This is a genomic window from Wigglesworthia glossinidia endosymbiont of Glossina morsitans morsitans (Yale colony), assembly GCF_000247565.1.
Lineage (GTDB): Bacteria > Pseudomonadota > Gammaproteobacteria > Enterobacterales > Enterobacteriaceae > Wigglesworthia > Wigglesworthia glossinidia_B.
The window spans coordinates 57672-288357 of record NC_016893.1 but is presented as its reverse complement, the minus strand read 5'-3'; the positions used below and the strand labels follow the sequence as shown (position 1 = coordinate 288357).

216 protein-coding genes, 12 tRNA genes, 3 rRNA genes, 2 other RNA genes and 4 pseudogenes (2 of these 237 only partly in view) are annotated in these 230686 nt (G+C 25.4%); 134 read left to right on the top strand and 103 right to left on the bottom strand.

What is annotated here, in order from left to right:
• The 3 genes and pseudogenes from tsaD to WIGMOR_RS03530 form a co-directional block, all read left to right on the top strand.
• Positions 1 to 919 carry the 3' portion of a tRNA (adenosine(37)-N6)-threonylcarbamoyltransferase complex transferase subunit TsaD gene (gene tsaD, locus WIGMOR_RS01435; protein ID WP_014354064.1) on the top strand. Its footprint begins 92 nt before the window's first position, so only the last 919 of its 1011 coding nucleotides appear in the window; its start codon lies off the left edge, out of view; it ends in the stop codon at positions 917 to 919.
• 23 nt (positions 920 to 942) lie between these two features.
• Entirely contained in the window at positions 943 to 1305 is a 363-nt protein-coding gene (gene folB / locus WIGMOR_RS01430) for a dihydroneopterin aldolase (protein WP_014354063.1), read from the top strand.
• Positions 1306 to 1334: 29 nt separating this feature from the next.
• A pseudogene (locus tag WIGMOR_RS03530) lies at positions 1335 to 2137 on the top strand (undecaprenyl-diphosphate phosphatase).
• A 4-nt stretch (positions 2138 to 2141) separates the two neighbouring features.
• Here WIGMOR_RS03530 and WIGMOR_RS01420 read toward each other — a convergent pair.
• The 4 genes from WIGMOR_RS01420 to rplU form a co-directional block, all read right to left on the bottom strand.
• Positions 2142 to 3320: an FAD-dependent monooxygenase gene (locus WIGMOR_RS01420; protein WP_014354062.1), complete on the bottom strand. Its 1179-nt coding sequence runs from the start codon at positions 3318 to 3320 to the stop codon at positions 2142 to 2144.
• A 64-nt stretch (positions 3321 to 3384) separates the two neighbouring features.
• Positions 3385 to 4401 carry an Obg family GTPase CgtA gene (gene cgtA / locus WIGMOR_RS01415; protein ID WP_014354061.1) on the bottom strand — a complete coding sequence of 339 codons (1017 nt, stop codon included), beginning with the start codon at positions 4399 to 4401 and terminating at the stop codon, positions 3385 to 3387.
• A gap of 100 nt (positions 4402 to 4501) precedes the next feature.
• Positions 4502 to 4759 (bottom strand): 50S ribosomal protein L27, encoded by a 258-nt coding sequence (gene rpmA, locus WIGMOR_RS01410; protein WP_014354060.1) that lies wholly within the window; start codon positions 4757 to 4759, stop codon positions 4502 to 4504.
• Between the two features lie 11 nt (positions 4760 to 4770).
• The gene (gene rplU, locus WIGMOR_RS01405) at positions 4771 to 5082 is read right to left on the bottom strand and encodes a 50S ribosomal protein L21 (RefSeq protein WP_014354059.1); all 312 of its coding nucleotides are present in this window, start codon (positions 5080 to 5082) and stop codon (positions 4771 to 4773) included.
• A 145-nt stretch (positions 5083 to 5227) separates the two neighbouring features.
• On the opposite strand from rplU, the gene WIGMOR_RS01400 reads away from it, so the two are divergent.
• The 3 genes from WIGMOR_RS01400 (at position 5228) to ppa (ending at position 8322) form a co-directional block, all read left to right on the top strand.
• Complete coding sequence (locus tag WIGMOR_RS01400) at positions 5228 to 6211, top strand: polyprenyl synthetase family protein (RefSeq protein WP_014354058.1); 984 nt, start codon at positions 5228 to 5230, stop codon at positions 6209 to 6211.
• A gap of 483 nt (positions 6212 to 6694) precedes the next feature.
• Positions 6695 to 7702 carry a class 1 fructose-bisphosphatase gene (gene fbp / locus WIGMOR_RS01395; RefSeq protein WP_014354057.1) on the top strand — a complete coding sequence of 336 codons (1008 nt, stop codon included), beginning with the start codon at positions 6695 to 6697 and terminating at the stop codon, positions 7700 to 7702.
• Positions 7703 to 7782: 80 nt separating this feature from the next.
• Entirely contained in the window at positions 7783 to 8322 is a 540-nt protein-coding gene (ppa, locus tag WIGMOR_RS01390) for an inorganic diphosphatase (protein ID WP_014354056.1), read from the top strand.
• A gap of 57 nt (positions 8323 to 8379) precedes the next feature.
• On the opposite strand, the gene WIGMOR_RS01385 is transcribed toward ppa, so the two are convergent.
• The 6 genes from WIGMOR_RS01385 to serC form a co-directional block, all read right to left on the bottom strand.
• The gene (locus tag WIGMOR_RS01385) at positions 8380 to 11613 is read right to left on the bottom strand and encodes a translocation/assembly module TamB domain-containing protein (protein WP_014354055.1); all 3234 of its coding nucleotides are present in this window, start codon (positions 11611 to 11613) and stop codon (positions 8380 to 8382) included.
• Between the two features lie 5 nt (positions 11614 to 11618).
• Positions 11619 to 13355 (bottom strand): autotransporter assembly complex protein TamA, encoded by a 1737-nt coding sequence (locus WIGMOR_RS01380; RefSeq protein WP_014354054.1) that lies wholly within the window; start codon positions 13353 to 13355, stop codon positions 11619 to 11621.
• A 129-nt stretch (positions 13356 to 13484) separates the two neighbouring features.
• Positions 13485 to 15158: a 30S ribosomal protein S1 gene (rpsA, locus tag WIGMOR_RS01375; RefSeq protein WP_014354053.1), complete on the bottom strand. Its 1674-nt coding sequence runs from the start codon at positions 15156 to 15158 to the stop codon at positions 13485 to 13487.
• 64 nt (positions 15159 to 15222) lie between these two features.
• On the bottom strand, positions 15223 to 15927 hold the full coding sequence (gene cmk, locus WIGMOR_RS01370; protein WP_014354052.1) for a (d)CMP kinase: 705 nt from the start codon (positions 15925 to 15927) through the stop codon (positions 15223 to 15225).
• A gap of 47 nt (positions 15928 to 15974) precedes the next feature.
• Complete coding sequence (gene aroA, locus WIGMOR_RS01365; RefSeq protein ID WP_014354051.1) at positions 15975 to 17258, bottom strand: 3-phosphoshikimate 1-carboxyvinyltransferase; 1284 nt, start codon at positions 17256 to 17258, stop codon at positions 15975 to 15977.
• Positions 17259 to 17296: 38 nt separating this feature from the next.
• A complete protein-coding gene (gene serC, locus WIGMOR_RS01360; protein ID WP_014354050.1) occupies positions 17297 to 18385 on the bottom strand; it encodes a 3-phosphoserine/phosphohydroxythreonine transaminase in 1089 nt (362 codons plus the stop codon).
• Positions 18386 to 18635: 250 nt separating this feature from the next.
• Here serC and WIGMOR_RS01355 point away from each other — a divergent pair, with 250 nt between their 5' ends.
• Entirely contained in the window at positions 18636 to 19235 is a 600-nt protein-coding gene (locus WIGMOR_RS01355; RefSeq protein WP_014354049.1) for a peroxiredoxin, read from the top strand.
• A 971-nt stretch (positions 19236 to 20206) separates the two neighbouring features.
• Here WIGMOR_RS01355 and serS read toward each other — a convergent pair.
• The 3 genes from serS to WIGMOR_RS01340 all read right to left on the bottom strand — a co-directional run bounded on the left by serS (position 20207) and on the right by WIGMOR_RS01340 (position 22807).
• Complete coding sequence (serS, locus tag WIGMOR_RS01350) at positions 20207 to 21496, bottom strand: serine--tRNA ligase (RefSeq protein ID WP_014354048.1); 1290 nt, start codon at positions 21494 to 21496, stop codon at positions 20207 to 20209.
• 65 nt (positions 21497 to 21561) lie between these two features.
• Positions 21562 to 22176: an outer membrane lipoprotein chaperone LolA gene (gene lolA / locus WIGMOR_RS01345; RefSeq protein ID WP_269077130.1), complete on the bottom strand. Its 615-nt coding sequence runs from the start codon at positions 22174 to 22176 to the stop codon at positions 21562 to 21564.
• 385 nt (positions 22177 to 22561) lie between these two features.
• A complete protein-coding gene (locus tag WIGMOR_RS01340) occupies positions 22562 to 22807 on the bottom strand; it encodes a DNA translocase FtsK 4TM domain-containing protein (RefSeq protein WP_041944110.1) in 246 nt (81 codons plus the stop codon).
• A 483-nt stretch (positions 22808 to 23290) separates the two neighbouring features.
• Between WIGMOR_RS01340 and trxB the strand changes: the two genes are divergently transcribed.
• Positions 23291 to 24250, top strand: coding sequence for a thioredoxin-disulfide reductase (trxB, locus tag WIGMOR_RS01335; protein ID WP_014354046.1), 960 nt, complete (start codon positions 23291 to 23293; stop codon positions 24248 to 24250).
• A gap of 171 nt (positions 24251 to 24421) precedes the next feature.
• Positions 24422 to 25738 carry an amino acid permease gene (locus WIGMOR_RS01330; protein WP_014354045.1) on the top strand — a complete coding sequence of 439 codons (1317 nt, stop codon included), beginning with the start codon at positions 24422 to 24424 and terminating at the stop codon, positions 25736 to 25738.
• Here the strand turns inward: WIGMOR_RS01330 and trkA are convergent.
• From trkA to def, 3 genes are all read right to left on the bottom strand, one after another.
• The gene (trkA, locus tag WIGMOR_RS01325; RefSeq protein WP_014354044.1) at positions 25735 to 27114 is read right to left on the bottom strand and encodes a Trk system potassium transporter TrkA; all 1380 of its coding nucleotides are present in this window, start codon (positions 27112 to 27114) and stop codon (positions 25735 to 25737) included. The genes WIGMOR_RS01330 and trkA overlap by 4 nt on opposite strands.
• Positions 27115 to 27181: 67 nt before the next feature.
• Positions 27182 to 28141 carry a methionyl-tRNA formyltransferase gene (gene fmt / locus WIGMOR_RS01320; RefSeq protein ID WP_014354043.1) on the bottom strand — a complete coding sequence of 320 codons (960 nt, stop codon included), beginning with the start codon at positions 28139 to 28141 and terminating at the stop codon, positions 27182 to 27184.
• A 58-nt stretch (positions 28142 to 28199) separates the two neighbouring features.
• A complete protein-coding gene (gene def, locus WIGMOR_RS01315) occupies positions 28200 to 28655 on the bottom strand; it encodes a peptide deformylase (RefSeq protein WP_014354042.1) in 456 nt (151 codons plus the stop codon).
• 365 nt (positions 28656 to 29020) lie between these two features.
• Here def and WIGMOR_RS01310 point away from each other — a divergent pair, with 365 nt between their 5' ends.
• From WIGMOR_RS01310 to ssb, 5 genes are all read left to right on the top strand, one after another.
• The gene (locus tag WIGMOR_RS01310) at positions 29021 to 29581 is read left to right on the top strand and encodes a Sua5/YciO/YrdC/YwlC family protein (protein ID WP_014354041.1); all 561 of its coding nucleotides are present in this window, start codon (positions 29021 to 29023) and stop codon (positions 29579 to 29581) included.
• A gap of 4 nt (positions 29582 to 29585) precedes the next feature.
• Positions 29586 to 30422 carry a shikimate dehydrogenase gene (gene aroE / locus WIGMOR_RS01305; protein WP_041944109.1) on the top strand — a complete coding sequence of 279 codons (837 nt, stop codon included), beginning with the start codon at positions 29586 to 29588 and terminating at the stop codon, positions 30420 to 30422.
• Between the two features lie 120 nt (positions 30423 to 30542).
• Positions 30543 to 31274 carry a 1-acylglycerol-3-phosphate O-acyltransferase gene (locus WIGMOR_RS01300; protein ID WP_014354039.1) on the top strand — a complete coding sequence of 244 codons (732 nt, stop codon included), beginning with the start codon at positions 30543 to 30545 and terminating at the stop codon, positions 31272 to 31274.
• 117 nt (positions 31275 to 31391) lie between these two features.
• On the top strand, positions 31392 to 32786 hold the full coding sequence (dnaB, locus tag WIGMOR_RS01295) for a replicative DNA helicase (RefSeq protein ID WP_014354038.1): 1395 nt from the start codon (positions 31392 to 31394) through the stop codon (positions 32784 to 32786).
• Positions 32787 to 32850: 64 nt separating this feature from the next.
• Complete coding sequence (gene ssb / locus WIGMOR_RS01290; protein ID WP_014354037.1) at positions 32851 to 33360, top strand: single-stranded DNA-binding protein; 510 nt, start codon at positions 32851 to 32853, stop codon at positions 33358 to 33360.
• A 47-nt stretch (positions 33361 to 33407) separates the two neighbouring features.
• Here the strand turns inward: ssb and glyA are convergent, their stop codons facing one another.
• Both glyA and rpiA read right to left on the bottom strand, forming a co-directional pair.
• Positions 33408 to 34664 (bottom strand): serine hydroxymethyltransferase, encoded by a 1257-nt coding sequence (glyA, locus tag WIGMOR_RS01285; protein WP_014354036.1) that lies wholly within the window; start codon positions 34662 to 34664, stop codon positions 33408 to 33410.
• A gap of 149 nt (positions 34665 to 34813) precedes the next feature.
• Positions 34814 to 35470 (bottom strand): ribose-5-phosphate isomerase RpiA, encoded by a 657-nt coding sequence (gene rpiA / locus WIGMOR_RS01280; protein ID WP_014354035.1) that lies wholly within the window; start codon positions 35468 to 35470, stop codon positions 34814 to 34816.
• Between the two features lie 557 nt (positions 35471 to 36027).
• Between rpiA and hspQ the strand changes: the two genes are divergently transcribed.
• Positions 36028 to 36345, top strand: coding sequence for a heat shock protein HspQ (gene hspQ, locus WIGMOR_RS01275; protein ID WP_014354034.1), 318 nt, complete (start codon positions 36028 to 36030; stop codon positions 36343 to 36345).
• Positions 36346 to 36539: 194 nt separating this feature from the next.
• Here the strand turns inward: hspQ and thiH are convergent, their stop codons facing one another.
• From thiH to thiC, 6 genes and pseudogenes are all read right to left on the bottom strand, one after another.
• Positions 36540 to 37658, bottom strand: a complete 1119-nt coding sequence (gene thiH, locus WIGMOR_RS01270; protein WP_014354033.1) for a 2-iminoacetate synthase ThiH — start codon at positions 37656 to 37658, stop codon at positions 36540 to 36542.
• 8 nt (positions 37659 to 37666) lie between these two features.
• On the bottom strand, positions 37667 to 38431 hold the full coding sequence (locus WIGMOR_RS01265; RefSeq protein ID WP_014354032.1) for a thiazole synthase: 765 nt from the start codon (positions 38429 to 38431) through the stop codon (positions 37667 to 37669).
• Positions 38432 to 38632, bottom strand: a complete 201-nt coding sequence (gene thiS / locus WIGMOR_RS01260; RefSeq protein ID WP_014354031.1) for a sulfur carrier protein ThiS — start codon at positions 38630 to 38632, stop codon at positions 38432 to 38434. It lies immediately after the preceding gene.
• A gap of 12 nt (positions 38633 to 38644) precedes the next feature.
• Positions 38645 to 39394 (bottom strand): annotated as a pseudogene (locus WIGMOR_RS01255) (HesA/MoeB/ThiF family protein).
• A 37-nt stretch (positions 39395 to 39431) separates the two neighbouring features.
• Positions 39432 to 40070: a thiamine phosphate synthase gene (gene thiE / locus WIGMOR_RS01250; protein ID WP_014354030.1), complete on the bottom strand. Its 639-nt coding sequence runs from the start codon at positions 40068 to 40070 to the stop codon at positions 39432 to 39434.
• Positions 40060 to 41946: a phosphomethylpyrimidine synthase ThiC gene (thiC, locus tag WIGMOR_RS01245; protein ID WP_041944108.1), complete on the bottom strand. Its 1887-nt coding sequence runs from the start codon at positions 41944 to 41946 to the stop codon at positions 40060 to 40062. The genes thiE and thiC overlap by 11 nt, the downstream gene beginning before the upstream one ends.
• Before the next feature lie 286 nt (positions 41947 to 42232).
• On the opposite strand from thiC, the gene hemE reads away from it, so the two are divergent.
• The gene (hemE, locus tag WIGMOR_RS01240) at positions 42233 to 43306 is read left to right on the top strand and encodes a uroporphyrinogen decarboxylase (RefSeq protein ID WP_014354028.1); all 1074 of its coding nucleotides are present in this window, start codon (positions 42233 to 42235) and stop codon (positions 43304 to 43306) included.
• A gap of 342 nt (positions 43307 to 43648) precedes the next feature.
• Complete coding sequence (locus tag WIGMOR_RS01235; protein ID WP_269077129.1) at positions 43649 to 43948, top strand: HU family DNA-binding protein; 300 nt, start codon at positions 43649 to 43651, stop codon at positions 43946 to 43948.
• 77 nt (positions 43949 to 44025) lie between these two features.
• On the opposite strand, the gene purD is transcribed toward WIGMOR_RS01235, so the two are convergent.
• Together purD and purH are read right to left on the bottom strand one after the other, a co-directional pair.
• The gene (gene purD / locus WIGMOR_RS01230; RefSeq protein ID WP_014354026.1) at positions 44026 to 45327 is read right to left on the bottom strand and encodes a phosphoribosylamine--glycine ligase; all 1302 of its coding nucleotides are present in this window, start codon (positions 45325 to 45327) and stop codon (positions 44026 to 44028) included.
• A 15-nt stretch (positions 45328 to 45342) separates the two neighbouring features.
• Positions 45343 to 46929, bottom strand: a complete 1587-nt coding sequence (purH, locus tag WIGMOR_RS01225) for a bifunctional phosphoribosylaminoimidazolecarboxamide formyltransferase/IMP cyclohydrolase (protein WP_014354025.1) — start codon at positions 46927 to 46929, stop codon at positions 45343 to 45345.
• A 344-nt stretch (positions 46930 to 47273) separates the two neighbouring features.
• Between purH and murB the strand changes: the two genes are divergently transcribed.
• Together murB and WIGMOR_RS01215 are read left to right on the top strand one after the other, a co-directional pair.
• Complete coding sequence (gene murB, locus WIGMOR_RS01220; RefSeq protein WP_041944107.1) at positions 47274 to 48290, top strand: UDP-N-acetylmuramate dehydrogenase; 1017 nt, start codon at positions 47274 to 47276, stop codon at positions 48288 to 48290.
• Positions 48287 to 49078 (top strand): biotin--[acetyl-CoA-carboxylase] ligase, encoded by a 792-nt coding sequence (locus WIGMOR_RS01215; RefSeq protein WP_014354023.1) that lies wholly within the window; start codon positions 48287 to 48289, stop codon positions 49076 to 49078. Before murB ends, WIGMOR_RS01215 begins: the two co-directional genes overlap by 4 nt.
• A 109-nt stretch (positions 49079 to 49187) precedes the next feature.
• On the opposite strand, the gene coaA is transcribed toward WIGMOR_RS01215, so the two are convergent.
• A complete protein-coding gene (gene coaA, locus WIGMOR_RS01210; protein WP_014354022.1) occupies positions 49188 to 50006 on the bottom strand; it encodes a type I pantothenate kinase in 819 nt (272 codons plus the stop codon).
• Between the two features lie 224 nt (positions 50007 to 50230).
• Here coaA and WIGMOR_RS01205 point away from each other — a divergent pair.
• From WIGMOR_RS01205 to ffs, 14 genes are all read left to right on the top strand, one after another.
• Positions 50231 to 50303: transfer RNA gene (locus WIGMOR_RS01205), tRNA-Thr, on the top strand.
• A gap of 11 nt (positions 50304 to 50314) precedes the next feature.
• A tRNA-Tyr gene (locus WIGMOR_RS01200) sits at positions 50315 to 50397 on the top strand.
• 86 nt (positions 50398 to 50483) lie between these two features.
• Positions 50484 to 50554: transfer RNA gene (locus WIGMOR_RS01195), tRNA-Gly, on the top strand.
• A gap of 7 nt (positions 50555 to 50561) precedes the next feature.
• Positions 50562 to 50635, top strand: a tRNA-Thr gene (locus tag WIGMOR_RS01190).
• 164 nt (positions 50636 to 50799) lie between these two features.
• On the top strand, positions 50800 to 51984 hold the full coding sequence (tuf, locus tag WIGMOR_RS01185) for an elongation factor Tu (RefSeq protein WP_014354021.1): 1185 nt from the start codon (positions 50800 to 50802) through the stop codon (positions 51982 to 51984).
• A gap of 27 nt (positions 51985 to 52011) precedes the next feature.
• The gene (gene secE, locus WIGMOR_RS01180) at positions 52012 to 52395 is read left to right on the top strand and encodes a preprotein translocase subunit SecE (protein WP_014354020.1); all 384 of its coding nucleotides are present in this window, start codon (positions 52012 to 52014) and stop codon (positions 52393 to 52395) included.
• 1 nt (position 52396) lies between these two features.
• Complete coding sequence (gene nusG / locus WIGMOR_RS01175; protein WP_014354019.1) at positions 52397 to 52942, top strand: transcription termination/antitermination protein NusG; 546 nt, start codon at positions 52397 to 52399, stop codon at positions 52940 to 52942.
• A gap of 43 nt (positions 52943 to 52985) precedes the next feature.
• On the top strand, positions 52986 to 53414 hold the full coding sequence (gene rplK / locus WIGMOR_RS01170) for a 50S ribosomal protein L11 (RefSeq protein WP_014354018.1): 429 nt from the start codon (positions 52986 to 52988) through the stop codon (positions 53412 to 53414).
• Position 53415: 1 nt separating this feature from the next.
• On the top strand, positions 53416 to 54120 hold the full coding sequence (gene rplA / locus WIGMOR_RS01165) for a 50S ribosomal protein L1 (protein WP_014354017.1): 705 nt from the start codon (positions 53416 to 53418) through the stop codon (positions 54118 to 54120).
• A 191-nt stretch (positions 54121 to 54311) separates the two neighbouring features.
• Positions 54312 to 54809 (top strand): 50S ribosomal protein L10, encoded by a 498-nt coding sequence (gene rplJ, locus WIGMOR_RS01160; RefSeq protein ID WP_014354016.1) that lies wholly within the window; start codon positions 54312 to 54314, stop codon positions 54807 to 54809.
• Positions 54810 to 54847: 38 nt separating this feature from the next.
• Positions 54848 to 55219: a 50S ribosomal protein L7/L12 gene (gene rplL, locus WIGMOR_RS01155; RefSeq protein ID WP_014354015.1), complete on the top strand. Its 372-nt coding sequence runs from the start codon at positions 54848 to 54850 to the stop codon at positions 55217 to 55219.
• Positions 55220 to 55450: 231 nt separating this feature from the next.
• A complete protein-coding gene (gene rpoB / locus WIGMOR_RS01150; RefSeq protein WP_014354014.1) occupies positions 55451 to 59482 on the top strand; it encodes a DNA-directed RNA polymerase subunit beta in 4032 nt (1343 codons plus the stop codon).
• A gap of 42 nt (positions 59483 to 59524) precedes the next feature.
• On the top strand, positions 59525 to 63742 hold the full coding sequence (gene rpoC, locus WIGMOR_RS01145) for a DNA-directed RNA polymerase subunit beta' (RefSeq protein WP_014354013.1): 4218 nt from the start codon (positions 59525 to 59527) through the stop codon (positions 63740 to 63742).
• Between the two features lie 19 nt (positions 63743 to 63761).
• Positions 63762 to 63858, top strand: an RNA gene (ffs, locus tag WIGMOR_RS03495) — signal recognition particle sRNA small type.
• Positions 63859 to 63898: 40 nt separating this feature from the next.
• Here ffs and hha read toward each other — a convergent pair.
• Entirely contained in the window at positions 63899 to 64102 is a 204-nt protein-coding gene (gene hha / locus WIGMOR_RS01140; RefSeq protein WP_014354012.1) for a hemolysin expression modulator Hha, read from the bottom strand.
• Positions 64103 to 64550: 448 nt separating this feature from the next.
• Here hha and dnaX point away from each other — a divergent pair, with 448 nt between their 5' ends.
• The 5 genes from dnaX to hemH all read left to right on the top strand — a co-directional run bounded on the left by dnaX (position 64551) and on the right by hemH (position 69982).
• Positions 64551 to 65642, top strand: a complete 1092-nt coding sequence (gene dnaX, locus WIGMOR_RS01135) for a DNA polymerase III subunit gamma/tau (RefSeq protein ID WP_014354011.1) — start codon at positions 64551 to 64553, stop codon at positions 65640 to 65642.
• Between the two features lie 308 nt (positions 65643 to 65950).
• Positions 65951 to 66277, top strand: coding sequence for a YbaB/EbfC family nucleoid-associated protein (locus WIGMOR_RS01130; RefSeq protein WP_014354010.1), 327 nt, complete (start codon positions 65951 to 65953; stop codon positions 66275 to 66277).
• 116 nt (positions 66278 to 66393) lie between these two features.
• The gene (gene htpG / locus WIGMOR_RS01125; RefSeq protein WP_014354009.1) at positions 66394 to 68307 is read left to right on the top strand and encodes a molecular chaperone HtpG; all 1914 of its coding nucleotides are present in this window, start codon (positions 66394 to 66396) and stop codon (positions 68305 to 68307) included.
• A gap of 43 nt (positions 68308 to 68350) precedes the next feature.
• A complete protein-coding gene (locus WIGMOR_RS01120; protein WP_014354008.1) occupies positions 68351 to 68992 on the top strand; it encodes an adenylate kinase family protein in 642 nt (213 codons plus the stop codon).
• Between the two features lie 24 nt (positions 68993 to 69016).
• Positions 69017 to 69982 carry a ferrochelatase gene (gene hemH, locus WIGMOR_RS01115; protein ID WP_014354007.1) on the top strand — a complete coding sequence of 322 codons (966 nt, stop codon included), beginning with the start codon at positions 69017 to 69019 and terminating at the stop codon, positions 69980 to 69982.
• A gap of 55 nt (positions 69983 to 70037) precedes the next feature.
• On the opposite strand, the gene WIGMOR_RS01110 is transcribed toward hemH, so the two are convergent.
• A tRNA-Ser gene (locus tag WIGMOR_RS01110) sits at positions 70038 to 70124 on the bottom strand.
• Positions 70125 to 70280: 156 nt separating this feature from the next.
• On the opposite strand from WIGMOR_RS01110, the gene WIGMOR_RS01105 reads away from it, so the two are divergent.
• Entirely contained in the window at positions 70281 to 70934 is a 654-nt protein-coding gene (locus WIGMOR_RS01105; protein WP_014354006.1) for a Bax inhibitor-1 family protein, read from the top strand.
• Positions 70935 to 71099: 165 nt separating this feature from the next.
• Here WIGMOR_RS01105 and ispF read toward each other — a convergent pair whose 3' ends face one another.
• From ispF to bamD, 4 genes are all read right to left on the bottom strand, one after another.
• Positions 71100 to 71579: a 2-C-methyl-D-erythritol 2,4-cyclodiphosphate synthase gene (ispF, locus tag WIGMOR_RS01100; RefSeq protein WP_014354005.1), complete on the bottom strand. Its 480-nt coding sequence runs from the start codon at positions 71577 to 71579 to the stop codon at positions 71100 to 71102.
• A gap of 2 nt (positions 71580 to 71581) precedes the next feature.
• Positions 71582 to 72283, bottom strand: a complete 702-nt coding sequence (ispD, locus tag WIGMOR_RS01095) for a 2-C-methyl-D-erythritol 4-phosphate cytidylyltransferase (RefSeq protein WP_014354004.1) — start codon at positions 72281 to 72283, stop codon at positions 71582 to 71584.
• Between the two features lie 8 nt (positions 72284 to 72291).
• Positions 72292 to 72636: a septum formation initiator family protein gene (locus tag WIGMOR_RS01090; RefSeq protein ID WP_014354003.1), complete on the bottom strand. Its 345-nt coding sequence runs from the start codon at positions 72634 to 72636 to the stop codon at positions 72292 to 72294.
• Between the two features lie 77 nt (positions 72637 to 72713).
• A complete protein-coding gene (gene bamD, locus WIGMOR_RS01085) occupies positions 72714 to 73385 on the bottom strand; it encodes an outer membrane protein assembly factor BamD (RefSeq protein WP_014354002.1) in 672 nt (223 codons plus the stop codon).
• 82 nt (positions 73386 to 73467) lie between these two features.
• On the opposite strand from bamD, the gene WIGMOR_RS01080 reads away from it, so the two are divergent.
• Positions 73468 to 74400, top strand: coding sequence for an RluA family pseudouridine synthase (locus WIGMOR_RS01080; RefSeq protein ID WP_014354001.1), 933 nt, complete (start codon positions 73468 to 73470; stop codon positions 74398 to 74400).
• A 687-nt stretch (positions 74401 to 75087) separates the two neighbouring features.
• Here WIGMOR_RS01080 and metG read toward each other — a convergent pair.
• Complete coding sequence (gene metG, locus WIGMOR_RS01075; protein ID WP_014354000.1) at positions 75088 to 76746, bottom strand: methionine--tRNA ligase; 1659 nt, start codon at positions 76744 to 76746, stop codon at positions 75088 to 75090.
• A gap of 225 nt (positions 76747 to 76971) precedes the next feature.
• Here metG and dcd point away from each other — a divergent pair, with 225 nt between their 5' ends.
• From dcd to WIGMOR_RS01060, 3 genes are all read left to right on the top strand, one after another.
• On the top strand, positions 76972 to 77544 hold the full coding sequence (gene dcd, locus WIGMOR_RS01070; RefSeq protein WP_014353999.1) for a dCTP deaminase: 573 nt from the start codon (positions 76972 to 76974) through the stop codon (positions 77542 to 77544).
• Between the two features lie 244 nt (positions 77545 to 77788).
• Complete coding sequence (cpxR, locus tag WIGMOR_RS01065; protein WP_014353998.1) at positions 77789 to 78484, top strand: envelope stress response regulator transcription factor CpxR; 696 nt, start codon at positions 77789 to 77791, stop codon at positions 78482 to 78484.
• A gap of 348 nt (positions 78485 to 78832) precedes the next feature.
• Positions 78833 to 79807, top strand: a complete 975-nt coding sequence (locus WIGMOR_RS01060) for an ATP-binding protein (RefSeq protein ID WP_014353997.1) — start codon at positions 78833 to 78835, stop codon at positions 79805 to 79807.
• A 64-nt stretch (positions 79808 to 79871) separates the two neighbouring features.
• Here the strand turns inward: WIGMOR_RS01060 and gpsA are convergent, their stop codons facing one another.
• The 3 genes from gpsA to WIGMOR_RS01045 all read right to left on the bottom strand — a co-directional run bounded on the left by gpsA (position 79872) and on the right by WIGMOR_RS01045 (position 81645).
• The gene (gene gpsA, locus WIGMOR_RS01055) at positions 79872 to 80873 is read right to left on the bottom strand and encodes an NAD(P)H-dependent glycerol-3-phosphate dehydrogenase (protein ID WP_014353996.1); all 1002 of its coding nucleotides are present in this window, start codon (positions 80871 to 80873) and stop codon (positions 79872 to 79874) included.
• A 180-nt stretch (positions 80874 to 81053) separates the two neighbouring features.
• Positions 81054 to 81296 (bottom strand): glutaredoxin 3, encoded by a 243-nt coding sequence (grxC, locus tag WIGMOR_RS01050; RefSeq protein WP_014353995.1) that lies wholly within the window; start codon positions 81294 to 81296, stop codon positions 81054 to 81056.
• A 25-nt stretch (positions 81297 to 81321) separates the two neighbouring features.
• Positions 81322 to 81645, bottom strand: coding sequence for a rhodanese-like domain-containing protein (locus WIGMOR_RS01045; protein WP_184486947.1), 324 nt, complete (start codon positions 81643 to 81645; stop codon positions 81322 to 81324).
• Positions 81646 to 82380: 735 nt separating this feature from the next.
• Here WIGMOR_RS01045 and rpsJ point away from each other — a divergent pair.
• The 38 genes and pseudogenes from rpsJ (at position 82381) to WIGMOR_RS03595 (ending at position 103830) form a co-directional block, all read left to right on the top strand.
• On the top strand, positions 82381 to 82692 hold the full coding sequence (rpsJ, locus tag WIGMOR_RS01040) for a 30S ribosomal protein S10 (RefSeq protein WP_014353993.1): 312 nt from the start codon (positions 82381 to 82383) through the stop codon (positions 82690 to 82692).
• A gap of 33 nt (positions 82693 to 82725) precedes the next feature.
• Positions 82726 to 83382: a 50S ribosomal protein L3 gene (rplC, locus tag WIGMOR_RS01035; protein ID WP_014353992.1), complete on the top strand. Its 657-nt coding sequence runs from the start codon at positions 82726 to 82728 to the stop codon at positions 83380 to 83382.
• A 17-nt stretch (positions 83383 to 83399) separates the two neighbouring features.
• A complete protein-coding gene (gene rplD, locus WIGMOR_RS01030) occupies positions 83400 to 84005 on the top strand; it encodes a 50S ribosomal protein L4 (protein ID WP_014353991.1) in 606 nt (201 codons plus the stop codon).
• Positions 84002 to 84304, top strand: coding sequence for a 50S ribosomal protein L23 (gene rplW / locus WIGMOR_RS01025; RefSeq protein ID WP_014353990.1), 303 nt, complete (start codon positions 84002 to 84004; stop codon positions 84302 to 84304). Before rplD ends, rplW begins: the two co-directional genes overlap by 4 nt.
• Positions 84305 to 84319: 15 nt before the next feature.
• A complete protein-coding gene (gene rplB, locus WIGMOR_RS01020) occupies positions 84320 to 85150 on the top strand; it encodes a 50S ribosomal protein L2 (RefSeq protein WP_014353989.1) in 831 nt (276 codons plus the stop codon).
• 16 nt (positions 85151 to 85166) lie between these two features.
• The gene (rpsS, locus tag WIGMOR_RS03525) at positions 85167 to 85445 is read left to right on the top strand and encodes a 30S ribosomal protein S19 (RefSeq protein ID WP_014353988.1); all 279 of its coding nucleotides are present in this window, start codon (positions 85167 to 85169) and stop codon (positions 85443 to 85445) included.
• A gap of 10 nt (positions 85446 to 85455) precedes the next feature.
• Positions 85456 to 85794, top strand: coding sequence for a 50S ribosomal protein L22 (gene rplV, locus WIGMOR_RS01010; protein ID WP_014353987.1), 339 nt, complete (start codon positions 85456 to 85458; stop codon positions 85792 to 85794).
• Positions 85795 to 85806: 12 nt separating this feature from the next.
• Positions 85807 to 86508, top strand: coding sequence for a 30S ribosomal protein S3 (gene rpsC, locus WIGMOR_RS01005; protein WP_014353986.1), 702 nt, complete (start codon positions 85807 to 85809; stop codon positions 86506 to 86508).
• A 13-nt stretch (positions 86509 to 86521) separates the two neighbouring features.
• Positions 86522 to 86932, top strand: coding sequence for a 50S ribosomal protein L16 (rplP, locus tag WIGMOR_RS01000; protein WP_014353985.1), 411 nt, complete (start codon positions 86522 to 86524; stop codon positions 86930 to 86932).
• The gene (gene rpmC / locus WIGMOR_RS00995; RefSeq protein ID WP_014353984.1) at positions 86932 to 87126 is read left to right on the top strand and encodes a 50S ribosomal protein L29; all 195 of its coding nucleotides are present in this window, start codon (positions 86932 to 86934) and stop codon (positions 87124 to 87126) included. The genes rplP and rpmC overlap by 1 nt, the downstream gene beginning before the upstream one ends.
• Before the next feature lie 2 nt (positions 87127 to 87128).
• Complete coding sequence (gene rpsQ, locus WIGMOR_RS00990; RefSeq protein WP_014353983.1) at positions 87129 to 87383, top strand: 30S ribosomal protein S17; 255 nt, start codon at positions 87129 to 87131, stop codon at positions 87381 to 87383.
• A gap of 72 nt (positions 87384 to 87455) precedes the next feature.
• On the top strand, positions 87456 to 87827 hold the full coding sequence (gene rplN, locus WIGMOR_RS00985) for a 50S ribosomal protein L14 (RefSeq protein WP_014353982.1): 372 nt from the start codon (positions 87456 to 87458) through the stop codon (positions 87825 to 87827).
• Positions 87828 to 87848: 21 nt separating this feature from the next.
• Complete coding sequence (rplX, locus tag WIGMOR_RS00980; RefSeq protein WP_014353981.1) at positions 87849 to 88163, top strand: 50S ribosomal protein L24; 315 nt, start codon at positions 87849 to 87851, stop codon at positions 88161 to 88163.
• Positions 88164 to 88177: 14 nt separating this feature from the next.
• The gene (rplE, locus tag WIGMOR_RS00975; RefSeq protein ID WP_014353980.1) at positions 88178 to 88714 is read left to right on the top strand and encodes a 50S ribosomal protein L5; all 537 of its coding nucleotides are present in this window, start codon (positions 88178 to 88180) and stop codon (positions 88712 to 88714) included.
• A gap of 11 nt (positions 88715 to 88725) precedes the next feature.
• Complete coding sequence (gene rpsN, locus WIGMOR_RS00970; protein WP_014353979.1) at positions 88726 to 89031, top strand: 30S ribosomal protein S14; 306 nt, start codon at positions 88726 to 88728, stop codon at positions 89029 to 89031.
• A 23-nt stretch (positions 89032 to 89054) separates the two neighbouring features.
• Positions 89055 to 89447: a 30S ribosomal protein S8 gene (gene rpsH / locus WIGMOR_RS00965; protein ID WP_014353978.1), complete on the top strand. Its 393-nt coding sequence runs from the start codon at positions 89055 to 89057 to the stop codon at positions 89445 to 89447.
• A 13-nt stretch (positions 89448 to 89460) separates the two neighbouring features.
• The gene (rplF, locus tag WIGMOR_RS00960) at positions 89461 to 90000 is read left to right on the top strand and encodes a 50S ribosomal protein L6 (RefSeq protein ID WP_014353977.1); all 540 of its coding nucleotides are present in this window, start codon (positions 89461 to 89463) and stop codon (positions 89998 to 90000) included.
• A 1-nt stretch (position 90001) separates the two neighbouring features.
• On the top strand, positions 90002 to 90355 hold the full coding sequence (rplR, locus tag WIGMOR_RS00955; RefSeq protein WP_014353976.1) for a 50S ribosomal protein L18: 354 nt from the start codon (positions 90002 to 90004) through the stop codon (positions 90353 to 90355).
• Between the two features lie 16 nt (positions 90356 to 90371).
• Positions 90372 to 90884: a 30S ribosomal protein S5 gene (rpsE, locus tag WIGMOR_RS00950; protein WP_014353975.1), complete on the top strand. Its 513-nt coding sequence runs from the start codon at positions 90372 to 90374 to the stop codon at positions 90882 to 90884.
• Positions 90881 to 91060 (top strand): 50S ribosomal protein L30, encoded by a 180-nt coding sequence (gene rpmD, locus WIGMOR_RS00945; protein WP_014353974.1) that lies wholly within the window; start codon positions 90881 to 90883, stop codon positions 91058 to 91060. The genes rpsE and rpmD overlap by 4 nt, the downstream gene beginning before the upstream one ends.
• A 2-nt stretch (positions 91061 to 91062) precedes the next feature.
• A complete protein-coding gene (gene rplO / locus WIGMOR_RS00940) occupies positions 91063 to 91497 on the top strand; it encodes a 50S ribosomal protein L15 (protein ID WP_014353973.1) in 435 nt (144 codons plus the stop codon).
• A gap of 34 nt (positions 91498 to 91531) precedes the next feature.
• On the top strand, positions 91532 to 92839 hold the full coding sequence (gene secY, locus WIGMOR_RS00935) for a preprotein translocase subunit SecY (protein WP_041944153.1): 1308 nt from the start codon (positions 91532 to 91534) through the stop codon (positions 92837 to 92839).
• Between the two features lie 12 nt (positions 92840 to 92851).
• Positions 92852 to 92968, top strand: coding sequence for a 50S ribosomal protein L36 (gene rpmJ, locus WIGMOR_RS00930; protein WP_014353971.1), 117 nt, complete (start codon positions 92852 to 92854; stop codon positions 92966 to 92968).
• A 100-nt stretch (positions 92969 to 93068) separates the two neighbouring features.
• The gene (rpsM, locus tag WIGMOR_RS00925; protein ID WP_014353970.1) at positions 93069 to 93425 is read left to right on the top strand and encodes a 30S ribosomal protein S13; all 357 of its coding nucleotides are present in this window, start codon (positions 93069 to 93071) and stop codon (positions 93423 to 93425) included.
• A 17-nt stretch (positions 93426 to 93442) separates the two neighbouring features.
• Positions 93443 to 93838, top strand: a complete 396-nt coding sequence (gene rpsK, locus WIGMOR_RS00920) for a 30S ribosomal protein S11 (protein ID WP_014353969.1) — start codon at positions 93443 to 93445, stop codon at positions 93836 to 93838.
• 36 nt (positions 93839 to 93874) lie between these two features.
• The gene (gene rpsD, locus WIGMOR_RS00915) at positions 93875 to 94495 is read left to right on the top strand and encodes a 30S ribosomal protein S4 (RefSeq protein WP_014353968.1); all 621 of its coding nucleotides are present in this window, start codon (positions 93875 to 93877) and stop codon (positions 94493 to 94495) included.
• Positions 94496 to 94522: 27 nt separating this feature from the next.
• Positions 94523 to 95503: a DNA-directed RNA polymerase subunit alpha gene (locus WIGMOR_RS00910; protein WP_014353967.1), complete on the top strand. Its 981-nt coding sequence runs from the start codon at positions 94523 to 94525 to the stop codon at positions 95501 to 95503.
• Positions 95504 to 95531: 28 nt separating this feature from the next.
• Positions 95532 to 95900, top strand: a complete 369-nt coding sequence (rplQ, locus tag WIGMOR_RS00905; RefSeq protein WP_014353966.1) for a 50S ribosomal protein L17 — start codon at positions 95532 to 95534, stop codon at positions 95898 to 95900.
• Between the two features lie 156 nt (positions 95901 to 96056).
• The gene (gene ndk, locus WIGMOR_RS00900) at positions 96057 to 96485 is read left to right on the top strand and encodes a nucleoside-diphosphate kinase (RefSeq protein ID WP_014353965.1); all 429 of its coding nucleotides are present in this window, start codon (positions 96057 to 96059) and stop codon (positions 96483 to 96485) included.
• Between the two features lie 83 nt (positions 96486 to 96568).
• The gene (gene rlmN / locus WIGMOR_RS00895; RefSeq protein ID WP_014353964.1) at positions 96569 to 97660 is read left to right on the top strand and encodes a 23S rRNA (adenine(2503)-C(2))-methyltransferase RlmN; all 1092 of its coding nucleotides are present in this window, start codon (positions 96569 to 96571) and stop codon (positions 97658 to 97660) included.
• An 88-nt stretch (positions 97661 to 97748) separates the two neighbouring features.
• Positions 97749 to 98246: a helix-turn-helix domain-containing protein gene (locus WIGMOR_RS00890; protein WP_014353963.1), complete on the top strand. Its 498-nt coding sequence runs from the start codon at positions 97749 to 97751 to the stop codon at positions 98244 to 98246.
• A 67-nt stretch (positions 98247 to 98313) separates the two neighbouring features.
• On the top strand, positions 98314 to 99396 hold the full coding sequence (ispG, locus tag WIGMOR_RS00885; protein WP_014353962.1) for a flavodoxin-dependent (E)-4-hydroxy-3-methylbut-2-enyl-diphosphate synthase: 1083 nt from the start codon (positions 98314 to 98316) through the stop codon (positions 99394 to 99396).
• Positions 99397 to 99429: 33 nt separating this feature from the next.
• The gene (gene hisS / locus WIGMOR_RS00880; RefSeq protein WP_014353961.1) at positions 99430 to 100725 is read left to right on the top strand and encodes a histidine--tRNA ligase; all 1296 of its coding nucleotides are present in this window, start codon (positions 99430 to 99432) and stop codon (positions 100723 to 100725) included.
• 12 nt (positions 100726 to 100737) lie between these two features.
• Positions 100738 to 101235, top strand: coding sequence for a tetratricopeptide repeat protein (locus WIGMOR_RS00875; protein ID WP_014353960.1), 498 nt, complete (start codon positions 100738 to 100740; stop codon positions 101233 to 101235).
• Positions 101236 to 101252: 17 nt separating this feature from the next.
• Positions 101253 to 102422 (top strand): outer membrane protein assembly factor BamB family protein, encoded by a 1170-nt coding sequence (locus WIGMOR_RS00870; protein ID WP_041944105.1) that lies wholly within the window; start codon positions 101253 to 101255, stop codon positions 102420 to 102422.
• Positions 102423 to 102457: 35 nt separating this feature from the next.
• A pseudogene (locus WIGMOR_RS03605) lies at positions 102458 to 102805 on the top strand (GTPase); the annotation flags it as partial.
• A 300-nt stretch (positions 102806 to 103105) separates the two neighbouring features.
• Positions 103106 to 103551: pseudogene (locus WIGMOR_RS03600) on the top strand (GTPase); the annotation flags it as partial.
• Positions 103528 to 103830 carry a ribosome biogenesis GTPase Der gene (locus tag WIGMOR_RS03595; RefSeq protein WP_408068264.1) on the top strand — a complete coding sequence of 101 codons (303 nt, stop codon included), beginning with the start codon at positions 103528 to 103530 and terminating at the stop codon, positions 103828 to 103830. The pseudogene WIGMOR_RS03600 and the gene WIGMOR_RS03595, both read left to right, overlap by 24 nt.
• A gap of 41 nt (positions 103831 to 103871) precedes the next feature.
• Here the strand turns inward: WIGMOR_RS03595 and pckA are convergent, their stop codons facing one another.
• Positions 103872 to 105488, bottom strand: coding sequence for a phosphoenolpyruvate carboxykinase (ATP) (gene pckA, locus WIGMOR_RS00855; RefSeq protein WP_014353958.1), 1617 nt, complete (start codon positions 105486 to 105488; stop codon positions 103872 to 103874).
• Between the two features lie 397 nt (positions 105489 to 105885).
• On the opposite strand from pckA, the gene aroK reads away from it, so the two are divergent.
• The 5 genes from aroK (at position 105886) to trpS (ending at position 110255) form a co-directional block, all read left to right on the top strand.
• On the top strand, positions 105886 to 106407 hold the full coding sequence (aroK, locus tag WIGMOR_RS00850) for a shikimate kinase AroK (protein WP_014353957.1): 522 nt from the start codon (positions 105886 to 105888) through the stop codon (positions 106405 to 106407).
• A gap of 16 nt (positions 106408 to 106423) precedes the next feature.
• Positions 106424 to 107521 (top strand): 3-dehydroquinate synthase, encoded by a 1098-nt coding sequence (gene aroB / locus WIGMOR_RS00845; protein ID WP_014353956.1) that lies wholly within the window; start codon positions 106424 to 106426, stop codon positions 107519 to 107521.
• 49 nt (positions 107522 to 107570) lie between these two features.
• Positions 107571 to 108395, top strand: coding sequence for an SPOR domain-containing protein (locus WIGMOR_RS00840; RefSeq protein ID WP_041944102.1), 825 nt, complete (start codon positions 107571 to 107573; stop codon positions 108393 to 108395).
• A gap of 134 nt (positions 108396 to 108529) precedes the next feature.
• Positions 108530 to 109246: a ribulose-phosphate 3-epimerase gene (rpe, locus tag WIGMOR_RS00835; RefSeq protein ID WP_014353954.1), complete on the top strand. Its 717-nt coding sequence runs from the start codon at positions 108530 to 108532 to the stop codon at positions 109244 to 109246.
• A 13-nt stretch (positions 109247 to 109259) separates the two neighbouring features.
• Positions 109260 to 110255 carry a tryptophan--tRNA ligase gene (trpS, locus tag WIGMOR_RS00830; protein ID WP_184486945.1) on the top strand — a complete coding sequence of 332 codons (996 nt, stop codon included), beginning with the start codon at positions 109260 to 109262 and terminating at the stop codon, positions 110253 to 110255.
• A gap of 2 nt (positions 110256 to 110257) precedes the next feature.
• Here the strand turns inward: trpS and tkt are convergent, their stop codons facing one another.
• The 3 genes from tkt to hemF all read right to left on the bottom strand — a co-directional run bounded on the left by tkt (position 110258) and on the right by hemF (position 114261).
• The gene (gene tkt, locus WIGMOR_RS00825) at positions 110258 to 112264 is read right to left on the bottom strand and encodes a transketolase (RefSeq protein ID WP_014353952.1); all 2007 of its coding nucleotides are present in this window, start codon (positions 112262 to 112264) and stop codon (positions 110258 to 110260) included.
• An 8-nt stretch (positions 112265 to 112272) separates the two neighbouring features.
• Entirely contained in the window at positions 112273 to 113223 is a 951-nt protein-coding gene (locus WIGMOR_RS00820) for a transaldolase family protein (protein WP_014353951.1), read from the bottom strand.
• A 123-nt stretch (positions 113224 to 113346) separates the two neighbouring features.
• Positions 113347 to 114261 carry an oxygen-dependent coproporphyrinogen oxidase gene (hemF, locus tag WIGMOR_RS00815; RefSeq protein ID WP_014353950.1) on the bottom strand — a complete coding sequence of 305 codons (915 nt, stop codon included), beginning with the start codon at positions 114259 to 114261 and terminating at the stop codon, positions 113347 to 113349.
• 266 nt (positions 114262 to 114527) lie between these two features.
• Between hemF and bioH the strand changes: the two genes are divergently transcribed.
• The gene (gene bioH, locus WIGMOR_RS00810) at positions 114528 to 115307 is read left to right on the top strand and encodes a pimeloyl-ACP methyl ester esterase BioH (RefSeq protein ID WP_014353949.1); all 780 of its coding nucleotides are present in this window, start codon (positions 114528 to 114530) and stop codon (positions 115305 to 115307) included.
• 137 nt (positions 115308 to 115444) lie between these two features.
• A complete protein-coding gene (locus tag WIGMOR_RS00805) occupies positions 115445 to 115786 on the top strand; it encodes a DMT family transporter (protein WP_014353948.1) in 342 nt (113 codons plus the stop codon).
• A gap of 15 nt (positions 115787 to 115801) precedes the next feature.
• Here the strand turns inward: WIGMOR_RS00805 and WIGMOR_RS00800 are convergent.
• From WIGMOR_RS00800 to pyrI, 7 genes are all read right to left on the bottom strand, one after another.
• Positions 115802 to 115872: transfer RNA gene (locus WIGMOR_RS00800), tRNA-Gln, on the bottom strand.
• An 11-nt stretch (positions 115873 to 115883) separates the two neighbouring features.
• A tRNA-Leu gene (locus WIGMOR_RS00795) sits at positions 115884 to 115966 on the bottom strand.
• Between the two features lie 5 nt (positions 115967 to 115971).
• A tRNA-Met gene (locus WIGMOR_RS00790) sits at positions 115972 to 116045 on the bottom strand.
• Between the two features lie 108 nt (positions 116046 to 116153).
• Complete coding sequence (gene asnB, locus WIGMOR_RS00785) at positions 116154 to 117800, bottom strand: asparagine synthase B (protein ID WP_014353947.1); 1647 nt, start codon at positions 117798 to 117800, stop codon at positions 116154 to 116156.
• 244 nt (positions 117801 to 118044) lie between these two features.
• A complete protein-coding gene (locus WIGMOR_RS00780) occupies positions 118045 to 118623 on the bottom strand; it encodes a metal-dependent hydrolase (protein ID WP_014353946.1) in 579 nt (192 codons plus the stop codon).
• 45 nt (positions 118624 to 118668) lie between these two features.
• On the bottom strand, positions 118669 to 120069 hold the full coding sequence (glnA, locus tag WIGMOR_RS00775) for a type I glutamate--ammonia ligase (RefSeq protein ID WP_041944101.1): 1401 nt from the start codon (positions 120067 to 120069) through the stop codon (positions 118669 to 118671).
• Between the two features lie 197 nt (positions 120070 to 120266).
• Positions 120267 to 120734, bottom strand: a complete 468-nt coding sequence (gene pyrI / locus WIGMOR_RS00770) for an aspartate carbamoyltransferase regulatory subunit (protein ID WP_014353944.1) — start codon at positions 120732 to 120734, stop codon at positions 120267 to 120269.
• A gap of 275 nt (positions 120735 to 121009) precedes the next feature.
• On the opposite strand from pyrI, the gene WIGMOR_RS00765 reads away from it, so the two are divergent.
• Positions 121010 to 123466, top strand: a complete 2457-nt coding sequence (locus WIGMOR_RS00765; protein WP_014353943.1) for an aspartate kinase — start codon at positions 121010 to 121012, stop codon at positions 123464 to 123466.
• A 25-nt stretch (positions 123467 to 123491) separates the two neighbouring features.
• Here the strand turns inward: WIGMOR_RS00765 and WIGMOR_RS00760 are convergent, their stop codons facing one another.
• A complete protein-coding gene (locus WIGMOR_RS00760) occupies positions 123492 to 124517 on the bottom strand; it encodes an AI-2E family transporter (protein ID WP_041944100.1) in 1026 nt (341 codons plus the stop codon).
• Positions 124518 to 124674: 157 nt separating this feature from the next.
• Here WIGMOR_RS00760 and glyQ point away from each other — a divergent pair, with 157 nt between their 5' ends.
• Complete coding sequence (gene glyQ / locus WIGMOR_RS00755; RefSeq protein ID WP_014353941.1) at positions 124675 to 125592, top strand: glycine--tRNA ligase subunit alpha; 918 nt, start codon at positions 124675 to 124677, stop codon at positions 125590 to 125592.
• Between the two features lie 12 nt (positions 125593 to 125604).
• Positions 125605 to 127677, top strand: a complete 2073-nt coding sequence (gene glyS, locus WIGMOR_RS00750) for a glycine--tRNA ligase subunit beta (protein ID WP_014353940.1) — start codon at positions 125605 to 125607, stop codon at positions 127675 to 127677.
• A gap of 14 nt (positions 127678 to 127691) precedes the next feature.
• Here glyS and WIGMOR_RS00745 read toward each other — a convergent pair whose 3' ends face one another.
• The 4 genes from WIGMOR_RS00745 to WIGMOR_RS00730 all read right to left on the bottom strand — a co-directional run bounded on the left by WIGMOR_RS00745 (position 127692) and on the right by WIGMOR_RS00730 (position 131155).
• Positions 127692 to 128321 carry a superoxide dismutase gene (locus WIGMOR_RS00745; RefSeq protein WP_014353939.1) on the bottom strand — a complete coding sequence of 210 codons (630 nt, stop codon included), beginning with the start codon at positions 128319 to 128321 and terminating at the stop codon, positions 127692 to 127694.
• 138 nt (positions 128322 to 128459) lie between these two features.
• On the bottom strand, positions 128460 to 130730 hold the full coding sequence (mrcB, locus tag WIGMOR_RS00740) for a penicillin-binding protein 1B (protein WP_014353938.1): 2271 nt from the start codon (positions 130728 to 130730) through the stop codon (positions 128460 to 128462).
• A gap of 275 nt (positions 130731 to 131005) precedes the next feature.
• Positions 131006 to 131078: transfer RNA gene (locus tag WIGMOR_RS00735), tRNA-Ala, on the bottom strand.
• A gap of 3 nt (positions 131079 to 131081) precedes the next feature.
• Positions 131082 to 131155 (bottom strand) — tRNA-Ile (locus WIGMOR_RS00730).
• Positions 131156 to 131643: 488 nt separating this feature from the next.
• Here WIGMOR_RS00730 and WIGMOR_RS00725 point away from each other — a divergent pair.
• Together WIGMOR_RS00725 and pgi are read left to right on the top strand one after the other, a co-directional pair.
• On the top strand, positions 131644 to 133323 hold the full coding sequence (locus tag WIGMOR_RS00725) for a proline--tRNA ligase (protein ID WP_014353937.1): 1680 nt from the start codon (positions 131644 to 131646) through the stop codon (positions 133321 to 133323).
• A gap of 153 nt (positions 133324 to 133476) precedes the next feature.
• The gene (gene pgi, locus WIGMOR_RS00720; RefSeq protein ID WP_014353936.1) at positions 133477 to 135120 is read left to right on the top strand and encodes a glucose-6-phosphate isomerase; all 1644 of its coding nucleotides are present in this window, start codon (positions 133477 to 133479) and stop codon (positions 135118 to 135120) included.
• A gap of 13 nt (positions 135121 to 135133) precedes the next feature.
• On the opposite strand, the gene mreD is transcribed toward pgi, so the two are convergent.
• Genes mreD through WIGMOR_RS00705 form a run of 3 tightly spaced genes read right to left on the bottom strand, consistent with a single transcriptional unit; the run spans position 135134 to position 137670 of the window.
• Positions 135134 to 135631 (bottom strand): rod shape-determining protein MreD, encoded by a 498-nt coding sequence (gene mreD, locus WIGMOR_RS00715; protein WP_014353935.1) that lies wholly within the window; start codon positions 135629 to 135631, stop codon positions 135134 to 135136.
• Positions 135632 to 135664: 33 nt separating this feature from the next.
• Positions 135665 to 136573 (bottom strand): rod shape-determining protein MreC, encoded by a 909-nt coding sequence (mreC, locus tag WIGMOR_RS00710; protein ID WP_014353934.1) that lies wholly within the window; start codon positions 136571 to 136573, stop codon positions 135665 to 135667.
• Positions 136574 to 136626: 53 nt separating this feature from the next.
• On the bottom strand, positions 136627 to 137670 hold the full coding sequence (locus WIGMOR_RS00705; protein ID WP_014353933.1) for a rod shape-determining protein: 1044 nt from the start codon (positions 137668 to 137670) through the stop codon (positions 136627 to 136629).
• A gap of 345 nt (positions 137671 to 138015) precedes the next feature.
• Between WIGMOR_RS00705 and aroQ the strand changes: the two genes are divergently transcribed.
• Genes aroQ through accC form a run of 3 tightly spaced genes read left to right on the top strand, consistent with a single transcriptional unit; the run spans position 138016 to position 140274 of the window.
• Positions 138016 to 138465 (top strand): type II 3-dehydroquinate dehydratase, encoded by a 450-nt coding sequence (gene aroQ, locus WIGMOR_RS00700; RefSeq protein WP_041944099.1) that lies wholly within the window; start codon positions 138016 to 138018, stop codon positions 138463 to 138465.
• A gap of 9 nt (positions 138466 to 138474) precedes the next feature.
• Positions 138475 to 138939 carry an acetyl-CoA carboxylase biotin carboxyl carrier protein gene (gene accB / locus WIGMOR_RS00695; RefSeq protein ID WP_014353931.1) on the top strand — a complete coding sequence of 155 codons (465 nt, stop codon included), beginning with the start codon at positions 138475 to 138477 and terminating at the stop codon, positions 138937 to 138939.
• A gap of 6 nt (positions 138940 to 138945) precedes the next feature.
• Positions 138946 to 140274 (top strand): acetyl-CoA carboxylase biotin carboxylase subunit, encoded by a 1329-nt coding sequence (accC, locus tag WIGMOR_RS00690; RefSeq protein ID WP_014353930.1) that lies wholly within the window; start codon positions 138946 to 138948, stop codon positions 140272 to 140274.
• A 30-nt stretch (positions 140275 to 140304) separates the two neighbouring features.
• Here the strand turns inward: accC and rrf are convergent.
• The 9 genes from rrf to WIGMOR_RS00645 form a co-directional block, all read right to left on the bottom strand.
• Positions 140305 to 140420, bottom strand: a 5S ribosomal RNA gene (rrf, locus tag WIGMOR_RS00685).
• A 33-nt stretch (positions 140421 to 140453) separates the two neighbouring features.
• Positions 140454 to 143375: ribosomal RNA gene (locus WIGMOR_RS00680) — 23S ribosomal RNA — on the bottom strand.
• Between the two features lie 81 nt (positions 143376 to 143456).
• A tRNA-Glu gene (locus WIGMOR_RS00675) sits at positions 143457 to 143532 on the bottom strand.
• Positions 143533 to 143621: 89 nt separating this feature from the next.
• Positions 143622 to 145177: ribosomal RNA gene (locus WIGMOR_RS00670) — 16S ribosomal RNA — on the bottom strand.
• Together the 16S, 23S and 5S rRNA genes with 1 tRNA gene alongside form the textbook arrangement of a ribosomal RNA operon.
• Positions 145178 to 145434: 257 nt before the next feature.
• Entirely contained in the window at positions 145435 to 145956 is a 522-nt protein-coding gene (gene hemG, locus WIGMOR_RS00665) for a menaquinone-dependent protoporphyrinogen IX dehydrogenase (protein WP_014353929.1), read from the bottom strand.
• A gap of 13 nt (positions 145957 to 145969) precedes the next feature.
• A complete protein-coding gene (locus tag WIGMOR_RS00660) occupies positions 145970 to 147421 on the bottom strand; it encodes a TrkH family potassium uptake protein (RefSeq protein WP_014353928.1) in 1452 nt (483 codons plus the stop codon).
• Between the two features lie 733 nt (positions 147422 to 148154).
• Positions 148155 to 149624 (bottom strand): 4-hydroxy-3-polyprenylbenzoate decarboxylase, encoded by a 1470-nt coding sequence (gene ubiD / locus WIGMOR_RS00655; RefSeq protein WP_014353927.1) that lies wholly within the window; start codon positions 149622 to 149624, stop codon positions 148155 to 148157.
• A gap of 330 nt (positions 149625 to 149954) precedes the next feature.
• A complete protein-coding gene (ubiB, locus tag WIGMOR_RS00650; RefSeq protein ID WP_014353926.1) occupies positions 149955 to 151583 on the bottom strand; it encodes a ubiquinone biosynthesis regulatory protein kinase UbiB in 1629 nt (542 codons plus the stop codon).
• 183 nt (positions 151584 to 151766) lie between these two features.
• The gene (locus WIGMOR_RS00645) at positions 151767 to 152513 is read right to left on the bottom strand and encodes a class I SAM-dependent methyltransferase (protein ID WP_014353925.1); all 747 of its coding nucleotides are present in this window, start codon (positions 152511 to 152513) and stop codon (positions 151767 to 151769) included.
• 405 nt (positions 152514 to 152918) lie between these two features.
• Here WIGMOR_RS00645 and WIGMOR_RS00640 point away from each other — a divergent pair.
• Together WIGMOR_RS00640 and WIGMOR_RS00635 are read left to right on the top strand one after the other, a co-directional pair.
• A tRNA-Asn gene (locus WIGMOR_RS00640) sits at positions 152919 to 152991 on the top strand.
• Positions 152992 to 153143: 152 nt separating this feature from the next.
• A complete protein-coding gene (locus WIGMOR_RS00635; protein WP_014353924.1) occupies positions 153144 to 154499 on the top strand; it encodes an Nramp family divalent metal transporter in 1356 nt (451 codons plus the stop codon).
• Here WIGMOR_RS00635 and mepM read toward each other — a convergent pair.
• Positions 154496 to 155818: a murein DD-endopeptidase MepM gene (gene mepM / locus WIGMOR_RS00630; RefSeq protein WP_014353923.1), complete on the bottom strand. Its 1323-nt coding sequence runs from the start codon at positions 155816 to 155818 to the stop codon at positions 154496 to 154498. The two genes, WIGMOR_RS00635 and mepM, sit on opposite strands and share 4 nt — an antisense overlap.
• Positions 155815 to 156759 carry a zinc ABC transporter substrate-binding protein ZnuA gene (locus WIGMOR_RS00625; RefSeq protein ID WP_014353922.1) on the bottom strand — a complete coding sequence of 315 codons (945 nt, stop codon included), beginning with the start codon at positions 156757 to 156759 and terminating at the stop codon, positions 155815 to 155817. Before WIGMOR_RS00625 ends, mepM begins: the two co-directional genes overlap by 4 nt.
• 74 nt (positions 156760 to 156833) lie before the next feature.
• Here WIGMOR_RS00625 and WIGMOR_RS00620 point away from each other — a divergent pair, with 74 nt between their 5' ends.
• Together WIGMOR_RS00620 and WIGMOR_RS00615 are read left to right on the top strand one after the other, a co-directional pair.
• Complete coding sequence (locus tag WIGMOR_RS00620; RefSeq protein WP_014353921.1) at positions 156834 to 157550, top strand: ATP-binding cassette domain-containing protein; 717 nt, start codon at positions 156834 to 156836, stop codon at positions 157548 to 157550.
• Positions 157551 to 157569: 19 nt separating this feature from the next.
• A complete protein-coding gene (locus WIGMOR_RS00615; RefSeq protein WP_014353920.1) occupies positions 157570 to 158364 on the top strand; it encodes an iron chelate uptake ABC transporter family permease subunit in 795 nt (264 codons plus the stop codon).
• Positions 158365 to 158415: 51 nt separating this feature from the next.
• Here the strand turns inward: WIGMOR_RS00615 and ruvC are convergent, their stop codons facing one another.
• The 4 genes from ruvC to smpB form a co-directional block, all read right to left on the bottom strand.
• On the bottom strand, positions 158416 to 158883 hold the full coding sequence (gene ruvC, locus WIGMOR_RS00610; protein ID WP_014353919.1) for a crossover junction endodeoxyribonuclease RuvC: 468 nt from the start codon (positions 158881 to 158883) through the stop codon (positions 158416 to 158418).
• 82 nt (positions 158884 to 158965) lie between these two features.
• The gene (gene aspS / locus WIGMOR_RS00605) at positions 158966 to 160654 is read right to left on the bottom strand and encodes an aspartate--tRNA ligase (protein WP_014353918.1); all 1689 of its coding nucleotides are present in this window, start codon (positions 160652 to 160654) and stop codon (positions 158966 to 158968) included.
• A gap of 82 nt (positions 160655 to 160736) precedes the next feature.
• Positions 160737 to 161103: a transfer-messenger RNA gene (gene ssrA, locus WIGMOR_RS03490) on the bottom strand.
• Between the two features lie 8 nt (positions 161104 to 161111).
• On the bottom strand, positions 161112 to 161594 hold the full coding sequence (smpB, locus tag WIGMOR_RS00600) for an SsrA-binding protein SmpB (RefSeq protein WP_014353917.1): 483 nt from the start codon (positions 161592 to 161594) through the stop codon (positions 161112 to 161114).
• Positions 161595 to 161634: 40 nt separating this feature from the next.
• On the opposite strand from smpB, the gene WIGMOR_RS00595 reads away from it, so the two are divergent.
• The gene (locus WIGMOR_RS00595; protein WP_014353916.1) at positions 161635 to 162072 is read left to right on the top strand and encodes a type II toxin-antitoxin system RatA family toxin; all 438 of its coding nucleotides are present in this window, start codon (positions 161635 to 161637) and stop codon (positions 162070 to 162072) included.
• A 202-nt stretch (positions 162073 to 162274) separates the two neighbouring features.
• Here WIGMOR_RS00595 and WIGMOR_RS00590 read toward each other — a convergent pair whose 3' ends face one another.
• The gene (locus WIGMOR_RS00590) at positions 162275 to 163156 is read right to left on the bottom strand and encodes an NAD(+)/NADH kinase (RefSeq protein WP_014353915.1); all 882 of its coding nucleotides are present in this window, start codon (positions 163154 to 163156) and stop codon (positions 162275 to 162277) included.
• A gap of 109 nt (positions 163157 to 163265) precedes the next feature.
• On the opposite strand from WIGMOR_RS00590, the gene WIGMOR_RS03555 reads away from it, so the two are divergent.
• Together WIGMOR_RS03555 and grpE are read left to right on the top strand one after the other, a co-directional pair.
• On the top strand, positions 163266 to 163433 hold the full coding sequence (locus WIGMOR_RS03555; protein ID WP_184486943.1) for a hypothetical protein: 168 nt from the start codon (positions 163266 to 163268) through the stop codon (positions 163431 to 163433).
• Positions 163391 to 163924, top strand: coding sequence for a nucleotide exchange factor GrpE (gene grpE / locus WIGMOR_RS00585; RefSeq protein WP_330216572.1), 534 nt, complete (start codon positions 163391 to 163393; stop codon positions 163922 to 163924). Before WIGMOR_RS03555 ends, grpE begins: the two co-directional genes overlap by 43 nt.
• A gap of 144 nt (positions 163925 to 164068) precedes the next feature.
• Here the strand turns inward: grpE and gap are convergent, their stop codons facing one another.
• Complete coding sequence (gene gap / locus WIGMOR_RS00580; protein WP_014353914.1) at positions 164069 to 165061, bottom strand: type I glyceraldehyde-3-phosphate dehydrogenase; 993 nt, start codon at positions 165059 to 165061, stop codon at positions 164069 to 164071.
• A gap of 118 nt (positions 165062 to 165179) precedes the next feature.
• A complete protein-coding gene (sppA, locus tag WIGMOR_RS00575; protein WP_014353913.1) occupies positions 165180 to 167021 on the bottom strand; it encodes a signal peptide peptidase SppA in 1842 nt (613 codons plus the stop codon).
• 302 nt (positions 167022 to 167323) lie between these two features.
• Here sppA and pabB point away from each other — a divergent pair, with 302 nt between their 5' ends.
• Positions 167324 to 168703, top strand: a complete 1380-nt coding sequence (gene pabB, locus WIGMOR_RS00570; protein ID WP_014353912.1) for an aminodeoxychorismate synthase component I — start codon at positions 167324 to 167326, stop codon at positions 168701 to 168703.
• A gap of 6 nt (positions 168704 to 168709) precedes the next feature.
• On the opposite strand, the gene WIGMOR_RS00565 is transcribed toward pabB, so the two are convergent.
• Together WIGMOR_RS00565 and htpX are read right to left on the bottom strand one after the other, a co-directional pair.
• On the bottom strand, positions 168710 to 169972 hold the full coding sequence (locus WIGMOR_RS00565) for a TerC family protein (protein ID WP_014353911.1): 1263 nt from the start codon (positions 169970 to 169972) through the stop codon (positions 168710 to 168712).
• Positions 169973 to 170372: 400 nt separating this feature from the next.
• Entirely contained in the window at positions 170373 to 171257 is an 885-nt protein-coding gene (htpX, locus tag WIGMOR_RS00560; RefSeq protein WP_014353910.1) for a protease HtpX, read from the bottom strand.
• Between the two features lie 416 nt (positions 171258 to 171673).
• On the opposite strand from htpX, the gene mnmA reads away from it, so the two are divergent.
• Both mnmA and purB read left to right on the top strand, forming a co-directional pair.
• Positions 171674 to 172792 (top strand): tRNA 2-thiouridine(34) synthase MnmA, encoded by a 1119-nt coding sequence (gene mnmA, locus WIGMOR_RS00555; RefSeq protein ID WP_014353909.1) that lies wholly within the window; start codon positions 171674 to 171676, stop codon positions 172790 to 172792.
• A 116-nt stretch (positions 172793 to 172908) separates the two neighbouring features.
• Positions 172909 to 174291, top strand: coding sequence for an adenylosuccinate lyase (gene purB / locus WIGMOR_RS00550; protein WP_014353908.1), 1383 nt, complete (start codon positions 172909 to 172911; stop codon positions 174289 to 174291).
• Positions 174292 to 174339: 48 nt separating this feature from the next.
• On the opposite strand, the gene WIGMOR_RS00545 is transcribed toward purB, so the two are convergent.
• The 3 genes from WIGMOR_RS00545 to WIGMOR_RS00535 are packed head-to-tail and all read right to left on the bottom strand — an operon-like array spanning position 174340 to position 177482.
• A complete protein-coding gene (locus WIGMOR_RS00545; protein WP_014353907.1) occupies positions 174340 to 175635 on the bottom strand; it encodes an FtsX-like permease family protein in 1296 nt (431 codons plus the stop codon).
• Entirely contained in the window at positions 175607 to 176287 is a 681-nt protein-coding gene (lolD, locus tag WIGMOR_RS00540) for a lipoprotein-releasing ABC transporter ATP-binding protein LolD (RefSeq protein WP_014353906.1), read from the bottom strand. The genes WIGMOR_RS00545 and lolD overlap by 29 nt, the downstream gene beginning before the upstream one ends.
• On the bottom strand, positions 176280 to 177482 hold the full coding sequence (locus WIGMOR_RS00535; protein ID WP_014353905.1) for an FtsX-like permease family protein: 1203 nt from the start codon (positions 177480 to 177482) through the stop codon (positions 176280 to 176282). The genes lolD and WIGMOR_RS00535 overlap by 8 nt, the downstream gene beginning before the upstream one ends.
• 260 nt (positions 177483 to 177742) lie before the next feature.
• On the opposite strand from WIGMOR_RS00535, the gene mfd reads away from it, so the two are divergent.
• The gene (mfd, locus tag WIGMOR_RS00530; protein WP_014353904.1) at positions 177743 to 179803 is read left to right on the top strand and encodes a transcription-repair coupling factor; all 2061 of its coding nucleotides are present in this window, start codon (positions 177743 to 177745) and stop codon (positions 179801 to 179803) included.
• Between the two features lie 22 nt (positions 179804 to 179825).
• Here the strand turns inward: mfd and WIGMOR_RS00525 are convergent, their stop codons facing one another.
• From WIGMOR_RS00525 to WIGMOR_RS00470, 12 genes are all read right to left on the bottom strand, one after another.
• A complete protein-coding gene (locus tag WIGMOR_RS00525) occupies positions 179826 to 181124 on the bottom strand; it encodes an NAD(P)/FAD-dependent oxidoreductase (protein WP_014353903.1) in 1299 nt (432 codons plus the stop codon).
• Between the two features lie 145 nt (positions 181125 to 181269).
• Positions 181270 to 181617, bottom strand: coding sequence for an HIT domain-containing protein (locus tag WIGMOR_RS00520; RefSeq protein WP_041944097.1), 348 nt, complete (start codon positions 181615 to 181617; stop codon positions 181270 to 181272).
• A 16-nt stretch (positions 181618 to 181633) separates the two neighbouring features.
• Entirely contained in the window at positions 181634 to 182428 is a 795-nt protein-coding gene (locus tag WIGMOR_RS00515; protein WP_014353901.1) for a TatD family hydrolase, read from the bottom strand.
• On the bottom strand, positions 182429 to 183406 hold the full coding sequence (locus WIGMOR_RS00510; protein ID WP_014353900.1) for a DNA polymerase III subunit delta' C-terminal domain-containing protein: 978 nt from the start codon (positions 183404 to 183406) through the stop codon (positions 182429 to 182431).
• Between the two features lie 4 nt (positions 183407 to 183410).
• Positions 183411 to 184112 carry a dTMP kinase gene (tmk, locus tag WIGMOR_RS00505; protein ID WP_014353899.1) on the bottom strand — a complete coding sequence of 234 codons (702 nt, stop codon included), beginning with the start codon at positions 184110 to 184112 and terminating at the stop codon, positions 183411 to 183413.
• Positions 184102 to 185055, bottom strand: coding sequence for an endolytic transglycosylase MltG (gene mltG / locus WIGMOR_RS00500; protein ID WP_236607862.1), 954 nt, complete (start codon positions 185053 to 185055; stop codon positions 184102 to 184104). The genes tmk and mltG overlap by 11 nt, the downstream gene beginning before the upstream one ends.
• A 93-nt stretch (positions 185056 to 185148) precedes the next feature.
• Complete coding sequence (gene pabC, locus WIGMOR_RS00495; RefSeq protein WP_014353897.1) at positions 185149 to 185952, bottom strand: aminodeoxychorismate lyase; 804 nt, start codon at positions 185950 to 185952, stop codon at positions 185149 to 185151.
• Between the two features lie 186 nt (positions 185953 to 186138).
• Complete coding sequence (gene acpP, locus WIGMOR_RS00490) at positions 186139 to 186378, bottom strand: acyl carrier protein (protein ID WP_014353896.1); 240 nt, start codon at positions 186376 to 186378, stop codon at positions 186139 to 186141.
• Between the two features lie 103 nt (positions 186379 to 186481).
• A complete protein-coding gene (gene fabG / locus WIGMOR_RS00485; protein WP_014353895.1) occupies positions 186482 to 187216 on the bottom strand; it encodes a 3-oxoacyl-[acyl-carrier-protein] reductase in 735 nt (244 codons plus the stop codon).
• On the bottom strand, positions 187206 to 188162 hold the full coding sequence (gene fabD, locus WIGMOR_RS00480; RefSeq protein WP_014353894.1) for an ACP S-malonyltransferase: 957 nt from the start codon (positions 188160 to 188162) through the stop codon (positions 187206 to 187208). Before fabD ends, fabG begins: the two co-directional genes overlap by 11 nt.
• Positions 188163 to 188432: 270 nt before the next feature.
• Positions 188433 to 188630 (bottom strand): 50S ribosomal protein L32, encoded by a 198-nt coding sequence (rpmF, locus tag WIGMOR_RS00475; RefSeq protein WP_014353893.1) that lies wholly within the window; start codon positions 188628 to 188630, stop codon positions 188433 to 188435.
• A 211-nt stretch (positions 188631 to 188841) separates the two neighbouring features.
• A complete protein-coding gene (locus WIGMOR_RS00470) occupies positions 188842 to 189831 on the bottom strand; it encodes an RluA family pseudouridine synthase (protein ID WP_014353892.1) in 990 nt (329 codons plus the stop codon).
• Positions 189832 to 190149: 318 nt separating this feature from the next.
• Here WIGMOR_RS00470 and rne point away from each other — a divergent pair, with 318 nt between their 5' ends.
• Together rne and pyrC are read left to right on the top strand one after the other, a co-directional pair.
• Positions 190150 to 192462 carry a ribonuclease E gene (rne, locus tag WIGMOR_RS00465; protein WP_014353891.1) on the top strand — a complete coding sequence of 771 codons (2313 nt, stop codon included), beginning with the start codon at positions 190150 to 190152 and terminating at the stop codon, positions 192460 to 192462.
• Between the two features lie 222 nt (positions 192463 to 192684).
• Positions 192685 to 193734, top strand: a complete 1050-nt coding sequence (gene pyrC, locus WIGMOR_RS00460; RefSeq protein ID WP_014353890.1) for a dihydroorotase — start codon at positions 192685 to 192687, stop codon at positions 193732 to 193734.
• Positions 193735 to 193875: 141 nt separating this feature from the next.
• Here pyrC and pheT read toward each other — a convergent pair whose 3' ends face one another.
• From pheT to thrS, 6 genes are all read right to left on the bottom strand, one after another.
• Positions 193876 to 196287 carry a phenylalanine--tRNA ligase subunit beta gene (gene pheT, locus WIGMOR_RS00455; RefSeq protein WP_014353889.1) on the bottom strand — a complete coding sequence of 804 codons (2412 nt, stop codon included), beginning with the start codon at positions 196285 to 196287 and terminating at the stop codon, positions 193876 to 193878.
• A gap of 8 nt (positions 196288 to 196295) precedes the next feature.
• The gene (gene pheS / locus WIGMOR_RS00450) at positions 196296 to 197297 is read right to left on the bottom strand and encodes a phenylalanine--tRNA ligase subunit alpha (protein WP_014353888.1); all 1002 of its coding nucleotides are present in this window, start codon (positions 197295 to 197297) and stop codon (positions 196296 to 196298) included.
• Positions 197298 to 197434: 137 nt separating this feature from the next.
• The gene (gene rplT / locus WIGMOR_RS00445; protein ID WP_014353887.1) at positions 197435 to 197788 is read right to left on the bottom strand and encodes a 50S ribosomal protein L20; all 354 of its coding nucleotides are present in this window, start codon (positions 197786 to 197788) and stop codon (positions 197435 to 197437) included.
• Positions 197789 to 197832: 44 nt separating this feature from the next.
• Positions 197833 to 198030, bottom strand: a complete 198-nt coding sequence (gene rpmI, locus WIGMOR_RS00440) for a 50S ribosomal protein L35 (protein WP_014353886.1) — start codon at positions 198028 to 198030, stop codon at positions 197833 to 197835.
• Positions 198031 to 198085: 55 nt separating this feature from the next.
• On the bottom strand, positions 198086 to 198634 hold the full coding sequence (gene infC / locus WIGMOR_RS00435) for a translation initiation factor IF-3 (RefSeq protein ID WP_041944143.1): 549 nt from the start codon (positions 198632 to 198634) through the stop codon (positions 198086 to 198088).
• A 16-nt stretch (positions 198635 to 198650) separates the two neighbouring features.
• Positions 198651 to 200564, bottom strand: a complete 1914-nt coding sequence (thrS, locus tag WIGMOR_RS00430; protein ID WP_014353884.1) for a threonine--tRNA ligase — start codon at positions 200562 to 200564, stop codon at positions 198651 to 198653.
• Between the two features lie 263 nt (positions 200565 to 200827).
• Between thrS and WIGMOR_RS00425 the strand changes: the two genes are divergently transcribed.
• The 6 genes from WIGMOR_RS00425 to mltC all read left to right on the top strand — a co-directional run bounded on the left by WIGMOR_RS00425 (position 200828) and on the right by mltC (position 206365).
• On the top strand, positions 200828 to 201538 hold the full coding sequence (locus WIGMOR_RS00425) for a YggS family pyridoxal phosphate-dependent enzyme (RefSeq protein ID WP_236607849.1): 711 nt from the start codon (positions 200828 to 200830) through the stop codon (positions 201536 to 201538).
• A gap of 19 nt (positions 201539 to 201557) precedes the next feature.
• Positions 201558 to 202376 (top strand): pyrroline-5-carboxylate reductase, encoded by an 819-nt coding sequence (proC, locus tag WIGMOR_RS00420; RefSeq protein ID WP_014353882.1) that lies wholly within the window; start codon positions 201558 to 201560, stop codon positions 202374 to 202376.
• Positions 202377 to 202522: 146 nt separating this feature from the next.
• A complete protein-coding gene (gene rdgB, locus WIGMOR_RS00415) occupies positions 202523 to 203116 on the top strand; it encodes an RdgB/HAM1 family non-canonical purine NTP pyrophosphatase (protein ID WP_014353881.1) in 594 nt (197 codons plus the stop codon).
• 778 nt (positions 203117 to 203894) lie between these two features.
• Positions 203895 to 204941, top strand: a complete 1047-nt coding sequence (gene mutY, locus WIGMOR_RS00410; protein ID WP_014353880.1) for an A/G-specific adenine glycosylase — start codon at positions 203895 to 203897, stop codon at positions 204939 to 204941.
• Positions 204942 to 204992: 51 nt separating this feature from the next.
• Positions 204993 to 205235: an oxidative damage protection protein gene (locus tag WIGMOR_RS00405; RefSeq protein WP_014353879.1), complete on the top strand. Its 243-nt coding sequence runs from the start codon at positions 204993 to 204995 to the stop codon at positions 205233 to 205235.
• A gap of 68 nt (positions 205236 to 205303) precedes the next feature.
• Positions 205304 to 206365 (top strand): membrane-bound lytic murein transglycosylase MltC, encoded by a 1062-nt coding sequence (gene mltC / locus WIGMOR_RS00400; protein WP_014353878.1) that lies wholly within the window; start codon positions 205304 to 205306, stop codon positions 206363 to 206365.
• 147 nt (positions 206366 to 206512) lie between these two features.
• Here the strand turns inward: mltC and erpA are convergent, their stop codons facing one another.
• Complete coding sequence (gene erpA, locus WIGMOR_RS00395) at positions 206513 to 206851, bottom strand: iron-sulfur cluster insertion protein ErpA (RefSeq protein ID WP_014353877.1); 339 nt, start codon at positions 206849 to 206851, stop codon at positions 206513 to 206515.
• A gap of 145 nt (positions 206852 to 206996) precedes the next feature.
• Between erpA and hemL the strand changes: the two genes are divergently transcribed.
• Positions 206997 to 208298 carry a glutamate-1-semialdehyde 2,1-aminomutase gene (gene hemL / locus WIGMOR_RS00390; RefSeq protein ID WP_014353876.1) on the top strand — a complete coding sequence of 434 codons (1302 nt, stop codon included), beginning with the start codon at positions 206997 to 206999 and terminating at the stop codon, positions 208296 to 208298.
• A gap of 31 nt (positions 208299 to 208329) precedes the next feature.
• Here the strand turns inward: hemL and rpoH are convergent, their stop codons facing one another.
• Positions 208330 to 209175 (bottom strand): RNA polymerase sigma factor RpoH, encoded by an 846-nt coding sequence (rpoH, locus tag WIGMOR_RS00385; protein WP_014353875.1) that lies wholly within the window; start codon positions 209173 to 209175, stop codon positions 208330 to 208332.
• A 151-nt stretch (positions 209176 to 209326) separates the two neighbouring features.
• A complete protein-coding gene (gene ftsY, locus WIGMOR_RS00380; RefSeq protein WP_014353874.1) occupies positions 209327 to 210295 on the bottom strand; it encodes a signal recognition particle-docking protein FtsY in 969 nt (322 codons plus the stop codon).
• 170 nt (positions 210296 to 210465) lie between these two features.
• Here ftsY and rsmD point away from each other — a divergent pair, with 170 nt between their 5' ends.
• Positions 210466 to 211041, top strand: a complete 576-nt coding sequence (rsmD, locus tag WIGMOR_RS00375; RefSeq protein ID WP_014353873.1) for a 16S rRNA (guanine(966)-N(2))-methyltransferase RsmD — start codon at positions 210466 to 210468, stop codon at positions 211039 to 211041.
• Positions 211042 to 211078: 37 nt separating this feature from the next.
• Here the strand turns inward: rsmD and dnaQ are convergent, their stop codons facing one another.
• The gene (gene dnaQ / locus WIGMOR_RS00370; protein WP_014353872.1) at positions 211079 to 211825 is read right to left on the bottom strand and encodes a DNA polymerase III subunit epsilon; all 747 of its coding nucleotides are present in this window, start codon (positions 211823 to 211825) and stop codon (positions 211079 to 211081) included.
• A gap of 44 nt (positions 211826 to 211869) precedes the next feature.
• Between dnaQ and rnhA the strand changes: the two genes are divergently transcribed.
• The 4 genes from rnhA to trhO all read left to right on the top strand — a co-directional run bounded on the left by rnhA (position 211870) and on the right by trhO (position 217425).
• A complete protein-coding gene (gene rnhA, locus WIGMOR_RS00365) occupies positions 211870 to 212334 on the top strand; it encodes a ribonuclease HI (RefSeq protein WP_014353871.1) in 465 nt (154 codons plus the stop codon).
• A 319-nt stretch (positions 212335 to 212653) separates the two neighbouring features.
• Entirely contained in the window at positions 212654 to 213403 is a 750-nt protein-coding gene (gloB, locus tag WIGMOR_RS00360; protein WP_014353870.1) for a hydroxyacylglutathione hydrolase, read from the top strand.
• Positions 213404 to 213888: 485 nt separating this feature from the next.
• Entirely contained in the window at positions 213889 to 216393 is a 2505-nt protein-coding gene (mdoH, locus tag WIGMOR_RS00355) for a glucans biosynthesis glucosyltransferase MdoH (protein WP_014353869.1), read from the top strand.
• Positions 216394 to 216507: 114 nt separating this feature from the next.
• Positions 216508 to 217425, top strand: coding sequence for an oxygen-dependent tRNA uridine(34) hydroxylase TrhO (trhO, locus tag WIGMOR_RS00350; RefSeq protein ID WP_014353868.1), 918 nt, complete (start codon positions 216508 to 216510; stop codon positions 217423 to 217425).
• Positions 217426 to 217489: 64 nt separating this feature from the next.
• Here trhO and WIGMOR_RS00345 read toward each other — a convergent pair whose 3' ends face one another.
• Entirely contained in the window at positions 217490 to 218755 is a 1266-nt protein-coding gene (locus tag WIGMOR_RS00345) for a FliC/FljB family flagellin (RefSeq protein WP_014353867.1), read from the bottom strand.
• 245 nt (positions 218756 to 219000) lie between these two features.
• Between WIGMOR_RS00345 and fliD the strand changes: the two genes are divergently transcribed.
• Together fliD and fliS are read left to right on the top strand one after the other, a co-directional pair.
• On the top strand, positions 219001 to 220506 hold the full coding sequence (gene fliD / locus WIGMOR_RS00340) for a flagellar filament capping protein FliD (RefSeq protein WP_014353866.1): 1506 nt from the start codon (positions 219001 to 219003) through the stop codon (positions 220504 to 220506).
• Positions 220507 to 220534: 28 nt separating this feature from the next.
• Positions 220535 to 220927: a flagellar export chaperone FliS gene (gene fliS, locus WIGMOR_RS00335; RefSeq protein ID WP_014353865.1), complete on the top strand. Its 393-nt coding sequence runs from the start codon at positions 220535 to 220537 to the stop codon at positions 220925 to 220927.
• 52 nt (positions 220928 to 220979) lie between these two features.
• On the opposite strand, the gene fliE is transcribed toward fliS, so the two are convergent.
• Entirely contained in the window at positions 220980 to 221300 is a 321-nt protein-coding gene (fliE, locus tag WIGMOR_RS00330; RefSeq protein ID WP_014353864.1) for a flagellar hook-basal body complex protein FliE, read from the bottom strand.
• A 267-nt stretch (positions 221301 to 221567) separates the two neighbouring features.
• Between fliE and fliF the strand changes: the two genes are divergently transcribed.
• The 11 genes from fliF to fliP all read left to right on the top strand — a co-directional run.
• The gene (gene fliF / locus WIGMOR_RS00325; protein WP_014353863.1) at positions 221568 to 223262 is read left to right on the top strand and encodes a flagellar basal-body MS-ring/collar protein FliF; all 1695 of its coding nucleotides are present in this window, start codon (positions 221568 to 221570) and stop codon (positions 223260 to 223262) included.
• A complete protein-coding gene (gene fliG / locus WIGMOR_RS00320) occupies positions 223249 to 224235 on the top strand; it encodes a flagellar motor switch protein FliG (protein ID WP_014353862.1) in 987 nt (328 codons plus the stop codon). The genes fliF and fliG overlap by 14 nt, the downstream gene beginning before the upstream one ends.
• Entirely contained in the window at positions 224228 to 224899 is a 672-nt protein-coding gene (locus WIGMOR_RS00315) for a flagellar assembly protein FliH (protein WP_236607848.1), read from the top strand. Before fliG ends, WIGMOR_RS00315 begins: the two co-directional genes overlap by 8 nt.
• On the top strand, positions 224896 to 226257 hold the full coding sequence (fliI, locus tag WIGMOR_RS00310) for a flagellar protein export ATPase FliI (RefSeq protein ID WP_014353860.1): 1362 nt from the start codon (positions 224896 to 224898) through the stop codon (positions 226255 to 226257). Before WIGMOR_RS00315 ends, fliI begins: the two co-directional genes overlap by 4 nt.
• Positions 226258 to 226279: 22 nt before the next feature.
• Positions 226280 to 226606, top strand: a complete 327-nt coding sequence (locus WIGMOR_RS00305; RefSeq protein ID WP_041944093.1) for a flagellar FliJ family protein — start codon at positions 226280 to 226282, stop codon at positions 226604 to 226606.
• A gap of 120 nt (positions 226607 to 226726) precedes the next feature.
• Positions 226727 to 227989, top strand: a complete 1263-nt coding sequence (locus WIGMOR_RS00300; RefSeq protein ID WP_014353859.1) for a flagellar hook-length control protein FliK — start codon at positions 226727 to 226729, stop codon at positions 227987 to 227989.
• A 63-nt stretch (positions 227990 to 228052) separates the two neighbouring features.
• Positions 228053 to 228535: a flagellar basal body-associated FliL family protein gene (locus tag WIGMOR_RS00295; protein WP_041944141.1), complete on the top strand. Its 483-nt coding sequence runs from the start codon at positions 228053 to 228055 to the stop codon at positions 228533 to 228535.
• A gap of 7 nt (positions 228536 to 228542) precedes the next feature.
• Entirely contained in the window at positions 228543 to 229508 is a 966-nt protein-coding gene (locus WIGMOR_RS00290; RefSeq protein WP_014353857.1) for a flagellar motor switch protein FliM, read from the top strand.
• A complete protein-coding gene (gene fliN / locus WIGMOR_RS00285) occupies positions 229508 to 229927 on the top strand; it encodes a flagellar motor switch protein FliN (protein WP_014353856.1) in 420 nt (139 codons plus the stop codon). Before WIGMOR_RS00290 ends, fliN begins: the two co-directional genes overlap by 1 nt.
• Complete coding sequence (locus WIGMOR_RS00280; protein ID WP_014353855.1) at positions 229924 to 230265, top strand: flagellar biosynthetic protein FliO; 342 nt, start codon at positions 229924 to 229926, stop codon at positions 230263 to 230265. Before fliN ends, WIGMOR_RS00280 begins: the two co-directional genes overlap by 4 nt.
• A gap of 4 nt (positions 230266 to 230269) precedes the next feature.
• Positions 230270 to 230686: the 5' portion of a flagellar type III secretion system pore protein FliP gene (gene fliP / locus WIGMOR_RS00275; RefSeq protein WP_071818473.1), read on the top strand. 372 nt of this gene lie beyond the right edge of the window; only the first 417 of its 789 coding nucleotides appear in the window; its start codon is at positions 230270 to 230272; its stop codon lies beyond the right edge, outside the window.

The window sequence follows — 230686 nt, the reverse complement described above, 5'->3', positions numbered from 1 at the left end:
TCAAAAAAATGTGCATGCTAACTATGGAGGAATCGTACCAGAGCTAGCATCCGAATATCATTTAAAATATATCCAATCTACTCTTAAAAAAATATTGAAAAAGTCTTATATATTAATTTCAGACATTTCTGGAGTAGCCTATACAGCCGGACCTGGTTTGGAAAGATCTTTAGCTATCGGTGCTTCTTTTGCTTGCGCTTTAGCATATTCTTTAAGTATACCTTCCGTAGGCATACACCACTTAGAAGGACATTTACTAACCACAATGCTTGAAAATAAAAAACCAAATTTTCCATTTTTAGGTCTAATTATATCTGGCGCACATACTCAATTAATTTTAGCAAATAGTCTTGGAACATACAAAATTCTCGGAGATTGTCTCGATGACGCATTAGGAGAAGCATTTGACAAAACTGCAAATTTATTAGGTATCAATTATCCGGGAGGTAAAAAGTTATCTATATTAGCAAAATATGGAAATTCTCAAAGATTTTTTTTTCCTAGACCTATGATAAAACAATCTGGAGTAAATTTTAGTTTTTCTGGATTAAAAACATATGTAAAAAATGTTATTTGTTCATATTCTAAAATAGATCATCAAACACGCTGCGACGTTGCTCGTGCTTTTGAAGATGCAATACTTGATACAATAGAAATTAAATGTCGTAGAGCACTAAATTTTACTCAATGCAAAAATTTAGTAATCGCAGGAGGGGTCAGTGCAAATCATGCTATTAGAAAACGTTTAAATCAAGTAATGCGAAGTAGAGGAGGGAAATTATTTTTTTCAAAACAATCTTTATGCACCGACAATGCTGCTATGATTGCTTATGTCGGGTCAATCCGTTTAAAAAAAAATGCATCAAGAAAAATATTTATTCGACCACGATGGTGTTTAGAAGATCTTTCAAAACCTTAATAAAATTTTTGTTAAAAAATAATATGAACATTTTATTTATTAAAAAATTACAAATTATGGCTTCAATTGGAATAAACAATTGGGAAAAAAATTATTTACAAAAAATATTTATAGACATTGAGCTTTCAATTCGTTCATGTTGTTCTAAAAATACAGTTTCATTGATAAATCATATAGATTATATAAAAATTAAAGATGCAATTGTTTTTTTAGTACAGAAAAAACATTTCAATTTAATTGAAAATCTTGCCGAAGAAATAGTAGATATGTTAATAACTAATTTTTCTATTATTTCATTTATAAAAATAACAATTAATAAGCCTTCAGCAATTTTAGAAGCATCGAATGTAGGTATTACAATAATACGTCATATAAAAAAACAATAATTTTAACATATTTTTTTATAAAAAAATTTATGAAGCAAATATTAATTTCAATTGTATTAGGCATCGTAGAAGGCATTACTGAATTTTTGCCTATTTCGTCTAGTGGACACTTAATTTTAATGAATTTTTTATTCAATATAAATTTAGAAAATATTAAGAATTTAGCAATAATGATTCAAATTGGTCCAGTACTATCTTTATTTTTAATATTTAAAAATAATATAAAAAATACAACATATTACTTATTAAGTAATTTTAATGAAAAAAAAAACTATTCAAAATTTTTGTATGCTGTATTTTAGGATTATTACCTGTTTTTGTAACAGGAACGTACTTCTATCATGATATACAAAAAATATATTTACCTGAACATATAACATATCACTTAATAGCAGGATCAATAGTACTTATTATTTCAGAATTATTACAATCTGACACAAAAAAAGTAACAAATATATATCAAATAAATTATTATCAAGCATCAATTATTGGATTTATTCAGTGTTTTTCTCTTTTTCCTGGAATTTCTAGACTAGGAATTACAGTTGCTACAGGATTAATTTTGGGATTTACACGAAAAGTTGCATTTGAATTTTCTTTAATATTATTTATTGTTATTGCTTGTGGAACGTTTATAATAGATACTTATAAAAATTTTTCTTTTTTTATAATAAATGCTTATTTGATAGTTTTAAGTATTTTTACATCTTTTTTAGTATCGTTTTTTTTAGGAAAATTTTTAATTCCTATTCTATATCGTACATCTTTAATATTTTTTGCTATATATAGATTATTAATTGCATATATTATTTTTATTTTGATAAATTATTGAATATTTAAAAAATTCCAGAAGCATATTTAATTAATATTTTTTTTAATATTTTAGAAGATTCTGCTACATTAAAAATAGGATTACATATATTTTCAGTTAAAATAGAATCATGAGAAAATAATAAGCGAAACGTATCGATACCAAACTGCATAATTGTATTATATAATCTACATTTCTTTTCATATTTTTTTAATATTGATATGTGATTCCATGTATATTTTTCAGATTTAACTGAAATTAATAAATCAGACAAAATTTTTATATCCCTAAAACCAAGATTAGCACCTTGTCCTGCTAATGGATGTATAGTATGCAGCGCATCTCCTACTAATGCTAGTCCTTGTTGAACATATTGATACCCATATAAAAACTTTAAAGGAACTACTTTATGTTTATATAAATGTATTGGTCCAAGTTTTTTAGGAAAATTCTCTATGATTTTTTTTTCAATTTTTTGATTAGGCATTTTTTGTAATTCATATAAGTAATTAGGATTATCATACCAAATCAACAATGCCCAATTTTCATATAAAGGTAATAATGCTTTCGGACCTGTTGGATCTAATGATTGCCATACGGTATCTTTATTGTTTACTTTTAATTTTACGATAATCAACATGCAAGCTTGATTATATTGAAAACTTAAATAAGGTATACCAGATTTTTTTCTAATCCAAGAGTTTTGTCCGTCAGAACCAATAATCATCCTACTAAATATAGTTTTTTCGTTGTCATAATGAATTTTCCAAAGATTTTCTGAAGGAAGATAGCATATATTTTTTAAATATGTATTGTATTGAGCATTGATTTTTTTAGAACTTATTACATTTAATAATTCTTGATATAATCTGTAATTTTCAATAATTACGCCTAATTTAGATTTATTTAAAATTTCAGAACAAAAGTATATTGGAAAAAAAGGATCTTTCCACGTTTCAATGTATTTGAATTTAGTGTAAAATTTTTTTTCAATTTTTTGCCATACATTAATTTCGCGTAAAAATTGTATTGAAGTATTATTTAAAGCTAAAACTTTAAAATCTGGAATTTGATTATTTATAAATCTACATGGAGTTTTCATTTCAATTAATTTTATTAAAAATCCTGCTTGATGCAATTTAATTGCTATACTGCTTCCTATAATACTTCCACCAACAATAACAATGTCAAATATTTTTTCCATATTTTAAAAAAATTAGTTCAAATTAAATTAACTTTTAATTAAATTAAATAAATCAAAATAATATTTATCTATTATTTTTAACTAAAATAAAGTCATAAATTTTTTGCAATAATAAATTTAAGTTGTGTTTTGTATGAGAAGAAATCACAAAAAAGTTATCTTGATATCCTGTAGAATATGATATAAATTTTGCTTGTTTCATAAATAGATTTTTATTGCAGATTAGATCTGATTTATTAAAAATCAACCAAAAAGTTTTTAATCTTAAATTTCCAAAATTTTTTATTATTTTTATGCTGATCTCAATATTTTTAATAGTATCTTTTATGTTTGAACAATCTATATGTACGAAATGCAAAATTAATTTACATTTTTGCAAATGTTTACTAAACTTATTTGCATTTGTTGCATAGTGGTCTATCTTAATGCTCGGTATATCGATGCATATAAATTTTTTATTTTTATCTATTTTTACTACCCCTAAATATGGTAATTTTGTAGTAAATGGATAGTGTGCAATTTTAGGTTTTGCACGTGAAACAGTTTTCATAAATAAAGAACGTCCGGTGTTAGGAAGTCCAAATAATCCAACATTTGCTGAAAGAGTAAAATTTAAGTTAATTATTTTTGATTCTCCCGGTTCACCGGTAGTACATTTTCTTGGTACTCTACAAACGGAAGATTTAAAATGATAATTACCAAAACCATGTTTTCCGCCTCTAGCAACAATAAATTTTTCATCATGATATTTTGTATTTCCAAGAACAATTTCGTGTGTATTACGCATGTAAAATATTTTTGTACCTAACGGTACTGAAATAACGATATCTTTTCCTTTTTTTCCAGAAGCATTATTTTTTTTTCCGTTTTGTCCATTTTGAGCAATAAAAGAATTGCGAGAAACACATTTAGATAAGTCATACAAGTTTTTATTCGAACAAATCCAAACGTTTCCTCCATCGCCTCCATTACCTCCGTCTGGACCTCCATAAGGGATGTATTTTTCTCTTCTAAAACTTATAAGTCCATCCCCACCTTTGCCTCCTTGTACTAAAATTGTCGCGTAATCTAAAAAATGCACTTTTTCTCCAATATTAAAAACTGAAATAAAATTAATTTTTAAAATAAATGAACTCTAATATATTTTAGATGTTTTCAATATCAATAAAATTTTTTTTATTTTATTCTACGAGAACATTGACAAATTTTTTTTTGTTTTTCTTATTTTTATTAAAATATATTACGCCTTTTTTTAAAGCATATAAGCTATGATCTTTACCGCATCCTACATTAAATCCAGGATGAAATTTAGTACCTCTTTGTCGAATAATAATGTTTCCTGGGTGCACTTTCTGTCCTCCAAACAATTTGATCCCTAATCTTTTTCCGATTGAATCTCGACCATTTCTTGTAGAACCTCCAGCTTTCTTATGTGCCATATTTTACCTTTTTAATAACAAATATCTATTATTTTTAAACTCGTTAATTTTTGTCGATATCCTTGATTTTTTCTAAAATGTTTTCTTCGAGAAAATTTAATAATTCTAATTTTTTTTTTTTGAATATGATTATTGATTTTAGCTAATATTCGTGCTCCTTGAACATACGGTTGTCCTAAAAATATTTGATTATCTTTAGATAACAACAAAATTTTTTCAAATTCAATAACACTCCCTAAATTAGCGGAAATTTTATTTAAAAATAAAACTTCGCCTTTTTTCACTCGGTATTGATTTCCATAGCTTTCAAAAATTGCATACATACATTTTTCTCGAAATTTAATAAATTTTGAGCTTCTATTTTAGTGAAATTGTAAAATAAAAACAAGCTGATAATATTTATTTCTTTTTTAAAAATATAAAATAATAGAAAATAGTAATATTTAATTAAATTTTATATTTCTATATATGAACCTAAAAGACATTCAAAAACTAATATCTCAAGATATTTTATTTTTAAATACAAAAATCGCTACTGAATTAAATTCAAAAATTAAATTGATTAATAAATTGAGTAAATATATGTTAAAAAACAAAGGAAAATATATTCGTCCTATTGCGATAATATTAGCGACAAAAGCATTAAAATGCAAAACAAAAAAATATTTTACTTTATCTACCTTAATTGAGTTAATCCATATGGCAACTTTATTGCATGATGATATCGTAGATAATGCTAAAATTCGTAGAGGTAAAAAATCTGCACATTTTATGTTTGGTAGATCATCTGCTATTTTAGTAGGCGATTTTATTTATACTCGTGCTTTTCAAATGATTTCTTCTTTAAATTCTTTACGAATTTTTAAAATACTTGCTAACTCAGTAAATATGATTGCAACAGGAGAAATATTACAATTAACATATGCAAATGATCCAAACATTACAGTAAAAAATTATATGCAAATTATATATCAAAAAACTGCAAGTCTTTTTGAAGCTGCACTGTATTCCAGTGCAATACTATCCGAAGCCAATTTAATGGAAGAAAAAGCATTACGAAATTACGGTAAATATTTAGGGATTTCGTTTCAATTGATTAATGATGTATCAGATTATAACGTAAAAAACATTCGATCTGAAATGTGTGCAGGCAATGATCTAAATAATGGCAAACTAACTTTACCTTTACTACACGCGATGAAAAACAGTAATCAAAAACAATTTAACTTTATTCAAACAGCAATACGAGTAGGAAACCAAAGACACTTATTGCATAACATTTTAAAAATTATGTACGAATACAATTCTTTAGAATTTACATTAAATTGTGCAAAATTAAAAATAGAAAAAGCAATTTCTTGTTTAAATGTATTACCTTCATCTTCATATCGTCAAGGTTTGAAAGCACTCGCAAAAGTATTTTTAAAGGAGCATGTTAAAAATTATAAATAATAATATTGATATAATTATCTATAATTTTTATAATTATTAACAATAAATGCGAAAGATATTTTGTTACTAAATAATATAGAGTTTTCAGTAAGCAATAAATCACATTTATTCACGAATATACAATGTAGAATATCTAAAAATTTAGATATTTATTATTTTGATAATATTTGAATGATTCAATTTTTTATTAAAATTTATTTAAAATTTTATTTTATTTAAAATAATAAATTTATCATATATAATTTAACTAAAACATTTAATTTTACTAAAGATAATAAAAAAATTACAATTATATAATATTTTCAAAAATTTGAAATTTCTTTCGAAATTTTTAATCCAGTATAATATTAAAAACGTTATTAATTCTTAAAAATTAAAATTTTCAATTTAATTGATATTATTTTTTAAAAAATTAAACTATTATATTCGTTTAAAAATTTTATCGTTTAGTTATTAAAAAACAATTTAGTTTTAAGGGAACTTATGATATCGCTACGTAAATTTATTTTTCATCATCATAATAATTTTTTAATTTCAAAAGAAGAAATATACTCATTTTTTACTATTATAGAATTAGTTGTTAAAATAATACGTTATCATGTTAGTTTAGGAAATACATCAAATTTTTTTCAAAAAAAAAATACAAAAAATATACACGGAGAAAATCAGATCACATTAGATATCATTGCTAACAATAATTTTAAAGATATATTAAAAACATGCAGCAATATTGCAGGAATAGTTTCTGAGGAAGAAAAAAAAATTATAACATTTCAAGAACAAGAAAAATATGGTAAATATATCTTTTTTATTGACCCAGTTGATGGTTCTTCAAATGCAGATATCAATATTCCTATTGGTACAATTTTTTCTATTTATCCTAGGGTCAGTCCTATTGGAATTTCAATAAGTGAACAAGATTTTTTACAACCAGGCAATCAACAAATAATGTCAGGGTATATATTATATGGACCTGCAACTATTTTAGTATTTACTATAAAATCAGGAGTACACATATTTACATATCATCCATCGTACGAAACTTTTATATTATCTCAAAAAAATGTAAAATTTCCTGATACAGGAAATATTTATTCAATTAATGAAGGAAACTATAATTCTTTTCCAAAAGGTATCAAAAAATACCTTCAATATTGCAAAAATCAATATGATCAAAATCCAATATCTTCCAGATACGTAGGATCTTTAGTAGCAGATTTTCATAGAAGTTTGCTGAAAGGCGGAATATATTTATATCCAAATACTCAGTCTTATATGTATGGCAAATTGAGATTAATGTACGAATGTAATCCTATCGCATATCTTGCAGAAGAAGCGTCAGGGAAAGCTACTAATGGTGATATAAGAATTTTAGATATCATTCCAAAATTTATACATCAATGTTCTCCTTTTTTCTCTGGAACAGCATCTATGGTAGAAATGGTAAAAAAATTTATCTTAGATTCTCAAAGTGATTCGATTAAAAATTAAAAAAAAATAAATTTTAAATAATTAGATCTTTTTTATTATATATTTTATATATAACTTATTTTAAATATTAAGGAAACATTATGAATTTAAATTCAGTACCGGCAGGAAAAAATCTTCCGCATGATATTTATGCAATCATAGAAATTCCTACACATTCTAGTCCAATTAAATACGAAGTAGATAAAGATACCGGAATATTATTTGTGAATAGATTTATTCCGACATCTATGTTTTATCCATGCAATTATGGATATATAAATCATACAATTTCTTTAGACGGAGATCCGTTAGATATATTAGTACCTACTCCATTTCCAGTATTACATGGTTCTGTGATACGTTGTCAACCAATTGGCGTATTAAAAATGATCGACGAATCAGGAGAAGATGCTAAAATTATTGCTATTCCACATCAAAAGTTACTTGCTGGATATAGTAATGCAATAAAGAACATTAACGACATTTCTCATTTACTGAAGTCACAAATTACTCATTTTTTTGAACATTATAAAGATCTTGAAGAAAAAAAATGGACTAAAGTAATTTCTTGGAAAGGAATTCAAGAAGCTGAAAAAGAAATTATATCATCTTTTAATCGTAAACAATCGTTATCTACTTAAATATAAATTATTTTATATTTTCAATTTTAAAACTTTCTAATAAATATTAGATTTATTTTAAAAATCAAATCGGTAGATTATATCTACCGCTTGATTTTCTTCCGATATAGCTTCTAAATATATATTTTTGGTTAATTTATAACTTAACGTTAATATTGATTTAGTGATATCAAATATACCAATTCCGTATTTTATTTTTAATTTCGGAAATAAACTTCCACTTAATAGAATTTTCGATTTATTACCTAATCCTTGTTTATCTAATGATAAATTTTGTATGCCTAGTATATTTCCAATTTTTTGAATAAAATATTCACTTTTCATTATTCCTAGTTCTAATAACATGGAAGCAAGTATGTTTTTAGTATCAAAATTTGGTGCATCAATTTTGTTTTGATCTAATAAATAAGAGAATATTTCTTGATCTGATTTTTCTGGATCAGAAAAAATATATAATTTAGGATGATCTAATGCTCCAAAAATTTGCATGCTTGAAATTGTATGTTGTTTGTTAGAAAATGCATATTGATTTGCTTCTAAATCTATATATGGCATTTTAATAGGACCAGAAAATATAATTTGTCCTTTTTTAATTTCTAAATCTTGTCCATAAATATTTAAATAGCCAGAAATAATTTCTATACGACCATTTAAATTAATGTTATATAAATTTTTAACAAATTTTAAATTTCCTTTTAATTTAGCTTTAATATTTAATAAATCAATTTCTAGGTTATTTTCTACAAAAATAGATATGTTAGAATATATTTTAATATCATACGGTATAATTTTACGTTTATTTAAAATATTTGATACATTATTTTTGCTAAACAAAATTTCGTCTGGTGATATACGTAAAGTACGATTTGGAATTTTTTCAATTTCTATAAAAAATTGCGATAATTGAATTTTTCCCGTAATAGTACACAAATTTTCTTTAATTTTTATTTTGATATCAGGAGAAACTTCTATCTTCATAAAATTTAATATAATTAAATCTATTTTATTTCCTGATAAATTAATAAGCACCTGTCGAACATTTTTATCAAGCCAATTTGCTATACCGTTTAATTTTAAAGTTCCTTTATTAGTACGCACTAATCCATCTAAAATACATATATTACCTAAAAATTTCATATTAAATTCGCTGCTAATAAATTCTAATTTTATAAATTCATTATTTATAGATAATAATTGAATATTTGTATTTCCAATAATATTAAAATTATTAAAAAATATTTCAGAATTTATTATACCTGTAATATTTAAATGTAACATAATAGGTTTTAAAAAAGTTAACGGAACTTTCTGAAATAAAATATAACCAGATATATTATATTTATTTGTTATATTTAAAATATTAATATATCCTTCAAATTTACTATGATTTTCGAGTTGTGTTTTCCATGATAAATATATTTTATCTTGTTTTAAAATAGTAAAAAATTTTACAGTTTCAAAAGAATATTTACATTGAATAAATTCCTGATAATATCTTATATGGATATTGTTGCCTGTAAGATATACTTTAATATCTGGTACTATCCTATCTTGTTGTAAAGATAGTTCAAAATATCCGTGAATTAATCCTTTTAAAAAAATTTTAGATGGTAAAAAATAATTTAAAATTTCTATATTTGTATCTCTTATTTGTATTTTTATTGTATTAGAAGTTTGCAAAATAGTATGTTGTGCAATAATGTATATAAATTTTTTATTTTTTGAATAATGTTTGATAAAAAAATTATTTTTATGTAAATTTATTTCGAAAAAATTATTTAAAAGTACCTTGTATGAATTTTCTTTTTTATATAAATTTTCAAATTTAATCAAACCATTCCAAAATTTTTGATTATTATATGTACCATAGATTTTAATTTTTTTAATATAATTATTTTTTTGAAATAATAAACATGCAATATGATTGTAAACGTTACCCCAAATATTAAAATATAATTTTTTAACAAATATTTGCTTAAAAATTGTTATATTTTTTAAATAAAAAACAATATTTTTGTAATTATAAATATTAAATCTTTCCCCTTTTAAATAAATATTTTCGATTTGTAATCTACCAAATAAAAATTTATTTAAATTAATTAAAAAATACATATTTTTATTATCTTTTTTAAAATTCAATTTAAAATTTCCATTAAATTTGAGTATTTCAAAATTTATATAAAATTGAATGTTTAAATTATTAATATTTGCAATATTTCTTTGTAAAAAGATTGTATTTTCATCTACGGAAAAATAAAAGTTGTTAATTTTCAAAATATATTTTGCATTATGATAAAATGATGCAAAAATATATGCAGTTTTTTTATCATTATCAGAGATAATTTTAGAATTTAATTCTATTAAATTTTTTTTAATCTTGGAAATGTAACCTTCCAAAAAATAATTGTTTATTTTTGATTCATATATTTTTTTTTCTAGAATAAAAAAATTATTACAATTCGTTTTTATATTCCAATTTAAAAAATTTTTTGTATAATTTAATTTTCCATGAAAATTAAAATTTATTTTTAAAATGTTTTTATTGTGTAAAAAATTTTTATTATAATTACTTGAATTATTTATTTTATTTTTTCTAATTTCAGGAACAAATAAGTTGCTAAAAAAACCAATTTTTTTATTAAAACTTAAAATATTTTTTGTTTGATACGATATTTTGTTTTTTATAAAAAAACTTTGAACATTTTTTGATTCCAATAATTTTTTTAATTTTAGTAAGCTATTTTGATAATTCCCATTAATTGGAACATTTAAAGTATTGTTCAAAGCTTGTATAAAATTAATATCTATAGAATCTTTCAAAAAATTCATATTCATGATGATCTTTTCTGAAAAGATTATTAAGTCTCTACAATAAATATAAATATTGTTTATATAAATATTTTTCAAAAATAATTGAATTAAAAAACTAAAAATATTTTTTTCTTTTGCAATATTCTCAATAAAATTCATTTCTGATTGTGTGAAATTAAATTGCAATTTGATGTTTTTCAATTTAGAAGAACTACTAAAAATTTTTTTGTAATTTAGCAAATCAAAATTAAAAAATATTTGCAATTCATCGATTGTTAAGTCAAATTTTTTATTTTGATATTTAATAGAATAAAAATTTATGCTATTAGAAATTATTTGTATTTTATTTATGAACAAATTAGGTATAAAAAAATTTACAGTATTTTCTATTACGCGTAAATTATAAGTAACATGAAAAAAAAATAAAAAAATGTTAAATATTAGATTTATGTAAAATATTTTTAAAAAAATACGTGACATAATTTTTATAATTCTGATCCTAATCCGACATAAAATTCTAGTCGATTTTCTTTTGATTCAAACATCGGCGTAGCTATATCAATTTTAATTGGTCCAACTTGAGATAACCATCGAATCCCACATCCAATACCTATTTTAAAATTACGATACTTCAAGTGATTATTTGCGTCACCACTATCAATAAAAATAACACTCCACCAGTTTTTATAAAAATTATATTGATATTCTAATGATACTGTAAATAATTTTAAAGCGCCTATAATATCGTTATTTTTATTTCTAAAAGATAAAGATTGATATTTGAAACCTCTTATACTTCGATCGCCTCCAGCAAAAAATCGCATAGATATTGGAATTTTTTCAAAAGCATTTGTGATAATCCATCCAAAATTATTTCTAATTACATATCTATGTTTTTTTATAAAATGATTAATCAATATATTTTCTGAACGTAAAAGTAAAAAATTTACATGTGATCCCCAAAAATTACTGGATATATTTAATGTATAATGTTGACTATTTCCGCGCATAGGAAATATATTTGTATCTTTATGCACTCTATTAATTTGTAATCCAGGATAAATTAATATTTTTTTTTTATTTTTGTAGTTATTTTCTATGGAATGATCTAAAATCCAATGTATATCAATAGCTGTTTGAAAATTGTTAATATTCCAATATTTTGCAGCAGTCAAGATTATAGAATTAGATATGAAATTACTTAAATGCAAATATTTTATTTTTGATTTTAATAAATAATATTCCTGAATAGGATTCATAATCATGGGTATTTTATAACTAATATTCATAGTTTTTTCATGTAATGCAATATTGAAATTAGTCTGCATGCTGTACCCTAAAGAATTAATCCAAGGTTTTTCCCAATTACTTTTAATATGCCATCCTCCATCTGCACTGTACCCTAAAGCAATTTCTAGTTTATTTTTTTTGGTAGGAATTAGAATAGCATCTAATGAAATAATTTTTTCAGATTTGTTAAAATAAGAAAAATTAGGAAATACTGTAATTGAATTAAACCAACCTGTTGAAGCTAACTGTTTAGTTAAATCTGATAAGATATCTAGATCATAAAATCTATAGAAATATTTTTTTGTTATATTTTCTAAATATTTTGTATTAATTTGTGATCCATAAAATTTAGTTTTTCCGAATCGATAACGTCTTCCGCTATCAAATATAACATACCAACGAGCACGAAAACGTTGAGGAAACACTTGTAATTCATGTATTTTAAATTTAGCATCAAAATAACCTTTTTTTATAGCAATATCAGACAGTCCTTGCTTAAATAAATCGTATTCGACATGATTAAGTGAATCACCTAATTTTGGAACATTTTTTGTTATCCATAATAAATAGTCTGAATCATTTTTAGCATCACCATACAGTATCACTTTTGTATCAAATATTTTCGTAGAAAATCCTGGTGTTATATTGATTACTAAAATACTATTTTTTTGATCTTTAGTATCAAGAAAGTTGATTTTTATTTGAGGCTTGTAGTATCCTATAATTCGTAAACATGTCGTTATTTTTTTTTTTATTTTTAAATTAAATTCTATTTCATTAAAAATCAGATTATTATTTTCTTTTATACATTTTTTTATTTTATTATATATAATTTTATTAGAGTTTTTTATATTTAAAATAACTTGATTACTGTAACACTTCGAAGTTATAGAAAAAAAAATAAAAAAAATTACATATAATAATGAGTGCATATATTTTAAATATTAAACAATATTTTGCACACATCTTTATATTTTAAGCTATTTTTGTGTGCATACTAAATTGAATTTTTATAAAAATTTACAATATTTCTTTCTTATAAAAAAATTTCTATGAATTATTTAGTCGCTTTTAGTAGCTGCTTTAAATGCTTCCGTCATTACATTAGAAAAAGAATCTGAACTTTTTTCTTGAATAATTTTTTCGTGATTCATTTTTTTATTTTTAGTATTTATCAAAAATGAAACATTCACTATACGATTTTTTCGATCAATATTAATAATTTTTAATTTATAAGTATCTAAATTTTTTAATTTTTTACATATATCATCAATATTTTTTTCATATATTTCGGGAATTTTAATTATTCCATCTACATTTGATTCTAATTGTACAAATATTATATTATCACTTCTTTTGATAATTTTCCCGTCTACTATATCTCCTTTTTTATATTTTGTGATGTAATGATGAAAAGGATCTTCTAGTAATTGTTTCACACCTAAAGAAATACGTTCTCGATCTGAATCAACTTGTAAAACCATTGCTGAAATTAAGTCTCCTTTTTTGTATTCTTTTACTGCTTCTTCTCCAGAAAGATTCCATGATACATCGGAAAGATGCACTAATCCGTCTATTCCGCCTTCTAATCCAATAAATATTCCAAAATCAGTAATAGATTTTATTTTTCCTTTTACACAGTCGCCTTTTTTATGTATTTCAGAAAATTTTTTCCATGGATTTGGTTGGCATTGTTTTAATCCTAACGAAATTCTTCTACGATCTTCGTCGATATCTAATACTAAAACATTTACGATATCTCCTATTTGAACTACTTTTGAAGGATGTATATTTTTATTTGTCCAATCCATTTCTGAAATATGTACTAGGCCTTCTACGCCTTCTTCTATTTCCACAAAACATCCATAATCTGTAAGATTTGTTACTCTACCAGATACGTTTTTATTTTCAGGGTATTTAGTAGAAAGATTAATCCATGGATCTTGACTGAGCTGTTTTAATCCTAAAGATACGCGAGTTTTTTCGCGATCAAATTTTAAAATTTTTACAGTAATTTCATCTCCCATACCAACTATTTCGCTAGGATGTTTTACTCGTTTCCAAGCCATATCTGTAATATGCAATAAGCCGTCAATGCCTCCTAAATCTATAAATGCTCCATAGTCTGTTAAATTTTTCACAATACCAGTAGCTTGTGCGCCTTCTTGTAAATTATTTAGAATATGTTCTCTTTCTGCACTATTTTCAGATTCTATTACTGCTCTACGTGAAACAACGACGTTATTTCTTTTTTGATCTAACTTAATAACTTTAAATTCAAAATTTTTTCCTTCTAAATTTACGGAATCCCTAATTGGTCTGATATCTACTAATGACCCTGGCAAGAATGCTCGAATACCGTGTAATTCTACCGTAAAACCACCTTTTACTTTGCCGTTAATTACCCCGTTTACAATCGTAGATTCTTCATGAGCTTTTTCTAAATGTGACCATGCTGCATATCTTTTAGCTTTTTCTCGAGAAAGTATTGTTTCTCCGAAACCATCTTCGATCGCATCTAATGTAACGTCTATTACATCACCTATTTTAACTTCTAATTCTCCTTGAGAATTTAAAAACTGTACTATAGGGATAGCAGATTCAGATTTTAGTCCTGCATCTACTAATACTATATCTTTTAAAATAGAAATGACGGTACCTTTAATTAAGGAACCTGGACGAGTTTGAATTTCATTTAAAGATTCTTTAAAAAGTTGGGAAAAAGATTCTGTCATATTTTGTAGTCTTCAAGTATTATAATTAGTTTAATTAAATTGAATAAAATTTTTTAAAATTAAATTAATTTATGTTTAAATTAATTTTTTGTTTTGTATAAAAAATAATTTTTTGTATTACTTCTTCTACATTTAACAATGTAGAATCAATTATTAAAGCTTGCGAATCTGGTGCTAAAGGTGCTATTTTTCGATTTATATCCGAATTATCTCGATCCCTTATTTTAAAAAATATATCTTTAAAATTAACATTAAAGCCTTTTTTCTGCAACTGTTTCGTACGACGTATAGCTCGTATTTTTAATGAAGCATCAAGAAATATTTTAACAGAAGCTTCTGGAAAAACTATAGATCCCATATCACGCCCTTCTGCTATGAGACCTGGAGGTTGATAAAAATTTTTTTGCATGTTTAATATTTTTTTTCTTAATGAAGGAAAAATAGAAATTTTTGATGCTATAATTCCTATTTTTTCATCTAATATATTTAGAGTAACATCTTGATTATTTAAAATTATAAATAATTTATTTTTTTTAATTTTAAATTTTAAATTTAATTGATCTGTTAAAAATAATAAATTACTTTCTACTAAGTATGAAACTTTATTTTTTACTGACAAAAATGCTAAAGATCGATATATTGCACCGGAATTCAAAATGTTCCAACCGAAAATTCTTGCAAGATTTTTAGAGATTATTCCTTTTCCAGAAGCGCTAGGTCCATCTATCGTAATAACATTTTTTTTGGTTTTTCTATTTGTCCTCTTCATTTTAATATTTTAAATTAACCAACAAGCTTTAACTCTTTTAAAAAAAATTAAATTGAATAACTGATATTATTTAATGTTTCAAAAAATTTTGGAAAGCTTTTTTTGACACAGCTAGGATCTATAATCCTAATCGATACTTCTGATAAAGCTAATAACGAAAAACACATTGCTATTCTATGATCTTCGTAAGTTTCGATAGTAGCATGTATAAATTTTTTAGGAGGATGAATAATAAGATTATTATTTTTATAAAAGTAATATACTCCAATTTTTTTTAATCCATTTAATATTGCTTCTATGCGATTACATTCTTTTAATTTCCAATTTTGAACATTTTTTAATATACTATATTTTTTGCAAAAAAGCGCTACAATAGCTGCTGTCATGCCAGAATCTGGCATTTCGAATACATTTACGTTTATTCTGTTAAGATGATTACGTGAACATAAGATATAATTTTTTCCATAATGAATATTAGCACCGATATTTTTTAAAATATGTGCAAATTTAATTTCACCTTGTATACTATCTTTATTTATACCAAAAACTTGCACGTTTTTCCCTTTTATAGCTCCTGCTGCTAAAAAATAAGAAGCACTTGATGCATCTCCTTCGATAACGTATTTTTTAGGTGATTTATAAAAACATTTTCCTTTTAAATAAAAAATTTTATAATTATTATGTTGAACAAAAATATTAAAAATTTTCATTATAGACATTGTCATTTTAATATAAGATAGTGAAGTGATTTTTTTCTTTATATAAATTACTGTATCTTTTGGTGCTAATGGGGCCATGATGAGTAAAGCAGTTAAAAATTGACTAGAAATATTGCAGTTAATTGTAATATGACCTCCACGATATCCTCCAAAAATTTTTAATGGCGGGAAATTTTTTTTATTTAAATAATTAATTTTTGCACCACCTTGTCTTAAAGCATCTACTAAAGGTCCAATTGGTCTTTGATGCATTCTATCACTGCCCATTAAAACAACATTATTTTTTCTTATAGAAAATGCTGCAGTAAGCAAACGCATAGCAGTACCAGAATTTTTAAGAAATATAATTTCGGCAAAACTTTTTAATGCATTTTTATTGCCTTGAATGTTACAGGTTTGATTGTTGCAATGATATTTATATTTTACTTTGCAACAATTAAGAGCTTGCAACATCACTGTGATATCATCGTTATTTGGAAGATTAATTAATTGTGTTTGATCTTCGGTTTGCGCCGATAATAAAATTGCGCGATTAGATATGCTTTTTGATCCTGGAAGATACACATTACCGTACACATAAGAAATAGGATTTATAACAATACTATTATTCATATTATTTATACTAACAATATCTAAATTTAAATTTTGTTTTATCCATAATTTTTTTCAAAATATTTCATAAATTTTATTAATTTTTTAACTCCTGATATTGGCATTGCATTGTATAAAGATGCTCTAATACCGCCTGCAACGCGATGTCCTTGTAAAAAAAGCAAACCAGAATTTTGCGATAATTTTAAAAAAAGATTGTTCAAAGTTTCATTTGGTAAATGAAATATTACGTTCATGTAAGAACGATATTCATGAGCAATATTATTATGATAAAAGTTACTTTTATCTATAGCATTATAGAGTAGTTTAGATTTTTTTTGATTTATTTTATGCATGTTTAATAATCCTCCTTGAGATTTTAACCATTTTAATACTAAGCTAGATGCGTACCAAGTAAAAGTTGGCGGTGTATTAAAAAGAGAATTATGTTTATATAATAATTGATAATTTAAACAAGACGGTATAGTAATATTTTTACTAAAAACTAAATCATTACGAAAAATTACTACAGTCATTCCTGATGGACCAATATTTTTTTGTGAACTAGCATAAATAATTCCGAACTTATTAATATCAATGGGACTAGAGAGAAAAGTAGATGAAAAATCGCCTATAATTATTTTATTTTTAAAATTTAGCGTATTATGTATTGCAATTCCGTCTATCGTTTCATTTGGACAATAGTGTATGTATTTGCTATTTTTTGAAATTTTCCATAATTTCATAGGTAAAATAAATTTTTGCGATTTTTTTTGATAAATTACATCAATTAAATTTACTATACAATATTTTTTAGCTTCACATGCTGCATATTCCCCCCAATATCCACTATTAATATAGTCTGCTGTTTCTGATGCATTTTTGATTAAATTTATTGGAATACTAGAAAATTGTGTACGCGCTCCTCCTTGTAAAAACAAGATATTATAGTTTTTAGGAATATTTAAAAGATCTTTTAGATCTTTTTTCATTATCTCAATTAAATCTAAAAATTTTTGATTACGATGACTTATCTCCATTATGGAAACTTTAGTATTATTCCAATTAAATAACTCATTTTTTATTTTTACTAATACCGCTTTAGGTAACATGCTTGGACCGGCATTGAAATTAAAAATTTTTTTCATATAAATAATGACTTACATATAAGTTATATAGAATGTTTTGAATCTTATTAATAAAGAATTTATATATTATAAATTTATCATATATTATTTATTTTAAAATTTAAACTATAAAAAATTATATAGAATATTTTTTATAAAATAAAAAAATTAATGAATACAAATTTTATATTTTTAATAAAGTTTTATTTAACAAAAATATTTTTATTATATAATAATACTTTATTATTTTATAATTTATAAGGAATTTACTATGTTAATTGCACATAAATTTCATGATTTTACTGCACCTGCAATTTTTCCAAACGGGAAGATCATACAAGATTTTAATTTATCTAACTATATAAAAAATAAAACTGCTGTTTTATTTTTTTGGCCAATGAATTTTACATTTGTATGTCCATCAGAATTAATTGCATTTAACAAAAGATATAATGAATTTAAAAATAGAAATGTCAACATCATAGGTGTATCGATAGATACTGTATATTCACATCAAACATGGCAATCAATTGAAATTCAAAAAGGAGGAATTGGTCCAGTTAAATATCCTATGGTATCAGATATAAAAAGAGATATTATACAGTCGTACCATGTTGAACATCCTCATCTAGGAGTAGCGTTAAGAGCGTCTTTTTTAATTGATAAAGATGGGATAATTCGTCATCAAATAGTAAATGATTTGCCTTTAGGAAGAGATATTGATGAAATTATACGCGTTATCGATGCATTAAGTTTTCATGAAACTCATGGTCATGTTTGTCCAGCGCAATGGAGAAAAAATAAATCTGGAATGATTCCTTCAAAAAATGGGGTTTCTGAATACTTATCTAAGCATCTAAACGATTTATAGTACTTATATTTTTCCGGAGCTTATTTTTTAAATAAACTCCGGTTAAATTAATTCAATTTTAATTAATATTTTATAATCTTTTTTTTCAAAAAAATAGTTTTTTAAAAAAAAATTCTAAAATCTTACTTAAGATATTTTTTGCAAAATTTACTTATATAAAAATATTTTTTTAATAAATAAAGATATAACTGATTTTTTATAAAAAATTAAAATTAATTTAAAATTTTTTTGTTGTATAAATAAAAAAAAATATTCATTTTTCTTACATAAAGTTGATAAAAATTAAAAATATTTAATTTATATAAAATAGTATTAAAAATTTAAAAAACTAATTATATGAAAATAATATATATTTAAAAAAATCAGAAATAAAAATTGATTTAAAAAATTTATAATATATTTTAATTTAAAATTACATTAAATGTTGTGTATTTTAGTTTTCAATTTTTTTTATTTAACAATAAAATGAACATTATAGTTTATAAATTAAAAATTTTTAATCTATATATCTTTAAATATTTTAAAATAAAAATAAAATTTTTAACTATTTAGTATTAAATGTTATAAAAAAATAATTAACAACTACCAAATTAAAATTTATTTAAAATTTTTTGAAGATAAAAAGTTTTACTTTTATTTAAAAAGTAAAAAATTTTATAATTTTTATATTCGAGAATTATTTATAATTTTTAAAAAATTATAAATTTTCAATAATTTTATCTTTATGATTTTTTTTATAAAAAACAGTTTTTGATGATCTAAGCAATTAAAATAGTTCAAAATATCTTCGAAAAAGTTATTACCAATAAGTAATATATATTTTTTAAATATAATCATATTCGTATTGTTTATTTTTTAATTTTTTTATATTTATTCAATTTTTTTATAAATTAAATTTTACTGGATAATATCAAAAAAATTTTTAATAAAACTTTTTTTAAAATATTTACGATAAATTGATTAATTAGTCTTTATTGAATGATAGATTTTCCTTGCATATAAGATCGTAATACTTTAGGGATTACAATATAGCCGTCTTTTGTTTGATAATTTTCGATTATTGCTGCTAACGTTCTTCCGATAGCTAAAGCTGATCCGTTTAATGTGTGAGCAAATTGTATTTTTTTATTTTTTTTATCTTTATAACGCAATTTAATACGTCTAGATTGAAAATCGCTAGTATTCGAACATGAAGAAACTTCTTTATATATGTTTTGCGACGGCATCCAGACTTCTAAATCATATGTTTTGCATGAAGAAAACCCAGTATCTCCTGAACATAATAGTATTTTTCTATAAGGTAAGCATAATAATTCGAGTATATGTTCTGCATGCAGTGTAATTTCTTCCAAAGCTTGCATAGATTGTTCAGGTTTCACAATTTGTACAATTTCAATTTTATCAAATTGATGTACACGAATTAACCCTCGAGTATCTTGGCCGTATGAACCTGCTTCTGAACGAAAACATGGAGTATGAGCCGTCATTTTAATTGGTAATGTTTTTTCTTCTATAATTTCATTGCGCATTAAATTTATTAATGGAACTTCTGCTGTAGGAATTAATGTGTAATTATGATATTTTTTTTTATAATATGATGTTACATAAAAAAAATCATTGTAAAATTTAGGTAATTGACCAGTTCCATATAACATGTCCTTATGTACAAGATAAGGTAAATAATATTCTATATATCCATGTTTTATTGTATGTAAATCCATCATAAATTGCGATAATGCACGATGCATATGTGCAATATTATCGCATAGAAGTACAAATTTACTACCAGATATTTTTGCAGCTCGTGATATACTTAATTGATGTAAATTTTCTCCAATTTCTACATGATTTTTAATTTTATATTGATAATTTTTTGGATGACCCCAACGTTTTATTTCAACATTTCGACTTTGATTATTTCCTAAAGGTACATCTTTAGATAAAAGATTAGGGATAGAATAATAATAATCATTTATTTTTTTCTTTATAGAATCCAGCTGTGTTTTTTTAATGCTTAATAATTGATTAATTTCAAACGATTCTTTTTTTAAAATTTCGATACTGCTACCTTGTATTTTTAAAATATGAATTTTTTTTGCTTGTAATGTACGTTGAGATCTTAATTTGTCTACTTCTAGTTGCAAGTTTTTTCTAATTTTGTTCCATTTTTGAATTTTATCGATATTTAAAATAAAATTTCTTAAAGATAAATTTTTAGAAACTTCTTCAATATTATTGCGTAAAAATTTTGGATTAATCATATTATTTCTCTTATAAATATATTTAAAAAAATTTAATTTTAATTTAAAAAAAAATTATCAATTTTTTATTTTCTTTGATCATCTAATGTAGCCCCTTTTGGAATTTTAAAGTTAAATTTAAAATTAGGATATAATTTAGTATTTTTTATATGAAATGAATAATTTGTTTGATAATTAATGTTACTTAATATATTTAGTTCTTTTAAAATTCCTTGATTATTAATAATTATAGTAATTTTTTTAAAACTGGAATTTTTAGTTTTAGAAAAAATATAAAAAATATTGCCAATACTTTTTATGTGAAAATTTTTCCAATGGTTTTGATCATGATTCATAATTAAATATAAAGGAGTATCATTAATGATTTGATGCAACCAATAAGCTATAACTTGATTAGTAGTAGAATCATATAACCATAATGTTTTTCCATCAGATACTGCAATACTTTCGTAAGGAGAAAAAATATGTGATTTAAACAAATTTGGTTTTTTCATCCAAATCTCACCTGAACTTTCTTGCACGAGATCTCCTGAAGAACTGATAATTTTTTGCGTTATTCCTGCGTAAAAACTATTAATTAATCTTAATCTTTTTGATAAAAGATATGAATCGTCAGAAAAAACATTATAAATAATTAAATATATATACAATATCATATATATATAGAGTTTTTTTATCATATAAAAAATAGTAGACATGATGAAATTTTTATTTGTTAATTAAAACGTAGTATAATTTTTTTGAATTTATTTAATGTATAAATAAATTAATTTTTATTTTTTTATAAATTTTAATTAAAATTGTAATTATTTTTTAATAAAGCATAAAATGAATAAAATTAAACTGTATATCCATAAAAATATTGTGATTAAAATTATATAATATATATTTATTAACATTTTTTGAAAAATAATATTCAATGTGATTCCAATTATTCCTCCAAGAAAATTGTCGTTTGATAAAAAATTAAAATTTAAAGATAATAAACAACAAGATAATATAATAAATAAAAAACTATGTATTATAATACATGTAATATGTACAAAATTTATTTCGTATTTTTTTTTAAAAAAAAAATCTCCAAAAAATAGAATATAATACTAATGGGATAATATATGTTATTTTTCCAAAAAATAAAAAAAGAGTAGCAGATAATTGAGCACCAAATTTTCCACCAAAATTAACGACAGTATCTTGAAAAGATATTTTAAACCAATTAGAATCTATTTCTTGAAAACTTATAATAGTTAAAAATAAGTAAATTAATATTAATTTTATTAAAATATCAAAAAAATAAATTTTTTTTAACATAATTAAAGATTTAATTCGTTAATTAAAATGCAAAAATATAGTTTTAAAGAAAAATTTCATAAAAATTATATCTTTTTAAGATTGCTGATATGTTATTTATCTGTATTTTAAATAAAATAGAATTTTTTTATAGATTTATTTTTATTGATACTTAAATTTTATTTTAAAAATTAAAAGAATAATCTTGAGATTTTATTTTTTAGTTTTAAATAAAAAAATTTTTAAAAAAAAATTAATATATTATTAAAAATTAAATTTTAGATTTAAATAATAAACCTTGTTATTTAAATTTAAAAAAATTATTTTTAGATTTTTTAATAAAAAATAAATAATATTAAACTATTTTATATTTATACTAAATTCTAACATATTTTTAATTCAGTGTATAATATATAGAATTTAACATTTTATATTAAACATGTACAAAATTTTATAAACACAAACTACTATTAAAATTATAAAAATAAAAATCTGGAAATCAAAATGATTGTCAAATCTAAATTATTAATATTAGGTTCTGGACCAGCAGGTTATACAGCAGCTATATATGCAGCGAGAGCTAATTTAAATCCAATTTTAATTACAGGCTTACAACCTGGAGGGCAATTAACTACAACAGATCGAATTGAAAATTGGCCAGGAAGTCCAGATAAATTAACTGGATCCACGTTAATGGATCGAATGAACATACATGCAATTAAATTTGGTACTAAAATATATTTTGACCATATTTATCAAGTCGATTTTAAACGTCAACCTTTTACTTGTTACGGAAATAAACAATATAAATCTGATGCAATTATTATTGCTACCGGAGCATCTGCACGCTATCTAGGTATTCCTTCAGAAGAGTTATATAAAGGTAAAGGAGTATCTGCATGCGCAGTATGTGATGGATTTTTTTATAAAAATCATCCGGTATCTGTAGTAGGAGGTGGAAATACAGCAATAGAAGAAGCATTATATCTGTCTAATATTGCTTCTCAAGTACATTTAATTCATCGTAGAAGTGAATTTAGAGCAGAGAAAATATTAGTAAATCGTATGTTAAAAAAAAGTTATTCAGGAAAAATTATTTTGCATACTAATTATATAGTCAAAGAAATATTAGGAGATTCTCAAAAACTAAATGCTATTCTATTAGAATCTACAGATAAAAAAAAAGAAAAAAAAATAATAGTTTCTGCAATATTTATTGCAATTGGTCATTTACCTAATACAAGCATATTTTGCAATCAAATACCATTAAAAAATAATTATATTTGTATCAGACCAATAGATAATTTACTGTATCGAACAGCAACGGCGATATCAGGTATATTTTCTGCCGGTGATGTTTCGGATTATTTATATCGACAAGCTATTACTGCAGCAGGATTTGGTTGTATGGCCGCTTTAGACGTAGAACATTACCTTAACAATTTAATTAAAGAAAATGGATAATAAAATTTTAAAATTTATCTATAAATGTTATTTTTCAATCACATATATTTTTTACTTAAAACAAATAACTAATCAACGCTATTTAAATTTATTTTAAGAATAACAATTAAATATGTATTTATCTGATATTTCAATAAAATAATCAAGTAAAATAAAAAATATGGAGAATTTATGTTAGAAAATTTTAAAAAAAATTATTTTAAAAAAAAATATCAAGATTATCATAATATTTTTAATAAAAATAACATCACATGGATATTAAGTTTATATGGAACTGCAATAGGAGCAGGAGTTTTGTTTTTACCAATTAATATCGGTATTGGAGGAATATTATATTTATTAATTTTAATAATAATTGCTTTTCCAATAACATTTTTATCGCATAGAAATTTGGCACGTCTAGTATTATTAGGAAATAAAAAAGATTCGAGTATTTCTCAGGTGATAGACGAAAATTTTGGGGGCAAAGCATCTTTGTTATTTTCTATTTTATATTTTCTTTCTATTTATCCAATATTACTCATATATAGTACGGCAATTACTAACACGGTGAATTTTTTCATAACGCATCATATAAATGGTTACGAGATACCGCGTTTTATACTTGCTTCTTTTTTAATTTTTTTATTAATGTTTATTATTTTAATAGGAGAAAAGTTTATTGTTAAATTTATGAGCATTTTAGTATTTCCATTTATTCTATCTTTATTATTTTTATCTTTTTATTTAATACAATTTTGGAATTTTTCTATTTTTCATGAATTAAAAAATTTTTTTCATCAATATAATTTTAAAATTTATCATGCAATATGGAATCTTATTCCAATAATAATATTTTCTTTTAATCATTCTCCTATTATTTCATCTTTCGTAATTAATAAAAAAAAAGAATGTCAAATATACGCTAAAAAAATATGTCCTCGAATACTATTTTATAGTCATATTTTAATGACAACTACTGTAATATTTTTTGTATGTAGCTGCATATTTAGTATCACAACAGAAGAAATGATAGAAGCTAAAAATCAAAACGTATCAATTTTATCTTATTTTTCAATACGTTTTCAAAATTCTTTTTTAAAAGATTTTGGTCCTATATTAGCAACAATAGCTATTACTAAATCATTTCTTGGACATTACATAGGAGCGAAAGAAGGACTAAATAATGTATTTGTTTTGATTTTTAAAAAATACAACAATAAAAAAAATTTTTATATAAAAAATATCACAATAAATAGTATAGTTTTTATTAGTGCATGGTTTTCGGCAGTATTTAATCCCAGTATACTTGAAATTATCGAATATGTAAGCGGACCAATTATAGCAATAATTTTATTTTTAATTCCGACATATGCAATATATACTTTGCCCAGTATGCAACAATACCGATCTGAAAAATTAATTAATTTGTTCTTATGGGTTACAGGGAGTATTGCATTCTCGTCAATAATATATCAACTTATATTTAAAATTAAAAATTGGTTTTAAAGAAAAAAAGGATTTGGTTCAAATAGTCGTTCTATATCTTTAATGAATCTTTTTTCAGTTAAAAATATAATAAAATGATCGTTTTTTTGTATAGGATTATATTTTTGTTCGGAAACAATTTTTGAATTCCTGATAATTGCACCTATAATAGTTCCAGGAGGTAATTTAATGTCGCATATTTCTCTCCCAATAATTTGAGAAGTAGTTTCATCTCCTTTTACAACTGCTTCTAATACTTCTGCTACACCATTTCTGATAACAAAGTTATTTATTACATTTGTATTTCCTAAATATTTTAAAAAAGCAGAAATAGTTGCTTCTTGCGGAGAAATAGCAATGTCAATCATGCTGCCTTGTACTAAATCCACATATGCTTTTCTTTGTATTAATGCTAGTACTTTTTTTGCACCCATTTTCTTAGCTAACATTGCAGACATAATATTCGCTTCATCATCATCTGTAATCGAAATAAATACTTCTACTTGATCAATATGTTCTTGAATTAATAATTCTTCATTAGATGCATTTCCATAGAATACTATAGTATTCTTTAATTTTTTTGCTAATTCTGCTGCTCTTCTTTGATTTTTTTCAATTAGTTTAACCTGATAATTTTTTTCTAATTTATTAGCTAACATTGCTCCAATATTTCCACCGCCTACAATCATAATGCGTTTATATGGTTTTTCTATTTTTTGAAATTCATTAGTTATTAACTTCACATTTTCTACTGTAGTAATAAAAAAAATTTCATCGCCTATTTCTATATGAGTAGAACTTTGAGGATTAATAAACGTTTTATTTCTTAAAATAGCTGCAATACGTGTTCCGGAATTTATTACGCTTTCTGGAAGCAATAAAATAATATGTTCTACTAATTCAATTGAAGCATCTGAAATTTTTAAAGAAACTAAGCTAATTTTATCAATAGAAAATATAAAAAATTGTAATGCTCCAGGATGTTCAATAAGATTAAAAATATTTTTTGCTATTATCATTTCAGGAGAAATTAAATAGTCTATTGGTATAGAAGCAGGGTTAAACAATTTCAAAGATTCTTGAATATAATCCGTAGAACGAATACGTGCAATTCGGTTTGGTGTTCTAAATAAAATATAGGCTATTTGACATGCTAAAATATTAATTTCGTCGGAATAAGTAGCAGCTATTAATACGTCTGCATCTTCTGCTTGGGCATCTTTCAAAATTGTTGGATGCGATGCATGTCCTTGAATAGTTTTTAAATCATATTTTTCTTGTAATTGTCTTAGTTTATATTCATCTGTATCTATAATAGTAATATCGTTATGCTCGCTAGATAAATTTTCTGCTAACGTTCCTCCGACTTGACCTGCACCTAAAATTATAATTTTCATAGTAATATTTATAATCTAATTTTTACATTGTATAGTGTATTTGAATTCAATATATTTATTAATTATTTTATAGTAAAAAATTTCCTGGAATAAATAATTTTCTATATGTATGCCAAGATTCTTTTATAAAATTTTTTTTCCGCCCTGATAATTGTAAAATTTGCAAAATTAATATTCCTTGACTTGTACTTATATATACTCCATGAGAATTAATTTTCAATATTTCTCCCGGAGAATGAAAGAATATATTATTTTTATCAGTTTTTGCTTTCCATATTTTTACATATGTTTGCGATATCCAAAAGTAACTTATTGGCCAAGGATTAAAAGCACGAATATTTCTTTCTAATTGTATTGCTGGAATTTTCCAGTCAATTTTTGCTTCATTTTTATTGATTTTTTTCGCATATGTTGCTAGCAAATTATTTTGCGGATATAAATGAAAATTTCCGATAGATAATTTATATAAAACTTTGATGATTGCACATTTTCCAATTTTGTATAATTTGTTTAATAAAGTTTCTGTAGTATCAAAATTTGTAATATTACATTTGCATGTATATAGTATAGGTCCTGTATCTATACCTTCGTCCATTTTAATAAATGTAATACCTGTTTTTTTGTCACCAAATTGAATTGCTCTGTGCACAGGAGAAGATCCACGCCAACGTGGTAATAAAGATCCATGTAAATTAATGCATCCTAATTTAGGCAAAGATAAAATTTTTTTTGATAATACTATTTTATATGCAATTACTAAAATTATATCGCAGTTTATTAATTTTAAAACATCTATAATATTATCTAAATCTTTTGAAGAAAATGGTTGAAATATAGGGATATTGTAATTTTTTGCTATTTTTTTTATTGGACTTTCATGTATTTGTTGTCCCCTTCCAGAAGCACGATCTGGTTGCGTTAAAATGCCAGCGACAATATGTTGAGAATGTAGTAAAATATTTAAAAATTTACTAGAAAAATAGGATGTGCCAGCGAAAATAATTTTTAAAGATTTTGATATGTGCATATTTGAAGTAACATTATTTTAAATTTGTATAGTTATGAATTAAATAGTTATTATTTTTTTATAATTTTCGAATTGAATGATCGATAAGTAATTTTCCAATTAAATGATCCATTTCGTGTTGAATACAACTAGACAATAATCCTGTAGCTTTTAAAAAAAATTTTTTTCCGTAATAATTGAAAGCTTCTATTTTCACTGTGCTAGATCGAGATACATATACGCGCATATTAGGGATAGATAAACATCCTTCTTCAAAAATTTCACTTCCGTATTTATTTAAAAATTTTGGATTAATTAACACTATCTTTTCGTTCTTTTGTTTGGATGTATCAATTACGATAATTCTTTTATGAATATCAACTTGTGTTGCTGCTAAACCGATACCTTCTTGTAAATACATTGTTTCAAACATATTATCTATAAGTGTTTGTATTTTTTTATTTATTGAAGTTACCGAAGATGCAACATTTCTTAATCTTTTATCTGGATAATGTAGTATTGATAATATAGACATAATATATATAATTTAAAAAAATAAGAGCAAAATATTTTTCTTGTACTGTATTTGTAAATTTTAGAATTTTAAACATTTGAGTAATTTTAAACAAAGTTTTTTTATTTTTTTAATTTTTAATAAACTTTGTCTAAATAAAAAATCAAACTGAATAAAAATTTTTTCTTTTTCAAACAAGATTATAGCGCATTTTTTGTTAATGTTAAATATTAAAAAAAATAGTAGTTTTTAATTATATAATTATTTATTTCGAATAAAATTTTTAGAATATCATTTCCTATATATATTAGATATTTTATTATATATCTATGATATTAATATGTATAATTCTTTTATAAAATAAATAACAAAATTTTTATAATATTATGAATACTAATAACTTTGTAGAAATTATAAGCGCACTGCATCAGAAAAAAGTTATTGCATATCCGACAGAAGCAGTGTTTGGATTAGGCTGTGATCCAGATTCATTTTCTGCAGTCAAAAAATTGTTAATTTTAAAAAAAAGAAATAAAGAAAAAGGATTTATATTAGTTGCATCTAATTTTTTTCAGTTGAAAAAATATATTAACTACAATCTAATTAGTAAAAATATATTAAAAAAAATTTTTTTAACTTGGCCTGGATTTATAACATGGTTAATGCCTCCAAAAAATACTATTTCTCCATGGTTAATCGGGGAAAATAGCATGTTAGCAGTTCGGGTGAGTGCTTTTTTTCCGATTATAAAAATTTGTAATATGTTTGGAAAACCACTAATTTCTACTAGTGCAAACTTATCTGGAAAAATTCCAGCAAAAACTTCAAACGAAGTATATAAACAATTCGGGGAAAATATAAAAATTTTAGATTATCCTATTGGACTTTATCAAAATCCTTCTGAAATAAGAAATATATTTAATAATCGTGTTATTCGTAAAGGATAAAAAAATGTCATTAAATAATGTTTTTGCTCTATTTGGAAATCCTGTGGAACATAGTTGTTCCCCAGAAATACATCAGGAATTTCAAAAATTTACTGGACTTAAATATAAATATCGAAAACATTTAGTCAAAAAATATACTTTTGAAAAAAAAGTAAAAGATTTTTTTAATTCCGGAGGTTTAGGAGCAAACATTACTACACCTTTTAAAAAACGTAGTTTTTTTTTATGTGATCAAATTACAAAACGTGCTTTTATGTCAAAATCAATAAATACAATTAAAAAGCAACCTAATGGCTTGTTGTTAGGAGATGATACAGACGGTATTGGATTAATATATGATTTAAATAGATTAAACATAATAAAAAAAAATAGCAAATTGTTGTTGATCGGTTCAGGAAATGCAGCTGCTAGTTCGGTAAATTATTTGTTAAATTTTGGTTGTAATCTTACAATGACAAATCGTACAATTTCCAAAGCATTTAAAATTGCTCAATTATATCAATCTTATAAACATCAGATAAAAGTATTACCCATGAAAGATATAACAAAAGAAAATTATAATCTAATTATTAATGCAACTTCTTGCGGAATATATAATCAAGCACCTAATATTAATTATGACATAATTAATGAAAATGTTTTTTGTTATGATATGTTTTATAAAAAAAATAAAAAGACACAATTTCTTGTACATTGTAAAGAAAAAGGTGCTAAAAATTGTTTTGATGGGTTTGGTATGTTAATTGCACAAGCGGCCCATACATTTTTATTATGGCACGGAATGTTTCCCTATATAGATAAAATTTATGAAAGATTTATGAAAAAAATTACAGTTAATTGATATATCATGTTTTTGATTATCTATATAAAACATTGATTTTATTAAAATTTGGAGAAATATTTCGTTAATCAAATTTATATATTATAATATTAATAAATAATAAATATCATTTTTAAAAAAATGTTAGCCATTTTTCGCATGTTAGTATTATTAATAATTTGTATTTTAATTTGCATAATAGGATCAATTTATTGTGCACTATATAAACCATGCAATTCATGTCATGCATATAAATTTGGTAGAATTTTTGGACATCTTTATTGTATATTTGGAATTAAAGTTATTATACGTTATCCAAAAAATATAAATTTTCCAAAAAATTGCGTATATATAGCTAATCATCAAAATAATTTTGATATGATAACAGTATCTCGAGTAATAAAAAAAAATACTATTACGATAGGAAAAAAAAGTTTAATATGGATTCCTTTTTTTGGTATTTTATATTGGATATCAGGTAATTTATTGATAGATAGAAAAAATAAAATTAGTTCTTTAAAATCATTAAAAAAAGTTACTTCTATTTTAAAAGATCAAAAAACATCAATTTGGATGTTTCCAGAAGGCACTCGAAGTAGAGGAAAAGGATTATTACCATTTAAATCAGGAGCATTCCATATCGCGTTACATGCTCAAGTTCCTATTGTTCCAATTTGCGTTTCAGATACATCTCAAATAAAAATAAACAAGTATAATAACGGCATAGTAATAATTGAAGTTTTATCTCCAATTAATATAAAAAAATATCGCATTAATCAGGCAAGACAGTTGTCTCAAGATTGTTATGATTTAGTTCAAAAAAAAATCAGCATTCTTAATGAAGAAATATTAAAATTTAATCATTTTAAATAAATTTATGTAAGAATTGTTTAACAAAAAATATTTTCTATAATTTTCTGATACGTTGTGTGATAGAATATCAGTTTAAATTTAAATTAATTAAAAATAAATTTTCATTTTTAAATGAACATGTCTATATCATCTAAATATATTAATCACAGATCATCTTATTCAAGTTACAATGTCAGAATGCCTCCACATTCTTTAGAAGCAGAGCAATCTATTATAGGTAGTCTAATGTTAAATAATGATTACTGGGATGAAATATCAGATAAAATTAATTGTAATGATTTTTTTAATAAATCACATCAATTAATTTTTCAAGAAATGCATGAATTATGCGATATCGGAAAACCAATTGATTTAATTACTGTTTCAGAATCTCTTGAACAAAAAGGTAAACTTAAATTAGTTGGAGGATTTGCATATTTAGCAGAACTGTCAAAAAATATTCCTAGTACTACAAATATCTTTATTTATTCAGAAATTGTTCGCGAACGAGCCATAATTAGACAAATTATACATGTCGCACAAGAAATTTTTGACGCAGGCTACAATCCTAAAGGACGTAGTAGCTCAGATTTATTAGATTTAGCAGAATCACGCGTATTTCAAATAGCAGAAAATCAAAATAGAAAAAATGAAGGACCTAAAAACATTGAATCAGTTTTAACTAATACAGTAGAAAAAATAGAAAAATTATATCAAGAACCAAAAAACGAAATTATTGGAATTTCTAGTGGATATCAAGATTTAGATAAAAAAACTTCTGGATTACAAAAGTCAGATTTAATTATTATTGCGGCACGACCTTCAATGGGAAAAACAACTTTTGCTATTAATTTATGCGAATATGCTGCAATAAACGAAAGTAAACCAGTTTTAATTTTTAGTTTAGAAATGTCAGGCGAACAAATTATGATGCGTATACTGTCATCTTTATCAAGAGTAGATCAAAGTCGATTGAGAACCGGTAAATTAACAAAAGAAGATTGGGAACGTATATCAAATACCGTAGAAACATTATTAAAAAAGAAAAATATCTATATTGATGATTCTTCTAAACTAACAATAACAGAAATTCGATCCAGGTCAAGACGAATTTTTCGTGAACATTCAGGATTAAGTTTGATTATGATTGACTACTTGCAACTTATGCACGCTCCTACAATATTTAATAATAGAACATTGGAAATTGCAGAAATCTCAAGATCTTTAAAAGCGCTAGCAAAAGAACTTCAAGTTCCCGTGATTGCATTGTCACAACTTAATCGAAGTTTAGAACAACGATCTGATAAAAGACCAATTAATTCAGATTTAAGAGAATCCGGATCGATTGAACAAGATGCAGACGTAATTATGTTTATTTATCGAGATGAAGTATATAATGAAAATAATGAAACAAAAGGAGTAGCAGAAATTATTTTAGGTAAACAACGTAATGGTCCGATAGGCACAATTCGTTTAACTTTTAATGGGAAATGGTCTAGATTTGATAACTATTCACATAATTATTACGAATAATAATATTTAGATAATATCTATTATTTAAATTATAAAAAATAAATATTAATTCTTCGGAGAACTAATGACTAGTAGAGGTATAAACAAAGTAATTTTAATTGGATATTTAGGGCAAAATCCAGATATACGTTATATACCCAACGGCAATGCTGTTGCGAACATAACACTTGCTACATCTGAAAATTGGCGCGATAAAAATACTGGAGAAATTAAAGAAAAAACTGAATGGCATAGAATAGTTTTATTTGGTAAATTAGCTGAGATAGCAGGAGAATATTTACGAAAAGGTTCTCAAGTATATATCGAAGGAAGTTTACAAACGAGAAAATGGCAAGATCAAAACGGTCAAGATAAATATATTACAGAGATTGTTGTAGGAATTAATGGTTCTATGCAAATGCTTGGAACAAAACAAATATCTGAAACAGATGTCACTTCTAACAAAGTATCGTGGCATGATCAAAAAAATAAATCCAATATAAATCGAAAAGAAGATAAATTAGACCATGATGATGAAAAAAAATTAAATAAAAAAAATATGAATATTAGTTTTGACGATGATATTCCATTTTAAACTTTATTAAAAATTTTTGTCGAATTTTAAAATTTTTTTTATTACAGTTAATTTTTGTAAACAGGAAATTTTTTACATAGCCGTATTACTTGACCTTTAATTTTATTTTTTATATTTTGATTATCAACGTCATCTAATATATCACACATCCATTCTGCTAAAATTTTAACATGATTTTCATTTAAACCGCGACGCGTTACAGCTGGTGTACCAATTCGAATGCCCGAGGTTATAGAAGGTCCTAAAGGATCATTTGGTATAGAATTTTTATTAACAGTAATGTTGGATTGTTCTAAAATTTTTTCTGCCGATTTTCCTGTGATATTACGATTTAATAAATCTACTATAAATAAATGATTTTTAGTACCTCCCGAAATTATTTTAAATTTACGCGATAAAAACACTTTTACCATGGCTTTAGAATTTTTTACAATTTGTTTTTGATATTTTTTGAAATTTGGAGACATAGCTTCTTTAAATGCTAGCGCTTTTGCTGCAATAATATGCATTAAAGGCCCACCTTGTGATCCGGGAAAAACTGCAGAATCTAATTTTTTATACAGTTGAGTATCACCTTCTTTAGATAAAATTAATCCTCCTCTAGGACCTGCTAGAGTTTTATGTGTTGTAGACGTCACTACATGTGCATATGGAATAGCATCGGGATATATCCCAGCAATAATTAATCCAGAAACGTGTGCAATATCAGCAAATAAATATGCTCCAATTTGATCTGATATTTTTCGCATTTTTTTCCAATCAACAAATCCTGAATATGAAGAAAATCCTCCTACGATCATTTTAGGATTATGTAATTTTGATAGATCAGATAATTTTTGATAATCAATTTTTCCTAAATTATTCACTCCGTATGACACAAAATTATATATTTTTCCAGAAAAATTTGCAGAAGATCCGTGCGTTAAATGTCCTCCATGTTTTAAATCCATGCCCAAAACTGTATCGCCTGGCTTTAACAAAGCGGAATAAACAGCAAAATTAGCTTGAGATCCTGAATGTGGTTGAACATTTGCATAATCTGCGCCAAATAATGATTTAGCCCTTTTAATTGCTAAATTTTCAATTTTATCTATATAAGAACAACCTCCATAATACCTGTTTTTTGGATAACCTTCTGCATATTTATTAGTTAATAGTGATCCTTGAAGATCCATCACATATTTACTAACATAATTTTCAGATGCAATAAGTTCGATATGTTCTTCTTGTCTTTTATTTTCTTGATGAATGTATTTCCATAATTCAAAATCATATTTTTTAAGATCACAATAATCTATACACATTTTATATTACCAAAAAATTTAAAATATAAACTTTTATTTGAAATAATAAATTAATTAGAAATAAAAACTTAATAAAAAAATTATAAATAAATTAAATACATAATCAGTATTCTATTAATAATTAGAAATTTTACATATATACGTTGTTGTTATTCGATTACTTTTATTCCTTGATGTCCAGATATAATAGCAATGTCAGCAGCGCGACGAGCAAATAATCCTACTGTTACAACTCCAGGTATATTATTAATTTCTTCTTCTAAAGAAAGAGCATTAAAAATCGTTAAATTGTATACGTCTAATAAAATATTACCATTTTCTGTAATTATATTTTTTCTATATTTTGGAATTCCTCCTAAATCCATTATTCTTTTAGATACTATTGTTCTTGCCATTGGTATTACTTCGATTGGAAGCGGTACACCTCCTAAAACAGATACAATTTTACTGCTATCGACAATACAGATAAATTTTTTTGCTGCAGAAGCAATAATTTTTTCTCTTGTTAACGCAGCTCCTTTTCCTTTGATCATATATTTTTTAGAATTTATTTCATCTGCACCATCTATATAAATATCTAGCACATCTACTTCATTTAAATCTAACAAAGGAACATCTAAATTTTTTAATTTGCAAGAAGACATTTCAGAACTAGAAACTGCGCCTTTAATATAATTTTTTACTGAACTTAAAGCATCAATAAAATATGCCGCAGTAGATCCGCTACCTACTCCGACTACATTTCCAGGTTGAATGTATTCTAATGCAGCCCATCCTGCTTTTTTTTTTAATTTATTTATTATCACAGTATTGTATACTAAATGTTTCTCATAAGTATTGAAATTATTTAAAATATAATAAAGCATTATAAAATATTTTAATATCTGTTACTTCAAAATAAGAAATTTTTAATTATTTATTGATAATAATTAATTTTTACATACATTTTAGATTTTTAATCTAAAAAAATATTTGTACGACTAAGTATTTTAGAAAAATTTTAAAAAAATAAATAAAATTTTAGTATTAATACTACACTTATTTTTTATTATTTAATCAATAAAAAATACGTCATAAACAACATTCATCGTGTTTATATTATATAGATTATAGATCTATAACAAATATTTACGTTTTTGATAAAAAAATACAAAATTAAATTCTTAAAAAACCTAAAATTAATTTTTATATACTATATCAGTAAAAAATAAAGTAATATATTTTTTTAATAGACAATATTCATTTATCTTAAAAATTATTATAAATTATTATAGTATGAAAATATCACCTATTTTTTTAGATACTTGAATTTTATTGATCTCTGTCATATGATATATCAAAATTTAATTTATCCGGAGGTTTTATGATTGCAAGTAAGTTCGGTATAGGACAACAAGTGCGACATAAATTGCTTGGATACTTAGGAGTAGTAATCGATGTAGATCCAGAGTATTCTTTAGAAAAGCCGTCTTTAGAAGAGATTTCTGCAGATGATAGTTTACGCACATCACCTTGGTACTATGTTGTCATGGAAGATGAAGATGGCAAGCCAGTGCATACTTATCTGGCAGAAGCACAATTAGGATACGAAATATTCCCTGTGCATCCGGAACAACCAAAATTGGATGAATTATCAGCATCTATTAAAAAACAATTAAAAACTCCAAGATTAAGAAATTAATTCAAAGATTATTTTTGGTTTTTTTTTGCATAAAAATATTTAATATTAAATGTACTTTTAAAGTAAATGTTATAAAATATTTAAAATGTTTTACAATACAGAAATTTTATTATATTTAAAACTTTTTAAGTAACACTTAAAATGAAAGTTAACTTCAAAAAATTGATAAAATTTAAAAATTGTTTTTTATTTTATTATCTTCCTAAATAGTAATCCCAATCTTTCCAAATTATAGACAACCCTTTCTTTATAAGAACATCAGCCACCTCTTTAGGGGAACGATGGTCTTGTGGAGAAAATTGTTCCAGTTCTGTTTTTGATGTTACATAGCCTCCAGGTTGTGTTTTAGATCCAGCACTAATATTGTTAATTAAAATTGGAGCAACATGATCGCGGAACTTTTCTGATTCTCTAGTAGATAAAGAAATTTCTATTTCTGGAAATAATATACGAAATGCACACATAGCTTGTAATAGTTCTCGATCAGTCATAATAGAACATGGTTGAATGCCATTCAAACATGGTCGTAATCTTAAAATAGATATTGAATAATTTGATTTCCAATATATCGTTCTTAAATAGTAAATATGACATGCTAAAAAATAACAATCTACACGCCAATTATTTGATAAACCAACAAGTATACCAAGACCTATTTTTTCCATATTAGTTTGAGCTAATCTTTCTGGAGTTTGTAATCTCCAAAAAAAATTTTGTTTTTTTCCACGTATGTGATGTTGACTATATGATTTTATATTATATGTTTCTTGATATATTATAACGCCGTCTAAACCTAAATTTTTTAATACTGAATAATTTTGTTCAGATAAAGGTTGAACTTCCATTAAAATAGAGCTAAATTTCTTACGAATTAATAAAATAATTTTTGAAAAATAATCAATTCCAGCTATTTTTTCGTGTTCTCCGCTTACTAATAATATATGACTAATATTATTTTGAAGAATATTATTACATTCTTGTAGCACTTCATTTTCATTTAAAACTTTTCTACGTATTTTATTTTTCATAGAAAAACCACAATAAGTACAATCATTCGCACAAAAATTAGAAAGATATAATGGTGCAAAAAAACGAATAGTTTTTCCAAAACGTATATGAGTTAAATTTTGAGCAATTTGAGATAATTCTTCTAAATATGGTTCGGCCGCTTTTGATAAGAGAGGTATAATATCATTCAGATAAAAAATTTTTTTTGATAGTGTTTTTTGAACATTATAATCTTTGCATATAGAAATTTCATGTGCGATTTTATTCCATTGAATCGTTTCCCAAATTTTTTGAAAACTTTGCATATTTTTCTCTAATTATTAAGAAATTTAGTCAATGGACTGCTTTTGACAGAAAATAAGTTTTTTTTAGCAAATCCAGATTTTTTTGCCATTTCTGCTGCTTGTACAGCAGTTTTAAAACATTTTGCCATTCTTATCGGATCATTTGCTGTGGCAATAGCAGTATTTACTAGCACTGCATCTGCTCCCATTTCTATTGCTTCCATCGCATGACTAGGTTGTCCAATTCCTGCATCGATAATAATTGGAATGTGAATTTGTTCAATAATAATATTTAAAAAATAACGACTTACTAATCCTTGATTACTGCCAATTGGAGCACCAAGAGGCATAACTGCGCTACATCCTACTTCTTCAAGTCTATGACATAAAACTGGATCTGGACTGCAATATGGTAATACTACAAATCCTGATTTAACTAATTTTTCAGATGCATATAATGTTTCTATAGGATCAGGTAATAAATATTTTTTTTCCGGATGAATTTCTAATTTAATCCAATTTGTGTGTAATGCTTCTCTGGCTAAGTTAGCGGCAATTATTGCTTCTTTAGCGTTATTTGCACCAGACGTATTCGGTAATAATTTTACTTTAGATTTATTTAATGCATTTAAAAATTCATCTGTTTTGTTATTTAAATCCATTCTACGTATAGATAGTGTTACTAATTCGCTTTCAGATGCATATATTGATTGCAACATTTTTTCATTAGAAGAAAATTTACCTGTTCCAAGAAATAATCTAGATTTAAATATAGTATTGTTTATTTTTAACATTTATCCTCCAGCTATAGCTTGGAACAAAACAACATTATCATAATTTTTAATTTTAAAAATTGACCATTTTTCTTTCGGTATAACAACATCATTTACTGCAATTGCTAATCCGAATGTTTCTTTTTGATAAATAGAAACTAGCTCTAAAAGTGTAGTTGTGTTATTTATTTCTGTTTTGATGTTATTTAGTATAATTTTCATATTTATTTAAACTTACTGTTTCATACAAACAGTACAATGTTTATTTTTTGTTAATTTTAATGTTGTTAATTGCAACGTTTTGCCGTTAAACATTTTTATTTTTTCACGCTTGTCATGTATTCCAATAATAAATTTAATTGCTTCTAATGCTTGCAAGATTCCCATTAATCCTGCTACTGGTCCTAAAACCCCGTATTCTTGGCAATTTTGTCGTATTTCAGTTTTATCTGTAAATAAACAAGAATAGCATCCATTTTTTCATGGTGGCCAAATTGATAATAGTTGACCTTTGAATCCTATAGCACTAGCGCTAATTAACGGTTTATTTTCACTTACACATATAGAATTTATAATTTGTCGAGTATACATTGTATCTGTACAGTCTAAAATTAAATCTGAATAATTTATATATTTGTGTATATTTTTCTTATTTAATTTTTTTTTTATTGCAAAATATTTAGTAGATTGATTGTGATTGAATAATTTATGTTTAGCAACATTAGCTTTACTTTTTTTTATATCATATGTGGAATATAATATTTGTCTATGCAAATTAGAAATTTCTATCAAATCATAATCCGCTAACAATAAAGTACCAATCCCTGCAGATGCTAAATAAATAGATGCAGAAGATCCTATTCCTCCTAAACCTATTATTAAAATCTTGGAGCATTCTAATTTTTTTTGTCCAGATATTCCTATTTCTTTTAAAAGAATTTGACGGCTATATCGTAAAAAGTTTATGTTACTTATATCATTCATTTTTTATTTTCATTAAATTTTTAATATTTAATATTTTTTATAAAACAGATCTTATTTTTTTTTGTATTCTAGAAATAGTATTTTTCCAATTTTTTGAATTTTTAATTGCACTAATCATAGAAACGCCATCTACGTTACAGCTTAAAACTTCATCTATTTCTTTTAATCCTATGCCTCCTATAGCAACTTTTTGACAATTATATTTTTTTTTGCATAATTCTTTTAGTTTTTGTATACCTTGTGGTTGTGAATGCATAATTTTTGTAGTAGTGTGAAAAATATGACCAAATGCAATATATGATGGATTCCACGATAATGCATGTTTTATTTCAATGTCATTATGAGTAGATAATCCTAGGTATAATCCAGAATCATAAATTTTTTTTCTATTAGCATTTTGCATATCTTCTTGTCCTAAATGTATACCGTGTGCCTGATGTTTAATTGCTAATTCCCAATAATCATTAATAATTATATAAGCTTTATACTTTTTTCCTAACATTACTGATTTTTTAATATTTTCATCAAGTTTAATTTCACTCATATTTTTAATTCTTAATTGTATTATTTTAATTCCAGTAGATAAAATTTTTATTAACCATTCTATAGAATCTACGATAGGATATAATCCAATTTTTTTTGAAAATTTTGGAAAAAAAATTTGATTAATTTTCATTTTTTGTATTTTTTTGTTTATTCAAGTATATTTGATTTTTATTTTTACGAAATTTTTTTGACATTTCATGCATACCTTGATTAATTTGATGATTTTTAGAGAAATTACGTACTTCTTGAGAAATTTTCATTGAACAAAATTTTGGTCCACACATTGAACAAAAATGCACTTTTTTCCCCGATGGATTGGGTAAAGTTTCATCATGAAACATTCGGGCGGTTTTTGGATCAATCGAAAGATTAAATTGATCTTCCCATCTAAATTCAAAACGAGCTTTTGACATAGCATTATCTCGTATTTGAGCCCCTAAATGTCCTTTTGCAATATCTGCAGCATGAGCAGCAATTTTATAAGCGATTAAACCTTGTTTAACATCGTTTTTATTGGGTAAACCTAAATGTTCTTTAGGTGTTACATAGCATAACATTGCACATCCATACCATCCAATTAATGCAGCTCCAATTCCAGAAGTGAAATGATCATATCCCGGAGCAATATCAGTAGTTAGAGGCCCTAAAGTATAAAAAGGTGCTTCATGACAATGTTTTAATTGCTCTGTCATATTCCTTTTAATTTTATTTATAGGAACATGTCCTGGTCCTTCTATCATAACTTGCACATGATATTTCCAAGCAATTTTTGTTAATTCTCCTAAAGTATATAATTCACAAAATTGTGCTTTATCATTTGCATCATAAATAGAACCAGGTCGTAAGCCATCTCCAAGAGATAAAGAAATATCATAAGTTGCACAAATTTTGCAAATGTTTTCAAAATTTTCATATAAAAAATTTTCTTTATGATGAGATAAGCACCATTTCGCCATAATTGAACCACCACGAGATACAATACCAGTAATACGTTTTGATGTCATTGGAATATATTTTAATAATAATCCTGCATGTATGGTAAAATAATCTACGCCTTGTATGGCTTGTTCTAACAATGTTTTTTCAAATATTTCCCAATTAAGATCCTCAATAACACCTTTTACTTTTTCTAAAGCTTGATAAATAGGAACTGTTCCTATTGGAACAGGACTATTTCTTAAAATCCATTCTCTTGTTTCGTGAATGTGACGTCCTGTTGATAAATCCATTACGGTATCTGCTCCCCATTGAATTGACCATATAAGTTTTTGCACTTCTTCTTCAATGGAAGAACTAATTGATGAATTTCCAATATTAGCATTAATTTTTACAAAAAAATTTCGACCAATAATCATTGGTTCAGATTCAGGATGATTGATATTAGATGGGATAATTGCTCGTCCAGATGCTACTTCTTGACGCACAAATTCTGGCGTAATTGTATTGTTTATTTTTTGTGTATATGATGTATGTTGATTATCAACATTAATTTCTTGACGATTTAGATTTTCTCTTATAGCAATAAATTCCATTTCTTCTGTAATAATTCCAGATTTTGCATAGTATAGCTGTGTAATATTTTTTTTATTTTTTGCACGATAGTAAAAATTAAATTTATTAAAATTGTGATCAATTTGAAAATTATTTTCGTATTTGTTTTGGTTACATTCAGGAATACGTTCTATATCGTTTCTATCTAAAATCCATTTATTACGTAATAATTTTAATCCAGAATTTATATCTATAGGTATTTGAGGATCTCCATAAGGACCGGATGTATCATATATTAATACAGGAGAATTATTTTCATAATGTACTTTATTATTTTCATCAATTATTTCTGTGGGACTTAATTTGACAGAACGCATTGGGACTTTTACAGATTGACATTTATTTGTTAAATAGATACGATGAGAATTAGGATATAAATTTCTGGAAAAATTATTTATAAATTTTTTCGCATCTATTTTGGATTGTTTTCGTATAGACATTGATAAAGAAGACATAATACTTTCCTTGTAAATTTTTTAATTATTTAGAATCTTATTAACTTGAATCAAAATAAAAAAATTGCATTATATTTTTTATTTTTTTAATTTTTATAAATTAAAATAAGCTGAATAATATTTTTATTATAAACTAAATGAGTATTGTATAATTTATATATTGCCACTAAATTTTTTTTTTGCAAGAAAAATTAAAAATTATTTATTTTTTTTATACATCTACTAAATATGTACAAAATTTAATTATTTTTTTTACAAAATAAAAAATACGAATACGGAATTTATCATGCAAATTTTCAAAAATGATTGTTATTTAAAAGCAGCATTTCGAAAAAAAGTCAATAAAACACCAATTTGGATTATGCGTCAGTCCGGTAGATATTTGCCTGAATATCAAAATATTAAAAAGAAAGCCGGAGATTTTTTATCTTTATGTTTAAACGTGGAATTAGCTAGTCAAGCAACATTATTGCCAATAAATCTTTTTTCTTTAGATGCAGCTATTTTATTTTCAGACATTTTAATTGTACCATACGCTATGGGAATGAATCTAACTTTTTTAAATGATTTTGGTCCTTGTTTTCTCAATCCTATTAAATCACGTTTTGATATGGAGAAATTAATTGTTCCACATCCTGAAGAACATATGAATTATGTTTTAAAAATTATTAAAATAGTATGTCATGAAATTTCTTACAAAATTCCATTAATCGGATTTTCCGGCAGTCCTTGGACTTTAGCATGCTATATGATAGAAGGAAACGCAAAAAAAAATTTTTCCAAAATAAAAAAAATGTTATATGAAAATCCTAAAGATTTACATTTTTTACTAAAAAAACTTACAGATTCTGTGATTTTATATTTAAATGCACAAATTAACGCCGGAGTTAGTGCTATTGTAATTTTTGATACTTGGGGTGGAATATTAAATCGAAAAAAATACAAAAAGTTTTCCTTATTTTATATCCAAAAAATAATAAAACAATTATCTCTTATAAAAAATGAATATAAAATCCCTGTAACAGTTTTTACAAAAAATGCTAATGCTTGGCTAAAAGACATTGTTTCATCTGGATGTGACGTTATTGCTTTAGATTGGAGTGTTGATATTCAAAAAGCTCTTAAAAAAGTTGGAAAATATGTTGCTTTACAAGGAAATATGGATCCTCATGTTTTATACGCTGAAGAAAATTATATTCAAAAAGAAACTGATTTAATTTTATCTCGATTTGGATTTAGAGAAGGTCATATATTTAGTCTTGGACACGGTATATTGCCAGATACTGATCCAAAAAAAGTAAAATTTTTAGTTGATTCTGTGCATCAATTATCTCAAAAATATCATCAAAAAATATATTAATATATAATTGTTTTTTATGAATATTATATTTTTAATAAAATATTAAAATAATAATTCAAATATTATATTTATAATATAATACATAAAATTTATATTAATATTCTCTGTTAAACAGTAAGAAAAATTTCTTTAAAAATAATTTATGATAAGCTATGTTATTTGCGAACATCATTAAAATTTAATATTAAATAAAAAATAATTTTTAATATTGATCACTAAAAAATACAAAAAGTAAATGATTTAAAAAATTATATTTAATAAATATTAAATTTAATAATAAACTTATATCTATTGAATAAAAATTAAAAATTTATTTTATTATTAAATTCTAATGTTTATTTAATCGCAAAACATAAAGGTAATACTATAATGAATAAAACACAACTAATTGATGTTATTGCTAATAAAACTGATTTACCTAAAATTAAAGCAAAAGCTGCTTTAGAATCCACTTTAGAAGCTATTATCACATCTTTAAAAGCAGGTAATGCGGTACAGTTAATTGGCTTTGGTACTTTTAAAATTCATAGAAGAAATGCTAGAATAGGTAGAAATCCACAAACGGGAAAAGAAATAAAAATTGCAGCTGCAAATGTTCCTATGTTTGTTTCTGGAAAAACATTAAAAGAAGCAGTGAAATAAATACAATTGCATAAAAGTATAACGACTCTTCTTTTAACAAAGAAGAGTCGTATTAAGTAGTTGTATTTTGAAAATTTTTATATCTTTTTATCTGAAGTACAATAAAATTTTTCGCGATGACCAATATCTTTTCTAAAAAATTTACCGTTCCAATGAACTAATTTTGCAATACCATTTGTGATTTCTTGTAAATTTTCAATAGAATTTCCTAAAGATGTAACGCATAGCACTCTACCACCATTTGTAATAATTTGTTTTTGATTGATTTTAGTAGCGCAGTGGAATATTTTCGATTCGCTTGTCGTATTTTGAGAAAATAATCCAGAAATATTTAATCCAATAGGATATGATTCAGGATAATTAGAAGTAGCTAATATTAATCCCATAGAATATCGATAATCTAATTCAACGCTTTGTGTATCTAAATTTCCAAAAATAGCAGATAAGATATGTGACAAAAAATCAGATTTCATTCTAAACAAAATTGTTTGAGCCTCTGGATCTCCAAATCGACAGTTAAATTCAATAACATATGGTTGAAAATTTTTATCAATTAATATACCTACATATAATATTCCAGTATAAATAAGATTTTCCTTAATCATCCCTGAAATTGTAGGATATATAATATTTTGCATAATTTTATGATATATCTTATATGTTACTAATGATACTGGAGAATAAGCTCCCATTCCACCTGTATTATTTCCGATATCTCCTGATCCAACACGCTTATGATCTTGAGATATAGCGAGTGGCATAATACTAGTTTTATTAATAATTAAAGTGAAGCTAATTTCTTCTCCGTATAACATTTCTTCTATCAATATTGAAGATTCTGAAATATTAAAAATTTTATTAATCAAAACATCTTCAATAAATTTTTCTGCCTCTTCTACATTGTACGCTATTTTGACACCTTTGCCAAAGGATAAACCGTCAGCTTTAATTACTATTGGAAATTTTTTCTTTTTTACATATTGTATAGCAGAATCTTTATTATAAAATATTTTATATTTTGCGCTAGGAATATTATATTTTTTTAAAAATTTTTTAGCAAAAACTTTAGAAGTTTCTAATTGTGCAGCAAATTTGGTAGGTCCAAAAATTAATAGATTTTCGGACATAAAAGCATCTACGATGCCATAATATAAAGGCTCTTCTGGTCCAACTATAGTAAATAAGATTCTTTTCTCTTTTGCAAAAGATATTAATTTTTGAATATCAACTGAAGCAATGTTTATATTTCGTAATTTAGGTTCTAAGAATGTTCCTCCGTTTCCAGGTGCTACATATATCTTTTTTACTTCTGAAGATTGTGCAATTTTCCACGATATTGCGTGCTCTCTTCCTCCACTACCTATAACAAGTATTTTCATACAATTTCCAATTATTTAATGACGAAAACATCTCACATTAGTAAAAATCATTGACATATTATGTTCATTAGCAGCTGCAATAATTTTTAAATCGTGTATAGAACCTCCTGGTTGAATAATACAAGAAATTCCTAATTTTGCAGCAAAATCAACTGTATCTCTGAATGGGAAAAATCCATCTGAAGCCATAATAGCTTGATGCAAATCAAATTTTTGTTCTTGGGCTTTATAAAAAGCTACTTTAGCTGCGAATATTCTACTAGATTGACCTGATCCAATACCTAAAGTTTGTTGATTTTTACCATAAATAATAGCATTAGATTTTACAAATTTAATAATTTTCCATAAAAATAAGGCGTTTTGAACTTCTAACGTGCTAGGAATTTTGTTTGTTACAACATTTAAATTATTTTTTTTTAAATTACAGTTGTCATATTCCTGTACTAATAGACCACAGTGAACTCTTTTAAATTCTAAAGAAAATTTTTCGACAAAATATCCGCATTCTAAAACACGTATATTTTTATAAGCTTTTAATACAGTTAAGGCATTTTTTTCTATAACTGGCGCAATAATTAATTCTGAAAATTGATGTTTTGTAATTATTCTAGCTGTTTGAATGTCTAAAGGTTTATTAAAAGCAATAATTCCTCCAAACGAAGAAGACGGGTCTGACGAATATGCTATGCTGTAAGCATTAACAAGATTATTTGATATAGCTACACTGCATGGAACGGCATGTTTAACAATCACACAAGCAATTTCTTCAAAACTCATTACACATGCAATAGCTATATCGGCATCAATAATATTATTATATGATAATTTTTTTCCTTGTTTTTGATTGGCATAAGATACCGTTCCAGGATATACTTGTGTATCTGTGTAAAATGCCGATTTTTGGTGCTGATTTTCTCCGTATCTCATATCTTCCTTTTTAAGGAATATTGAAGAAATTAAATATGGAAAATTATTGTTTTTTAAATGAATTTGATTTTTATTTATTTTCGTATATTGTTCGTTAAAATAATTAAAAATTTTTTTATCATAGTTGTAAGTGTAAGAAAATGCTATAATCGCCAAATAGAATCTAGTCTGAACGCTAGTTGATCCAGAAAATCTATGCATCTCTTCAATTATCATAGGATATTGTTTGTGATCAACTAAAACAGTTACACATCGATAATTTTTTGCTGCAGATCTTGCTAAAGCGAGCCCTCCAATGTCAATATATTCCAAAATGTCTGTAATCTTATAATTTTTTTCAATTGCTTCAGAAAATGGATAAAAATTAGTTACTACCATATCTATTTTAAAATAATTACGATCAGAGCAATTAATTTGATCGCTATCATTGCTTAAAATACCTGCATGTATTTTAGGATGTAGTGTTTTTATTTTTCCGTTCAATATTTCTGGATAATCAATATATTCAGAAACTGAAATTACTGAAATACCATGTTTTGATAAATATTTTGCGGTGCCGCTTGTAGCAACTAATTTTATGTTATATTTAACAAGATTTTGTGCTAATAATAAAATTCCAGTTTTATTTGAAACACTTAAAAGTGCACATTGAACATTACGTAGTGATAATTTCATAAATAAACTTTATGTTGAAGTAATTACGCACTATAATTACATCATTAATTTTCAAAAATAGCAAAATTAATTCAATAAAATTTTTAATGCATAAAAATTTCAAACGAATATTTATAATTTATCAATTACGATCATTTAAAATTTTTTTAAAAATAAAATAATGAAAAATTTTTAATATTTAATTGCAGTAAATTAAAATTTATAGTATAAAAAAATTTAAATACTAATTCGATTTCGCATAAAAAATATCTAATATGCCTGCAAACTATTATTTATTTAAGGCGAACTTATATTTCTTATGAATTGTATTTAAATAAATTAAAAATTTAATTTGGAGAAAATAAATAAAAATTTTTAATACTTTTTTTATTAACGTTATTGCAAAAAAAATAATTCCTGTTTTTTCTGAAATCGAATTAATAAATACATGGCAAAAATTAGCGCATAAGTACCCTATTTTGTTTCTTGGATCCGGGAGCAATGTGTTATTTTTAGAAAAATACTATCAAGGTATAATCATATTAAATAGAATCCGAGGTTTTAAAATTATTGAAAACATATCTTCATGGAACATACATGTATGCGCAGGAGAAGTATGGAATAATATTGTTACTATGTGCTTAAAAAGAAAAATACCAGGACTTGAAAATTTAGCTTTAATTCCAGGTTATGTCGGAGCTGCTCCAATTCAAAACATTGGAGCATACGGAATGGAACTTTCTCAGATATGTACGTACGTAGATATATTATTGTTAGAAACAGGAAAAAAAATTCGATTACATGTTAAAGATTGTAGTTTTGGATATAGATCAAGTATATTTAATACCAAATATTTTTATAACTACTCAATAGTTGCGATCGGATTACAGCTAAAAAAAAAATGGAAAGCTTGTTTAAATTATTCTGGATTATCTTATCTAAGGAAACAATTAGTAACTCCCCGTCAAATATATAAAATTGTTTGTTGGCTTAGACAAAAAAAAATTCCTAATCCTAAACATTTTGGAAACGCTGGTAGTTTCTTTAAAAATCCTGTAATTTCTATCCAAAAAACAAAAGATATATTAAATAAATATCCTCATGCACCTTGTTTTAATTTTATTCATAATAAATTTAAGTTTTCAGCGGGGTGGATGATTGATAGTTGCGGATTAAAAGGATTTCGTCTTGGTAGAGCTGCGGTGCATCATAAGCAGGCAGCAATTATTATAAATACCGGATTTGCTACTGGATATGAAATTTTAAATTTAGCGCATTATATTTTTCTTAAAGTCAAAAATAAATTTTTTATCCTACTAGAGTCAGAAGTACAATTTATATCAAAACAAGGAAAGATTGATTCGTCAAAAATCATAACATGATCGATTATAATATTTTTTCAAAAATAGTGAATACTATTTCTGATGCAAAATTACATCAAATAAATGAATTAATTGAAGAAAACTTGATAAATTCTAATAATATATATTTATACTTAAATGCTATGTATCAATACGGAATTGATATAAGTTTTAAACAAAGTAAATATTGTTATCTAAAAAAACCTATTTGTTTATTAAATAAAATGTATATTTACAAAAATTTCCCAAAAAATAAAATTTTTATATTTAATATAATTTGTTCTACCAATCAATATCTTGCACAAAATATGTCTATATTAAACTCAGGAGATATATGTTTAGCAGAATATCAAACGCACGGAAAAGGAACACGAGGAAAAAAATGGTTTGCTTCTTTTGGTAATAATATATGTCTTTCAATGTATTGGAACATAAAAACATCATTGATAAATCTTTCTCAATTAAGTGTAAAAATTAGTCAAATTGTTGCAAAAATATTAATTAATTTTGGAATACCAAAAATTCGTATAAAATTTCCAAACGATATTTTTATTGAAGATAAGAAATTTGCTGGAATTTTGATAGAAACATTTAATAAAAAAAAATGTTCAGTAGATATCATAATTGGTATTGGAATTAACATAATTATGAGTAATATTTATTCTAAGCTAATAAATATTACTTGGACTGATTTAAGCAGATTAAAGATTGCAATTGATCGTAATGTGTTGATTGTGCATATTGTTTCCGCTTTGCATGATCAATTAAAAAAAATTCAAAATAAATACAGTATTTTTGATGAAATTTAAAATTTTATAAAAAAATTCAATGTTATTCAAATTAAAAAAATTTTCTAATTTTTTTAATTTTTTTTAAAAACTAACTAAATAAAACATATTATAAAAATTTAAAAATCAATTAAAATTTTAATTTTTTATAAATAATTTTTGAAGTTGTATGATTATTATTTTTTTTTAATATTAGATTAGCGTATTTTTTTAAAGGTAATATATTTTTTATTAAATTACATTTGTTTATACAACTCCAGATTTGATTGGCTTTTTCTATTGTTTTTTCTTCGGAAATTTTTAAGTAACGTGAAAAATATGAATATGAATATAATGCTGATTTTTTTCGAAAATTTAAAAAACGATTAATATACCAGTTTTTAATATAACTTTCTTTTGCGTCGATATATATATTAAAATCTATTAAATCAGATAAAACAATATTTTTAAAATATAAGTAATTTTCTTTTTTAATTTTATATAAAAAATTTAATCCTTCTAAAATTAATATATGTGTTTTCAAGAGTAGTTTTTTTTTTGGTACTATATCGTATGCTATATGAGAATAATGTGGAATTAAATGATATAACTTATTATTTTTTTTAATGCTTATTAAAAAATTTGCTAATTTTTTAATATCGTAAGATTCTGGAAATCCTTTTTTTTTCATCAATCCCATTTTATTTAAAACTTGATTACAATACAAAAATATGTCTGTTTTAACTACTTCTACCGTAATATTTTTTGAATATTTAATTAAATTTGATTTTAAAATATAAGCTATAGTGCTTTTACCAGAAGCTACGCTACCATAAATAGATACAACATAAGGCGGCATATTATTTAAAGTACAATTGTAATTATCTATTTTTAATTTTTTAGTTTTTAGCAAAAAATTATTATAAATAATATTTGCCAAATCTAGATATGTTTCTTGCTTAGTTTTCATATATATGTAATATAAGTGTATTCAATATGTAAATAATATCAAAATTAACTTGAAAAGCTGAATAGTATAATGCGATTAATCGTGATAATTTTTAAGTTAAATTTATGTCAAACATGAAAAACTTTTTAATAAATTAAAATTGCTATTTTTAATAAAATATACTAAAATTCATCAAAAATTTCTATAGAATATTTTATATATAATTTTATAAAAATATTTTATTAGCCGGTATAGCTCAGATGGAAGAGCAACTGACTTGTAATCAGTAGGTCGAAGGTTCGACTCCTTTTGCCGGCAATTGAATTTATGGTGGGGTTCCCGAGTGGCTAAAGGGAGCAGACTGTAAATCTGCCGTCATAAGACTTCGAAGGTTCAAATCCTTCCCCCACCAAATTATTCTTCTGCGCATGCAAATTAATATAAATATTATGAAATTTTATTATTTTTAATATTTAATTAAATACTAGACTTTAAATAGCGGGCATCGTATAATGGTATTATCTCAGCCTTCCAAGCTGATGATGCGGGTTCGACTCCCGCTGCCCGCTAATGTAAGCTGATATAGCTCAGCAGGGTAGAGCACACCCTTGGTAAGGGTGAGGTCGGCAGTTCAAATCTGCCTGTCAGCACTACTTTTTTCACGGACATTTATTTTAAAAATTTTTAAAAATTAAAATAAACTCAACTTTTTTTATACTTTTTTTAATAAAAAATCTTAGTGAAAATACTGCTATTTTATTTTAGTAAAATTCATTAAAAATGATTTAAAACAATCTTTAACTAGGAAACTATAATGTCTAAAGAAAAGTTTCAACGAATTAAGCCACACATTAATGTTGGTACAATTGGGCATGTAGACCACGGAAAAACCACATTAACTGCTGCAATTACTACTGTATTAGCTAAAAAATATGGAGGGAATCCTAAAGCATTTGATCAAATTGACAACGCTCCAGAAGAAAAAGCTCGAGGTATTACTATAAATACATCGCACGTAGAATATGATACAAATGCAAGGCATTATGCACATGTAGATTGCCCAGGTCATGCAGATTACGTAAAAAACATGATTACTGGAGCTGCACAAATGGACGGCGCAATTCTCGTAGTTGCTGCTACCGATGGACCTATGCCTCAAACTCGAGAACATATATTACTCGGACGTCAAGTTGGAGTTCCGTACATAGTTGTATTTATGAATAAATGCGACATGGTAGACGACGAAGAATTATTAGAATTAGTAGAAATAGAAATTAGAGAACTACTATCACAATATGATTTTCCTGGAGATGATATTCCAATTATTAGAGGTTCCGCATTAAAAGCATTAGAAAACGATCCTATTTGGACAAAAAAAATATTAGATTTGTCTGAAGCTCTAGATAACTATATTCCTGAACCAAAAAGATCTATCGATCAACCATTTTTATTGCCCATAGAAGACGTATTTTCGATATCTGGAAGAGGCACTGTGGTGACTGGTAGAATTGAACGTGGTACAGTTAAAGTAGGAGAAGAAATAGAAATTGTTGGAATCAAAAAAACAGCAAAAACAATATGTACCGGAGTAGAAATGTTTCGCAAACTTTTGGACGAAGGACGAGCAGGAGAAAATGTAGGTATTTTACTAAGAGGTACTAAACGAGAAGACGTAGAAAGAGGACAAGTTCTTTCTAAACCAGGTTCAATAAAACCACATACACAATTTGAATCAGAAGTGTATGTATTGAAAAAAGAAGAAGGAGGACGTCATACTCCATTTTTTAACGGATATAAACCTCAATTTTATTTCCGTACTACCGATGTCACTGGAAGTATCGAATTACCAAAAGGAATCGAAATGGTTATGCCTGGAGATAATGTTAAAGTATCTGTAAAATTAATTTCTCCTATTGCTATGGACGAAGGATTGCGATTTGCAATTCGAGAAGGCGGACGTACAGTAGGCGCTGGAATTGTATCAAAAATTCTATCTTAAATAGATTTACTGTAAGTTTTCTTTTGCATGAACACTGAACATCAAAAAAATCAAAGTAAATATAAAAAAGACATATTTATTTGGATTTTTGTAATCACTTTATTAATAACAGCATTTTTGTTCAGTGAGCTTTTCCCTACTGAAAACAAAATAATAAAAGTTTTTAGTGTTTCTTTAATGATTTTTCTTGCATGTTTTCTATTTACCACAACAATAAAAGGAAAAAAAATAATAAAATTTATTTATATATCTTGCAAAGAAATGCAAAAAGTAATTTGGCCTTCTTTTCAAGAAGCGTTACAAACTACTTTAATAGTATCTTTAGTAACTCTCATAATGTCTCTTTTGCTTTGGGGACTAGACAGCTTACTGATCCGAATAATATCATTTATAACTGGATTGAGGTTTTAAGATGTCTGAAACTCAAAAAAAACGTTGGTACGTAATTCAAGCATTTTCAGGTTTTGAATCTAAGGTAGCTCAATCTTTAAAAGAACACATCAAATTGTATAATATGGAAAAGTTTTTTGGAGATATTATGATTCCTACAGAAGAAGTGATTGAAATCCGAAATGGACAACGTAAAAAAAGCGAAAGAAAATTTTTTCCAGGATACGTGTTAATACAAATGATTATGCATGATTCTAGTTGGTATATGGTTCGTAGCATTCCAAAAGTTATGGGATTTGTTGGCGGAACATCAGATAAACCGGCACCAATTAGCGACAAAGAAGTTGACTCTATCGTAAAACGATTACAAAAAATAGGCAATAAACCACGTCCAAAAACTTTGTTCGAACCTGGAGAACTAGTAAGAGTCAAAGATGGTCCTTTTTCAGATTTTAATGGAGTAGTTGAAGAAGTCGATTATGAAAAAAATAGATTAAAAGTATCAGTATCAATTTTTGGTAGAGCGACTCCGGTAGAATTAGATTTCAGTCAATTAGAAAAAAATTAATCATTAAATGAAACAATTTTAAATAACTATTACGGATATTATTATGGCAAAAAATGTTAAAGGATATATTAAATTACAAATCGAATCAGGCGCTGCAAATCCAAGTCCTCCAGTTGGACCTGCACTAGGTCAACAAGGAATTAATATAATAGAGTTTTGTAAATCTTTTAATAATCAAACTCAGCATTTTGATCCAGGAACACCTATTCCAGTAATCATTACTGTATATAGTGATAAAACTTTTTCATTCATCATAAAAACACCTCCTACATCATTTTTTTTAAAAAAACTAACTAATATTAAATTAGGTGCAAGCAATTCAAAAGAAAAAAAAATAGGCACAATATCTTTAAGTCAAATCGAAGAAATTGCAAAAAAAAAAGCAGCAGATATGACAGGAAAAAATTTACATGCTATATCTCAATCAATTATTGGTACGGCAAAATCCATGGGATTTTTAATAGAGGACTGATATGTCTCGAATAACAAAAAAAATGCGTTTAATTTCTCAGAAAATTTCTGTTGGCAAACTATATAGTTTTAAACAAGCAATTGAACTATTATATTGTTTGCCCAAGGCTAATTTTATTGAAAATATTGATGCTACAATTAATTTAAACATTAATTCAAAAAAATCCGATCAAAATCTACATAATTCTGTGAAATTACCGTATGTGATAGAAAAAAAAAAATCTTTAGTAGTTTTTGCAGATGGAGCAGATAAAAAATCCGCGTATGATTTAGGAGTAGAATTATCTGGAATGGAAGAAATAGCAGATAAAATCAAAAATAATAAAAAAATTAAAATTGATTTTGTAATCGCTATGCCATACGCAATGTCAATTGTCGAAAAATTAGGACCTATTCTTGGACCTAGAGGATTAATGCCAAATCCTAAAAATGGCACTATAACAGATAATGTCACAGAAGCAATTAAAAACATTCAACAAGGTCAGGTGACTTATCGTAATGATAAATACGGAATTATACATATGACTATTGGAAAAATTAATTTTGAATTTTATAAATTAGAACAAAATTTATTAGTACTGTTGAAAAATATATTAAAAAATAAACCATCTCCAGTGAAAGGTGCATTTATAAAGCAAGTAAATCTCGCGAAAACTATGGGAGGTAGCGTTTTATTAGATCATAATGAATTTTTACAAAAAGTATAGATTAATCAAATAAATTAAAACAACATTATTTATATGCTTAAAATTTTTTTCAAAAAAAATTCTGCACAATAAAAACGTATACACTCAATTTATAAGCAAGATAGTAAATTAATACAAAATTTTATTATCACCTTAAGATACTTATTATCAAATTTAAATATTGCTCATTTATTTATTTTATAGGATAAAATATGGTCTTAAACCTTAAAAAAAAGAAAAATATAATTTCTAAAATTAATCAATGTATGAAATCTGCACTATCGATTGTTATAGCAGATCCAACTGGCATACAAGCAAATGAAATGAATGATTTACGTAAAAAAAGCAGAGCACTAAAAATTGATATTAAATATCTGCGTAATACATTAATAAAATTATCAGTTTTAGGAACTAATTTTTCAAATTTAAAAGATAAAATTAATGGACCCAACTTAATTGCCTTTTCTTATTTACATCCTGGATCCGGAGCACGTTTATTTAAAGAATTTGAACGTAAAAACAACAAATGTAAAATAAAAATAGCAATATTTGAAAAAAAAGTTTTGTTAGATTCAGATATTAATTATTTAGTAGATTTACCAACATACGAAGAGTCAATAAGAAGTTTTATTACAATTATACAAGAAATATCAATCAAAAAATTTATACGTATGTTAATTTTTATTAGACACAGTAAACATATCAATTAAATATCATAAATAAAAATAAAATTTTAGGAGCATACTAAATGTCAATAACTAAGCAACAAATTTTAGATGCAGTCTCTGAAATGTCGGTATTAGAAATTGCCGAGCTCGTTTCTATGATGGAAAAAAAATTTGGAGTTTCTGCGATCGCATCCAATGTGCCTTCGGAATCTAATTCATCTGGAAAATCAGAAGAAAAATCTGAATTTGATGTTTTATTACAGGAAATTGGGAAAAATAAAATTTCTGTTATTAAAGTGGTTCGATCTTCGCTTAGTTTAGGTTTGAAAGAAGCAAAAGATTTAGTAGAATCAACTTTGCCAGTAGTATTAAAATCAGGATTAAATAAAAATGAAGCAGAGTCTTTAAAAAAATCTATAGAATTATCTGGGGCTAAAATTGTCTTACAATAGATATTTTTTATTTTGAAAGTTATTATTTTATCAAATAGCTGGTGTAAAAACCACCAGCGTTTTTTTTATAAAATTATATAAATTATATTTAAATACATAAATACCATTTTTGTAATAAATTTTATACTAAAATAATTATAAATATATAATAAATTTATTTTATTAAAAATAATACATATTATATAAAATATACTTTATGAAATTTTTAAAATTTTATTTATCGGGGAACTCATGTCTTATTCTTATACTGAAAAAAAACGCATTCGAAAAGACTTTGGAAAACGTCCGCAAGTTTTAAATATACCATATTTACTTGCCATTCAAATTGATTCATTTCAAAAGTTTATAGAACGCGATCCAAGTGGTTGTTATGGATTAGAAGCAGCTCTTCGTTCAATTTTTCCTATAAAAAGTTACAATGGAAATGCAGAATTACGATATGTAAATTATCACCTCGGTGAGCCTATATTTGATGTCAAAGAATGTCGAGTAAGAAGCGCTACATTTTCTGCACCACTTAGAGTAATATTACGTTTAGTAGTATATGATAATGAATCAAAAAATATAGTAAAAAACATAAAAGAACAAGAAGTATATATGGGAGAAATTCCATTAATGACGCATAATGGCACGTTTATTATTAATGGTACTGAAAGAGTAGTAGTATCTCAATTACATCGTAGTCCAGGTGTATTTTTTGACAGTGACAAAGGAAAAACGCATTCCTCTGGAAAAGTATTATATAATGCACGCATTATTCCTTATAGAGGATCATGGTTAGATTTTGAATTTGATGCAAAAGACCATTTATTTGTAAGAATTGACCGTCGTCGTAAATTACCCGTGACAATTTTGCTAAAAGCTTTGAATATTGATATTCCAAATATGTTAAACATATTTTTTGAACGCGTAACATATTATATCAACAAAAAAGAAGAGCTTTTCATGCATTTAATTCCAAAACGTTTACGTGGAGAAACGGCATTATTTGATATTATCGCTCAAGGCAAAATTTATATTGAAAAAGGCCGTCGTATTACAGCTAGACATATTCGAAAATTAGAAATTGACAAAATTTCGCAAATTCAAGTACCTTTTGAGTATATTATAGGAAAAGTTGTTATTAAAGATTATATTGATACACGAACAAATAAAATTATTGTTACTGCAAACACTGAGATTACTGAAGAAATTATTTTAAAATTAAAAAAATCTGGTTTTGATTTAGTTGAAACTTTATTTACAAATGATTTAGATCATGGTTCTTACATATCGGAAACATTACGAATCGATTCTACACATGATCAAACAAGTGCATTGATAGAAATTTATCGCATGATGAGACCAGGAGAACCTCCAACTCGAGAAGCATCTGAAAATTTGTTTGCAAATTTATTTTTTTCAGAAGATCGATATGATCTCTCTTCAGTAGGTAGAATGAAATTTAATCGATCTTTATCTAGAAATACATCAGAAGGATCAAGTTTATTAAGTACGACAGACATTATTGATGTTATTAAACGTTTAATTGATATTCGAAATGGGAAAAGTGAAGTAGATGACATTGATCATTTAGGAAATAGACGTATTCGATCCGTAGGAGAAATGGCTGAAAATCAGTTTAGAATAGGTTTAGTAAGAGTTGAAAGAGCCGTAAAAGAAAGATTATCCTTGGGAGATCTAGATACTATTATGCCGCAAGATATGATTAACGCTAAACCTATTTCAGCAGCTGTAAAAGAATTTTTTGGATCTAGTCAATTATCTCAATTTATGGATCAAAATAATCCATTATCGGAAATTACTCATAAACGTCGTATTTCAGCATTAGGTCCAGGTGGATTAACACGTGAACGTGCAGGTTTTGAAGTCAGAGATGTACATCCCACACATTACGGAAGAGTATGTCCTATCGAAACACCGGAAGGACCAAATATAGGCTTAATAAATTCATTATCCGTATATGCTCGTACTAACGAATATGGTTTTTTAGAAACGCCTTATAGATGTGTTCAAAATAGTGTAGTAACAGATGATATTCATTACCTTTCAGCTATAGAAGAAGGCAAATTTATTATTGCCCAAGCTAACACAAATTTAGATAAAAATGGATATTTAATTAACGAATTTGTTACATGCAGGCATAAAGGTGAATCAAGTTTGTTCAGTCGCGAAGAAGTGAATTACATGGATGTTTCTACACAACAAATTGTTTCTGTCGGAGCATCTTTAATTCCATTTTTAGAACACGATGACGCAAATAGAGCATTAATGGGCGCAAATATGCAACGTCAAGCAGTCCCCACTTTACGAACCGAAAAGCCACTCGTAGGAACCGGAATGGAAAGAGCAGTTGCTGTAGATTCAGGAGTAACTGCTGTTGCTAAAAGAGGCGGTATTATACAGTATTTAGATGCATCTCGAATTATTGTTAAAGTAAATTATAATGAAATCTTAAATAAAGATGTAGGCGTAGATATTTATCATTTAACAAAATATGTTCGATCAAATCAAAATACATGTATTAATCAAATACCATGTATTTCTTTAGGAGATAAAATAGAACAAGGAGATGTTTTAGCTGACGGTCCATCTACAGATTTAGGAGAATTGGCACTTGGACAAAATATGCGTATAGCTTTTATGCCATGGAATGGGTATAACTTTGAAGATTCTATGTTAGTTTCCGAACGCGTAGTACATGAAGATAGATTTACTACAATACATATTCAAGAACTAGCATGCATGTCAAGAGATACCAAATTAGGTGCAGAAGAAATTACCTCAGATATTCCAAATATTAGTGAAACAGCTCTTTTGAAATTAGATGAATCAGGAATTGTATATATTGGAGCTGAAGTTAAAGGAGGCGATATTTTGGTAGGTAAAGTTACTCCTAAAGGAGAAACTCAATTAACTCCAGAAGAAAAATTATTGCGTGCTATTTTTGGAGAAAAAGCTTCTGATGTAAAAGATTCATCTTTGCGAGTACCTAACGGAGTATCTGGAACAGTTATTGATGTTGAAATATTTACTCGAGATGGTGTAGAAAAAGATAAAAGAGCTCTAGAAATTGAAGATATGCAACTAAAAATTGCGCAAAAAAACTTTATTGAAGAATTAGAAATTTTTAAAATTAGCTTAAAAATGCAAATTATTACTTTTTTAAAGCAAAATAATATTGATAGTAATGAACTATCAAATATTTTAAAAGGTAATTTAACACATTTAAAATTTTTAGATAAACATGCAAAGTTAAAATTACAAGATTTAGTAAAAAAATATTTTAGTTTACAAAAAGAATTCGAAACAAAATTAGAAATAAAAAAGAAAAAAATTATTCAAGGCGATGATTTAGCACCGGGAGTATTAAAAATAGTTAAAGTTTATTTAGCCGTAAAAAGACAAATTCAACCTGGCGATAAAATGGCAGGTAGACATGGTAACAAAGGAGTAATTTCTAAAATTACGCCAATTGAAGATATGCCATATGACGAAAATGGTATACCTGTTGATATGGTATTAAATCCATTAGGAGTACCATCTCGGATGAATATTGGTCAAATTTTAGAAGCGCATTTAGGTTTAGCAGCAAAAGGAATTGGGAATATTATTAATGACATGTTAAAAAAAAATACAAAAATATCAAAAATACGTAAATTCATGCAAGATGCTTATAATGTAGGAAATGGAATTCGGCAAAAAGTTAAATTAGAAAACTTTTCAGATTTAGAAATTATGAAACTTGCTAATAATTTAAAATACGGGATGCCAGTATCTACACCTGTATTTGATGGTGCTAAAGAAGAAGAAATTAAAGAACTATTACGTTTTAGTCAATGCCCCGATTCCGGTCAAATTACATTATTTGATGGACAAACAGGAGAAAAGTTTGACAGACCGGTTACTGTTGGATACATGTATATGTTAAAATTAAATCATTTAGTAGATGACAAAATGCATGCAAGATCAACTGGTTCATACAGTTTAGTTACACAACAACCATTAGGAGGGAAAGCTCAGTTTGGTGGTCAAAGATTTGGAGAAATGGAAGTGTGGGCTTTAGAAGCCTATGGAGCAGCATATACTTTACAAGAAATGCTTACCGTTAAATCTGATGATGTTAATGGACGTACTAAAATGTATAAAAATATTGTTGATGGTAGTCATTTAATGGAACCTGGAATGCCGGAATCGTTTAATGTTTTATTAAAAGAAATTAGATCCTTAGGAATTAATATTGAATTAGAAGAAAGTAATTAAAATAATTAATATATATTAACTTGATATAATAGAGAAAAATTTGTGAAAGATCTATTAAAATTTTTAAAAACTCAAAATAAAATAGAAGAGTTTGATGCAATCAAGATTGCTTTAGCATCTCCTGACATGATTCGATCATGGTCATTCGGAGAAATTAAAAAACCAGAAACAATTAATTATCGTACTTTTAAGCCAGAAAGAGACGGACTTTTCTGCGCACGTATTTTTGGTCCAGTAAAAGATTATGAATGTTTATGCGGAAAATATAAAAGATTGAAGCACCGAGGCGTAATTTGCGAAAAATGCGGTGTAGAAGTAACACAAACAAAAGTAAGACGCGAAAGAATGGGTCATATAGAATTAGCTTCTCCTACAGCGCACATTTGGTTTTTAAAATCTTTACCATCACGTATTGGCCTATTATTAGATATGCCATTAAGAGATATTGAACGCGTACTATATTTTGAATCTTATGTAGTTATTGAAGAAGGCATGACTAATTTAGAACAGCGCAAAATTCTTACAGAAGAACAGTATCTAGATGCTTTAGAAGAATTTGGAGATGAATTTGATGCTAAAATGGGTGCAGAAGCTATTCAAGAACTATTAAAAAATATTAATTTAAAAGAAACATGTAACCAAATTCGTCAAGAACTATTAGAAATAAATTCTGAAACTAAAAGAAAAAAATTAACTAAAAGGATAAAATTGTTAGAAGCATTTATACAATCTGGTAATAAACCAGAATGGATGATATTAAACGTTTTACCCGTACTTCCTCCAGATTTAAGACCATTAGTTCCACTGGATGGAGGTCGTTTTGCAACATCAGATTTAAACGATTTATATCGTCGAGTAATTAATCGTAATAATCGATTGAAAAGGCTTTTAGATCTTGCAGCACCCGATATTATCGTGCGTAACGAAAAACGTATGCTGCAGGAAGCCGTTGATGCATTATTAGATAATGGCCGTCGCGGACGTGCAATTACAGGATCAAATAAACGTCCATTAAAATCTTTAGCAGATATGATTAAAGGTAAACAAGGACGTTTTCGTCAGAATCTTCTTGGAAAACGCGTCGATTATTCAGGAAGATCTGTAATAACGGTAGGACCATATTTACGCTTACATCAATGTGGATTACCAAAAAAAATGGCTCTAGAATTGTTTAAACCATTTATTTATGGAAAATTAGAATTAAATGGTTTTGCTACAACCATCAAAGCTGCAAAAAAAATGGTTGAAAGAGAAGAAAGTGTAGTATGGGATATCTTAGAAGAAGTAATTAAAGAACATCCAGTGATGCTTAATCGAGCACCTACTTTACACAGATTAGGTATTCAAGCATTTGAACCAATATTAATTGAAGGAAAAGCTATTCAGCTACATCCATTAGTTTGCGCTGCTTATAACGCAGATTTTGATGGCGATCAAATGGCCGTTCATGTTCCATTAACACTAGAAGCCCAATTAGAAGCTCGTGCACTTATGATGTCTACAAATAATATTTTATCCCCTGCTAATGGAGAACCCATAATTGTTCCATCACAAGACGTAGTATTAGGATTGTACTATATGACGCGTGATTGCATTAACCAAAAAGGCGAAGGCATGCTATTAAGCAGTCCAAAAGAAGCTGAACATGTATATCATTCAAAAATTGCAAATTTACATGCTAAAGTAAAAGTTAGAATTACACAATACAAAAAATTAAATTCTGGTCAATTTGAAAAAACGATACAAGTAGTAGATACTACTATTGGACGATCTATTTTGTGGATGATTGTTCCGAAAGGATTATCTTTTGAGTTAGTTAATCAAGTATTAGGAAAAAAATCAATTTCAAATATGTTGAATACATGTTATCGTATTTTAGGCTTAAAACCGACAGTAATGTTCGCAGATCAAATTATGTATACCGGGTTTTCATATGCCGCAAAATCAGGAGCTTCAGTAGGCATCGACGACATTGTTATTCCATCAAAAAAATCTAAAATTATTCAAGATGCCGAAAAAGAAGTATCTGAAATTCAAGAACAATTTCAATCTGGATTAGTTACTGCAGGAGAAAGATACAACAAAGTAATTGATATTTGGGCAGCAGCAAATGAACGTGTAGCTCGAGCAATGATGAAAAATTTATCTACAGACACTGTGGTTGACCACAACGGTATACAACATAAACAGGTATCTTTTAACAATATTTTTATGATGGCCGATTCCGGAGCAAGAGGTTCAGCAGCTCAAATCAGACAACTTGCAGGAATGCGTGGACTCATGGCGAAACCAGACGGTTCAATTATAGAAACTCCAATTACTGCAAATTTTAGAGAAGGACTAAATGTATTACAATACTTTATTTCTACTCATGGAGCACGTAAAGGACTTGCAGATACAGCATTAAAAACTGCAAATTCAGGTTATTTAACTAGAAGATTAGTAGATGTAGCACAAGATCTCGTCGTTACAGAAGACGACTGCGGTACATTATCTGGAATTACTATGACTCCAGTAATTGAAGGCGGTGAAGTTAAGGAACCATTACGTGAAAGAGTTTTAGGCAGAGTGATATTAGAAGATATTTTACAACCTGGAACATCAAATGTTTTAATAAATCGTAATATTCTATTAAGCGAAACATGGTGTAATATTTTAGAAAAACATTCAATAGATAAAATTAAAGTCAGATCAGTTGTTACATGCGAAACAAATTTTGGTGTATGCGCGAAATGTTACGGTAGAGATTTAGCTAGAGGTCATTTAGTAAATAAAGGGGAAGCTATCGGAGTTATTGCTGCTCAATCTATAGGAGAACCAGGTACACAGTTAACAATGCGTACATTCCACATCGGAGGCGCTGCAGCTCGATCAGCTTCCGAATCTAGTATTCAATCAAGAAATGATGGAATTATAAAACTAAATAATGCAAAGTTTGTTATTACAGAAAATAATAAAATTATAATTACATCACGTCATGCCGCATTAAAAATTATTGATAAATTTGGAAGAACAAAAGAAAAATATAAACTTCCATACGGCGCAATTGTTAATAAAAATACTGGAGAAAAAATTTATAACAGAGAAATTATTGCTAATTGGGATCCTCATACTATTCCAATCATTACCGAAGTCAGTGGATATATAAAATTTAGTGATATCATAGAAGGTCAAACAGTTACACGTCAAACAGACGAACTAACAGGCGTATCTTTTATTTCTGTATTAGATACAGCAGAAAGAACAGGCATAAATAAAGAGTTACGTCCTGCTTTAAAGATTATTAATGCAGAAGGAAAAGATATTTATCTGCCAGGTACAGATATACCTGCTCAGTATTTTTTACCAGGAAAATCAATTTTACAATTGGAGAATGGAGCAAAAATTAGAAGTGGAGACGTACTTGCACGTTTATCTTTAGAAACTAGTGGAATTAAAGATATTACAGGAGGTTTACCACGAGTTGCAGATTTATTTGAAGCTCGAAAACCTAAAGAACCTGCTATTTTAGCAGAAATTAGCGGCATTGTTTCTTTTGGAAAAGAAACAAAAGGAAAAAGAAGGCTAATAATATCTCCTGTTGACGGATCAGAAATATATGAAGAAATGATTCCAAAATGGAGAAATTTAAATGTTTTTGAAGGAGAACGCGTAGAAAAAGGAGATGTAATTTCTGATGGGCCAGAATCTCCACACGATATACTTCGTTTAAGAGGAGTGCATGCAGTAACAAAATACATTGTGAATGAAGTTCAAGAAGTATATCGATTGCAAGGTGTAAAAATAAATGATAAACATATTGAAGTAATAATTCGTCAAATGTTAAAAAAAGCAACTATTATAAATAGTAAAACATCAGAATTTTTAGAAGGCGAACAAATCGAGTTCTCTCGGATTAGAATAGCAAATAGTACTACTCAAAATACAAATAAAATTACTTATTCTCGTGATTTATTAGGAATTACAAAAGCTTCTCTAGCAACAGAATCTTTTATTTCTGCAGCTTCATTTCAAGAAACTACTCGTGTATTAACAGAAGCGGCTGTATCTGGAAAAAAAGATGAATTAAGAGGATTAAAAGAAAACGTAATTGTCGGTAGATTAATTCCTGCAGGTACAGGGTATGCATACCATAAAAAACGTTTATTAAAACGCAAACAAAAAAGTAGTGCTTTACAATCTCCTATTAATCATGTTAGCGTCGACGAAGCTTCCGAAAATTTAAAAGAACTTTTAAAAGCTAATTTAAGAGATAATTGATGTGAATTTATCTATTATTTACCAGTATGTAAGCAATAATGTACGTGCAAATTCGATCAGGTCCGAAAGGAAGCAATCGTAGCTCGAATCAATATGTGCTATGCATACTGGTGTATTTTGTTTTTATATTCGAAATAATTTTGAATTAACTAAAAATTAACGCACATATTTCCAAACTGAGTTAGGAACTTTATCATATAAAGTATTCATAGTAATTTCAGCTAATCTATGATCCGCTGCAGAATTAAAAATTTCTAATTCATCGTTAGATAATTTGTATTTGTTTTTTTCAATTACACGTTCTAAAGTAGCTAAAGTTCGGCATTTTCTTAAACGCATAAGATAATCTATTTTTTTCATTTTTTTTGCCAATTATGTATTTATTTTTTAGTGATAAGTTTAGAACTAAAAATATTAATTTTTTAATTATATTAAATGTATATTTAAAATATTTTATACTATACATTTTGATTGATAAAACAAAATTTAATTAAATAGTTTTTTAATTTTTCATGAAATTATATAAATAACAAAAACACAATTAAATAGTTAATTTAATTTATATAAATTAATTAATGCATATTATGCATTAAATAATTTTTTATAAAATTTTTTCATTAAATTAAAATTTAAATAAAAAATAATGTTTAGAGATAAGTTTCATAAATTTATAAAAAATAAATCTACTTATATTTAAACTTTATTATTTAATATAACCTAATATTATATACTAATTTAATAACATTATTTATATAAATAATTATTTACTATATAATGTTTATATGTACCAAAAAAATAATAAAAATATATGTATTATAAACCGCTCACATTAAAATGGAGACCTAAACATTTTCATGAATTAATTGGTCAACATAATATTTTAAAATTAATAGAAAATAGTTTTCTTTTAAAAAGAATTCAAAGTGTTTATTTAATTAGTGGCATTAAAGGCATAGGTAAAACTAGTCTCGCACGATTAATTGCAAAAGGATTAAATTGTAAAAATGGAATAACATTTCGGCCATGCCAATCATGTTGTAATTGCCAAGAAGCTGATAGTAATTGTTTTATTGATTTAATCGAAATTGATGCCGCATCTTATACAAAGATAGAATATATTAAAGAAGTGCTAGATACCATTAAATATTCTCCATCAAAAGGTAGATATAAGATATATATTATAGATGAAGTACATATGTTATCTAAATATAGCTTTAACGCTTTGTTAAAAATATTAGAAGAACCTCCATTACATACAAAATTCATTTTAGCAACTACTGAAATATATAAAATTCCAGAAACAATTTTTTCGAGATGTTTTCATTTAAATCTTCAACCTATACGAAAAAAATACATTATTGATCGATTAAAAAATATATTAACATTAGAAAATGTTTACTATGAAGAGTACGCTTTAGATTTAATAGCACAAAGTTCGCAAAAAAGCATGCGAAATGCGTTAAGCTTAACAGAGAAAGCATTAATACTAGGGAACAATAAAATTTTATCAAATTTAGTATCTAAAATGTTAGGTATTGTGCATATAAACGAAATATTTAATTTATTTGAAGCTTTAATTTTATCTAATAAAGAACAGTTAATATCTTTTTTTGAAATATGCGCAAAAAAAATTGTAAATTGGGATGATTTTTTAATTAAATTGTTAATACTAATACATCAAATTATACTTTTTCAAATTTATCCTAATAAAATGAATTTCATATTAAAAAAAGAAAAATATATACGATTTCAGAAAATTTCAAAAAAAATTTCCACAAATGATTTACATAATTATTATCAAATTTTTCTTAAAGGTAGACAAGAGCTGACTTATGCACCTGAACAAAAAATTGCAGTAGAAATGATAATTTTACGCGCTTTTTTATATTCTATAAATTAAAAAAACAATGTGTTATAATTATTGTAAATTGATTTATTATATACAGCACGTATATTGTCAGTACAAATTTTTAGAAAACACTCATTATTTTTTTATTTTAAGATACTAAAAATATATTTTTATATAAATTTACAGTTTATTTGCATAATATTTTTTTTATACTATCAAATTTAATATGCATGGAATATTTAGATTTTTATTTAAAAAATTAAATTTTATTTAAAGAATTAAAATTTTTTTAAATAAATTTGAATATCTTAAGCTTTTTAATTATTCTATAACAGTTTGAATATTAATAGAGATCAATAATGTTTGATAAAAATGGAATGAATAATCTAATGCAACAAGCTCAAAAAATTCAAGAAAAAATGCAATGGATGCAAGAAGAGATTGCTCGATTAGAATCTATTGGAGAATCTGGAGCAGGACTCGTTCAAGTAAAACTTAATGGATCACATAACTGCAATTATGTAAAAATTGATAATAGTTTATTATCAGATAAAGAAATGCTAGAAGATCTTATAGCTGCTGCTTTCAATGATGCTATTCGCAGAATTTCAGAAATACAAAAAGAAAAAATTGCAGCAGTATCAAATGCAATGCAGTTGCCGCCGGGATTTAAAATGCCGTTTTAAATAAAATTAATTAATTATCTAATAAAATTCATAGTGTAATTAAAATTCAAAAAAATTATAATTATAATCGCTAAAAATTTTAAGATAAACTATTTTAAAAATATTAGGAATCAAATATGGAAGAAAAAAAAACTTTAAAATTTCAATCTGAAGTAAAACAGTTATTAAATTTAATGATTCATTCGTTATATTCTAACAAAGAAATTTTCTTAAGGGAATTGATTTCTAATGCATCCGATGCATTAGATAAATTAAGATTTTTGATGTTATCGAAACCAGAATTAAATAAAAAAATACAATCACCGTGTATCTTAATATCATATAATAAAGATGAAAAAAAAATTTCGATCCGAGATAACGGAATAGGTATGTCTCATGAAGAAATAATAGAAAACTTAGGTACTATTGCTAAATCTGGAACAAAATCATTTCTTAAATCCATAAATACAGATGTATTAAAAAATAATCAGCTTATTGGAAAATTTGGAGTAGGATTTTATTCAGCTTTTATTGTTGCTGAAAAAGTAATTGTACGTACAAGATCTTTTTTATCTGATAAGAAAGATGGAGTTTTATGGGAATCAAATGGTCAAGGAGAATATTCAGTTTCTAATATTAGAAAAAAAGAAATAGGAACAGAAGTTATTTTATATTTGAAAGATTCAGAAACCATGTTTGCCGATGAAATAACAATTAAAAACATTATTCAAAAATATTCAAATCATGTTAGTTTCCCGATTAAAATGCAAATTCAAAAAACACAAAAAAATAAAATAATTACTCCAAGTTTACAATCAAATTTAACTTGGAATCAAGTTAATACTGGAACATCATTATGGACAAGAAAAAAATCTGATATTAATGATAATGAATATAAAGAATTTTATAAAAATTTTTTTCATGACGATCAAAATCCAATCGCTTGGAGTCATAATCATGTAGAAGGTAATCAAGAATATAGTAGCTTGTTATATATACCAAGAAAAGCTTCATGGGATATATGGAATCGTGACAATAAGCACGGATTAAAATTATATGTAAGAAAAATTTTTATTATGGATCAATCTAATGAATTTATACCAAATTATTTAAGATTTATTAAAGGTATAATTGATTCGAGCGATTTACCATTAAATATTTCTAGAGAAATTTTACAAAATAATCAAGCAACTAAAATGATTAAAAATTCTTTAACAAAACGCATTTTATTGATGCTGGATAATTTGTCTAAAAATAATCCTAAAGATTATCAAATATTTTGGCAAGAATTTGGTTTAATTCTTAAAGAAGGACCTTCAGAAGATAATAAAAATTATTTAAATATTGTAAAACTTTTTAGATTTTCCTCAACATATACTCAGTCAAATATACAAAATGTATCATTAGATGATTATGTATCACGTATGCAATCAAAACAAGAAAAAATATTTTATATAACAGCAGATAATTATCTTTCTGCAAAGAATAATCCTCATTTAGAAAAATTAAAAGAAAAGAATATAGAAGTTTTACTGCTTTTTGATCGTATTGATGAATGGATGATGAATTACATGACATCTTTCAACAAAATTGAATTTCAATCTATTAATAAAAATAATGAATATTTAGAAAAAATTTTTGATAATAAAACTTTAGATCAAAAAAAATCTGAACAAGAATTATCTCCAATTATATTACGTATTAAATCCTATTTAAAAGATAAAGTTAAAAACGTTAGATTTACATCAAAATTGATCAATACACCAGCCGCCGTTACCACAGACGAACATGACATTACAACACAAATGTCTAAATTACTTATTTCAACAGGACAAAATAGCCCTGAAATAAAATATATATTCGAAATAAATGCTGTGCATCCTTTAATTATATATATTTTTAAAATACAAAATCAAAAACAATTTAATAATTGGATTGATCTTTTATTAGAAGAAGCATTACTATCTGAATGCGGAAATTTAGAAGATCCAAATAAATTTGTTCAACGTATTAATAATTTATTAATTACTCACATTTCTAGTAAAAAATAGTTTTTTAAAAAAATTTTAAAGTTTTTTTAATATAGAGAGATTTATGAAAATAATTTTTATTGGACCACCAGGAAGCGGAAAAGGAACACAGTCAGAAATTATTTCTAAAAAATATAATATTCCTAAAATTTCTAGTGGTGATTTACTAAGAAATCAAAGTAAAAATAGTTATATCACAAAATTAATTAATCAAGGTTATTTAATTGAAGATAACTTAATAACGAAAATAATCTTAAAACGATTACAGTCTCAAGACTGCGAAAAAGGATTTATTTTAGACGGTTTTCCTAGAACTTTATACCAAGCTAAAATTATAAAATCCATAAATATTGATTTTATCTTTGAATTGTTTATTCCAGAAAAAATCGTTTTTTCACGAATTTCTGGACGTATGATCGATAAGATATCTGGTAAAATATGCCACATAGATGATATTCATAAGCAATCCAACTATTTAAAAAATAAAAATTATGATGAAATTTTAAAAAAACGTTCAGATGATTGCGTCGATGCACTAAAAATACGTATGCAAGAATATTATAAAAACTGTTTTATATTAAGTAATTTTTATAAACAAGAGTCTTACAAAAAAAAATTGAAATATTATTTTATCGATGCATCTTTAAAAATAGAACAAATAAATCAAAAAATAATAAAAATTTTTGAAACTAACAAAATTCAATAAAATTTTTTTAATATAATTTAAATAATGAAAATCAAATTCGGATTAATCTTAGTTAATTTAGGAACACCTAGTGCACCGAATAAAAAATCAATAAAAAAATATTTGTCTTATTTTTTAAGTGATCCAAGAGTGATTGATGCACCAAAATTTTTTTGGCAATTGTATTTGCACTTATATCTTTTGCCTATGCGTTCTTCTAAAGTAATGCACTTATACAAAAAAATTTGGCAGTCAGAAGGGTCTCCATTAATGATAAATAGTTTGCTACAAAAAAAAGCTTTAACTAATATTTTACCAAATATACATTTAGAATTAGCTATGAGATATGGTAAACCTACACTTAAAAATGCTATAAAAAAAATGTTAGCAACATATAATGTAAAAAAATTAGTTGTTTTTCCACTGTACCCACAATATTCTTGTAGTACTACTGCATCAGTATTTGACGCTATTGCAAAAATTTTAAAAAAATACAGAAATCTTCCTTCAATAATTTTTATTCGAGATTATGCTGATGATATGAAATATATTAATGCTTTAAAAAAAAGTATTATTAGTTCTTTTGATAAATACGGTCATCCAGATCGTTTAATCCTATCTTTTCATGGTATACCAAAAAAATATGTTGCGGATGGAGATGATTATTTAGAAAGATGTCAAGTAACAAAAAAATTGCTAACATCTGCTTTAGATTATCCCGAAGATCAAATAATTATGAGTTTTCAATCAAAATTTGGAAAAGTTCCATGGCTTACTCCTATTACTTCAAATGTTATATCGAGTTTACCCAAGAAAAATATAAAAAATATTCAAATCATTTGTCCTGGATTTTCTTCTGATTGTTTAGAAACTTTAGAAGAAATAAAAATAAGAAATAAACTGCTTTTTATAAATTCTGGAGGACTTTTTTTTCACTATATTCCGGCTTTAAATGATCAAGATTTGCATATTGATTGTCTTGCTTCGATTGTCAAGAAATATTTATTTTAAAATCAATTAATAATAAAACTTAATTTATATTCTTTAATTATCATGTATTATTTATCGGAGGAAGTGAGATTCGAACTCACGAAAGGTGTAATCCTTTTCTGGTTTTCAAGACCAGCGCCTTCAGCCGCTCGGCCATTCCTCCAAAAAATTATATTTGAATAATATAAGCACAATTAAAAAAAATTGTAAAGACTCATGTTATCATTTAAAAAAATTAAATTTTATAATATAGTACATTTAAGATGTTTTAAATTAAATATTTTTTTATAATTTGTTAAATTAAAATTTGGAAAATATTATGAACCGATCGATTGAAATTTTTTCGCACAGCAGTTCTAGGTTATCTACATATAAAGTTTTACGTAATACATATTTGCTTTTATCAATCACTGTAGCTTTTTCTGCTACAGTTGCTACTGTCAGTAGTTTATGTCAACTACCATTTTTAGGAGCTATTCCTACATTAATTGGATTTTATACCTTATTGTTCTTAGTTAACTATTTGTCTGATAAAAAATCGGGCATTTTAGCAACATTTGCTTTAACTGGATTTATGGGATATGCAATTGCGCCACTTATAAGTATTATGCTTGCTGTAAATAGCAGTAGTATTATACTGGCCTTATCCGGGACTGCAATGGTATTTTTTTGCTGCTCTATATACAGTTTAAAAACTAATCGAAATTTGTCATTTTTATCTAGTGTATTAATTTCTGGAAGTATCGCATTATTAATTTGCACAATAAGTAATATGATATTAAATATGTCGGCATTATCAATGACAATCAGTATTATGTTTATAATTTTTTCTTCAGTAGCCATTATATGGGAAATAAACAATATTATTTTTGGTGGTGAAAAAAATTATATTCGAGCTACAGTAAGTTTGTACGTATCAATATATAATATTTTTTCAAGTTTTTTAGGTATATTTGGAGGGATAAAAAAATAATTAAAAACAAAAATTATGCATTTATTTTTGTTTAGATCGAATTTTTTAAAATTTTTTTTGAACGACGGAAGAAAATTATCTTCTAATATTTGTTAGAGTAGAAATTATATATTTTTCTTCCGTGCGAAAATGTTTACATTTAAAAATTTTATTATTTATTTTAAATTATTTTTTAACTTTGAAAATTATACTTATAGCTTCCGAAGCAACTCCTTTGTATTTCCCAACAAATCCAAGACCTTCCATGGTAGTAGATTTTACATTAATACAATTATATTTACATTCTAAACATTGAGAAATATGAAAACATATTTTTGGAATATATAAAGAAACTTTTGGTTTCTCTAAAAAGAGAGTGATGTCGATATTTCCTATTTTATATTTTTTTTTTATTTGGTTCCAAATAATTTGTAATAAAATACAACTATTTATATTTTGATATTTAGGATCATTATTAGGAAACAACATTCCAATATCTCCTAATGCGCAAGCTCCTAATAATGAATCAATTATTGAATGTATAATTACATCGCCATCGGAATGTGCAAGTACTCCTTGAAAATAAGGAATATGAATACCTCCTAAAATAAATGGTTTAGAATGTATGCCAAATTTATGTACGTCAAATCCATGACCAATGCGCATTTTTAAAATCTCCCTATATAATTAATAAAAAATTTTACAAAATTTAAGTCTTCAGGATAAGTAACTTTAATATTATCTGATCTACCTGGTATAAAATTTAATAAATAACCGCATTCTTCGAGCGCACTTGCTTCATCCGTAATGTGTTTACCTTGATGGTAGATGAAATTTAAGCAGTTTACTAAAATTTTTTTATTAAAAATTTGAGGAGTTAAAGCACGCCATAGATTTTTTCTTTGAACAGTATGTGTAATATAATTACCATAAGATTTTTTAATAGTATCATTTATAGGAGTAACTAAAATAGTTCCAGTAGAAGAATTATATAAGTTTTTAAACAATTGGTTAAGATCATTTTGATGTAAACAAGGACGTACGGCATCGTGAATTAAAACCCAATGCACTTTTTTAACATATTTTAAAGCGCATCGAACTGATTCTGCTCGAGATTCTCCTCCAAAAACAATATTTATTTTATTATTTTTTAATATTGGTAATGATTTATACCATCGATCTGTTTTATGAATGGCTATAATTATTTTTTTAATGCATATTTGTTTAACTAATAGATTTATAGAATGCTCTAATAATGTTTTATTTTGTATTTTTATATACTGCTTAGGGTATTTATATTGCATTCTTCTTCCTATACCTGCTGCAGGACAAATCGCTATCATATTAGGATAATTTTTTTTTTTATACATAATATAGTTTATTTTTGTATGTTCTTAACTTCTATTATACGGTAATAAACTTCGTTAGATTTGATCATATTTAATTCATTTCTTGCTCTTTCTTCAATAGCATCATTTTTATTTTTTAAGTAGTTAATCTCAATAATTAATTTTTGATTCCTCATTTTTTTTTGCAAATTTTTCTCAGATTGTATTTTGATTTCTTTTCGCACTTCTATTAAATGCATAATATTGTTTTTTCCATACCACAGAGAACTTTGTAAATAGAAAAAAATAAATAAAAATATATATTCAATTTTTTTATTTTTTATATGAGCAATAAATAATGTGGCATTTTTAATAATTTTATTACTGTTTATCATTGATTAATTGATTAAAATTTAAACTGATAATAATTATTAATTTATTAAATTGATTGTTGTTTCTTTTATTTATAATTTTACTGCATTAAATAATTTTTCGCATAATATGCAGACTTAGTATTTGGAAATTTTTGTATAATTTCTATTATACGACTATTTGATGCAGAAAAAGATTTTTTTTTAATATAAAAACGTATTATTTCTAAATTATATTTGGCTATTCTTTCATTAAGAATAACAACAAATTTTTTCGCATCTTGTATAAAAATGCTTTTAGGATAATCTTTAACAAGTTTTTTAAAACAATTTAATGCTAAATATGCGTATTTAGGATTAGAATCAATTTTTTTTATATAAAAAAAATATTTTGAAAAATTTTTATCATATTGCATATACACCAATCCTTGGATATAGATTAGAAAACTTGTATATATAACATCTTGATGGTATTTAATAAATTGATCAATAATCAAATCAAATAAATCTAAGTTTTCTAAATTATAATTTTTATATTTAAAATATAATCTAGTAATATCTTTTTCTGCTTTTTTCATATAAATGAAATTCTGATTTTTTTTCAAAAAATATAAATAAGTTTCAAATTTTTTTTTTCTACTATTATATAATTTATTATGATTCATATCGTATGCATGATGTGCATGAATATCTTGATCAAAATATATATTACAAAATGCATATTTAATTGAAATTAGATTAATTAGGATTATAAATATCCATTTTTTATTCAAAATAAATTTCTCGAATTAAAAATTTATAATTTTTATAGTATATTTATTTAAATTTTTTTTAAATAAGAAATATAAAATTTACATGTATTATACTAAATTATTAATTGCTAAAGTTCAAATGAATCAATTTGGAAAAAGATTAGACAGTATATCGGCAATTTTATTTCCTCAATATTCTAGAACAAAAATAAAAAAATTAATTATTGCTCGTAAAGTTAAAGTTGATAATTCATATATCGTTAATCCAAAAAAGAAATTAAAAGGTGGTGAAATAATAAAAATTCAAATAAACAAAAAAAAAAATGTTACACAATTGAAAAAAAATAAATTAAACATTTTATATGAAGATTATCATTTCATATTAATCAATAAACCTTCTGGATTAGTCGTGCATCCTGGATGTAAAAACAATAATAATACATTGCTTGATATAATACTACATTATTACCCTGATACAAAAAATTTAAATCGATCTGGTATTGTGCATAGACTAGATAAAAATACTACTGGTTTAATGATAATTGCAAAAACATATCAAGCGCAAAATTATTTTTATAAAGAATTAAAAAATAAAAAAATAATTCGAGAATACAGGGCTATTGTGCATGGAAAAATTATTTTTCATGGCACAATTAGCGCTCCGATTATGCGTGATAAAAAATTTAAAACTCTTATGAAAGTAGATATCAAAGGAAAACCGGCTACTACTCACTACCAAATCATTAAAAGTTTTTCACAATATACTTATCTTAAAGTATATTTAGAAACTGGTAGAACACATCAGATTCGAGTGCATATGGCACATATAGAGCACCCTGTTGTTGGTGATATAAAATACATAAAAAATAAAGTTTATTGTTATAATCCACTATTAAAAATTAGTAGGCAAGCATTGCACGCAAGAAAACTTAAATTTATGCATCCTACAAAGCGTATTTCTATGCAATTTAAATCAAATTTACCAGAAGATATGTATCTTTTATTAAAAAAATTAATTTTTTTAAATAAGCGTTAAAATAATTATCAATTCAAAAAAATGAATTTTTTATTATTTTAAATGCAATTAATATAAGTTAAAATGAAAAAATTAAAATTTTATTTATTTTTTTTGCACATAAAATTCGTGCATAACATTTTTTTAATTAATAAAATAAATTTAAAATACTAAAAAATTGACAATTATCGAAATAAATTTGTTATTAAATTAGAGAATATATGTGTTAAATTTTTTTTCTAATATGTTTAAAAAATATTCAACTATTAAAAAAATTTTTATTTGAAAAAATAAATTCTATAAAAAATTAATATTTAAAATAAATTCTTTTATAAAAATAAAAAAATTAAATAAATTAAAATAATCTGATACAAAAATATTAAAATTATATATAAAAAAATAAATTTTTTATAATATTAATTTAAATTTAAATAAAATATTCATCTAGTTCAAATACAGTATAATTTTATTAAAAACACAACAGTCTTCGAAATTAAGATGTAAAAAAATATATTGTATACTTTTTTTAAAGATTAATTTAACTAAAAAATTTTTTATAAATTATTAACATATTTTTGAATAATGTTTATATTCAATTTGAATTAGTACATTCAATATTTAAAAAATTAAATTTTAAATTATTAATATTTAATAAAAATAAAAACATATATTTTTTAATTTATTTTTTATTAAATTAATAAAATAACATTATATATTTTTATTGTTAGATTCTTTTAGCATTGAAGCAATTTGTTTTTCAGTGATTCGAAATAATAAAGGTTGAAATTTATTAATATGATGTAATTTTAAAGGAGTTTTAATATCGTTCCAATTAAGATCTTTGTTAAGAAATATTTCTGATTTACGTGCTAAATTTGGCAAAATAGGTTTTAAATAAACCATGATAATATAAAACATATTAATACCCATAGAAGATATTTCGTGTATATAATGATTATTTTGTTTTATATTTTTTGCAAGTTTCCAAGGCGCTTTGTTATTTAAATATTGATTGGCTAAATTAGATAACTTAACAATTTCATTAATCACGAGATATATGTTTTGTTCTTGAAAATGTTTACTTATAATAGTTTTTGCATTAGTAAATTTAGTATACAATGAAAAATTTTCAACATTTTCAGATAAACAATTATGAAAATATTTATTAATAAAACTAGCGCTTCTAGAAGCTAGATTAATTATTTTATTAATAATGTTTGAATTTATTTTATGCATAAATTCAGTAAGATTAAAATCTATATCTGTTATACATGTAGATATTTTCGAAGCATAGTAATACCTTAAATAATCTGAATCAAAATATTTTAAATAAACTGTCGCACCGATTAATTTTCCACTAGATTTAGACATTTTTTTACCATCGAAAGTTACATGTCCATGAACAAATAGTTTTGTAGGTTTACGAAAATTAATTCCATGTAAAATTGATGGCCAAAATAAACTATGAAAATAAATAATATCTTTTCCAATAAATTGATAAATTAAATTTTTGGAATTCATTGTCCAAAATTCTTGGAACAAAATTTTTTTGTTTTTTTCTTTGCATAATTTTCGTAATGTACTTAGATAAGCAATAGGTGCGTCAAACCATACATAAAAATATTTTTCTAAAATGTACGGTATTTTAAATCCAAAATATGGAGAATCTCTTGAGATGTTCCAAGGTTGTAATCCTGATTTAAACCATTCTTTTATTTTATTTATGATTTCATAAGTTATTACACCGGAATGAATCCAGATTTTTAAAAATTTTTCGAAATATGGTAAATCAAAAAATAAATGTTTTGATTTTTTTATGACTGGAATAGAATTAGATAAAATTGATTTTGGTTGAATTAATTCGATAGAAGAATATGTTGCGCCACATATGTTACAATTATCGCCAAATTGTTGTTTAGAAAAACATTTTGGACATGTACCTTGAACAAACCGATCAGATAAAAACATATTTTTCTTAATGTCATACAATTGAAAAATTTCTTTCTCAATAATTAATTTTTTCTTTTTTAAAATTTTATATATTAGGATGCATAGTCGATAATTTTCTTTACTATGTGTTAAATAATATTTATCATAACAAATATTAAATTTTAGTAGATCTTTTTTATGTTTATTATACATTTTTAAAATCATTTTTTCTGGAACTATTCCATTTTTTTGAGCTTTCAACATAATCGGAGTACCATGACTGTCATCAGCGGAAATGAAATAGACTTCATGACCTTTCATACGATGATATCTTACGCAAATATCAGCTTGTACATGTTCTAAAATATGTCCGATATGTAATTCTCCGTTAGCATACGGTAAAGCACAAGTGATCAAAATTTTTTTATTCGTATTCATAATATTAAAATTATTTAAAAATTATTTACTATAATAATAAACGATGTGTATTTTTTATTTAATATGCTTAAATTTTATAACATTTATTAATACAGTATATATTTTATATAAAGACATGTTAATATCTAAGTTGAAAATATATTAAAAATATTATTGTTTAATGTTTATATATAAAATTATATGTTTAAAATTTGTTTTTTTTGATTATAAAGATTAAGGATAATTATGCGATTATGCGATCATGATATAGAAAAATGGTTAAATAAAAATCAGTTAGTTATAATTCCAAGACCTTCAAAAAATAGAATTAATGGAGCTACGGTAGATTTAAAATTATCAAATAAATTTCAAATTTTTACGGGATATAAAATAGATTATATTGATGTTGAACTTATTTCATCAAAAAATAATCACGATATGTTGCAACAAAAAATTACTCATCAAATTGAAATTAATGAAGGAGAAATATTTTTTTTACATCCAAAAGAACTAGTATTAGCGTTAACTGTGGAACATATTACTTTGCCGGATAATTTAGTTGGATGGTTGGATGGAAAATCTTCATTAGCTCGCTTAGGATTAATGGTACATGCTACTTCTCATAGAATTGATCCTGGGTGGTCAGGTCAAATTGTATTAGAGTTTTACAATTCTGGTAAGCTACCAATAGGACTACGTCCCAATATGTTAATTGGAGCAGTAAGTTTTGAATTACTGACAGGTTCTGCTATTCGACCTTATAATAAAAAAAAACATTCTAAGTATCTGTATCAATCAGAAATAGTAATTAATAAATAATTTTTTACTTAATTAAAATTTTGAATAAAATATATTATTATATATAATATATTTTTTATTATATTTAATATTTATTTTATTTTTTTTTAAACCTGTAAATTCTCATACTTTTATACGTTCTATATTTTATATATTTAATTAATTTATGTAAATTATAAAAAATTATTAATTTGATATAAATTTTCAATATTAAAGAAAATAAAATATTATAATGCGTTAATTATGTATAATAGGGAAAATGTATATGAATAAACTACTTTTGGTAGATGACGATCATGAATTGATTGATTTATTAAAAGAACTATTAGAATTAGAAGGATTTGAAATACAGGTAGCATATGATGGAGAACAAGCACTTTCTAAATTGAATAATGCAATCGATTTGTTACTTTTAGATATCATGATGCCAAAGAAAAATGGAATAGATACTTTAAAAGAAATTCGCCAAAAAAAGCATCATATACCTATTATTATGTTAACTGCACGTGGCAGCGAATTAGATCGTATTCTAGGATTAGAACTGGGAGCAGATGACTATTTAACAAAACCATTTAACGATCGCGAGCTAATAGCACGTATTAGGGCAATTTTAAGACGTTCATATTGGTTTGCTCAAAAAACTATCGGTAAACAATCATCTGTATTTGTTGATTTATTAAATCTCAATCCAGGAAGACAAGAAGCGTGCTTTGGAAATATTAATTTAGATTTAACAGGTACAGAATTTTCGTTATTATTCTTATTAGCACAAAATTTAGGTCAAGTAGTATCTAGAGAATATTTAAGTCAAGAAGTTTTGGGAAAAAAATTAACTCCTTTTGATAGAGCAATTGATATGCACATTTCTAATTTAAGAAAAAAACTTCCTCCAAGAAAAGATTTAAGACCTTGGTTTAAAACACTTAGAGGCAAAGGATATTTAATGGTATCTGCCACTTAATTAATCATGTTTAATTTTTTGTTTATATATGTTATTTATGTTATAAAATGATAAATTTAAGTTAATACTTAAAATGTAAAATTTATTAGAAGTTTTAGATTTTTATAAATTATTTTTATAAATTTTTTCGCATACATTTTTATGAGAAATTCAAAATTTTTTAAAAAAAATATTTAATATTATAAAAAATATTATGCACAAAATTATTTTTTTATTTTATATAAAAAAGTATACTATTATAGTATAAACATAATTAAATGTTATATTGTAAGTATAATTTACATTTATATATCAAAAAATAACTTAAATTGTAGAATTAAATCTAATTTTGTATATATAATACATGATATGCAAAAAAATCAAATATATTTTATTAATACTAAAAGTATTTCTTCAAACTTTTTTAATTTAATCTTAAATTATCCAACTGAATTTTTTATTTTTATTATTGCAGTACACGTTCTTGTAATATTCTGGATATATTGGAATTTATCTAAGATAACAAAAAAATTTAAATATGCTATCAATTTAGTTGCAAAAGGTAATCGTAAAAAATTTCCAGAATTAGAACGTGGACCAAAATCAATATTATCTATTGGTATTAAATTTAACAATATGATATATGCATTAGATTGCACTGAAAATATGCAAAAATGCTTATTATCTGATATCTCGCACGAGCTATGTATACCTCTGACACGATTAAAATTAATTACAGCATTAATAAGAAGACGATACGGAGATGTATTCGAAGCATCTCGCATTGAAATTGAAATAAATAGATTAGACTACATAATTAAAAATTTGTTTATTTTATCAAGAAATCATATTCAAATAGAAAATTCTAAAAATTTATTACAACTTTGTACATTATGGAATAATGTTTTAGTAAATTCGCAATTTGAAGCGGATAAACAAGGAAAAATTTTAAAAATTATTTCTTTGCCTAAACAAGGTTATATAATAGGAGATTTAGATGCATTAGAAAGTGCACTAGAAAATATTATTAGAAATGCAATAGAATATTCTAATAAAAAAGTCTCTGTTGCTTTTTATATGCGAAACAGTCAGGTTGTTATTATCGTAGACGATGATGGTCCGGGAATTAAAAAAAATATACGAGAAAAAGTTTTTCAGCCTTTCTACACAATTGATAATAATCGTTCTGAAAATAGAGGTATAGGTTTAGGATTAACAATTTCAAAAAAAGTTATTCTTCAACATAATGGAAATATTCAAATTGACAAAGGTCCTTTGAAAGGATTAAGATTAATTATTTCTATCCCAACAATACATAAAAAAACTCTGAAACATAATCTTTAATTAAAAAACAATCTGCTTAAGAACTTTATGTCTAATTTTTAAAATTATTAATTTAAATGCAATTCTATTTATATACTCTAATTCTTGAAAGTAACTTTAAAGCTGATTTTTTTACTGTTTTATTTAAATATAATACTTGATAAACTTGTTCTACAATAGGCATTTCTATGCTATATCTAGAAGATAGCATTAAAATTTCTCGAATGTTTTCATATCCTTCTATAACTTGTCCAATTTTTAATTTTGCTGCTTCTATAGTATATCCTTGAGCTAATAGCATACCAAAACGACGGTTTCGTGATTGATTTTCTGTGCAAGTAAGTATTAAATCACCTACTCCAGACATACCCATAAACGTACATTTTTGGGCACCCATTATTTTTCCTAAATTAGACATTTCTAATAATCCTTGAGTAATTAATGCAGTTCTTGCATTTGGTCCCATTCCAATACCATCTGACATTCCTGATGCAATAGCAATAACATTTTTAATCACTCCTCCTAACTGAACTCCAATTAAATCGGAGCTGCTGCATATTTTTAAATGTTTATTACAATTTAATTTACTAATTAAATTTTTACATTTTTTTTCACAATTGCTGGCTAAAACCATCGCTGTAGGTAATCCAATAGCTAAATAATATGCAAACGTTGGTCCTGATATCACAGATAAGCAAATTTTTTTTCCTAAAATTTCTTGAGCTACTTCTTGCAACAATCTACCTGTTTTTGGTTCTAAACCTTTTGTTCCCCAAATTACGCATGCGTTGATACGCAGAAATGGTTTTATTTTAATTAAAGTATCTTTAAAGGCACTACTCGGTACTGCAATTAAAATTGTATCGCTCGATAACAGAGCATGTTTTAATGAAAATATAATATTTAATGTCGGAGGAAAAAATATTTTAGGTAGAAATTTTTTATTACAACGGTTTAATTTTAAAGATTGCATATGTTTTTGATTTCTACCCCATAAAAAAACTGTATTTTTATTTTTAGACAAAATAATTGCTAAAGCTGTTCCATATGCTCCAGATCCGATAACAGTAATTGCACAATTACTCAAAATTTATTCCTTTTATATCAAAAAATTAAGTAAAATTTTTAATTTATATTATTTAAATACACATTTTTATTGTATAATTTTCTTATAGATATATTATATTTGTTTATTAAATAATTTTAGATAAAATTTTTATATAGAAAAAATTACGACATTCTATAGTTGAAATTTAGTAATTATAATTTATTTAAATAAATTGTTTTCTTTTAAAAGAATACATAAATCATCATAACCTCCAATATGTTTTTTATTAATAAAAATTTGAGGAACAGTTTTTCGATTACTTTTTTTAATCATTTCTAATAGATAAATTTTGTTTAATTCAATATCAATTTCTTTATAAAAAATATTATGTTTTTTTAAAAGTAATTTAGCTTCCTTACAATAAGGACAGGAGTGTTTTAAATATATTTGAGCTATATACATAATTTAAATATCTCGTATCATTTTATTATTTTATTAACGGTAAATTATCTAATTTCCATCCATTTATACCATCTTCTAAAATGTATATTTTAAAATTTTTTGATTGAAGAATTTTGTTAATTTTTTTGAAAATTTTTTTTGATAGTTTTCCATTTTCACAAACTAAAATTAATGTTTTTTTGCTACTATTTTTTTTATCAAGAATTTTTGTTTTAATATGATCAAAATTTAAATTTAAACTATTTATAATATGTCCATTAGAATAGTCTTCTGGATTTCTTAAATCAATTACAATTGCATGACGACGATTCATTAAAGTAATAGCGGAATGTTTGGATATTACATGCATTTTATTTATTTTGTTTTGTATAAAATTGAATAATAATAAGATAAGAAAGGATAGCCAGACTAAAAAAAGTATAGTATGATGTTCTATGAAATAAATCAATTTTTGCATAAAAATATCTCAAGTACTATAAAATATATAAAGTATTAAATAATTATTCATTATATACTTAATTACATAAAAAATCGAATTGACTGTCGCTTAAAAAATTAAATTTTTTATTGCATAAAATTTTATCGTACAAATACTTATACGTATAGAAACACAAGGTAAAATGTTTTAATTTTTATTAATTTTATGTAAAAACTTATTAAAAAAAATGAAATTTTTTGTTTATTTTATATTTTACAAAAAATTTAATAAATACTTTAATGAAATAAAGGTATCATAATGTAAAATTTATTTAAAACAATATTAAATAATAGATTAATAAATAACAATTGATATTGTAACAAAAAAAGACATCTTTTAATTAAAAAAATAAATAAATTTTTACTTAGTAAACAAAAAAATAAAATCTTTAAATAGATCTTGATTCTTATTGAGATTGCAGTTACATTTAATTATAAAAATAAAATTTTTATATTTTGATTAACTAACTTTTTGCATTAAATACATGTTAATTTTGATAAAATTAACATTTTATAAAAATCGTTTTTTATAAAATTTATAATTCTAAATGCATTCTATAAAAAATTGCAGTTTACTTTTACTATTAAATTATTGGAGTTCTGTTTCATGCAAAATCAAAGGATTCGTATTCGATTAAAAGCATTTGATCATCGTTTGATTGATCAATCGACGTCCGAAATTGTTGAAACAGCAAAACGTACTGGCGCACAAGTACGCGGACCTATTCCACTTCCAACGAGAAAAGAACGGTTTACTATTTTAATTTCTCCTCATGTAAATAAAGACGCAAGAGATCAATATGAAATTAGAACTCATAAAAGATTAGTAGACATAGTTAAACCAACAGAAAAAACTGTAGACGCATTGATGCGTTTAGATTTAGCAGCCGGAGTAGATGTGCAAATTAGTCTTGGTTGAATAAAATATTAAAATTACAAAGGATAATTCAATATGTACGGTCTAGTTGGACGTAAAATAGGTATGACTCAAATATTTAATGCGCAGGGTCAAATCATTCCAGTAACAGTAATTCAAATTCATGAAAATCGAATAGTACAAATCAAAAACATGCAAAATGACAAATATTCAGCGATTCAGATTACTACAGGAATAAAAAATTCTAAAAATATTAATAAATCAATTATCGGTCATTTTAAAAAGGCGAATATATCTTTAGGGAGAGGATTGTGGGAATTTCGAATAAATAAAAATCATGACTTACATGTAGGACAAAAATTTTCTATAGAAAATTTAAACAAAACAAAAAAAGTTGACATTACAGGTATATCTAAAGGTAAAGGATTCTCTGGTACAATGAAGCGATGGAACTTTAGCGGACAAGACGCTTCTCATGGAAATTCTTTGTCTCATAGAGCTCCAGGATCTATCGGACAAAATCAAACACCAGGAAAAGTATTTAAAGGCAAAAAAATGTCCGGACAACTTGGATGTAATAAAATTACAATTCAAAACATAGTTATCATAAAAATAGACGTAAAAAATGAATTATTATTAGTTAGAGGATCTGTTCCTGGTTTTAATAAGTCAGATTTAATTATTAAACCAGCTGTAAAATATTTTTCGAATGATCATGATATTAAATTGTAGGATCAAAGGATTATGTAATGGAGATCATATGCGTAGACACAAAAGAAAAAATTAATCTTTCCGAAAAAATATTTGGACTTAAATTTAATGAACCACTTATACATCAAGTAATTAATTCTTCTCAAAATACTCAACGTCAAGGTACCAGTGTACAAAAAAGTCGATCCGATATAACTGGTTCTGGAAAAAAACCTTGGCGTCAAAAAGGAACTGGTCGAGCAAGAGCAGGAAGTACAAAAAGTCCAATTTGGAGATCCGGAGGAGTTACATTTGCAAAAAAAACAAGAAGCTATAAACAAAAAATTAATAAAAAAATGTATCAAAGCGCTTTAAAAAGTATATTGTCAGAATTATTAAGACAAAATAGACTAATATTAGTAAAAAATTTTTTTGTAGAATCTGAAAAAACAAAAAATTTATCAAAAAAATTGCAGTATATGGGATTAAAAAATGTTTTAATTATATCTGATAAAATAGATAAAAATTTGATTTTAGCTTCACGTAACTTACATAAAATAAATGTTTCTGATCCAATAAAATTAAATCTCATTAACTTAATTACACATAAAAAAGTTCTTATTACAGAAGATGCTGTAAAAAAATTTGAGGCAATGCTAACATGAATTATCAAGAACGTATTCTCAAAATACTAAAATCTTCATATTCTTCAGAAAAATCATCAATACTTTCTGAAAAGTATAATATTGTTACTTTTAAAGTATTAAAAAATGCAAAAAAATCAGAAATAAGAGATTCTATTAAAAAAATTTTTAATATACAACCAAAATCTGTTAAGACATTAACAATTAAAGGTAAACAAAAAAAATATAAAAATTTTTCTGGTAAAAGAAAAAATTGGAAAAAAGCTTATATAATTTTTGAAAAAAATCAAAATATTAAAACTATGAAAAATATCGAATAAACTTGGTATATTTTAATGACATTAAATAAATGTAAGCCCACCACTCCCAGTCGTCGACACACTGTAAAAATAGTAAATTCAAATTTATATAAAGGTAAATCAATATCTAAATTAACTAAAAAATTAAATAAATCTGGAGGCCGAAACAATCAAGGACATATTACTACAAGACACATCGGAGGAGGTCATAAAAAAAAATATCGAATAATTGATTTCAAACGTACTAAAGATAACATTGTTGGAAAAGTAGCACGATTAGAGTACGATCCAAATCGATCGTCACATATAGCTCTTGTTGTATATCAAGATGGAGAAAAAAAATATATTCTTGCAGCAAAAGATCTTCATATTGGGGATAAAGTTCAATCCGGTATAAATGCACCAATAAAGATCGGAAACGCATTACCAATGAAATTATTTCCAGCAGGATCAATTGTACACAATGTAGAATTAAAATTAGGTAAAGGCGGACAGATAGCGCGATCAGCAGGATCATATGTGCAGATTATTACGCACGAAAAAAATTATGTTATTATTCGATTAAGATCAGGTGAAACACGTAAAGTTTTCAATAAATGCAGAGCAACATTCGGAGAAGTCGGAAATGATAAACATATGCTAATTTCTCTCGGAAAAGCAGGAGCAAAACGTTGGAGAGGTATTAGACCAACTGTTCGAGGAACAGCTATGAACCCGGTAGATCATCCACATGGTGGAGGAGAAGGAAGAAATTTCGGAAAACATCCAGTCTCTCCATGGGGAGTTCAAACTAAAGGGAAAAAAACAAGAAGAAACAAACGTACCGAGCAATACATATTGCATCATAGAAAATCAAAAAAACAATAACAAGGATTTAATAAATATGCCTCGTTCTTTAAAAAAAGGACCATTTATAGATTTTCATTTATTAAAGAAAATAGAAAAAATGCAAACATCTGAAAAAAAAAATCCGATTCGCACATGGTCACGGCGTTCTACTATATTTCCATCTATGATCGGAATGACAATTGCAGTTCATAACGGCAAACAACACGTCCCTATTTTCATAGGAGAAGAAATGGTAGGACATAAATTAGGCGAATTTGTACCGACTAGAACTTATCGTGGGCATTCTGCTGATAAAAAAATAAAAAAGCGCTAAGGAGCTATCTATGGAAGTATATTCTCATCATCGTTATGCTAGATCTTCAGCACAAAAAATACGCTTAGTTGCCAATTTAATTCGAGGAAACGATGCCTCGAAAGCTTTAAAAATACTAAAATTTTCTAAAAAAAAATCAGCTAATTTGATAAAAAAAGTATTAAAATCTGCTATTGCAAATGCGGAACATAACGAAGGTATAAATATAAAAAATTTAAAAATAAAAAAAATATACGTTAATGTTGGTCCTAGTATGAAACGCGTTATGCCACGTGCTAAGGGTCGTTCAGACAGAATTTTAAAACGTACCAGTCATATTACAATCGCTTTATCTGAAAAAAAAGTTTAGGAGATTATACTTATGGGTCAAAAAGTTAATCCAAATGGAATTAGATTGGGAATTATTCAATCATGGCGTTCTACATGGTATGCAAATACTAAAGAATTTGCAAAAAACCTAGCTAGCGACTTTAAAGTGCGGACATTTCTTAACAAAACTTTGTTAAAAGCATCCATATCTAAATTAATTATTGAACGCCCAGCAAAAAGTATTCGTGTAAATATATATACAGCAAGACCTGGAATAGTAATCGGAAAAAAAGGAGAAGATGTAGAAAAACTTAGAAAAAAAATTTCTACTATAACCGGAGTTCCAGCACAAATTAGTATTACTGAAATTAAAAGACCAGAGCTTGATGCAAAATTAGTATCTGACAGTATTGCATCACAATTAGAAAGAAGAATTATGTTTCGTAGAGCAATGAAGCGTGCTGTTCAAAATGCTATGAGATTAGGCGCAAAAGGTATTAAAGTAGAAGTTAGCGGTAGATTAGGAGGTTCAGAAATTGCTCGTACAGAATGGTATAGAGAAGGTAGAGTGCCCCTACACACTTTTCGTGCAAACATTGATTATAGCACATCTGAAGCGCATACAACATATGGAATTATTGGTATAAAAGTTTCAATTTTTAAAGGAGAAGTGTTAGGTAGCATATCACCATATAAAAAACAAGAAATGCCTAATATATCTAAAAAAAACATTTATCGAAAAGTTAGAAAATAAAAGGAATGTTTTCATGTTACAACCAAAACGTACGAAATTTAGAAAAATGCAAAAAGGTCGCAACAAAGGATTATCAATAAATTCTAAAATTAATTTTGGAAAATTTGGATTGAAAGCTATTGATCGTGGAAGATTAACATCACGTCAAATAGAATCTGCACGTAGAGCGATGGCAAGATCAATTAAAAGGCAAGGAAAAATTTGGATTTGTGTATTTCCAGATAAACCGATTACAAAAAAACCACTTGAAGTACGTATGGGTAAAGGAAAAGGAAATGTAGAATATTGGGTAGCTTTAGTACAACCTGGAAAAATACTGTATGAAATAGATGATGTTTCGGAAGAAATAGCACGATCAGCATTTAAATTAGCAACAGCAAAACTTCCCATTACAACTACATTTGTTACAAAAATGGTGATGTAATGAATCTAAAAAATCTAAGAAAAAAAAATAAAAAAGAACTTAATGCTGAATTATTAAATTTATTGCGTGAACAATTTAATTTACGTATGCAAGCTGGAAGCGGGCAATTGCAAAATACACATCTTTTAAAAGAAGTACGACGTAATCTTGCACATGTAAAAATGTTGCTTAATGAAGAAAAGGAAAAAAAATAATAATGAAAAAGAAAAATATTTCAATCCTTAAAGGACAAGTAATAAAAAATAAAATGCAGAAATCTATTGTTGTATCAGTAAAAAAACTAATGCGCCATCCTATATACGGTAAATTTATAAGAAAAACCACAAAATTACATGTACATGACGAACTCAACGTAAGTAAGATTGGAGATATTGTTGAAATACAATCATGTAGACCAATTGCTAAAACAAAATCATGGAAATTGAAAAAAATTAATAAAAAAAATGTTTAAATATATCTAAATTCATATAAAATTTAACTTAAGTTAAAGTTTTTTAATAACTTATTTTCTCAAAGGTGTACAATGATTCAAGTACAGACTGTATTATCAGTAGCAGACAACTCCGGAGCACGCTCCGTAATGTGTATTAAAGTGTTAGGAGGATCTCGTCGACGTTATGCAAGAATAGCCGACATTATAAAAATTGCAATAAAAGATGCTATTCCGCGTGCAAAAGTAAAAAAAGGAGAAGTTTTAAAAGCAGTAGTAGTAAGAACTCGAAAAGCACTAGTTAGATCAGACGGTTCAGTAATAAGATTTGATAGAAATGCTTGCGTTTTACTGAATGATACTACTGAACAACCGATCGGAACCAGAATCTTCGGGCCAGTAACACGCGAATTAAGAATAGAAAAATTCATGAAAATTATTTCTTTAGCACCAGAAGTATTATAAAATAACGGAAAATTTTTATATATGGCAAAAAAAATTAAAATTAATGACGAAGTTATTGTGAGAAGCGGAAAATATAAGGGAAAAAAAGGAAAAGTTAAAAAAATAATTGATTCTAAAAAAGCAATAGTAGAAGGTATCAATTTAGTTAAAAAAAATCAAAAACCTAATCCCAACACGCAACAATCCGGTGGAATTATAGAAAAAGAACAACCAATTTCTTTATCAAATTTAGCAATATTTAATTTCGATACACAAAAATTAGATCGTATTGGATTTACTAATAAAAACGGAATAAAATACCGAATGTTTAAATCTAACAAAAAATTGATTAAATAAGGAATTTTTATACCATGCAATTTAAGCAATATTATAAAGATCATATATTATTTAAATTAAAAGATAAATTAAATTACAAGTCTATCATGCAAGTGCCAAAAATTATTAAAATTACATTAAATATGGGAGTAGGTCAAGCTATTTCTGATAAAAAACTTTTAGAAAATGCAGTAAATGATTTAACATTAATTTCTGGACAAAAACCATATATTACAAAAGCAAAAAAATCTTTAGCTAGTTTTAAAATTCGTCAAGGTCATCCGGTAGGATGTAAAGTAACATTACGAAACGCACATATGTGGAATTTTTTTCAAAAACTAGTTTGTATTGCTATACCAAGAATTCGAGACTTTCGAGGATTTCCTATAAGATCTTTCGATCAATTTGGAAATTATAGTATAGGAATTAAAGAGCAAATTATTTTTCCAGAAATAGATTATGACAAAATTGATAGAATTCGAGGATTAGATATAACAATTACTACTTCTGCAAAATCAAAAAAAGAAGGCTATATGTTACTATCTTCCTTTACTTTTCCATTTAGTAAATGAGAGGTGTATACGTGACAAAAAAATCCGTACAAGAACGTGAAAAAAAAAGAATAAAGTTAGCGAATATTTTTTTTAAGAAAAGAAAAAAATTAAAAAAAATTATTACAGATAAAAATTTATCTAACGATATCAGATGGAAAGCAATTTTACAATTACAATCTTTACCAAGAGACTCCAGTCCATGTCGTCAAAGAAATCGATGCAGTCAAACTGCTCGACCACATGCATTTTTAAGAAAATTTGGACTTAGTCGAATCAAGCTAAGAGAATCTGCGATGAGAGGAGAAATTCCCGGATTACGTAAAGCGAGTTGGTAATTAAATAATTATCGGAGAGTATTATGAGTTTACAAGATCCAATTGCAGATATGCTTACTCGTATTAGAAATGGACAAATTTCAAAAAAAAAATTTATTTATATGCCATCTTCTAATTCAAAAATATCAATTGCTAATGTATTAAAAAATGAAGGATTTATAGAATCATATGAAATAAAAAATGAAATAAAACCTATATTAAAATTAGTACTTAAATATTTTAAAGGAACTCCAGTAATAGAAAAAATTAAAAGAATTAGTTCTCCAGGATTAAGAATTTATAAAAATAAAAAATCTTTGCCGCAAGTAAAATCAGGCATGGGAATTGCTATTATTTCTACTTCTAAAGGGATCATGACTGATAAAGCTGCACGAAATCTTAATCTGGGCGGAGAAATTATCTGTTATGTAGAATAAATACGGAGAAAAAATGTTTCGTATAGCTAAAATGCCAATTTTAATTCCAGAAAAAGTTAATGTTAATATATTAAAAAAAAATATCACAATTAGTGGAATACATGGAGAATTAAATCAAAAATTGCATTCAGGAGTTCATATATCAAAAATTAATAATACAATTAAATTGGCTCCGAAACAATTAAACTCTAATTTTTTATGGATTTTGACCGGAACCATGCGATCAATAATAAATAATATGATTATAGGAGTAACTCAAAAATTTACCAAAACATTAATCATTTCAGGAATAGGATATCGTGCAAATATTACTAATAATCAACTAGTTATGTCTTTAGGATTTTCTCATATAATCAATGTGAATATACCAGAAAATATTTCTGTAAAATGCACAAGTTCAAATGAAATTATTTTAACTAGTATTGACAAGCAAAAAATGGGACAATTTGCTGCAAATATTAGAAATTATAAAATCCCAGATCCATATAAAGGAAAAGGTATTCGATATTCATATGAAATTCTCAAAATAAAAGAAACTAAAAAAAATAAATAATATGAAAAAAAAAATAGCGCGCATTAAAAGAGCGACAAAAACACGTAAAAAAATTAGAACATTAAATATATCAAAACTTTTAATACATCGTACTTCTAAACATATTTATGCGCAAATTATATCTCCTGATTGTTCGTATGTATTAGCAAGCGCTTCAACTTTAGAGAAAAAAATTATGAGCATATTGAAAAATTCAGGAAATAAAAAAGCTGCTGAAATAATTGGTAAAAAAATTGCAGAACGTGCTTTAAATAAAAATATTACAAAAATAGCATTTGATCGTTCTGGATTTAAATATCATGGTCGTGTTAAAGCTTTAGCGGAAGCAGCTAGAAAATTTGGACTAAATTTTTAATATTAAGAAGGTTGATATGGCTAAAATCGAAAAACATTCCGGAGAATTACAAGAAAAATTAATTTCTGTTAATCGTGTTTCTAAAACAGTAAAAGGAGGAAGAATTTTTAGTTTTACTGCACTTACTGTGGTAGGAGATTGCCAAGGACGTATTGGATTTGGTTATGGAAAATCCAAAGAAGTTCCATCTGCTATTCAAAAAGCAATGGATAAAGCTAAAAAAAACATGATAAAAATTCCAATCATTTTTAAAACTTTGCATCATGAAATTCAAGGAATATACACAGGATCACGTGTATTTATGAAACCAGCATCAGAAGGAACAGGTATTATTGCTGGGGGTGCAATGCGAGCAGTTTTAGAAGTTTCAGGAATACATAATGTATTAGCAAAAGTTTATGGATCTACAAATCCTATTAATGTTGTACGAGCTACTATTAATGCATTAAAAAGTATGAAATTTCCTAAATATATTGCTGAAAAACGCGGTAAATCTATTGAAGAAATATTAGGAAAAAATTTTCAATGACAAAATTTATCAAAATTACTCAAACTAAAAGCGTAATTAGTTGTTCAAAAAAACATAAATCTACTCTTATAGGAATCGGTTTGCGTCATATTGGACATACCGTAGAGAGAAAAAAATCTAAAAGATTGCTAGGAATGATACATTCCATTTCTTATTTGCTCAAAATAGAGGAATAAAAGTGTACTTAAATACTATTTCACCATCACCAAATTCCAAACGTGTTAAAAAACGTAAAGGCAGAGGAATTGGGTCAGGAACAGGAAAAACAGGAGGGCGCGGCCATAAAGGTCAAAAATCTCGATCTGGAGGTAAAGTGCGAAGAGGTTTTGAAGGGGGGCAAATGCCTTTATATAGACGTTTACCAAAATTTGGACATACGATATCTCGCAAATCACTTTTAATTAAAGAAGTACCCTTATCTCAATTAAAAAAAATTCAAGATACTATCATAGATCTGAAATTATTAAAAAAACGTAAAATTGTTAGTTTAAAAATTAAAAAAGCAAAACTAATTTTTTCTAGAAATTTTAATAAAAAAATAAAAGTAAAAAATTTATATGCAAGTAAAGGCGCTAAACGTGCAATTGAATTAGCGGGTGGGAAAATTGAATAATTTACTAAATTATAAAAAAAAATCTCAATTTAATATAAAAAAAAATAAAAATAATTTATTTGAGTTAAAAAATAGATTAATTTTTGTAATTTTTGCATTAATTATATTCCGTATTGGTTCATTTATTCCAATTCCAGGAATCGATACAAATATACTTTCAAATTTAATTGAACAACAAAAAGGCACAATTATTGAATTATTTAACATGTTTTCCGGTGGAGCATTAAGTCGTGCTTCAATTTTTGCCTTAGGTATCATGCCGCATATTTCAGCTTCAATTATTATACAATTGTTAACGATAATACATCCAAAATTATCTGAAATAAAAAAAGATGGAGAATTTGGAAGACGTAAAATTAATGAATATACAAGGTATAGTACATTGATATTAGCTATCATACAATCTATGAGCATTGCAATTGGACTACCAAATATGCCTGGTATGCAAGAATTAGTGATACAAAAAGGCTTAGAATTTTATATTACTACTATTACCAGTTTAGTATCTGGTACGATTTTTTTAATGTGGTTAGGCGAACAAATTACTTCACGTGGAATAGGAAATGGAATTTCGTTACTTATTTTTTCAGGCATTGTTGCTGGATTACCAATAGACATAATTCAATCTATTGAAAAAGCAAGACAAGGAGATTTAAAAATTTTAACTATTTTAGTATCTATGACATTAATTTTTATAATTACTTTTTTTGTTGTGTTCATTGAACGTGGACAACGTAAAATTACAGTGAATTATGCTATGCGACAAAAAGGAAGAAAAATTTACGCTGCACACATCACACATTTGCCATTAAAAATCAATATGTCAGGGGTAATACCAGCAATTTTTGCTTCTAGTTTAATCTTGTTTCCAGCTACTATAGCATCGTGGTTCGGAGGAGGAATTGGATGGTCTTGGTTAACATCTCTTGCAGCATATTTAGAACCAGGACATTTATCATATTCTATTATATATGCATGCGCTATTATATTTTTTTGTTTTTTTTATACTTCATTAGTTTTTAATTCAAAAGATACTGCAGATAATCTAAAAAAATCCGGAGCATTTATTTCCGGAATTCGTCCTGGCGTTAAAACAGCACAATATATTAATAAAATTATGATGCGTCTCACTTTAATAGGATCTACTTATATAACATTAATTTGTTTAATGCCAGAATTTTTTAGAGTATTTGTACAGGCTCCATTTCATTTCGGAGGAACATCATTACTAATAGTAGTAGTTGTTATTATAGAATTTATGACACAAGTACAAACTTTAATTATGTCTAGCCAATATAGTTCAGTATTAAAAAAAGCAAATCTTAAAAATTTTACTAAATGATCTGAGGATTTTATGAAAGTACGCGCTTCTGTAAAAAAGTTTTGTCGTAATTGTAAAATTGTTAAACGTAAAAGAGTAGTTCGAGTATTATGCATATCTGACGCAAAACATAAACAGCGTCAAGGATAAATTTATGAATAAATTTTATAGATTAAAAGATTAATTTTTAGTACAATTAAAACTCGTCTATAAATTTAATTTTTAACCATTCAAGTATAGGAATACAGTATTGGTACGTATAGCAGGAATAAACATTCCAGAAAAACAACAAATAGTAATTGCGTTAAAAAATATTTACGGAATAGGAAATATTCTTTCGAAAAAAATATGCAAAAAAACAGGAATAAAATTAAACACAAAAGTAAATTCTTTAAGTAATTTAGAATTAGAATCAATTCGTACAGAAATATCAAAACTTAAAATCGAAGGAGATTTACGTAGAGAAGTTACTTTAAATATAAAAAGACTGATAGATCTCGGAACTTATCGAGGATTAAGGCATAAAAAAAATCTTCCAGTACGTGGTCAGCGAACGAAAACTAATGCACGTACCAGAAAAGGACCTAGAAAAGCAATTAAAAAATAATTCGGAATTATAAAAAAATGTCTAAACAAATAAGCGCTAAATTTGCAAAAAAAAAGAACAAAAAACAAATTTTAGACGGAATAGCGCATATTCATGCATCTTTTAACAATACAATTGTCACAATTACTGATCGACAAGGAAATACATTAGGATGGGCTACATCTGGAGGATCTGGATTTCGTGGATCTAGAAAATCTACACCATTTGCCGCACAAGTTGCCGCAGAAAAATGTTCTGAAATAGCAAAAGAATATGGCATAAAAAATTTAGAAATTATGGTTAAAGGACCAGGTCCAGGACGTGAATCTACAATACGCGCTTTAAATGCTGCTGGATTTCGAATTACTAATATTACAGATGTTACACCGATTCCTCATAACGGATGTCGTCCGCCAAAAAAACGTCGTGTTTAATTTTCAACTTTTTCAATACAGGTTATAAACAAATAAATGGCCAGATATTTAGGACCTATGCTTAAATTAAGTCGCAGAGAAGGTACGGATTTATTTTTTAAATCTGGAATTCGGGTAATAGAAACAAAATGCAAAATCGATCAATTGCCCGGACAACACGGGATAAAAAAACCAAGATTATCTGATTACGGAATACAATTAAGAGAAAAACAAAAAGTACGTAGATTATATGGAATATTAGAAAAACAATTTAAAAGATACTATAAAAAAGCTTCCAGAATGAAAGGGAACACCGGAGAAAATTTATTAAAAATATTAGAAAATAGATTAGATAATATAGTATATAGAATTGGATTTGGAACAACTCGAGCAGAATCTCGACAATTAATAGTACACAAATCAATTACAGTAAATAAAAAAATTATCAATATACCATCGTATCAACTCAAAATCAATGATGTTGTTCAAATACATCCTAATTCTAAAAAACAATCTCGTATACAAGCATCAATAGAAATATCGGAACAACGAGAAAAACAATCTTGGATCGAAGTTGACTTAATTAAAATGCAAGGAATATTAAAAAAATTTCCTGAACGTTCAGAGTTATCTTCAGAAATCAATGAACATTTAATTGTTGAACTTTATTCAAAATAACAATTTTGATATTAGAGAGATTGTAATATGCAGAATTCTATAACAGAATTTCTTAAACCCAGACTAGTTGACATTGAACAAATTAGTAGAACACATGCCAGAATAACGTTGGAACCTTTGGAGCGTGGTTTTGGACATACATTAGGAAATGCTCTGCGCCGAATTTTATTGTCTTCAATGCCAGGATATGCAGTTACAGAAGTAGAAATCGATGGAATATTGCACGAATATAGTATTAAAGAAGGAATTAAAGAAGATATACTAGAAGTATTATTAAACCTGAAAGAACTTGCAGTCATTATACAAAGTAACAAAGATAGTGCAATTTTATCGTTATCTAAATCTGGTATCGGCAAAGTGACTGCTTCAGATATTATAAACGATGGAAGCATCGAAATATGTCGTCCAGAACATATTATATGTCATTTAACGCATGAAAATTCATCAATTAGTATGCGTATAAAAGTACAAAGAGGTCGTGGATATGTACCAGCAGTTTCTCGTATGCACGTAGAAGATCGTCCTATTGGAAGATTATTATTAGATGCATGCTATAGTCCAGTAGAAAGGATTTCATATAATGTGCAAGCCGCTCGAGTAGAACAACGTACAGATTTAGATAAATTAATTATAGATATGGAAACAAACGGCACTATTGATCCAGAGTCTGCGATTCGTCGTGCAGCAACTATTTTATCAGAACAATTAGAAGCTTTTATTGATCTTAGAGATGTTCGTCAACCAGAGATAAAAGAAGAAAAACCAGAATTTGATCCTATCTTGCTTAGACCAGTAGACGATTTAGAATTAACAGTAAGATCTGCAAATTGTCTTAAAGCGGAATCTATTCATTACATCGGAGATTTAGTACAAAGAACCGAAGTCGAGTTATTAAAAACACCTAATTTAGGAAAAAAATCTCTTACAGAAATTAAAGATGTTCTAGCAACTCGTAATTTAACTCTTGGTATGCGTCTTGATAATTGGCCTCCAGATAGTATTTCTTAATATTCTAAAAAATTGTTTAAGGTGAATTATGCGTCATAAATATTCAGGTAGACACTTAAATCGTGATTCTAGTCATAGAAAATCTATGTTTAGAAATATGATAATTTCATTAATACGTCATGAAATAATTTATACTACATTACCAAAAGCTAAAGAACTACGTAAGATTCTTGAACCTCTAATTACATTATCAAAAATAGATACCTTATCGAATCGGAGGGGAGCATTTTCAAAAATTAGAAATAATGAAATTGTTTCAAAATTATTTAATACTATAGGGCCTCGTTTTATTAAAGTAAAAGGAGGATATCTAAGAATATTAAAAAATGGATACAGAAAGGGAGATAGTGCATATATGGCATATATAGCTTTAAACGATTATAAAAAAAATACATAATTTTATAAAATTTTATTGAAAATAAAATAAATATATTTTTAATATTTTAAATAAGTTCATTCAAGAAAGTTTTAGAAAATATTTTATAAAGTAAATTACATAAATATATTTTAAAATTAAATTAGTAAATTTAATTAATTACTTTAGGAATTTTTTATGCAAATTGAACAAACTTTATCAATAATTAAACCAAATGTTATAATTAAAAATTCTATTGGTTCTATCATAAGCCGTTTAGAAAAAGCAGGGCTATTTATTGTTGCGTCTAAAATGATTAAATTAAATTGGGAAAAAGCAGTATCTTTTTATATAGAGCATAAAAATAAATCATTTTTCGAAGATTTAATACACTTTATTAGTTCGAGTCCTATTATAGTACAAGTACTAGAAGGATATAATGCAGTTCAAAGAAATAGAGAAATTATGGGAAATACAAATCCAAAACTCGCTTTATCTGGAACATTAAGATCAGATTATTCTGACAGTATTGTTGAAAATAGTATACATGGTTCTGATTCTATAATATCAGCTAAAAAAGAAATAAATTTTTTTTTCAAAACAAAAGAAATTTTTTCTCGTATATAAAGCATCAAGAAATTTTAATATGATAATAAATACAATCAAACAATTTTTAAAAGTAGATTTTTTATTAAACAAGTTAATTAAAAATGAACAAAAAAATAAATTTATTTGGAATGACGAAATTACAATTACAGGAATTTTTTTTAAATTTAGGAGAAAAAAAGTTTCGTGCTAATCAATTTATGCAAGCAGTGTATCAAAATTATTGTGATAACATAAATAATATTTTCAATTTTAATAAAAATTTACGTAATAAACTATTAATACAATCAGAAATTAAAATACCAAAAATAATATCTGAATATATTTCACAGGATGGTACAATCAAATGGATATTGCAGATATCTAATCAAAATATTGAAATTGTATATATTCCAGAAAAAAATCGAGCTACTTTATGCATATCTTGCCAAATAGGATGCGCTTTAAATTGCACTTTTTGCGCAACAGCAATGCAAGGATTTAATAGAAATTTAGATTCTTCTGAAATGATTGGACAAATTTGGAATGCAATGAAAATTGTCCATACAAAAAATTATACATTAAAAAAAATTACAAATATTGTTTTTATGGGCATGGGAGAACCTTTGTTAAATTTAAAACAATTAATTTCTACAATAAATATAATTTTAGATAATCACGGTTTTAATTTATCTAAAAGACGTATTACGATATCTACCGCAGGTATATCTCATATTATTCAAAATCTTGGAAAAGTATTAGACGTAAAATTAGCAATTTCTTTACATGCTCCAAATGATATTTTAAGAAATCAAATAATGCCTATTAATCGCAAGTATAATATTTGTTCGTTACTATCAGCTGCAAAAAAATATATCTCTGTATCTAAAGCTAATCAAGGAAAAATTTCTATAGAATATGTTATGCTAAATAAAGTTAATGACTCTGATAATCATGCATATCAATTAAAAAATTGCCTAAAAAATTTTCCATGTAAGGTAAACTTAATCCCATGGAATTGTATTCCTAAATCTCAATATAAACCTAGTAATAAAAATCAAATAAAGAAATTTTCACAAATTTTAAAAAAAAACGGAATAATTACTACTATTAGAAAACAAAGAGGCGATTCAATTAATGCGGCTTGCGGACAACTATCAGGAATTGTAGCTAATCGTATGTATAAAAGAACAAACATGTTGCATAAAATGCCTTAAAGATTACAATATAAAGTTGCAATTATAATACTCACTTTCAAAATTAAATTTTGAACATAATTGAAAATAAAAAAATTCTATTAAAAAAATGAATATTGGAGAAAAAAAAAATCAAATAACTTCTAATACTATCGGAAAATCTTTAAAAAAAGCACGTGAAAATTTGGGATTAAGTCAAAAAGAAATTGCTAAAATTTTACGTTTAAAAGTATCAATAATAGATAACATAGAAAACGATGCAGAACATCCTCACGTATCACAAACGTTTCTATACGGATATATTCGAGCATATGCAAATTTAGTAAAATTACCTAAAACAGAACTTTCATTAATAAATAATAAAATGCAAAGTTCCTTTCCTAGAATAAAAGCTACTAGTCAAATTAAATCATTAAAGCAATATAAAAAAAAAGATATATGGCTCGTTAAAATTACATGGCTTGCTATTTTTATTATCGTTATACTTATAGGCACCTGGTGGTGGCAAAGTTATCGTATTAATTATCAAGATATTTTAAATATTAAAACTTTACAAGTTGAAAAAAAAATAAAAAGAGATTTTAAAAAAGTTAATGATAAAAATTAAATATTACACAATTAATTAATTATAATATATTTATTTTATTAGCATATTATATAATAATGGAACTAATATGAATCAAACCATATCTATTAAACGTAGAAAATCAAAAAAAATTTATATTAAAAATATTCCAATAGGAGGAGATGCTCCAATTTCTGTACAATCTATGACAAATACTTGTACAACAAATGTAAAAGCTACTATCAAGCAAATTAATAAATTACAACAAGCTGGAGCAGAAATAATTCGTGTGTCTGTGCCTACATTAGAAGCAGCAGAAGCATTTAAAAAAATCAAACAAAAAGTTACAGCTCCAATAGTAGCAGACATACATTTTGATTATCGAATTGCATTAAAATCAGCTGAATATGGTGCGGATTGCTTACGCATTAATCCAGGCAACATTGGAAATTTAAAACGTATTCAATCTGTAATCCATATTGCTAAAGAAAAAAAAATACCTATTCGTATTGGTGTAAATTCAGGTTCACTAGAAAAAGATATTCAAGAAAAATATGGAATAAAAAATCCGCATGCTTTGTTTGAGTCTGCAATGCGTCATGTAAACATTTTAGAAAAATTAGATTTCAATAATTTTAAAGTCAGCGTAAAATCCTCAGATGTATTAACTTGTATTTCGGCATATCAATTGTTAGCATCTGCTATCGAACAACCATTGCATTTAGGTATAACAGAATCTGGCAGTCTAACAAATGGCACAGTCAAATCGGCAATAGGAATTGGTTTGTTATTATTTAGCGGTATAGGAGATACTTTACGTGTTTCTTTAGCTGCAGATCCTGTTAATGAGATTAAAGTAGGATTTCATATTTTACAAGCTTTAAACATCAGAAAACGAGGTATTAATTTTATAGCATGCCCCACTTGTTCACGTCAAGAATTTGACGTTATTAAAGTAATTAATACTTTGGAAAGTAGATTAGAAGACATTACAACTCCTATGGATGTATCTATTATTGGTTGTATGGTTAATGGAATCGGAGAAGCTGAAAAATCAGACATTGGAATTTCAGGATATCGTAATAAAAGCATTCTATATGAAAATGGAGTGAGAAAAAAAACAAAAATTAAAAATTCAAAAATAATTGATACAATAGAAAAATATGTTAGAAAAAAATCTAAAAATTTGTAAAAAATTTTTTAATTTTGATTTCGAGAAAAATAGATGCATATAAAAAAAAATACAGCACATATCGTACGAGGTATGAAAGATATTCTTCCAGAGCAAACAAATCTGTGGAGATTTATCGAAAAAAAAATTATAAAAATAATTTCTAATTATAATTATCAAGAAATACGATTTCCTATTTTGGAACATTCTCAAGTTTTTTCTCGAGCAATTGGCAATAATAATATAGTTGTCAAAAAAGAGATGTATACTTTTTTAGATCGTAATTCTTGTAGATTAGCTTTACGTCCAGAAGGAACTGCAGGATGTGTGCGTTCTGCAATTTATAATAATTTATTTCACAATAATAGTATACATAAATTATGGTATATAGGTCCTATGTTTCGCTATGAAAGACCTCAAAAGGGAAGATATAGACAATTTTCCCAAATAGGTTTAGAAATATTTGGATCTGATCATATCAGTGCAGAATTTGAATTAATTTTACTTACTTCAAGAATATGGAAAAACCTTAACATAGATCAAGATTTAATATTAGAAATAAATTCTATCGGTAATTTTCAAGAAAGAGAAAATTATTTAAAAGATCTAAAAAAATTTATTTTTATTTACAGTGAAAAAAACAAAATAAAAGTTCAGTTTGATTTCAATAGTAATCCTTCAAAAATAATTAATGCAATTAATCTTACAGAAGAAGAATCGTTAAAAATTCCTAAAATTTTTAATTACATCGGAGAAAATTCAAAAAATCAATTTTTAAATTTATGTAAATTATTAAAAAAATCAAATATACCATACAAAATTAATTCGAATTTATTTAGAGGATTAGACTACTATAATGATATTATATTTGAATGGATGCCAAAAATATTAAACTATTCAAATATTGCTATTTGCAGTGGAGGCAGATACGATAATTTAGTCAGACAACTTGGTGGCATGCATACACCAGCATTAGGCTGTGCTATCGGATTAGATCGTCTCATATTATTAGTTGAATTTAAACAAAAAAAAATAAAAAAAGATTTAGAATATATAGATATATATGTAATTACTATTACACACGATATAATAATAGAAATGCTATTATTTGTAGAGCATTTACGCAGCTCTTTGTCGTATACATTAAAAATTATGACAGATATTAGTCAAAAAAATTGCAAAAAAAAATTAAAAACTGCAAATAAATTAAATGCAAAAATTGCATTAATTTTAGGAAAAAAAGAAATAAAAGCAAATAATATTACTATTAAATATTTAAATAGCGGTATTCAAGAAACTGTGCATCAAAGTCGTATTATTAATATTATTAAAAAATATTTAAAAAATTAAATATTACTTATTATGTCTTTATTTAAAATAAATCAATACATATTTAAAAAAAATATATTTATTTTATTATTTTTTTTTATATTCATTTTAATTTCTATTTTTTTTTATAAAAAGTATCAAAGAAATAAAAACGACGAACTATATCAATCTTTTCAAATTTGGAAAGATATGAAAAAAAAATTAGAAAATTCTGAATATACAAATTTTTACGCAGCAAAAGAACATAAAAACAACTATACTGTATTTATTTTGTTAGGGATTGCAAAAATAAATGTAGAAAACAATAAATTTGAAGAAGCTTTAGTATATTTAAATAAGGCTTTTTTATTAGCAGAAGATTTAAATTTAAAATCTTTAATTGCTTTAAGAAAAGCAAGATTAATGTTACAACAAAATGATATAGAAAATGCAGAAAACATTTTAAAAAATATTACCCGTCCAGGATGGAAAGAGTTAGCACATTACATTTTAAATCACGACGTTCATTTTAAAAAAACACATAAAACTTGAAATTTTGTCATATAATTATGGACAACTTAAACACTGAAAATTTTTTTCATGTTACTTCTGAAATAAATTATATTCATAAAAAAGATTTATCTTTACAGAAAAATTTTAACACAAATAAAATAAAAAAATCTTGGACTAATTTTTTAGATTTCAAAAATATGAAATATTCTCAATTAATTCCAGCAAATAAAAATGAAAAAATATTTTTTGCAAATTATACCGGCACAGTGAAAGCAATAAATATATATACTGGAACAAAAATTTGGGAAATAAATTTAAACAATCTATTTATACCACATAAAAAAAATATAAAACTTGCAGGAGGAATAGGTGTTAGTTCAAGTGACATTAATTATATATACATGGGATCTGAATATGGAATAATATATGCTTTAGATATAAATAATGGAAAATTAATTTGGAAACAAAAAACTTTAGGAAAAATATTGTCTATACCACAATCAACAAATTATGGAGTACTCATAATTTATACTAACAATGGGTTTTTACAAGCATTAAATGAAATAGACGGCAGTATACAATGGACAAAAAAAATAAATAATGAAGTATTTAATACATATAAATATGATATATTTTTTGTAAAAATTTTTTCAGATAAAGTGATTTTAATAGATAATAAAAAAAACGTAATAGCTTTATCCGTATATAATGGAGAAACTATATGGGAACAATCTATTAATTATATTGACCATAAAAAAAATAATTTATTTTATAGTATAAATGAAAAAAAAGATGTAATTGTTTTAGATAATAAAATTTATGTTATTTCAAAAAATGGATATTTGTTTTGTTTAAATTCAGAATCAGGAAAAATACTATGGATAAACAAATCTATATATATATCTAAAATTTTATATGATAAAAATAATTTATATGCAATAGATCAATACTATAAAATCATCGCTATAAATTTACATACTGGAGAAAATGTATGGATTTATAATCAAAAACTAATTCGACCTAATTATAGGCATTTTGCTATATATCATAAATATTTCATTTTTTTAGATCAAAATAAATACGTATATCAAATTAATATTAATAATAGAAAGTATATAAAAAAAGAAAAAATTAATATATCAGGAAATATATTTTTTATGAATATATTTAAAAATTACTTACTAATAATTGCAAAATCTGGGAAAATATATTCTTTTAATCTATAAAAATTAAAATTGTATACTTAAACTAATGGTATAATATGAATCTTATTATTGCTTTAATTGGAAAAGAAAATTCGGGAAAATCTACTACTTTTAATCAATTGATACAAAAAAATATTGCATTAATTTCTAGCATTCCAAATTTTACACGTGATCGTCAGTACGCCGTTTGTACGCGAAAAAAATGTAATTTCATTTTTATTGATACTCCTGCAATAGATTCGGGAGATTTTTTTTCAAAAAAATATAAATTTAATAAACAATCTGTGCTTGCAATTCAAGAATCACATATTATTTTTTTTATTATTAAATATGAATTTAACACTACTTTTGATAATTTTTTGCAAACTATACATTTTTTAAAAAAAATTAAAAAAAAGTTTTTCGTTATTATTAATTTAAGTTTTTTAAAATATGAAAATGAAATTTTAAAAAAAATTAATTTTCTTGGAATTCAGAATCAAGTTTATTTAATAAATTGTAAAAAAAAATTAGAAATAAATAAATTATTTAATCTTATTTTATATCCAGAATATTTTTTAATTAAATCAAGCACTGAAAAAAATAAAAATAAAAAAAATTATGATTATAATACTGAACAAAATATTTTTGATGTGAAAAAAAAGTATTTTAATTTACCTAAAATAATTATTCTTGGACGTCCAAATTCTGGAAAATCTACTTTAATGAATTCTTTATTAAATGCACAAAGAGCATCTGTATCAAACATTGCAGGTACTACAAGAGATAGCTTGTGTGCAATGTGCACAAGAAAAAAAAAAGTTATTTATTTATTGACACCGCAGGAATATCTAAAAAAAATAAATTAAAAAATATAGAAAAATTAATTTTAGAAAAAACATTTAATATCATTAAAAAAATAGACATTGTATTATTAATAATTGATCCATTTATTGGTATTACAAAACAAGATCTTTGCCTATTAAAAATAGTTATAGATAATTGTAAATCTTTAATAATCGCAATTAATAAGTATGATTTAATTTCTAAAAATCATTATTTAAAAATTAAACAAAATATACAGCGCCGAATTACTTTTTTTAAATCTGTCGAAATACGCTGTATATCAGCGAAAAAATCTTATGGAATAAATAATTTAATTAAATCCGTAGATAGAACTTATAAAAGCCGAACATCTTTCTTTAAAACATCGCAACTAACTCGTATATTATATCAAGCACTCGTTAAAAAACAGATTCCTATTGTAAAATATAAAAAAATAAAATTAAAATATGCACATGTTGGTGGATGTAATCCTTTAATTCTTGTTATACACGGTAGTAAAACTAAATATTTATCGATTAATTATATTACTTATTTAAAAAATTATTTCATTCAACAGCTTCAGTTAACTGGAAGCAAATTAAAAATAAAATTTATTGATAAATAATTTTTTTTAAAATTTTAGATTTTTAAATATTCTGTTATATATTAATATTGAGGACCGAATGGTACTAAAATTTTTCCTAAATCTGTATGCTCAAATTTGCAAAAATTAGAAACAAATTTTTTTGCTAATTTTTTAGCTTTAATATCCCATTCTTGATGAGATTTAAAAGAAAAACGTGGATCTAAATCTTTTGGATTGATGCCTTGAATATTTTGAGGAATTTTTAAATTAAAAATTGGTAAATTGTATGTTACGCATGAATTTAAAGATCCGTCTAGAATATTTTTTATAATTTTTCGAGTATTTTTTAAAGAATATCGAATACCATAGCCATTCCACCCTGTATTTATTAAAAATATTTTAGAATGTGCACTTTTAATGTATTTAAACAAAACTTCAGCGTAAACGGTAGGGTATAATGATAAAAAAGCTTCTCCGAAGCATGATGAAAAGGTTGGTTCAGGATCAACAATTCCTCGTTCAGTCCCTGATATTTTAGAGGTAAAACCAGATAAAAAATGATATAATCCTTGTTTTTTAGATAGCATGGATACGCATGGAAGTACTCCAAAAGCATCAGCAGTTAAAAAAATTATGTAACTTGCATGACCCGAACTAGAAATAGGTTGCACGATATTTTTTATATGATATATAGGATATGATACTCGAGTATTTTCTGTTTTACTACTATCTTCAAAATTTACTGTTTTGTCAGGAAAAACTACGACGTTTTCTAATAATGCATTTTTTTTAATAGCGCCATAAATTTCTGGTTCTTTTTCTTTAGATAAGTTAATTGTTTTTGCATAACATCCTCCTTCAAAATTAAAAATTCCGTTTGCGTCCCATCCATGTTCATCGTCACCTATTAAAAAACGTTTGGAATCGGTAGATAAAGTAGTTTTGCCTGTACCAGATAAACCGAAAAATAAAGCTACATCGTTTTTAATGCCTACATTAGATGCACAATGCATAGATGCTACTTGTTTGAGTGGTAAAATGTAATTCATCACCGAAAACAAACCTTTTTTTATTTCCCCTCCGTACCAAGTACCTCCAATTAATAAAATACGTTTAGTTAAATTAATTGCAATGAAATTTTCTGAATTTAATTTTTGCTTTTTCCAATTCATATTTACGGCTTTAGGAGCGCTTAGTATAGTAAAATCTTGACAAAAATTTGATATTTCTGAAAAAATAGGACGGATAAACATATTTTTAACAAAATGAGCTTGCCATGCAATATCAGTAATAAAACGTATTTTCAATCTATTTGGTATAGTTGCACCACAAAAAGCATCTATTACAAATAAACGTTGATTTTTAAGTTTATTGATAACAATTTCATATAATGAATTCCATACGTCTTCGGAAATCGGATAATTATGACTTTGATGTTTAGGATGATCTGACCACCAAATTTTATTTATTGTGTTAGAATCTCGTACAAAATATTTATCTTTTGGTGATCTTCCAGTAAATTCTCCTGTGTCTACTGAAATAGCGCCAAATTTTGTTATAGTGCAGCTTTCTAATCCATCTAAATTATGATTAGTTTCTTCTTCAAATAATTTTTCAAACGTTGGATTATAAATAATTTCAACATATTTATTAATTCCGTGTATTTTCAGATTATTCGCAATTTTGTCTATTTGCATTATGTATTTTCCTAAAATTTATAATAAATTTAAAATACTAGTTTTAATAAAAAATTATGCGTTGAATCAAATAAATTTGATATTATTATTTTATAATAATATAATAAATTTAAAATAACTTTATAGAAATAAAAATATTTTTTAAAAAAAATACAAGTCTAAATTCAAAGATTAATATAATTATAAAAATTATTTAATTAAATTAATTTTAAAATTTATATCGTAAAAAACTTAAATAGACTATATTTTATAGATAAATTAAAATAATTTTTTTTATGCTAATTATGTTAATATATTTATCAAAACTTGTAAATTTTTTTAAAAAACTTACATATGTATCAAAAAAATTTCTATTAACCAACAATTATTAATTAAAGATTTATTTTTTTGTTAAAATATGGCAGAAAAAAGAAATATTTTTTTAATTGGCCCTATGGGCGCCGGAAAAAGCACAATAGGACGCCTATTATCTCAAAAACTTCATATGGAATTCTTTGATTCTGATTATGAAATAGAAAAAAGAACTGGAGCAGATATTTCCTGGGTATTCGATGTTGAAGGAGAAGATAAATTTCGTATTCGAGAAGAAAATATCATTAAAGAAATTACCGAAAAACAAGGTATAGTACTAGCAACAGGCGGAGGATCTATTCAATCTAAAAAAACAAGAAACCGACTCTCTGCTAGAGGATTAGTAGTATATCTAGAAACTACCATCGATAAACAACTTGATAGAACAAAAAAAGATAGAAATCGCCCACTATTATTGACAAAAAATCCTTCTAGACTATTTTTAGAAAATTTAGCAAAAGAAAGAAATCCATTATATACAGAAATTGCAGATTTTATTATAAAAACTAACTCCTATAGCGCAAAAATTGTGGTAAATAACATTATTAATACATTATTTAATAATTAATAATAATTTATAAAAAATGAAAAAAATAAGTATTCTGTCTCAAAGAAATAATTATTCTATCGTAATTAGTAAAAACTTATTCAAAAAAAAATCTTTTTTTTACCCTTTGATATATACTCGTAATATTGTAGTGATAACGGATACTAACATAGCACGATTATATTTAAAAAAAATAAAATCTTTTTTTTTAAAATTATGTTTTAAATATCAACATATAATTCTTTCATCTGGAGAACATAAAAAATCATTTAATACTGTAAAAAAAATTATATCCATTCTATTAAAACACCAATGTAATAGAAATACAATTCTTATTGCAATAGGAGGCGGTGTAATTGGAGATTTGTCAGGATTTGTTGCCTCTATTTACCAAAGAGGTATTCCAATAATACAAATTCCAACAACTTTATTGTCTCAAGTAGATTCTTCTATAGGAGGAAAAACAGGAATTAATCATTTATTTGGTAAAAACATGATCGGATCATTTTATCATCCGATAGCTGTCGGAATTGATCCTACATTTTTATATACACTACCAAAAAAAGAAATTTTTTCAGGATTATCAGAAGTTATTAAATATGGAATTACATTAAATCTAAAATTTTTTTATTGGTTAGAAAAAAATATAAAAAAAATAATTAATTTAGAGACAAAAACATTACAAAACTGTATATATAAATGTTGTAAATTAAAATCTGAAATAATATCAAAAGATATATATGACCTAAAAACGCGAATGATATTGAATTTTGGTCATACATATGGGCATGCTATTGAGAACTTTGTTGGATATGGGAACTGGTCGCACGGTCAAGCGATTTCAGCAGGAATGATGATATCTATATATTTATCTAAATATTTTTCAAATATTGACAATTTTACTATTAAAAGAATTCAAAACATTTTAATTAAAGCAAAATTGCCAATTCATGGACCAAAAAATATGTCTCCCGAAGACTATATTAATTTAATAAAATATGATAAAAAACAAAATGATATAGATTCTGGATTTACAGAAATTATAATACGGTCAATAGGAAAATCAACAATTAAAAAAAATATAGAAACATCATTTATTCGATCTGCCATACAACAATGTCATATTCAAAATTAAGATTAAATCTAAATAATATTAATAATTTTTGATAATAGGCAATGATAATATGAATCATAAAATTACTGATACTACATTAAAATCAAATAACCAAAATAATCGAACTTCCTATATTTCACGTAAAAATTATGCAGACAATAAAAAATTACTAAATAAAAATAAATTTATGATTATCGCTAGTATTATTTCTATATCATTAATAGTAATTATGGGAATAATTTTAAAACGTCTATCTAAAAAATCAGATGTCACCCAAGAAATTATGATTATCGAACAGAAAAATAAAGAAAATAAAGAAAACATAAATGATCTTAAAAAAGATGATGATTTATTTTCTAATAACAAAGAAAATAAGCTTTATTCTGACGTTCAAGAAGAATTAAAAGAAACGAATCATAAAAATTCGCATGATAGCAATCTTGCAATATCAAATCATAAAAAATCTGTAATATCAAGTAATAATAAAACGCACCATAGTACAGATGAAATTAATAAAAAATTAAATTCTCAACAAAATATAGTTGCCCCTCATGATTCTAATTTAAATAAAATCAGTCACAGCTCGTCATTACACATAAATGATTTGAAGAAAAATACTTCTGAAAAAAATTTTTTACAAACAACTCCGGATAATTACTATACAATACAATTTAGTAGCTCATCTAATTTGCAAGCAATAAAAAATTATGCAAAAAATAATAAACTAAATCCTTATTGGATTCATAAAATTTCTAAAAATAGTAAATATCAGTATTTGTTAGTTTCAGGCACATATTCTTCATTAGAAGAAGCTCAAAATGTTATTAAGAAATTACCGGAAAATTTGAAAATCAACAAACCATGGATACGCAAAATTAAGCAAATAAAACAATGAAATTAGATTTTTTTAAAGAACTTATTATTTAATTATTTACTTTATATCGAAATTTAATTTAATATTTTTAATATATATTTCATTTCAAAAAATAAGAACACGTTTTATTACAAATAATATTTATCAAATTTTATATGTCGAAGATAGAACACAAATATTACATTTCTCCATCTATTTTAGCTGCAAATTTCACAATACTTGGCAAAGAAATACAACAAGTAATTTCTGCAGGAGCAAAAAGTATTCATTTTGACGTTATGGATAATCATTATGTTCCTAATCTTAGTATAGGACCAATTGTATTGAGATCTTTACGTAAAAGCGGATTTGAAATTCCTATCGATATACATTTAATGGCAAAACCTATCGATAAATTAGTTTGTTCTTTTATTAAAGAAAAATCTAATTGTATAATTTTTCATCCTGAATCTACAAATAAAATAGAACATATCTTGAATAAGATCAAAGAAAATAATTGTAAAACAGGTTTAGCATTTAGCTTATCTACATCTTTGAAATATCTTGAAAATAATTACATTTTAAAAAATCTTGATACAGTCCTAATTATGTCCGTTAATCCAGGATTTTTTGGTCAAAAATTTCAAATAAAAGCAATAAATAGAATCCGAAAAATACGAAAATTAATTAATAATAGCGGATATAAGATCTTGATTTCTGTAGATGGCGGTATTAATGCAAACAATATTTATAAAATAGCATATTCCGGAGCAGATATATTTGTGATAGGATCTGCAATATTTCATCAAAATCATTATTTTGAAACAATAAAAGAAATGCAATTGAAAATAATACGTGCCAAATCTGATATTTTATCAAAAAATAAAAATTAATAAAGGTGAGTATGTGAAACTCAATATATTTAGTGCTGCACAACCTTCTGGAATTCCAACTTTAGGAAATTACATCGGTACAATAAGAAGCTGGAATGCTTTTCAAAAGAATTATAATAGCATATATTGTATTGCTGATTTACATGCTATTACAAAAAGACAAAATCCAAAATTATTATTAAAAAATTCTTTAGATCTTTTGTCTATTTATTTGTCATGTGATATTGATCCAAAAATTAGCACAATATTTATGCAATCACATCGTCCGGAGCACACACAATTATCTTGGATGCTAAGTTGTTATACATATTTTGGAGAATTAAAAAGAATGGTTCAATTTAAAGAAAAATCTAAAAATAATAAAAATATAAATATAGGATTGTTTTCTTACCCAATATTAATGGCCAGTGATATTCTATTATATCAAACCCATAAAGTTCCAGCAGGCTTAGATCAAGCACAACATATAGAGCTTAGCAAATTAATTGCAAAGCGTTTTAATAAAATATACAATAGCAATATTTTTAACGTTCCAGAATTAATTATTACGCAATCAGGATCTCGGATTATGGCATTATCTAATCCGAAAAAAAAAATGTCTAAATCAGATAAAAATAAAAATAATTTTATTAGTTTACTTGATTCAGAAGAATCTATAATAAGAAAAATAAAAAATGCTCAAACAGATTCAGATCAACCTCCAGTTATTAAATATGATGTAATTAAAAAACCTGGGATTTCTAATTTGCTATGCATTTTATCTGAACTGACTGGAAAAAATATAATAGAGTTAGAAACATACTTTTCAAATAAATTATATCGAGATTTAAAATTAGAAGTTATTCATACAGTTCTAGAACATATCAAAAAAATACAAAAAAAATATTTTTCTATAAGATCCAAAGAAAAGTATTTAATAGAAATATTACAATCTGGTTCTGAAAAAGCTAAAAAAATAGCAAACAATACTCTTTCGAAAGTTAAAAATGCAATAGGATTACATTCTTAAACTTATTTACGACTTTTTTTTATGAGTATTTTTGATTGGTGCACAATAGTATCAACATTAATTTTGAAAAAATTAAATACATCTTTTCCTGACCCGGATCTTCCAAATTCATCTATCCCAATTATTTTTCCGGATAATCCAACATATTTATACCAGAAATGAGACACTCCTGCTTCTATAGCAATTCTTAATTGTACATTTTTTGGTAAAACTAACTCCTTATAAATTTTACTTTGAGATTCAAATAAATCTATGCATGGTAATGATACTACACGTATTTGATATCCATTATTTGAAAGTATTTTGTATGCACGTACAGTTATTTCAATTTCAGATCCAGTAGATATTAAAATTAATTCAGGTTTTTGTTTAGATTCTCGTAAAATATAACCTCCTTTTGAAATGTTATTTAATGCACTTACGTTACGATCTTGTTTTATTACATTTTGACGAGTCAATACAATAACTGTGGGACCACATCGCTCTATTGCATTTTTCCACGCTACTGCAGTTTCTACTTGATCACATGGACGCCAAACACTTAAATTTGGAATAATACGTAAAGCACTTAACTGTTCTATAGGTTGATGTGTTGGTCCATCTTCACCCAATCCAATAGAATCATGTGTATATAACATAATATGTTTAGCTTGCATCAATGAAGCCATACGTACTGCATTAATAGCATATTCCATAAATACTAAAAATGTTGCAGTATATGGAAGAAATCCTCCATAAATTGCTATTCCATTAGCAATAGCAGTCATTCCAAATTCTCTTGCACCATAATGAATATAATTTCCTGAGATATTCGATTGAATTGAAATAGAACATGATAGTTTTGTTAGTGTACTTGGAGTTAAGTCAGCTGATCCTCCAATAAGTTCAGGTAACATATAATTAATTTTTTCTAAAATATTTTTAGAAGCTTGTCTGGTAGAAATGTGATTGTTTTCTTTTTGCGTATTAGTTATTATTTTTTTAATTTGTTTTTTCCAGCATACAGGCAACTTAAATTTTAATCTTCTGATAAGCTCTTGACTTAGTTTAGGGTATTTATGTGTATATTCATAAAATATTTTATTCCATTTTAATTCATAATTTTTTCCTAAATCAACTGTATTCCAAGCTTTGTAAATTTCGCTTGGTATAATAAAAGGAGCATAATTCCATTTTAATTTTTTTCTTGTTTGTGATATTTCCATTTCACCTAAAGGTGCGCCATGAGACAAATGACTGCCAGATTTATTTGGCGAACCAAAAGCAATAATTGTATTACAAATTAATAAAGAAGGTTTATTAGTTTCATTAAGAGCGTTTTTAATTGCTGTATGAATATTTTTGCAGTCATGTCCATCAACATTATGTATTACATGCCATCCATACGATTCAAATCTACTTGCTGTATCATCATTAAACCAATCTTTTATTTCTCCGTCTATTGAAATTCCGTTATTATCATAAAATGCTATTAATTTTCCTAATTTCATATTTCCTGCTATAGAGCAGGCTTCATGTGAAATACCTTCCATCATACAACCATCTCCAAGAAATACATATGTATAATGATCAATAATATTAAATCTTGGACGATTAAATTGTGCAGATAAAATTTTTTCGCTTATTGCTAAACCAACAGCGCTAGCTATACCTTGGCCTAACGGTCCAGTAGTTATCTCAATACCATCTGTGATTTTAAATTCAGGATGACCTGGAGTTTTTGAGTGTATTTTTCGAAATTTTTTTAAATCTTCTATAGATATGTTGTATCCTAAAAGATGTAAAACACTATATATTAAAGCTGATGCATGACCATTAGATAAAACAAAACGATCTCGGTTGATCCATTTAGGGTTTCTAGGATTATGTTTCAGATGATTACGCCACAAAACTTCTGCAATATCAGCCATTCCCATTGGAGCTCCAGGATGTCCAGAATTTGCAAATTGCACCATGTCCATACTTAATACGCGAATGGCGTTTGCTAAAATCTTTTTAGAAATTTTCATTTTTAACCTTACAAGTATTTTAAAAAAATATTATCTATTTTTTTTTGATCATTAAAAAATAATCGAATTCCTTCCGATAATTTTTCTATAGCCATCGCATTATAGTTATATTGCCAACGAAATTTAGATTCAGATAGTTTTTTGAATTTATTTAAACTAGGTAATATATGAGGTAATATAGTATTAGATTTTTGCATACAACTTAATTGTTCAAAAAAAATTGGAGCAACAGTAATCGCATCATATCCAATTAATGCGTAAATTTGTTTTAAATTTCTAAAGCTTGCTCCCATAATAATAGTGTTATAATTTCTTTGTTTATAAAAATTATAAATTTTGTAAGCTAATTTAATGCCTGGATCTAAATATAGTAGGGATTTATGCTGCATTTTTTTATTTTTAAAATACCAATCACATACTCTACCTATAAATGGAGATATTAAATGTACTTGTGCTTCTGCACATGCTCTAGCTTGTATAAGTGAAAAAATCAATGTTAAATTACAGTTTATTCCAGATTTTTCTAATATTTCTGCTGCTTTAATACCTTCCCATGTAGCTGCCAATTTAATTAATACGCGATTTTTTTCTATTCCATACTGATTACATAAAAATATTATTTTTTTAGCTCTTTCAATTAAAGCTAAATAATCAAAAGATAATCGAATATCTATCTCGATAGAAACACGTCCAGAAATTAATTTTAAAATTTCTTTTGATACGTTTACATATAATTTATCATTGGCATTTTGTAAACGTGTTTTTTTATCGCCACCTTGTTTGTTTGCATAAGATACTGCATCTGCAATAAATTCTTGATAAATATATGAAGTCATTTCTTTGTATACTAAAGATGGATTTGTAGTGACATCTTTTGGTAAATATTTCTTAATTAATTCAAGATTACCGGTATCCATTACGACATTCGTAAATTTTTTAATATTATTTAATTGATTCATATATTTTCCATTAATAGAAAATTTCTAAAATATATAGAAATTTAAAATGTAAAAGTTTTTTATAAAAGTATTTATATATAAATATATGAAAAACTATTATATATTAATTATAAATAATTTATATTAGTTTTTATTCAACCAATTTTTAGCAGTTAAAAAATCAGTATATAATTTATTTTCACGACTTTTTGGATGAGGCTTCCAGTCATATTTCCATTTTACTAATGGAGGCATCGAAGATAATATAGATTCGATTCTACCTTTTGATTGAATACCGAATAAAGTACCTCTGTCTAATAATAAGTTGAATTCTACATATCTGCTACGTCGATATAATTGAAAATCACGTTCTCGTTGCTTCCACGTATAAGATTTTCTCAAATTCACTATTGGCAAATAAGCTTCTATATAACCATTACCTATTGCTTGAATAAAGCAAAAAACTTGGTTAAAATCTGGTGTATTTAGATCATCAAAAAATAAACCTCCAATGCCTCTAGGTTCATTACGGTGTTTAATAAAAAAATATTCATCGCACCACTTTTTATACTTTTCATATAAATCTTTTCCAAAAGGACGACAAATTTTTTCAGCAGTACGATGCCAATGTATTGCATCTTCTGTAAATCCGTAATATGGAGTCAAATCGAATCCTCCTCCAAACCACCATGTTGAAATATTTTTAGCACTTTTAACTGAAAAAAAACGGATATTTAAATGACTAGTGGGAATATAAGGATTTTTAGGATGTACTACTACTGAAATTCCAGTAGCCTTATAAAAACGATTTAAAAAATTTTTATTTTTATTTGTAGATGCGTGTGGTAGTGAATTTCCAGAAATGTTTGAAATATTTACGCTAGCTTGTTCAAATATTTTTCCATTTTTTAAAACTCTAGTACGACCTTGACCGCGCATTGTTTTCCATTTATCTTCTTTAAAGATAGAATGATTGTCTACTTTTGAAAAAGTATCACAAATTTTGTTTTGTAAATCAGAAAAAAAAGATAAAATTAACTGAAAATTATATTTCTTCATATTTTTCCTAAAATCAATAAAATATTAAAAAAACGATATGATAAAATTTATATCTTATTTTATCAATAAATAATCTGTATAAAACTACAAATAATATGGAATAAATAAAAAAATTATTTATGTTGTATCATTTTAACTGTATATGCATTAAAAATTATCTTGATACAATTAAATGTTGCATTTAAATTAATATTTTTCTAAAATTTTTAATATAAATATATATAATTTCTTAAAGTGAATATATTAATAAAATTCGGAAAAAATTCATGCAGTCTTTTTTTTGGAAAACTATAGGATCAGGAAAAAAAAATATAATTTTTTTGCATGGATGGGGGTTTAACGCACAAATCTGGTCAAATACTATTCCTTATTATTTTAAAAAATTTAAATTACATCTTATAGATCTTCCAGGATATGGAGAAAATAAGAATTTTTCTTGTTATTTACTTTCAGATATTATAGAGGTTATTTCAAATCGTGCACCAAAAAAATCAATATTAATTGGATGGTCTTTAGGAGGTTTGATAGCAAGTAAAATTGCAATTCAATATCCTAAAAAATTTCATGGATTAATTATTATATCTTCTTCTCCTTGTTTTTGCGAAAAAAAAAATTGGCCTGGAGTAAAAATAAAGATTTTAAAAAATTTTGCATTGCAATTAAAAAATAATTTTAAAAACACTATGAATCGATTTTTTAGTATTCAATTGTTAGGTGCAAAAAAGCAGATTAATAATATACGAAAATTAAAAGAAAATTTTTTTAATCAACCTGATCCATCTTTTGAAGCTTTAATGTCTGGATTAAAAATATTGCAAAATACAGATATACGCTGTTCTTTGAAACATCTGAAAATTCCTGTTTTAAAAATTTATGGTAATTTAGATATACTTATACCGAGAAAAGTAATTCCTGCTATTAAAAAGTTATACTGTACAAATAACGCCGATATCATTATCCCTGATGCATCTCATGCTCCATTTATTTCACATCCACAGTTGTGTTCGAAAGTTATTAATAAATTTTTGAAAAAAAATTTTTTTTAAAATAAAATTAATCGAAATTTGTAAATATATTTTAAGCACAGATAAAATCTAATGTTTGAATTGTATTTTTTGAACATTTAATAAATGATTAAATTATGCTATAATTATAAATAAATTTAATTTATTTTTAGTTCTTTATGAAACTATCATATTTATATTTATTTTTTGCTATTATTTCCGAAGTTTTTGCGACTTCGCTTGTAAAATTATCAAATGGCTTTACAAAAATTTTTCCTTCTATTTTAGTGCTTATAGGATATATTTCATCTTCATTTTTTTTATCTTTAGCTCTACAAAATATTCCTGTCGCGATTGCATATGCTTTATGGTCCGGACTTGGAATTTTATTTGTTACTTTATCTGGATACTTTTTATATAATCAAAAATTAAATTTTATAGAAATTATTGGAATTTTATTGATAATATCGGGTATATTTGTTATGAACATTTTTTCAGCATTTTGTAAAAAAACATCTTAATTTTCAATTTATTTACTGGGGCACCAGGATTCGAACCTGGGATCGCGGGATCAAAACCCGCTGCCTTTCCTCTTGGCTATGCCCCACAACAAAAATGTGCGGAAGGCGAGACTCGAACTCGCATACTTTTTGAGTGCCAGATCCTAAATCTGGTGCGTCTACCAATTTCGCCACTTCCGCAAAATTAGCTACGACAGGATTTGAACCTGTGACCTCGGCGTTATGAGTGCCGTGCTCTAACCAACTAAGCTACGTAGCCATCAGGGCGCATTATGCGCAGTAATTATGTAAGAAGTCAATTAATTTTTACAATAAATTAAAAATTTTTAGTTCATTTAGTTGTATACTGCAGATAAAATCTTTTTTTTTACAATTTAGATGTATGTATATCTAATGTTCTTCCGGAAGGGTCCGGGATCATATGTTCTAGTTGACGCCATTTTGAAGCAATTGATGATGAACATGCAATCGATGCACCATAAGGTATACATTTTGTTGCATTAGATATTGGAAACAATTCTTCAAAAATTTCTCTATATAAATAACCTTCTTTAGAATATGGAGTATTATATGGAAATCGTACACGGGCATTTTCAAATTTTTTATCGCTAATTTCATTTTCAGATAACTTTTGTAAACTATTAATCCAAGAATAACCTACTCCATCTGAAAACTGTTCTTTTTGTCTCCATAAGATGGATTTGGGAAGATATTCAAAAAAAGCTTTTCTTAAGATGTATTTTTCAACTTGTTTATTAGGGCACATTTTATGTTTTGGATGAATATTCATAATTAAATCTAAAAAATTTTTCTCTAAAAACGGAAATCTGATCTCTACTCCCCAAGCTAACATAGATTTATTTGCACGTGCACAATCGTACATGTGCAAAAGTTTTAATTTTCTTACTAACTCTTCATGAAAATCTTTTGCGCTAGGTGCATAATGAAAATATAGATATCCTCCAAAAATTTCATCTGCACCTTCTCCGGAAAGCACCATCTTAATACCGCAAGATTTAATTTTTCTAGACATTAAGTACATTGGAATTGAAGCACGAATTGTAGTAATATCATATGTTTCTACGTGGTAAATTACATGACGTATTACATCTAATCCATTTTGTTCTGTAAATATTATTTCATGATGTTTTGTATTTAATATTCTAGATAATTTTCTCGATGCAATTAAATCTGGAGCATTTAACAATCCAATAGAAAATGATTGTAATCGCTTTCTTTTTAATTTTCCATTTTTTAGCATTATTAATTTTTTTGTTATAGATGCTATTATTGCAGAATCAAGACCTCCTGATAATAATACTGCATATGGTACGTCGGAATTTAAATGCATATTTACTGATTTTTTTAATGAAAATATAATTTTTTCATAGTTTACAGGTTTATCTTTTATGTTTTCATATTGAAACCATTTTCTGTAATAATATTGACGTATAATACCATCTGGGCTCCATAAATAACTCCTAGGAGGAAACTCTTGCACAGTTTTGCATACTGGAATAAGTGCTTTCATTTCTGAAGATATATATAAATTTTTTTTTATATCATATCCAATATACAAAGGAACCATTCCAATATGATCTCTACCTATTAAATAACACTTTTTTTTTGTATCATATAAGATAAAAGCGAACATACCATTTAATAAATCTAAAAAATTTTCTCCGAACTTATCATACAATGCTAATATGACTTCACAATCTGAATGTGAATGAAATTGATAATGATTACATAATTTTTTTTTAATTTTTTCGTAATTATAAATTTCTCCATTCATTATTAATATGTTTGTTTTATTTGAATTAGTGATTGGCTGATGTCCGTTTTTTATATCAACAATAGATAAGCGTTCATGTAGTAAAATTACGTTTTTATCTGTATAAATACCATTTTCATCCGGACCACGATGCGACATTAAATGTGAGCAATATATTGCTTTTTTTCTCAGTTCTTGATAATTTCCTTTAATTCCTAAAATTCCAAATATAGAACACATATACCCTCAAATTTTATTTATCTTATTTATCTTTAAAAAAATTTGTTTTACTTGAAATTAAAAATAATTATATATTTACTACTTTTTATTAAGTACGATATTTAAAGATTTTAATTTTTTAAGATTTTTTTAAATTTTATATCATATATATAATGAATTAAAAAACGAGTTTTTTTAAATAAAAATAATTTATTTTTACTTTATTTTGTTAAACTTGTGAAATATTTTAATTTTATTTGATTTTTCAAAAATCAATAAACAAATTATAAATATTTTTTATGATATCTTTAATTAATTGAAAATCTATAAAATTTTTAAAAGAATAAAATTCACTAAACGGATATAAAATAGAAACGAATAAAAATAACATACATAATTTTTTTTCTCGTTTTAAATTATTAGCAGATAATATAGGAATACAAAATCGAATATTTAATGGCCAAAAAATAGGTACGCCTAATGGGGTTAAAAAATCTGCTAATATATGGCTAAAATATCCAACTAGTAATGCACAAGAAAAATCTAAAGGAAAAAAATTACGTACAAAGGGTATAGAAAATATCATTATGTACAAACATAAGCAAGCAAATAAGCTATGCGTGAACCCTCTGTGCCCAAAAGTTTTAGAAATTGGGACAGATATCCAGGATAGTTTTTTTCCTAAAAAAGAACTAGGATGATCTATATCAGGCAATAAGCACGTGCATATACAACCTGATATCACATGACCCCATTCTCCTAAATTTAGGGTACGAAAAAATTCTATTTTTTTTAAAAAAATTGCACAGGATAAGCTGAATATAAAATGTCCTTGAGATGTCATATCAGTTTATATTATAATTTTAAAAAATATTTATTTTTTAAAAAATTAAGATAAATAATATAATTCAAATTCTATTGGATCCGGTGTCGCACGTACTTTGTTAATCTGTTTCTGACGTATTGAAATATAAGAATCAATAAAATCATGAGTAAATACTTCGCCTTGTATTAAAAATTTACGATCTTGGTCAAGAGCATTCAATGCTTCTTGCAAAGATGATGAAATATAATTAATATTTTTCAGTGCTTTTGTATCACAAGCATACAAATTTTTTTCTATTGGAATTCCGGGTGAAATTTGATTATTAATTCCATCTAGAAAAGCCATTAGTATAGATGAAAATAATAAATATGGATTTGCTGTTGCATCTGGAAATCTTATTTCAAATCTACATGAATTAGAATCATCAAATACCGGAATACGTATAGCTGCAGATCGATTTTTGATTGCATAGGATAAAATTGTTGGAGCTTCATAGCCCGGAACTAATCTTTTATATGAATTCGTAGTAGGATTAGAAAAAGCGTTTATAGCTTTAGCATGCTTGATGACTCCGCCGATGCAAAATAATGCAAGTTTCGATAAATTACCATATTCTTTTCCAAAGAAAATATTTTTAGCATTTTTTTTCATAGAAACATGGCAATGCATTCCTGAACCATTATCTCCTCGAATAGGTTTAGGCATAAAAGTAGCGGTTTTTTTAAATAAACATGCCGTATTATGCACAATATATTTATAAATTTGTACTTCATCTGCTTTTTTTATTAACGTATTATGACGTGTAGCTATTTCATTTTGACCAGCAGTGGCTACTTCATGATGGTGTGCTTCTACTTCTATATCCATTTTTTTCATAAATGTGCACATTGAAGATCGTATATTTTGAGAAGAATCAATTGGAGGTAACGGTAAGTATCCTGATTTAATATATGGTCGATATCCTTTATTTCCATTAGCATAGTATTTTCCGGTATTCCATGCTGCTTCGATATCATCAATAATTACTTGTGATCCGTGTATATCAGTATAAAAACGAATATCATCAAACAAAAAAAATTCTGGTTCTGGACCAAAATATATAGCATCTCCAATTCCGGATTTTTTTAAAAAAATTTCAGCACGTTTAGCTATTGATCTTGGATCGCGATTATAATCTCTTGATTTGTCTGGTTCAAAAATGTCGCATCGTACTACTAATGTAGGATCATGATAAAATGGATCAATTAAAATTTTATTAATATCTGGAACTAATAAAACGTCGGATTCGTGTACATCTTTCCATCCTGTTATTGAAGATCCATCAAATATTTTGCCATTTTGAAAAATTTGATGTAATTTTTCTTTTTTTGTTGGCGCAGGTATAGTAAGATGTTGTTCTTTTCCTAAAATATCTGTAAATCGAAAATCAATAAACATAATATTTTTATTTTTTATTAAATTCATTATGTTATCAATGTGCACAATTATCTCCCAAAAAAATTAGTTTCCATATTGTATATCAAGTTTATGTTTTAATTTTATTAAATTTTATAAAAAAATATAAGTTAGTTTTTTAATTAACTATTAGTTTAATAATAAATATTGCAAATATATTACTAAATGAAGTATTATTTATTTTAAATAAATAATACAATTATAATTTAAATATTGTTAAAAATTACTATTTTATGTTCAAAATCTCTTTCACAATATTTGCACTGTAAATAAATTTTATTTATTTTAAATCTTACAAAAAAATCGGAAGATTTTAATTCACATCTGCTAATACAGTTTTCATTAGGACAAGATAAAACTCCATTTATTATTTTAGGTAATTTTAATTTTTGTTTACTAATAACAATATAATTTTTAATTCTATTAACAGTCGCTAATGGTGCATAAATAGATAGTTGATTAGCTTGATCTTCATTTAAAAAAACGTTTTCTAGCTTAATTAAATCCTTTTTATTTTGTTGATTAGATGGCAAATTTAAACCAATCGTTACTCGTTCTGTAGTACGCAATAATTTAAAAATTCTAAGTAATTTAATCGCAACTTTCGCTGGAATATGGTCGATCACAGTTCCTTGAAAAATAGCTTCTACCTGTAATTTATTCTTTTGAGACACTTGTATTTACTTTATTCTTAAAATAAGATGAAAATTGTTTATTTATAATTATATTCTATTTTTTAAAAATATTCTAACTTAGAATAAATGAAAAATACTACGATTTATACGCCTAAAAGCACGTTATTTTAATGACTAATAAGTATAAAATTTATATTATATATTTTTAATATAAAAATTAATTAAATTATTTTATAATAAATGTATTTAATAATATAATTTTTTAATAAAAAATATTTTATTACATATAAACTTCTATTTAAAGAGCAATAAATATGCGAGTATTAAAATTTGGAGGAACTTCAATTTCTAACGCAAAATGTTTTTTAAATGTAGTTGACATTATAAAAAATAAATCTTTAAAAGAACAAATTGCTGTCGTGTTATCTGCGCCTGAAAAAGTAACTAATAATTTGTTTACTATGATCGAACAAGCACGTAAACAAATAGATATTTTTCCGAAATTTAATGTTACTAAAAATATTTTATTTACTTTAATGCAATCTTTATTTAATTCATCTCAAAATAAAAATTATTTTTATATGCATCAATTTATTCACAAGAAATTTTGTTATTTAAATAAATTGTTAAAAATCACTGCTAATTTAAAATTTTGTCCTCATCCGATAAGCGCAAAAATTGTCTGTATAGGTGAAATAATTTCTGTGAAACTCATGGAGATATATCTCCGAGAAAACGGTATACACGTGACTGTTATAAATCCTGAAAAATTATTTTTAGCAAAAGGTAAGTATTTAGAATCTATTATAGATCTTCAAAAGACAATGTATCGTATTGAAAAAATTCAAATACCAAAAAATCAAATTATTTTAATGGCAGGTTTTATTGCAGGTAATCAATATAAAGAATTAGTAGTTCTTGGACGTAATGGATCAGATTACTCTGCTACTATTCTTTCTGCATGTTTAAATGCCCAATTGTGCGAAATTTGGACTGACGTAAATGGTATGTATAGTGGAAACCCACAAGAAGTTTACGACGTTAAGTTAATACGTAATTTATCCTATAAAGAAGCAGCAACATTTTCTTATCTAGGAGCACATATTTTGCATGCACGTGCTTTGTTTCCAATTAAAAAATTTAATATTCCTTGTTTAATAAAAAATACATATCGTCCTAATTCTATTGGAACTATAATTGGAAATTTTTATAACAAAAATTCTAATTTAGTTAAAGGAATTACTTATTTAAAAAAAGTTTCAATGATAAGTATTTTTATACAATATACGGTGTATATTTTAGATGTTTCTTTGCGTATCACACGCATATTTTTAAATTCTGGTATTAAAATAATTTCAATTATCCAGTCAGAATCTAACAATAATATAAATATATTAATATTTCAAAATGAATTACAAAAATCTAAAATTATTATTCGATCTGAGTTCAATGCAGAAATTATGCAAAATTTATTTGAAAAAATTAAATATCAATCAAATTTGTTTTTAATTTCTGTATTAGGATCCAATATATTAAAAAATAATAATAACGTAAAAAATTTTTCTCAAATTCTAACATATATAAATAAAAAAATAATTTCTATTATATACGGAGGCTTTAAATCAAATACATTATCTATTGTTTTAAAAAGTTCTAATATTAAAAAAGATATGAATAAAATACATCAAACTTTTTTTAATACAAAAAACAGCATCGCACTTTTTATTATTGGCAATAAATATATAAAAACTTATTTAATTGATTTTATTTATAAAAGAAGAAATTTTTTTAAAAAAAAAAATATAAGTTGTAAAATTTTTGGAATATCTGATATGCAAAAATTGTTAATTAAAAAATATGGAATTTTTCCTAAACATTGGCATCATGAATTTTTAAAAACACAATTAATATTTAATTCAAATATTTTAATTAATTTTCTCAAAAAAAATAGTATTTCTAATCCAATAATTTTAGACTGTACTCAAAATAAACAATTAGCTAAAAAATATTTAGATTTTTTAAGAAATGGTTTTCATATTATTTCAGCTAATAAACAATCAAATTGTTTAAATATTAATTTATATAAAAAGATACGTAATGTAGCAAAATTTTCAAATAGAAAATTTTTCTACAATGCACAATTTAATACTCCATTTTCAATTGTAGAATATATAAAAAACTTTCTCATATTAGAAAAAAAATTTTTTTATTTTTCAGGTATATTATCCAGCATAATATCACTTATTTTTGATAAATTAAATCAAGGAACTCCATTTTATAATATTATCTTATTGGCTGAACAAATGGGATTATCTCGTCAAGAATTATATGATACAATTACTGGCAAAAGTTCTGCAATAAAATTGCTAATTCTCGCACGTGAACTGGGGTATTCATTAGAATTAAAAGATATAGACGTAGAACCAATTATTTCAAAGAAATTATTAAATAAAGATCGTAAAAATATAATACTACACGATATTATATATATAAATAATTTATTTAAAAGAAAAATTCATAATATTCGAAAAAAAGGAAAAATGTTAACTTACGTTAGTACTATTAAGAAAGGAAAATGCACAGTAAAATTAGAATCAGTAGGACCTTTAAACCCATTATTTAATATAAAATCAGGAGAAAAAATATTTATTTTTTTTACTTCTTACAAAGAAGAACATCCGATTATTTTAAAAAGTTTTAGCAGAATTAAAAATAAATTTGCATCTAGTATTTTTAATGATATTTTTAAATTAATTAACTGTATTAAATAATAATATTTTAATTTTTTTAATACAATTAAATAATTTTTGCAACTTGCAATTCTTTTTTTAAATATGCGTAAAAAATTGGCGCTACTACAAGGCCTTCTATGCCAAAAAAAGCTTCAAATATTAGCATAGATAGTAACAATTCCCAAGATTTTGAATGAATTCGATTTCCAATGATTTTTGCATTTAAAAAATATTCTAATTTATGAATAAATACTAGATATAATAACATTATTCCGCTGATTTTTAATGAAATTGATAGCGCTGAAGCAATTAAAATACAATTAGAAATAAAATTTCCAATAATAGGAATCAAACCGAATACAAATGTTGCCATAATTAATGTTTTACTTAAAGGCAAGTGTATTCGATATATTGGAAAGATAACTAATATTATTAATGCAGTTAAAAAAGTATTTACTAAAGAAATTTTTATTTGAGAAAAAAAAATATCTTTTAACGAATTTGAAAAATATTCAAAACGTACTTGAATTTTATTTATTAAAAGAGTAGTGTTCTTTTTTTGAGCTGTTAATTGATTAATAGCAATTAATATTCCAATCACAAAACTAATAAAAATAGTAATTAGTCCATGTAACAAATTTTTTCCTGCATGTTTAATTAAAATTAAGTTGTCTTTAATTAAATCAATAAAATAATCTTTTAAACTTTTAGTATGATCTAAAAAAAAAGACGAAAAATTATTTGGAACATATTTATTAATATTAGAAAAATAATCGGTATTTTGTGTAAAAATATCAATTATATATTGCAAGTCAGATAAAATAATAATTATCAAACTAAAAATAATTACTGTTATTAATATAATGCAAAAAATAAACATTAATGCCACTATTATCCAACGTAATTGACAATTAGTAATTATTTTTGAAAAAAATGGAGTAATTTTTAATACTATATTATATGCTATAAATCCAGAAATGTAACAAGGAAACAAATGTAATGGAATAGACAATAATATACAAGTAATAAATAACACTAAAGACCAGAAATTTGCTATTTTCTCTTTTTTTTTTGTTATATCAAGTATCATTGTTTTCTCCAAATAATTTATTTATTGTACAATTAAATTGAAATCTATAATACTCTACATTTTCATTAAATTGATGAACTATAACAACGTAAAATAGATTTTCATATAATTATATAATTTACATAATGTAATATATAATAAAAATAAAAAAATTATCATGCACAGAAAAAAAAATTTATTTACCGTTCAAAATTTAATTATAAATTTGAAATCATTTTGGAATAAACAAGGATGTGCAATTTTACAACCATTAGATATGGAAGTAGGAGCAGGAACTTCACATCCGATGACTTGTTTAAAAGCAGTTGGCCCAGAACCAATTTTTGCAGCTTATGTACAACCTTCTAGACGTTTTTCCGATGGTAGATATGGAACGAGTCCTAATAGATTACAACACTATTATCAATTTCAAGTCATTATGAAACCATCCCCTAAAAATATACAAGAATTATATTTTTGCTCTTTGAAAGAAATTGGGATTAATTTAGATGAAAATGATTTAAAATTTATAGAAGATAATTGGGAAAATTCTACACTAGGCGCTTGGGGAGTAGGATGGGAAGTATGGTTGAACGGAATGGAAATAACACAATTTACTTATTTTCAACAAATGGGCGGGTTAGACTGTTCTCCAATTACTGGAGAAATTACTTACGGTGTAGAAAGAATTGCTATGAAACTACAAAATGTTGGTAACGTGTATGATCTAATATGGAGTCAAAATAACTTACAAACACTTTATTATGGAGATATGTTTTTTTATCAAAATGAAATGCAACAATCAAAATATAATTTTAAATATACTAATATCAAATTTTTATTGTTTTGTTTTAAACAATATGAAAAAGAAGCACAAAACTTGTTAAATTTACAGTGCCCTTTACATATTCCAGCATATGAAAGAATATTAAAAGCAATATATACTTTTAATTTATTAGATGCTAGAAGAGCTATATCGGTAACTGCTAGAAAAAATTATATTATGCGTTTACGTACATTAACAAAAAAAGTTGCTCAAGTTTACTTAAACTATAGAAAATCTTTAGGATTTCCTATGTGTAAAAAAAATAGTTAAATTTTAAATAACATGAAAAACAACTTCTTAGTAGAAATTGGCACAGAAGATTTACCATCAAAATATCTTAAAATTACAGCAAAATCTTTTCTTAAGAATATACAAAAAGAAATGATAAAGCTACTTATAAAATATGAAAATATTAAATGGTTCGCAACATATCGGCGCTTTGCGATACAAGCAAATTTGTTATATCCTATTATTTCTGAAAGTTCTTTTTTGAAAAAAAATGTTACAAAATTTTTTCATTTTTCAAAAAATACCGCACTATATTGTAATAAATTTGATAACAAATTAGAAAATAGATCTTTAATCAATTTTAAAAATATTAATGATAAAAAAAATTTAATGCTAAATACTAATTTAGTTCATCAAGTATTATATCAAATTATTAAAAGATCTTTAAAAGAAATATTTATTCCTAAAAAAATGAAATGGAGTAATTTAAATTTTCAATTTATACGTCCTGTACATTCGATTACTGCTCTTTTAGAAGACAAAATTATTTCGGGAAAAATTTTTGAAATCAATATCGATCGTTATATACTTATAGGATCATACACAGAAAAAAAATTTTTAAAATTAATACACGCAAATGATTATGAACGTGAGTTAAAAAAAAATAATATTATAGTTGATTTTTACAAACGTAAAAAAATTATAGCAGAACTAATAAATTTAGAAATAAAAAAATTACAAGGAAAGATCGTTAATAATCATCTTTTACTAGAAGAATGCACTTCATTAGTAGAATCTCCAAGTATTATTACAGGTTTTTTTAAAAAGAAATTTTTAAATCTTCCTGCTATAGTGATAAAGAACATTTTATTTTCTCAAAAATGTTTTCCTATATTAAATAAATTGGAAAATAAAATTTTTCCATATTTTATATGTATAATTCACGCAAATAAATGCGATAAAAATAAAATAAAACACGAATATGAAAATGTTATTAATCCTCGTTTATTAGATGCCGAATTTTTTTTAAATCTTGATATCAAAATAAAACTAGAAGAACGTTTTAAAAAATTAGAAAATATAATTTTTCAAGAAAAACTAGGATCTTTAAAAGATAAAACGATACGCATTCAATCTTTATCAGTATGGATTGCTAACAAATTGAATTATAATGCCGTACATGTATCTCGTGCAGCATTTTTATCGAAATGCGATTTAACGACGCATATGGTATTTGAATATCCTAATATTCAAGGAGTTATGGGCGAATTTTATGCTAAATATGACAGAGAACTGGAAGAAGTCGCAATAGCACAAAGAGAGCATTATTATCCAAGATTCTCAGAAGATGTTTTGCCTTCGACGTTAACTGCTCAGATAATATCAATCGCTGATAAAATTGATAATATCGTAGGAATATTCGGATTATCTCTGTATCCTAAAGGTAAAAAAGATCCATTTGCACTTAAACGCGCCGCTCTTGGAATAATTCGTATTATTATAGAAAAAAAAATTTATCTTAATTTGCACAATCTTATTCAAAAATCGTTGCTTTTATATCAAAAGAATGTTACTAATTTAAATACTAAATTAGAAGTAATAAATTTTATTTTGAAACGTGTATCTTTTTGGTATGCAAAAAATCAATATAATTTAAAAATTGTTAAATCATTATTAATTTTAAAAAACAAAAAAATTGATTTGTTAGATACACATAACAAGATCTGTATACTTATAGATTTTTTAAAATGTAAAGAATCTTTTTTAGTATTATCCGCTTACAAAAGATTATACAATATATTAAAAAAATATGATTCTAAAAAACAATTTTGTTTTTTTAAAAAAATCAATTTATCTTCTCATCAAAAAAGTAGTTTCATTGAAAGTCGATTCGAAAAAAACTTTTTTTTATTTAATAAAAAAATATTAAAATGTATATATTTAAATAATTATCAAGCTACATTAAATGTTTTAAAAAATCTTTCAAAAAGATTAAATGTTTATTTAGATAATGTTATAATATTTACTGAAGAATCTTATACAAGAAATAAAAGAAAAAGTTTTTTAATTCAAGTAAAAGAATGCTATTTAGAAGTAGCCGATTTTACTTGTTTAATAAAAAAATAAAATTCAATTTTAAATTAATTTTTTTTATTCACAAAACGTAAATACACAGTATTCCAGTTAATTATATTCCAAAATGCTTGTACATAATCTTTTTTGCGATTTTGATAATTTAAATAATATGCGTGTTCCCAAAGATCTAAACCAAGTATAGGATGACCAAATACGCCGCAAACATCTACTCCCATTAACGGATTATCTTGGTTAGATGTGCTAACAACAGATAATGATCCTTGCGTATTTTTAATTAACCATACCCATCCAGAACCAAAATGACTCATAGCAACTTCTTCAAATTTTTTTTTAAATTTTTCGATTGAACCAAAGTCATCGATTATAGAATTTTTCAATGATATATGCATAGATGCATTATTTTTACTTAAAGTTTTCCAAAAAAATGAATGATTAAAATGTCCTCCTCCATGATTACGAAATTGAATTTTTTTTGTTTCAGTAAATATGTTTAGATTTTGAATAAGTTCAGAAATAGATAAATTTGATATATTTGGACAAGATCTTAAAATCAAATTTGCATTATCAATATACGCTTGATGATGTTTAGTATGATGCAACATCATTGTTTTAGCATCTAAAAAAGGTTCAAATTCGTTATAATCATAATTCAAATTTGGTAAAGTAAATTTCATATTTATTCCTTTTAATAACTTTCTAATTTTATAGAAGATGAAATTACTGCTAATATATTATATGCAAGTTTTTCAGTGTAACACATTTGTTAAAATTAAAATAAAATTATTTTTTTTAGATGCATAATTTTGTTATTTTTAAGAATGTTTATTTTGACATGATTCTTGTTTGTATTTTGTCCAAACTGGTATAATGTTAATACTTTCTTGAGCGTGACAAACAAATTTTCCTGTGTAATCAATAAATTTATAGCTGATATCTTTTGGGGGAATTAAAACTAACTCGCTAGTAGTTTTATATTTTAAATACGATTTATATATATTTAATGCTCCATTTGCTCCAGTTAAATCAGTTGGTTCATTATTATCTCTACCCACCCAAATAATAGCAACATTTTTCCCGTCAATACCAACAAACCAACTATCTCTTAAATCGTTAGTCGTGCCTGTTTTTGCAGCTAAATTTAAATCAGGAAAAATTACAGATAAAGCACGTGAAGTTCCATATTTTGCAACTTTTTGCATCGCATATAATATTAAGTACGCTGCTTGTGGAGAAATAGTTTGCTGCGATTCTGAAATGTTATGAAAAAATAAATTTGCTTCATGATTCATGATTGACTTTATAGAATAAAGTATGGCATGATTTCCGCCACTAGCAATAGTCTGAAAAATTTGAGCAATTTCAATTGGCGTGAAACTAATTGCTCCTAACAAAATAGATGGAAAATGTTTTAGGGCAGCAGAAGAAGCGCCTAAATTAATTAATGTCGATATTACTTGATGTAATCCTACAGATAATCCTAAATTTACTGTAGGTATATTTAAAGAATTTACTAACGCATCGAGCAACATTACTTTTCCTCTAAATTTTCGATCAAAATTTTTCGGAGACCAAATATATCCGTTAGATTGTATTAGAAAGACGGGAGTATCATTAATCCAAGTATTTAATTGATACTTTTCAGGATCGCTTAAAGCTGCTAAATAAGTAGCAGGTTTAACTAAAGATCCCACCGATCTTCGTGCTTGCATAGCTCTGTTAAATCCTGAAAACTGGGGCAACGATCCTCCGATCATGGCACGCACTTCTCCATTAAATCTATCTACAATGACAAATGCACTTTCTAAATCATATATTTTTTTTTCGTTTTTTAGTTTTAGTATTCCATTTTCTATAGCTTTTTCGGCAGCATTTTGTACGATAGGATCTAATGTAGTAAATACTTTCATGCCAGAGAAATCAGTATTTATTTTATGCAATTTACTATACATTTCGTTTTGTACCATTTGTACAAATGCCGGTTGAGAATTAAATGTACTAGTTTTTTGTAGTATACCAAGTGGACAAGAAATGAGCATATGATATAAAGAGTTGTCAATCACTTTATTTTTATTCAAAAGTTTTAAAATCAAATTTCTTCTATTTAATGCTAATTGAGGATTTTTTAAAGGATTATATAAAGATGCACCTTTTACCATTCCTATCAGTAATGCTTGTTGATCTATATTAAGTTCATTAATTGGTCTTCCAAAGTAATACATACTAGCTAAAAAAAATCCATGAATTTGATGACCATTTCCGTATCCTAAATATACTTCGTTTAAATATAATTCTAATATTCTTTCTTTAGTATAGTGAAAATCTGTAATGATTGCCATGCAGAATTCGCTCCATTTACGCCAAATGGATCTTTCATTGTTTAAAAATAAGTTTTTTACAAGTTGCTGAGTTAATGTACTACCACCTTGAACAGTACGTTTTGCGATAATGTTGGCGAAAACAGCTCGAATAATAGACGTAAAATGTATACCGTCATGTTCATAAAAATGTTGATCTTCTATAGCAAGAAGTATATTTATAAAGATTTTTGGAAATTTTTTTAAAGGTAAAAAAATTCTATATGCTTCATTTTCAGATTGTAAAATATTGATTAACTTGGGATCTAATTGAAATAATTTTAATATCTGATTATTATTTTTATCAATAATTTTTTCTACTTGATTTTCTGTAAAAATAATACATGCATGCATAGCTTGATTATTATCTTGAAACATTTCAAATGAACGTCTAAACAAACAAATTGAATTTTTTTTTATATAAAATTCTCCTGGTTTTAAAATGTTTTCAACTTCTTGATACTGCATACTTCTCAAAAATTCGACAATTTCATTTTGAGTATATAATGATCCGGATTCTAAATTGATGCTTTTACTATATATTAGAGTAGGTAACTTCCATACTTGTCCGTCAATTTTATTACGTATTTTTTTGTTTAAAAAATATATATATATTCCGCTAATAAAGATACATAGTAATATTATAATATAGAAAAGGAAAATAAAAAACTTTTTGCTTTTTTTTTGAAAAAAAATTATATGGTCAAAAATAAAATAAAGTATTTTCATATAAGTTATATTTATTTTTTTGACATATTATATCTGTGTGAATTTTTAAGTAGAAAAATGAATACAAATTTTTTGATAATTGATATTTTTAAAAATTTGATTTTTTAATATTATAATATTTTTAAAATTTTTTTGTTTAACATTTATAAAAATTTATATTTTAAATATTTGAAATTATTAACGACTAATTTTTAGTATGTATATTTTCTTATTTTTGAATAAAAATATTTTAAAGTTTTTTTATATTTTAAAATAAATATTTTATTTGATTATTTTGGAGCTAGGCGGAATTGAACCGCCAGCCTTCTGCGTGCAAAGCAGATGCTCTACCAGTTGAGCTATAGCCCCTTTTAGGCTTGAGTGGACTTGAACCACTGACCTCACCCTTATCAGGGGTGTGCTCTAACCGGCTGAGCTACAAGCCTATAGATTTTTTTATATAAAAAAAATAATTTTATATTGTAAACTTTAAATTAAATTTTAACCGTAATTTTGTTATTGTCAATAAATTTGTACTTAACTAATTTCACTTTAAAACAATTATTTTATTTTAAATTTATTAAATTTATTAATGTTTATATTTTAAATTATTTCAAATAATTATTTATACAATATTTATGATTAATATAAATTAAAATTTAACTATTTAATTTTATCAAAATGATCACAATTTAATTAAAAATTTTCGTATACTCAAGAATAATGCTTTTAATTGTAATTCAATGTATAAAGTATTTGTGTAAAAATTTTTTTATAAATTATATCTATACATCTTACTTATATAGTTTTTTTAATAAATTAAATTAATTATATTTGAAAAATATTTAAGCAACAAGCTCACAATAAATACTACATTTATTAAATGATATAAAAAATTATACGTTAATATATCCTCTTAAGGACAATTTATATTATGCGCATTAGTCAATATTATCTTGCAACATTAAAAGAAGTATCTTCTGATACAGAAAGTATTAGTCATCAATTAATGTTGCGATCAGGAATGATTTATAAAGTAGCATCTGGTTTATATTCTTGGTTACCTACAGGATTACGTGTACTAAAAAAAATTAAAAAAATAATACGTTACGAAATGAATAAAATTGGAGCTATAGAAATTCTTATGCCAATCATGCATCCAAGATCACTATGGAAAAAAAGTGGACGATATAATGAATATGGTTTGGAACTATTTAAACTAACCGATAGAAGAAATAAAGAATTTATTTTATCGCCGACTAATGAAGAACTTATTACACAAATAATTTGTCATGAAATAAATAATTATAAAAAATTTCCTATGAATTTTTATCAAATTTATTCTAAATTTAGAGATGAAATTCGTCCAAAATATGGCATGATCAGAGCTAAAGAATTTATTATGAAAGATGCATATTCTTTTCATACAAATCAAGAGTCTTTAGAAGATTCATATCATATAATGTATCAAACATATAACATAATTTTTAAGCGATTAAATTTAAATTTTTTTTGTTTGCCAGCAGAAACAGGTCGCATTGGAGGATGCATTTCACATGAATTTCTAGCATATTGCAATCAAACATACATAAAAAATTATTTCAATAAAAAAAAATTAAACAATAATAATGTATCTAAGATAAATAAATTAAGATTAGTAGAAGACAAGAACGTTCGAAATATGTCTGATTTATCTAAAAAATTTAATGTTCATAAAAAAAGAATTTTAAAAATTATACTAGTACATTCTAACAATAAAGCAATTCCATTTATCGGATTAGCTTTGCGTGATGATCACATATTGGATATTAATAAAGCAGAACAACTATATTTAGTGAAAAAACCGTTAAAGATATTAAGTAACAATGAGATTAATTTACATTTTAAAATACATATAAATTATTTAGGTCCTATAAACTTAAAATGTCTATTAATTGTTGATTACTATGCTATTTTAATGAAAAATTTTATTTCAGGTGCAAATATTAATAATAAATATTTCTTTGATATTAACTGGTATCGAGATGTAGCTGTCAAATGGGTTACAGATTTAAGATATATTGAAAAAAAAAACATTACCATTAAAAATAAAGATAGTCATGCTTATTCAAAAAGTATCGAAATAGGACATATTTTCCAATTAGGCGATAAGTATACAAAAGTTATATCTCTATCTAATATAAAGAAAAATTGTCATAAAAATTTATTTATGGGATGTTACGGAATTGGAATAAGTCGATTAATTTCAGCTTATATAGAGCAGCATCATGATGATCATGGAATTATTTGGAATCAGGAGATTGCACCTTTTCATGTAGCAATTATTCCAATTCATCTTCATAGATCAGAAAAAGTCAAACAAGTATCCGAGAAAATTTATTATCAATTGTGTAATTCTAACATAGAAGTATTATTTGATGATCGTTTTATAAGGCCTGGGGTGATGTTTTCAGATATTGAACTTATAGGAATTCCGCATATTTTAATTATAAGTGAAAATAATTTGAAAACTCAACAAATAGAACACAAAAATCGAATAACTGGACAAGTATATAAAGTAAGTGCTCTTTGTATTACAGATTATATATTAAAAATATTAAAAAAAAAATTTTAAGAAGATTTAATTTATTTACAATATATGCGGATGCAATGTATATAATTAATAAATTTAATGAAATTTTAATACAAATAAATAAATCATAAAACATGTAATTTTCAAAAATTAAGACAAATACTTATTTCATTCATGTATCTATTGTAAATTTTCATGAAAAATATTAATCCAACAAAAACACGTGCTTGGAAAGAATTACAGTATCATTTTAATAAAATGAAGCAAATCAATATTAGAGATTTATTTCAAGCAGATAGTAATCGATTTGATTCTTTTTCAATATATTTTAATGATATAATATTAATCGATTATTCTAAAAATATTATTATGTCAGAAACAATAGATAAATTAATTAAATTAGCAGAAGAATGTGATTTACATAATTCAATTATATCTATGTTTAATGGCAAAAAAATCAACAACACTGAGTATCGTGCTGCTCTACATACTGCTTTACGAAATCGTACAAATATTGCAATTGATATTGATGGCATTAATATTATGCCAAAAATTCAATCGGTTTTAAAAAAAATGAAATTTTTCTGCAAAAATTTAATAAATGGGAACTGGAAAGGATTTACTGGAGAAAACATTACTAATATTGTTAATATTGGTATTGGAGGATCTGATTTAGGACCATATATGGTTACAGAAGCATTAAAATTTTATAAAAATCATCTTCATGTACATTTTATATCTAATATCGATGGTACACATATTACAGAAACATTAAAAACTTTAAATCCTAAAAATACTTTATTTTTAATAGCATCGAAAACTTTTACTACACAGGAAACACTTACGAATGCTTATAGTGCACGTGATTGGTTTTTAAAATCTGCAGAAGATAAAAAATACTTATCTCAACATTTTATTGCATTGTCTAGCAATATAGAAGCTGTAAAAAAATTTGGAATTGATGCAAATAATATATTTGAGCTATGGGATTGGGTGGGAGGTCGATATTCGTTATGGTCTTGTATCGGTTTATCCATTGCTTTATCTATTGGTTTTAATAATTTTGAACAATTATTAAATGGCGCATATGCAATGGACCAGCATTTTTTAAATCAACCTTTTGAAAAAAATATTCCAGTTATACTAGGTTTAATTAGTATTTGGTATAATAATTTTTTTGAATTTGAAACAGAATCAATTTTAGTATACGATCAATATATGCATTTGTTTTCTGCATATTTTCAACAAGTAAATATGGAATCTAATGGTAAATCTATTGATCGCAATGGGAAAATAATTAATTACCAAACTGGTCCGATTGTTTGGGGAGGCTATGGGACTAATAGTCAACATGCATTTTATCAATTAATGCATCAAGGGACTAAACTAGTACCCTGCGATTTTATAGCGCCAACAATTACACATAATCCAGTATCTGATCATCATCAAAAGTTGCTTGCAAATTTTTTTGCACAAACTCAAGCATTGGCTTTTGGAGAATTATTGAAAACTGATTGTAAAAATATTTTTAAAAACTATTTTAGAAGCAAAGTTTTTCCTTTTAAAACACTACAAGGAAATCGTCCAAGCAACTCAATTTTAATAAGAGAAATTAATCCTTATAGTTTAGGAGCACTAATTGCTATGTATGAACATAAAATATTTATGCAAGGTGTCATTTTTAACATTAATAGTTTTGATCAATGGGGCGTAGAATTAGGAAAAAAATTATCTAAAAAATTATTTTCATCTTTAAAAACAGATAATATCGATATTACTTCTTATGATAGTTCTACAAATGGATTAATAAATTGCTATCAATCATGGAAAAATAAGTAAGATTTTAAAAAAATCAATATCGATTAATAATTTTAAAAAAAACAAAAATTTTTTTTATTACAGCGAATATCCAAGGCCATAAAACTATATCAGTTAATATATTTCCGAAATAGCTTATCTGAAACGTTATATAATTTGTTAAATATATATAAGAGAATATAATAAATTTTATCAAAAATAAAAAAAATGACATTAAACATGTTTTTTTAAATAAAGAAACTTTACGAAACCATTGTAATTTAATAATAATTAAATATGATAAAATAGTTAATAAGAACGCTTGTATACCCAATTTTGATCCAACAAATAAATCTAAAATTATTCCTAAAGTAAATCCTGTACCTATATTCACTTTTTCAGGAAATATAACGACTAAACAAGAGTATACTAAATATACCCAAGACGGTTTTAAAAAATAAATATTTTGTGGCCATGGTATACTTTGTAATATAAAAGCAATTAAAAATAAAATATACGCGATACATGTATGTAAAAAGTATACATTTTTCATTTAAATTAAATTAATAAATTTTCAACATTAATGTTATTTAAGTTCTTGCATGAGCTCCATAAAACGTTTTTTTTCAACTTGAATAACAGATTTTGGAATTTCCGGAGGATTTTCATGTATAAAATGATGATTATCTTTTAAAATCAATACAAATCTTAATGTACTAAAATTTGCAATAGGATGCGCATACACTTCTTGATAAACATTATCCTGTTTTTTGATTATTGAAGAAATAATTGCTACTGGATACCCTTCAGGAAATATGCCCCCTATTCCTGAAGTTACTAGTATATCACCTACCTGAAGATCTACATCATCTTTTAATGATTCTATACGTAAATCATGATTATAACCATTTCCGAAAGCTATAAATCGAATGTTACTTCGTAAATTTTGTAGTGGAATTGCATGGGCAAAATCACATATTAATAAAACTCTACTGGTAAATTTGTTACTTGCAATGACTTGACCGATAATACCTTGATAATCAATAACAGATTGCCCACATTGTATACCATCAGATGTTCCTTTATCGATTATAATTTGACTAGTGTAGAAATCAATGTTTTTAGATATTACTGTTGCAAAAATTTTTTTTATATCTTGTTTTAATGGAGCATGTAATAATTTTCTTAAACGTATATTTTCTTCTTTATATTGATTAAATAGTAATTGATCGCTGCTAATTTCTAATATTTTTGTATGTAATTTTTGATTAATGTTTGATAAATGCAATTTAGTAGAACATAAATTAAATATGTGATCAAAAATTTTATAAGGTACATTTATTATGCGATATATTGGATTTGTCATTCTATCAAACATTGATCTCATTTTAAAAAAATTTTGATGATGTGTATCAAAGTACATAATGACAATTGCTGAAACTATTGCTAAAATAAATTTAATGTATATAATAGGTTTATTAGATATAAATTTCATAATAACAATTATTTTAAATTATTTAAAATAGCATATAATTATTTACTTATGTGCTATTCTTCACTAAATAAATCTCCGCCGTGTATATCAATCATCTCAATTGCTTTTCCACCTCCTCGAGCTACGCATGTAAGAGGATCTTCTGCTATAACAACCGGTATACTAGTTTCCTCCATTAACAAACGATCAAGATTTTTAAGCAATGCACCTCCTCCGGTTAAAACCATACCCCTTTCTGATATGTCAGATGCTAATTCCGGAGGGCATTGTTCTAGTGCAATCATAACGGCGCTAACAATTCCAGTTAATGGTTCTTGTAATGCTTCTAAAATTTCATTTGAATTTAATGTAAAACTACGCGGTACACCTTCTGCTAAATTTCTACCGCGTACTTCGATCGTGCTTGCATCTTGATCAGGATAAGCTGAGCCAATAGTATGTTTAATACGCTCTGCCGTTGCTTCTCCAATTAATGAACCATAATTGCGACGTACATAGCTAATAATAGCTTCATCAAAACGATCTCCTCCGATTCTAACAGAAGACGAATACACTACTCCATTTAAAGAAATAACTGCTACTTCAGTAGTACCTCCTCCAATATCAATTACCATAGATCCAGTTGCTTCGGAAACTGGTAATCCTGCTCCGATAGCTGCTGCCATAGGTTCTTCAATCAAAAATACTTCTCGTGCTCCTGCTCCATGTGTTGATTCTCGAATAGCTCTACGTTCTACTTGTGTAGCGCCTACTGGCACACATACTAGAACGCGAGGGCTAGGTTTCATAAAACTGTTACTATGTACTTGCTTAATAAAATGTTGTAACATTTTTTCTGTAACAAAAAAATCAGCAATTACACCATCTTTCATTGGTCTAATTGCAGCAATATTACCTGGAGTACGACCTAACATTTGTTTTGCAGCATAACCAACAGCAGCAACGCTTTTGGGAAATCCAGCTCGATCATGTCTAATAGCTACTACAGAAGGTTCATTTAAAACAATGCTTTGACCTTTTACATAAATTAATGTATTAGCAGTACCAAGATCAATGGATAAATCGTTAGAAAAAATTCCACGAAATTTTTTAAACATATATATTAAGTATCCTTAAATTAATTTATTTATATTAGTAAATTAATATATTAATAAAATATAAAATGTTAAATTACTAATTAGTTTTAAGGTATTATTTTATTGAAATTTTTCATTCATCTTAATTTTATAATTCTATGAATATTTTTACACTAAATAACAAAATTAATTAAAGAAAATATTACTCGTAAAAATTTATTAAGTTTGTTATAATCTTTTTTCAGGATAAGCTATACAGACAAACTTAACAGCACTTTTGATTTAAATTACAATTAGATTCTATCTTATTTGCGTTAATCTAGATAGTCATAAATTAATATTGAATTTAGTTAGAGTTACCTTAAAATAATGAAAAAATTTAATTTATTAATTCTAAATGGACCAAATTTAAATTTATTATCATTAAGAGAAAAAAATATATATGGAAATAAATCTATATCAGATTTATTAAACGAGATTAATTTAATATCAAATAAAATAAATGCTAGAATTACACATTTTCAATCAAATGCAGAACACGAAATTATAAATTGCATACATAAATCATATAAAAAAATAAATTTTATTATTCTTAATCCGTCCGCTTTGACACATACTAGTGTAGCGTTAAGAGATTCACTTTTGTCAGTTAATATTCCATTTATAGAAGTACATCTATCTAACATATTTTCTCGAGAAAAATTTCGACATCGTTCATATATTTCAGATATTGCAATAGGTATGATATGCGGTTTAGGTGTGAACGGATATTATTTTGCTATTAAAGCAGCAATGAAATATTTAGTAAAAATATAAGATATATTTATGGATATACGTAAAATTAAAAAATTAATTGCATTAATTGAAAAAACTAATATTTCTGAAATAAAACTACGCGAAGGTGATACTTCGTTAAAAATTTGTCGATCTGAGATTTTTGATAACAATTTTAGCATAAAAAATAATTATTTTAAACAAAATCAAAATCAAGAAAAATCTTTTTATAATAAAAAAAATACATATATACAGCAATCTAAAAAACAAAATGTACATGTAATTCGATCACCTATGGTTGGAGTATTTTATAGAGCGCCAAGTCCTACAGAAAGTCCTTTTGTTGAAATTGGACAAAACATTAAAGTTGGAGATACGATCTGTATTATTGAAGCGATGAAAATGATGAATCAAATTCAATCTGATTGCAATGGTACTGTTATATCTATCTTTCTAGAAGATGGTCAATCAGTAGAATTTGACGAACCATTAATTACTATAGAAACTAACAAATAATTGAAAATGTTAAAAAAAATTTTAATTGCTAATAGAGGAGAGATTGCATTAAGAATTTTACGCACCTGCAAGGAACTTCATATTAAAACAGTAGCAATTTATTCTACTGCAGATCGTTACTTAAAACATGTTTTGCTTGCAGATGAAACAATTTGTATAGGATCAGAGCATCCAATAAAAAGCTACTTAAATATTCCCGCTATTATATCAGCTGCAGAAATAACAGGAGCAGATGCAATTCATCCCGGATATGGATTTTTATCAGAAAATGCTAATTTTGCCGAACAAGTAGAACGTTCCGGATTTATATTTATTGGACCAAAATCTCATACAATTAAACTTATGAGTAATAAGATTTCAGCATTAAATTTTATGAAAGAAATAGGTTTGCCTTGTCTTCCAACATCTTTAGAAATATCTAAATTTAATATTAAAAAAATTAAATATATTGCACAAAAAGTCGTCGGATATCCGTTAATTATTAAAGCAGTACAAGGCGGAGGCGGCAGAGCTATGCGTATTGTGTATAACGAAAATGACTTAGAAATTGCTATCAACTTAGCAAAATTAGAAGCTAAATTAACATTTGACGATAATCGTATATATTTTGAAAAATACATCAACGAATCTAAACATATTGAAATTCAGATACTTTCTGACGGTCAAGGAAACGCTGTCAGCTTAGGAGAAAGAGATTGTTCAATTCAACGTCGTCATCAAAAAATTTTAGAAGAAGCACCTTCATTGTATCTTAATGCAAAAAGCAGAAAATTTCTTGGAGATTCTTGTATTAATGCATGTTTAAAATTAAAATATAGAGGTGTTGGAACATTTGAATTTTTATATTCAAAAAACAAATTTTATTTTATCGAAATGAATACAAGATTGCAAGTTGAGCACACTGTAACTGAAATGGTAACAGGATTTGATCTTGTGAAAACACAAATTCAAATTGCCTCTGGAAAAAAACTAACTATTAAGCAAAATCAAATTAATATATGCGGACACGCTATAGAATGTCGAATTAATGCCGAAGATCCAATTACTTTTAGGCCGAATCCCGGAAAAATAACACGATTTCATCCTCCTGGAGGATTAGGAGTTCGTTGGGAATCTCACATTTATTCGGGATATGTTATTCCTTCTTTTTATGATTCTATGATCGGAAAACTTATTTGTTTTGGAGAAAATAGAAAAATAACAATTGAGAAAATGAAAAATGCATTAGAAGAGTTAATTATCGATGGCATTAAAACTAATATCAATTTGCATTTAAAGATCATAAATAATATTAATTTTCGTCATGGGAAATTTGATATAAGTGCATTATTGTAAAAAATTATTTTAATTTATCTTTTTATTATTTCCTGACGATCTCCTACTCTCACATAAGGAAGCCTTACACTACCATCGGTACTACGACATTTCACTTCTGAGTTCGGAATGGATTCAGGTGGTTCTATCGCGCTCACATCGTCAGGATATTATTATTAATTAAACAACTTAGGTGTTGCAAAGTTAAGCCTCACGGGTCATTAGTATCGGTTAGCTAAACATCTTGCAATGCTTACACATCCGACCTATCAACGTCATAGTCTTTAACGTCCCTTTAGGAAACATAAAAGTTTCTGGGAAGATTTATCTTAAGGGAAGCTTCCCGCTTAGATGCTTTCAGCGGTTATCTCGTCCGTACATAGCTACCGGGCAGTGCCATTGGCATGACAACCCGTACACCATAGGTACGTCCACTCCGGTCCTCTCGTACTAGGAGCAGCTCCTTTCAATCTTCCAACGCCCACGGCAGATAGGGACCGAACTGTCTCACGACGTTCTAAACCCAGCTCGCGTACCACTTTAAATGGCGAACAGCCATACCCTTGGGACCTACTACAGCCCCAGGATGTGATGAGCCGACATCGAGGTGCCAAACACCGCCGTCGATATGAACTCTTGGGCGGTATTAGCCTGTTATCCCCGGAGTACCTTTTATCCGTTGAGCGATGGCTCTTCCATTCGGAACCACCGGATCACTAAGACCTGCTTTCGCATCTGCTTGAATTGTCACTCTCGCAGTTAAGCTAGCTTATGCCTTTGCACTAAACTCACGATGTCCGACCGTGATTAGCTAACCTTTGTGCTCCTCCGTTACTCTTTAGGAGGAGACCGCCCCAGTCAAACTACCCACCAGACATTGTCTTCGACCCGGGTTACGGGTCAGAATTAGAATATTAAATATTAAAGGGTGGTATTTCAAGGACGATTCCATATAAACTGGCGTTTATACTTCATTATCTCCCACCTATCCTACACGTTAATGTTCAAGATTCAATATCAAGCTATAGTAAAGGTTCACGGGGTCTTTCCGTCTTGCCGCGGGTACACCGCATCTTCACGGCGAATTCAATTTCACTGAGTCTCAGGTGGAGACAGTCTGGCCATCATTACGCCATTCGTGCAGGTCGGAACTTACCCGACAAGGAATTTCGCTACCTTAGGACCGTTATAGTTACGGCCGCCGTTTACCGGGGCTTCGATCAAAAGCATTTCCCTACAAAGTAGTAGGGTAAACTTCTTCAATTAACCTTCCGGCACCGGGCAGGCGTCACACCGTATACTTCCACTTTCGTGTTTGCACAGTGCTGTGTTTTTAATAAACAGTTGCAGCCAGCTGGTATCTTCGACTGATTTTAGCTTAAAAGGCTAGCTTTCTCACTATATTTCAGCGTGCCTTCTCCCGAAGTTACGGCACTATTTTGCCTAGTTCCTTCACCTGAGTTCTCTCAAGCGCCTTAGTATGCTCTACCAAACTACCTGTGTCGGTTTGAGGTACGATTAAACATAGCTTATATCGTTTAGAGGATTTTCTTGGAAGTATAGCGTAGATTCCTTCATCACTCAACAGTGATTCGTTATCACATCTCGATGTTAAAAAAAGCGGATTTGCCTACTTTTCCACCTACCTGCTTGAACCAGGATAACCGTCACCTGGCGAATTTAGCTTGCTCCGTCCCCCCATCACAACTATGTTTAGTACAGGAATATTAACCTGTTGTCCATCGACTACGCCTTTCGGCCTCGCCTTAGGGGTCGACTTACCCTGCTTCGATTAACGTTGAACAGGAATCCTTAGTTTTTCGGCGAGCAGGTTTTTCACCTGCTTTATCGTTACTTATGTCAGCATTCGCACTTCTGATACCTCCAATATATTTTACAATATATCTTCTCAAGCTTACAGAACGCTCCTCTACCCAATAATTTTAAAAATTATTGCCGCAGCTTCGGTGCATAATTTGAGCCCCGTTACATTTTTCGCGCAGGTTGACTCGACCAGTGAGCTATTACGCTTTCTTTAAATGATGGCTGCTTCTAAGCCAACATCCTGGCTGTCTAAGACCTCCCACATCGTTTCCCACTTAATTATGACTTTGGGACCTTAGCCGACGGTCTGGGTTGTTTCCCTTTCCACGACGGACGTTAGCACCCGCCGTGTGTCTCCCGTGATAACATTGTTCGGTATTCGTAGTTTGCATCGGATTGGTAGTCTGGATAAGACCCCTAACCGAAACAGTGCTCTACCCCCGAAGATGAATGCACGAGGCGCTACCTAAATAGCTTTCGAGGAGAACCAGCTATCTCCCGGTTTGATTGGCCTTTCACCCCTAACCACAAGTCATCCGCTAATTTTTCAACATTAGTCGGTTCGGTCCTCCAGTCAGTGTTACCTAACCTTCAACCTGCTCATGGCTAGATCACCGGGTTTCGGGTCTATATCTTGCAACTTAACGCCCAGTTAAGACTCGGTTTCCCTACGGCTCCCTTATGACAGTTAACCTTGCTACAAAATATAAGTCGCTGACCCATTATACAAAAGGTACGCAGTCACATTGTTGTTTTAATGCTCCTACTGCTTGTACGTACACAGTTTCAGGTTCTATTTCACTCCCCTCGCCGGGGTTCTTTTCACCTTTCCCTCACGGTACTAGTTCACTATCGGTTAGTCAGGAGTATTTAGCCTTGGAGGATGGTCCCCCCATCTTCAAACAAGATATCACGTGTCTCGTTTTACTCATAAGAGCTACAATTTTGTATGCTTTAAAATACGAGGCTATCACTCTTTATTGCTAGTCTTTCCATACTATTCTTATAGCATACGTGTTGCAATTGCTCTGGGCTGTTCCCTGTTCGCTCGCCACTACTGAGGGAATCTCGGTTGATTTCTTTTCCTCAAGATACTAAGATGTTTCAGTTCTCTTGGTTTGCTGCATTAAATTATGAATTCATTTAATGCTGATACAAAATTGTATCGGGTTTCCCCATTCGGATATCGCCGGTTAATAACGCTTCGTATCAGCTAGCCGACGCTTTTCGCAGATTAGCACGTCCTTCTTCGCCTCTGACTACCTAGGCATCCACTGTGCACGCTTAATTACTTAACTTTGCAACCCTAAGTTGTTTATAAATAGTTTTTAAATTTTTAAAGAACATGAATTACTGGACATCGTAATTTTTATTTTTTGTGGCGTCCCCTAGGGGGTTCGAACCCCTGTTACCGCCGTGAAAGGGCGATGTCCTAGGCCTCTAGACGAAGGGGACACTGATTTTGCCCTAAATCTAAAGGATAAAACAATAATGCACTAAGTAACCTATGCAAATACAATATTATAGAATAATCGATACTAAAATAAGGAGGTGATCCAACCACAGGTTCCCCTACGGTTACCTTGTTACGACTTCACCCCAGTTATGAATCACAAAGTGGTAAGTGCCCTCCCGAAGGTTAAGCTACCTGCTTCTTTTGCAACTCACTCCCATGGTGTGACGGGCGGTGTGTACAAGGCCCGGGAACGTATTCACCGCGGCATGCTGATCCGCGATTACTAGCGATTCCGACTTCATGGAGTCGAGTTGCAGACTCCAATCCGGACTAAGACGTACTTTGTGAGATTAGCTTACTCTCGCGAGATTGCAACCCTTTGTATACGCCATTGTAGCACGTGTGTAGCCCTACTCGTAAGGGCCATGATGACTTGACGTCGTCCCCGCCTTCCTCCGGTTTATCACCGGCAGTCTCCTTTGAGTTCCCGACTTGTTCGCTGGCAAAAAAGGATAGGGGTTGCGCTCGTTGCGGGACTTAACCCAACATTTCACAACACGAGCTGACGACAGCCATGCAGCACCTGTTTTAGAGTTCCCGAAGGCACTAAAGCATCTCTGCTAAATTCTCTAAATGTCAAGAGTAGGTAAGGTTTTTCGCGTTGCATCGAATTAAACCACATGCTCCACCGCTTGTGCGGGCCCCCGTCAATTCATTTGAGTTTTAACCTTGCGGTTGTACTCCCCAGGCGGTCGATTTAACGCGTTAGCTCCGAAAATCACAGATAAATCTACGACCTTCAAATCGACATCGTTTACGGCATGGACTACCAGGGTATCTAATCCTGTTTGCTCCCCACGCTTTCGTACTTGAGCGTCAGTTTTCGTCCAGGAGGTCGCCTTCGCCACTGGTATTCCTCCAGATATCTACGCATTTCACCGCTACACCTGGAATTCTACCTCCCTCTACGATACTCTAGTTTATTAGTTTCAAATGCAGTTCCTAAGTTAAGCCTAGGGATTTCACATCTGACTTAATAAACCGCCTGCGTACGCTTTACGCCCAGTAATTCCGATTAACGCTTGCACCCTCCGTATTACCGCGGCTGCTGGCACGGAGTTAGCCGGTGCTTCTTCTGCAAGTAACGTCACATAAACATGGTATTAGCATATTTACTTTCTTCCCTGCTGAAAGTGCTTTACAATCCGAAGACCTTCTTCACACACGCGGCATAGCTGCATCAGGGTTGCCCCCATTGTGCAATATTCCCCACTGCTGCCTCCCGTAGGAGTCTGGACCGTGTCTCAGTTCCAGTGTGGCTGGCCGTCCTCTCAGACCAGCTAGAGATCGTCGCCTAGGTGAGCTTTTACCTCACCTACTAGCTAATCTCGTCTGGGTTCATCTAAAAGCGCAAGGCTTTATCAAAATTAAAATTTTGATTTAGTCCCCTACTTTAATCGGTCGATATTACGCGGTATTAGCTACCGTTTCCAGTAGTTATCCCCCTCTTTTAGGTAGATCCCCAGATATTACTCACCCGTCCGCCGCTCGCCGTCAAAGAAAATCTTCACGCTGCCGCACGACTTGCATGTGTTAGGCTTGCCGCTAGCGTTTAATCTGAGCCATGATCAAACTCTTCAGTTTTACATATTTAGTTGACTTTAAAATAATTTTAAAGTTTTTGTTTTTTAATGCATATAAAATCTTATTTTAAAATTATTCTATGTATATGTATTACACAGGTTACTTTGTAGCAATTTTAAAGAACTTTATTGTAAAATTTGTTACATGCAGCAAATTAAAAATGCTTAGTATGATAATTTTTAAAATTATACTGCAGGTAAATTATATCATTGTTCTTTTAATAAAAGAACTAATTTTTTAAAAAATTATATATTTTATTATAACTGTATAATATGATTAGCAAATTCTTTTACTTGTTCCCAATCAGTAAATTCTATATCATTTTTAATAGACATATTTTTGTTATTAATTTTCATAATAGAAAAAATTAACAATTTAATTAATATATTATACTGCGAATATTTTAATGCTCCTGCAAAAACTGCTGATATTTTTGGACACCATAATGTGTTTTTTAAAAATTTTTTTGTGTATACGTTAGTATTTGGAGTACTGTAATGATCGTATCTAGCAAGAAGATTGACTGCATAAAACGCACTAGGAATAGAATTTAAATAATATATCTTATCTTTGACAAATTTATAAAATTTTATTGAAAAATATCCATATCTTACGGATGCACCAATGACTATACGCTGATATTTTTCTAAATTAATATCAAAATTACTATGTAAATTTTTTACGTCACAAAATTTAGACTGACGAAAAAAATTTGCAATAAAATGTGCAATTTTACAAGTATGACCATTTCGACTTGAATATAATATTAATGTTTTCATATTAAAAATTATCTTACTTTCTCCAAAAAGTAGGCGTAAACAAAATTAACAGAGTAAAAATTTCTAATCTACCAAATAACATTGTTAATATCAAAATCCATTTTGCAGTATTATGAAGAGAGGCAAAATTATTTTCTACTATACCAAAACCTATTCCTACATTATTTAAAGCAGCTGCTACAGAAGAAAAAGCAGAACAATAATCTACACCAGTGGCTATTATTATTAACGCGCCTACTATAAAAATTAAAATGTATGCTAAAAAAAATCCCCAAATATTTTTTAATATTTTATTTGATAGTGCATGATCATCTACTTTAATACTATAAATTGCATTAGGATGTACTAATTTCTTTAGTTCCTTAGAACCTTGTAAATATAACAAAATCATACGAATAACTTTAATTCCACCTCCTGTTGATCCCGAACAACTTCCAATACAAGATGCAAATATTAATAATATTGGTAAAAATGTTGGCCAATTAACTATTTTATCTGTTGTAAATCCTGCCGTTGTACTAATTGAAATCACTTGAAAATAAACTTTTTTAAATGTTTCTAAGCTAGAAATATTATTATTCATACTCCACAAAGTTATAAAAGAAATCAAAATTAATATAATTTGCATCAAAATAAATATTCTAAATTCTGTATCTTGATAATATACTTTAATTTCTTTCTTGCTAAACGCAGCAAAATGTAAGGAATAATTGCATCCTGATATTATTAGAAATATAGCAATAATTATTTCAACACTCGTACTATTATAAAATCCAATGTTACTATCATGTGTAGAGAATCCTCCAATAGATACTGTCGAAAAACTGTGAGTTATTGCTTCGAATATTGGTAAACCTGCACCCCATAAAGATAATGTACATAAACAAGTTAGTGCTACATAAATTAGCCATAATGTTTTTGCAGTTTCAGCAATTCTTGGTCGCATCTTGTTATCTTTAATAGGTCCTGGCATTTCTGCTTTATACAGTTGCATGCCTCCTACGCCTAACATAGGTAAGATTGCCAAAGCTAACACAATAATTCCCATACCGCCAAACCATTGCAACATTTGTCGATAAAACAAAATAGATTCTGGTAGCGTATCTAAATGTAATAAAATTGTTGCTCCTGTTGTTGTTAATCCTGAAAAAGATTCAAAGAATGCATCAGTGATAGATAAATGAGGATATTTTGCAAATAAAAATGGCAAAGCTCCTACGCTGCCTAAAACTATCCAAAATAAAACTACTATCAAAAAACTTTCTCTCGGTTGAAGTTCATTTTTTTCACGTAAGTTGGGTGCCCAAAAAAAGAATCCTATAATTTGTGCACATATAAATGTTTGAATAAATGCAATACCAGTCCCATCTTGATAAATTAATGATATGATACTAGGAAAAATCATGGTAACAGAAAATAGGATTACTAATAATCCAACAATACGACATATAGTACGAAAATGCATATTAAATATCCCTGTTTAAATTATTATATAATTAATGCATATATTTGTAATTCAATTTCAATTCAAAAATATATTTATTTGTAATATTACCGATGCATATTAAAAAATTTAATATCGTACGTTTAAACATAATTTTTGTAAAAGCAAACTGAAACACAAAGTATATTTACTTAATAAATATATCTTCTATGTTTGCAAAATATTTTTTAAAAAATTTTATATTTTAAATATATTAAATTATATTATATAATTTAATACTTACTAAGTTTCTATTTAATAATTGAATGAAAAACATTGAAATCAAATTAACTTTAGTTTTTATTTAAATATATTAAAAATGCCATCTTTTGAGGATTACAATTTTAATTAGTTTAATAATTCTAAAAAAGTTATTTTGTATATTTACATAAGAAATGCGCAAATATTAGTAAACTTTAGATATGTTTACTGGAAAAATTTTAATTAAATTGAAATTATAAATTTACTTGAAAATACATTAAAATTAATTTAAATATTAATTTTATTATGATTTAATAAGAAACTTAAAAAAATCTACTTATTTTAAATAAATTGCTAAACTTTATTTTTATTACTATAAAATTAAATATTAAAAAACTTGATTTTAAAATTTTTTTCGATAACTATCGATTTTTAGTTTTTAAAAAGTATTTAATTAAACTGTTTTAACTGTTTAACTTCAGATCATTATATTATATAAAAAATTATTTTTTATTCAACATATATTTAAATTATCCCAAATTTTATCAATTCTCATTTTTGTTCGTTTATCCATGCTAATTGGCTTTCCCCAATTTCTTGAAGTTTCTCCATTCCATTTATTTGTTGCATCTATACCTATTTTAGAACCTAAACCTTTTTTTGGAGAAGAGAAATCTAAGTAATCTATTGGCATATTATCAATTATTATTGTATCTCGCATTGGATCTACTCTAGTTGATAAAGACCACATTACTTCTTTCCAATTTCTTATGTTTATATCATTGTCACATACAATAATAAATTTAATATACATAAATTGACGCAAAATAGACCAGATACTTATCATTAATTGTCTTGAATGTCCGACATACATTTTTTGTATACTAACAATACACATTCGATATGAACAACATTCTGGAGGTAAATAAAAATCTATTATTTCCGGAAATTGTTTTTGTAATATAGGTATAAAAAGCTCATTTAACACTGATCCAATCATAGCTGGTTCGTCTATTGGTTTTCCTGTATACGTAGAATGATATAGAGGATTTTTTCTTTTAGTAATATGTGTAACTGTAAATATAGGAAATACTTCAACTTCATTATAATATCCAGTATGATCTCCATATGGACCTTCTTCTGAAAATTGATCACTCAAAAAACCTTCTAAGATAATTTCAGAATTTGCTGGTACTTCTAAATCAGAAGATATGCATTTTACTACCTCTGTTTTGTTTTTTCTTAATAGACCTGCAAACGAATATTCGGATATATTGTCTGGAATAGGTGTAACTGCAGCTAGCATAGTAGCTGGATCAGGACCTAAAGCGACTGCAACAGGAAACACTTGATCCTTGTTTTTTTTTGCTTTCAACCATGTTTGAAAATCTGAAAATCCTCCTCGATTAGGAAGCCATCTGATAAGAGTTTTATTTTTAGACAATATTTGCTGTCGATAAATTCCAAGATTCTGTCTTTTTTTATATAAACCTTTTGTGATAGTTAAACCCCATGTAATTAGAGGTGCAACATCTTCGGGCCAACAACGCATAATAGGTAGAATTCCTAGATCTACTTTATTTCCAGAAATTACTTCTTCCTGACATGGAGCATTTTTGACTTTTTTAGTTAGCATGCTTAATATAGTAGTAAATTTTGGAGCCATATTAAAAAAATCACGGAAATTACAAGGTAATTCTGGTTTTCTTAAAAAAGCAATTAAATTTCCTAATTCTCTTAAAGAGTCTAGAGTACTCCTTCCTATTCCCATAAGTATACGTTCTTGTGTACCAAACAAATTGCATAGAACCGGTATATTATACCCTAATGGATTTTCAAAAATTAAAGCTGGACCCTTTGCTTGTAAAGTTCGATATGCTATCTCAGTAATTTCTAAATTAGGGTCGATAGGTAATAAAATGCGTTTTATTTGATTTTTTTTTTCTAAGATATCAACGAAGTTTCGTAAACTTTTATATTGCATGACATATACTCATTTTTAAAAACTATATTTGAAATAAATTTAATTTTATTAAAATATTTATAACAAATTATTTTACAATCATTTTTTAAATATGGTGTATTGTTTAAATTTATTAATTAAATTCAAAATATTGTAGGTTCGTTCAATTAAAAAGTATAATAAGATTTATTATAAATTAATAATTTTTTGATTATATATATGTAATTTGTATCAATAAAATTATAAACTAACACGTTTATATATTTTTTTTTAATCTGCAAAGCTTAATTTTTAAACACAATCTTAATCTATTTTAACGTTTATAAATATATAAAACATTGTTTATATGCATTATTCTAATTTTTTTAAAACATTCCATATATACAACCATATACAAATACTAAAGATTATAAGCACAATTGAAAATATATTTATTGTTTTTTTTTGAAAAAAAGTTAGTACAATGCTACATAGAAAAAAAACTACTCCTAATAAAAATAAAAAAACTAGTTTTAAAAAAGTAATATAATTAATAGATTTCGATGTGCAAATTTTATTTTTTTGATTACTCAAATTAAATCGAGATAACATATTTTTTTGATATTTAATATTTGGATATGATATCCAAAAAGGCAGTTTTTTTTTTAAATAACGTAATGTTCCTATAAATCCTATTTCATTTTTAATCCAATTTTCTAAAAAAGGCTTAGCTGTTTTCCATAAATCTAATTTAGGATATAATTGTTTTCCAATACCTTCTATGTAAAACAAAGTCTTTTGAAGTAAAATTAATTGCGGTTGAATAGAAAAATTAAAGTTTCGGGTAGCCGTAAAAAATGCAAGCAAAATTTTTCCAAAAGAAATATCTGATAATTTTTTTTCAAAAATTGGCTCGCATACTATTCTAATAGCAATTTCTAAATCATTTATATTCGTATACTTGTCAACCCATCCAGCATAAATATGTAATTTTGCTATTTTTCGATAATCTCTATTAAAAAAAGCAATGAAATTTTCTGCTAATAAATACTTGTCTAATTTTTCTAATCTTCCAATAATACCGCAATCAATAGCAATATATTTGGGATTGTTTGGTTGTTTATGACTTACTAAAATATTGCCGGGATGCATATCTCCATGGAAGAAATTATCTCTAAATACTTGAGCAAAAAATATTTTTACTCCTCTTTCAGCAAGTAGCTTCATATTTATTCCATATTTTTTTAAAATGCTAATGTTATTAATATGAATTCCTTGAATTTTTTCTACAACCATAACAGTTTTGCTACAATAATTAATATATACTTTTGGTATATATAACATGCAACTTTTTTTAAAGTTACGTCTTAATTGCATAGTATTTACTGCTTCATACAGTAAATTTGTTTCTTGCAATAATATTTTTTCATATTCTTTAATAATACTGATTAATTTTAAATTTTTCCCATATTTAGAAATCCAAGAAATTAATTTAGCGATCTTAAGCATTAATCGAATGTCAGCTTTAATTTTTAATATTATATTTGGACGAATCACTTTAATAATAACTTCTTTACCGTTTTTTAGCTTTGCTGTATGTATTTGAGCAATAGAAGCAGATGCTATAGGTGTAATATTAAAGTTATTAAATTGAGAATCGATAGAACTTTTAATAGAATTTTCAATACATTTACGCGCTTTATGACCATCAAAGGGAGTAGTATTATTTTGCAAATTTTCTAATTGATTAATAATACTATTGTCAAATAAATCACGACGAGTCGATAACATTTGTCCAAATTTAATCCATATGGGTCCTAATTTTTCAAGAGTAAATCGTAATCTTTTAGAAAATTGCATTGATTTATGTTTGTTAGATAACCAAAAAAATAATTTTCTAAAAAGGTGAAAAAAAATATATTTTTTTGGTATTACATCATCTAATCCATATGTCAATATAATTTTAATAATCTCGTATAAACGATAACTGTTACGTAACATTATATTTTGTATAAATTTTTTGCATTTATTTTTATTTAAATTAAATTGTATTTAAATATTTAAAATTTTTGATAAAATAAATCTTAATTTAAAAATATTAAATAAATTTAAAAAATATTATTTTATCTGATTTTATATAAATTTTTTAAATTTATTATTTAGTAATCGTAAAATATAAATTTTTTAGAATTTATAGCTTTTATGAATTGCTACAATTCCTCCGAGGATATTCGTATATTCTGCACTATAAAATCCAGATTTTAATAGTATTTTTTGCAACTTATTTTGATTAGGATGCATCCGAATGGATTCTACTAAATACTGGTAACTTTCAGAATTTCCTGCAACTATCTTTCCAAGTTTCGGAAGATAATTAAAAGAGTAATAATCGTAAATTTTTTTTAAAAATTTAGAACATGGTGTAGAAAATTCAAGTATTAATAATTCTCCTCCAGATTTTAACACGCGAAATATAGATTGAATTGCTTTTTCTTTTTGAGTAAAATTGCGTAACCCAAAAGAAACAATTACATTATCAAATGTATTTGTTTTAAAAGGCAAACATTCGGCGTTAGCCTGTATATAAAAAATATTTTTTATAATTCCACGATTTCTTAATTTATCACGACCTGTTTTTAACATTTTTTTATTAATGTCTAAAGATACAATAAACCCTGATCGAATAAATTTTGACAATTTTTCTGTGATATCTCCTGTACCACTCGCTAAATCTAGTGTCACATATTCTGAACGTATATTACTGCATTTTAAAAGCAAATTTTTCCATATTCTATGCATACCGAATGACATAAGGTCATTCATTATATCATATCGATGTACAATCGAATTAAATATGCGTTCTAATAAAATATATTTTTCTGATTCTGTAATTAAAGAAAATCCAAAATCTACAATTTTTTTATGCTGCATTTATTTATCCTAGTAAATAAATATTCAATATATATTTGCAATTTAGAATAATTCAAAGTTTCTATAGTTAAGAAAAAATTCTTTTAAATATTAAAAAGAACTTTATCATTAAAAATAACATTATTATGTGTACAAAATAATTATCAAATAATAAATAAAAAAGTTAAAGTTAAAGACAATTAAATTTTTAAATTATTTTTTTAATATATATGTATCAATTAATTATTATATAAACTTTTAATTTTCCTCAGAAAATTTTAAATTTTCTTGATCAAACATCAAGTGCTACAATTTAAATATTTATATTCCAATATAAATCAAAAAAAAAAAAAATAAAAATTTAATATAAAAATATTTTTTGACATTTCATAAAATAAATGAAATAATTTTATAAAGTTATTATTTTCCTCTGTAGTTCAGTTGGTAGAACGGCGGACTGTTAATCCGTATGTCACTGGTTCGAATCCAGTCAGAGGAGAAAAAAATTAATTAAAATTTTCAGAAAAATTTTATAAAACTTAAATTTTATGTAATATTCAAATTAAACAGTCTAATGCCCTACAATCAGATGTTCTTTTCAATTATTATTTTTCTAAAAATAATCATGATAATTTACAATTGAGAAAAATCATGGAACAATCTAATCAAAAAAGTTTAGAAGAAATTAACAATACCGTACCAATACCTGAAAAAAAAAGTAGTAGCTTAAAAAAATTAATTGCTTTTTCTGGCCCAGGAGCATTAGTGGCAGTTGGATATATGGATCCAGGAAATTGGATTACTTCTATTCAAGGAGGAGCATTATACGGATACTTGTTACTTTCAGTAATTTTATTATCCAGCTTAATTGCAATGTTACTGCAAACAATGTGCGCAAAACTCGGTATTGTTACAGGAACAGATTTAGCACAAGCTACTAAAAATCTAGTAGGAAATAAGATTTCTTTTTTTTTATGGATAATTGCCGAATTAGCTATTATTTCTACAGAAATTGCAGAAGTCATCGGAAGCGCAATTGCATTAAATTTATTGTTCAAGATTCCATTAATTATTGGAGTAATAATTACAATTATAGACGTATTTTTATTGCTTATACTCGTCAAGTACGGGATTAGAAAAATAGAAGCTTTAGTATTTGTATTAATTGCTACAATATTTTTTATTTTTATGTACGAAGTAGCTCTTGCCAATCCTAGTATTAAGAGCATCCTTTTATCTTTTATTCCAAAAAAAGAAATTTTAATCGCACACGTAGATAAAAAAGAATCGGCTTTTTTTATCGCATTAGGAATTGTAGGAGCCACTGTTATGCCTCATAACTTATACCTACATTCATCAATTGTACAATCTAGAAAATATGATCGTATTAATGAAGACTCGATAAAAGAAGCAATTAAATATGCAAAAATTGATTCTAATATACAATTAAGTTTTTCATTTATTATTAATTGTTTATTATTAATTTTAGGATCAGCATTATTTTTTGGAAAAAATCCAGATGATATTGGAAGATTTACGCAATTATATGATGCATTAAAAAATCGAGATATGGTTGGAATTATTGCTAGTTCAACTTTAGCTACTTTATTCGCTTTAGCACTTTTGTTTTCCGGTCAAAATGCAACAATTACAGGTACTTTAACTGGACAAATCGTCATGGAAGGTTTTATAAATTTAAAATTATCTATCTGGAAAAGACGTATGCTTACAAGAGCTTTAGCGATTATGCCAGTAATTTCATGTATATACTACTGGGGCAATAGAGAAGATGTAGTAGAAAAACTTTTAGTATATACACAAATATTTTTAAGCTTATCTCTCCCTATTTCTATGATTCCTTTGTTATATTTGACATCATCTAAAAAAACAATGGGAAAATTTAGTAACTGTTTTCTTGCTTCTATGTTGGGATGGATTTCTACTGTAGTTTTATTAATATTAAATTCTCAATTAATCTTAGAAACATTACAATCTGTTTTTAATTAAAATTCTAACTGTGGTAAAATGTTTTGTACTCGAGCAATATATCTTTCTTTTTCAATTTTAGAAAGCACAGAATCACGGCTGATTTTGATCGTCAAGGGATTAACTGCTCTATGATTTACCCAAACTTCAAAATGTAAATGAGGCCCCGTAGATCTTCCAGTGTTGCCAGAAAAACCAATTTTATCTCCTTTTCTTACTTTTTCTCCTATTTTTACAAAGATTTTTTTTAAATGCATATAACGCGTTATATACTGTCTTCCATGCTTAATCACAATATAATTGCCAGCAAATGGATCGTGTTTTTTAAATATTACTAATCCATCTCCTACAGCTAAAACTGGTGTGCCAATAGGTACTGCAAAATCTACGCCTTTATGTGGCATAATTCTTCTAGTAACAGGGTTTAATCGATACATATTGAATATAGATGAAATATGCACAAAATTGTTTTTAATTGGATATTTTAAAAAATTTTGAGATATTCCAAAACCTTGTTGATCATAAAATTTATTATTTTCAGCACGAAAAGCAAAGTGATCTTTTCCTCTTGTTTTTAAACGAATAGCTAAAAGACGACTTTGTTCGATTTTTTTATTTATTATTTCTCTATCAAATAAAGCTATAAATTGATCACCTTTATGTAACTTTCGAAAATCCAATTGCCATTGTAATGCTTGCATAACAGCTTCAATTTCATTAAAACTAAATCCAGATAAATATGCGCTATTTATAAAACTATCATTTAAACACCCTTTCAATATTACATTTTGCCATTTTCCAGAAATGTTAGATATTTTTTCTATAAATTTAGTGCGATTAATACGTTCGTATGTTCTAATCTCTTTAGAAGATACTTCCCAAACAAGTCTATTTAAGTTTCCTAAAGAATTAATTTCCCAAGATATATATTGTCCAACTTTTAAGTTTTTTAGATTTTTGTATTGTTTCGTTAAGTTAGCAATATCTGAAGAATTTATACCATATTGATTTAATACAGTTATCAATGTATCGCCTTGTGTGATAGTATAATTATTAATATAATTATTCGTTTTTGTTGATTCTTCGATATCTTCTATGAATGGAGTTTCTTGATATAAAAGCTCAGAATTTAATTCGGGTTCGTATAATAGTTTATTTTTATTATCTGAGGATTTTAATGAATATTGTATAATATCTATTAAATATTTTTTAGTTTTATATATATATGGGCGAAAAAATATAGTAAACAGAGTAATAAAAATTAAGCATTCTAATATGAACAAATGATATCGAGGAAAACATCTAACAGTAGAAATAAAAAATTGAATTATTTGACTCATTCATGATTTCCTCGATCTAAATAATATATATATTGATTTGATATTTTTAATAAAAATTTAATATAACTATCTTTGTCTAAAGGTATATCCTTTCCTAAAGGATCTAATATCCCTATAGAAATATTAGCATGATTGATAATTGAAATAATCTTTTTTGATTGCATATGTGGTTCAATAAAAATACAATCGATTTTTTCTGTTTTAATTTTTTTTTTAATTATATTTAATGTATGCGCTCCTATAGATACATCTGGATTCATCATAAAACATCCGGATGGCATTAAATGAAAATATTTTTCAAAATAACTATAAGCATCATGAAACACATAATATTTTTTATTTTTAATGCTATCAAGATTTTTATGAATTAAAGTACTTATTTGAGATAATTTATTATGAAAATTTTCTAAATTAATATCTAATTGTTTTTTGCTATTTGGTATCAAATACAATATTTTTTCATAAATTATTTTAGACAAAACATATGCAATTTCAGGAGATAACCAAATATGCATATTATATAGTTCTGATTTTTTATTTATATTTAAACATGTATTATTTTTTATTAAAAATGCAATAACCTCGTTATAATGAGCAATAATAATTTGTTTTTCTTTTAATAATAAAGAAGATGCTTGTACAATAAAAGATTCTAATTCTGGTCCTACCCATATTAAGATATTTGCTTTTTTTATTTTTAAAATATCAGATGGCTTGATATGATATGTATGCGGAGAAGCATTATTAGAAAGTAGTACTTCCACCGGAAGTATACCGTCTGCAATTGCAGCAGCAATAAATCCAATTGGACGAATCGATGTTACTATACTACTAAAAGAAACTTTTGAAAAAATAAAAAAAATAAGTACTAAAATATATCTATTTTTGTATATAAAATTGTATTTACTTATTAAAAGTAACTTTTTTTTTCTAAAATTCATAATTTTATCTTTAAATATATATTATATATAACATATTATAATCAACACTTTACTAATTTAATTTTTAATTCTAAATGTCTTTAGTTTACTTAAAAAATATTTCTATTTTTTTCAAAAAAAAAAAAATATTAGATAACATTTCTTTTAATATCGATACTCAAAAAATTATCACCTTAATAGGTCCTAATGGAGCTGGAAAATCAACATTAGCCCGAGTCATATTAGGCTTTATTAAGCCTAATTCTGGTAAATTATTTAAAAAAAAAAATCTACGCATTAGCTATATTCCGCAAAAAATTTATTTTAATGTCAATTTTCCAATTACAGTCGAAAATTTTCTAAATTTAACTATAAATAAACAACATAAAAATATTATAGATCTTTTAAAACAAGTGCAATCTGAACATTTATTAAAACAATCTATACATAAGTTATCTGGAGGAGAAATCCAAAAAATACTACTAGCTCGTGCATTGTTTAATTCTCCACATCTGATAGTGTTAGATGAACCCGATCAAGGATTAGATATGAATGGACAAATATTATTATATCAATTAATTAATAAAATACATCATATTTTTTCTTGTTCTATATTTATAATATCACATAACTTACATATAGTTATGGCAAAAACAAATGAAGTAATTTGTTTAAATCGTTCTATTTTATGCTCTGGAGAACCAAAAATAATTTATGATCATCCAAATTTTATTCGAATATTTGGTAATTTTTATAGAAAACAACATGCTATATATTGGCATAATCATAATAATGAAAATATTAAAAAATAATAATTTTTAGGAAAAAATAATGATTGATCTTTTAGTATTAGGATGGATTTCAGGAACACTGCTATCTTTAGCTACCGGTTTTCTTGGATCTTTTTTAATATGGAAGAAAATGTCTTATTTTACAGACACTTTATCACATGCATCATTACTCGGTATTGCACTTAGCATACATTTAAAAATAAATCCAATGTATGCGGTAATATTAACTATGGTAATTCTTACTATAATGTTAATGTACATTAAATACATATATCCATATTCTATAGATATTTTATTAAATATAATTTCGTATACTTCATTATCTTTAGGATTATTAATATCAAGTTTATCACAAGATAGTAGCATGAATATTATGCATTATCTTTTCGGAGATTTTTTAATGATATCATTTCAAGATGTTATTACTATAGGATGTGGAGTATGTATAATATTAATTACTATTCTATATTATTGGAAGTCTTTTTTGCTGATATCTATACATTCTGAGTTGGCTCACATTGACGGAATCAATGTATTTAAAATACAATTAATTTTAATGTTACTAATAGCATTTACTGTTGGATTGTCAATTAAATTTATTGGTGCTTTTACGGCTACAGCATTATTTATTGTTCCTGCAGCAACTGCTAGATTTTATGCAAAATCTCCAGAAAGCATGGTGATATATGCAATTTTATTAAGTATAATATCAATTACTTCAGGTTTTATATTATCTGTTGCATATGATTTTCCTTCAGGACCATCTGTAATATTATGCGCAACAATTTTATTTTTTATCAGTATTGTATTTAAACGTAAAAATATATTGCGTTAAAATTTAATTTTTTATGTAAACTTAGATAAAAAATATATTAATTTTATAAAATTATATATAAAAACAGTGCGTAATTGCAGCTGCGAGCGCATCAGATTCGTCAATTTGAATATTTTTGCAAGATAAATTTAGTATTTTACATACACGATTTTTTATTTTTAACTTTTTTGATCTACCATTACCTGAAATTAATTTTTTAATTTTACTAGATGTATATTCAAATACTGATATATTTGAATTAATTGCGGCTAATATTGCTGCGCAACTTGCTTGATTTAATTTTAATGCTGAAGATGCATTTTTATAAAAAAAAACTTTTTCTATTACAAAATATTTGGGATTAAATTCAAAAATAATACTCTTAGTGTAAGAATAAATATTTTTTAAACGTTCGTTAAAAATATATTTATTCAAAATAATCTTCTGACTAGTAATATATGTAATTTTGTGATGACAATATTTTATTATTCCGTATCCAGTAATTTTTGATCCCGGGTCTACTCCAAGTATAACAGCCATGAATTTTGTTTTCCTTTTTCACAAGAAATAAAAAATATATTAACTTTTTTAAAAAGTATATAGTTAATATATGAAAAATTTTCTAACTAATTATTTTTGGCGAATTTGTCATTAAATCCGAAGCAGAAGTAGTTTTTGGAAATGCAATAACGTTTCTAATTTTATTTGTATTACTAATCAGCATAATAATGCGGTCTAATCCAAATGCAAAGCCCGCATGAGGCGGAGCACCATAGCGTAAAGCATCTAAAAAAAATCCAAATTCTTGTTTTTGTTTATCGTAATTCATACCTAATATTTCAAATATTTTTTTTTGTATTTGATATTTATGAATTCGAGATGAACCACTTCCAATTTCATATCCATTAATTACTAAATCGTATGCTGTTGATTTTAAATTTATAGGAGAGTTTAATAATTCTAAGTTCATATTTTTTGGAGCAGTAAATGGATGATGCACAGATGAAAATCGATGATTATTTTCTAATTTAAATAAAGGATAATCTGTAATCCATACAGGATGCCAATTATTTAAATTTGTTAGATTAAGATCTAATCCTAATTTTAAGCGCAATTTTCCAGAAACTTCTAACGTTGCACTTTTTTCTATGACAATTAAAATTGTATTTTTTATTTTTGATTTTGTATAAGTTATTATCTCTGAAATATTTTGTAAAAATATTTTTTTGCTTATTTTGGAGCAAAATATATATCTATTTAGATCTTCTATATGCACTGTAAATAAATTATTTCCTCCATGAGAAACAACGTATCTACGATATTGTTTAATTTGATCTTGATTTAAAGATATTTGATTTGAAAATTTTATAGCTGTAATGAAAAATTTTTTATATATTATATTTTTTTTATCTAAAATATTTGTAATATTAATTAATTCTATAGGATTTCTTAAATCTGGTTTGTCAGAACCGAATTTATTAATAGATTGGGTATAGCTAATCTGCACAAAATCGTTCAATTTGATATTAAGAAATTTTAACCATAATTTTTTAATTAATTTTTCAATAAAAATTTTTACTTTTTCTCCGTCGGCAAAACATAATTCGCAGTCTATCTGTGTAAATTCTGGTTGACGATCCGATCTTAAATCCTCATCTCTAAAACATCTTGCTATTTGATAGTAGCGATCTATTCCAGAAATCATTAATAGCTGTTTAAATATTTGCGGTGATTGTGGTAATGCGTAAAATGAATTTTTATGGATTCTGCTAGGAATTAAATAATCTCTTGCGCCTTCTATTGTAGAATGTGATAGAATGGGTGTTTCGATTTCTATAAATTTATTTTTTTCCATAAATTTATGAATAAATTTAGATACTTTTGATCTTAATTTTAATATTTTAAAAAAAATTGGACGACGTAAATCAAGATATCTAAATTTTAATCGTTGTTCTTCTGAGATTTTTTGGTTAAAATCAATAGGAAGTGGTTCAGAAATATTAAAAATATTTAAATAACTTGCTTGTATTTCCAAATAATTATAATTTTTTAAATTAGATGATGTATTTTTTTTTCTTACACATACAGTTCCAGAAATTTGCAAACAAGATTCTTTTTTTATTTGATTAACATCTCTAAATAAATCATTATTATGTTTAATATTAAAACATACTTGTATTTTTCCTGTACAATCTCGAACATCTAAAAATATTAATTTTCCAAAGTTTCTTATTTGATCTACCCATCCGCATATAGTTATTTTTTTTCCCATATGCAATGTATTAATTTCTCCACAATAAGTAGTGCGCATAAAAATCCTTACAGATTTAATGGTAGTATAAAGTTGCTATATAAGCAAATATGTGTAGTTTATGTATACATTTTTAGATTTTTTTTGGAGCTGGCGGGATTCGAACCCGCGTCCGAAATTTTAATTCTATTGATACTACATGCTTAGTCTTTCCTATTTTTCGTTTTAAATCGATAGAAAGACACATGATTTAAAACTTATCTTGATTTTATTTAACGCTAATGTTTACAAGATTACATATAACGCGATCTCTAATAGTGACTTCTATTGATCAACTTAGAGAAAGAAAATCATAGAAGGAGCCTCAGATTATATACTGATTAAGCTGCTAATAAAGCAGGCTCTTGGTATTTTTGTTTTGCAGTTATAATACGAGGTTTTACGAGTCCACCTCATCTCGGCATGCATCGTTAGTTTTATTAATCTCGTCGAATCCTAAAATCAGCCCCTTATGTTACTAAGATATATTTTTTATTTTTAGTAAACGCATTTTTTTGATTTTCCATTCTTTATTTTTAATATTTAATCTTTTATCATGTTTAGTTTTGCCTTTTGCTACTCCTATTTTTGCTTTTATATAAGAATTTTTCCAGTATAAACAACAAACTACTATTGTAAATCCATTAATTTTTGAATACCCGATTAGCGAATTCAGTTCAGATTTTTTCAATAATAGTTGTCTTGAACGCATTTGATCATAAACTAAATGTGGATGACATGCAACTATGGGTTGAAACAATGCTCCTATTAAATAAGCTGAATTATTTTTTATAGTTATGTAGCTTTTACTAATGTTTACTTTTTTTTTGCGTATTGCTTTTACTTCCCATCCTTGTAAAGCGATCCCTGCTTCTAATTCTTTTGAAATAAACATATTGTATTGAACGTATTTATTATTTACAATTATTTTAATGTTATTTTTTTTTATATTTTTAAGCATTTATTCTATTAAGCTTTACATTCATTATGAGAATTTAATTATGTCATATATTAATAAAAGTATGATAGCTCCTTATAATATACAATATATGTTTGAATTAATTAATGATGTTAATAAATATTCAAAATTTTTTCCTTGGTGTACTAGTAGTCGTATTTTAAAAAAAAATAATAATATATTTATTTGCGAAATACAATTATCTTTTTTAGGTTTCAAAGAAATATTAATTACTCAAAATACATGTATTAAATATGTTAGCATTAATATTCAACTAATTTCAGGTAAATTTAGTTCGTTTAAAGCAGAATGGAAATTTCTTGCAATTAATTCTAATACTACTAAAATAAAATTCGAGTTAATGTTTAATTCCAATCAAAAATATATAAATAAATGCTTTAATTTATTCTTAAAAAAAAAATTGAACAGTATTATGTATTTATTTTTACAAGAAGCAAATTATAGAAGCAAACTTAAATAGAATTAAAAATATAATTTTTAGTGATTTAATAATACGAATACTGATTTTTCTTATAAAAATAATATTTTACTCTAAAATTAATTTTAATTATAGATAGTAAGCCTTTGATGATTTATATAAATATTTAAAATATACCTGATAATATAATTAATAAATTTTTTAAATAAATTCAAATTTCAAAAATTAAATTTTTGAAAAAATTTTATTTAAAATATTTAGTCGACCATCCTAATTTTTTATTTAATACATGAAAATATTTATAATTATTTGAATGTAATAATTTTAAAAAAAATTTACTTTTTTGAATAAAAATTTTTGCATTTTTTGACATTTTAAATGAAGTTTTACCGTCGCAACTAACAATTACGTTCATCATATTTCTAGGAAATTTTATTTCTATAATGCTTTTATTACTTATGATTAATGTTCTGGAAGATAATTCATGAGAAAACATAGGGATTAGCATAATTACATTTAATGTTGGAATAAGTATTGGTCCTCCTGCAGATAATGAATATGCAGTTGAACCTGTAGGTGTAGATATAATTAAACCATCAGACTTTTGAAAAAATGCAAAATTTCTATCAATATAAACTTCAAATTCGATGATTTTAGCAATTTTTTGAGAATGTATTACTATTTCATTAATTGCCATTTTCTTTTTTGTATAAAAATTATTTTTGAATAAATGAATATCAAGTAAAAATCGATTTTCTATGTAAAAATTTCCATTTAATATATTCTGAAGTTCTTTTAATGCTGAATGTGGATCTAAATCAGTTAAAAATCCTAAACTACCCATATTAATTCCGATAATTTTTGCAGAATATACAGATAATATTTTTGCAGCTTTCAATATGCTACCATCACCACCAACTATGATTACTAAATCTGAAATTTTTCCGATTTTTACAATATTACCAGTTAAAATATTTTTTAAATGCAAAATTTTTGCAATATTTAATTCTAAAATAACCGTATAACCTATACGTTTTAACCAATTATATAATATATTGTATATAGATAATTTTTGTAAACAATATTGATATCCCATAATTCCAATAATTTTAAAAACATGATTCATACAATTCACCGTGTTATGCTAGTTTATGTTATGATTTTTATACTTTATACATAAAAACATCAATTAAAGTAAAACTTTAAATTTTAAAATATATTGATTGGAGATACTTATGAAGAACGATAAAAATATGACAAAAGTTGACGAAAATAATAGTTGTAATCAAAATGTGCAAAAAGATGAAAATACACATGATATATATCTAAAAACGAATCAAATAAAAATTTTCATGAAAATATTATTAAAAAAGATATACTTGCAGAAAAAAAACAAAGTATAGAAAAAGAAAAAGAAATCTTAAAAAAAAATGAAATTATTTTTGAATTAGAAGAAAAAATATCAAAAATGAAAAAAATGCACCATGATCAAATACTAAGAAACAAAGCAGAAATTGAAAATATATTAAAGCGTACTCAGTTAAACATAGAAAAATCTCATAAATTTTCATTAGAAAAATTTTCTATTGCACTTTTACCTATTATTGACAATCTTGAACGCACTTTGGAAGTGTCTAATAAATTGAATACAGATATAAAGCCGATAATTGAAGGTATAAAATTAACTTTGCAAGAATTTACAAAAGTTATGCAATCATTCAATATTACCTGTATTGATAAAATTAATGTTGTTTTTGATCCTAAAATACATGAAGCTATGACTGTTTTAGATACTCAAGAATTTCAACCTAATCAAGTAATGCAAATTATGCAAAAAGGATACATGTTACATGATAGATTATTAAGACCAGCTATGGTAGCTGTATCTAAATAAAATCTAGAAAGAAATTTTTTTTAAAAAATAAAAAAATAATTTTATTTTTTATAATTTTTTTTAAAAATCGAATTAAATTATCTTCTTTTAAAAAGACGACTACCGATGATAGTCGTCTTTTCAATAAACTAAAATATATAAGTATTAACATACGTATTGCGCTAAATCTAAAATTTTACTTGAATACCCGCTTTCATTATCATACCAAGATATGAGTTTCATAAAGTTTTTATTTAGTGCCATACCAGCTTTGGCATCAAATATAGAAGTTAGGCATTCTCCATTAAAATCAGACGATACTACATCTTCTTCGATATATCCTAAAATTCCCTTTAAAGAACTTTTTGATGCATTTTTAATCATATTACATACATCTTTATAAGACGTTTGATGAATAAAATTCACTGTAAGATCTACTACAGATACATTCAAAGTAGGTATACGAAATGATATTCCAGTTATTTTATTTTTTAATTCTGGAATGACTTTTCCGACTGCTTCTGCAGCACCTGTACGTGTAGGAATAATGTTATTTAAACAGCTTCTTCCGATTCTCCAGTTTTGCATGAATTGCCCATCTACAGGATTTTGCGTTGCTGTAACAGCGTGTACTGTAGTCATAAGTGCTTGTTTTATTTCATAATGACTATGCAATATCTTAGCTAAAGGAGCTAAGCAATTTGTTGTACATGATGCATTAGAAATAATTTTTTCGCCTTTATATGTTTCATGATTTACTCCCATTACGAACATTGGTGTGTTGTCATGTGGAGGTGCTGTCATAATTACTTTTTTTGCTCCAGAAAAAATATGTTTTTGAGCATTTTCTTTTGTTAAAAAAAAACCGGTTGCTTCAATTACTACGTCAATGTTTAAATCTTTCCATGGTAATTTAGACGGATCTTTTTCAGAAAAACAATAAATTTTCTTATTATCAATTTTTAAATATGATGATCCTACGAAAATTTCTTTTTTAAATTTACCATGAGTAGAATCAAATTTTAACATATAAGAGATGTAATTAATATTACATAAATCATTAATTGCAATAATATTAACATTTTTTCTTTTTTGTGCTATTCTAAAAATCATACGTCCAATTCTTCCAAAACCATTTAATCCTATATTAATAGACATAAAAATCACCAATAATTTATTATTTATATAAATAAAACATATTGGTACATAAACAAAAACTTATTTATACGTCAAGTATTAATTGTAAAATATTTTTTGTATACACTAAAAAATTAATTTATATTATTTTTTGACATGACATACAAATTGCATAACAATTTTGTGGATCATTCCATATTGACCCATTTAAAGTATTTATGTTCATAAAATTAATAATTTTGTCTATTTCTAAATTTGGAAAAATATATATTAAACAAAATTTAATAATTTGAATTAACATTTTAGTTTGCGTAAAAAATTCAAAAACACTAGATTCATGATCATGCCATTTAATTTGATAAACCGATAAATTTGCTAATTCTGCTGCTTTATTTACTGCATCATCAAAATCACCTAATTGATCGATTAAACCTTTTTTTAATGCGTCTGTTCCTATCCATACATGTCCTTGACCTATGCGATCAACTTCGTTAATTGTTTTATGTCTAGACTTTGCTACTAATGCTAAAAAATTATGATATCCATTTTCAACAGTAAGTTGCATTTTTTTTAAAAATTCTATAGGTAATTTTCTTGTAATTGCAATATTTGCTAGAGGAGAAGTAGAAACTCCATCAGAATAAATACCTAAACTTTCTAAAGTATTTTCTATAGTATTAATAATTCCGAATATTCCAATTGAACCAGTTAGTGTATTTGGACTAGCTATAATATAACTTGCCGGAGTAGAAATCCAATATCCTCCAGATGCTGCAACACCTCCCATAGAAACAATAACAGGTTTTCCAGATTCACGAGTTTCTACGAGTTCAGAACGGATTATTTCAGATGCATTTACGCTCCCTCCTGGACTATTAATTCGTATTATTAAAGCTCGAATTTCTGGATCTAAACGCGCTTGTTTAATTTGTGCTGCAATCATATCTCCGCTAGAAAATCCAGATTTTTCTGGTCCATCTACAATAATACCATTTACAAATATTACTGCTATCTGTCCATTTTGATTAACTTTAGATTGATAATTGTAAATACTAATCTTATTAAAAGATCTTTCATTTTTATTCCATCCAAATATTTTAATCATATCATTTTCAATAGATGGTCTAGAAGCAACGATATCAACTAAATTACTATTTAGCGCAAATTGAGCAGGGTTGCCATCAACAATTTTTAATTTTTCTAAAACTTCTTGTGCAGTAGGAAAAATTTTATTAATCTCAGTATTTCTGTTAGTCGATATAATATCTAAATAATTTCTCCATAATCTTTTAATCCATCTACTATCTGCTGTTCGAGCAGCATCTGACATACTATCTCTAATTACTGGTTCCACTGCAGATTTATATGTACCCACTCTAAAAACATATGTATTAATTTTTAAATTTTTTAAAAATGTTTTATAGTAAAAATTGTTTGTTGCTAATCCATGCAAATCTACTGTACCTTGAGGAGTAAGATAAATTTTATTTGCATAACTAGCCAAAAAGTACTGTACTTGAGTATAATTGTCACTAATTGAATATATTGGTTTTCCAGAACTTTTAAATTCAATTAAAACTTTTCCAATATATTCTAAAGATGTTTGATCTGAACCTGTAAAATCTTTTAAAGACAATACTAATCCGGTAATATTTTTATCATTTTTAGCTTGACGAATAGCATATATTATATCAAATAAAGAATTTTCATATAGTCGTGCATTAGGCGCGCCTAATATTTCACGACTAATTTGTTTAAATCGATTATGCACTGTTGGTTTATCTACAATTGTGCCAACTAAATCAAGTACTAAAGCTCCTTGTTTAGAATCAGGAGGAGTAAGATATATTTGAAAATAAAATATAATACATACAGTAAATATGCATATTAATAATATATTTAAAATTAACTTTCGAGTAAAATTTAATATATTCCATAACCATATGAAGGGATCAAAAATAAATTTCCAAAAAATTTTCATATATTCTCCGAATTAGATTACATTTAAAATTTTTTTTAATCTAAATAAATTAATATACCTAATTTTTGATTATATAAAATAATAAATTTTTATATTAATGAAGTTGTTTTAAAATAAATGATAAATTTATAACAATTTAATAATTTTTACATTAATTTAAATGCAATAAGTATATGGAAGATATAAAGTTGTATTTATTTATTTAAAAATTAATATAATAACGTTTTTTTATTTATTAATTTAAATATATCATCAATATGATATACTATGTAATTATTTTTAATATTATATATTAATATATTATGAAATATCCAAAAAAATATTTATTATCATATTCTCCTAAAATTTCATTAGAGCTATTTTCTTACATTTCTCATCGACCATGGTCTATGCTCTTGTATTCTGGAGAAAAACATACAAAAATAAATCGTTTTGATATTTTAGTAGCTTATCCTGATATCACGTTAATTACCCAAAATAAATATACTTATATTAAACAATATGATTGCAATAAATTTAGTATAAGTACCGAAAATCCATTTTTTCTTGTAAAACAATATCTGCAACATTCTGGAATGCATGCTTCATACGATAGCAATTTACCTTTTCAAGGTGGAGCACTAGGGTTGTTTGGATACGATTTGTCTAAACGTTTATTTTTAATTCCTAACATCTCTAGAAGAGATATATCTGTACCAGATATGGCAATAGGTATCTATTATTGGGCAGTAATTGTAGACCATATTTTGTGTCGTACTACTTTAATTACGCATAAAAAAAATGTTATTAAAATTTTTCAAAAATTGTTAATTAAAAAACAAAATACTTCCAATATGTTTCAATTATATACAAATTGGAATACAAATATGAATTATAAAGCATACAAAAAAAATTTTTATAAAATTAAGCAACATATTTTAAATGGAAATTGTTATCAAATATGTTTAGGGAAAAGATATCAAGCATATTATCGTGGAGATGAATGGAAAATTTTTTGTTATTTGTTAAATTATAACTGCGCACCATTTTCTGCATTTATTAAATTAAAAAAACATAGTATATTAAGTTTTTCTCCAGAATGTTTTTTAAATTTAAAAAATAATTTTATTACCAGTTGTCCAATTAAAGGGACAATTTCAAAATCTAAAAATATTCAAAAAAATCAACAAAATATACTTCAGTTATCAAATTCAATAAAAAATCAAGCAGAAAATCTCATGATAGTAGATTTATTACGTAATGATATCGGAAAAGTAGCGCAAATTGGAACCGTATCAGTTATTGATTTATTTAAAATAAAAACTTTTTCTATAGCACATCATATGGTAAGTACTGTTATAGGGCAATTAAGTTGTGCATATTCTCCACTAGATTTGCTTCAGTCTTGTTTTCCAGGTGGGTCAATTACGGGCGCTCCTAAAATTAGCGCAATGCATATTATTGAAAAATTAGAACCTAATAGAAGAAATGCATGGTGTGGTAGTATTGGTTATATTAGCTGCTGTAACTCTATGAATACTAATATAGTTATTCGTACTTTAATTGCATCAGAAAAACAGTTATTTTGTTCTGTTGGAAGTGGAATTGTATATGATAGTAATTTAGATGAGGAATATCAAGAAGTTATTTTAAAATCTTCATCATTGTTACCCCCATTATTAAATTTTTTAAAAACATCTTAATATTATTTAACTGGAAAATTCACTTAAAATAGCTTTTAAAATATCTACACGAGTTATTAAACCGCGAATTTTATTTGATTTATCTAAAACAAAAACAATTTTCCCGCTGGGATGTTGTAATTTTTTAATTAATTGCAATATGTTGCATGTTATTTGTACTGTAGCAATGACATTACTTTTAGATACACGTTTCAACTGTTTTATGCTATCTATAGAAATTAACTCCGTGATATGTATTATCCCAATAATTTGATCTAACGTTTCATTGCATACAGGAATCATTTTATGCGATTGATTAAAAACACGTTCTTTAATTTTTTTAATTGGTTCTTGTAGATTAATCCAAACAATTTCTTTTCGTAATGTCATTATACTATATAATGAACGTGTAAATAATGATAACATATTAGCAACCATACTACGTTCATCAGATGCAAGATTCGTCAATTTTTCAGTATCTGAGAGATTTTTATCTATTATTGGATCGTCTATATACCCCCCCATTAATCGTACTATTGTTTCGGCAGCACGTTCTCTCATAGGCTTTAATGATTGATTTTTTATTAAATTACGATGTGAAATATGATTAAAAAATTCAATTAATATTGAAAAACTAATTGCAGTATACATATATCCTTTAGGAATATGATACTTAAATCCTTCAGAAATTAAGCTAAATCCTACTATTAATAAAAAACTTAAACACAACACTACTACGGTCTTATGTTTATTCATAAATTGAATTAAAGTTGGTGCTGCAATTAACATAATAACTACAGAGAATATGACTGCAATAATCATGATATATAAATTATTTACCATTCCTACTGCAGTCATGATTGCATCTAATGAAAATATTGCATCTAATACTACAATTTGTACTACCATAATCCAAAAACTAGTATAACCGCGATTTTCTTGAATTTTATTTTCTTTATGTTCAAGTCTTTCATGTAATTCAGTCACGGATTTAAATATTAAAAATAATCCTCCAAATATTAAAATTAAATCACATCCAGAAAACATAATGTTCATTATTGTTATTAATGGTTTAGTTAATGTAACTATCCAAGAAATTAAAGATAACAATCCTATTCGTATAATTAACGCTATACTTAAACCTATTAAGCGTGCACGTTCGCGATGTTGTGGAGGTAATTTATTAGATAAAATAGCAATGAATATTAAATTATCAATTCCTAAAACTATCTCTAATATAATCAAAGTTAACAATCCGGCCCAAGATGAGGGATCTGTTAAAAATTCCATGTAATTACTCCAATTAATGTTATTTTTAAATATTCTGTAATAATTTTTTTAAAAAAATTTATAATCAAATATTTATTGTTATAAATATTTTAATTTCAATTAAATAGATTTAATTACGATATTGAAAGTAAATGTGAATAAAAGGATTGATTAAGTAAAAATTCGATTATTTTTTTTATTTTTATTTTGAGAGTATCTTATACTGATAATCAAATATAGAGATACCCTCTTGGAATAGCGAATCATAATAAATTAAACATAAAATATGTGTGCATTAATTTATAATTTTTTTATTTTAATTTTATATCAAAATCAATAATAAATTTAACTAATTTTTTAAATAAATTTTGAATAATTATTTAATAAAAATTTTTTATAAAAATTTTAATGAAAATTAGTTTTATTTATTAATGTAATGTTCCATTACTAATGCATGTATACGTTTTTCTATAGGAGGATGAGACATGAAAATTTCATTTAAAGAACTTTTTCCATGAATACAAAATGCTAAAATTTCTTTACCAACTTTTGGTTCACAAGTTGTTTGTATTCTTTTTAAAGCTGCAATCATATTTTTTTTGCCTACTAATCTAGCAGATCCTGCATCTGCATAAAACTCTCTTTTTCTAGAAAACCATAATGTAATTGTGCTTGCTAAAATACCGAAAATTAATTCTAATACCATAGATATACATATATACATCCAAGAATTATCATACGCATAAGTATCTTCTTCATCTCTATTTGCAGAAGAAATATTTAATATTAATCGAGCAATAATACGAGATAAAAATATTACAAACGTATTCACTATACCTTGTAACAATGTCATTGTAATCATATCCCCATTTGCGATATGACTAATTTCATGCGCTATTACAGCTTCCGCTTCTTTACGATCCATATTATTTAATAATCCGGTACTAACCGCGATTAATGCAGAATTTTTTTTTGCTCCTGTAGCAAATGCATTAATATCGGCAGCTTCGTATATAGCTATATCTGGAATGCCAATAGACATCTGATTTGCTTGTAAGCGTATCGTATTTAATAACCATTTTTCAGTTTCATTAGAAGCATTTTTAATAATTTGAGCGTTTACCGCGTGTATAGCCATAGTTTTTGATAATAATAAAGATACTATTGATCCTCCGAATCCGAAGAGACCCGACATAATCATTAGCCCTAATATACTAGAGGATTTAATACCAGTAATAGATAATATAATTCCAAATATTATCATAACTGATAAATTAGTTAATATAAAAAGAATAATACGCATCATACAGTAAGCCTCTTTCAATGAAAATAGCAATATGAAATATAAAATTTGCTAAAAAATTATTTTGAAAATTATTTTTATTTTAATTTAAGATAATGAGACATTTAAATTTTAAGTGGTTTTTTGAAAAAATGTATCATTTTTGAAAATTTTTATTTTAATATTTTAAATTTAAACTTTTTTAATCAATTTATGATATTCAAATATAAGAAAATATACAATATAATATTTACATAAAACTTCTATATTTATAATTTTAATAAAATTTGATATTTTTTTTTATTTATATAAAAATTAAATTAATTAAATAATTATTCATTGCATCATTGCACGTTTTATTTTTTTTTAAAACATTTAATTTATAAAAAAAATGATAAATTTTTATAAATAAAAAAATTTATTTTATAGAGCATTTAAAAATGAAAAAAAAAGTAGTAATTGGTATTTCAGGAGGAGTAGATTCGTCTGTATCTGCATGGTTATTAAAAAAAAATGGTTATCATGTAGAAGGTGTATTCATGAAAAATTGGGAAGAAAATAATTGTAAAAGTTATTGTTCTATTAAACAGGATTTGCAAGATGCACAGTGTTTATGTGAGCAAATAGGAATTAATTTGACTGTATTAAATTTTTCAAAACAATACTGGGATAAAGTTTTTAAAATATTTCTTAAAGAATATCAACTAGGTAAGACTCCGAATCCAGACATACTATGTAACAAAGAAATTAAATTCAAAGTTTTTTTAAATTTTGCATTCGAAGAAATGCAAGCAGATTATATTGCAACTGGTCATTACGCAAGACGTGTGGATTTTCGAGGAAAAAGTTATTTATTTTCTGGAATAGATATGAATAAAGATCAAAGTTATTTTTTGCATCAAATTAAACATCAAGAAATTTCTAAATGTCTTTTCCCTGTAGGAAATTTCATTAAATTACAAGTAAGACATATTGCTTCTCAACTAAATTTAATTACTGCTAATAAGAAAGATTCAACAGGTATTTGTTTTATAGGAAAACGAAATTTTAAAAAATTTATTAAAAATTATTTGCTTGCAAGCCCAGGTATAATTACTTCTATAAAAAATAAAAAAATAGGATATCATCCTGGTTTGATATATTACACAATAGGCCAGAGAAAAGGGATAAATATAAATAGCACATATAATACATGTGCAGATCCATGGTACGTAGCAGATAAAGATGTAAAAAAAAATAGCTTAATTGTTGTTCAAGGTAGAAATCATCTTGCATTACTTTCAGTGAGCATAATTGTTATTTACCCGCATTGGATTGATCAAATGCCATTAAACAGTGAACTTAAATGCACAATAAAAACTAGATATCGTCAAGAAAATACAGGTTGTTTGATTAAAAAACCAAAATCAAAAAAATATTTGAAAGTTATTTTTGATCAACCTATATTTGCAGTGACTCCAGGTCAATCTGCAGTTTTTTATTTGAAAAATCGCTGTTTAGGAGGCGGCATAATACATAGCAGAACGTTACTACACGATTTATTAAATAAATCAAAATAAAAGTTATATCAAATATATATTTTATATTATAATTGATAAATAAATAAAAAATAACAGATATTGACCACTTATTTGTATAATTTTTCTATTTTTTAATTTTATTAAAGAGCTTAAATATGCATATTTCTTCACTAACTGCAATTTCTCCTATTGAAGGTAGATATTATAATTATACGGTTCCTTTACGATCTATATTTAGCGAATTTGCACTTTTAAAATTTCGATTAAAAATAGAAATTAAATGGTTTGAATCACTTGCTGAATGCGATGAAATATTAGAATTACAACCTTTAAATAATATAGAAAAAAGATTTATAAAAAATATTATAAGCAATTTTAGTTTTAAAGATGCTGAACGTATTAAAGAAATTGAATTTAAAACAAAACATGACATTAAATCTTTAGAATATTTTTTAAAAGAAAAATTTTCTTTATTAATCAGTTTAAAAGAAAAATCAGAATTTATACACTTTGCTTGTACATCTGAAGATATTAATAATCTCGCCTATGGATTAATTTTATCCCGTGCTAGGAAAAAATTTATTTTGCCAATTTGGAAGAAAATTGTTCGTACTATTTACTTATTTTCAATGAAATATGATTCTATCTCAATACTATCGCGTACTCATGGGCAACCGGCTACTCCGTCTACATTTGGAAAAGAAATGTTAAATTTTTATTATAGAATGACTCAACAGTACCAAAAACTTAAAAAAATCAAAATTCTTGGAAAATTCAATGGTACAGTAGGAAATTATAATGCTCATAATATTGCTTATCCAAACTTCGATTGGGTTAATTTTAGCAAAAAATTTATTTCTAATTTTGATATTGTACCTAATGTGTTTACGACTCAAATTGAACCACATGATTATATTGTAGAAATTTTAAATTGCATATCTCATTTTAATAGCATTTTAATTGGTTTTAATCAAGATATTTGGACATACGTTTCAAGAAACTATTTTAAAAAAAAATTTCATGTTAACGAAATTGGCTCTTCTGTTATGCCACATAAAGTAAATCCTATTGATTTTGAAAACTCAGAAGGTAATTTAGAACTTTCTAATGCTATTTTAAACTTTTTATCTAAGAAACTTCCAATTTCAAGATTACAAAGAGATTTAACAGATTCTACTATATTAAGAAACATAGGAGTTGCTATAAGCTATTCATTTATTGCTTACCAAAAAATGTTATATGGTTTTTCAAAATTAGAAATAAATACTTCAAAAATAAAGAACGATTTAAATAACCACTGGGAAGTTTTATCAGAACCTATACAAATTTTAATGCGTCGTAATAAAATAAAAAACTCTTATGAATTAGTAAAAAATTTTTTTAAAAAACACGAAATAAACGAAATTAATATTAAATTATTTATTAAAACATTAAATATTTCTGAAACAGATAAAAAGATTTTGCAAAATATTACTCCTGATAAGTACATTGGATTGTCGACGCAGCTTATACGTCAATTTAAAAAATATATTAAATAATTTTGAAATCTTACAAATTTAAATCTTAAAATTAATTTTTAAAATTTTTTAAGATAATATAAATTTATTAGAACTTTTACGCATCATTTTGAATATAGAATATATGCTAGATATCATAAATAATATAAAAATAAATAATATAATCAAAAATATATCAAAAGCAACAATTTGAATTGGTATAGAATCTACGAAATATATATTTGAAGATAAAAATTGAACATTGAATAAATTTTCAATTTTTTTTATAATTACATTAAAATAATGCGATATAAACAAACCTATTAAAATTCCCCAAAAACTACCAAAAATAATATATATTCCCCCATACCATAAAAATACACTATAAATTAGTCTATTTTTAGCTCCTAAAGAAAATAAAATAGCAACATCAAAAATTTTTCTTTTCATAATTGCAGTTAACATAGAGATTATACTAGAAGAAAAAATAACAGAAACTAAAAATACACATAAATATATAATTGCACGAACTGTCTGTATATCTTGATATATATAACCGTATTTTAACATCCAAGTATTAATTTGAAAAAAATTTGGATTATTGATTAAAAAAAATTCTTTTATTACATTATTTAACTTAAACATGTTTTTTACTTTAATGTTAACACCGTCAATTTCATTTGTTCTATTAAGTAATTTTTGAGCATGAAATAACGAGATAATAGCAAAGTCATGATCTAATTGACTATTAAATTTTATTATGTTAACTATTTTAAAATTAAGTGATTGAGGAAAAACAAAATTATTTTTTTTATTTATATTAGCAGGAAAAATTGATAATTTATCTCCTATTTTTAAATTAAATTTTTTTGCTATTCCTGCTCCGATGATAATAGAATTATTTATTTTATCTAGCTGTAATAAGATGTTTGATTGATCTTTATAAAAATATTTTACATTTTTTTGAAATTTTGTTTCATATTGAGTATCAATAGCATGAATATATAGGACATGGAATGCGATTTTATTTTCAATTAATCCAACAAAATTTAAATATGGAGAAATTGCTATAACGTCAGGGAAGTTTAAAATTTTCGTTTTTAAAAATTTCCAATTTTTTATAGAAAATTTGCTTAAAAAACTAATTTCTAAGTGCGGTACTATATTTAAAATTTTATTTTTTAGTGCATGTTCAAAACCGTTAATTATACTAATCGATAAAATACTAATAATAATGTTTAATGTAATTCCGATGATTAACATATTTGAAATAAAAGCAGTTATTTTTTCTTTTTTCCAACCTATTTGAAAATTTAGTGCAATTTTTAATGACAATGGGAGTAAATCTAAAAAAAATTTAGAAATCTTTTTTATATAAAATACCATTTTTTATCTCTAACACTTTTTTTAATTTTTTTGAAAAATTCAAACAATGTGTAACAACCAAAAAAGTAGTACTTTTATATAAATTTATAGTATTTAATAAAGCAAAAAATTTTTTTGCAGAAATTTGATCTAAATTTCCAGTAGGTTCATCTGCAAAAATTATTTTTGGATTGTTAATTAAAGCTCTTGCAATAGCTACTCTTTGTTTTTCTCCTCCAGAAAGTTCATGTGGTTTATAATGCACACGTTTTTGTAAACCTAATTGTTCTAAAATTTCGTATGCAGATTTTTTTGCATTTTTAATGTTAAATTTCCCTATTAAAGCAGGCATTAAAACATTTTCTAAAACATTAAAATCTGGAAGCAAATGATGAAATTGATAAATAAATCCAAAACTTTTATTTCTTAAATCAGCGCTTTGTGAAGAAGATAAACGATATATTGATTTGCCTTCAAAAAAAACATCTCCTTTTGTAGGATTGTCTAATCCACTTAATATGTATAATAACGTACTTTTTCCTGATCCTGATCGACCAACAATAGCGATTGTTTCTGATCTTTGAATAGATAAGTTTATATTGTTAAGTATTATAAGTTTATTTTTGTATATTTTAGTAACATTTACACAACTTAAAATTGGTATTTTATTCATATTTTAAAGTTTTTGCAGGTTGAATTTTCATAGCATAATAAGAAGGGTACAAAGTAGATAAAATAACAAAAATAATAAAAATAAGGTCTATATAAATAATATTAATTGCTTGAATTTTTACTGGTAAAAAAATTTTATTAAATATATCTAATGCTGATAAAATATTATTTAAATAATAAGCACATATTATGCCTGTTATATTTCCAAAAAAAATACCTAATACTCCATTAATTATACCATACAATATAAAGATTAAAAATATTTCATATTTTTTACAACCTTGTGTTTTAAAAATAGCAATTTCTTGTTTTTTATAAGTAATTTCTACTGAAAGTGCAATGCAAACGTTACATATAGATATAATAGCAATTAAACTTAAAAATACTAAAGTAACATTTTTTTCCATTTTTAATGCACGAAAAATTTCTGATTTATAATCACGCCAATCTTGATATGAATAATGACTGATAAAACAAGATTTTATACTATTCGTATTAATTTTTAATGGATCTTGTAGCCATAATCGCCATCCATCAATATGTTTTTCAGGATAACGCATAACTTTTTTAAGTTCTTTTGAATGGATAAATAATTGATTTTTATCCATTTCACTATTAGTATAAAATATATCAAATACAGTAAAAATTCTTTGTGTAGGTATTAAACCAACAATTGTAAAATTACTTTTTTCTGGAAAAATTAATCGTATTCGATCATTAATATGAACATTAAGAATTTTAGAAAGTTCGTAACCTATAATAATTTTATATTGTCCCGGTATTAAACGATTAATAACTTTATTATTAATATTTAATAAAGATAAATTTTTTTCTATGGATTCTATATTAGAAATTGTTCCGTTAATTAGTCCGTATTCACTTTGAATAATAACGTTAGTCGAAATAAATGAAGAAAAATTTCGAATATTTGAACATTCTTTATTATTCGATAAAACCAAATTTTTATTAAAATTTATATTATTTTCGTTCTTCAAAATTGCATGTGGAATATATTTTAGTATGTGTTGTGCTAAATTTTTTTCAAATCCATTCATAATAGAAGTAACTAATATTAATGTAAATATTCCTATTGTTATACCGACTAATGATATCCAAGAAGATAATTTATTGTATTGATTGAATGCATTTTTTAAGATATATCTTATTCCAATATACAAGAAAGCTGGTTGATACATTTTATGTATTTATCAAATTTAACATACTTATAGTTAAGTACATATAATATTATATTTTAAATATGTATATTTAGTACCAAATTTTTTGTGAATTAATTTCAGTATAAAATTAAATTTTTTTAGATAAAAAATTTTTGTAATAGAGCAAGTTAAATAATTATTATAAAATATATGCATTCAATATTTATGTAAACTTATTTTAATTAAGATACATAGATATTGTAAATAAATTACATTTAATTAAAAATTATATTAATACAATGAACAAAAAAATAAATGATTTTTTTTATAACTCCAAAAAAAAATTCGAAATACTTTTAAAGGTAGGAGATTTTGTTGTTCATTTTGAACATGGCATTGGTAAATACATAGGAACTAAACTAATAAAAACAGGAGATATAGAAAATGAATATTTAATGATTAAATATTTAAAAAATGATATTTTATACGTCCCGCTTACATCTATGCATTTAATAAATAAATATCTTCCATGTCATTTAAATACAGAAAATATTACTTTACACAAACTTGGATCGGATACATGGAAAAAAACTAGAAAAAAAACAATATATAAAATTAAAGATTTAGCAGCTGAATTATTAGATAATATATCAGAACGATTATCTAAAAAAGGATTTGAGTTTAGAAATAATATTTTTAAATACCAAGAATTTTGTCGTGATTGTAATTTTGAACTTACGTATGATCAACAAAAAGCTATTGATGCAGTTTTGTATGATATGCAAAAAAATACGATTATGAATCGTTTAATATGCGGCGATGTAGGTTTTGGAAAAACAGAAATTGCTATGCGCGCTGCTTTTGTAGCTGTAGAAAACAAAAAACAAGTAGCTTTACTTACTCCAACAACGTTATTGGCACAACAACATTTTAAAAATTTTAGTTTAAGATTCAAAAAATGGCCAATAAAAATTGCAATGTTATCACGTTTTTTAAATATTCGAGAACAAAAGAATGTTCTAAATTTAATTTTAAAAGGTAATTTTCATATTGTAATTGGTACACATCGTATATTACAGAAAGATGTTATTTGGCATGACTTGGGATTATTGATTATTGATGAAGAACATCGATTTGGTGTGTCTCAAAAAGAATGCATTAATGTATTACGTTCAGGCATCGATATTTTAGCACTAACAGCTACTCCTATCCCGAGAACTTTAAATATGGCTTTGAATAGTTTGAGAGATTTGTCAATTATCTCTACACCTCCAAAACATCGACTTGCAATAAAAACATTTATTTACGAATATAATAAATCAATAATTAAAAAAGCTATCGAAAAAGAATTATCTAGAAAAGGACAAATATATTACTTACATAACAATATTCAAACGATTAATAAAAAATTAGAACTTTTAAAAAAATTAATACCTATAGCGCGTATTGAAATTTTACATTCAAAGATGTGTAAAAAATCGCTTAAAAGAATTATGAAAAATTTTCAAAAAAATAATTTTGACGTATTAGTATGTACTACAATCATTGAAACTGGAATTGATATAGCAAATGCTAATACCATTATTATTGAATGCGCCGATCAATTTGGTCTTGCCCAGTTAAATCAATTACGCGGAAGAGTAGGAAGGTCATTTCGTCAAGCATATGCATATTTTTTGATATCTCCAAAATGTTCTTTGAAAGAAAATTCTAAAAAAAGATTAGAGGCAATTTCTAAAATAGATACTTTAGGATCAGGATTTTCACTAGCAATAAATGATTTAGAAATTAGAGGTTCCGGAGAATTGTTAGGATCTAAACAAAGTGGTCAAATAAATTCTATAGGAATTTCATTATATCATGAATTATTATATAATGCCGTAAATGCAATAAAATCTGGTAAAGAAATTTCTTTAGAAAATATCAAAAATAATTTTACAGAAGTAGATTTAAATGTTCCAGCTTTTTTACCAGAATCTTATATTTCAGACGTATCAACACGTTTAAATTTTTATAAAAAAATTTTTAGTAGTAATATTGAAAAAATTCATATTATAAAAAATCAATTGTTGCATAATTTTGGTACTATTCCAGAATTTGCATTAAATTTAATCGAAATTGCGAAAATTAGAAAACAGTCTTATTTGTTAGGAATCAAAAAAATTAATTTGAATTCTCAAGGAGGTACGATCGAATTTCATGAAAAAAATACTATAAATTATAAAAAATTAATAACAATATTGCAGAATTCTAAAATTTATAGTTTTAAAACGAGCACAAAGTTAAAAATAAATTTTTATACAAATAGTTATCTAGAAAGAATAAATTATGTAAAAAATTTTTTAATTTCTATATCTTGATTAAAAAAATAAATTAAAATAATCAATGTAATTTAAAACGAGGTTGAATAATGCGTTCAATTCCTGTAGAAAGTATCATAAATCCTGTTTTTATAGATCCATGTAAAGAAATTTGATGCATACGATATAATAAAAGATACGCTAATTTTGCAATCATGCCTTCAATTAAAATTGAATTATTAGTTATATGATCCATAAAATTTCCTATTGTTTTAAATTTAGATAACGATATAAGTGATCCATAATCCTTATAGATATAGCTTTTTAATTTTTTATTTTTTATTAATGATAAAATATTAAAATAAGTACATGTTGCCATTTGATGTGCTGCTTGAGCTCTCGGAGGTACATAGATGCCATTTTTTAATAAACAAGATGCACAGTCACCTATTGCAAATATTTTTTCGTCTAAAGTAGTTTGCAATGTATCTTTAACTAATATTTGATGAATATGATTTGTTTCTAAATCAAAATATTTTTCTTGGAATTTTTGTGCTTTAACTCCAGCCGACCATACCATAAGTTCAGATTTAATCTTTTCTCCATTTTTAGTAAGCAAACTAGTTTCGTTGCATTTTACAATTGTAGTATTATTAAAAATTTTTACACCAATTTTTTTTAATTCTAAATGTACTCTATGAGAAATTCTAGTTGGTAAAGCAGGTAAAATTCTAGGTCCTGTTTCAATTAATGTTACATGAAGAACGTTTTTTTTTAAACCTTGAAAGCCGTATCGATGCAATTCATCGACTGCATTACATAACTCTGCCGATAATTCTACTCCAGTTGCTCCTCCCCCGACAATTGCAATATTATACTCTTCTGTAAGAAGATTGTTGTTCATAGAAATTTTTAAAAATAAATTAAACATCTTTTTATAAAATTTTTTAGCTTGAAAAATATCATCAATAAAATTACAGTATTTTTTTACTCCAGGTACTGCAAAATGATTTGATTTGCTACCAATTGCAATTACTAAAATATCATAGTTCAATTCTCTTTTAGGAACAATAATTGTTCCATCTTGATTGATTAATTCATTAAGTATAATTGTTTTTTTAATACGATTAATTCCAATCATTTTTCCTAAACAAAATTTAAAATAATGATTTTTAGCGTGTGCGATATAGCTAGTACAGTTATTGCCTTCATTTAAAGAGCCTACGGCAACTTTATGCAATAAAGGTTTCCATACATGAATGTAATTAAAATCGACTAAAATAATACTGGCTAATTTTTTTTTTCCTAATTTATTTCCTAATTTTGTAGCTAATTCTAAACCGCCAGCTCCTCCGCCAACTATAATAATTTTTTGTAACATTGTGTATTTTCCAATTTTTTTAGAATATATTATTAGTTATCAGCAATAATTTCTATAAATTTATTTATAATATATGTTTTCTCTTGCAGTAAATTAGTTATTATTTATATTTTTATGTTAATGTTAAATTTCATTTTTGTTCGTATCAATATAATAATTTTCCAAGATTTTTACCTCCTAATAAATGCATATGTAAATGATAAATTTCTTGGCCACCATCTTTGTTACAATTAATTATTAGACGATAACCACTTTTATTAATTTTTTCTTTTACAGCTATTTTAGAAGCTGCAAGAAACAAATGACCGAGCATTAATGCATGTTGATCTTTTACATCATTTACAGTAGGTATAAGTATATTAGTTATTATAATAACGTGTATTGGTGCTTGAGGATTTTTATCTCGAAAAGCAGTCACGTAATTATCTTGATATATAATATTTGCGGGTGATTTTTTTTGCAAAATCTTTATAAAAATATTTTCTTTCAAAATATATTTTCCTTGATATTTATTGAATATTTTTTTTATTTTTACTGGAGTGTTTTGGGAATAATTTTTGAAAATTTTTTACTATACTTTTTGAAAAATTTTTTAAAGTTGTATTTCTTAAATTTGCAATATATTTTGCAATATGAATTAAATAAGATGGTTGATTTTTTTTTCCTCTATATGGTTCGGGAGATAAATATGGTGAATCTGTTTCTATTAATATACGATCATCAGGTACATATCTTGCGCAATCTTGTATTATTTTTGCATTTTTAAAAGTAACAATTCCAGAAAATGAAATATAACATCCTAAGTCTAAAAAAATTTTTGCTATTTGTATATTTTCTGTAAAACAATGCATGATACATCCGGAAATTTCACAATTTACATTAGATAAAATTTTAATCATATCATGAGTCGCATTCCTTGAATGAATAATAAGAGGTTTTTTAACTATCTTACTAATTTCAATATGATCAAGAAAAACTTTTTTTTGTATTTCTGAATTATATCCAATTTTGCTATAATCTAATCCTGATTCTCCGATTGCTACTACATCATTTCTAGTTGCAAAATTATGCAGTAATTTTTTATCATATGATTTTTCAATATAAAGTGGATGTATTCCAAACGAAAGTAAAACATTTGGAATTTTATTAAGTAAACTAATCATATTAGAAAATTGCGAAACGGAAATACATACAGATAAAATCTGATTAACATGATTTTTTTCTGCTTGTAATACAATATTTTTAATATTTTTACGAGTATTGCTCAAAAAATCTAAATGACAATGAGAATCAATTAAAAGCACTTATTTAATATCCTGAATTAAATTATTCCAAGCTAATATAGTTTTTATTAAAAAAATTTCTTTGTTAATTCCTGAAATTTCTGAATTTAATTTTTTAAAATTTAACCAAAAATCCCATTGTTGATATAAAAAACATATAGAACAAATTTTAGACATATATTCTACAATTTTAATACAGTCAATGTTAATAATATTCAAAAAAATGTTACTTTTGTATCTTATAGTATCTATAATAAAAGAATTTATAAATATAAAAAATATTTCAATTTTTTGACAACTTTCAAACAAATGAAAAAAAGAAGCCTGCTTTAGAAAAATTTTTTTTAGAATTAATATCATTTTTTTTCTTATCTCCCAAAAATTAGAAGATAACATTTTTTTAGCAAAAATTGGCGCTCCATAACAGAGATTTAAAATAATTTTAGTTTTCTTTAGTTCTGTGTATCCTTGATCATTTAACCACTGCAAACTATCGCTTGTTTTAATAAAAATATTCCATATTTTACTTCTGCTAAGAATTGTTGGCAAAATATAATTAATTTTTTTACATCCTAATATAAAATATGTTTTTTTTGACGGTTCTTCTATTGTTTTCAGTAATGCATGCATAGCTTGATTAGTTAAAAGTTCTAAATTTTGAATTAATATTATTTTTACATCTCCATAATATGGAGGATAAAAAATTTTTTCGCAAATTTCTCGTATGATATCTATTCCAATTTGTTTATTTAAAATAGCATACTTAGAGAAGTCATAAAGATCTGGATGACGATTTTCAGATAATAATTGACAATTTAAACAAAAATTATAATGAATCGTATCTTTTTTGCATTTGCAAAATATTTGTTTAATTATTGCACAATACAATTTTTTTATTCCGCATCCTGAGTTGCTTTGCAGTAATACCGTGCAAGAAGTATTAAATTTAAGACATGATATAATTTCTTGATATGGTATTTTTAACCATGGATATAGCATAATATTAATTTTGAATTTTTAACCAATTTAATAATTTTTCTTTTATTTCTAAATTTACTTGTTCTAAAGACTGACTAGCATCAATAGTAACAATATTCTTATTTTTTTTAGCTAATTCTAAATAACGCGCTCTTGTTCTATCAAAAAATGAGATAGGTTCTACTTCTATTCTATCTAATTCATTTTTTATATCATGTGAGTGTGCTCTTTTTATTTTGTGCATTTTTTCTCTGATTTGCGCTCTAACTGTAGCACGTGCCCTAATTCTAGCTAATCCCATTACAGGTGGTATATCTAAATATAAAGTAAAATCCGGATAAAAATCTCCTAAAAAAGCATCTCTTAAAGTTTTTAACAATTTTTCGTTTATACACCTTCCTCCTCCTTGATACGCTAAAGAAGATAGGTCATGTCGATCTCCAACTACCCAAGAGCCTTGGCTTAAAGCTGGTTTAATTATGCGTTCTACTAATTGTATACGGGCAGCATATAACATTAATAATTCAGCATGGTTAGTAATTGGCTCATAACCTACACCTTCTTTAATCAATGTTCGTAAAGCTTCTGCAAGTGGAGTTCCTCCTGGCTCTCTTGTAAAAATTACGTTTTTTATTCCTTGTAGATTTAATATATTTACTACTTTCGAAATAGCATTAGTTTTTCCGGAGCCTTCTAATCCTTCGATAACAATAAATTTACCGTGCACTATTTATTTCCTTTTTCCATTTGCGATAATTTTTCACTGCTTTTTTATGGCTATCAAAATCATGATTAAAAATATGATTGCCGTATCCAGTAGAAACAAAATAAAAATAATTACTTTTTTCTGGATGTGCAGCTGCTTTGATTGATTCAAAACTAGGCATAGATATTGCTGTTTTTGGTAATCCAGAAATAATGTATGTATTATAAGGAGTAGGTATTTTGAGATCTTTATAAGTCATTTTTTTATTAGGTTTTAGAAGTTTTAATCCATATTCTACAGTAGGATCTGATTGCAATTTCATTTTGTTATTTAATCGATTAACAAATACAGAAGAAATTAGAAAACGTTCTTGTTTTAATGGCGATTCTTTTTCAATAATAGATGCCATGATTAATAGCGATTGAGGTGAATCGTACGGTAAATTTTGATCTCGTGTATCCCAAATTTTTTCTAAAATTTTTTTCATATTATTTTTTGCACGTTTTAGTATTTCACTTGCTTTAGTGTTTTTAGTGTGTAAATATGTATCTGGATAAAGATTCCCTTCTAACAATATATCGGATTTTTCACCTAATTGTTTTGATAAGTTGTGTAAATTATTGAAATCTATATCTTGCTGTATATACGGAGAATTTTTTAAAATTTTTAAGCAATCTTTTAAAGTTGAACCTTCAATAAATCGAATAGAAAATTGTTTTTCTTTGCCTGATACAAACATATTAAAGGCATCTTTCATATTCATTCCTGGATATAAAGCATATGTTCCAGATTTAATATTCTTTAGACTAGGATTAATTTTAATTAAAAAAGGTAGCAAATATAAATTATTTTTAATATTTTTTTTTTCCATAAATTTTTTTAAATAAAATATAGTGCTTCCTTTTGGTATAGTAATTAAGGTTTCTTTGCTAATGTTTAAAGGTTCTATAGAAAAAACATGTATCTTAAAAAAAAAATAAAAATTATCAAAAACAAATATATAAAAAATATTTTTTGTTTTTTTATTTTATATATAATTTGCATATACAAGTTTATTTTACCAAAAAAAATAACGTATTTTTTTAAATGTAGTACGATCGAGAAAATGTTTATTTTCAATTAATTTTACGGGAATAATAGAAAATATAGAGTTAGTAATAAAAACTTCTTCTGCAGAAAATAAATGTTGTCTTTTAAAAAAAGAAACAATTATTTTATATCCAAGTTTCGGTAACAAATTAATTATTTTTTTTCTAATTATTCCAGGAACTCCACAATATTTCAAATTTGGAGTAAATACGAAATTTTTTATTCTCCAGAAAATATTGCATGTACAACATTCTACTATAAATCCTTTATTATCTAAAATGATTGCTTCATCTTTATGCATATTCTCTAAATGTATTGAAGCAAGAACTTGTTCGATTTTGTTATTGTGCTTAATACCGGATAATAATAAATTTCTGGAGATTTTAATAGGACTATAATATAGATGAGCTCCATTTTTTTTGATTTTTTTAAAATTTAGATTATTTTTTGTTAATATGATAATGCGTATTGGTTCTATACATTGTTTTGCTTTATATCCTCGTATAGAATTTCCTCGTATAATTATAATTTTAATAATTCCATGTGATACGCATTTAGATGCAAATTTAACTTCTTTATGTAAGGCGGAAAAATTAATTTTGTTAAAAAAAAGTTTTTTTTCTGCTAAAAGTAATCTGTGAAAATGATTTTTTAAAAATTCAATACGTCCATTTCGGCATATAAATGTTGTAAAAAAACCGTCTCCAAATTGCAAACTTCTGTTACTTATAGAAATTTGATCTGTTTCAATTCCATTAATCCAAGATCGCATTAGATGCTTTTTTATAATTTAATTAAGATTTAATAGTTAATATGATAATAAATTTTTGTTTAAAATAATAGTATTTATCAAGTAGATTAAATATATATTTTTATAGAGATTAATTAAAAATTCATTTTTTTAAAATTAAAAAATTTTATTTTAAATTATTGGCGATCTGTAGATCGCCAATTAACTTTATGATTTTTTACTTTCTTTAATAAAATCAATAGCAGCTTGCACTGTAGTGATTTTTTCTGCTTCTTCATCTGGGATTTCAGTATCAAACTCTTCTTCTAATGCCATAACCAACTCGACTGTATCCAAAGAATCTGCTCCTAGATCATCTACGAAAGATGCACTGTTTATTACTTCTTCTTTTTTTACACCTAATTGTTCGGCAATAATAGATTTAACGCTTTCTTCAATAGTACTCATATTTTAAATTTCCTGCCAAATTCGCTTATGCGAAAGTTTTTAGTTTATAAAACTTTAAAAAAAGATGCAACTTAGTAAAATTTATTAAAAAATCGAATGTGTATTATTTCATGTACATTCCGCCATTAACATGTATTGTTTCTCCTGTAATATAAGAAGCTTCGTCAGAAGCAAGAAATATGGCGGCATGTGCAACATCTTTTGTCGAGCCAAATCGATTAATAGGAATAAAAGATAAAATTTTTTCTTTATGCTTTTCGGATAATATACGTGTCATATCGGTGTCAATAAATCCCGGACATATCATATTCACTGTAATTCCTCTTTTAGCTACTTCTCTAGATAATGAATGTGTAAAACCTATTAAACCAAATTTAGATGCAGAGTAATTTGTTTGACCAGGATTTCCTACAAATCCAGAGACAGATCCAATATTTACAATTCTTCCGTAATTTTTTTTTAACATTCCTGGTATAACTTCTTTAGATATTCTATATGTTCCTGTTAAATTTGTATTTATCACAGAATCCCATTGATTTTCTTTCATTTTAATTAATAAGTTATCTTGTGTAATACCTGCATTGTTAATAAGGATATTTATTAAACCAAAATTTTTTTTTATTTTTTCTAAACATAATTTAATTGAAATTGAATCACATATATTTAATTGTATTCCTAATCCTTGGCCGTGTAAGTATTTGCTAATTTTTTTTACACCTTCTGGTTGTGTTGCAGTGCCAATTACTATTACATTTTTTTCAAGCAATTTTTTTGCAATAGCTTTTCCTATTCCTCGATTTGCTCCGGTAACTAACGAAATTTTTTTTTCAAATTGCATAAACAAGTTTTTTATATTTTTTAATTTGTTGTATTATAGATCTTGGATGATTTAAAGATTCTCCGTATAAATCTGTAATATGCAAAAAATCTTTAATTAATTTAGATAATATGTTGCCTGGACCTACTTCTAAAAAAGAGTATATTTTTTGATTAATTAAATACTGTATAGTTTTATTCCATAAAATTGGGCTATAAATTTGACGAATAAGTGTTTTTTTAATTTTTTTTGGATTATTTTGTATTTTAGTGTCAATACTACTAATTACTGGTATTTTAGGTTGAAAAAATTTTATTGTATCTAAAAACTTTGATAATTTTTTAGCTGCAGGTTTCATTAAATATGAATGAGAAGGAATATTTATAGGAAGAATTTTTATGTACTTTGCTCCATAGTCTTGACAAGTGTTCATCACTTGAATAACGGAACTTTTATAACCAGATATTACTACCTGATTAGGAGAATTAAAATTTGCAATAGACACAGTTTCAGAATTTGAAAATTGTTTGCAAATTTGATGAATTATTTTACTTGATAATCCAATAATTGCAGACGTAGCGCATGCTTGATTGTTAGCTAATTCTTGCATGAATTTTCCGCGTAAAGCAACAATTTTGACGGCATCCGAAAATGATAATCCATTTGCACATACTAATGCCGAATATTCTCCTAAACTATGTCCTGCCATAAATTGAGGATTTTCTCCAGAAAAATTTTTCCAAATTTTCCAAATTGCAAAAGACGTAGTCAATATAGCCGGTTGTGTAATTTCGGTTTTATTTAAAATTTCATATGGTCCATTTTCAATTATTTTCCATAAATCATATTTCAAAATTTCTGAGCTTTCATTAAATATATTTTTAATAATAGAAAATTCTTTAAATGGTTTTAACATGCCAATTTTTTGACAACCTTGACCGGGGAAAATCATCGCAAAAGTATTCATTTAATTTATTAATATCCAATTTGTTAAAAATATATTTAATATAAATTAGCTATTTTTCATTTATAATAAAGTTTTTATCTATTATATTTTTATTGAATTATCTTAATTCAATCTTTTTTATTGTTGAGTTAACATGAGTATGCATGTTGTATATTAAAAAAATTTAATATTAGTAGTATATTCTGATGGATAAAAAATTTTTGATTAATTTAAGTAAATATATCATATCATATAAAAATTTAGAATTTTAAAAACTACTTATATAAATTTTTATTTGATCTGATTTTTATTTTTTTTTTTCATATTAAAAATATTTTTTCCGCGATAAAATCCTTCTTTTGTTAAAGAATGACGTATGTGTGTTTCTCCTGATATCTGATCAATAGATAGTTGAGGTATTTTTAATTTATCATGTGATCGACGCATTCCTCGTTTTGATCTTGTAGGTTTATTTTTTTGAACAGCCATCTTTTCCTTCTTATAATAAAATTTTTCTTAAAATATTGTATAGTTCATAAAATAACGATTAAATTTTATTTATGCAAGATTTAAATTCATTATGAATTGATTTTTTGTTTAATTCAAAATAAATTTTTTACTAATTATCTTTGCAAATATATTAAAAATTCATAAAAAACATAAATAAAATATATTATTAAATTTAATTTGATAAATTAATTTAAGCTAAATTTTTTAGATTCGCACTATTTCTTAATTTTTTAAGATATTTTATTAATATTTTATCTAATGGAGCAGTTATATGTAAATTTTTTAATGTATTTGGATGTTGAAAACGTATGTTAAAAGCATGTAAAAATATACGATTAATTTCTTTATTTATTAATATAGTTTCTTTTTTTTTTAAGTTTCCGTATAAATCATCGCATACAATTGGATGATGAATATGCTGGGCATGCACGCGAATTTGATGCATACGACCAGTTTCAGTAATAACTTTCAGTAAAGTCATGTTTTGAAATTTTTCAATTACATTAAATTTTGTTTTTGCCAATTTTCCATTTTTATCAATTAAAACTTTCTGTTTTCTAAAATTTAAATTTTTATTTAAATATAATTTTTTTTTTAATGGAGCAGATACTGTTTTATTTTTAAAATTACATCTGCCATGTACTAATATCAAATAATCTTTATATATTTTACCTTCTCGAAGTTGTTTATGTAAATTACATAAAATAGAACGTTTTTTTGCAATTAATAATATTCCTGAAGTTCCTCGATCTAAACGATGCACTAATTCTAAAAAAGAGTTTTTCGGATATACATTACGTAATTTTTCAATAATTCCAGAACTTATACCACTGCCTTTATGTACTGCTATACCACTAGGTTTATTCAAAATTAACAAATATTTATCTTCATATAATATAGAAGCTTGCACATTGAAATGAACATATGATTCACAAGTAAGTTGTTGTTTAACAACATGAAAATATTTTAGTGGAGGAATTCGAATCAAATCTTGAGTTTTTATTTTATATTTAGGTTTCACTCTTTTTTTATTAACACGTACTTCTCCTTTTCGTAAAATTTTGTAAATATTATTTTTTGAAATATTTTTTAATTTTTTTTTTAAAAAATTATCGATACGTTGAGAAGATTCATTTTTTGATATTTTTATAAATTGAACTAAAGATTTAAAAATTTTCATTTTTTTTAAATTATTTTTATAATAATCTTTATAAGATATATGAAAAAATTATAAATTATATTTAATTAATATAAAAATATGTACTTGATTAAAAATAAAATGTTAAAAATTTAATTACTTATAATAAAAACTTATATATGTACTTTTTTATAAAATTAGTATTAATTTTTAATAATTTAATAATCATTAACTTTATTAAAAAACTAAAATTTTAATATTCAATACAATTATAATAAAATGATAATATGATGTAATAGTGAAAATATTTTTATATTATCTAATTCAACAATCATCGGTGTATAAAATGAGTATAGTATAATGAAAAGAATGTTAATTAATGCCACTCAACAAGAAGAGCTAAGAATTGCTTTAGTAGATGGACAAAAATTATATGACTTAGATATTGAAAATTTAAGTTATATACAAAAAAAATCAAATATTTATAAAGGTAAAATTACACGTATTGAACCTAGTTTAGAAGCAGCATTTATAGACTACGGATCAGAACGTCACGGATTTCTACCATTTAAAGAAATTTCTTTCGAATATTTTAGTAATCAAAATGTAACTTGTAAACGTTCAAATATTAAAGATCATTTAAAAGAAGGACAAGAAATTGTTATACAAATATCAAAGGAAGCACGTGGCAACAAAGGTGCCGCATTGACTACATTCATTAGTCTTGCGGGTAGCTATTTAGTGCTTATGCCAAATACTCCACATTCTGGCGGTATTTCACGTCATATAGAAGGCGAAGATCGATTAGAACTTAAAGAAATATTATCATCATTAATTGTACCAGAAGGTATGAGTTTAATCATACGTACTGCCGGATTAGGAAAATCTATTAAAGAACTTACAGATGACTTATCGTTACGTTTAAAATATTGGGAACAAATTAAAAAAGATGCTCAAAATAAATTAGCACCATGTTTAATTTATAGCGATAATGATGTGATTGTTCGTGCTTTTCGTGATTATTTACGTGCTGATATCGGAGAAATATTGATCGATAATCCTAAAATTTTAAATATAGCAAAAAATTATATAATGTCTTTAGGTCGTCCAGATTTTATGAAAAAAATCAAATTATATAATGGGGAAGTGCCTTTATTCAGTCATTATCAAATTGAATCTCAAATTGAATCTGCTTTTCAAAGAGAAGTAAAATTGCCTTCTGGAGGATCTATTTTCATAGATACCACAGAAGCATTAACTTCAATTGATATTAATTCTTCACGATCTACACGCGGCGGAGATATTTCAGAAACAGCTTTAAACACTAATTTAGAAGCAGTAAAAGAAATTGTCAGACAATTGCGATTACGTGATTTAGGTGGTTTAATTGTAATTGATTTTATCGATATGTTGCCTACAAAACATCAAAGAGAAGTAGAACGTGTATTAAAAGAATCTGTTAAACAGGATCGTGCAAAAATTCAAGTAGGTCATATTTCTCGATTTGGTTTATTAGAGCTTTCTAGGCAACGTATTAGTCCATCTTTAAGAGAATCAAGTCATTACGCTTGTCCAAGATGCAGTGGTACTGGAACTATTCGAGATAACGAATCGCTATCTTTATCTATTTTGCGATTAATTGAAGAAGAATCTATTAAAGATAATACAAGTGAAGTGTATGCTATCGTCCCAGTGAATATTGCATCATATTTGTTAAATGAAAAACGAGAAACGGTGATTGCAATTGAAAAACGTAATAAAGGCGTACGAGCTATAATTATTCCGAACGATCGTATACAAACGCCACATTATTTAGTTTTCAGAGTAAAAGCGGGCGATGAAGCACACATTCCAAGTTATTTAATATCTAAATTATATGCATCTAATATGTCTCAGACTGATAGAGATTGCTTTTATGAAAAAAGTGCACGTGAAATAAAATTCCATGATACTTCTAATACAACAAATAATTTTACGAATAATAAAATAATACATGCTAAAAAAATTCCAAATAAAAAATTATTATCATTTAGTAATATTATGTATTCTCAAAATTTATTAAAAAGTTTAATTTATAGCATCAAGTCATTAATCTATATTTTAAAAAATCAGAAAAATTTTTTCAAAAAAAATGATACTATTTTTTTTAATCATTTAACTGAGTTAAATTCAAAAAATAATAACATATATTTAATATATGATGTTTTAAATTATTTTAATCAATTTAAATGTATAGATCTTGAATGTTTTTTTAATAAACATTTTAACAATTCTATTATATCTAAAATATTTTCTAAAGAACGTGAAAAAAAATTTAAAAATTGCACTAATAATTCATTAGAAGTATGTAAAGATATTTTAAAAAAAAATAAAGAAAATAATAATATTTTAAATTATACTTGTAAAGTAAATAATTATATTAATAATAAAGAGTATAAAATTCATAATAATCATGATAGTTTTAATAAAAAAATGTTAAATAATTTAATACGAAATAATTTAAACATATCTGATAAGATACTACCAAATACTAATCAAAATCTACACAAAAAAAAACAAAACAAATTAATATTAACAAGTCGATCTCGTCGTATTCCTAAATATTTGAGATTGTTAAATAGAAAGAAAACATCTAAATATCGACAAAATAACTTTTTAATAAAAAAATCTTAGCACAATTCAAATATTTCTGAGATTTTAAAAAAACAAAATAATACATAAAAAAAATTTTATTTTATATATTTTTTGTAAAATATAATGATTATTTGTACTTCAAATAATAAATAATTTTGATTTAGTAAAATACTTGTTGGAATATAAAAAAATACAAAATGGCATCATAAATATGATTAAAAAAAACTTTATTTCAAAAAAAAAAAAACGAATCAAGATATTTTGACTATTATAAAACCAGATGATTTTCATGTACATTTAAGAGAAAAAGATGTTTTAAAAATTGTTTTACCATATACAAGTCGTATTTTTCAAAGAGCCGTAATTATGCCAAATTTATCTGTTCCTATTACGAACTTATCACAAGCATATAAATACAAACAAAATATCTATTCAGAAATACCAAAAAATCATAAATTTGAACCTCTTATGACTTGTTATTTAACAGAAAATTGTAATAAAAATATGATTGCTCAAGGATTTTTAGAAAAAATATTTATTGCTGCAAAAATGTATTTATCCCATACTACAACTAATTCGAATCATGGAATTAATAATATAAAAAAAATTTTTCCAGTATTAGAAATAATGCAAAAAATTGGTATGATTTTGCTTATTCATGGAGAAATATATAATAAAAACATTGATATATTTGATCGAGAATCAAGATTTATTGAAAATATTATGAAACCAATACGTCGATTTTTTCCACAATTAAAAGTCGTTCTTGAACACATTTCTACGAAAGAATCAGTGGATTATGTAATATCAGAAAAAAAATACTTAGGAGCAACTATTACCCCACATCATCTGATGTTTAATTATAATGATATGTTATCTAATAAAATTAATCCTCATTTGTATTGTGCACCTATATTAAAAAATAAAAAGCACCAGTCTGCATTGCATTCAGCAATATCGGGAAATTGTAAACGTTTTTTTCTTGGAACAGACAGTGCGCCGCACTTTATCACTGATAAAGAATGCAAACTAGGATACGCTGGAATATTTAATGCACCTATTGCTCTAGAAATGTATGCGACTGTTTTTGATAATCTTAACGTTTTAGATAAATTAGAAGCGTTTTGTTCTATTAATGGAGCACGTTTTTATAATCTACCTCTTAATAAAGAAAAAATTAGTTTATTTAAATTTTTACATATACCGAAAAAAAAATTTTTATTAAAAACAAATAACAAAAATTTTATTGTTCCTTTATTTTTTAATAAAAAATTAAAATGGACTACTAAGCTAAAAAAAAATAATAAATAATACGCGTTATTATTTATTATTAGTATGTAAAAAAAATAAATAAAATAATTAAAATTTATTGTTAATCCGTATATTATATCTAATTATAAAACATATAAATAAAATTTTTTAAACATTTTTAAAAATAGTTTGCTAAAAATCTTAAACTTCAGAAATATGTCTAATTTCAGCATTAAATTTATTCTTTAATATTTGTATACATTTTTCTATAATCATATTAATTTCTTTGTTTGTCATAGTATATTGATCTTGTAAAGTTAATCGTATCGAAATACTTTTAAATCCATACTTAATTTTATTTCCTTGATATAAATCAAATATTCCGATATTAATTAATTTATTTTTAACTTTATTTTTACAGGCTCGAATAATCTCCATTGCTGGAATATTATGCGAAACTATGATGGAAATATCTCTTTGATTATATGGAAAATCAGAAACATTTTGAATTTTTGGTACATAGTTATTAGATATTAATTTCCATGATAATTCGAACAAAAAAATTTTATTTTTTAATTTAAAAAATTTTTTTAAAAACGGATTAATTTCTCCAATTAAACCAACACATTTATCTTTAATAAAGATTTTTGCACTTTTTCCAGGATGTAAAATAGAATTTTTAAAGGATATAAATTTCAAAAATTCTAAATTATTGTATATTCCTATTAAAGCTTCTATATCACCTTTTACATCATAAAAATCTAATTTTTCTTTTAATTTCCAATGCATAACAGAATTTTCAGATATAGCTCCAGAAATAACAAATTTTTGATGTATACCAAATGTGTATTTTTTATTTGGAATAAAACAAAATCCACTTTCAAAGATACGTATTTCATGAACTTGTCTGCTTTGATTATATAAAATAGTTTTAATAAAATTAGTCCATAAAGACAATCTTAAAACAGACATATCATGTGAAATTGGATTAATAATTGGTATAGCAGATCTTTTTGGATATAAAATTTTTTGAATTTTTGGATCTACAAAAGTATATGTTATAACTTCTTGATATCCACGACTTACTAAAAATTGCTTTAATGGATACAAAGTAACATTTTTAAAAATTTTTTTTTGTACATTAAACCCAGAGATATCTGGTTGTAATGGAATTTTTTCAAATTCATAAAAACATGCTATATCGTTTATTACATCAATTTCATTAGATACGTTAAATACACGCCAACTAGGTGGAATAACACTCCATTGATTTTTTTTATGTTTGAGTTGATATTTTAATGAATATAATATTTCTTCAACTTTATATTTCTTAATAAAAAATCCTAAAACTTTTTTAATTCTATTTTTCCGCAAGTTAATTTTTTTATTTTGTGGTAAAAAATTCTCGAAAGTCACATAATTTATTTTTCCTGGACTTCCATGGCAGCATTTTATGATAAGCTCTGTAGTGCGTTCGATAGCTTGAAATTGTATATTTGGATCTACCATATTTTTTATATATTTTTCTGTAAATTCAGACTGAATGTTATATTTTTTTGATAAATCATAAATAAATTTTCCATTATAAAAGGCAGCAGATATAAGAATATCTGTAGTATTTATATTAATTTTTACGTCATTGCTAATAATTAAACCGGCTATTTCTAAAATTTTATTTTCATTAGAAATTACGAGAGTATTTTTATCTAAAAATATTTTTTTTTCTTGCGATACGTTTATGTGTTCATTCTGATTTGTATAGCGAATAGTTGTATTACAAGAAGATTTATGCATATCAAATATTTTTATTGGTTGTCCTGTTTCAATAAAAACATAATAAATAATATCTATAAGAACATTTTTTGGTATATATCCGGATCTTTTTAATCTTTCTGATATCCATACTGGTGTATTTACGTTTAAATTAATATCTGTAATTGTTCTACTTAAATACTTAGGACATGCTTCTGGAGCAAATATATTAGTTTTAATTTTAATATTATTTGTCGGTAATATTGGCTTAAAATATTTTTTTTTTAATAACATATTATTAGCTTGTGATTTAATCGCTCTAGATAATCCAAGTAAATTTAGACAATCAAAGCGATTAGGAGTAATACTAATATCTAAAATCGTGTCATTTAATAAAAAATATTTTTTTACATCTTTTCCAACTGGCGCAGTTTGAGGAAATACAACTATGTTTTGAGATTTTTTTTGTATTCCAAAAATTTTTAAATCTTCATACGAGCATATTATACCTTCTGATTGTTTACCAAATATAATTTTGTTTTTAACAATTGTATCTTTTTTTATTTTTGCACCGTTCAAAGCGATAGCAACTTTTTTATGTAATAAATTTTTTTTAAATTGTGAAACAATTTTTACAGTATGCGTATTGCCAATATTTATTGAATATAAATTGAATGATTTATTGTTGGGATGTATTTTACAGGAAATTACCTCTCCGATTTTAATGCCAGAGAATTGAGTGAGAATTGGAGAAATTTTATCTATTTCAAGTCCTATTTTTTGTATTTTATTAATAATTGTATTTAATTTTATATTTTTATGTTGTATCCATTCTTTTAACCAAGATAGACTACATTTCATATATAACCTTATTTGAATTGTTTTAAAAAACTTAAATTATTCATAAATAATAATCGCACATCAGATAATCTATAATATAGCATTGCTAATCTTTCAATCCCAATGCCAAATGCTAAACCGGAATACTTATTAGAATTTATATTGATGTTATTTAATACATTAGGATGCACTAAACCGCATCCTAATATTTCTATCCATTTACCATATTGGTTCATAATGTCTATTTCAGCAGAAGGTTGTGTAAAAGGAAAATATGTAGGACGAAAGCGTATTTTAATATTTTCACCAAGTAAATAATAACAAAAATTGTATAATATTGATTTTAAATTTGATAAATTTACGTCGTAGTCAATAATTAATCCTTCCATTTGATGAAACATTGGAGTATGTGTTTTATCATGATCATTTCTATAAACACGTCCAGAAGATATAATTTTTAATGGTGGATTTTGAGATTGCATCACACGAATTTGCACGCTAGAAGTTTGGGTGCGTAATAAACAGTTTTTGTCGATCCAAAAAGTATCTTTTTTAGTGCGAGAAGGATGATTTTTTGGAACATTTAAAGCATCAAAATTATAAAAACTACTTTCTATTTCATTTCCCAAAATGATAGAAAACCCTAAGGATTGAAAAAAATTTTCTGCATATAAAATTATTTTTGAAATTGGATGTAAAGTTCCTAATTCTGATTTTTTCCCCGGTAAAGAAACATCTATTTTATCTTTTGATATTTTTGATCTAATTTTTTTATTTTCTAATTTTTCTTTTTTCTCTAAATAAATATTTTTAATTTTTAGACTAGCATATTTAATTATATTATTTTTAATAATATTTGAATATGGTATTAATTTATTCAGTATAATATTTTTTTTTGAAAAAAATCCAGATTTCCCAATCCAATATGTTTTAATTAGTTCTAATTTTTTAATATTATTACATTTTTTTATTTTATTTTGAGCTGTATTAATTAAAAATGTTATATTCAAAATATTTACATGATAAGACATATTTATATGCTTTTATATTAATAAAGTTTATATGTATTATATGCAATTATCCAATAAAAATAAGAAAATTTTTTAAAATATAATATTTCTAAATGTTTAATAGTTAATTATTTAATAAATGTTTATTTTGTAAATATTTAAGATAAATTTTTAATTTTTTCGTATAAGTTTGTAAATGCTTTTTCGTCGTATATAGCAATTTCGGATAGCATTTTTCTATCGAGATAGATAGATAGCTGCTTAATCTTATGCATAAATAAGCTATATGATATTCCATGTTTTCTAGCACATGCGTTAATTCTACAAATCCATAATCGACGTAGTGTTCGTTTTTTATTTTTACGATCACGATAAGCGTATTGTCCTGATTTAATAAATGCTTGAAATGCACTTCGGTAAGATCTTGACCGTGCTCCGTAATATCCTTTTGATTTTTTTAGTATTTTTTTATGACGAGCATGAGCTGTTACTCCACGTTTTACGCGAGTCATTGTAACTCCTAAGTTTGCGTATAATTAAAAATTATATATTAAGTTTATTTGTATGGTAAACAACGAAAAATTATTTTTTTTTCTCCTATATTTGTAAAAGAGGTAATGCGTAAATTTCTTTTACGTTGAGAAGACTTTTTTGTTAAAATATGACGTAAATTTGATTTTTTATATTTTAGTCTATTAGAGTTAGTTTTTTTAAAACGTTTTGCAACGCTACGTATAGTTTTGATTTTTAACACAATATATTCCTATTTTAAATAAAATTAAACGATGCCAGCATCAATGTTGTATTTTTTAAGAACGTTTAATTTTTTTTGGAATTAATATTAATACCATCTGTCTACCTTCGATTTTTTTTGGAAATGATTCAATGATTGCTAATTCTTTTAAATCTTGACAAATTCGATTAAGCATATTAATTCCGATTTCTTGATGTATAATTTCTCTTCCGCGAAATCGTAAAGTAATTTTAACTTTATCTCCATTGTTTAAAAAAGATGTTAACTTACGTAGTTTAACTTGATAGTCTCCTATATCAGTATTGGGTCTAAACTTTATTTCTTTGATATTAATAGTTTTTTGTTTTTTCTTTTGCTCTTTATGAGATTTATTTTTTTCGTATAAAAATTTTCCGTAGTTCATAATTCGACATACTGGAGGATTTGCATTTGGACTAATTTCGACTAAATCCATCCCGGATTCTTTAGCTACGTTTAAAGCTTCATAGAGTGTTAAAACTCCTAATTTAGCACTATTATTTCCAATAATCCTTACTAACTTTGCATGAATTTCTTCGTTAATACGATTTAATCGTATAGCTGAATATTTTTTACCAGTTTTAATTTTGTACTCCTCCAAATTAACATTTTTTTAATAAAATTTCTTGAGATAATTTATAGTAAAATTCTTCTATATTAATTTTTTCGAATTTTTTTCCTTTTTGTGTACGTACTGATACTGTTTTAGAATCTAATTCTTGTTTTCCACAGATTAATATATATGGGATACAACGTAAAGTATATTCTCTAATTTTAAATCCTATTTTTTCATTTCTCAAATCTAATTTTACTCGAATTTTTCTTTTAAAAAAGAAATTATATACATTTTTTGCATATTCAACTTCTGAATTTGTGATATTAACAACAACGACCTGCACTGGAGCTATCCATAATGGGTATTTTCCGGAATATTCTTCTGTAATAATTCCAATAAAACGTTCTATAGATCCTAAAATGGCGCGATGAATCATTACAGGATTTATACGTTTATTCTCACGATCTACATAATATGCTTTTAATTTTTTTGGAGAAAAAAAATCTAATTGAATTGTCCCACACTGCCATTTACGAAATAATGAATCTAGTAAGGTAAATTCAATTTTTGGACCGTAAAAAGCGCCTTCATATGGTTCATGGACAAAAGAAATATTTTTACTTTTTAATACAGATTCTAACTGTTGTTCTGCAAAATCCCAAATTTCATCATTGCCAATACGTTTTTCAGGACGCGTAGACAATCGAACGAGTATTTTTTTAAATCTAAAACAACTATATACATCGTATACCATATTAATACAATTACTTATTTCTGTATGAATTTGATCATATGTGCAAAATATATGTGCATCATCTTGCGTAAAATTTCGGATACGCATTAGTCCATGTAATGCTCCAGATGGTTCATTTCTATGACAAATACCAAATTCTGATATACGTATAGGAAGATCTCGATAAGATTTCAAAGTTTTTTTAAAAATTAATAAATGTGCTGGACAATTCATTGGCTTAATACAGTATTTTTGATTTTCTGACTGAGTATAAAACATGCTACTTCCGTAATTTGCCAAGTGTCCACTAGATTCCCATAAATTGTAATTCATAAGCAGTGGCGTCTTGACTTCCTGATAATTATATTTACGTAGCTGCATTCGTATAAATTTTTTTAAAATATGAAAAATTATTAATCCATTTTCATGCCAGAATACCATTCCTGGCATATTATTTTGAATGTGAAATAAATCTAATTTTTTTCCAATAATTCTATGATCTCTTTTTTTGCATTCTTCTAAATTTACAAGGAATTTAATTAATGTATCTTTGGAATTCCATGCAGTTCCATATATTCTTTGCAACATTTTATTTTCATTTTTTCCTCTCCAATAAGCTCCAGAAATTTTTTGCAATTTAAAAAAACTACAAAAACCTATTTTAGGAACATGTGGTCCAAGACACATATCAATATATTCTTCGTGATAATAAAGTGATAAATATGAATTTTTTGAAATATTCTCTTTTAAAATTTTTATTTTATATATTTCTTTGCGATCTAAAAAAATATTATATGCTTCTTGCCAAGAAACATATTTTTTTTTAATTGAATAATTTTTTTTAGTTAGTATATGCATCCTATTTTCTATTGTTTGCAAATCATTCAAAGATAATTGATGGTTTAAGTCAATATCATAATAAAAACCATTTTTAATAGTGGGTCCAATTGCCATTTTAGCTTCAGGCCACAATTGTTTAATTGCATGTCCTAAAAGATGTGCACAAGAATGTCGAATAATGTTAATTCCGTCTTTATCTTGTGGAGTAATAATTTCTAGATATGCATCATAATCTATCATATCTGATACATCCATTAATTTTCCATTAATTTTTGCAGAAATGCATTTTTCTGATAAATCAGAATCCAATTTTTCAACAATTTTTAAAATTGATAAAGAACCTTCATAAAATAACTTTTTATTATTCAAATAAGTTATAACTGGCATATTTTCTCCAATGAATTTACAATATAAATTACACTTACTTAAGTATAGTACAATCTGAATTGTAACTAGTATAAATGTTATTTGAATATTAAATATTTAATTATTCTAAAATAGAATGGAAAAATTCATTTAATATGGTAACGAAAACTAGCACATTTTAAATTTTAAATAATTTAATTTTATTATATAATATATAAGAAAAATATTATAAGTTAATAAAAAATTAAAAATAATTGATATATATAAAATAGCGTTATAAATTTATGAGTTTTAATATGCATGTTATTCAAGAAAATTTTAAAAAAATAAAAGAACTAATAAAAAAATCAGCTAAACTTTATAACAAAAATCCAAAAAACATAAACTTATTAGTAGTAAGCAAATCACGTTCTACAGAAGAAATTCAATTAATTCAAGCGTGTAAACAAAATCATTTTGGAGAAAGTTATGCACAAGAAGCAATAAATAAAATACTTTGGTTTAAAAAAAATCAACCAAAAAATAAATTAGTTTGGCACATGATCGGATTAGTTCAATCTAATAAAAGCATATTAGTATCAAAATATTTTGATTGGTGCCATACTATTGGCCACATAAATGTTGCTAAAAATCTTAATAAACATCGAGAAAAAGTACAAAAATCTTTACAAGTATTAATTCAAATTAATCTTAATCAAGAAATGAGCAAATACGGCGCAAATTTAAAAGACGTGCAAACAATTGCAGAATTTATTCATAAAAAATGCATATATTTAAAACTTAGAGGAATTATGGCGATTCCTATAAAAACAAATAATTTTGTAAAACAACGTGCAAATTTTTATAATTTATACCAAGTTTTCTTTAATTTACAAAATATCTACCCAAATATAGATATTTTATCTACAGGAATGACAAATGATATGATTGCAGCAATTGCAGAAGGAAGTACATTATTGCGCATAGGAAACGGGATCTTTCAGAATAAAAAATAATGAAATTAAAAGGAAAAAAATGAAAAAATTAACATTTATCGGATCAGGAAAAATAGCAGAATCTATGATTTTAGGATTAATCTCATCAAAATATTTAAAAGAAAATATTTGTATTTGCTCTCCTGACGAGCAAAGTCGTACTGCAATTTCAAATCAATGTTCATTGAAAAATTTTAAAAATAATACGCACGGAATGCACATAGGAGATATAATCATTTTAGCCGTTAAACCTAATGTAATTCCTATAGTATGTTCAGAAATAAAAGATATAGAAAATTTATCAAAAAAAATTATTATTTCTGTAGCCGCAGGTGTTACTGTTAAAAAAATTCATGAGTATATTTCAAATAAAAACGCCACTATAGTACGCGCTATGCCAAATACTCCTGTATTAATTAATCAAGGTGTTACTGGATTATATGCTCAAAAAATAAATAAAAATCAAAAAGAAATGATAACAGAACTTTTTAGTAAAATTAGTAAAACGTTTTGGTTATCACATGAAAACGAATTAAATTATATTATTGCAGCCGCTTCTAGTGCACCTGCATATTTTTTTCTTATGATGGAATGCATGCAAAAATCTGCACAAAAAATGGGTTTAAATGTAGAATATATCAAAGAACTTATTGTGCAAACAGCAAAAGGGTCTGCTATGTTAGCAGAATATTTTCATGATAAATCGTTTCAAGTTTTGAAACATCATGTGGTTTCTAAAGGCGGTACGACAGAAGCTGCACTAAATGTATTTGAACAATATAATTTTCAAAAAATTATTGAAAAATCTATGCGATCTGCAGCTGATAAAGCAAAAGAAATCGAAAATGCTGCGAATTAAATTATATTGTTTTTATATTTAAATATCAAATTTTTAGCATATTTCATGTATTAATTAATTTTATTCAAAAATAAATAAAATCCTGAATGTTTTAGACAAAAATGCGTTTTATACTCTTGTTATAAATTAATATTAAAAATATACACATGAAAAAAATCATTTTAGCAACAACTAATCAAAATAAAATCAATGAATTTAAAGAATTGTTATATAAAGAAAAAATTGAAGTAATTTCTCAAAAAAATTTAAATATAGAAAAAGTTGTTGAATCTGCACCAACATTTATAGAAAATGCATTGATAAAAGCACGTCATGCATCTAAATCGGGGTTTCCAGCGTTAGCTGACGATTCCGGATTAATTATAAAAATGTTAAATGGAAAACCCGGCGTTTATTCTTCACGATTTTGCGGCGCATTATCTACAGATAAAAGTAATATTGAAAAAGTTTTAAAAGAAATGTCTAATTTTAAAATGTCTGAACGTAATGCACAGTTATATTGTGCTTTAGCATATGTACGTTTTCCTGAAGATCCAATTCCAATAGTTGTAGAAGGATCTTTAAATGGAGTTATTGCAAAATTTATATCAAAAAGTAAAAATGGTTTTGGATACGATCCAATTTTTTTTCTTATCAATCATAATAAAATGCTTTCAGAGCTTACTTTAAAAGAAAAAACACGAATATCACATAGAAGTAAAGCAATTAAAAAAATGATTAATAAAATAATTTATTCATAATGTATTTTTCTACGTATTTATTACAAATAAAATTACGCAATTAATTTTTTTCATCATTAAAAATTTTTTAAATTTTTATTTCAATAATTACTATAAAAGTATAGGTTAAATTTTTTTATTGATAGAGATAATCTGAAGTTTTATTACATGTTAGCTTTGCGAATAATACAGGGGGATAATTTTAAATTTTTAAGTGTTACATTATACATAGTTCATTTAAAATTCTAAATTTATAGTATAAATTAAAAAATTTTTAAAATTGATTTTTAATATAAATTTTGAATAAATAATTTTTTAAAAATTATTTTTTATGACATCAAAATTTACTAAAAGAACCTAATAAGAAGTATTTGATTTATGATATAATGTGATTTTTATCAATAAATTTTAATGTTTTTTCAAAAAATTTGATATATCCGAATAAATTTTATTTTTTTTAATCGTAATTAACTTTAAAAATAAAATTTTAAAAAAATATACTAAAACTAAAATTTTTTTAAATTTTCTAAAAATTTTCATCAAATATATTGCTTATTTAAAATCAAATTAGATTATAATTATTAATATTCTTTTAAAAGATTTTCATCAGTGAAAAGCTATCTTTAATAAAATGTATATTTTTTAATATTCATATAAAATTAAAATTTTATTTTCTTTTAATTGTCATCGAAGTGTAACAAAAATACGAACATGATTATTTTTTTTTCATGTGATAAATCAGAATTTTATTTTAGTAAAATTTATAATTTTTATTATTTAAAACATTTTTAAATCATATATGAAAAACATTTTAACTATTTCTTCTAAAATATTATTTTGGCATCAAGCATTCGGCAGGAAAAACTTACCTTGGCAAATAAATAAAACAATTTATAAAGTTTGGATATCAGAAATTATGTTACAACAAACTCAAGTAAAAAAAGTAAAAATTTACTTCAGTAAATTTATTAAAAAATATCCAAACATTTATTCATTATCTCAAGCTTCTTTAGATCATATTTTACATTTATGGTCTGGGCTAGGATATTATGCACGAGCACGTAATATATATAAAACAAGTCAAATTATTCAAAATGAATTTAATGGTAAATTTCCAAAAGATTTTTACATTTTACTAAAATTTCCAGGAATAGGACGTTCTACTGCAGGTGCAATATTATCGTCAGTATACGATAAAAAATATCCAATATTAGATGGAAATGTCAAAAGATTATTTAGCAGATATCTATCTATTGTATATTCTGAAAAAAGAGAAAAATACTTCTGGAAATATCTCGAAAAAATTATGCCTGAAAAAAATTGCGGTAATTTTAATCAAGGCATCATGGATCTTGGTTCACAAATTTGTACTAAACATCATCCAAAATGTTTAATATGCCCGATAAGCATGAATTGTAAAACATACATTAATCAATCTTTTAATGATTTTAGTTTATTAAAAAAAGTAAAAAAATATTGTATTTCTAACATAGAAATATGGAATTTAATATTAATTAAAAAAAGTAATCAGTCAATTTTATTACAACATCAAACATCATCCAAAATTTGGAAAGATCTATTTTGTTTTCCTTATTTTAGTTGTCGAAAATTATTATTTATTTGGTTAAATATCAAAAAAATTCAAATAGATTCTATAGAAAAAATGAAAAATATAAGACATAGACTATGTAATCTAAATTTATATATTATACCAATTAAAATAATTGTAAAAAACCATATACAAGAATCTTTTTTCGGAAAAGAATTTATTTGGTATAAATTAAATAATCCACCCAAAATTGGAATACCAGCACCAGTAAAAAAAATATTAAAAATAATAAATTAACAGTGATTTAAATCATAAATTTATGTAAAATTTTTAATTTTAGGAAACAATATGAAAAAAAAATTTTTTTGTACTTTTCTAAATCAAACTAGTGAACAATTAGACTTTCCGCCATATCCAGGAGCCTTAGGAATACGTATTCATAATCATATTTCTAAGGAAGCCTGGAAAATTTGGCAAAATTATCAAACAGTATTAATTAATGAAAAAAAACTTAATATGATAAACATAAATGATCGCAAATTGATAGAGAAAAAAATGATTGATTTTTTATTCAAAAAAAATCAAAATTAAAATTACATTAAATCAGATTAAAATTCTAAATATATTAAAAAATTAAATTTAATTTGATTCAAATTTTTATGAAAAATATACCTTTTTTGCTAATTATAATTTTTTTACAAACTTCTTGCTCTAACAGCCAAAATAAAATTGATCAAAATCCAAACAAATACAGCAATAGCCTCAATATTATTATTCAGAATACATCTCAAAATTCAGAAAGTTTATGGGAAAATAATAAAATTTTTATTATTGATCCAAAAAATTTTTCTAAAATTACATATAATAACATTACTATAATTCATATAGACTTTCTTTTTAAAAATATTATTATTGAAACTACTATGCGTCAAGATCCAAAGGCTTATTTACATAAAGCAATTGTGATTGCATTATTAATGAATAATGATTTTTCAGATTTTGATTTTAATAGTCAATATTCTAATTTTTCTAGAAAAGAACCATTACTATATGGTCAAGTGTTAGATCATCATGGCGTTCCTGTACGTCATCAATGGCGTGCAAACAAATTTGCAGATTATTTATTGAAAACAAAATTAAAAACATATTATATGAATATTAACCAAGTTTGGTCTATTAAAATACCTTTAAAGTTTGATAGATCTAATAAAAGAGCACATAAATATTTAAATTTTATTTATAAAGCTTCAAAGAAATATAATATCGATAAATCTTTAATTTTAGCAATTATAGAAGCTGAATCGAATTTTAATCCATACGCTATAAGTAGTTCTAAAGCAGTAGGATTAATGCAAATTGTGCAAAATACTGCCGGTAGAGATGTATTTAAAATGCAAGGTAAACTAGGAAGTCCTAGTAAAAAAATTTTGTTAAATCCAGAAAAAAATATAGATATTGGAACTGCTTATTTATCTTTATTACGTGATACTTACTTAAGTGCTATTATTAATCCTATATCTAAAAAGTATGCAACGATTGCATCTTATCATGGTGGCGTGACTGCTATGTTAGAAGTATTTTCTCGTAATCAAATAAAAGCTTTTCAGATTATTAATCATTTACATCCTGATGATGTATATCAATTGATATGCAAACGTCATTCATCTTTAGAATCACGTAGATATTTATTTAAAGTATATCACTTAGAGAAAGCTTATTAAGCTATTTTCTTGTTTCAAAAAAGAACAATATATATGCGTTTAAATAAATAATTTTTTAATAAAATTTAAAATCGTTTGTATTAAAACTAATTTCAATGTTTGAATTTCATTTAAAATATAATAATGATTTTAAATATATTTTGACAATTAAATGCTAAACGATATTCCACAACTGCAAGTAGTTTTAGCATTTGGATTGATAACAAAAAAACATGATTCTAACAGTTCTTCTTTATAATCTATAGTACCACCAATCAAATATTGCAGGCTTATAAAATCAACTACTACGTCAATTTTAGAAAATGAAATTATAGAGTCTTCTTCGCTTATTTTATCATCAATCATAAAATTATATTGAAATCCATTACACCCTCCTCCAGAAATATATATTCTAAATTTTTTATTTAATTGGCACTGCAAAAGTTCCTGAATTTTTTTTATAGCAAGATCTGTTAGTTTTAAATTTAATAAGTTTTTAGTATTCATAGTTTATATTTTATTGTAAATAACATTTATTTTTTTATTTAAATATGATTTTTTAATAAAAAACTACATGTTATTTAATTAATTTTTAGTTATAATTATTTATATTGACTTAAATATATAAAATGCTAATAGAAAATAATATTTTATGAATATAAACTTAAATAATCTATACATGCAAGCAAAAAAAATTATGCCAGGAGGTGTAAATTCGCCAATACGTGCATTTAGTTCAGTTCAAACAACTCCTTCAATTATAAAAAAAGCATATGGCCCATACTTATTTGATATTAATAAAAATTGTTATATAGATTATATCTGTACTTGGGGTGCAATAATTTTAGGGCATAATAATATACAAATTAAATCTCAAATAAAAAAATTTATAAATAATGGATTACATTTTGGTTTATTAACTGAAATAGAAATAAAAATAGCGCAATTAATATCTAAATGTATGCCTTCAATTGAAATGATACGCATGGTAAATTCAGGTACAGAAGCTACAATGAGTGCAATAAGATTAGCAAGAGCATATACTCAAAAAAATAAAATAATCAAATTTGATGGATGTTATCATGGACATTCGGATTTTCTATTAACATGTAGTTCTAAAAAAAATATAAAAAATGAATTTTCTAGTCAATCTATTTCAGATGGAATTCCAGAAAGCGCTTTATCAGAAACTTTATCATGTCCTTATAATGATTATGAAAGTGTAGAAAAAATATTTAAATTATTCTCTAATCAAATTGCTTGTGTTATTGTTGAACCTATCGCAGGAAATATGGGTTGCATACCATCACAAATTAAATTTTTAAAGCAATTACGAATTTTGTGTAATCGTTTTAATGCTTTATTAATTATGGATGAAGTAATTACTGGATTTCGTATATCTTTAGGAGGTGCGCAATCTTATTATAAAATTGATGCAGATCTCACTTGTCTTGGTAAAATTATCGGAGGAGGACTGCCTATCGGAGCATTTGGAGGAAAAAAAGAAATAATGCAAAATTTAACTCCAACAGGATCAGTATATCAGGCCGGTACTTTTTCTGGAAATCCGATATCAATGATTGCAGGGTATACTTGTTTAAAAATTTTGCAATTTCCTGAGATATATAACGAATTAAATAAAAAAACAACTTATCTAATAAATGGACTCAATGAAGTGGCAAAAAATAATAATGTTTCTATATTAATTAACCAATGTGGAAGCATGTTTAGTATTTTTTTTACAAAAAACAAAAAAATTCAATCGTATCAAGATGTTGTTTTGTGTAGCAAAAAAAAATTTAATTTCTTTTTTCGAGAAATGCAACATTTTGGAATAATGTTTTCTCCTTCTTTTTCTGAATCAAATTTTGTTTCTTTAAAACATAAGAAAAAAGATCTAGATAAAACAATTTCAGCAGCAAAAAAAGTATTTAAAAATAATGTTTTTAAATAATAAATATATTTTTATTTAATAAAATTGCTTTTTAAGATTCTACAGAAAAACGAATTTTTTTCATAGCGTTTTGTTCTAATTGACGTACTCTTTCTGCTGAAATACCATATTTTTTAGCCAACATCTGTAATGTGCTTTTATTATCATCCTGAAGCCAACGAGCACGTATAATTTCTTGACTTCTGAGATCTAATTGAGATAATGCAGAACATAATTTATCTGTGGCATGAAGATCCCAGTTATCTTCTGCAATAAGATTGGCAAAATTTGAAGTTTTATCTTTTAAATAACGCGTGGAACATCTTTTATTTTTTTCTTCTTCTAAATGAAAATCAAATCTCATATCTTGTGCAGACATTCTGGATTCCATTTCCCTCACATCTTTACTTGTAACGCCAAGAGTTTTAGCTAACATATCTACTTCGTATTGATTAAACCATCCAAGTTTTTTTTTAGCTTTACGTAAATTAAAAAACAATTTTCTTTGTGCTTTAGTAGTAGCAACTTTCACAATTCTCCAATTTCTTAAAACATATTCATGAATTTCAGCTTTAATCCAATGTACTGCAAACGATACTAATCGTACGCCAATTTCTGGATTAAATCTACGCACGGCTTTCATTAATCCGACATTACCTTCTTGAATTAAGTCAGCTTGAGGTAATCCATATCCAGAATAATTTCGTGCAATATGAATTACAAATCTTAAATGAGATAATATTAATTTTTTTGCTGCTAATAAATCTCTATTATAGTGCAGTCGTTTAGTTAAAAATTTTTCTTCTTCTATACTTAACATAGAATAAGAGTTGGCAGTTTTAATATATGCTTCTAAGCTACTTTGTGTAACACATGTTAAAGTGTTTATATTTTTCATATATTTCCTCAAAATATAGTAAAATATATTATATATTTATTAAATTTATTACAATAAATTTGTTAAAAATTAATAATTTTAAAAAATTTAAATTAACTTTTTTTAAATTAATTGTTATGTATAATACCTTCAATTATAAGTAACAAAAATTTTATTTTTTTTGAGAAAATAATGCTTCTACAAATGTACTAGATTGAAATTGGTATAAATCTTGAACATGTTTGCCATATCCAATATAACGAATAGGAATATGAAATTCATTCGCTAATCCAATAATTGCTCCACCTTTTGCAGTACCGTCTAATTTTGTTAATGTAATTCCGCTAATATCGATAATGTTGTTAAAAATTTTTACCTGATTTATAGTATTTTGACCGGTATGTGCATCAATAGCGATCATAGTTTCATGCGGAGCTGTAAAATCTAATTTTTTAATAACTTGTACTATTTTTTTAAGTTCTTTCATTAAATTAATTTTATTATGTAATCTTCCTGCAGTATCTATAATTAAAATTTGAATTTTATTTTTTTTGGCATAATTAATTGCCATAAATATTATTGAAGCCGCATCAGATTTATAATAATCATAAATTACTGGAATATCGTATTTATCTCCTAATATTTTTATTTGTTCTATGGCTCCAGCACGAAATGTATCTCCTGCTACTATTACTACTTTTTTTCCTTCTGACTTGTATTTATATGCCATTTTTACAATAGTAGTAGTTTTTCCTACACCATTTACGCCTACCATTAAAATAATAAATGGCATTTTTTTGTTAAAAGTAATTGGTTTTTGCACTTTAATTAGAATATTCAAAATTTCTTTTTTAAGTAAAATATATAATTCATTAGAACATACAATATTTTTTTTTTTATTTTCGATTATTAAACTATCAAGAATTTTTTTTGTAGTTTGTACTCCTAAATCAGAACTTAACAAATGTGTTTCAATTTCATTAAATAATGTTTCATTTATTTGTTTAGATTGAAAAATGTTAGACAATTTTTTGCCAAAATATTTTTGGCTGTTAATTAAGCTTGATTTTATATTGGCAAAAATTTTAGTATTAAATTGTTTCAAAAAATTAGATTTTTTTTCTATATTTGTATTTTTCATTCTTTTTGTTATGTGATAGTTTACTAAAAAATATTAATTAATATATTATACCATTAAAAAATTAGTTAATTTTAATCATTTAATTAAATTTTTAATTAAGTTTAAATCAATAATCTATTTTTAAATAAATATTTAAAATCATAATTAAATAAATAATTATAATCATAAAAATGAACATAAAAAATTTAAATAAACATAAAATTCGTATTATTGGAGGAAAATGGAAAAATACAAAATTTTTAGTACCATTTATTACTGATTTGCGTCCTACTTTAAGTTCGATTCGAGAAACATTGTTTAATTGGCTTGCTCCTGTTGTTCAAGGATCTTTATGTTTAGATTGTTTTTCTGGTACCGGTATATTGGGTAGTGAAGCGTTGTCAAGATATGCCAAATTTGTTTTTTTTATAGAAAAAAATTTATATCTTAATCTAAGATTAATGAAAAAATTAAATGATTTACATGCAAAAAATTTTCGTGTTATCACGACGAATATTTTAATTTGGTTAAAAAAACCACGATTTTCTTTTGATATAGTTTTTATTGATCCTCCATATTTAAATATTAATTTAGTTAATTATGTAGTTTATTTTTTAGAAAAAAATTATTTTTTAAAGCAAAAATCGTGGATTTACATTGAAATAGATCGATCAAATTCAGATCCTATAGTTCCAAAAAGTTGGAAGATATATAGAAAAAAAACTACTAAACGTACTTCTTACTATCTATATAGTAGAGATCTTTGATCTTAAATTAATGTATTTATAAGTTTCGTGAAAATTTTTATTTTTCATCCCATAAACAAAAATTATTTGTATTTTTTATCATTTGAATATATTTTTTATGTGCATGTATTTCTTCTGCATTTGCATAAATTATCGGAGTGCTTGTTTTTATTGTTTTTTTATGATGATTTTTATCAAAAAATTTATAATTTTTTCGTAAAATATTAGCATTCATTTTTTTTGAAAAATTTATGCAAATTTGCCCTCCTGTCATTGACAGATATACATGAGAAAGGATTTCAGCATCTAATAATGCTCCATGCATAGTTCTTTTTGCAGTATTTACACCATATCTCTCGGATAATGCATCCAGATTGTTACGTTTTCCGGGGAATATTTTTCTTGCTAATTTTAATGTATCTGTAACAGTGCAAATTTCTGCAATATTTTGAAGATTATTTTGCATTAATTTAAGTTCGTAATTTATAAATCCTACATCAAAATTAGCATTATGAATTATTAACTCCGACCCTTTGATAAAATTAATAAAATCTAAAGCTATATTAGAAAAAATAGGTTTATCAAATAAGAATTCATCACTAATACCATGTATTTTAAAAGCAGAAATATCTACGGGACGATTGGGTTTTAAATATGTATGAAAACATTGATTGGTGAATCTACGATTAATAATTTCTATTGCTCCAATCTCAATTATTTTATGATTATAATAATGTGGTCCATATTTATTGATTCCAGTTGTTTCAGTATCTAAAACAATTTGTCTATCAATTTGAGTTTGCATATATTAAAAATAATTAAATGTTTTTAAGATATTAATACATTACAATGAAAAAGAAAATTAAAATATTTACAGATGGATCATGTTTAGGGAATCCTGGACCAGGAGGATATGGTATTTTAATATTTGGTGATGGATTATATAAAGAAATTAGTAATGGATATTATTTTACGACTAATAACAGAATGGAATTATTAGCAGCTATCATAGCTTTAGAATCATTAGAAGATATTTATAATATTACTTTGAATACAGACAGTAACTATTTAAGATATGGAATTACAAAATGGATCCAATTTTGGAAACAAAATGATTGGAAAACAAAAAGAAATAAACCTGTAAAAAATATTGATTTATGGAAACAACTTGATTCGCTTATAAAAAAACATCTTGTTCACTGGAATTGGATTAAAGGACATACAAATTACACAGAGCATGACAGGTGTGATTTATTAGCACGTCTTGCTGCTGAAAATCCTAGTACGGTAGATATAAAGTATCGAAAATGTTAAAATTAATATTATATTTTTAATTTCAATATTTAATATTATATTTTTTAGATGCTCAAAGTTTATTCGTATTTTATTGAATAAAATTTATATTGACTAATATAAATTTTAATTTTTTTTAATAAAAATTTTTTTCATGAACGTTATAAATTTTTTATCAAAAATATAATAACGCAATTATGATATAATTCTATGTTAAATAAAAAAAATTTTTTTATTGTATAAAAAAAATTAATTACAATTTATTTTATAAGTTTACTATGCATTAAATAGTATTAAAAATAAATAATGTTATTAATTTCAACTCAACCAGGAAAACTATATGTATCTTACTAAGATTGAATCAAATAAAGATAACTATATTTGGATTTTATATAATGAAAAAAAAGAATGTTTAATTATTGATCCAGGAGAATATAGTTCTGTATATAAGTTATGTGTAAAAAAAAATTTTATACCAATCGCAATATTATTAACGCATCATCATTACGATCATGTTGATGGCGTACAAAAATTGAAAGATATTTTTCAAATTCCTGTATATGGCCCTAAAGAAACAATCTATAACGGTACTACTAAAATAGTAAAAGAAGGAGATAAGTTATTTTTATTAAATCAAATATTTCAGGTATTTAATCTTCCCGGACACACTTTAGGTCATATAGGATTTTATACTACCCCATGGTTTTTTTCTGGTGACACTTTATTTTCTGCAGGATGTGGAAGATTATTTGAAGGAAATGCTTATGATATGTATCTATCAATTAAAAAAATAAATAAGATGCCTCCAAATACACTAATTTGTGCAGGACACGAATATACTTTGCAAAATTTGAATTTTGCGCTTAGTATATTACCTGAAAATGCTGCATTGCTACTTTATAAAAAACATGTCGAAATGCTACGTTTGCATAAAAAACCCACTGTGCCGTCTATATTATATTTAGAACGTCAAATTAACATCTTTTTAAATCCTTACAATTTCAATTTTCAAGGCAAGCTAAAATCTTTATTACTAGAAGAAGAATGGTATATTTTTAAAACTCTTAGAGAAATGAAAAATAATTTTTGAAATATTTACATGAAATAACGATTAAAAAAGTATATAATCAATTTTTTTATGTATAAAATATATACTTGATTTATTTTATTAAACTAATAAATATGCTTCAATCAAAAATAAATTTTTAGTTTTCAAAATGAAAATAAAATAATTCTGAAAAAATTTTTAAAATATTTAAATATAAGTAAATTTCATATTAAAGATCTTCTGCCTTTTAAAATTAATAAACTAAATTGTAGTAAAATTACTATATTTATTATTATATAATGAACTATGATATGTTTCAATAAATTTATATATTTGATATAAATCAATTATATTTAATATATTTAATTTTTTCAAATGAATTTATAAAATTTTTCAAAGATATCTTATAAAGATCAAAAATTTATCATTATGAATAATTAAAAATTATTTTAAATTTTAATACATATAAAAATTGAAATTTTAATTTATATTAATTTTAAACTAAAATAATTAGACGAGATTTTACTTTGCTTAATACAAGTTATATAAAACTTTTAAAGTGTTCAAATAAAAAAATTGATATTTTAACTCACAAGATATACAAATACACTTATAAACGATTATTTTACATACATCGTGCTTTAATCGAAAATAAAAATAAAAAATATAATATGTTTTGTTGGAAAGATATCACGATGTCATCTGTAAAAAAACGTCTTAAATTAGCTTGGCCAAAAATTATAAATTTTCCAAAAATAATGATAAAAGATTCCAATAATCGTCCATTAATCCGATCTACACCTAAAGTAAATCGTTCTAGTATTGCTCCAACACCATGGATAATTAATTCTTACATATTAATTTTTAAACAACTTTTTAATAAAAAAAAAATTTTTCAATTTATTTTTAAGAATAAAAAAAAGTGTAATTTAGAAAAATGGAGAATTGTAGGTATTGCAAGAAGATATATATTTTTACTTTTAATTTTAATACAAACTACGATAGCATCATACAAGTTAAATAGTATTTTATTACACCAAAATTTATCTTGTATAAATTTAATTCATAACTTCAATTATAGTTTTTTAAAATATTCTGAAAAAATTATCTTATATACATTACATACTACAATATTATTACTATTTTTTGTTTTATTTTTTTGGGTTTCAGCTAGTTTTTGGACTGCATTTATGGGATTTATTCAATTAAGTGTAAAAAATGATAAATTTAATATTTCTAACAATCATATTAAAAAAAAATTAAATCATCACCACCGAACTGCGATTTTAATGCCGATTTGTAATGAAAATGTTGAACGTGTATTTGCAGGTTTAAAAGCTACTTATGAATCTATTATAGCTACTGGAAAAATTAAATTTTTTGATATATATATATTAAGCGATAGTTACAATCCAGATATTTGTGTTTCAGAACAAAAGTCTTGGATAGAATTATGTGAAGAAACCAAGGGATTTAATAATATTTTTTACCGACGTCGTCATAGACGTATAAAACAAAAAAGTGGAAATATTGATGATTTTTGCCGCAGATGGGGTAAAAAATACTCATATATGGTTATTTTAGATGCAGATAGTGTCATGAGCGGAAATTGTCTTATTCATCTTGTCAAATTAATGGAATCAAATCCTAAAGCAGGAATTATCCAAAGTATTCCAAAAACTTCAGGCATGAATACTTTATACGCACGTTATCATCAGTTTGCAACACAAGTATATACTCCTTTATTTACAGCTGGAATGCATTTTTGGCAATTAGGAGAATCACATTATTGGGGACATAACGCTATTATTCGAATTCAACCATTTATGAAAAATTGTATTCTCGCCCCCCTTCCTGGAAGCGGAATTTTGTCTGGATCAATTTTATCACATGATTTTGTTGAAGCCGCTCTAATGCGTCGTGCCGGGTGGGGAGTATGGATTGCATATGATATACCTGGGAGTTATGAAGAGCCACCACCTAACTTATTAGATGAATTAAAACGAGATCGCAGATGGTGTTACGGAAATTTAATGAATTTTAGATTATTTCTAGTTAGAGGATTGCATCCAGTGCATAGAATAGTATTTTTAACTGGAGTGATGTCGTATTTATCAGCGCCGCTTTGGTTTGCATTTTTAATTTTATCTACAATATTACAAATAATATATAATATTAAATTTCAATATATTTCTGCAATAAACTCTTATTTTCATTTTTTTCCTTATTGGTATTTAAAAATAGCTACAGAACTATTTTTTGTAACTTTATTTTTGTTATTTTTACCAAAGTTATTTAGTATAACGTTAATAATTTCCAAAAATTCAAAACCATTTGGAGGTGCTAAATGTTTTATATTATCAATATTATTAGAAATAATATTTTCTATGTTTTTTACTCCGATTAAAATGGTATGTCATACATTTTTTATTTTTAGTGCATGTATTGGACGTCCAATAACGTGGAAATCGCCAAAACGTAACAACGAAATCACGAGTTGGCGTGATGCTTTCAAGCATCATTTATCGCAAGTATTAATTGGAATTTTTTGGACCTTAGGATTAATTTTTTATATTAATTTTAAATATTTATTTTGGTTCATTCCTATTCTTAGTGCGTTGATTATGTCGCCATTAATTTCTGTTTATTCAAGTTATTCGACTATAGGTTTATTTTTAAAAAAATTGAATTTATTTCTAATTCCTGAAGAATATTTACCACCAAAAGAACTAGTGAATACTAAAAAATATTTTAAAATTAATCAATCAAGATTATTAAAAAATGGTTTTTTTCAAGCTATTATACATCCTGCGTATAATGCACTTGCTATAACATTTGCAAATTCACGACACAATCATTCTGAATTAATTGAAATCAACAGACAAAAGTATTTAAATATTATTTTTTTAAAAGGAATTAAAAATCTCGATATTTTTGAACGCTTATTTATATTGAATGATCCTGTAATTTTAAGTAAGTTACATTTTTTAATTTGGTTACAATCCAAAAAAAATTTACTTAAATCAAAATAATTACATTAATTTTATCGAAAATTTAATTTTTATGTAATTTGAAATAAATTTATGCTTGATTTATAATTTTGAAATACAATTTTTTATATAAAAATTTTAATTGTTTAAATCTTTATGAAAAACATTAATATAAAATCTAGTTTAACTTTTAAAGAAAAGAAAACAATATCTTTTTACCGATATTTCCACATTCAAAATCCAAAAAAATTACAATTAATATTACTGAATAAATTAAAAGAGTTAAAAATCTTGGGAAGAATTTATATTGCTCAAGAAGGCATTAACGCGCAGATTTATATATATAAAAAATATATATATATATTAAAAAATTTTTTATATGAATTAAATCCAATTTTTAAAAATGTAAAATTTAATTTTTCGACTGACGATCATTCAATATCTTTTTATAAATTACAAGTAAAAGTTAGACCTCATATTGTAAATGATGGTATTAAAAATTTTAAATTTAATGTAGAAAAATTAGGCAAATGTATATCAGTGAAACAATTTAACACTATGTCTAATAGCAAAAATTGCTTAATTGTAGATGTAAGAAATAATTATGAATATGAAATAGGACATTTTGAAAATTCAATACATGTGCCTGCACAAACTTTTAGAAACCAATTAACAAACATGACTAGGGCGCTCAAAAATTATCAGCATAAAAAGATTGTTTTATATTGTACAGGAGGTATTAGATGCGAAAAAGCGAGCGCATGGTTAATACAAAATAATTTCGAACATGTATTTTTTTTAAAAGGCGGTATTATAAATTATATTAATTATATGAGAAAAAAAAAATATGCTGTAAAATTTTTAGGTAAAATGTTTGTATTTGATGCACGTCTGTTTGAAAATACTAATATAAATATAGTATCTTATTGTCATCAGTGTAAAATTAATCAATCTTATTTACATAAAAATTGCGCAAGAAAAAAATGTAATGTACTTTTTCTTCAGTGTAAAATTTGCAACGAAAAGTTTAAAGAATTTTGTTCTTCGTATTGTTATAATAATGAGTTTTTTTGATTTATTTATTTTCTGAAAATATATGGCCCCGAAATATATAGGACCATATATTTGTTTTATTTCTCTATCTTAATAGAGCTAAAATATTTTGAGGAACCGCATTAGCTTGTGCTAAAACTGCTGTACCTGCTTGTTGTAGAATGTTAGCGCGATTCATGTTAGATACTTCTGTGGCAAAATCTGCATCTAAAATATTTGATCTTGACTGTGTCAAATTTGCTATTGTAGTACTTAAACTATTAATTACGGAACCTAATCGATTTTGAGTTGCTCCTAAAGATCCTCGTATATCGTCTATTTTTGCGATAGCATCATCTATTTCTTTTAATGGGTCCATGGTTAAAAGTGTTTCGAAATCTAGTTCGGAACCTGATTTTACTTTTCCTTCGTAATTAATAATAGCTTCGTGATAGATTTCTTTATCTCCTTCTTGTTTGTGTATAAGATACTGTTGAATACCATCTTTCATATAAGATTTTAATGTTTCTCCTACTGCAAGCGTTTTTGGATCAATTTCTACTGTTATTTGAGCTGTTTTTACTGACTTAGGTATTTCAGTTAATTCGGCTGGGGAAGATGAGTTGTACTGTGCTACTCCCGTATTTGATATTTCTACTTTATAGTATTCATTGCCGTCAATTTGTTTAAAGAAATATTCGCCGCCTGATTCATATAATTGGCGTTTAATGTTCTTTTTACTTTCTGGAGTGCTAGAATCTAATATTTTTTTTGCTTCTATTCCTATCTTAGCACTTGTAACAGCATTTTCGTCTATGTCAGAAGCGTACAGAGCATCTGAATTTACATTAAAATCTTTAACGTGCAGAGATTCTGTATCCAATTTAAATAGATCGATGTTAACTACTTGTCCGTCATTTGCTCCAATTTGAACGCTAAGTCGTTGATTTTGACTAAGAATTTTCATTCCATTAAATTCTGTTTGTTCCGCTAAGCGATCAATTTCGCTAAGACGTTTCTTTATTTCGTCTTGAATTGATTTTTTATCTGCTTTAGAAACTGATGCAGTAGACTTAATTTGTACAGTCAAACGTCGAATAGCATGCATGTTTTCATTAATTTCGTTAATAGCTCCCTCTGCAGTTTGAGCAACTGCAATACCGTCATTTGCATTTCTTGCTGCTTGACCGAGACCATTAATAAGCGAAGTAAATCTATTGCTAATAGCTTGCCCGGCAGCATCATCTTTGGAGCTATTAATTCTTAAACCGGAAGAAAGTCTTTGAATTGCCGTGTTAAGAGATGTCTGAGACTTGTTTAAATTATTTTGAGCAGTTATAGATAGCATGTTAGTATTAATTACATGAGACATATACGGTTTCCCTCGTTTTATGCGAAGTTCTGTTGAATATATTTAAGAACACGATAAAAGATATCGGCTCGGATTAACAAAGCTTTAAAAAATATAGTAATTTACAAGTTTAAATTTTGTGTTACTAATGAGATTTTCGCATTTTTTTATATGCCTAGAGCTTTTATATTTATATGTCAAAATAAACTTTTTTTAAAATTCACCGATATATTTCTTTTAAAAAGAAAAAATATCAGAGGATTTAAATGACAAACATATCCATGTTAGGTATTGGATCTAAAGGTGCTACGTCTGAACTTATGCAAAGGTTAATAGAAATTGAAAACTTGAAATTAAAACCTTTACAAAATGAGAAAGAAATAATAAAAAATAAAATAAGTGCATGGGGAAAAATTTGTTATTCATTACAAAATATTCTGCAGAAATCTTCTACTATTAATTCAAGATCTTTTTCTTCCTTTCAAAGCAGTAAAAATGAATGTTTTTCTACATCTGGCGGTCAATCCGAAAGCTCACATGAAGTAAGTGTCGTGCAACTAGCAAAAAATCACACATTATCCTTATTTTTAAAACAAAAGAAAAACACGATCTTAGGAAATTCAGAAAATATACGTTATTTAAATATCGTTCAGGGAAACAAACAAAATCAAACTAATAAAAAAGTTCGGATAAAACTTAATCGAAATAATACAACTTTAGAAAATATATCCAAAGCAATAAATAAATCCAACTTAAATATTCATTCTGAAATTAAAAAAATTAACTTTAACGAAAACTGTTTGTTAATAAGTTCAGATATATTAGGTACAAATGGACAACTTGCAATTAATGTTGACGGAGATGATAAACTAGATCAAATTTTACGTTTTCCTAACAAAAATGTAGAAAATCTAGAAAAAAATCAAAACGAAACAACTTATACACAAATGCGAGAGAATCAAAAAGCACAATGTTCTATTCTAGAAGTAGATGGAATTAAATACTATCGCGAAAGCAATATTATTACAGATGCTCTAAAAAATGTTACATTCAATTTAATTAAAACATCAAAAAAAGATGAATCCAAAAAATTTTTCGAAAAAGAAACTGTAAGATTTTTTAAAGATAAAAATTTTGTATTGAAAAATATAAAAGAATTTGTTACCTGCTTTAATACATTTATAGATCAAACATCAGAATTTAGGAAGTTGAAACTTGAAAACAGTCATAATTCTTATCTAAATAAGCAATCTAAAGATCATATGACGCAAAGTTCTATTTTGTTTGGAAATAGCTTGTTAACAAATTTAATTTCCAAATTAAGACAATGTACAAGAATAAATTATTGTGACTATAAACAAACTAATATTACATCATTGATAGATGTAGGAATAGCAATAGATCAGAAATCTGGAAAATTAATTTTAAATCAAGAAAAATTAAATTCTAATACTGAAAAGAACTGGTTAAATATGCAAGATTTTTTTCTTGGGAAAAAAAATCAAATAGGATTTATTTCAAATATATCTCAATTAATTCAAGAATATATTAACAATACAAAGTTAAACAAATCAGGAATTATCGAATCTGAACTTCAAGATTTAAAATTGAAAAATAAAGCAGTAATTAAAAATATCAATCGTACTGAAACTATGATTCGTAATAGAATTAATTTATACCAATTACAATTTCAAAAATTAGATGTATTTTTAACTAAAACTGATGCTATTAGTAAACAAATCGATATAATTTTGTCTTCTCATAAAACGTAAAGTATTTGATATCTGAACGGAGTATGATATGTATCAAAACAAACATGCTATTAATATGTATAAAAAATCGAATCTTTTTTCTTTAAAGGACAAGATCCTAAACGCTAATCCTAAAGAGCTAATTGATATTGTTTTCGATATATTACATTCGGAACTTAGAAAATCAATTTTTTTAATAAAAAACAATCAAATTTCTATGAAGGGAGAATCGATATCATATTCTATTTCTATGATCGAATCTGTTCTTATACCTGCGCTGCATAATGACGAAAATTTTATGCTTGCTCAAAACTTAAAGTCTTTATATATATATTGTATTCGTGTCTTACTAGAGGCAAATTTAAATAATGATGTTAAAAAAATAAAGCATGTAAACGATTTATTGAGAAAAGTATCTTCTGCTTGGAAGTTAATTAAATAAAAAATTAGTGTTTTAAAAAAATTAAAAATTTTACTCACAATTAAAATATAGTTTATATGTTCATGTTCATAATTTCCTGATAAGCTCCGACTAATTTGTTAGTGACTTGAATTCCAAAATTTAAAGCTATTGCGGCTTTTTGCATTTCAAGCATAACGTCATTAATGCCAACATTTTGATATCCTAGTTCAAATTTTTTTGATATATCTTCCGATTGTACTTCTAAAGTATTAATTTTTTTTATACTTTCTCTGAAAATGTTTAGGAATTCTGAATCCTGAGAAATTTTGCTTATATTTATCTTTGGATTCAAATCAAATTTTATTGCGTTCATTTTGTTTATTATTGGATTTTCATCAAAATCTATTTTCATCTAAATAATTACCTTTTCATTAAAATTTAGTTATTTTATATTTCAATAAAATTTTAAATATATGTTGCTTTAGTGTTTAATAATAACTTAAATAATAATATTCAAATCCAAAAAATTAAGGTTGAAAGAACTGCTTTATTTTCCTATCAATAGATTTTTTATATGTGAAACTGTTAATTATTAAGCAAAAATAACACAAAATTTAAATTACAATAAATTTTAGAAAAAAAATATTGAATTAAATAAATTGCATTTTAGGGAAATTAAATGAATGTTTTGGCTACAGATATAAAAAACAAATCGACTGAATATTTCACTGATTTTTTTAAAAAAATTTTTAATAATCCAAAATACTTTCTTTTAATTTCTGGAATTTTCGGAATTACTTTAATCGCAGCACTAGTCATATGGATACAATCTCCAGATTATCAAGTATTATATAGTAATATTAGCGATCAAGATGGAGGAGAAATTATAGCAGAATTATCTTCCGCAAATATTCCATACAAATTTTCATATGGAAACGGAGCTATTATGATTCCTGCAGACCAAGTATATAAAACTAGGTTAATGCTTGCTCAAAAAAATTTGCCGAAAAGAGGTTCAGTAGGATTTGAAATTTTAGATGATTCTAAATTTGGAATGAGCCAATTTAATGAACAAATTAATTATCAAAGAGCATTAGAAGGAGAAATTGCACGCACAATAGAAACAATTAATTCTATTCAATATGCACGTGTTCATATAGCTATTCCAAAAAATTCTGTTTTTGTAAAAGATAAACAATCAGCAAAAGCTTCCATTACGCTTACATTATATCCAGGAAGAATGCTCGATGATAATCAAATTCAAGCAATCACATGGTTAGTTTCAGGTACTGTTCCTAATTTACCAGCAAATAATATTATTTTAGTTGATAATCACGGAAAGTTACTTACTCGACCGGAAAATAAAGAAATCAGCAGTAACGTAGTACAATTACAATATATTCGAGAAATTGAATCAGAATATCGCAGAAGAATTGAAGCTATTTTGACTCCAATAGTAGGAATCAATAACATCCGCGCAGAAGTCACTGCTCAAATAGATTTTACTAAAATCGAACAAACTTTAGAACAGCATAAACCAAATACTGATCCTAAAGACATGACTATTCGAAGTCAACAAATTACAGAAAATAAAAATTTTGGAAACATTCCAGAAGGAATCCCAGGAGCATTAAGCAACCAACCATCACAACCATCATCTGCTATGATCGAAGATTCTGAATATGAAAATAATAAAACTGACTCAAAATCACTTTCTGAAAATTCATCTAACAATTCTGAAAGATCAAGTAGTATTCAAAATGAAAAAACAATTAATTACGAAATAGATCGTAAAATTACTCATAATCAATTTTCTTCTGGAACTTTAAAAAAGTTATCTGTTGCTGTGTTGATAAATAATCGAACTAACCTTGATGGTAATCAAATAAAGTTAAATGCACAAGAGATGCAAGATATATACGCTTTAGTACGAGAAGCCATGGGGTATTCAGAAAATAGAGGAGATACAGTAAATATTGTAAATATGAATTTCGTCGATAATCAAAACGAATTATCACGTCTTTATTTTTGGGAAAATCCGCGTTTACAAAATATTATTTTCAGTATTTTTAAGTATATAATATCTTTTATTGCAATCTGGTTTGCTTGGAATAAATTTATGAAAATGTGGAAACAGCAACAAGAAAATCAACAAAATATGATGAAAAAAATAAATTTGCAACAAAAAGATAATATCCCTTCAGAAGAAGAAAAAATGCAAATAAAAAATCAAAAAAATATAGAAAATAATAATAATTTAATAGAAAATAATATTAAAGAACTAAAAGAAATTGCTGAAAAACAACCAAAATTAGTAGCAAAAATTTTAAGTCAATGGATTAAAAAAGAACACAAAAACTATGAATTTAAATAAAAATAGCGCAATTATTATGTTAACTCTCGGAGAAAAAAGAGCATCATCGGTATTTAAATATTTAAATCGCCAAGAAATAGAAGTAATTAGTAAAAATATGGCAAATTTAGGTATTTATTCTAGATCAGATTTAAAATCTGTTTTAGATGAATTTCATAATGATGCTCGTACATTAATCAGTCCAGAAAAAGAATGTTATGATTATTTAAAAACAACATTAAGTAGTGCTTTAGGAGAAGAACAAGCGCTTTTATTGTTAGAAGAATTTAATGTTAAAAATGATCAGCTTTGTAAAGGAATTGATACTTTAAACACTATGAATTCAGAAACAATTTTTTCTTTTATTAAAGATGAACATCCTCAAATAATTACAGTGACATTATCTCTATTAAAAAGAAATATAGCAGCTGATATTTTATCAAAATTTGATGATGATTTACGTCGAGATATTTTAATAAAAATTGCAAATTTATCTAAGTTAACGTCTTTTGCAATCAAAGAACTCACTCTTATTTTAAATGATTTAATTCAAAGTTATAAATCATATTCTAATGCTCAAGGAGGCATTAAGCCTGCAGCAGAAATTTTAAATTACATGCAATCTGATCAAGATAAAACAATCCAACTCATGAAAGAAATAGATCAAAAACTTACAGAAAAAATAATTAAAAAAATGTTTATTTTTGATGATTTACAAAATTTAGATGATCAAAGCTTACAGCGTGTATTAAGAGAAGTAGAAAACGATTCTCTTATTGTTGCTTTAAAAGGTTGCAAAACAGAATTAGTAGAAAAAGTACTGAATAATATGTCTAAACGTCAAGCAGAAATTTTAAGAGAAGATTTGAACTTGAGTAAACCAATTAAATTATCTAAAGTAGAAATTGAAAGAAAAAAAATATTAGATATAGTTAGACGTTTATCAGATGCAGATGAAATAACATTGAACCAAGATGGAGAAAGTTATGTCTGAAAATTATAAAAAATCTGATTGGACCACGTGGCTAGTAAGAGATTTCTCCAGTTCTCAAGATAAAGAAAAAAATTCAAAAAATATATTACATAACAAGGAAAACGTCGAAGAACTAACAAAAAAAAAAATTACTACTGCACAAAAAAAAGGGTTCGAATCCGGATATAAATCAGGCAAAGAATCCGGATATCTTCAAGGATTAAAAGAAGGTTTAAAACAAGGATTAGATCAATTTAATATCAAAAAAAAAGAAAAAATATTTCAAATAGAACAATTAATTAAAGAATTAAAATCTAGTATATCAGGACTAGAAGCTATAATACCATCACGTATAATACAAATTGCATTACAAATATCAGAAAAAATAATAAAAAAATCACCTATATGTGATACTAAAGTACTTTTAAAAGAAATTCGAAAATTGTTACATGAAAAAAATTTTTTAGGAGACGATTTACGATTATATGTTCATCCGGATGATTTAAATGTATTAAAAGAGTATTTTGGAGAAACTTTTAAAAATCAAGGATGGCGTCTTTTAGGAGACGGTCAATTGTTACGCGGCGGATTCCGCATTCTTACTGAAGATGGAGAAATTGATGCAACATTGGAATCAAAATGGAATCATATTTGTCAAATACTAAAAAAAGATAATATTCAATGACACTACAATTAAAAAAATGGATTGATAAAATTAGCAATCAAGAAAGTTTGATTTCTAATTTACCTGATTACTATCAATATGGCAAATTAGTTCGTGCAACCGGTATTATTATGGAAGTAACTGGTTTGCAGCTTCCTATCGGATCAACGTGCATTATTGAAAAGTATGTTGAAAAATCCGTCATCCAAGTAGAATGCGAAGTAGTAGGATTTAAAGAAAAAAACTTGTTTGTAATTCCTTTAGAAAATGTAGATGGAATCTTTCCGGGAGCTAAAGTATATTCTCCAGAATTAATTAATGGAAAAATTTCTACAAGATTACTGCCATTAGGTACAGAACTATTAGGTAGAGTGTTAAATAGTTCTGGACAATTCTTAGATCGTATGCCAGTACCAAAAGTATTAAGAAAAGAATCTTTGTATACTAATCCCATTAATCCTTTATTACGTGATCCAATTACAAAAATTTTAGATGTCGGAGTTAGAGCTATTAATGGATTGATAACTGTAGGAAGAGGCCAAAGAATGGGATTATTTGCTGGATCTGGTGTAGGAAAAAGCATGTTACTTGGCATGATGGCTAGATATACCGAAGCAGATATTATAGTAGTTGCATTAATTGGAGAAAGAGGCCGTGAAGTTAAAGATTTTATTGAAAATATTTTACAAAAAGACGGAATTTCTAGATCTGTAGTAATTGCAGCTCCAGCTGATATTGCGCCGATGTTAAGAATACAAGGTGCAGTATATGCTACTCGAATTGCAGAAGATTTTAGAGATCAAGGCAAACATGTTTTATTAATTATGGACTCTTTAACTCGCTATGCAATGGCACAAAGAGAAATAGGTTTAGCTATCGGAGAACCGCCTACAACTAAAGGATACCCTCCTTCTGTTTTTTCAAAATTGTCCGAATTAGTAGAAAAAACTGGGAATGGTACACAAAATCACGGCTCTATTACAGCTTTTTATACTGTTTTAATAGAAGGCGATGATCAACAAGATCCTATTGCGGACGCTGCGCGAGCAATTTTAGATGGACATATCATACTATCTAGACAACTATCAGAGTCTGGACATTATCCATCTATAGAAATTGAAACTTCTATTAGTAGAGCTATGCCAAATTTAGTAAAAAAATCACATTTTTTTCATATACAACAAATTAAACAATGGATATCGAGTTATCAAAAAAATAAAGATCTATTATCAGTAGGTGCATATGCTTCTGGTAATGATCCGATATTAGATGAAGCAATAAAAAATTATCCTAAATTAATGCAATATTTAAAACAAAATATAGAAGATAAATGTTCTTATGAAGAATCTTATCAACAATTAAAAAAATTATTTTCTTAAAACACGAATATACTTGAACATCATGAATATAAAATTTAATTTTAAAATATTAAAAATACATGCAAAAATCTCTTTTCAACAAGCATCAGTACAACTAATGCAAGCTTGCAATTTATATCAAGAATCAGTTAAAAAATTAAATATGCTTATTTTATATGAAAAAGAATATCGACTTAGTTTACAAGAAAATATGATAAAGTACGGTTTGGAAATAAATGTTTGGCATAATTATCAAGTTTTTCTTATATGTTTAAATAATTTAATTTTTGATTATAATAAAGAAGTAAATAATTATAAATTACAACTTAATAAAGCAAAAAATTATTGGAAAAAAAAAAAAATAAACTAAACGCGTTCACAATTTTAAAAAAACGTTGCATTTTAACACATAAAGTTCTCCAAGATAAAAATTTACAAAAGCAAATAGACGAATTATATTTAAGAAAATATACCAAAGGAGTATAATATTTTGATATGTTTGAATGAAGATAATATTCTACATAATATACAAGACGTAATTAATGTTATTCCAGAAATAACAGACAAATTAGAATTCAAAAAGATATTAAAAAATATTTTTGAAAAATCATTTTTTAATCAATTTAATACTTCAATTTTTGATGAAAAAAATGTTCAAAAATATTTTAATGATTCAGAAATTTTAAAAACTGAGAAATCAAATTTTAACGAGGAAAATAATACATTATATAATTTTAGTATGTCTAAAAATGACATTCAAAACTTGTTTAATTCTAAAATTGATAATACGTTAAACAAAAATTTTAATAAAAAAATAAAAAAAGATATATTAGAAAATTATTTTTCAGAAAATTATATTTTCAACAATAATCAAAATTTGATTTTTTCGAAAGATTTTGATTTAGATCATTTGAACTCAGCAAACCAATCACCAAAAAGCTGTTTTTTATCTATTGATCAAAATGATTATATTCAATTAAAACAGAACAAAAAAATTTTTTTAGTAAATAAAAACATATTTGAGAAATGTATTTCTAATTTAAAAAATGAAAATATAGAAAAATCATATCAAAATATAGAAATTAAAAAAAATTTGGAATTGATTTTTGAAAACTTTAATCAGGATAATCGACAGAAAAATATAAATCAAAAATTTAACAATTTATCTGATTTACAAGATATTTATTATATGAATACCAATGAATTTTCTTCCATTACAGAATCGAAAAATTTTGTTCAAACATTATATATAAAAAATTTTGATGATTTAAAATCTTGGATGAATTTAGTAAAAGAAAAAATTGCATTTTTTAAAAAAGATGGCGTATTTCACTTAGAATTTAAAATACATCCGAAAAATCTGGGATCTATTAACGTTATTTTAAAATCTTACAAAAGTAAATTAAAATTACATGTATTTTCTGAACATTCAGAAGTAAGAGGGGTTTTAAAAAGTTCTTTAGAAGAATTACGTAAATCTTTATTAGATAACGGTATATTATTAGATAGTGCAATGATTAGTAATCATTTTATAAAAGATTTTTTACATTACAAGTCAGATAACATTTTTAATAACATAGAAAATCAAAATCAATATAGATTAAATGAAAAAAATAATGAATTTAATAAAGATAGAAAAAAAAATAAAAAAGAACAGCTAAATTTGAATAAAATTGAAAACGATAATATCTATAAAAATAAAATACAGTATATCTTTAATCAAGATCATACAAGAATAGATATGTATGCTTAATTTCAGTATGATTCAAAATATAATATCGTATTAAATAAATACAGGAAATTAAAAGTGGCAATTATGAAATTTAATTTTTTTAAACGTCCAATAGTTATTGCAATGCTTATTGGAGCAATCATTTCAATTATTTTAGGAGTTATATACTTTCAACCTTGGATAAAAAACAAAAATGATATACCTCTTTTATCTCAAGCTGCAGAAAATGTTCCTGTAGAAAGTTCTTCTGCTCAAATATACTTCCCTTTAGATGCATTTACTGTAAGTTTACAACCAGAAGACGGCGAATACGGAAGTATGTTATATATCGGATTAACATTAAAATTGAAAAACGAATCTGTAAAAGAACTATTAGAAAGTAAACTTCCAGAATTACGCAATCAATTAATTTTGTTATTATCTCAACAAACCCCTTCATCTTTATCTTCTTCAGATGGAAAAAACAACTTATTAAAAGAAATTAAAAAAGAACTTAACAAGCAATCTTCTGACAATCAAATTCCAATAGTTAACGACGTTTTTTTTAATTCGTTCATTATAAGGTAATATAATTATGTCCGATCAACAGTTTAATATTGATAACAAAAAAAATGATAGCTTTTTAAATTTACATAAAAATTTTTCTCTTAATATAAATAAATTAGATAAAAAAAATCAATTAAAAGTAGAAATTTTACAAAAAATTAATCAAAAATTTTCAGGATATTTTAAAAGCATGCTGTCAAATTATATAAAAAAGTCAGTAGAAATCACTCTAAATAAAACAGACATACAAAAATATTGCAGTTTTATAAAACAATTTAAAAAACTAATTAGTTTAAATATAACATATAGTAATGCATTAAAAGCAAATATTATATTAATTTTAGATCCTATATTTATTTCTATTGTTTTAGAGATTTTTTTTGGAGGATCCGGAAATAATATATCTGTAAAAGAAATTAAAAAATTTACTATATCAGAAAATCGAATAATTCAAACTTTAATCAATTTAATGATAAAATCATACCAAAAATCTTGGGAGACTAGTCATTATTCTATAGATATAAATTTTATCAGTTCAGATACATGCATAAAAATTATTGAATTTGAAAACGAAGAAGATATGTTAATTTCCTCATTTAAATTTACATATAAGAATATAGAAAATAATTTTTTTATTATTTTTTCTTCATATGCATTAGAGATATCTGATAATTTTAATAATAAAAAATTATCAAAAATATCAAAAAATTCAGAAATTAAGTGGAAAAAAAAATTATCAAATGAAATACAATCTAGCGAATTAAATATTCAAGTACGTTTTTCAGAAGTTGCAATATCTATTGCTAATCTAATAAAATTAAAAAAAGGCGAAATTATTCCTTTTTCTTGCTCAGAAAAACTTACAGCATATGTTGACTGTGTACCTGTTTTTTCTGGCTATTATGGAAGTTTAAATGGATATTATGCATTAAAGATTGATAATACCATTCACTCATCTATTAATGAGTTAAAAAAACAAGGAAGTACCGAATAATGAATAACATAAATAAAGAACTAAAATCAGATGATACAAAAATAAATGAAAAGAAATCAACAGATAGCGTTTTAAATCAAAAAGAAACGTCAGAAAATCCGAGTGATAATAAAATTGTAGCATCTGAAAATATTTTTGAAAATTATGATGTAGAAGAAAATAATCTTAATTTAATTTTAGATATTCCGATAAAAATGACTATTGAACTCGGTAGAAAACGCATGACTATTAGAGATCTGCTATATTTGAAAAAAGATGCTATTGTTACTTTAGATGGAGTCGTCGGAGAACCTTTAGATATTTTGATCAATAATTATTTGATTGCTCGAGGAGAAGTAGTAGTTATGCAAGAAAAATACGGCATTCGTATTTCGGATATTATCACTCCAGAGGAACGTATACGTCGGTTAAATAGATGATAAAACATATTTTTTTATCAAGTTTTCCTGAATTTTTAAAAATTGCTATTGTACTAATTTTTATTATATTGCTAATATTTTCAATATTTAAATTATTAGTCTATTTACAATGGGCAAAAATATACAATAAAAAAATACCACTTATTAAAATAAAAAATAGCATATCTTTAGGAAATCGAGAAAAAGTTATTGTTCTACAAATAGAAAAAGATTGTGTTGTTCTTGGGGTTACACCAAATTGTATTAATTATTTATATACTATTTCTAACAAAAATAATCATCAATTTAATAATAAATCTAAAAATTTTTTTAAGGATTGTAATGCAAAAAAGAAATAAAAATATGCATATTATAGTTTTCGAAAAATCCATATTTTATATAAAAATTTTTCTAAAAAAAATTGTTTTTATTTCAGTGCTTGTATTTTTTTGTTTATCAAGTACAACTTATGCTGCAAATTTAGATAACGTAAATGATTCTGTAAAAAATTTAGAAAATCTTAAACTATCTTTACCAGTTCAAACACTAATTTTTTTAACTTTTTTAACTTTTATTCCTGCTTTAATATTGTTAATGTCAGGATTTACTCGAATTATTATTGTACTTAGCATTCTTAGAAATGCTCTTGGTACACCTACTGTACCGCCGAATCAAATTCTTATAGGATTATCGTTATGTTTAACTTTTTTTATTATGTCTCCGATAATAGAACAGATTTACAGTAGCGCATATCAGCCATTCTTACAAAATAAGATTACA

Excerpts from the sequence above, each read along its gene's own strand:
- folB (WP_014354063.1), top strand. The coding sequence starts at position 943 with ATGAACATTTTATTTATTAAAAAATTACAAATTATGGCTTCAATTGGA.
- WIGMOR_RS01420 (WP_014354062.1), bottom strand. The coding sequence starts at position 3,320 with ATGGAAAAAATATTTGACATTGTTATTGTTGGTGGAAGTATTATAGGA.
- rpmA (WP_014354060.1), bottom strand. The coding sequence starts at position 4,759 with ATGGCACATAAGAAAGCTGGAGGTTCTACAAGAAATGGTCGAGATTCA.
- rplU (WP_014354059.1), bottom strand. The coding sequence starts at position 5,082 with ATGTATGCAATTTTTGAAAGCTATGGAAATCAATACCGAGTGAAAAAA.
- WIGMOR_RS01400 (WP_014354058.1), top strand. The coding sequence starts at position 5,228 with ATGAACCTAAAAGACATTCAAAAACTAATATCTCAAGATATTTTATTT.
- fbp (WP_014354057.1), top strand. The coding sequence starts at position 6,695 with ATGATATCGCTACGTAAATTTATTTTTCATCATCATAATAATTTTTTA.
- ppa (WP_014354056.1), top strand. The coding sequence starts at position 7,783 with ATGAATTTAAATTCAGTACCGGCAGGAAAAAATCTTCCGCATGATATT.
- WIGMOR_RS01385 (WP_014354055.1), bottom strand. The coding sequence starts at position 11,613 with ATGTCACGTATTTTTTTAAAAATATTTTACATAAATCTAATATTTAAC.
- WIGMOR_RS01380 (WP_014354054.1), bottom strand. The coding sequence starts at position 13,355 with ATGCACTCATTATTATATGTAATTTTTTTTATTTTTTTTTCTATAACT.
- rpsA (WP_014354053.1), bottom strand. The coding sequence starts at position 15,158 with ATGACAGAATCTTTTTCCCAACTTTTTAAAGAATCTTTAAATGAAATT.
- cmk (WP_014354052.1), bottom strand. The coding sequence starts at position 15,927 with ATGAAGAGGACAAATAGAAAAACCAAAAAAAATGTTATTACGATAGAT.
- aroA (WP_014354051.1), bottom strand. The coding sequence starts at position 17,258 with ATGAATAATAGTATTGTTATAAATCCTATTTCTTATGTGTACGGTAAT.
- serC (WP_014354050.1), bottom strand. The coding sequence starts at position 18,385 with ATGAAAAAAATTTTTAATTTCAATGCCGGTCCAAGCATGTTACCTAAA.
- WIGMOR_RS01355 (WP_014354049.1), top strand. The coding sequence starts at position 18,636 with ATGTTAATTGCACATAAATTTCATGATTTTACTGCACCTGCAATTTTT.
- serS (WP_014354048.1), bottom strand. The coding sequence starts at position 21,496 with ATGATTAATCCAAAATTTTTACGCAATAATATTGAAGAAGTTTCTAAA.
- lolA (WP_269077130.1), bottom strand. The coding sequence starts at position 22,176 with ATGATAAAAAAACTCTATATATATATGATATTGTATATATATTTAATT.
- WIGMOR_RS01340 (WP_041944110.1), bottom strand. The coding sequence starts at position 22,807 with ATGTTAAAAAAAATTTATTTTTTTGATATTTTAATAAAATTAATATTA.
- trxB (WP_014354046.1), top strand. The coding sequence starts at position 23,291 with ATGATTGTCAAATCTAAATTATTAATATTAGGTTCTGGACCAGCAGGT.
- WIGMOR_RS01330 (WP_014354045.1), top strand. The coding sequence starts at position 24,422 with ATGTTAGAAAATTTTAAAAAAAATTATTTTAAAAAAAAATATCAAGAT.
- trkA (WP_014354044.1), bottom strand. The coding sequence starts at position 27,114 with ATGAAAATTATAATTTTAGGTGCAGGTCAAGTCGGAGGAACGTTAGCA.
- fmt (WP_014354043.1), bottom strand. The coding sequence starts at position 28,141 with ATGCACATATCAAAATCTTTAAAAATTATTTTCGCTGGCACATCCTAT.
- def (WP_014354042.1), bottom strand. The coding sequence starts at position 28,655 with ATGTCTATATTATCAATACTACATTATCCAGATAAAAGATTAAGAAAT.
- WIGMOR_RS01310 (WP_014354041.1), top strand. The coding sequence starts at position 29,021 with ATGAATACTAATAACTTTGTAGAAATTATAAGCGCACTGCATCAGAAA.
- aroE (WP_041944109.1), top strand. The coding sequence starts at position 29,586 with ATGTCATTAAATAATGTTTTTGCTCTATTTGGAAATCCTGTGGAACAT.
- WIGMOR_RS01300 (WP_014354039.1), top strand. The coding sequence starts at position 30,543 with ATGTTAGCCATTTTTCGCATGTTAGTATTATTAATAATTTGTATTTTA.
- dnaB (WP_014354038.1), top strand. The coding sequence starts at position 31,392 with ATGTCTATATCATCTAAATATATTAATCACAGATCATCTTATTCAAGT.
- ssb (WP_014354037.1), top strand. The coding sequence starts at position 32,851 with ATGACTAGTAGAGGTATAAACAAAGTAATTTTAATTGGATATTTAGGG.
- glyA (WP_014354036.1), bottom strand. The coding sequence starts at position 34,664 with ATGTGTATAGATTATTGTGATCTTAAAAAATATGATTTTGAATTATGG.
- hspQ (WP_014354034.1), top strand. The coding sequence starts at position 36,028 with ATGATTGCAAGTAAGTTCGGTATAGGACAACAAGTGCGACATAAATTG.
- thiH (WP_014354033.1), bottom strand. The coding sequence starts at position 37,658 with ATGCAAAGTTTTCAAAAAATTTGGGAAACGATTCAATGGAATAAAATC.
- WIGMOR_RS01265 (WP_014354032.1), bottom strand. The coding sequence starts at position 38,431 with ATGTTAAAAATAAACAATACTATATTTAAATCTAGATTATTTCTTGGA.
- thiS (WP_014354031.1), bottom strand. The coding sequence starts at position 38,632 with ATGAAAATTATACTAAATAACATCAAAACAGAAATAAATAACACAACT.
- thiE (WP_014354030.1), bottom strand. The coding sequence starts at position 40,070 with ATGAAAATTAATCAAATTTTTTTTCCAAAATTTTCAAAAAAAATTGGA.
- thiC (WP_041944108.1), bottom strand. The coding sequence starts at position 41,946 with ATGTCTTCTTTATCAATGTCTATACGAAAACAATCCAAAATAGATGCG.
- hemE (WP_014354028.1), top strand. The coding sequence starts at position 42,233 with ATGCAAATTTTCAAAAATGATTGTTATTTAAAAGCAGCATTTCGAAAA.
- purD (WP_014354026.1), bottom strand. The coding sequence starts at position 45,327 with ATGAAAATACTTGTTATAGGTAGTGGAGGAAGAGAGCACGCAATATCG.
- purH (WP_014354025.1), bottom strand. The coding sequence starts at position 46,929 with ATGAAATTATCACTACGTAATGTTCAATGTGCACTTTTAAGTGTTTCA.
- WIGMOR_RS01215 (WP_014354023.1), top strand. The coding sequence starts at position 48,287 with ATGATCGATTATAATATTTTTTCAAAAATAGTGAATACTATTTCTGAT.
- coaA (WP_014354022.1), bottom strand. The coding sequence starts at position 50,006 with ATGAAAACTAAGCAAGAAACATATCTAGATTTGGCAAATATTATTTAT.
- tuf (WP_014354021.1), top strand. The coding sequence starts at position 50,800 with ATGTCTAAAGAAAAGTTTCAACGAATTAAGCCACACATTAATGTTGGT.
- secE (WP_014354020.1), top strand. The coding sequence starts at position 52,012 with ATGAACACTGAACATCAAAAAAATCAAAGTAAATATAAAAAAGACATA.
- nusG (WP_014354019.1), top strand. The coding sequence starts at position 52,397 with ATGTCTGAAACTCAAAAAAAACGTTGGTACGTAATTCAAGCATTTTCA.
- rplK (WP_014354018.1), top strand. The coding sequence starts at position 52,986 with ATGGCAAAAAATGTTAAAGGATATATTAAATTACAAATCGAATCAGGC.
- rplA (WP_014354017.1), top strand. The coding sequence starts at position 53,416 with ATGTCTCGAATAACAAAAAAAATGCGTTTAATTTCTCAGAAAATTTCT.
- rplJ (WP_014354016.1), top strand. The coding sequence starts at position 54,312 with ATGGTCTTAAACCTTAAAAAAAAGAAAAATATAATTTCTAAAATTAAT.
- rplL (WP_014354015.1), top strand. The coding sequence starts at position 54,848 with ATGTCAATAACTAAGCAACAAATTTTAGATGCAGTCTCTGAAATGTCG.
- rpoB (WP_014354014.1), top strand. The coding sequence starts at position 55,451 with ATGTCTTATTCTTATACTGAAAAAAAACGCATTCGAAAAGACTTTGGA.
- hha (WP_014354012.1), bottom strand. The coding sequence starts at position 64,102 with ATGAAAAAAATAGATTATCTTATGCGTTTAAGAAAATGCCGAACTTTA.
- dnaX (WP_014354011.1), top strand. The coding sequence starts at position 64,551 with ATGTATTATAAACCGCTCACATTAAAATGGAGACCTAAACATTTTCAT.
- WIGMOR_RS01130 (WP_014354010.1), top strand. The coding sequence starts at position 65,951 with ATGTTTGATAAAAATGGAATGAATAATCTAATGCAACAAGCTCAAAAA.
- htpG (WP_014354009.1), top strand. The coding sequence starts at position 66,394 with ATGGAAGAAAAAAAAACTTTAAAATTTCAATCTGAAGTAAAACAGTTA.
- WIGMOR_RS01120 (WP_014354008.1), top strand. The coding sequence starts at position 68,351 with ATGAAAATAATTTTTATTGGACCACCAGGAAGCGGAAAAGGAACACAG.
- hemH (WP_014354007.1), top strand. The coding sequence starts at position 69,017 with ATGAAAATCAAATTCGGATTAATCTTAGTTAATTTAGGAACACCTAGT.
- WIGMOR_RS01105 (WP_014354006.1), top strand. The coding sequence starts at position 70,281 with ATGAACCGATCGATTGAAATTTTTTCGCACAGCAGTTCTAGGTTATCT.
- ispF (WP_014354005.1), bottom strand. The coding sequence starts at position 71,579 with ATGCGCATTGGTCATGGATTTGACGTACATAAATTTGGCATACATTCT.
- ispD (WP_014354004.1), bottom strand. The coding sequence starts at position 72,283 with ATGTATAAAAAAAAAAATTATCCTAATATGATAGCGATTTGTCCTGCA.
- WIGMOR_RS01090 (WP_014354003.1), bottom strand. The coding sequence starts at position 72,636 with ATGATAAACAGTAATAAAATTATTAAAAATGCCACATTATTTATTGCT.
- WIGMOR_RS01080 (WP_014354001.1), top strand. The coding sequence starts at position 73,468 with ATGTATTATACTAAATTATTAATTGCTAAAGTTCAAATGAATCAATTT.
- metG (WP_014354000.1), bottom strand. The coding sequence starts at position 76,746 with ATGAATACGAATAAAAAAATTTTGATCACTTGTGCTTTACCGTATGCT.
- dcd (WP_014353999.1), top strand. The coding sequence starts at position 76,972 with ATGCGATTATGCGATCATGATATAGAAAAATGGTTAAATAAAAATCAG.
- cpxR (WP_014353998.1), top strand. The coding sequence starts at position 77,789 with ATGAATAAACTACTTTTGGTAGATGACGATCATGAATTGATTGATTTA.
- WIGMOR_RS01060 (WP_014353997.1), top strand. The coding sequence starts at position 78,833 with ATGCAAAAAAATCAAATATATTTTATTAATACTAAAAGTATTTCTTCA.
- grxC (WP_014353995.1), bottom strand. The coding sequence starts at position 81,296 with ATGTATATAGCTCAAATATATTTAAAACACTCCTGTCCTTATTGTAAG.
- WIGMOR_RS01045 (WP_184486947.1), bottom strand. The coding sequence starts at position 81,645 with ATGCATGTAATATCCAAACATTCCGCTATTACTTTAATGAATCGTCGT.
- rpsJ (WP_014353993.1), top strand. The coding sequence starts at position 82,381 with ATGCAAAATCAAAGGATTCGTATTCGATTAAAAGCATTTGATCATCGT.
- rplC (WP_014353992.1), top strand. The coding sequence starts at position 82,726 with ATGTACGGTCTAGTTGGACGTAAAATAGGTATGACTCAAATATTTAAT.
- rplD (WP_014353991.1), top strand. The coding sequence starts at position 83,400 with ATGGAGATCATATGCGTAGACACAAAAGAAAAAATTAATCTTTCCGAA.
- rplW (WP_014353990.1), top strand. The coding sequence starts at position 84,002 with ATGAATTATCAAGAACGTATTCTCAAAATACTAAAATCTTCATATTCT.
- rplB (WP_014353989.1), top strand. The coding sequence starts at position 84,320 with ATGACATTAAATAAATGTAAGCCCACCACTCCCAGTCGTCGACACACT.
- rpsS (WP_014353988.1), top strand. The coding sequence starts at position 85,167 with ATGCCTCGTTCTTTAAAAAAAGGACCATTTATAGATTTTCATTTATTA.
- rplV (WP_014353987.1), top strand. The coding sequence starts at position 85,456 with ATGGAAGTATATTCTCATCATCGTTATGCTAGATCTTCAGCACAAAAA.
- rpsC (WP_014353986.1), top strand. The coding sequence starts at position 85,807 with ATGGGTCAAAAAGTTAATCCAAATGGAATTAGATTGGGAATTATTCAA.
- rplP (WP_014353985.1), top strand. The coding sequence starts at position 86,522 with ATGTTACAACCAAAACGTACGAAATTTAGAAAAATGCAAAAAGGTCGC.
- rpmC (WP_014353984.1), top strand. The coding sequence starts at position 86,932 with ATGAATCTAAAAAATCTAAGAAAAAAAAATAAAAAAGAACTTAATGCT.
- rpsQ (WP_014353983.1), top strand. The coding sequence starts at position 87,129 with ATGAAAAAGAAAAATATTTCAATCCTTAAAGGACAAGTAATAAAAAAT.
- rplN (WP_014353982.1), top strand. The coding sequence starts at position 87,456 with ATGATTCAAGTACAGACTGTATTATCAGTAGCAGACAACTCCGGAGCA.
- rplX (WP_014353981.1), top strand. The coding sequence starts at position 87,849 with ATGGCAAAAAAAATTAAAATTAATGACGAAGTTATTGTGAGAAGCGGA.
- rplE (WP_014353980.1), top strand. The coding sequence starts at position 88,178 with ATGCAATTTAAGCAATATTATAAAGATCATATATTATTTAAATTAAAA.
- rpsH (WP_014353978.1), top strand. The coding sequence starts at position 89,055 with ATGAGTTTACAAGATCCAATTGCAGATATGCTTACTCGTATTAGAAAT.
- rplF (WP_014353977.1), top strand. The coding sequence starts at position 89,461 with ATGTTTCGTATAGCTAAAATGCCAATTTTAATTCCAGAAAAAGTTAAT.
- rplR (WP_014353976.1), top strand. The coding sequence starts at position 90,002 with ATGAAAAAAAAAATAGCGCGCATTAAAAGAGCGACAAAAACACGTAAA.
- rpsE (WP_014353975.1), top strand. The coding sequence starts at position 90,372 with ATGGCTAAAATCGAAAAACATTCCGGAGAATTACAAGAAAAATTAATT.
- rpmD (WP_014353974.1), top strand. The coding sequence starts at position 90,881 with ATGACAAAATTTATCAAAATTACTCAAACTAAAAGCGTAATTAGTTGT.
- rpmJ (WP_014353971.1), top strand. The coding sequence starts at position 92,852 with ATGAAAGTACGCGCTTCTGTAAAAAAGTTTTGTCGTAATTGTAAAATT.
- rpsK (WP_014353969.1), top strand. The coding sequence starts at position 93,443 with ATGTCTAAACAAATAAGCGCTAAATTTGCAAAAAAAAAGAACAAAAAA.
- rpsD (WP_014353968.1), top strand. The coding sequence starts at position 93,875 with ATGGCCAGATATTTAGGACCTATGCTTAAATTAAGTCGCAGAGAAGGT.
- WIGMOR_RS00910 (WP_014353967.1), top strand. The coding sequence starts at position 94,523 with ATGCAGAATTCTATAACAGAATTTCTTAAACCCAGACTAGTTGACATT.
- rplQ (WP_014353966.1), top strand. The coding sequence starts at position 95,532 with ATGCGTCATAAATATTCAGGTAGACACTTAAATCGTGATTCTAGTCAT.
- ndk (WP_014353965.1), top strand. The coding sequence starts at position 96,057 with ATGCAAATTGAACAAACTTTATCAATAATTAAACCAAATGTTATAATT.
- rlmN (WP_014353964.1), top strand. The coding sequence starts at position 96,569 with ATGAACAAAAAAATAAATTTATTTGGAATGACGAAATTACAATTACAG.
- WIGMOR_RS00890 (WP_014353963.1), top strand. The coding sequence starts at position 97,749 with ATGAATATTGGAGAAAAAAAAAATCAAATAACTTCTAATACTATCGGA.
- ispG (WP_014353962.1), top strand. The coding sequence starts at position 98,314 with ATGAATCAAACCATATCTATTAAACGTAGAAAATCAAAAAAAATTTAT.
- hisS (WP_014353961.1), top strand. The coding sequence starts at position 99,430 with ATGCATATAAAAAAAAATACAGCACATATCGTACGAGGTATGAAAGAT.
- WIGMOR_RS00875 (WP_014353960.1), top strand. The coding sequence starts at position 100,738 with ATGTCTTTATTTAAAATAAATCAATACATATTTAAAAAAAATATATTT.
- WIGMOR_RS00870 (WP_041944105.1), top strand. The coding sequence starts at position 101,253 with ATGGACAACTTAAACACTGAAAATTTTTTTCATGTTACTTCTGAAATA.
- pckA (WP_014353958.1), bottom strand. The coding sequence starts at position 105,488 with ATGCAAATAGACAAAATTGCGAATAATCTGAAAATACACGGAATTAAT.
- aroK (WP_014353957.1), top strand. The coding sequence starts at position 105,886 with ATGGCAGAAAAAAGAAATATTTTTTTAATTGGCCCTATGGGCGCCGGA.
- aroB (WP_014353956.1), top strand. The coding sequence starts at position 106,424 with ATGAAAAAAATAAGTATTCTGTCTCAAAGAAATAATTATTCTATCGTA.
- WIGMOR_RS00840 (WP_041944102.1), top strand. The coding sequence starts at position 107,571 with ATGAATCATAAAATTACTGATACTACATTAAAATCAAATAACCAAAAT.
- rpe (WP_014353954.1), top strand. The coding sequence starts at position 108,530 with ATGTCGAAGATAGAACACAAATATTACATTTCTCCATCTATTTTAGCT.
- tkt (WP_014353952.1), bottom strand. The coding sequence starts at position 112,264 with ATGAAAATTTCTAAAAAGATTTTAGCAAACGCCATTCGCGTATTAAGT.
- WIGMOR_RS00820 (WP_014353951.1), bottom strand. The coding sequence starts at position 113,223 with ATGAATCAATTAAATAATATTAAAAAATTTACGAATGTCGTAATGGAT.
- hemF (WP_014353950.1), bottom strand. The coding sequence starts at position 114,261 with ATGAAGAAATATAATTTTCAGTTAATTTTATCTTTTTTTTCTGATTTA.
- bioH (WP_014353949.1), top strand. The coding sequence starts at position 114,528 with ATGCAGTCTTTTTTTTGGAAAACTATAGGATCAGGAAAAAAAAATATA.
- WIGMOR_RS00805 (WP_014353948.1), top strand. The coding sequence starts at position 115,445 with ATGAAACTATCATATTTATATTTATTTTTTGCTATTATTTCCGAAGTT.
- asnB (WP_014353947.1), bottom strand. The coding sequence starts at position 117,800 with ATGTGTTCTATATTTGGAATTTTAGGAATTAAAGGAAATTATCAAGAA.
- WIGMOR_RS00780 (WP_014353946.1), bottom strand. The coding sequence starts at position 118,623 with ATGACATCTCAAGGACATTTTATATTCAGCTTATCCTGTGCAATTTTT.
- glnA (WP_041944101.1), bottom strand. The coding sequence starts at position 120,069 with ATGAATTTAATAAAAAATAAAAATATTATGTTTATTGATTTTCGATTT.
- WIGMOR_RS00765 (WP_014353943.1), top strand. The coding sequence starts at position 121,010 with ATGCGAGTATTAAAATTTGGAGGAACTTCAATTTCTAACGCAAAATGT.
- WIGMOR_RS00760 (WP_041944100.1), bottom strand. The coding sequence starts at position 124,517 with ATGATACTTGATATAACAAAAAAAAAAGAGAAAATAGCAAATTTCTGG.
- glyQ (WP_014353941.1), top strand. The coding sequence starts at position 124,675 with ATGCACAGAAAAAAAAATTTATTTACCGTTCAAAATTTAATTATAAAT.
- glyS (WP_014353940.1), top strand. The coding sequence starts at position 125,605 with ATGAAAAACAACTTCTTAGTAGAAATTGGCACAGAAGATTTACCATCA.
- WIGMOR_RS00745 (WP_014353939.1), bottom strand. The coding sequence starts at position 128,321 with ATGAAATTTACTTTACCAAATTTGAATTATGATTATAACGAATTTGAA.
- mrcB (WP_014353938.1), bottom strand. The coding sequence starts at position 130,730 with ATGAAAATACTTTATTTTATTTTTGACCATATAATTTTTTTTCAAAAA.
- WIGMOR_RS00725 (WP_014353937.1), top strand. The coding sequence starts at position 131,644 with ATGCGCATTAGTCAATATTATCTTGCAACATTAAAAGAAGTATCTTCT.
- pgi (WP_014353936.1), top strand. The coding sequence starts at position 133,477 with ATGAAAAATATTAATCCAACAAAAACACGTGCTTGGAAAGAATTACAG.
- mreD (WP_014353935.1), bottom strand. The coding sequence starts at position 135,631 with ATGAAAAATGTATACTTTTTACATACATGTATCGCGTATATTTTATTT.
- mreC (WP_014353934.1), bottom strand. The coding sequence starts at position 136,573 with ATGAAATTTATATCTAATAAACCTATTATATACATTAAATTTATTTTA.
- WIGMOR_RS00705 (WP_014353933.1), bottom strand. The coding sequence starts at position 137,670 with ATGTTTAAAAAATTTCGTGGAATTTTTTCTAACGATTTATCCATTGAT.
- accB (WP_014353931.1), top strand. The coding sequence starts at position 138,475 with ATGGATATACGTAAAATTAAAAAATTAATTGCATTAATTGAAAAAACT.
- accC (WP_014353930.1), top strand. The coding sequence starts at position 138,946 with ATGTTAAAAAAAATTTTAATTGCTAATAGAGGAGAGATTGCATTAAGA.
- hemG (WP_014353929.1), bottom strand. The coding sequence starts at position 145,956 with ATGAAAACATTAATATTATATTCAAGTCGAAATGGTCATACTTGTAAA.
- WIGMOR_RS00660 (WP_014353928.1), bottom strand. The coding sequence starts at position 147,421 with ATGCATTTTCGTACTATATGTCGTATTGTTGGATTATTAGTAATCCTA.
- ubiD (WP_014353927.1), bottom strand. The coding sequence starts at position 149,624 with ATGCAATATAAAAGTTTACGAAACTTCGTTGATATCTTAGAAAAAAAA.
- ubiB (WP_014353926.1), bottom strand. The coding sequence starts at position 151,583 with ATGTTACGTAACAGTTATCGTTTATACGAGATTATTAAAATTATATTG.
- WIGMOR_RS00645 (WP_014353925.1), bottom strand. The coding sequence starts at position 152,513 with ATGCAGCATAAAAAAATTGTAGATTTTGGATTTTCTTTAATTACAGAA.
- WIGMOR_RS00635 (WP_014353924.1), top strand. The coding sequence starts at position 153,144 with ATGGAACAATCTAATCAAAAAAGTTTAGAAGAAATTAACAATACCGTA.
- mepM (WP_014353923.1), bottom strand. The coding sequence starts at position 155,818 with ATGAGTCAAATAATTCAATTTTTTATTTCTACTGTTAGATGTTTTCCT.
- WIGMOR_RS00625 (WP_014353922.1), bottom strand. The coding sequence starts at position 156,759 with ATGAATTTTAGAAAAAAAAAGTTACTTTTAATAAGTAAATACAATTTT.
- WIGMOR_RS00620 (WP_014353921.1), top strand. The coding sequence starts at position 156,834 with ATGTCTTTAGTTTACTTAAAAAATATTTCTATTTTTTTCAAAAAAAAA.
- WIGMOR_RS00615 (WP_014353920.1), top strand. The coding sequence starts at position 157,570 with ATGATTGATCTTTTAGTATTAGGATGGATTTCAGGAACACTGCTATCT.
- ruvC (WP_014353919.1), bottom strand. The coding sequence starts at position 158,883 with ATGGCTGTTATACTTGGAGTAGACCCGGGATCAAAAATTACTGGATAC.
- aspS (WP_014353918.1), bottom strand. The coding sequence starts at position 160,654 with ATGCGCACTACTTATTGTGGAGAAATTAATACATTGCATATGGGAAAA.
- smpB (WP_014353917.1), bottom strand. The coding sequence starts at position 161,594 with ATGCTTAAAAATATAAAAAAAAATAACATTAAAATAATTGTAAATAAT.
- WIGMOR_RS00595 (WP_014353916.1), top strand. The coding sequence starts at position 161,635 with ATGTCATATATTAATAAAAGTATGATAGCTCCTTATAATATACAATAT.
- WIGMOR_RS00590 (WP_014353915.1), bottom strand. The coding sequence starts at position 163,156 with ATGAATCATGTTTTTAAAATTATTGGAATTATGGGATATCAATATTGT.
- WIGMOR_RS03555 (WP_184486943.1), top strand. The coding sequence starts at position 163,266 with ATGAAGAACGATAAAAATATGACAAAAGTTGACGAAAATAATAGTTGT.
- gap (WP_014353914.1), bottom strand. The coding sequence starts at position 165,061 with ATGTCTATTAATATAGGATTAAATGGTTTTGGAAGAATTGGACGTATG.
- sppA (WP_014353913.1), bottom strand. The coding sequence starts at position 167,021 with ATGAAAATTTTTTGGAAATTTATTTTTGATCCCTTCATATGGTTATGG.
- pabB (WP_014353912.1), top strand. The coding sequence starts at position 167,324 with ATGAAATATCCAAAAAAATATTTATTATCATATTCTCCTAAAATTTCA.
- WIGMOR_RS00565 (WP_014353911.1), bottom strand. The coding sequence starts at position 169,972 with ATGGAATTTTTAACAGATCCCTCATCTTGGGCCGGATTGTTAACTTTG.
- htpX (WP_014353910.1), bottom strand. The coding sequence starts at position 171,257 with ATGATGCGTATTATTCTTTTTATATTAACTAATTTATCAGTTATGATA.
- mnmA (WP_014353909.1), top strand. The coding sequence starts at position 171,674 with ATGAAAAAAAAAGTAGTAATTGGTATTTCAGGAGGAGTAGATTCGTCT.
- purB (WP_014353908.1), top strand. The coding sequence starts at position 172,909 with ATGCATATTTCTTCACTAACTGCAATTTCTCCTATTGAAGGTAGATAT.
- WIGMOR_RS00545 (WP_014353907.1), bottom strand. The coding sequence starts at position 175,635 with ATGGTATTTTATATAAAAAAGATTTCTAAATTTTTTTTAGATTTACTC.
- lolD (WP_014353906.1), bottom strand. The coding sequence starts at position 176,287 with ATGAATAAAATACCAATTTTAAGTTGTGTAAATGTTACTAAAATATAC.
- WIGMOR_RS00535 (WP_014353905.1), bottom strand. The coding sequence starts at position 177,482 with ATGTATCAACCAGCTTTCTTGTATATTGGAATAAGATATATCTTAAAA.
- mfd (WP_014353904.1), top strand. The coding sequence starts at position 177,743 with ATGAACAAAAAAATAAATGATTTTTTTTATAACTCCAAAAAAAAATTC.
- WIGMOR_RS00525 (WP_014353903.1), bottom strand. The coding sequence starts at position 181,124 with ATGTTACAAAAAATTATTATAGTTGGCGGAGGAGCTGGCGGTTTAGAA.
- WIGMOR_RS00510 (WP_014353900.1), bottom strand. The coding sequence starts at position 183,406 with ATGCTATATCCATGGTTAAAAATACCATATCAAGAAATTATATCATGT.
- pabC (WP_014353897.1), bottom strand. The coding sequence starts at position 185,952 with ATGCGATCTTGGATTAATGGAATTGAAACAGATCAAATTTCTATAAGT.
- acpP (WP_014353896.1), bottom strand. The coding sequence starts at position 186,378 with ATGAGTACTATTGAAGAAAGCGTTAAATCTATTATTGCCGAACAATTA.
- fabG (WP_014353895.1), bottom strand. The coding sequence starts at position 187,216 with ATGCAATTTGAAAAAAAAATTTCGTTAGTTACCGGAGCAAATCGAGGA.
- fabD (WP_014353894.1), bottom strand. The coding sequence starts at position 188,162 with ATGAATACTTTTGCGATGATTTTCCCCGGTCAAGGTTGTCAAAAAATT.
- rpmF (WP_014353893.1), bottom strand. The coding sequence starts at position 188,630 with ATGGCTGTTCAAAAAAATAAACCTACAAGATCAAAACGAGGAATGCGT.
- WIGMOR_RS00470 (WP_014353892.1), bottom strand. The coding sequence starts at position 189,831 with ATGAAAATTTTTAAATCTTTAGTTCAATTTATAAAAATATCAAAAAAT.
- rne (WP_014353891.1), top strand. The coding sequence starts at position 190,150 with ATGAAAAGAATGTTAATTAATGCCACTCAACAAGAAGAGCTAAGAATT.
- pheT (WP_014353889.1), bottom strand. The coding sequence starts at position 196,287 with ATGAAATGTAGTCTATCTTGGTTAAAAGAATGGATACAACATAAAAAT.
- pheS (WP_014353888.1), bottom strand. The coding sequence starts at position 197,297 with ATGTCTTATCATGTAAATATTTTGAATATAACATTTTTAATTAATACA.
- rplT (WP_014353887.1), bottom strand. The coding sequence starts at position 197,788 with ATGACTCGCGTAAAACGTGGAGTAACAGCTCATGCTCGTCATAAAAAA.
- thrS (WP_014353884.1), bottom strand. The coding sequence starts at position 200,564 with ATGCCAGTTATAACTTATTTGAATAATAAAAAGTTATTTTATGAAGGT.
- WIGMOR_RS00425 (WP_236607849.1), top strand. The coding sequence starts at position 200,828 with ATGAGTTTTAATATGCATGTTATTCAAGAAAATTTTAAAAAAATAAAA.
- proC (WP_014353882.1), top strand. The coding sequence starts at position 201,558 with ATGAAAAAATTAACATTTATCGGATCAGGAAAAATAGCAGAATCTATG.
- rdgB (WP_014353881.1), top strand. The coding sequence starts at position 202,523 with ATGAAAAAAATCATTTTAGCAACAACTAATCAAAATAAAATCAATGAA.
- mutY (WP_014353880.1), top strand. The coding sequence starts at position 203,895 with ATGAAAAACATTTTAACTATTTCTTCTAAAATATTATTTTGGCATCAA.
- WIGMOR_RS00405 (WP_014353879.1), top strand. The coding sequence starts at position 204,993 with ATGAAAAAAAAATTTTTTTGTACTTTTCTAAATCAAACTAGTGAACAA.
- mltC (WP_014353878.1), top strand. The coding sequence starts at position 205,304 with ATGAAAAATATACCTTTTTTGCTAATTATAATTTTTTTACAAACTTCT.
- erpA (WP_014353877.1), bottom strand. The coding sequence starts at position 206,851 with ATGAATACTAAAAACTTATTAAATTTAAAACTAACAGATCTTGCTATA.
- hemL (WP_014353876.1), top strand. The coding sequence starts at position 206,997 with ATGAATATAAACTTAAATAATCTATACATGCAAGCAAAAAAAATTATG.
- rpoH (WP_014353875.1), bottom strand. The coding sequence starts at position 209,175 with ATGAAAAATATAAACACTTTAACATGTGTTACACAAAGTAGCTTAGAA.
- ftsY (WP_014353874.1), bottom strand. The coding sequence starts at position 210,295 with ATGAAAAATACAAATATAGAAAAAAAATCTAATTTTTTGAAACAATTT.
- rsmD (WP_014353873.1), top strand. The coding sequence starts at position 210,466 with ATGAACATAAAAAATTTAAATAAACATAAAATTCGTATTATTGGAGGA.
- dnaQ (WP_014353872.1), bottom strand. The coding sequence starts at position 211,825 with ATGCAAACTCAAATTGATAGACAAATTGTTTTAGATACTGAAACAACT.
- rnhA (WP_014353871.1), top strand. The coding sequence starts at position 211,870 with ATGAAAAAGAAAATTAAAATATTTACAGATGGATCATGTTTAGGGAAT.
- gloB (WP_014353870.1), top strand. The coding sequence starts at position 212,654 with ATGTATCTTACTAAGATTGAATCAAATAAAGATAACTATATTTGGATT.
- trhO (WP_014353868.1), top strand. The coding sequence starts at position 216,508 with ATGAAAAACATTAATATAAAATCTAGTTTAACTTTTAAAGAAAAGAAA.
- WIGMOR_RS00345 (WP_014353867.1), bottom strand. The coding sequence starts at position 218,755 with ATGTCTCATGTAATTAATACTAACATGCTATCTATAACTGCTCAAAAT.
- fliD (WP_014353866.1), top strand. The coding sequence starts at position 219,001 with ATGACAAACATATCCATGTTAGGTATTGGATCTAAAGGTGCTACGTCT.
- fliS (WP_014353865.1), top strand. The coding sequence starts at position 220,535 with ATGTATCAAAACAAACATGCTATTAATATGTATAAAAAATCGAATCTT.
- fliE (WP_014353864.1), bottom strand. The coding sequence starts at position 221,300 with ATGAAAATAGATTTTGATGAAAATCCAATAATAAACAAAATGAACGCA.
- fliF (WP_014353863.1), top strand. The coding sequence starts at position 221,568 with ATGAATGTTTTGGCTACAGATATAAAAAACAAATCGACTGAATATTTC.
- fliG (WP_014353862.1), top strand. The coding sequence starts at position 223,249 with ATGAATTTAAATAAAAATAGCGCAATTATTATGTTAACTCTCGGAGAA.
- WIGMOR_RS00315 (WP_236607848.1), top strand. The coding sequence starts at position 224,228 with ATGTCTGAAAATTATAAAAAATCTGATTGGACCACGTGGCTAGTAAGA.
- fliI (WP_014353860.1), top strand. The coding sequence starts at position 224,896 with ATGACACTACAATTAAAAAAATGGATTGATAAAATTAGCAATCAAGAA.
- WIGMOR_RS00305 (WP_041944093.1), top strand. The coding sequence starts at position 226,280 with ATGAATATAAAATTTAATTTTAAAATATTAAAAATACATGCAAAAATC.
- WIGMOR_RS00295 (WP_041944141.1), top strand. The coding sequence starts at position 228,053 with ATGAAATTTAATTTTTTTAAACGTCCAATAGTTATTGCAATGCTTATT.
- WIGMOR_RS00290 (WP_014353857.1), top strand. The coding sequence starts at position 228,543 with ATGTCCGATCAACAGTTTAATATTGATAACAAAAAAAATGATAGCTTT.
- fliN (WP_014353856.1), top strand. The coding sequence starts at position 229,508 with ATGAATAACATAAATAAAGAACTAAAATCAGATGATACAAAAATAAAT.
- WIGMOR_RS00280 (WP_014353855.1), top strand. The coding sequence starts at position 229,924 with ATGATAAAACATATTTTTTTATCAAGTTTTCCTGAATTTTTAAAAATT.